Raw genomic sequence first — 230,173 nt, 5'->3', positions numbered from 1 at the left:
CGAACTCGCGGCCGTACTCGTCGAGCGCCGAGATGTCCATGCGCGAGTCGAATCCGGGCAGCCCCGGCGTGACGTCGACGCTGATGAACGAGTAGTTGCGGAACCGCACACGCGACCACTCGACGCTCTCGGTCTTCTTCGCGCCGTCGGAGGTCCACACGTAGCTGTTCGGGACGGTGTCGTCGGCGACGACCCTTCCGCGGTAGCTCTCGGACTCGCCTGGCTGGAACTCGTACCGAGGTCGACCACCGCCGCCGACTGTGTAGTAGACGGTCCCGTCCACCTTCGCCGAGACCGTCGCGCGATCGGGAGCAGCCTTACGGGGCTGCCCGTTCCGGATCGGGTCGGTGCGCTCGAAGATGTGGTTGTGCGCCTGGAAGACCGCGTCGACCTGGTACTGGTCGAACAACTTGCTCCACGCGGCGCGCACGCCGCCGTCGCTGGCGTGCTGCGCGGTGGTGGAGTACGCGCACTGGTGGAAGAAGCAGACGATGAAGTCGATGTTCGGGTCGGCGCGGAACCGGGCCAGGGTCGACGCGACCCACGAGGTCTGCGCTCCGCCGCTGTAGCCGGTGTTCGCGGTGATCTCGAAGGAGACGTCGTTGGCGTCCAACGACAGCACGGCGACGTTGCCGTAGGTGATCGAGTACACCGACGGGCACCCGGACGGCCCGTTGGTCGGCATGTCGAGACGGGCCGCGTGGCCGCCGTACCCGTGCGGCGAGTACAGCGCCTCCATGTCGTGGTTGCCGGTCGCGAACATCCACGGCGCCCGCGAGGCACTCTTCTCGATGGCGGCGAGGTACCCGTCCCAGACGTACGGGTTGAACTTGTCGAACCCCGACGCCGCGCTGCCGCCGTGGGGCACGTACTGCACGTGCCTCCCCTGACCCGACGGGTCGGCGTAGGCGATGTCGCCCGCGAGGATGTGGAAGGCCGGGTTGCGCGCTGCGATCGCATTCACGATGTTCGCGGCGTGCGGGACGTTCGGGTCGTTGTCGGCCTTGTAGTAGCGGTCGTCATAGTCCCCCGGCTGCAGTCCCGGCGGCTGCGTCGGCGTCGTCTCCGTCCCCTGGTCGCCCATCATGGTGAAACGGAAGGGCAGGCTGCGGCCCGGACGCAGGCCCGTCGAGACGCTGCGCACGTCGGTGCTGCGACCGTCGGCGGTGCGCCAGCGGTAGAAGTGCGGCAGCCGGGCCGGGAGCCCGTCGACGGCGGCGTGGACGTAGAACTGCTCGGCGCCCAGGATCCCGCCGGTGCTGACGGGGACCTGGCTGACCAGGTTGCGCACCTCGGCGACAGTGGTCGCACCCAGGGCGGGTGTCGGGCCGTGATCGAGGAACACCCTCGCGCCGCCCGGGTTCCGCGACAGCTGCGCGGAGAACCGGAGCTGACTGGCGGCGTCGTTTCCGAAGGAGACGTGACGTCCCCCCACGGCGAGCGGGGCGTCGGCGGCGTAGGCGATGCCCGACCACGCGAGATTGCCCATCCCGGCGGCAGCGGCGACGGCGGCCGATCCGGTCAGGAAGTTGCGGCGACTGACGCTGTGGCGCTTGAGGTTCCAGCGGTGCCATTCGTGCTGCTCCGCGGTCGACATGGACGCGGCGATCTCCCGGGGGACGCCGGTGTCGACGGTCTCACCGAGGGGGTTCATGCGGGTGCTGGACACAGTGTCGGCCATGCATGTGAGACCACCCGCCCGGCCCGGCACCGCGGTGTCGGCACGGCGACCAGAAGGTGAACGACCGGTGAAGGTGTCGAACTGCCGCTATTCGGACACGGCCGCGTGCGTCACGACTTCTTCGGCGGCAGCGGGATGAAATAGCTGGTGCGGTCCTGGTATTCGCGATACCCCGGACGCTGCTCCATGTGCTGCTCCAGCAGACGCGCACCGGTGGCGAACACGAGGAAGTACGTCATGACGATCGGCGACAGGATCGTCGCGACGGTGGGCCAGAACGTCATGCACACCAGGAACGTCCCCCACCACACACAGGAGTCCCCGAAGTAGTTGGGATGGCGGGTGTAGCGCCACAGACCCTTGTCCATGACGGTGCCCTTGTTCGACGGATCGGCCTTGAACCGATCCATCTGCAGGTCGCCGACGGTCTCGAACGTCACGCCGACGACCCACACGAGCACACCGATCACCGCGAGGTACCAGAGCGTGCCGTGGGCGACCGCCGACACCTGCAGGGGCAGCGACACGAACCACAGAGCAGGCCCCTGGGTCGCGTAGATCCTCGTGATCGCGGTGAGCGCCCGGTTGCCGCCGGCCTCGTCGAGGAGTTTCTCGTACCGAGGGTCCTCACCCTTGCCCCGGGAGCGTCGGAACATCGACGTCGCCAGGCGCAGACCCCACACGCCGATGAGGACGAGCACCAGCAGTCGGCGCCAGAGGTCGCCGTTGCCGAGCACCGCAGTGATCAGCGCGATGAGCACGAAGCCGAGGCCCCACGTGACGTCGACGACGTTGTGGCGGCCGATCGAGAACCCGATGACCGCGGTGACGGCCAGCAGGATCACCACACCGGCGACGCTGGCCCCGGTGACGATGCCGAACTGCGACCAGTCGAAGGTCACGGCCGCGCTCCTCAGAAGTCCCGGACAGGCGGCATCGACGAGCGGCCGCGGGAGTCGGGTCGGACCGACAGGATCTGGTCGACGCCCATGCGCCCGTCGCGGAAAGCCATCCCGCCGCCGACGAGGTACAGCCGCCACACGCGCGCGACCTCCTCGCCGACCATCGCGACGACGTCGTCCCAGCGGTTCTCGAACGTCTCGTACCAGACGTCGACGGTACGGACGTAGTGCTCACGCATCGCGTGGACGTCACGGACCTCGAGACCCGACTCCTCGATCATGGCGACGGTCTCGCCCACCGGGCGCATGAACATGTCGGGGGCGATGTAGGACTCGATGAAGGGCCCGCCGCCGGGGTTGTCGCCGTGCTTGCGCGACATCTGCTGGATCAGGACCCGGCCCCCGTCGACGACGTTGTCGTGCAACGCCTTCGTGTACGTCGGGTAGTTCTCCTGACCGACGTGTTCACCCATCTCGATGGACGCGACCGCGTCGAACGGTCCGTCGGGGATCTGCCGGTAGTCCTGGATGCGGATCTCCACGCGGTCGGCCAGGCCACGCTCGGCGATGCGCGCGTCGATGAACGCCTTCTGTTCGGTCGAGATGGTCACTCCGACGACCTGGGCGCCGTAGGTCTGCGCGGCGTACAGGCTGAGCGAACCCCAGCCGCATCCGACGTCGAGGAAACGCATCCCGGGCCGCGCGTCGAGACCGACCTTGCGACAGACCATGTCGAGCTTGTCGCGCTGGGCGTCGGCGAGCGTGTAGTCGGCGGCGTCGGAGGTCCAGTAGGCGCTCGAGTACGCCATGTGCGGGTCGAGGACGAGCGCGTAGAAGTCGTTGGAGAGGTCGTAGTGGTGGCTGATCGCGGCCCGGTCGCGGGCGAGGGTGTGCAGCTTGCCCTTCACGACGGCCTGGCTCGCCGGGGCCGGCAGCGGCCGCCCGATCGCGCCGAGCTTCGCCGCGGACCGCACCAGTCGCGCCACCCGGGCGGGTGTGATCGAGATGCGCCCGAGATCGCGGGCGGCGATCACCGACCACACATGGGTGAGCGCCTCGTCGAGATCACCCTCTACGTCGAGTTCGTTCGTCACGTAGGCCTGTGCGGCACCGAGTTCGCCCGGGCTCCACAGCAGTCGCCGCAGCGCGTCGGGGCTGCGCAGCACGACGACGGGCGCGTCGTGCGGGCCGGCCTCGCTGCCGTCCCAGGCCCGCAGGCGCACCGGGAGTTCGCCGCCGATGTACGGGGCGAGCAGGTCGGCGATCGTGGCCGCGGCCCCGGTCGCGGTGGCGCGGGTGGTGTCGGTGACGGTCATCGCAGGTTCTCCTGGGGCTCGTGGTTCTCGTCGGCGATGCGTGCGACTGCGGCTCCGACCGCGGCGACCACACGGCGGGTCCACACCCACGGCCGCATCAGCATGAAGTGTCCGGCCAGGCCCATCGAGATCCACCGCGCGTCGACACCGCGATCGGCGGCACGCAGCGTGGACTGCAGGGAGATGCGCGGGCTGGTCCACCGGTCGAGTCGACCGTGGAGCACCTGCAGGTGCTGGCCGGGCCGCAGCAGGTCGGTCTCGGTGCCGTCGAGCCACCACGGGGCGAGCGCGACGATCGAGTCGACCGACGGGTCGTCGGCGACCGCGGCCGCAGCACGACCACCCATCGAGTGCGCGAGCAGCACGACCCGCACGTCGCCGTGCCGGTCGCGGATCGTGTCCAGGGCCCACCGGACGTCGGCGACCGGACTGCGGTCGCTGCCGTTCCACCCGCGGAAGCGGTACTGCAGCATCAGCACCTCGGCGTCGGGCATCGTGCGGGCGACGGCCCGTGCGAACGGACGCATCCGGGCGGCGGACAGGTGGTTGGTCTGGGCGGGTTCGGTGCTGCGCACCTTGCCGCCGTGCAGGACCAGCACCACCGCGGTCGGAGCCGCGACGTGGTGGATCCGGTGCAGGACCGGCGGGTGCGGGCCGGGCGTCGCGGACGTCATACCCGTGATTCGGTGCGGCGGTGGTCGTGGATCTGCCCCGCGCACGTGTCCGCGGTCACCTGGTGCATGTCACCGACGGTACCCACAGGGTCGGCAGGTGTGCCGCTACTGCGTGGGGCGGACGAACGGGAACGTCAGCGTCGGGCGGATGGTGACACCGGTCAGCATCATCACCAGGCGATCGACGCCGAGCCCCAGTCCGCCGGTCGGCGGCATCGCGTACCCCAGCGCGTGCAGGAAGTCCTCGTCGAGGCTCATCGCCTCCGGGTCGCCGCCGGCCGCCTGCATCGACTGTGAGGTCAACCGGTCCCGCTGGTCGACGGGGTCGGTGAGCTCGGAGTACGCGGTGCCCAGCTCGGCGCCGAACCCGACGAGGTCCCACTGTTCGGTGAGGCGCGGGTCGGTGCGGTGTCGACGAGCCAGCGGTGAGACCTCCTTGGGGAAGTCACAGTAGAACGTCGGGAACCGGGTCTGCTTCTCCACCAACGCCTCGTAGAGCTCCATCACCATCTTCCCGGCGGGCATGTCGGAGGCGACCTCGACACCGTGCTCGGCGCACACCGCGGCCACCTGCGCCTGTGTGCTCGACGACGTCACCGCCGTCCCGCATGCCCGCGACACCGCCTCGTGCACGGTCATGATGGGCCACGCCCCGTCGAGGCGGACCTCCTGACGATCCCCGTTCTCGTCGGGCTGGTAGGCGACCGGCGCACCGTTGATCGCCACTGCCATCGCGAGGATCAACTCCCGGGTCAGCTCCCGCATCGAGTTGTAGTCCCCGAACGCCTGATACGCCTCGAGCGAGGTGAACTCGGGGTTGTGGGTGGCGTCGGCCCCCTCGTTGCGGAAGTTGCGGTTCAGCTCGAAGATCGCGCCCATCCCGCTGACGCACAGGCGTTTCAGGTAGAGCTCCGGCGCGATCCGCAGGAACAGCTGCTGGTCGTAGGCGTTGATGTGCGTCTTGAACGGACGCGCCGAGGCGCCGCCGTGCACGGTCTGCAGCATCGGCGTCTCGACCTCGTCGAAACCGCTGTCCTGCAGCGTCTGCCGCAGGGCGCGTACCCCGCGCGACCGCTTCTGCAGGAGGTCGACGGCCTCGGGGTTGGTCAGCAGGTCCAGCGGCCGGTCGCGGACGCGGACGTCGTCGCCGATCTCGGCGCCCAGCGCGGGCATCGGGTTGAGGCACTTGCCCGCCATCCGCCACGACGTCATCGCGATCGACAACTCCCCCGACCGCGACGCGACGACCTGCCCGGTGACGCTGACGAGGTCACCGGTGTCGACGCGACGTCGGAAGGTGTCGTGCATGCCCCGGTCGGCGACGTCGGCGTCGGAGAGGACCTGGATGCGTGCGCGGTCGTCCTCGAGGACGGCGAACTCGACGCCACCGAGGTCGCGGATCGCGCGGATGCGTCCCGCCACCGACACGGTCACCCCGGTGCGCTGTCCGGCGCCGAGACCGGTGTGCTCGGCGACGATGTCGGCCACACGATGCGTGCGCGGCACCGACACCGGGTAGGCCTCGTCGCCCTCGGCACGCATCCGGTCCAGCTTCGACATCCGCACGCGCTGCTGGTCGTTGAGGCGCGGCGCGGGGGCCTTGGCCACCAGGAACCGCTCGTCGAGATCACGGACACGCGCGAGGAACTCGGGATCGGTGCGCCGGGGCTGCTCCTCGGGCGTCTTGTCGCCGACGAGGAACTTCGGGCCGAGGTGCGGGAGGAACCCCTCGGCGACACCGACCGCGACGGCGGCCCGCATCACGGTCAGCGAGGGGTGGTAGCAGAGCAGTCGCGGGACCCAGACGGGGTGGTACTTCTGGTTCGACCGGTACAGCGACTCCAGCTGGTAGAACCGCGACGCGAACCCCAGCACCCCGTCGACCGCACGGGTGACCGGGCCGGCACCCTCCCGCTCGGCGCTGGAGAAGACCGATCGGAAGACCGCGAAGTTCAGCGAGATCCGCCGGACGCCGAGGTCGTGGGAGGCCTCGATGAGGCGGGCGACGAGGAACTCGTTGACGCCGTTCTCCGCGGCGCGGTCACGGCGCATCAGATCCAGCGACACCCCCCGCAGTCCCCAGGGCACGAACGACAGGAACGCACGGATCCGTCCGTCGGCGTCGTGCGCACAGATGAGGAGGCAGCGATCGTCGACCGGATCGCCGACGCGGTTGAGCGCCATGGAGAAGCCGCGTTCGGTCTCCTCGCCGCGCCACGCGTCGGCCAACCGTTCGATCTCGGCGAGCTGCTCGGTGGTCAGCTCACCGTGACGGCGGATGGTGGTGGTGTATCCCGCCGCGGTGACGCGGTTGACGGCCTGGCGGACCGGCTTCATCGACTGCCCGCGCAGGGTGAAGTCGTCGACGTCGATGATCGCCTCGTCGCCGATCGCGAGGGTCCGCAGACCCGCCTCGCGATACACCCGTCCGCCCGCCTCACTGGCCGCGAGGACCGCGGCGTGCAGTGAGTTCTTGCGGCAGTTCTCCAGCCACGCCTGCACGGCCGCGGGCCACGACTCGCGGTCGCCGATCGGGTCCGCGCTCGCGACGTTGGTGCTGCCCACCACCCGGAAGGTCACCGCGGCACGCCCGTCGGGTGCGAAGACGACGGACTTGTCGCGACGTGTCGCGAAGTAGCCCAGCGAGTCGTCCTCACCGAATCGCAGCAGCAGCTCGCGGACACCGAGTTCCTGGTCGGCGTCGACGAAGTCGTTGTCGCGGTTGGCGCGGTAGAGGGTGACCAGCGCGAGGATCAGCGCGATCGCCGACATCCATCCCGCGCAGGCATAGATCCAGTGATGTCCGTCGTGACCCTTCAGCACGGCGTCGCCGAGGCTCGCGCGGTCACCGAACGTCGACCGCAGCGACCAGATGAACCGTTCGTCGAGACCGCGCAGCCGGTGCGGGAACAGCGCGGTGAGGACGAAGGTGACGACGAACGACGTGAGGATGCCGCCGACGAGCACCGCGAACGCGGTCCGGACCGATCCCGGCGCCAGTTCCGCGGTGTAGGCGCGCCGGGAGAACGCGACCGCGACGAACACGACGACACCGATCGCCAGGACGACCGCCGCGGTGATCACCGAGGTGCGGAACTGTCCGTAGCCGTCGTCGACGGTGATGTCGTCGGCGTAGAACGTGATCAGCGCGAGGACGTCGTCGAGGACCGACAGCGCCATCACCAACATCAGGGCGGTGTGCGCGCCCTTGAATCGGCGTCGCACCGCGCCGGCGAGGGCCAGCACGAGGCAGACGACGAAGATGCTCGGATCGGCCGGGAGGTTGAACGCGCCGAGGAGATCGGTGACGACGTCGGTGACGCGGAAGTGGCGCAGCGGGATCGACAGCAGCGACACCACGGCGGCGAGCGTCAGCAGCCGCGACGACCACCGCGCGATCCGCTCGGCGTATGCGGCGCGGCGCCGACGCGCGCTGCCCGGCTTGCGGGCCGGGGACTGCTGCCCCGTCGGCGGGCGGGCGTCGCTGCCGTCGGGGCGGTCGAGAGTCGGTGCGGCGGACATGAAAACCGACACTAGCAGCGGGAAGTCGGCGCATTCCGACGTTCACGACACCCGCACCGCGCGTGTCCGCCGCGGCGTGCGCGCCCGATATGTCGGAGCCCACGAGGCATCGATGCCACTGGGCGTACGAACACCTCGCGGCCTGCGTATCGTTCGCCCCGATCGAGCACCACCGAGAGGTCGTCATGTCGCAGCAACCCGCGTCGCACCCCCGTCGCGCCGTCGACGTCCAGCTCTCCCGCGACGTCCCCGAATCGCTCGGCTACGGCTTCAAGCGACTCGTGCTCGGCAAGCCGATGATCACCGATCAACTACGCGACCAGCGGCTGACGAACCCCGTCGCGCTCGGCGTCCTCGCCCCCGACGCGATCTCCTCCACGGCCTACGGCAGCGAGCTCATCCTCGTCGAGCTGCTCCCCTACGCCGGCCTCGCCGCCTTCACCCTGCTGTTGCCGATCACCGGTGTCATCCTCGCGATCCTGGTGCTCGTCGCCGCGTCGTACCGACAGGTGGTGATGGCCTACACCCGCGCGGGCGGGTCGTACATCGTCGCCCGCGAGAACTTCGGTCCCCGCGTCGCGCAGATCGCGGCGGCCGCGCTCCTCATCGACTACGTCGTCACGGTGGCGGTGCAGGCGGCCGCCGGCACGGTCGCGGTGGTGTCGGCGGTGAAGGTACTCGGGCCGTACAGCCTGGAGATCACCGTCGCCGTCGTCCTGGTGATGTGTCTGGCGAACCTGCGAGGACTGCGCGAGGCGGGGCGTCCGTTCGCCGTCCCCACGTACTTCTTCACCGGGATGGTCCTGCTGCTCATCGTCGTCGGACTCGTCCGCGACGCCACGACGGGACTGCCGCGCTACATCCCGGCCGACCTGCCCGGGACGGTCGAGGTGCACCACGGCGGCGGTCTGATCGCGGGCGCGACGATCCTCGTGCTGTTGCGGGCGTTCGCCAACGGCGGGTCGTCGCTCACCGGCGTCGAGGCCATCAGCAACACGGTCGGCTCGTTCCGCAAACCCGAGGGCGTCAACGCCCGCCGGGTGCTGACCATCATGGCGACGATCCTGTTCGTCCTCCTCAGCGGCGTGGCGTGGCTCGCGCACGAGACCCACGCGACGCCCTACGTCGACGGCTACCCGTCGGTGCTCAGCGAGATCGCCCGGGCCGTCTTCGGATCCGGCGCCGTGGGTACGACGCTCTACGTGCTGCTGCAGATCGCGACGGCGGCGATCCTCTTCAGCGGCGCCAACACCAGCTTCAACGGCTTCCCGGCGCTGGCGAACTTCGTCGCCGCCGACCGGTTCCTGCCGCGTCAGCTCGGCAAGCGCGGGCACCGACTGGTCTTCTCGAACGGCATCATCGTCCTCACCGTCCTGGCGGTGGTGCTCCTGCTGGTGACCGGCGGATCGGTGAACGCCCTGATCCCCTTCTACGCGATCGGCGTGTTCACCGGCTTCGCGATGGCCGGGTTCGGCATGACCAAACACCATCTGACGCACAAGGAGTCCGGCTGGCGGCGGCGGCTGACGATCAACCTGACCGCCGGGGTGCTGTCGCTGATCGTCGTCGGCATCTTCGCCGTCGCGAAGTTCACCGAGGGCGCCTGGCTGGTGGTCGTCGTGTTCCCGCTGCTGGTCTTCGGGCTCATCCGCCTCAACCGTGAGTACCGGGCGGAGGCGGCGATCCTCGAGGAGTTCCGGTCGAACCGACCCGAGCAGGTCAACTACGCCCGTCACACCGCGTTCGTGCTGGTCAACTCGGTCGACCTCGCGGTGCTGGAGGCGCTGCGCTACGGCCACGGGCTGCGTGCCGACGACCTGACCGCCGTGCATCTCGTCGTCGACGCAGCGCAGGCCCGCAAGCTGCGCGAGCGGTGGGAGCACTACGGCCTGGACACGCCGCTGAAGATCATCGACTGCCCCGACCGGCGTATCACCCGAGGCGTGCAGCGACTCGTCGTCGAGGCCCTGTCCGCCGCGCCCCGCACGCACGTCACCGTCCTGCTCCCCCGACGGACCTACGCCCCGCTGCTGGGTCGCCTGCTGCACGACCGCAGTGCCGACAAGATCTCCCGCGCCGTCAGCGAGATCCAGCACGCCGCCGCCACGATCATCCCGTTCGACGTGCAGGCCGAGATCCGCAAGGCCTTCCCCGATCTCATGGAGGAACGCCTCGCCCGCCGGGTCGCGTCACTGCAGGCGCGTCTCGGTGAGGAGGGCGACGACGCCCGCGCCGAGCACGACGAACCCGAGAGCTCGTCGTCGGTGCTGGCGATCGGCGGGTTGATCGTCGGGCACCGCGGCGTCGTGGAGGGTCGGGTCCGCAACACCTTCGACCGCGTCATCGACGACGACGAGGTGCACATCGTGGAGGTGTCCGACGACAGCGGTCTGATGCGTCTGCGGTTCACCGGACGCGACGGCAAGACCGGTGGCGACCTGGTGCCCGGTCAACTGGTGCGTGCCGGCGGCAAGGCACGCCAGGGGCGGAAGGGGATCGTCATGATCGACCCGACCTACACGATCGTCGGCGGAGCCGAGGGCGAGGACGGTGACGCCGGATCCGAGGCGTCACCCACCTCCGCCGACGACTCCCCGACCGACCGATAGACCCCGAGCGGGCCAGAACCCCCCGCCGACCGGGCGGACACGACCCGCCGAGCGGGCAGAACCGTCAGGCGTAGGGCCGGCGGGCGGTCTCCGGGTCGCCGTAGGTGATCGCGCGTTCGCCGCGACTGCCACCGATGATCGCGCTTGCCCAGCTCGCCAGCGTCCACGCACGGTTGCGCGTCCCGGCGAGGAACGTGATGTGGATGCCGCCCCAGCCGAGCCAGCCGAGGAATCCCGACATCCGCACAGGTCCCGACTCGAGCAGAGCGTGATAGCGCGCGATGTATGCGGCGGTGCCCAGGTCGCGGTACTTGAAGGGCGTCCGCGCGTCGGACTTGCCCTCGGCGACGCGGGCGACGTTGCCCGCCGCATGGAACCCCGACTGCATCGCGACCTCGGCGACGCCGGGGAGCTTGTCCAGGCTCATGATGTCGCCGACGACCGAGATGGACGGGTGCCCGGCGATCGTGAGATCCGGTTGGACCGGGATGGTCCCGCCATGCCCCTGGGTGACACCCGTCGCCTGGGCGAGCGCCTGCGCGAAGGGGACCGCCTCGACTCCGGCCGTCCAGAGGATGGTGTGGGCGTCGATCTGCTCCGTGGACTTCGTCTTCTTGTCGGTGGTGACGGCGTAGTCACTGCAGACGTCGGTGACGTGGCGGCCCAGGAGGGTGCGGACACCGATCCGGTCGAGGATGTGCTGGGCCTTGCCCGACAGCTTCGGGTGGAACGACTCGAGCACCCGATCACCTCCGTGGACGAGGATCACGTCGGCCTCGGTCGGGTCGATGGTGTCGAACTCCTTCGACAGCGCCCGCGTCGCCATCTCGCGGATCTGACCGGCGAGCTCCACCCCAGTGGGTCCGCCTCCACTGATCACGAACGTCAGCCACGGCTTGCGCAGGTCGGCGGTCGGCAGGGTCTCGGCGATCTCGAACGACGAGATGATCTTGCGGCGGATGGCGAGCGCGTCGTCGACGGTCTTCATCCCGGGCGCGTACTCCGCGAACTGCTCGTTGCCGTGATACGACTGCCGCATCCCGGCCGCGACGATGAGGTGGTCGTAGTCGACGTCGAAGGTCGTCCCGTCGAAACGGGTGGCCGTGACGATCTTCTTCTCGACATCGATGCCCGACGCCTCACCCAGGAGCACCTGCAGGTTCTTGTTGCGTCGCAACAGGTGTCGCAGGGGACTCGCGATCTCTCCCTCGGAGAGCAGGCCGGTCGCGCACTGGTAGAGCAGCGGCTGGAAGACGTGCGACGTACCCCGGTCCAGCATGGTGACGCGGACGTCGGCCCGCTTGAGCCGACGGGCGGCGTACATCCCGCCGAATCCGCCGCCGATGATCAGGACATGGGGTCTCGCGTCGGCCATGGTGCGATTGTGCCCCACCGAGCCGGCTCGGAGGCGACCCACCGGTCTCAGGTGGTCGCGGCGAGCATGTCGGCGACGGAGACCGTGGCGTCGTCGGCGGAGCTCATCGCGAGCACCCGCTCCGCCGCCTCGGCGGGGGCCTCGGGCGGGATCACCATCAGCGTGACGGAGTCGGTGTCGCCGACGGTGCGGACCTTGAGCAGGTGCGTCGGCCAGAAGCGGTAGCTGTCGAGACGGACGACGTTGTCGTGGTGGATGATCCGGTTGTGCGGCAGGTCCCAGTCGGCGATGTTGACGACGACCCGACCCGCCGGGGTGGCGCGCGGCGCCAGTGCGTCGAGCAGTCCACCGATCTCGGCGGCGAGGTCACGCGACGCGGGCCACCATGCCCCGTCGACGTGGTCGCCGCGGGTCGGATGGGCCTTGAGGGCGAAGCGCGCGCCGTCGACCGTGGATTCGACAGAGGTGGACGGCGTCATCGGACGCTCCGATCTACCCGGCGTCACGCCGAGCGGTGACGTACCGAGGATCACAGGACACCAGCCGGTGTCTCACGCGTCGATACGACTTCAGGGTACGCCCACCCCACAAGCCCGCGGCGGCCGACGATCAGGAATGCCCCAGGGTGTCGACCGGGTCCTCACCGACCACTCGTAGTGCGGTCGCGCGCAGGTCGGTCGTGGTCCAGGACGGGTAGCCGTGCAGCATGTCGGTCCACCGTCGGGGGATGCCCGCCGTGCCCGAGCACGCGCCGGCCAGCGCACCGGCGATGGCCGCGGTGGTGTCGGTGTCACCGCCGGCACGCACGCAGCGCTCGACGGTCCCGACGACGTCGCCGTCGGCGCCGCACAGTGCCCACCAGGCCGTCTGCAGCGCATGCACCACCCACCCGTTGTTCGAGAAGTCCGACGGATCCCCGCTCCGGGCCTCGTCGAGCAGGGGCTCCCAGAACGCGCGCACGTCGGGGTCTCGCTCGGCGAGGTACTCCGGCAGTCCCGAGAGTTCGCCCGTCCGGATGCCCCGGGCGATCGCGACCGACCACAACTCGCACGCCTCGCGAGCCCGCGGGTCGGCGTGGGTCAGGTCGCTGATCGCACCCGCGGCCTCGGCGCAGTCGGCGTCGTCCGCACGCACGAACGCCACCCCGACCGGCGCGGTGCGCATGAGCGATCCGTTGCCCCCGGTCCGTCCGGTCAGTGACGCCGCGCGCGCCGTCATCGACGAGGCCGTGGTGTCGCGGTGGGTCAGGACCGATCGCGTCTGGTTGCCGATGTCGGCGGGTCGTGTGTCGTACCAGGCGACGAACGCCGCCGCGACGGCGTCGAGGTCGGCGTGACCGGGTGACAGACCCGCCGCGACGCACGTCGCCATCGACGTGTCGTCGGTCCACTCCCCCGGCGCCCAGTCGAACGGGCCGCCGCCGATCATGTCGACGACGACGTCCTGCGCCGGATGGGTGAACTCGTACCCGGCCCCGGCGGCGTCGCCGACAGCACTGCCCACCAGCGCGCCGATCGCCCGATCGCGCTGCTCCTCGCTCAGTTGCATGACCCGATGATGCTCCTCGAGTCGGACATCTCGAGCCGGACCGACCGGAATGCGTTCTCCCGTCCCGGGTGCCCAGTAGCGTCAGGTCGATGGGCATGTTGCGCACCAAGAGCGTCGAGGCCATCAACCGCGACGTCGCGGGCGGCGCCGGCGACGGCGAGGGTCGGGGTCTGAAGAAGACGCTGACGACGCGCGACCTCGTCGGGTTCGGCGTCGGCATCGTGATCGGCACCGGGATCTTCACCCTCACCGGCATCCAGGCGAAGGAGAACGCCGGGCCGGCTGTGGTCATCTCGTTCCTCGCCGCCGGTCTGGTCAGCATGTTGGCCGCGGTCTGTTACGCGGAGCTGGCGTCGTCGGTCCCGACGGCGGGCAGCGCCTACACCTACGCCTACGCGACGCTCGGCGAGGTGTTCGCCTGGATCATCGGGTGGGATCTGGTGTTGGAGTTCGCGCTCGGGGCGGCCGTGGTGGCGCGCAGTTGGTCGGGGTATCTCGCCGATCTCTTCGACCTGCCGAAGTCTCTGTTCACCGAGGACGCGACGGTCAACATCGGCGCCGTCGCCCTCGTCCTGGTCCTCGGCGTCATCGCCGCGGTCGGGGTGAAGGAGTCGGCACGGGTCACCAACACCCTGGTGCTGGTGAAGGTGGCCATCTCGGTGTTCATCATCGTGGTCGGCGCCTTCTTCGTCACCAAGGCCAATCTGGTGCCGTTCATCCCGAAGTCGACCAGTTCCGGCGAGTCCGTCTCCACGCTCGACCAACCGCTCCTGCAGTGGGTCGGCGGGTTCGAACCCGCGACGTTCGGGGTCGCCGGGATCTTCACCGCGGCCGCCGTGGTGTTCTTCGCCTACACCGGGTTCGAGGCCGTCGCGAACCTGTCCGAGGAGACCCGCAACCCGGCGCGCGACATCCCCCGCGCGCTGCTCATCGTGTTGGGTCTCTGCACGACGCTCTACGTCCTCGTCGCGTTCGTCGTGACCGGCATGCAGAAGTACACCGACCTCGACGTGAGCGCCCCGATCGCGAAGGCGTTCGACGCCAACGACGCGAGCTGGGCGGGGACACTCATCGCGATCGCTGCCGTCGCGGGTCTGACGTCGGTGACGTTGGTCGACATCATCGCCATGAGCCGCATCGGCTTCGCGCTCGGGCGCGACGGCCTGCTGCCCCAGTCGATCGCCCGGTCGCACCCCCGGTTCGGGACGCCCTTCCGCTTCACGATCGGGACGACCGTCTTCGTCGCGCTGCTCGCCGGACTGGTGCCGCTGACCGAACTGTCCGAGATGGTCAGCATCGGAACGCTGTTCGCGTTCCTCGTCGTCTCCATCGCCGTCCCGGTCCTCCGACGGACCAAACCGGACCTGACGCGTCCGTTCCGGGTCCCCTTCTCGCCCGTGGTGCCGATCCTCTCGGCCCTCGCGTGCATCTACCTGATGACCAATCTCGTCGTCGCGACGTGGCTGCGGTTCCTCGTGTGGCTGGTCCTCGGCATGGCCGTCTACCTGCTCTACGGCCGTCGGCACGCGCGACTCGCCACCGGCGAGGAGGTCCCGGCGACTGTGTCGGAGGCCACCACCGACTGAGCCCCGCAGGGCCGCCCGCGCCCGGGGAGCGCACGTACACTCAGATCGTTAGCGGTACTCACGACTGGGACATATCCGACATCCCCACCGGCACAGGCAGGCTCGCCGTATGACGACCCCACAGCCCCTCGACCATCCCGGGATGGTCGTCGTCACCGACCACACGCCGGCGTCACCGACGCTCGACATCGTCGTACCGGTTCACAACGAGGAGACCGACCTCGAGCGGTGTGTGCGACGTCTGGCTGCGCATCTGCGGACCTCGGTGCCGTTCTCGGCGCGGATCACGATCGCGGACAACGCGAGCACCGACTCGACGCTGGAGGTCGCGCGGGGTCTGGCCGATCGGATCGACGGCGTGCGCGTCGTCCATCTCGACGCCAAGGGCCGCGGGCGGGCACTCAACGCCGCCTGGCGGGACAGCGACGCCGAGGTCGTCTGCTACATGGACGTCGACCTCTCCACCGACCTCAACGCCCTGGTCCCGCTGGTCGCCCCGCTGCTGTCCGGCCATTCCGACATCGCCGTCGGATCGCGGTTGTCGCACTCGTCGCGGGTGGTGCGGGGCGCGAAACGTGAGGTGATCTCACGCGGATACAACCTCATCCTGCGGACCGCGCTGCGCACCCACTTCCGCGACGCGCAGTGCGGGTTCAAGGCGATGCGCACCGACGTCGCCCGACGCCTGCTCCCCCTCGTCGCCGACACCGGCTGGTTCTTCGACACCGAGGTGCTCGTCCTCGCCGAACGCGTCGGCCTGCGCATCGCGGAGATCCCCGTCGACTGGGTCGACGACCCCGACTCGTCGGTCGACATCGTGCGCACCGCCACCGAGGACCTCAAGGGATGCTGGCGGGTGGCGCGGGCGATCAGCCGCGGCGACCTGCCCATCACGGAGCTGCGTCGCACGATCGGCCGCGACCGGCTCGACGAACCCCAGGTGAACGGCGTACCGCGCGGGATGATCGGTCACCTCGTGCGGTTCGGGGTCATCGGGGTCGTGTCGACGGTGGCGTTCGCCGTCCTCTACCTGCTGCTGCACCCGATGGTGGGAGCGCAGGCGGCGAACTTCCTGGCACTGCTCGTCACCGCCGTGCTGAACACCTGGGCCAACCGCGCCTTCACGTTCGGTGTGCGTGGCCGCGAGGGGGCGGCGGGTCACCATCTGCAGGGGATCGCGATCTTCCTCGTCGGGTGGGCGATCTCCGCCGGCGCCCTCTACGTCCTGCACGTCGATTTCCCCCACGCCGACAAGCACGTCGACCTCACCGTGTTGATCATCGCGAACCTCGTCGCCACGGTCATCCGCTTCGTCGCGTTGCGCTGGGTGTTCCGGCGGCACCTGCAGACGGGATCGCCTGCGTGACCGCCGTCGCCGACGCGGGTGTCGCCCAACCGACGACACCCCCACCCGCCCGTGGCCCGTCGTGGCACCGGATCGCGTTCGTCGTCCTGCTCGTCGGCAGCGCGCTGATCTACCTGTGGGATCTGTCGATCAACCGGTACGCCAACGACTTCTACGCCGCAGCGATCCAGGCCGGGTCACAGAGTTGGAAGGCGTGGTTCTTCGGCTCGTCGGACGCCGCGAACTCGATCACCGTCGACAAACCCCCGCTGTCGCTGTGGATCCCGGGCATCGCCGTGCGACTCTTCGGTCTCAGTTCGTGGTCGGTGCTGGTCCCCCAGGCGTTGATGGGTGTCGCCTCCGTGGCCCTCGTCGCGGCCATCGGGCGACGGATCGCGGGTCCCGTCGCCGGCCTGCTCGCCGGGGCGGTCTTCGCCGTGACACCGGTCGCGGTGGTGATGTTCCGGTTCGACAACCCCGACGCGCTGCTGGTCCTGCTGCTCATCGCGACCGCGTGGGCCACCGTGCGGATCCTCGACGACGGACGGCTCCGGTGGGCGGTCCTCGCGGGCGGTCTCCTCGGTCTCGCGTTCCTCACCAAACAACTCCAGGCGCTGATCATCGTCCCGGCCATCGCGGTGGCCTACCTCGTGTTCGCGGCGGCCCCTCTGGGTCGCCGCGTGCTCCACCTGCTGGCGGCGCTCGGCGCGCTGATCGTCGCCGCGGGGTGGTGGGTGCTGATCGTGTCGGTGTGGCCGTCGGACTCCCGCCCGTACATCGGCGGTACCCAGCACAACTCGATCATCGAGCTGGCCCTCGGCTACAACGGGTTCGGCCGCCTCACCGGGGACGAGTCGAGCGGGATCGGCGGCGGCGCAGGCCGTTCGGGTGCGGGGATGCATCACATGCTCGCCCTGTTCGGGGGCGCCACCGGTCCGCTGCGCATGTTCTCTCCCGCCGTCGGCGGACAGGTCGCCTGGCTCATCCCGGCCGCCCTGGTGCTCGGCGCCGTCGCGATCGCCCTGCGCGGCCGCGCGGCTCGTACCGATCCGGAGCGATCCGCGCTGGTGTTCGCCTGGCTGTGGCTGGCGTCGAACGCGGTGCTGATGAGCTACATGGCGGGGATCTTCCACCCGTACTACACCCTCGCGCTCGCACCACCGATCGCGCTCCTCGTCGGTGTCGGAGGGGTGCGGTCGTGGCAGGCACGTCACATCGTCTGGGTCCGTACGCTCCTCGCCGCCGCCCTGATCCTCACCGCGGTCCTGGCCGTAGTGATCCTGGGGCGCACACCCCACTTCGCAGTGGGGCTGCGATGGGCCGTCGGGGCTGCAGCCGTCGTCGCGGTCACGGGTCTGCTCGTCGACGGCATGCGCCGCCACGTCGTCGTCACCCGTACCGCGATCGCCGCATCGCTCGTCGTGGCGCTCGCCGGTCCGATCGCATACACGGTCGACACGGTGAGCACACCTCGGATCGGTGGACTGGTGACCGCCGGGCCGCCCACCGCGACAGGTTTCCCGTTCGGCCGCGCGGGCGCGCCACGATTGCCCGGCGGTGCTGCCGCGGAACGCGCTGCGCGACGGCTGTTCACCGGCGAGGGACCGCCGTCCGCCGTGACCGCCCTGCTGACGCTCGACGCATCCCGGTACCGCTGGGTCGCCGCCACCGTCAGCTCGCTGTCGGCCGCCGGATACCAGCTCGCCACACAGGATCCCGTGATGCCGATCGGCGGGTTCGCCGGCAGCGACCCCTCACCGACGCTGACGCAGTTCCAGGACCTCGTGCGAACACGCCAGATCCATTGGTTCATCGGCGGCCTGTCGATGTTCGGCGGGCGCGACCCGGACCGTCCGTCCGCGCAGATCACGCGGTGGGTCTCGACGCACTACACCCCGCGGGTGATCGACGACGTCACGCTCTACGACCTCACCGCTCCTCGACAGGGAACCGTCTCCCCCCGCGGATAGGGATCGGTCAGTTGGTGTGGACGTGCATCAGGCTGACGTTGTACGAGGTGTAGGTCGTGGCCGTGAAGTAGAGGTCCTTGTCCGTCGACCAGGGGTGCATGAAGCCTCCGTAGACCTGCGGGTACTGCGCCGACGACATCAGCAGGGTCGGCTCGGACCACAGGCCCTGCGGAGACCTGGACTGCCGCAGGACGATCCCCCCGCGCAGCACGTCCAGGTACGTCGCCTGCCACAGCTGCGCGGCGGCGTCGTATCGCACCGACAGCTCGCCGGTGGGACCACCGAACAGCGGAGTCGCCTGATCACCGTTGGCGGTCGGCCGCCAGGTCCCGTTCACCCAGTACTGGTATGCCGTCTTGTTCAGCACATCCGACGCCGGGACCCGCGCGAGAGCGGTGGTGCCGAGACGACCGTTCGGGGTGCCGAACATGTAGACGTACCCGCCGGCCGGGACCATCGACGACACCTGGAACTTCGACCGGCCGAAGAAGTTGTCCCACCGGGCGTACTGGGAGTTCGTCCACGTCGAACCACCGTCGTCCGACCACGCGAGTCCGCCGTAGTTGGTGAACCACTGGCCGGGCACCGAGAAGTGGTTGACGGACATGTAACTCATGTACTGACGCTTGCCGAGCGCGAAACCCGATGTGGGGATGACGGTCTGCTCGACATAGTTGATCTTGCGGCTGGCGATGACCTCGGCGGCGTGACACCGACTGTCCTGCACCATCGAGTCGATCCTCAGGCCGCGCGCGAGATCGCGGTTGCCGGAGAATCCGAGGGTGTTGGACCGCCAGTCGCCGCCGTTCGCGCCGGGCGGGCGGAAACCCTTGCCGAAGGTGTCGCCGAACGCGATGGCCACCTTGTCCGGCGCGGCCTGCCACATGATCCCCAGGTCGGTGCCGTTGACCTGGAATCGCTTGTCGGTGCGGCTGGTCGAGCCGTGCCCGGTGACCTGACCGACGTAGCTCAGTCCCCCCGCGCGGGGGGTCGGCGGCTTCGCGGTGACGGCACCTGCGACGGCGGCCGGGTTCTGCGTCGGCGGACGGGCCTGCCCGCGCGGAGGTGTGCCACCGGGGACCGGCACCGGGATGGTCGCGATGGGTCGTGGGGTGAAGGTGATCTTCGGGACCGCGATCGAGCCCGATCCGGATCCCACGGCTGCCGCCGGGGGCGGCGCGTCGGTGAGATCGGGGCAGGGGTCCTTGCACGGGTCCGGCGGTGGAGGGGGCGACGGGACCCGCTGCCGCGAGTTCTGCGGGCCGAACTGCGGCACCGGGGTGACCTGGAGGTACGGGAGTCCGAAATCGATCCGGGGCGGCAGGGGACTCCCCGGCCGCGGAGGCTGCGGCAGGTCCTGCACGCACCCGGAACTGGGGAGGGCCACCGCCGGTGCCGGCGCCGCCACCGCGGGCGCGCTCATCATGACGGGCACGAGAGTACAGCCCGCGATGGTCACGCAGAGGGATCGACGCATCGGAGTCCCGACCTCTTCCTGCACCAGTTCCTGCACCAGCGATTCAGGAAAGTGAACCTAACACGGGATCTCCGGGTGCACGAGGGGTTGATGAGACGTGAGTGCACATAGCGGACAATGCGCATACTGGACGGGTGCAGACCTGGCTGATCGTCGTCATCGTCGTGATCGTGGTGCTCGTCATCGTCGGCGCGGTGAGCCCGGCGATCCGCGCAGCGCGGGCGACCCCACCCCCCACACCCGCAGGCTGGTACCCCGACCTGCACGACCCGTCGATCGAGCGCTATCACGACGGCGACGGGTGGACGCAACAGACGCGTCCCAACCCCGAGGAGTCCTGACCGAGGGGGCGGGTCAGGCAGCCGCGCTCACGCGCGCGAGCACGTCGAACTCCACCGCGTCGGCGACCGCGAGGTAGACGTCCTGACGGAGGTGCCTGCCGTCGAACAGGACCTCGCCGCGCGGGCTGGGAGGCCGAAAGCCCTCCGCTGCAGCGCGGTTCATCGCCTCGACATCCGACGAACCCGCACGCGCGGCCAGTTCCGCGAGCAGCCGCACACCCTCGTAACACGACTCCCCCGGTGACGTCAGCGGCGGAGCCGACGTCCCGAAGCGCCGCGCGTAGCGGTTGCCGAACTCGAGAGATGGACCGGTGACCAGGGTCTCGTAGAACCCGGCCGTCGAGTACAGGTGTCGGGTCGCCGAGGCGCCGGTGGCCAGCAGCATGTTCTCGTCCATCAGCGGACCCAGCCGGATGCACCGCTCGTCCAGCCCGCGCCGCCCGAACGCCCGGTTGAACGCCACGGCGTCGGAACCCAGCAGCAGCACCAGCACGCCGTCGACGCCCGCCCGGTCGATCGCGTCGATGACAGGGCCGAAACGGGTCGTGCCGAGGGGAACGAACGTCGAGGTCACCATCTCGACGCCGCGGACGCCGCGGACGTCGCGGACGGCGCCCACGACGTGACGTGCGGTCCGACGCGGCCACACGTAGTCACTCCCGACCACCGCCCAGCGGCGGACACCGAGTTCCTCGCTCATCCACCGCAGCGCCGGGACCAGGTCGCGGTCGGGGGTCTCCCCCGTGAGGAAGACGCCGTCGGAGGTCTCACCGCCCTCGTAGACGGCCGTGTACACGTAGGGCACCGCCGACGCGGTGACACCGACCAGTGCTCGTCGCACGCTCGAGTCGTGCCAACCGACCACGGCGTCGATCGCACCCTCCCGCCGGAGCCGGGACACGGTGGCGGCGACGGTCGTGGCGTCGGCGCCACCGTCGACGGTGGTCACCTCGACCGGTTCACCGAGGATCCCGTCGGCGTCGCTCAGTTCCTCGACGGCCAGGCGTGCGGCGGCCGCACACGACGGCCCGAAGATCCCCGACGGACCGCTCTGCGGGATCACCAGACCGAGTCGCATCGCGCTCACCGTCCCTCCAGCTCGTCCCGACCAGGGTGACAGCGCCCGATTACACCGACGTTTCGCCGACGACACCCATCAGGATCTCGTGGTCGATCAGGTGCAGCAGCCCGTCACCGAGCGCGAGATGGCGTCGTGACCCGATGGTGGCCGCGATGTCGCGCTCCATCTGCTCCATCGCGTGGATGCCGGGTTCGACGGTCACGACGCCGTGCGCACTGAGGAACACGACGATGCGACGACGGTCGGTCGGGTCCGCGCGCCGGTAGACCATCGCCCGCGAGACCAACGCGTCGACCGCGCGCGTGGCACCCGCCGCGGAGAGGACGGCGGCGTCGGCGAGGTCGCTCATGGTGATGCCGTCCGATCTCGACAACACCAGCAGGACACGCCACTGGTCGGTGGACACCCCGATGTCCGCGACGATCGCCGCCATCCGGTGGTCGACCGCACGCGACGCACGCGCGAGCAGCAACGGCAGCGGCGGCGGATCCTCAGTCATCCGCGGACCCCGTCACGGCAGTGGGCGGACCGGTGACGACGACCTCGTCGCCGCGTGCGTCGACGACGATCCGCCGCGGCCCGTCGACCCCGGACTCTGCGAGCGTCGCGGCGATCGGCGCCACGAGGTGCAGGCGCAGCGCGCGGCGCAGTGCCCGGGCGCCGTAGCGGACGTCGAACGCACGCTCGGTGAGGACACCCCGCGCGCTGTCGCTGACGACGCAGGCCACGCCCCGGTCGGTGAGTGTCGCGACGAGCCTGTCGATCTCGCGGTCCACGATCGCTCGTGCCGACGCCCCGTCGACGGGGTCGAACACGATCACCTCGTCGAAGCGGTTGAGCAGCTCGGGGTCGAAGAACTCGCGCACCCGGTCGAGCACGAGGTCACGGGGGCCGGCGCCGCGGGCCGCGCGTAGTCGACGACGCACGGCCGAGGCGACCGACCGATGCGCCATGTCGTGCACCTCGCGCGACCCCAGGTTCGACGTGAGCAGCACGATCGCATTGCGGAAGTCGAATGTCGATGTGCCCGAGGCGAGTCGGAGTCGCCCGGTGTCGAGGACCTGCAGCAGGGCCCGCAGGACCGTCGGGTGCGCCTTCTCCACCTCGTCGAACAGCACCACCCCGGGACGGGAGGGGGTGCCCTCCACCGTGTCGCGATCGAGCAGGGAGAACTGCTCTTTCGAGCCGGCGTACCCGGGCGGCGCACCCGAGAGCGAGGCGGCGTAGTGCTCCTGTGCGAGGGAGTTCATGTCGACGCGGCACAGGTTGTCAGCGTCGCCGCGCACGTGGTGGGCCACCTGGCGGGCGAGTTCGGTCTTGCCGACCCCGGTCGGACCGACCAGCAGCAGCGAGGCGATCGGCCGATGGGGGTCACGCAGGTCGACGGCGGCGATCGTCAGCGCGCGGACGACGGCCTCGACCGCCTCGTCCTGACCGATGATCGCCGTGCGGAGCCCGTCCCGGAGATCGGCCGGTGACCGGAGGTCACCGAGCCGGAACCCGGCACCGACGCCGAGATCGTGGAAGCGCTGCGACGCGAAGCCCGACATGCGTTCTCCTTTCATTCCGCATGAAACTACCTGCGGACGGCGGCCGTCATGAGGTGTGAACGAGAACGCAACACACTGGTCATCGACGCCTCCGTACCGTCGACGCAGGCCCTTCCCGATGAAAGCATCATCCCGATCCAGGAGAACCCATGCGTCACGGAGACATCTCGTCCAGTCCCGACACCGTCGGCGTCGCGGTGGTCAACTACAAGATGCCGCGGTTGCACACCCGCGACGAGGTGATCGCCAACGCCCGGGGCATCGCCGAGATGGTCGTCGGCATGAAGAGCGGTCTGCCCGGCATGGACCTCGTCGTGTTCCCCGAGTACTCGACGCAGGGGATCATGTACGACAACGAGGAGATGTACGCGACGGCGTCGGTGATCCCCGGGGACGAGACCGACATCTTCGCCGCCGCATGCCGCGAGGCACACACCTGGGGCGTCTTCTCGATCACCGGCGAACGGCACGAGGATCACCCGCACAAGCCGCCGTACAACACGCTCGTCCTCATCGACGACCAGGGCGAGATCCGGCAGAAGTACCGGAAGATCCTGCCGTGGACGCCGATCGAGGGCTGGTATCCCGGCGGGCAGACCTACGTCACCGACGGCCCGAAAGGCCTGAAGATCTCGCTGATCATCTGCGACGACGGCAACTACCCCGAGATCTGGCGGGACTGCGCGATGAAGGGCGCCGAGCTCATCGTGCGACCCCAGGGGTACATGTATCCGGCCAAGGAGCAGCAGGTGCTGATGGCGAAAGCCATGGCCTGGGCGAACAACTGCTACGTCGCCGTCGCGAACGCCACCGGGTGGGACGGCGTCTACTCGTACTTCGGGCACAGCGCGATCATCGGGTTCGACGGCCGGACCCTGGGTGAGTGCGGCGAGGAGGAGTACGGGGTCCAGTACGCGCAGCTGTCACTGTCGACGATCCGGGACGCCCGAGCCAATGACCAGTCCCAGAACCACCTGTTCAAGTTGCTGCACCGTGGCTACACCGGTGTTCTCGCCGGTGGCGACGGCGACAAGGGTGTCGCGGAGTGCCCCTTCGACTTCTACCGCAACTGGGTGACCGACGCCGAGGCCACGCAGCGGGCCGTCGAGTCCATCACCCGCGAGACGATCGGTGTCGCGGACTGCCCCGTCGGCGATCTCCCCACCGAGAAGGTGATGGAGGCCTGAGGTCCACAGCACCGTGCCCGGTCGACCGACTGGTCGACCGGGCACGGGTCGCGGTGACGGTGGGTCACCGCTTCGGGTGGCACTCCCTGTGGTGGTCGCGGATCGGCGTGCGGGCCTGACGGAGCTCCTTGAACTCCTCGCGGTGGGTCTTGCGGAACGCGCGGATCTCGGCGCGCCGCTGGTCCTTCGGCAACATGCGCACGTGTACCAGCTCGGCGGCCAGGTCCGGGTGCCGGGCCAGGACGCCGGCGATCGCGGGTGCCGCCTCCGCGACCGCAGCCGCGCGCGCCTGCGGTGTGCACTGCACCGGCGCGGCCGAGGCGGTGGCAGCGGGGATCCCGGCGGCCAGTCCCACCCCGAGCGCGACGGCTGCGGCGGCGCCCACGCGTCGGGTCCAGAGAGTTGAGTGTCCGGTGACTGTCATGGTTCTCCTCAGAAGTGTCATCGCTGTGATGCACGGCTGAATCTCGCCCGTGAAGCTGTGCCGAGCCTGAGAGAGTCGGAATTGTCCCGGACTCCTTCAGACGACCCTCAGGTGCCCATCGCCTGCGCGGCGGCGACCCGGACCAACGCCTGGAACGCGACACGGTTCAGTGGTGTCGCGGCGGTCAGCGGCCGCTGACTGAGGGTGACGGTGACCCCCTTGACGTCGAACACCGCGGTCAGTGCGCGTGTCGTCGACGGCGGGAACCCGGCCAACGGTGTGCTCGAGGTCTGTTCGATGACAACGGGATCGGTGACACCCCGGATCACGATCGGGACCCGCTTGGCCGTGATGGTGGTGGTCCCCGCCGACGACGTCACGGTCCGTGTCCCGCAGCCGTCGACGTCGTAGCGCGCGAACACCGCCGACCTCGGACCCTGGCGCGATGCCGTGCTGGTCACCAGCAGCTCGGATGCCTTGTCCGCGAACGCCGAGACGGCGTGCAGCGACAGTGTCGGCTCCGGCACCAGCGTCGGATCCGGTTGGCAGCGCGACGGTGTCACCGTGGTCCCCGGCGCCGCGCCGGTCACCGCGGACACGGCCGACGAACGCTGGTCGTCCGAGAGTGGCATCACGACGAAACCTGCGGGCATGTCCCGCTCCTGCAGGACGAACTGCGTCAGGGGAGGCACGAACGCGGCCGACGAGCTCGGCGCCGACGAGGACGTCGCCGAGCGCGCCGGGGTGGACGTCGACGACGAGCATCCCGCCGCCGCGACGACCGCGAGACCCAGCACCACCGCGAAGCACGTCCGTCTCCCCATCACGACCTCCGCTCACCGCGGCGCGTCAGGGCTTCCGACCGCCGTCGTTCGCGACTCTAGGCTTCCTGCGTGAACAGCCTCGTCGGTTCTGACGCAACGATTCTCGCCAAACGCCTCAATCGGACGATTCCGGCGGCGGGTTCTGGGCGAGCTGCGCCTGCAACGCCTTGAGCACCGACCCGCCCTGCGTCGCGAGTCCGGTCAGCAGGTCGCCGACGCCGTCGGACCCGTTCAGCACCGTCAGGTTCGCGCGGGCGAACCCACCGGCGAGTGCCTGCATCAACTCCGGCAGCTGGTCGATCAGTTGTTGGTCCAGCGCGATCCGTCCGTTCGCGGCCGCGGCCTCGGACTGGATCCGCAGTGCGTCGGCCTCTGCCTCGGCGGCGATCCGTGTCGCCTTCGCCTGCGCCTCGGCGGGTTTGACGATCTCGGAGAGCAACTCCTTCTCCCGCTGCGTCGCCAGCGCCTCCGCCAACGTCGCACGCTGCAGGGCGATCGCCTGCTCGGTGGTGGCGGCCGCGAGCGGACCGGCCTGTGCGGCCTCGGCGTTCGCCTTGTCGGTCTCGGCGCGGATCTGCGCGCGGGTGATGGAGGTGTCCCGCTCGAACTCGGCCTGCGCCCGCAGCGACTGCTGCTGCGCCTCCGACGACGCCTGGTCCGCGCGCGCCTGGGCGATCGCGGCCTCCCGCTGCACCCGCGCGACCTCCGGCTTCGCCAGAGCCTCGATGTAGCCCGACGCCATGTCGTCGATCGACTGGATCTGGAACGAGTCGACGACGAGACCGATGCGTCCCATCTCGGTCTTCGACGCCTCGAGAACCTGCCGGGCCAGGGTGTCGCGTTCGCGGATGATCTGCTCGACGGTCATCGAGCCGACGATCGACCGCAGATGGCCCGCGAAGATCTGGCCGGTCAACCGCGACATCTCCTGCTCCTGCTCGGAGACGAACCGCTGTCCGGCGGCGACGATCGACGCCACGTCGCCGCCGACCTTGTGGGCGATGACCGCCTTGACCTTCAACTGGATGCCCTGGGTGGTCACGCAGGTCTCCTCGACCTGCGCCTCGCACATCGCGAGCGAGAGGTAGGTGACCCGACGGATCAGTGGGACAACCCATTTCCCGTGTCCGACGACGACGGCGAACGGCTCCCCCTCGCCGTCGCCGCGCTTGCCCGAGATGAGCATCGCCTCGTCGGGATCGGGGACGTGATAACCGAGCATGAGTGTCCTCTCGCGAAGGTGCCGGACGTCCGTCCGGCGACATGACGCTACTTCGCGCGGCTACCGATGGCCACTCCCGGTCCGGGATGAGAGGGTCACGGACATGGCCGGACTGGTGGGACGCACGGGGGTGGTGGTGATGGCGCCCGGGCCCGGGGTGCTCGGCGAGGTGGAGCTGCGACTCGACGGGACGCGGGAGGCGTTCCTCGCGACGTCCGACACTGCGATCCCGGTCGGTGAGCCGGTGCTCGTCGTCGACGATCTCGGCGAGCGACGCGTCGTCGTCGTCCCCTGGACGGAACCGCCCGGCTGAGGTGCTCCGCTCGGTGCGGACAGACGACGAACGCCCCGCGAACCAGGGCTCGCGGGGCGTTCGTGTCGGCGTCGGTCAGCCGTCAGACCTCAGCGGTGCAGGTCGAAACGGTCGGCCTCCATCACCTTCGTCCACGCGGCGACGAAGTCGCGGACGAACTTGTCCTTGGCGTCGCTCGCGCCGTAGACCTCGCTGATCGCCCGCAGCTCCGAGTTCGACCCGAAGATCAGGTCGACGCGGCTGGCGGTGAACTTCTCGGCACCGGTCTCCCGGTCCTTGCCGACGAACGTGCCGTTCTCGTCGTCGCGAGGCTCCCACGCGGTGTCCATGTCGAGCAGTTCGACGAAGAAGTCGTTGCTCAGGGTCTCCGACGCGTCGGAGAAGACACCCAGCTTCGAGTCCTGGTAGTTCGCGCCCAGGGCCCGCAGACCGCCGACGAGGACGGTCATCTGCGGGGCGGAGATGCCCAGCAGGTTGGCCTTGTCGACGAGCAGGTACTCCGCGGACAGGCGGGTGCCCTTGCCGAGGTAGTTGCGGAACCCGTCGGCCTTCGGCTCCAGGTACGAGAACGACTCGACGTCGGTCTGCTCCTGGGTCGCGTCGGTACGACCCGGCGTGAAGGGCACGGTGATCTCGACACCGGCGTTCTTCGCCGCCTTCTCGACGGCGGCGACGCCACCGAGCACCACCAGGTCGGCGAACGACACGGTCCCGCTGAACGACTGCTGGATGCTCTCCAGCTTGCTGATCACCTGGGCGAGCTCGTCGGGCTCGTTGGCCTCCCATCCGGCCTGCGGCTGCAGACGGATACGTCCGCCGTTGGCGCCACCGCGCTTGTCCGAGTTGCGGAACGAGGACGCGGCCGCCCATGCGGTCTTCACCAGCTGCGAGACGGTGAGGCCCGAGGAGAGGATCTGCTCCTTGAGCTGAGCGATCTCCGCGTCGCCGATCAGCTCGCCCTCGACGGCCGGCACCGGGTCCTGCCACAGAAGCTCCTCGGCGGGCACCTCGGGTCCGAGGTAGCGCTCCTTGGGGCCCATGTCGCGGTGGGTGAGCTTGTACCAGGCCTTGGCGAACTCGTCGGCGAGTTCGGCCGGGTTCTCCAGCCAGCGGCGGGTGATCTCCTCGTAGATCGGGTCGGTGCGCAGAGCCATGTCCGAGGTGAGCATCATCGGCGGGTTCTTCTTGCCCGCGACGTGCGCGTCGTCGATGAGATCGGTTGCGGCACCGTCCTTCGGACGCCACTGGTTCGCGCCACCGGGGCCCTTGTGGACCTCCCACTCGTACCCGTACAGCGTCTCGAGGTAGGAGTTGTCCCACGTGGTGGGCGTCGGCGTCCACGCACCCTCGATGCCGGAGGTGATGGTGTACTCCGCGTTGCCGGTCCCGAGGCTGTTCTTCCAGCCGAGGCCCATCTGCTCGATTGGGGCGCCCTCGGGCTCGGGACCGATGTTCGCGTCGGGGTCGCCGGCGCCGTGCACCTTGCCGAAGGTGTGGCCGCCGACGATGAGCGCGGCAGTCTCGACGTCGTTCATGGCCATCCGGCCGAACGTCTCGCGGATGTCGTTGGCCGACAGCTGCGGATCCGGGTTGCCGTTCGGGCCTTCGGGGTTGACGTAGATGAGGCCCATCTGCACGGCACCGAGCGGCTGCTCGAGCTCACGGTTGCCGGTGTAGCGCTCGTCGCCGAGCCAGGTGTGCTCGGGGCCCCAGTACACGTCCTCCTCGGGCTCCCAGCCGTCGACGCGACCGCCGGCGAAACCGAAGGTGGTGAAGCCCATGGACTCCAGGGCGACGTTGCCGGTGAGCACGATGAGATCGGCCCAGGAGAGCTGACGACCGTACTTCTGCTTGACCGGCCACAGCAGTCGGCGGGCCTTGTCGAGCGAGGCGTTGTCGGGCCAGCTGTTCAGCGGGGCGAAACGCTGCATGCCGGCACCCGCGCCGCCGCGGCCGTCGTGCACGCGGTAGGTGCCCGCGGAGTGCCACGCCATCCGGATGAAGAAGGGGCCGTAGTGACCCCAGTCGGCCGGCCACCACGACTTCGAGTCGGTCATGACGCCGGCGAGGTCCTTCTTGACCTCCGCGAGATCGAGCTTCGCGAACTCGGCGGCGTAGTCGAAGTCACCACCCTCGGGATTGATGACGTCGGGGTTCTTCGCCAGGATGCGCAGGTTCAGCTTCTCCGGCCACCAGTCCCGCGAACTCGACCCCTCCACAGGGTATTTGCGGTGACCGCCGACGACCGGGCAGCCCGGGGCATGCCCACCGGCATGCTCGTCGGGCTGATCCTGGTTCATCTCTTTTTCGCGGGTGGTGTGGTCTTCAGACACAACATTCCTTCCAGGAGTGATGAACTGAGCAGTTCTCGATCACGGCTGTGATCGAAGAGTGGACGTACAGTCGGGGCAGGTGCCCCAGTAGATGACCTCGGCCTCGTCGATGACGAAACCGTTGTCGTCCGATGCGTGCAGGCAGGGTGCCTCCCCGACGGCGCAGTCGACGTCGGCGATGACCCCGCAGACCCGGCACACGACGTGGTGGTGGTTGTCCCCCACGCGCGACTCGTACCGGGCCACCGACCCCGTGGGCTGGATCTTGCGGACGAGACCGGACGCGGTGAGCGCGCCGAGCACGTCGTACACGGCCTGCCGGGAGACATCGGGAAGGGTGTCCCGAACGGCCGTGAAGATGGAGTCGGTGTCTGCGTGCGGGTGCGCGTCGACGACGTCGAGCACCGCCACCCGCGGGCGGGTGACGCGGAGCGACGCCGAGCGCAACTGGTGCTCCGCATCTCCTCGTGTGGTCACGGGACCCACTATGTCAGTTTTCTGGACTGAGTCAAGAGTTGCCAGGGCAGCCTGTCCTGGGCTCAGCCGGCGAGGTGCCCCCACGCCGGCTCCAGCTCACGCCACGGTCCGGTCGCCGCGATCGTGCCGTCCACGAGGACCACCACGCGGTCGGCCTGCCCGAGCGCGGCGCGTTTGCTGGTCGCGCCGAGCACCGCGGTCCCCCGCTCTCGGAGGGACCGCCACAGCTCGACCTCGGTGGTCGCGTCGAGAGCCGACGACACGTCGTCGGCGAGGAGCAGCTCGGGTTCACTCGCCAGGGCACGGGCGAGGGCGAGCCGCTGCACCTGACCACCCGACAGCCGGACGCCGCGATGGCCGATCACCGCGTCGACGCCGCCGGCAGCGGCGACGTCCGGAGCCAGGCGGGCGTCGTCGACGGCGCCGTCGATCCGGCGGTCGTGGTCGACGCGGATGTTCTCCGCGAACGTCCCGGACAGCACGCGGGGCACCTGCGCGACATGCGCGACCTGCCCCGGACGCAGGAACGCCTGGGTGTCGGTGACGGGTTCGTCGTTCCACCGGATCTCGCCGCGATGGTCGATGAGACCGGCCAGGGCGGACAACAGGCTCGACTTGCCCGAACCCACCTGCCCCAGGAGCAGGACGAGCTCTCCGGCGTCGACGTGCAGGTCGATGCCGGTCGCACCGATCGTCCCGTCGGCGTGCACCGCGTCGAGGTGATGCACCGACAGCCGGGCCAGGGTGACGCGTGTCGGCGACTCCGGGGGCGGTGACGACCCGTGCAGCAGGTCGACGGCACGCGGCACGGCCATCAGATCCCGACCGCCCGCGAACCGTGCGGTGGCCCGCTGCCACGCCCGGGTGCCGGGCGCCTCGGTGATCACGGCACCCGCGACCCGCCCGAACCAGTCGAAGCCGATCACGGTGCCCGACACCAGGAGTGCGGTCGCCAGACCCCACCCGCCGGCGAGGAACACCGCCCATGCCGCGACGACACCCGCATACACCAGAACGACGGGCACGCCGATGAGGATCGACTGGATGCGGTGTTCGCGGACCGCGGCGTCGACACGACCGGCGTCGGTGCGGGTGAGGTGCCGGTGTGCGTCCTGCGTGGCGGCGGCGAGCTTGATGGTGCGCGCGCTCTCCAACACCGACACCAACGACCGGCCGAACGCGGCGCGGGTCGCCGACGCCGCTGCCGCCGACCGACCCGCGAACGGTCGGCCGATCGTCGATGCCGCCGCGGCGGCGAGCATCACGACCACGAGGACGGCTCCGGCGAGCACACTGCCCGCGATGACCGTCGTGACCACCACGACGACGAGGCCGTTGACGACATCGACCCAGCGGTCGGCGTACCGGATGAAGCGGTCGGCGTCGAGCGCGCGTGCCACGATCTCGCCGGGAGGCGTCCGCGGCAGACGGTGCTGGTCGGTCTGGGCGAGCAGTACCGACGTGCGCACGCGCAGCAGGCCGTCGGCCCACCAGCGGGTGTACCGCAGGACGGCCCCGGCGAGCAGGACCGGCGAGATCAGCAGGCTGATCACCACACCCACGAGCAGCAGCGCCGGGACGTCACCGCGGCCGGCGGCCGCGACGACGTGACCCCACAGCGCCGCGGTGACCGCACCGAACGCACCCGTGAGCGCCGCACCGAGGAACAGTGCCGCCCCGACCAGACCCCACTCGGGGTGCACCCGCACCAGCGAGATCACCCCGCGTGCCAGTCCGGGGCCGCCCTCGATGTCGCGCCGCGGCGGCGGATCGCCCTGACGCCGAACGGCTCCGACGGTCCCGTCCGTGACCGGGCCGGGCTCCGGGGACGCGTTCGTCGCGGCCGCGTCGAGCAGGGTCCGGAACGGGCCCGGGCGCCGGGCGAGCACCGACTGCGGTCCGCGGTCGATCAGCCGCCCCCGCTCGAGCACTGCCACCGTGTCGGCGCGGGCGACGGTGGTCAGCCGGTGCGCGATCAGCAGTCCGGTGCGGTGAGCCAGCAGCCGGTCGGCCGCGCGCACCACCCGCGCCTCGGTCACCGGGTCCATCCGCGCGGTCGCCTCGTCGAGCACCACGATGCGCACATCGCGGACCAGCAGGCGGGCGAACGCGACGAGCTGCTCCTCCCCCGCCGACAGCGTCGTGCCGCCCGGACCGAGCGGGGTGTCGAGTCCGTCGGGCAGACCGGCGACCCAGTCGGTGAGTTGGAGGTCGGCGACGGCCTCGGCGATGCGTTCGCGCGGGACGTCACCGAACAGCGCGATGTTCTGTGCGAGCGTGCCCGCGACGATCTCGGTGCGCTGGGTGACGACACCGACGGCACCGCGCAGACCGTGCAGATCGAGTTCGGTGACATCGACACCGCCGAGCCGCACCGTCCCGGCCGGCGGGTCGACCGCACGCGAGATGAGCGCGGCCAGTGTCGACTTCCCCGATCCGGTGCGTCCGACGAGCGCGCAGGTTGTACCCGCCGCGATGTGCAGGTCCACACCCGACAACGCGAACGTGCCCTCGTCGTAGGCGAACTCGAGATCGGTGATGGTGACGTCGAGCGGACCGTCGGGCAGGACGCGACCGCCGACCGGCTCGGGCGGGGCGGCGAGGAGCTGACGGAGACGGACGATCGCGCCCATCCCGGCCTGCAGATCCGGCAGGTGCCGTGCGAGTTGGTTGATCTGGCCGACGAACGTCGTCGACACCAGGAACAGCGTCACCAGCGCGCCGACCTCGAGGTGCCGGCCGGCCACGAGCACCGCGCCCGCGACGGCGATGACGGCCATCAGCAGGTGCAGCAGTAGGCCGGCACGGACGGTCATCCGCGCCTGGATGCGCACCACGGTGAGGAACGCGCGGTGCACCGCGGCCGCGAGCTCTCCGTTGCGCCGGAGCACGAACGCCTGCCCGAGGCTGGTGCGCAGATCGTCGCGGGCGGCGATGCCTTCCTCCAGTGCGGCGGCGTGGTCGGTCCATGCCATCTCCTCGACGACCTTGCGGTCGGTGAGGACACCGAGCAGCGGGCGGATCGACAGCAGCACCGCCGACGCGACGATCGGGAACAGGATCCAGGCGGGCCACCATGTCAGGCCGGCGACGATCCACATCGGGACGACGAGCACGACGGTCCGCAGCGCATCCCACAGCTGCAGTCGGACCAGGGAACCGACCTCGTGGGTGTCGTCGTCGACGCGGTCGAGGATCTCGCCGACCGCGGTCTCCGACAGCACCGCAAGCGGTTGACCGAGCGCAGCGGTCAACAGGTCGTCGCGGAGGGCACCCTCGGCACGGTCGGACACCGACGTCCACACGGTGCGGCCGATCGCGTCGAGCACCGCGGACCCGATGAGCGCCACGCCGAGGACCACGACGAGCGTCGTCGTCGGACCGTCGGCGACACGACCGACGACGACCGTGCCGAGCGCCTCCGCGATGGAGGCGACCACGAGCAGGGTCACCGCGATCCCCATCGCACGACCGCGCATCCGTCGCCAGTCGACGGTCGCACGCGGGTCGTCGGCACGCGTCACCGACGCGCGGCTCAGCGCGCGTTCCGGGGCAGGTGCGACGGACATCGCCCAGACAGTACGCAGGGGCAACGACAGCGAGAAAGTCGTTTTCCCGGCATCTCGACGTCGCGAGCGCCGATGCCCCGTCGGCCCACGATCTGTCCGGTGGACTCGATCAGATCGAGCCGTCGAACAAACACTGCGCCAACGGAATCGAGATCACCGACCGTGGCAGTGCCCGCGATGCGGGCGTAGCGTGGACGGTGATGCAGATGACGACATGACGCCCGCCGCGGCGGGCCCGACGAAAGGTTCCGCTGTGAGCACATCCCGTGAGTCGATGTCCGCCCCGACCGTCTGGTTCGGTTACGTCTCGTTGGTCGTCGGGCTCGCCGCCTTCGGCCTCACCGTGTGGCGGTTCGCCGGTGGCCACGACGCGACCGCGCTCGTCTGTCTGGTGGTGATGGTGGCCGGGTTCGCGACGGCGGCGATCATCCTGCGACGGGCGATCCTCGCCAACGGTTCCATCGCACTCGCCGGCCGGCCGGGGCCCGAGCAGTTGGCGGAGTACGACGCACGGTGGCACCACCACGACGACACCGCCGCATCCCGCGTCGGCCGCTGATCGCGGCGTCCACCGCCTCACCGCACGACGCACCCCCGTGTGAGACGAGCGTTACCGAGGCCGTGGACAGGCGTAATCGGACTGTCTCGCACGCATGCGGGAATGGGTCGACGGATGCAGCAAGGCGTCCGGCCACCCCCTCGGCACCAGGAGTCCCCCATGCCCGACCTGTTCTCACCCCTGACCGTGAAGGGCGTCACGCTGCGCAACCGCATCGCGATGTCACCGATGACCATGTACCGCTCCACCGACGGGACGATGGACGACTTCCACGTCAGCTACCTCGGTGCGCGGGCCGCCGGCGGGTTCGGCCTCGTGTTCCCCGAACAGATCGCCATCACCCCCGACGGTCGTACGTCGACGTCGTGCGCCGGGATCTGGGACGACAGCCAGATCGAGGGCCACAAGCGCGTCACCGACATCATCAAGGGTTTCGGCGGCGTGCCCGGCATCCAGCTCGGCCACACCGGACGCAAGGGCAGCGAGGTGCCGCCCTACAAGACCATCGACGGCTTCCCGGGCCGCGCGCAGCTGCCGCCGGATCACCCGCAGGGCTGGACCTGCGTCGCGCCGTCGGCGATCCCCTACGGCGGAGACCACCCGTACGACGTCCACGCGCTGACCGTCGAGGAGATCGCCGACCTCATGCGCAGCTACGCCGACGCCGCACGTCGCGCCGCCGAGGCCGGCTACCAGTGGCTCGAGATGCACTACGCGCACGGCTACCTCGGCGCGAGCTTCTTCTCCCCGCTCGCCAACCAGCGCACCGACTCCTACGGCGGGAGCCTGCGGAACCGGGCGCGATTCCACCTCGAGGCCCTCGACGCGGTGCGCGAGGTGTGGCCCGAGGAGTTCCCGCTCACGATGCGCCTGGGATCCGACGACCTGCACCCCGACGGCACACAGTTCGACGACGCCGTCACCGCGATCGGCTGGATGGCCGAACACGGACTGGATCTCGCCGACGTCTCCCTCGGGTTCAACACCGACGACATGCGCGAGAACATCATGGACCAGCCCGGTTTCATGCTCTCGCGGGCGACACGGGTCAAGCGGGAGGTCGGGATCCCGGTCGCCACGAGCTGGAACCTCGGCGTTCCTGCGATGGCGGACAGCGTGATCCGCGACGAGCTCATCGACCTCGTGTTGCTCGGGCGTCCGGCGTTGGCGAATCCGCACTGGCCGGTCTGGGCCGCCCGCGAACTCGGCCACGAGACCCCGTTCGAACTCGTCTGCGACGACTGGCGCTGGTGGCTGGAGAACTTCCGCGGCCACGACGACAGCATCGGCCTTCCGCCCGCGAAACCGATGACGATGGCGGACGAGGACGCAGCCTGAGGCGGTCCGGTCCACCAGATCGTCACGGCGGCAGCGGCATCGGTGTCTCGACGCACGTCGAGACACCGACCACTGTCGACTGACTGCCTGTCCGTGATGCCGCGTATCGGCGTTACGTCCGATCGCTCACGAGCACTGCGTCACCGCTCGCGGCGTCGTTGCCGGTCACCGTTGTGCCGGGTAACGTTCTGGGTGTCTCGCCTCGTCGTGAAGCCCTCCGCGACCCGTCGGCACGGCAACTCGGCGCGTGCCCCAGCGCGCGAAAGGAGCGGACGACGTTGAGCGGTGAACGCACACACGATGCGCCTGCACCACTGGTGTGGTCCGGATACCTGGCAGCCATCGGATTCCTGGTCGGCCTCGGCCTGACACCCTGGTTGTTCGCCGAACACGACACGATGGCCGGTGTCATCGCACTCGTCATCACGATCCTGCTCATCGCGTACGCGGCGACCGTGATCTATTTCGCGATCGTCCGCACGGGATCGGTGTCGCCGGCAGACCCACCGGACGAGAAGGCACGTCGCCACTACGGCGAGGAGTGGCGGTCGACGACACCCGACGACGAGTCGTCGCACTCCTGATGGCGGACACGAGGGCACACCGACCGGGATCGACACGAGGGGGTAACGGATGATTCGCGCCGGGATCGTGGGGGCAGTCGTCCTCGCCACCGCAGGATGCGTCGTCGGCGCGGTGTTCGGACCGTGGGGGTGGGCCATCCCCGCCGCCATCCTCGGGATCATCGCGGTGATCGGTGTCTACGACCTTCTCCAACAGCGGCATTCGATCCTGCGGAACTATCCCGTCCTGGGTCACATGCGCTACCTCCTGGAGGCGTTGCGTCCGGAGCTGCAGCAGTACTTCATCGAGCGCAACTTCGACGGCCGCCCGTTCGACCGCGACGTCCGATCGCTGGTGTACGAACGCGCCAAAGGGACGGCGGCGGAGCTGTCGTTCGGCACCGAGCGCGACATCGATCAGGACGGCTACGAGTACCTGACCCACTCCACCGCGCCCACCGATCCACCGGACGACCCGCCGCGTGTCCGCATCGGCGGCCCCGACTGCACCAGGCCCTACGACATGTCGCTGCTGAACGTGTCGTCGATGAGCTTCGGCGCGCTCTCGTCGAATGCGCTGCGCGCGTTGAACGCCGGTGCGAAGCGCGGTGGGTTCGCACACGACACCGGCGAGGGCGGTCTGACCCCGTATCACCTCGGCGGCGCCGACGTCGTCTGGGAGATCGGCTCGGGATACTTCGGATGCCGCACCGACGACGGCCGGTTCGACCCCGACCAGTTCGCCGAGAAGGCGGCCCACGACGAGGTGAAGTGCCTGTCGCTGAAGCTGAGTCAGGGCGCCAAGCCCGGCATCGGCGGTGTGCTCCCCGCGTCGAAGGTCAGTGAGGAGATCGCCCGCTACCGCGGTGTCCCCCAGGGCGAGAAGTGTGTCAGCCCCGCGGGACACTCCGAGTTCTCCACACCGCGCGGTCTGGTCCAGTTCATCGGCCGGATGCGTGAACTCGCCGACGGCAAGCCCGTCGGGTTCAAGCTGTGCGTCGGGTCGCGCTCGGAGTTCCTGGGCATCTGCAAGGCGATGCTCGACGAGCAGATCACCCCCGACTTCATCATTGTCGACGGCGCCGAGGGCGGAACGGCCGCAGCACCTCTCGAGTACGAGGACCACGTGGGCCTGCCCCTCACCGACGGCTTGATGACCGTGCACAACGCGCTCGTCGGGACAGGTCTGCGTGACCGCATCCGGATCGGTGCGAGCGGCAAGGTCGCCACCGGCACCGACATCGTCAAGCGGATCATCCAAGGGGCCGACTACACCAACGCCGCACGCGCGATGATGATGGCAGTCGGGTGCATCCAGTCGCAGCGGTGTCACACCAACCACTGCCCCGTCGGTGTCGCGACACAGGACCCGGCGCGGTCCCGTGCCCTCGACGTCACCGACAAGAGCGCTCGGGTGTACCGCTATCAGCAGGCCACCGTGTCCGAGGCGCTGCGGATCATGGCGTCGATGGGTGTGACCGACCCGGGCGCCCTGTCGCCGCACATGCTGCGCAAGCGGCTGGGACCGGTGCTGCAGCAGTCCTACGCCGAGATCTACGAATGGCTGGAGCCGGGTGCGCTTCTGGACACGCCGCCCGACGGATGGGCCGACGACTGGGCTCACGCGAACGCCGACTCGTTCGTGTCCTCCGGTCGTCGCGTCAACGCCTGACCGCCCCGACAGCCCGACACGAACGGCCTGACCCCGAGAAGACAGGACCACCATGCCCGACATCGCAACCACCATCGTCTCCGCCCTCGGCGACCTGGGGGTCACCCAGGTCTGGGGTGTCGTCGGCGACGCACTGAACCCGATCACCGACGCGATCCGCGATGACGACCGACTCGAGTGGATCGGCGTCCGGCACGAGGAGGCAGCCGCCTTCGCCGCTGGTGCGCAGGCCCAGATCTCGGGCACCCTCGGTGTCTGCATGGGCACCGTCGGACCGGGATCGCTGCATCTGCTGAACGGTCTCTACGACGCGAAGAAGTCCCACGCGCCGGTGTTGGCGATCTGCGGCCAGGTGCCGAGCGAGAACATGGGCACCGACTTCTTCCAGGAGGTCGACAACGACGCCGTGTTCGCCGACGTCGCCGTCTACCACGCCACCGTGTCGTCGCCGGCGCAGATGCCGTATCTGCTGGAGCAGGCGGTCAACTCGGCGCTGTCGCTGTCCGGGGTCGCGATCCTCACCGTCCCCGGTGACATCGGCTCCATGGACGCGCCCGAAGGTGCGCCCCGGTTCGCTCCCCGTCACGCCGCGTCGATCCCGGACGCCGGGGACATCGCGCGGGCGGCGCAGATCCTCGACGACGCGTCGAAGGTGACGATGCTCGTCGGCCACGGCGCACGCGACGCGCGTGAGGACGTGATGCGCCTGGCGGACCGGCTGACCGCGCCCATGGTGCTCACGCTGAAGGCGAAGGACGGGTTCGAGGGCGACAACGACTTCCAGGTGGGACAGTCGGGTCTCATCGGCAACCCGGCCGCCCACCTCGCGCTGCATCAGGCCGACGCGCTGCTGTTGGTCGGCACCGACTTCCCGTACCGCGACTGGCTGCCGCACGACAAGAAGGTCGTCCAGATCGACACCCGCGGTGAGCACATCGGGCGGAGAGTCTCCGTGTCCGTCGGGGTCGTCGGGGATGCGGGCCACGCGGTGGCACGTCTGCTCGACAGCGTGGGCCAGAAGACGAGCCGGTCGTTCCTGGACCATCACCGCACCGAGTTCCGGCTGTGGCACGAGGCCCAGCAGCGGCTGACCGATCCCGCGCACGACTCGACGATCGTCGGGCGGGTGCGCAAACACCTCGACAACCCCGACGAGTTGATCCGTCCGGAGGTCGTAGCGGCCGCGGTCGACGCAGCCGCAGCCGACGACGCGGTGTTCACCTCGGACACCGGTATGTCGACGGTGTGGTTGTCGCGCTTCGTCAGTGTGCGCGACAACCGTCGACTCGTCGGCTCGTTCAATCTCGGGTCGATGGCCAACGCGATGCCGCAGGCGATCGGGATCCAGGCGCTCGATCGCACCCGGCAGGTCATCGCGTTCTGCGGTGACGGTGGTCTGATGATGCTCCTCGGTGACCTGCGGACCGCGGTGACCTACCAGCTCCCGGTCACGTTCGTCGTCTTCGACAACCAGCGTCTGGGCATGGTGAAACTCGAGCAGGAGCAGACGGGGATGGCCGAGTTCGGCACGGAGCTCGACAATCCCGACATCGCCGAGGTCGCACGCGCGCTGGGCCTGCACGCGCAGCGTGTCACCCGCCCCGGTGATGTCGCCGGGGCCGTCCGCGCCGCGCTCGACCATCCCGGCCCCGCCCTGCTGGACATGATGACCAACCCCGACGAGGTGTCGGTCCCGGCGCGACCCACCGCGGGCCAGGCATGGGGTTTCGCGATCGCCAAGCTCACCGAGACCCTCTCCAGCCGCACCTGACCGACGGTCTCCGTCAGCGCCGGCCAGGCCGGGTACGGATCACCGACCCCTTCCCGATCCGGCCGGTCACGTCGGTGAACAGCAGACGCAGGGGGCGGCCGTCGCGTTCGGCGTGGATGTGCAGGTGGGGCTCGCTCGAGTTCCCGGAGTTGCCGACCTCGCCGAGCCGGTCGCCGGTCCGCACCACATCGCCGTCGGACACCGCAACCGTCCCGACGCGCATGTGCGCCAGCACGATCCGCTCGGTGCCGGTGTCGATCACCACGTGGTTTCCTGCGGGACGTCTCGTGTCGGGGACCCCGTCGGGTACGCCGTCCACCACCGACACGATGCGTCCGTCGCACGGCGATGTGATGGTGACCCCGAACGCGTGGAAGTCGTCGTCGGTGGGGTGGACGAACCCTGCACGCGACCGACCCCAGACCGACAGTCGCACCAGGTCGAACGCACCCCGTTGGCGGGCCACGACCCAGTGGTGGTTGAGGATTCGACCGTTCCCCTCCACCGCCAGCCACCTGCCCTCGCGCAGCGGGAACGCCACGGGATGTGCGACGGTCTCCCGCACGGCGGTCATCGGCCCCGCGACCACGGCGGCGATCGCCGCGACCGCGAGGACCAGTGCGACCCAGGCCGACGGGTTGTCGGTCCACCCTGTCGCCGCGCCGTCGATCCACCAGCCGCGCACCGCGACCGCGACCACTCCCACCGCCGCCAGCGGCGCCGCGGGAGCAGGTGCCATCACCAGGCCAGGAACCATGAACCGCTTCGACATCACCGTGAAGAAGACGAGGATGAACAGTGCCGAAGCCCATCCCTCGGGACTGGTCGCCGTCACCCCGGTCACGATGTCCGCGAGGACGATCACGATCCAGATGACCGGCCACGCACGGGCGATCGCTCGAGCCGGGCTCATCCCACCGATCCGCGCCACGAACTGATTATGACCGCTAACGAATCACTGTGCCGACGATCTCGGGGAGCGCGACCGCGGCGGTCGAGCGGACGGTGATGTCGCAGGCGTCGGACAGGTCGGTCTCCTGCGGGTTGATCTCGATGATCGTCGCGCCCGCCCCGCGTGCGATGTGGGGAAGCCCGGCCGCGGGGTAGACGACCCCCGACGTGCCGACCAGGAGGAACACCTCGCACGCCTGAGCGCGGGCGGACGCCTCGGCGAACGCGTTCTGCGGCAACATCTCCCCGAACCACACGACGCCCGGCCGGACTCGGCCGCCGCAGTCGCAGGCGGGCGGGTCGACACGTTCCCCGTCGGGTTCGCGAGCCTCCACCTCATGGGCGCGGCCACAGGTGTCGCACCGGCAGGCGAACAGACTCCCGTGGACGTGCACCACGTCGGTGCTCCCTGCGCGCTCGTGGAGGTCGTCGACGTTCTGTGTGACGACGCGGATGTCCGCCGCCGACGCCCACTCCGCGAGCGCACGATGACCGGCGTTCGGCGCGACCGACCCCACCATCGCCCGGCGTCGCTGGTACCACGCCCACACGAGCGCGGGGTCGTCCTCCCATGCCTCCGGTGTCGCGAGGGTCATCGGGTCGTACTTGGCCCACAGACCGGTCTGCACGTCACGGAACGTCGGGACGCCGCTCTCGGCGGACATGCCGGCTCCGGTGAGGACGGTGACGATCGACGCGGACCTGATCGCGTCGACGGCGGCGGTGACCGAAGTGGTGCTCATGACCCCATCGTCCCGTGTCCGACTGATCGATGTCGCCCGCGCGTGGAACCCGCTCCGTCAGGTGGAGGCCTCGTCCCCGACCCTCAACGGCAGAGCAACGGTCTGCTTCGCACCGACCTCCGGTTGGTCCGGGATGGACAGCATGCGTGCGATGGTCTCGGGTGAGGCGAGGACGCCGGCGGCGTTCCACGCACGGAGCTGATCGATCGTCGAGAACATCGTGTTCGGGTGGACACCCTGCGAGCGGAGCGCGACGCCTCGACGGGCTCGGCCACCGCGCGGCTTCGGCGCCGACACCGTGAGGGTGTCGTCCGATCGGTAGTTCCACGTGATGGATGCCGTGACGCGGTCGATGGGAAAACTTGTGCCGTCGTCGAAGTCGATGGCCGTGGGCGACACTCGGAACTGCTGCGCAGACCAACCCCACATCGACAGGATGGTCCCCAGTACCGCGATGACCGCTCCCGCCGTCTGCCAACCCCAGGACCTCCCGGAATACCCGACGACCAGGATCAGGCCGCCGGCGATGACGCTCACCACCAGGTACACGGACGGACTTCTGAGTGGAGGCTGACGCCGCACGACCACCGAGTCCTCCTCGACGACCAGCCGCAGTACCGGAGGAACGAATTGCACAGGACTGATCGCGATCATCGACACGGCGAGTGCGGTGAATCCCCATGCGCCGCCCATCGCGGTGAAATAGCCGAGAACAGCCAACATCGGAACCAGGAGGAGGCTTGGGAGCCAACTCCTCCCGGCAACTCTGACGGTGTGCCGCGTCCACTGCATGGAGGCCGGCTGCTCAGCGACCACGTCGACGCCGGCCGAATCGACGGTCGAGCTGAACGCGAACCGTCACGCTCGGTTCAGGGCGACCGCGGCCTGGATCAGAGCGGTGAAGGCGTCGTCGTCGAATGTGTCGGTCTCCTTGATGTCGACGGCGCGGCGGGTACCTGCATCGAGACTGGCGTTGAACACGCTCGCCGGATCCGGGATCGACACACCCTTCGCGAACGTGACCTTCACCTTGTCCTTGTAGGTCTCCAGTGTGCAGATCAGACCATCGCACGAGAAGGTCGGTACGCCATCCGGATTCGACGGCTTGCGCCACTTCTGTTCTTCGGTGATCTCGTCGTCGGCCGCCAGGATCAGGGCACGGATGTGCTCGACGGTGCCCGCACGCCAGTCGCTCATGGCCATGACACTAATCGGACGGTCAGCGCGTCCGGTAGTCCTCCGCGAAGCACAGCGATCGAAGCACGTTGTTGTAGGTGGTGATGCCGTAGGTGTTGGGCGCGTTGATGAGACCCCACGGCGACGGGACCAGGTTCCACACGTTCAGACCGCCGGTCATCGGCGAGAGCGCCGCACCGATCCCCCGGCCGATGCTCCCCGTGACGAACGCGAGGATCTGCGTCGTGACCGCGTAGCCGTAGCCGATCCCGGTCAGCGCTTCGGCCACCGGGAGATCGGCCAGCGGCACGATGTCCCGTCGGTTCGCCGGACCGGCCGCCTTGTCCCCGAGCCCCACGATCGCGTTCGTGATCGGGCCCCCGACCGTCGGCACGAACGACAGGAGGGTCGAGAGGACCGTCTCGACGGTGGTGAACTCGGCCTTGTCGGTGGGGATGATCGCCCGGTTGATCCGCGTCGTACGCAGGGTGGTCATGATCCGACGTTCGGCGTCGGTCACGCGCGACGCCGACCGCGGATCCGATCGTCGCAGGTAGTCCGCTGAACGAGTGACGATGCGCGACAGCGGCTGCACACCGATCGACGGGCACTTCTTGCTGTCGGCGAGTCGGACCTGAGCGGCCAGACCGGTCAGCATCGTCGGCACCTGGTCGGTGAAGCGGAGGTCGGCGTCCTGGTCGGAGTGGACTTCGTCGATCTGCCGCTGCGTCTTCCGCGCAAGACAGGCGTTGGCGAGTCCGTCGCTGAGTTGGCCGAGGATCAGGCTCATCCCGGTGGTCCCCAACGTCAGCGGCAGGGTGATGAGCGTGCCCACCCCGACACCGTTCACGGGGAACAGCGGCGGCACCGTCGAGGAGATGATCGAGGCCGGGACGATGACACTGACGTAGATGTAGAAGTAGACGGTCTCCACAGCCTGCGAGAGGGTCATGTGGTCGAGCCGAATCCGCTCCGCCGCTTTCCCTTCGCGCGTGCGGACGAGCTGGGTGACGATGAAGGTGCTCACCGGGTCGCGATAACTGAGCACCGGAGAGTCGGCATCCGCGCCGATCCCATCGGGATGGTCGGAGATCGACGTCGACGCCACACCGATGCGCTTCAGTCGCTCGAGCACGTCTTTTCTGCTGTCCAGCAGAGCCTTTCGCGCCGAGGCAGGCAGCGACGGTGCCAGTGACTCCGCGATGGCGTCGTACGTCTCGGGCAGCGTGACGTCACTCGACCCGACGCACTTCACCCCGGCGTCGGCGCGTGCCGGCGCGGCTTCACCAGCGACCGGTCGGATGAACGCGACGACGGATGCCGCGAGCAGGAGAATGGTGATGACCCGCCTGGCGGATCCCGGCCGACGACGTACTGGCCGCGCAGGCCGGTTCGGGGTCACCTCGCAAGTTTGAGGTCGGCGGATGGGATCAGCAACCGCTAGCGCGACTTCCGACCGCAAGAGGTAGGCCACACGACGCGGGCGTTTCGTCGTATATGTCGACTTCTCCGCAGGTCAGAATGCTTTCTTCGCGATGCGTACCGTATTCTCGCATCCCGGATTCGCACACCTGCGCAGTCGTCGAGGAGGGATTGATGGCCGAGTTCTCCGTCACCCCGGAAGAGGTCACGAGCGCCTCGCAGGGCATCCACTCGGCGGCCGACACCCTGGACGAGAGAGTGCGAGCTTTGACCTCCCGCGTCGAGGCGCTGCTCGGCGGTGGATGGAAGGGGCAGGCGGCCGACGCCTTCCGACGCGATTGGGAACAGTGGCTGCACGGCGCGAAGGACGTGGTCGGGGGCCTGGACTCGATGGCTGCTCTCCTCGCCTCCACCGCGCAGACCTACTCCGGCCAGGAGTCTGCGAACGCGTCGACGGTGAGCCAGTCCGGCTCCGGCCTGAACCTGGCGGTCTGACGAGATGGCACAGCAGTTCACGATCAACACCGAGCAGTTGGCCGAGATCGTCGCCGACATGGCCCAGTTCGACTCCGACGCCGAGTCGGTCTGCCGAGATGCGGAGCAGACCGTCGACCGTCTCCACGGCACGTGGACGGGTGAGGCCGCCGACGCTCAGCGCGCCGCACACGAACGATGGGCGCACGGTGCAGCCGAGATGCGCACCGCTGTGACCGATCTGCGGAAGGCCGGCGACACCGCTCACGCGAACTACACCGCGGCGGTGAAGGCGAACCAGGACATGTGGGGCTGATGCCGACACTGGTGGTCGACCCGGCGCAGTACGCCCACGCCGCCGACAGCATGGTGACGGTGGCGCACTCCGCACAGGCAGCCGTCAGTGCGCTCACGGGAGAACTGGGTGCGTCGTCGGGGATGGGAGGGTCCGACAACGCCGGCACCGAATGGGCGAGCGGCTACGACCAGGGTGCCCGCGCCGCACTGACCGCGGCAGCGTCGGCGGTCGGCGCGACGGGGAACATCGCGACCCGGCTGCACGCCACCGGCGAGAATCATGCCCAGGCCGACGCGTCGTCGGTGATCGGAGGAGGCGGGGACGCCGAACTCGCCGCTGCTCCCACGCCCCCGACGATGTCGGCGCCCTCCGTGCCCTCCGCGGCAGGAGGCAGTGGCGGCGGCCCGCCCGGATGGTCGCTGGTGGAAGGGCTCGTCGGGTACGTCTGGCCGAACGGGCACCAGGACCGGCTGCACGCGGCCGACGCGGCATGGAAAGCCGCCGCCGCTCAGTTGCAGGACGCGGCCGGACCGACGAGCGCCGCGGCGTCGGCCGTTCAGGCACAACAAAGCCCCGAGGCCGCCGCTGCCGCACAGGCATGTACCGATGCCGGTGCGCATCTGCGGGAGTTGTCCTCGGTCTTCACCGAACTCGGGTCGTCATGCTCCGACTACGCGGCCCACCTCGACCAGGCCCACCACGAGATCATCCACGAACTCGAGGTCCTGCTCGCCCAGACCGTCGCCATCGAGAGCCTCGGTGCGATCGCCGGGTTCTTCACCGCCGGGATCGGCGAACTCGCCGGCCAAGCCATCGAGACCGCCCGACTCACCGCAGCAGCCAACCGCATCCGCGAGATCATCGAGGCGCTGATCGCTGCGGCAAGGACCGTTGCTGCCGCAGTCGGTCGTGTGGCAGGCGAAGCCGGTCGTATTGCCGCAGAGGCCAGCAAAGCCGCCAGCGCCCAGGTTTCGAAGGCAGCGGTACAGGCGGCCAAATCCACCGGAAACCTCGCCGGCAAAGCCGCGGAGTCGACGAAGGCACTGGGGTCAAAGGCGGGGCAAGCCGCGCCAGGCTTTGCGAAAGAGGCCGCGCTCGCCGCGCCGAAGAACTTCGCGACAGGTGCGGGGATGGAAGCCGCAAAAGAAGGTGTCGTCTCGATCGACACGGGCCACAACCACATGGATCTGACAAAAATCGGGACGCAAGGAGCGATCGGTACGGTCACGAGCCCAGCAGCCGGGAGAATCGCCGACCGCATTCCGCTAGACCGCGTCGCCTCCTCTGCCAAGGCACAGGACGGACTGAGGGCAGCCATTGTGAAGCCGGTAGTCGGCGGAGCGCTCAACACCACCCAGCAAGAAGTCCACTCAGCGATAAGCCCCTCGACCGCCGACGCCGTCAAAGGGACGTCCCTTCCCGAGACGGTCAAGGCAGTGCCTGGCGCCGTCGTGAATACCCCAGGTGCCGTAGCGCATCTCATGCACAACCTTGAGTCGCCCGGCGTCACCAACGCCGACATGAGTGACGACTACACTCAGAGCCCGCCACCTCGAGAGGACGAGACGCCCACCCGATGAGCTCAGATCCGATGAAGCAGATTGAACGAGTCAGGGCCGGAAAGCGTTCGTCGAGCGAAATCAGGGGGTCGGCCCGGCCTCCACACATGCAAGTCATGTGCTCGGCGTCGGAACGCGAGTCCCACGTCCCATCATTGATTTCTCTCGGGCCATCGACCAAAGCCGAGTCCATGTGGCTGCGGGTCCCTGGTGATCCGAAATCCGGTTCGGTGACCTGCTACGAGCGTGCCGAATCTCCGGAGCACCTCTATGAGATCGCTTCGCGACCTGGGGACTGTTCGGTACGGGTCGTCACGGATGCGTCCGGCGCAGTCGTGCTGACCGCGTTTCGCGAGGATGGGAGGTTCAGGAGTCGCTGGTCCGTCAACGTCGGGGACGAGGTGAACAAGTATTCGATCGCGGAGCGCAGGCGGGATGCATTCTGGCGGCGCACGATTGCCCCGTTGACGAAGCTTGAGGACCGCACAGTCGACTTCATGGGCCTCCTCCTCGCCCCGATCGTGTTGCTCGCACTTCTCGTGCCTCCGAACCGACTGATCATCAGCGACGCTCACGGCGTCGGCGTCGGATTCATCGGGATCGCGTCGTCCGTGATACGTCCGCGCGAGGACTTCTCGCTGTACCTCGACGATCAGCCTTACCCACTGGCCGACCACACGCTGGCCCTGGCCGCGATCGCGGTGGTTCAAGACCTGAAATGAACAAATGGCCGTCGCACTCACCGACCAACGCCCACCTACACCGAACATAGTTCTTGCCCTGCTGACAATCGCTCCGACCCGGGGCCTCAAGTGAGTGGATACAGGATGCGTCCGGAGCCAGGAGATCAGATGAGCGGCTCTGCCGACCTGCCTCCCCGTACCGCACTGGCCGATGCGGTGGACAGCCTCGACGCGATGGTCAGCCTGCTTGCCGAACACGGCCCGAGCACGAGTAATGCTCGGCTGCGATCTGTGGCCGACCTCGGCCGAGAATGCCTCGAGAAACCGCTCGACCCGGCAGCTGCCGCAATCGAGATGCAACGCCGACTTCTCTCGATGGGCCGATCGTTGACCGACATCGTCGTTCACGGGGACGACGCCGCGGAACGCAGGCGGCTCAACACCGAGTTCGAGTCGCTCAAATCTTCGCTCATCGGAAGCCTGCGTCAGGCCACCGAGAGGACGAGGCGGCTCGGGAGAATTCGTCCCGTCGCCGGCGGTGCCGTACAGGCTTCCCGGAGCGTACGCGAGCCAAATCTGTTCGAGATGACCATGATCAGCGATGATCGCGCCGCCCCGCGACCGGTAGTCGGATCCGCCGGTGACAGCCCGGTTGACGAGGCCGTCGAGTTTTGGGTGCGAGTCGGCTGCGATCCAGGCCGCACCGTCGAGATCTTGAGAACGCGCGAATCGGAATCCGCCGTCGTGAGCATTTCCGGTGATCGTCGGGTACGGCAAGTCGTAGGAGTCGTCGATGGGCTCGCTGTTCGATCACTCCTGCGTACCTCCGCAGCCTTGAGAACGTCGTGGTCAGCGCAAGCGGCGGACGGCCATGAGCTCCTTCGACTCGAGGAACGGACCGGTGACTCGCTGTGGCGACGTCTCGTTCGGCCCGTTCTTCGCAGTTTCCGTAACAGCATTCCCGACCTCTTCGGCGCGATCGTGCTCTCCCCGCTGCTTCTTCTCGGGCGGGTCAAGCCCCTGTGCCGGTTGGTGGTAAGCACACCGGATGGCGAGCGGATGGGGTCGATCGCCGTCGCGTCGGGCCTTCAAGACGCCGTCGACCACATCGTCGTCAGGGTCGACTCCCCCGAGATCGACCGTCTGGACGTCCTGATCGCGGCTTTCGCGGCGGCATCGGCGATGCGGTGACATGAACGATCATCGCGACGAGGCAGAGACGTTCGCCGGGGCCATCGACCGCGGCATCGTCTGGGCCTTCACGCACTCCGAGCACCGATGCGGTGTCCCGAGCTTCACGCCCGAGTGGGTTCGCCGACGATTCGGCGACAGCCTCGGGGCCGCAGTCCTGTCCGCGATCAGCCGTTTGCAACAACAGGCGACAGCGATCGGCGACACCATCGACTGGAGTACGACAAGCCTCGCGGAGGCACAAAAATTCGTGGAGCAGAGACTCATCGAGACGAACAAGGGCGTCAGCCGCCCGGCGGCCAATTGGATCGCTCGCTGGTACACCTTCACGGTCAAGTGACTCGCAACGGGCACCGCCGCGCCAACGTGACCTGCATCTCACCCGGGACTGTGGTCCGGTTCTGATGCGTTCACTCGTGCATGACCTACCGCTTGGGATCTGATTCACCCCTGCTCCAGCCGTTCACCTCCGGCGTCATCGACGCACCGCATCGCATCTTCATGGCGCCGCTGACGCGCCTGCGTGCGGAGTCCGACGGCACGCCCACCGATCTGCAGACCGAGTACTACCGCCAGCGCGCGGGTGCCGGCCTGGTGATCACCGAGGCGACACAGTCCAGCGCGACGTCCGGCGGCGCCTACATGAACACCCCGGGCATTCACAGCGACGCGCAGCAGGCCAAGTGGAGCGAGATCGCCGACGCCGTGCACGGTGAGAACGGTCAGATCTTCGTGCAGATCTGGCACGTCGGACGCGTGGCGCATCCCGATCTTCCCGGCGGCGACCCCGTCGCACCCTCCGCCATCTCCGCCGGCGGAAAGGCTCATGGCCCCAACGGCAGCGTCGACCACGTGGTGCCCCGCGCACTCGAGACCGATGAGATCGCCGGGATCGTCGACGCATTCCGGAGCTCGGCGCGCCGCGCCGTCGACGCCGGACTCGACGGCGTCGAGATCCACGCCGCGAACGGCTACCTGCTGCACCAGTTCCTCGGTGACGACAGCAATCAGCGCACCGACCAATACGGCGGTAGCCCCGAGAACCGCGCACGCATCGTCGTCGAGGTCGTCAAGGCCGTCGTCGACGAGATCGGCGCCGACCGCACCGCCATCCGACTCTCACCCGGCCACAAGGCCAACGGGATGAACGAAGCCGACACGGTTCCCGTGCACACGGCCCTGCTGCAGGCCATCGCGGACATCCCGCTCGCGTACGTGCACTTCCTCATGGAGCCGCAGGACCCGGCTCTCGCGGCGCTGCGACCCGAGATCACCGCGCCGTTCCTGCTGAACACCGGCTTCGCGATCGAGTCCGACTTCGCGCAGCTAGAGAAGCTCGTCGCCGACGGCACCGCAGACGCCGTCGTCGTGGGTCGGTGGTACATCTCCAACCCCGACCTCGTCGAGCGGTTGAAGCAGGGTGCAGAGCTCACCGAGCCGAACCAGGCGACGTTCTACGCACCCGGACCCGAGGGATACATCGACTACCCGACGCTGGCCACGCAGAACGCCTGACCCGCAGCAGATCCCCGAGACCGGTGTCGCGAAACACGTTCACGTGCTTCGCGACACCGGTTTCGTCGTTGCGACGTGTACCACCGAGTCGAATCGGCGCGAGACGAACTCAGATGGCACTCCAGGGCGCATAGGCCCACCCGACGAAGGTCCACGTGCCCAGGTTGGGCGACGGGAGGATCTGGATGTCGGTGTCGTCGCCGTATCCCGGCGCGAACCCCTGCACGCCGCCGCTCTCGTACTGGCCGTTGCCGATCGAGATGTCGACGTGACCGCCGTCCTCCCCCTGTGAGAAAACGAGCGCTCCCGGTGGTGCGGGAAGTGAACTGTGGCCCTGCCCATTCGCCGCCAGCGAGTTGTAGAAGGCCAGGGCCCCGTTGTGCGGGATCCCGGTCGCGGTGGTCTTCCCGTACGCAGCGTCGACGAAGTCCTCACACCCGTACTCACCGAAATCGTTGGTGTGTAGCATCGTCGCGCCACGGACCAGGGCCACTCCCCCGTTGGCGATGGCGGGGATGTTCGGGATCGCGATGTCTGCCTGCGCCGCCGGCGCGGTGGCACACCCGATGGCGACGGCGGATCCGACGGCGGTCAGCACGGCGGCAATTCTCTTCTTCGACAGGGCACGAGGCATACCTGCACAGTCCCACCGTTCGACCCACGAGAGCCGTCACGCACGGACATCAGCAGACGATTGGCACGAGACACCCAGACAGCGGGCACATCTGGGCGCTTTGTCGGATCTACGTGCAGCGACCGGGCATTGATGTCACCTGCTGCTGGTGACCTTCTTGCCCACTGCGGCGAGCACCGTTCGGAACTGCGCCTGATCCGGTGACGAGCCGCCGACGGTGCCGAAGGTGACCAGTACCGTCGCGTTCGGGACCGGGAGCACCCCCACCAACTGCGCTGTCGTCCGTGTCCGCCCTCCGGTCTGGGTGGTGACGGACTGCCGCAACGCCAGGGCACGCGGCACACCCCTCACGTGGACGTCGAGCTTCGAACTGGCGATGGTGGAGGAGAAGTCGCGCCCGCTGATGGTTCCACTGACGGAGATCGACGAGCACCGGCCCAGGTTGTATCGCCGATAGCTCTCGACGGTGGCCCGCTTCGACGATCCGTTGACCGCGCTGCTGATCACTCCGCCGCGCGCCAAGTCCACGAACGCGGCGGTCCGCACGTCCTGCAGCTCGGACGTCGCATCTGGTGGCACCGGCGGCGTGCACGACGACGGCGTGACCGTGCTGCCCGCGATTCCCTGCAGCAGCGAGTCCGCGCGCTGCGGGATGTTCGTCGGGAGGGTCTGTTGCTCGAACCCGACCGGCACGTCGGACTGGGTCAGCAGATAGGCGTTGAGGGGCTTGGCCACCGCCGCCGGGCCGATCGCTGCCGAGCCGTACTGAACGGTGGACGAGGCGCATCCGGTCACGGCGAGCGCGAATGCCACTGCGCCCACGGCGACCGACGACACGCGGCCCGCAGGCATGTTGTTCACGCGTACGAAGGGTACGGACCCGGCCGCGTGCGCCCGCGACCGGACCCGACACAGCGCCCCCGCTCCGGACGGAACGGGGGCGCTGATCGTCGGACGACTTACTGCGCGGTCGCCTCGTCACGCTTGGGCAGGACCCAGTTCGGACGAACGTAGTGACAGGTGTAGCCGCCGGGGTTGCGGATCAGGTAGTCCTGATGCTCCGGCTCGGCCTCCCAGAACGGGCCCGCGGGCTCGATCGTGGTGACCGCCGGACCCGGCCACAGCCCTGAGGCGTTCACGTCGGCGATGGTGTCGCGCGCGACCTTCTCCTGCTCCGGGGACTGCGGGAAGATCGCCGACCGGTAGCTCGATCCCACGTCGTTGCCCTGACGGTCCTTTGTCGACGGATCGTGCGCCTGGAAGAAGAACGCCAGGATGTCGCGGAAGGTGGTCTGCGTCGGGTCGAACACGATCTCCACTGCCTCCGCGTGACCGGGGTGGCGACGGTAGGTGGCGTGGTCGTTGCTGCCGCCGGTGTAGCCGACGCGCGTCGAGATGACGCCGGGCTGGCGGCGTATGAGGTCCTCCATGCCCCAGAAGCAGCCGCCGGCGAGGACGGCGGTCTCGGTGCCGGGGCGGGTGGTGACCTGGCCGGTGTCGGTGCTCATCGTGCGTTCTCCTCGGTGGTCGTGGTGGTGAACAGGGCGCGGTACTCGCCGTAGCCCTGCTCCTCGAGCTGGTCGACGGGGACGAACCGCAGCGCAGCACTGTTCATGCAGTATCGCTGCCCGCCCGCCGACCGGGGGCCGTCGCCGAACACGTGGCCCAGGTGGCTGTCGGCCGACGCCGACCGCACCTCGGTGCGCTTCATCAGCAGCTTGCGGTCGGACTTGGTGGTCACCGCGTCGTCCTCGATGGGGCGGGTGAAGCTGGGCCAGCCGGTCCCGCTGTCGTACTTGTCGGTCGAGGAGAACAGCGGTTCGCCGGAGACCACGTCGACGTAGATACCGGGCTCGTGGTTGTCCCAGTACTCGTTGTGGAACGCCGGCTCGGTGCCGTCCTTCTGCGTGACCCGGTACTGGTAGGGGGTCAACGCCTTCACGGCCTCGTCGGTCTTGCTGTAACGCGCGTTCAAGAGAACCTCCTCCGACGACGCTGGCTGCGCCGTCTTACCCCTCAACGAACGAGAGTCCGGTTTTGGTCCCGTCAGGTCCGCAGCGCTGACGGCGTCCATTCCGGCCACCGCGGCGCTCCCACCAGACGACCACGATCGAAGCGAGCGAGCACCCGGAACGGGTCCCTCGCCGCCGAGTTGTCGTACACGACTGCCTGCTCGACCAGGTCGATCGTCTGCCTGACCAGCGGCCAGAGACGCTCGTACCGTTCCCGGACCTTCATCTCGGGAACCGCATGTCCGCCCACCTCGACGCGGTTGATCACCCGCGCGACCGTGAGGTCGACAGGCACGACGACCACGTGCAGCGTCACCAGGTAGCCGGCGTCGACGGCATCGCGGACGAATTCCACCTTCGAGGGGTGGGAGAAGACGGTCTCAGCGATGAACGACCGGCGCTCTGTGATGAACTGCTGTCGCTCGTCAGCGGCGAGGGCGGCCGCGTCGTAGGCGTGCGCCAGTTCGTCACCCGACCACCGGTCTCGAGCGATGAGATCAGCGTTGACGAAAGGGAGATGCGTCGTCGGACCGAGGACGTAGTCGAAGAGAGTCGATCTCCCGGATCCGTTGGGGCCGACGAGCAGATGCAGTACCGGGTCGGAACCCATCACTCAGGCCGACGCTCGACCACCGTTCCGTCGTCATCCAGTTCCACGAACGGGCGACCGGACTCGGTGAACGAAGCGGCGAGGTCGAGCGCCCCGATACGTTCATTGATGCGTTCGGTCCATTCCGCTCGCACGACGGCCTGCTCGCGAGGGGTCAGCGAGTCATAGTCGCGGCGACCCGCGAGAACCTCCTCGACGTCACGCGGAGCGACATTGCGCGATGCCTCGAGTTCCCGGCCGATCAACGCCCAATGCGCCAACTGCTGCGACGCACTGCGGCTGGCGACCTCCCCCACGAGCTTCGCCGACGCGTACAGCTCGTCGTCGATCCGCAATGACGATGTGGTGCCCACGAGCGCCTCCTGACCTTCGACCTCGAGTGTAGCAATCTGCCACAAGGCCGACGATCAAACGTCCAGGTTGAGAGAACCACCTGCGTGTCGGACCGCCGCCCCGTTCTTGCCGTCAGTCGACGTGTAGCCGGTGGCTGCCGCGTGGAAATGCGTGGAGTGCTCCGACAGCTGCGCGGTGATCTCCGCTGCTGCGGCGCGTGCCTCCTCGAGATATGCCGACATCGCCTCGGCCGAGTTCCCCACCCATCCTGCGGCGACCGCGCCCGACGCCTCGGCGTGCGCGCGGGCGAACGTGTCCTGCGAATCCCGGTGCAGCTCGGCAGTTCGCTTTCCGCTGTGGTGGAGATCGAGAGGGTCGACACGGAGGGCGTCGTCGGCCATCGCAACTCCTTTCATCAGCAAACAACGACATGATGAATATATGACCGAGAGATCGTCAGGTCGAGAATGCGAATTCTTGGAGAATCATTTACTGATCGATTACACGCCGCCGCGGGATTAGGGTTTGACAGTCTCAGACTGTTGTACGACGACGGGAGTGGAAGGTGGTCGACAAACTCTGCATCGCCGACATCGACCGCTGGAGCATCGGCGAGATCAACACCGTCTTCGGTACGTCCATGGATGTGAAGAATCATTCCCTCGCCGCCGCTGATCAGCTCGGCTCGCTGAGTGCGTTCCAGAGCTGGCGCGGACCTGCGGCCGATGCCGCGCGAGAATCCGTCGGCAAGACCCGTGCAGACCTCGATCGGCATGGCGAGAAGGCGGGCAAAGTCGCCGACGCGGCGCGAAAGGCCGAGGCCGACATCATTGCCGTTCGTCACCGCCTCACCGCGCTTCGGGCGGAGGCCGACGCCAACGGCCTCGTGATCGACCCGCATACAGACACTGTCAGCGACCCGCACCCACCGGACATGCAGGGGTGGGCCGAGGCGGACAAGGTCGCCTACTACAACGAGATCACCGATCTCCAGCGTCGCGTCCTCGAGCTCCTTGTCGCCGCTGACACCGCAGACGGAGAACTCGCCAGCGCGATCAAACAAGCCATGGGAGGGGAACCGTTCACCTGGAAGCCCTCGAGCCGGGATCTGGTCCTGAGCGGTACCGCTGCCACACAATCCGCGGGAACCGACATCGTCCGCGACATCTGGCTCAAGGGCATCGGCGAGAACCCGACCGATCTCGACAAGAAGGTCATCCCGTGGATCGCGGACATCGGGAAAGTGAAGGGACTGTCCGGCGCCGGCGGCGCGGTCGGCGTGCTCACCGCAGTACCGGCCGTGTTCTCAGACCACTACAACGACGACGAATCGTGGGGCGAGTCGATCGCCCGGGAAGGCGCCGGCACCGCGGCTGGAGTGGCCACCGACGCCGGTTTCGCCTCAGCCGGTGAGAGTTTGGCAACCATCGCCGGCGTCGGCGCCGCGTCGGGAGAGGCTGCCGCGGACGGCGCCGTGATCGGTTCCATCGTCCCCGGCCCGGGCACCGTCGCGGGAGCGGCCGTCGGTGCCGTAGCAGGCGCGGTAGCCGCCTACTTCACCTCTAAAGGCGTGGAAAAGATTTGGTGATGGCGGCGAGCAAATGACAACGAAAATGCGCTGGGAACGATGGACCGACAAGGCGGGCCTCCCCCCGAAGTGGTCCGGTGTACTCATTACCGTTGTCGGGCTTTTCCTGCTCGTACTGCTCACCCTCGAGGGCCTTTACACGGGAGGCGTCGTGGGTGCCTGCCTTGCGGGATCAGCGCTACCTGTGTTTCTCGAACCCCAACGTCGCTGGTCGGTGCATGAGAACGCGATTCAGTGTAAACAGCAACTACCTTGGCGCAACGGTTTGTTGTGGTGGGCAGCGATGTTCGCGGGTATGTCGATAGCGATGTTCGTGGACGTCGCCACCGGGAACTCTGATCTGAGACCCCGAATACTTGCTGGAGTGACACTGGTGGCTGCAGCGGCCCTCGCTGGGTTGAGCTTCAAGAAGCGGGGACACCTTGTGGTTGCCCCGCTGTTCGTCGAGTTGGCGAAGCAACGAATCGAGCTGAGGGGCGCAACGATCGACGTGATCATGAACGGCCAGGCCCCGATGATCAGGGTCAGGCAACGGCCAAATGCCGACGGCTCGAAGGGTCCTCGCGTACTCATTCCCCCATACCCCTACGGCCTGGATCCCAACACCCTCGCATCCGCTGTCACGCAGCTAGTGCGGCGGATCGACGAGAGCTCTGGAACGACCTCCGAAACCATTGCTGCCATGCTCTCGGTCGAGGCACCATCCGGCGTCCCCCTCGGGGGATCGGTGGTCATCCCGCTTCCGGTCGAAGGTCGCATTGAGACGCCGCCCGCGGCGAGATGAGTTCGCCGATGGAGCTTTCCGGCCACGACGAATCGATGTGGTCAGTGCTCGACGAGCCGGAAGCGGCTGGATTCTCGGTTGACGGCGTACCCGACGGATGGGCACGTGCCGATCGCATCCGCATCGACGGCCTTCCGGCCGTCGCGTGGCTGCCGAACCCGACACTGGAGTCGGGATTCACGCCGAATGCTGTGTTCGCGGCGTGGACCACGCACTTGACTGGACGCCGACTCGACGACCTACTGTCAGCGCTGCGCACACCGGAATCCACCGACGGCCTCATCCTGATGGATCCGCCTACTGTCCTGACGGACACCGCGGACTCCTACACGCAGCTAGCTGACGCCCTGATCCAGTCCCCGTTCGGACCCTTGGCGTCACGCGTGTGGCACTCCGTCCGCCGCGAACAGGGGGACCGCTTCTCGATGGGGCGCCTCACCGTGACTGTCGCGCGTCCGGACTCACACCTACTCGACAAGTTCGACCTGCGGTCGTGACCACCACCCAAGCGCGACCTATGTCAGCGGCCAGACGCTGACCATCGACAGCCGCGATCCCGACGCGACCCCGGTGAAGCTGGCCTCGATGACGTCGTGCAACAAGACCGCCGCAACGAGACCGTCGCGCTCCCGATCCAGTCGTCGTGACACCGCCCGCGGGTCCTTGATGTAGTCGACGCCGAGTTTCCTTCTGGCCCCGATAAGCATCGACGGCGATCGCGTCGGCGATCTCGACCACGCTCCAATCAACCCGTGTTCGCGAACCGTGGTTCGACGGGTTCGACAAGCTTCTTCGTCGACGATTCAGCCGCCGGCGATCCGCTGGACGACACTCTCGTGGGACGTCCACATGTGTGTCGGACAACACCCGTCAAACCGCCCGTCCCGGTTTACCGTAAGACGGTACGGATGCAGCGGACGCGAGCCGGTGACGCGACGTGAGAGGGGCCTCGGACATGGCGAACGGAGAGCCGAGGCCCTGCGGCGTACAGAGACGTCGCGGTGCAGCGGCAGGGATCGTGGTGGCGATCATCGCGGTGGTCGTGGCGGCGGTTCTCGTCGTGAACGCAGACTCGGGTAGCACTGAACTCTCACCGTCTGACGGACTGCTCACCGCCGCCGATCTCCCGGGTTACTCACTCACACGACAGGACGAGAAGTCGAGACCTGTGAACGGGGAGACGACGCCCGCATCGTGCGCGGACGTGATCGCCGCTCAAGACCGCCGAGTGGAACGTCAGACGACGGTTGGCGTGATCGCCGTCCCGGCGAGCGACGAGTTGCCGACCATCACCCAGTCGGTGCTCACGGGCGGACCGTCGGTCGCTCAGAACCGAGCCGTGGTGAACCGGTGTCCGGAGTACACCAAACGTGCTGGATCCGAGTCGCTGACGACGACCACGACAGTTCTGCGGACCCCGGAGGAGTGCCCTGGAGACGCATTCGTCGTGCGCCTCCGGACGCGCCTGAACACGGCACAGCAGCAGTCCGACTCCGCCGCAATCGTCGGGTACGTGCAAGGACGTTCCTCTGTCGGCGTTCTCACGCAGAGCTCGCAGTTGTCGAGCGACGTAGTGCCGGAGACGTTCTGCAGACTTCTCGGCATCATCCGGAGTCGGATCGGCACATAGTGACCACAGCACACCGCGGCGACGGGGAAATCAGGCAAAGGAGGATCGACGATGGCGAACAGCACCACGCCGGCGACGTGTCGCCTGTTCAATCGCGCCGGCCTGTTCACCCTCGTCGACGACCCGTCGCGGGGTCTGAAGGAGATATACATCCCCGTGGGCAACAGGATGATCGACTACGACGAGTTCTACCGACTCACCGATCCACAGTTCGCCGCATTCCTCGACGACCCACACACGGCGAAGACGTTTGCCGACGAATGCCGCCGGCGAGAACACGATGACCTGCTGCGCCTGGCCCCGGGACGTGATCGTGGGACTCCCTGGGTCCCTGACGAATCCGCCGAATCGCTGTCGTCGATCATGTTCTATGACACGACAACGTCTGCGCCCGCAGGATATGCGCTCGGCTTCCACGCGCGGACCCATGCTCGCTACCTGTCGATCCCACGCGAGTCAGGACACATGCACGGCATCTGGATGCACTTCGAGATCGTCCCCGGCGAGTACGCCCGGATGACGTCGGACGCGTCCGCGGCGGTCCGATTCGCGGCCCAGTGCCGAGCGGGAGAACACGATGAGAGTCGGATCCCACCCGACGACGGACGACGGTGACGGCACCGACGAGCTCGGGTCGTCGGTGAACGTCGCCTCCTCGTCGACACGCCGTGGAGAAGCGACGCATGGTTCTTCCCGTGGAACGGCCGCCGATAAGTGGACCACGGCGAGTTCAGCGCTGCGAACACAAGCAATTCCGTGATCACGAGAAACGACCGCGACGCATCTTTCGCGATGCCGAACGAATGGCAACGACCCGGCGGAAGGGGCGATCCCACCGCGGACTGTCGGTGAGCCACGGCCGCGCCGGCGTTCGGGTTCGACGCGCGCGTGCGGTGACGGAGGACCACCGCCGTGGCGGGCAGACCATCTCCGCAGGTCGCGCGGGAAGCGGTCGACGGCACCGATGTTCTCGTACAGTCGGAACATGTCCGTTCCCGGCTCCGACCCGCTTGCGCTCGGGCAGAAGCTGGTCAGCGTCCTCGACGACGGACTCCGCACGGCAACCTACAAACTCGCGACACTGATCGCTCTGCTCGATTACGCCGTCGAGAACGTTCCGCGGAACGCCGACGCGGCCGTCGATGTCGATCTGGATGATCTCGCCGAACGAGTCATCGCCATCTACTGGCGCCCGGTCCGCGATCTCGACGGGCACTACCTCAAACAGTCGTCGAACCGCGTCGCGCGTATCCCCGACGCCGTGCGCGATCTGAAAACGCTGGCGGCACGACGAACTGGATCCGACCCCACGCTCGAGTTCGTCCGACGGTTCCATCCCAGCCCCTATCGCGCGGCGGTGGCAACGGTGCGTCAGACCCTGGTCACGCAGCCGCTCTATCGACTCCAGCGCGTACGGGGAGAGCGCAGCCATGAGTGCTTCCTGTACGACGACACCTGGCTGAGTGACAGCGTGTCGGCCCGACAGCTCAGCGCCCACGACAACAAGATCACGCTGTTCCCCGGCGTCTGCACCACACTTGCTCGACTGTCCTCGTTGCTGCGGCCCGCGTTGCAGATCTCCTGGCTCGACGACGTCCGGCGTCACAACCCGTTCCTCGAGCGCGACGTACCGGACCTTGCGTCGCACCACTTCGGCGCCGATCGGGTATCACTCGAGCGGGCTCGTGGCGCGCTCACCGAGAACTTCGGCCCGCAGTGCTTCTACTGCGACGCCTCGACAACCCACCACGTCGATCACGTTCTCCCCTGGTCGCGCGTCGGATTGGACGGGTTGACGAACCTCGTACTGGCCTGCGCCGCCTGCAATCTGAACAAGTCGCAGCGGCTCCCCGACCCGCACATCGTCGTGCGTGCACTCGACCGCGGGCAGGAGACCCTCACAGCGATCGCGGACTCGATCTCCTGGCCCAGCCAGTTCGAGCGCGTCGAATCCGCGGCGCGGGGCCTGTACTCCACGCAACCCGTGGGAACTCCCCTCTGGGTTGGTCGGCAATCCGTCGACGCCATCCGCCCGGACTTCGTCTGGCCGGACGCGTACCGCTGATCAGCGTGGATCCTGCCCGGCTAGTTCGACCGCATAGCGGAACGTCTCGATGATGTGCTCGCGATTCTTTCGTCCGTCTGTCTTGTTCGCGGCGTTGAACGACATGGGTCCCGGGTGAGGGCATCGGAGAATATGCGCGCCGACAGTCACATCAGCGATGGCGCGTGCGCCAAGCCGATCCCAGGCGTGCTGGGCCTTGATGCCCGACAGCACGATGACCCGCGGTGGCATGGCCAGCAGGCCGAGAAACTCAGCCAAATAGGGCGCAGCGCGCGGCGCCTCCTTGCCGGCGGTGCGGCCGGGGTGCTGAGGATTGTTCGTCGACCACCACGGGACCACGTTCCAGTTCAGCGAGATCTCGTACGGGACACCTGCCCGCTCGGTTGCGTCGTAGTAGTTGGCGGCCGTCGGGTCATTGTTGTGCTTGCTGATGAAGCCCGACTCGTTGTCGGCCGGTCCGGACGGATCCTGGAAAAGCATGAGGATCTGCACACCGTTCGTCGCGGCGACCGGATCGAGATAGGGGATCGATTCGCCGGTATTCCGTCGAACGCGGTCGACCCATCGATTCAGCTGACCAACCTCTCCGTCGTACCGACACGCAAGGCGCGCCTCTACGTTGCGAGGTGCGTGCACCGTGCTGAGCAGCTCGCCGCGTTTGTAGGCGAGCTTGTTACGAATGGTCACAGGACGAGTATCGGTCGGCCATCAGACAGTGCGTCGACAAACAGCAATCGGACATAGCGGAGCAACGGATGTCAGCCCTCTCGGCTAGATTCCTGATGCACCTCGTTCACTCGCACAGGAGACCGATGTCGGACCGCCAGCTCGAAGCCGTACCCATGTGGACCCTCGCCACGCAGGAGGTTGATCTGCCAGCCGTCATCGGCGACGAGGCGCTGCCACCCGCCCGGCTCGACGCCCTGCGCGGAGTGTTGGCGGTTCTCAGCGAAACACCCATCGCCACGCTCGAAGCACACTCCATCCCCTCCACCATCGATCGCAGCCGCGCGGTGAACTTGGCCAGCGCCAGCCCTCTCGCACAGCAGTTGACGCAACTCGTCAAGCAGACGCCGAAGGTCGCGACCGACGGTGGCGAGACGCTCTACCGGATGGTCGTTCCCGCCAAGTTCGCCGCGCAGATGGGAAGCGGCATCGTCGCGCCGATGAAGTCCAGCGCGGTCTCGGGCGGGATGCATTCGGCACTCATGAGCGGGAACAAGATCGTCGGGCAGACGACGATGGTTCCGGTGTCAGCGGGAGCGGCCGGCGGCGCGGCCGTGGCCACCGCAGGAGCACTGACGATCGCTGCACCGCTCATCTTGATGGCCGTCGCCGTCGGGGTGAGTGCCCACGCCGACCAGCAGCGACAGAAAGCGATCGAACACATCACTGAGCTGCTCGAAAAGCTGCATGTCGACAAACTCGCCGACGAGCAACACACACTGAACGGCTGCAAGAGCTCGATCACGAAAGCAGCGGCGATTCTCCTTGACAAAGGTCAACTGGGTGCGTCGCTCGGTCTTGACTCAGCTGTGCACACGATCGACACCGCTCTGGAGCGCGCTCGCTCTCGCATCGCCAAGTGGGAGAAAGCTCTCAACAGCCTCGGCGACGAACGTGTCGAGCTGCAGAAGTTGACCGCAGCGATCCCGACCGTCGATCAGGAGGACGGAGAGTTCAGCGTCCATCGTGAGCTCGCCACCGCAGCACTCGCTATGAAGCGACGGGTCCTCGTCCTCCAGGCCGTCGACCACGCGCAGAGGGACGGCGACAACCCCTTCGAGCGATTCATTGAGACGCTCCGTATGGAGCAGCACGATCTCGACGAACTCCAGCGGCGTCTCGACGGGGTGCTGAACCGGCTGTCCACGCTGCAACTCGACCGCAGCCATGGCGTCCGGGATTTCATGTTCACGTCCGGTGAAGTGGACAAGCTTCTTCATGCGTCAGAGCGCATGCGGGCGCTGGGTTCCATGACGCAGACGTCGCAGGCGAACGCGGACGTCGTGATCGACATGATCCAGAACGACGACGGTTCGGTCACCGTCCTTCCCGCGATCGCCGCCTGACCGTTCGCGACGATCTCAGGTCAACCCGAATCGGCGTGCCAACTCGGGTCCGCCCACCTCACGGATGAAGTCGGGATCACCGCAGACGACGAGTTGCTCACGGGCTCGGGACAATCCGACGTAGAGGCGTTCACGCGAGCGGTCGTATGCCGCGGTCTGGTTTAGGGCGAGCACAACAACGTTGCGCTCGAGCCCCTTGAAGCCGAGGACGTGGCCGTAGAAGATGTCCTCGTTCTCCCAGAACGTCTCCCAGTAGGCTGTGTTGCCTTCGGCCTGCCTCTCAAGCTGAACCTGATGCCGACTCCCCGTGGTGAGGATTGCGATGTCCTCGTACCGCCATCCTTCTTCGAGGAGTGCCTCCACCTGACCATCAGCTCGATCGACCGCCTCGTCGGAGCGACACGCGATGAATCGCACCTCCGGACCGTCGCCGCCCTTCATACGCATGCGCTGCCCGACGAGGGGGGTGAAAGCCTTGGCAATCTGTCGGGTGTTACGCACGTTCGCGTCGAGGACCAGCGGGACGAGCGGTACGGGCGGCGACCCCTGGCGATCGAAAACCCGCTGGCCTTCGTCGCTGAAGACGTACATCCCGCCGTTCTCGGGGTCGCGGAGGCACGCCAGCAGGGGTCGCCACCAGTCGTCTGCGAAGTCCTGCGCCTCATCGACGACGATCGCGTCGAACCGGTGTCCGTCGGGCAGCTGCTCGGCGAGATCCTCCATCGCCCGCGGCAATTCGTGCTCCCAGAACTGCACGGTGGACTCGTCACGCACACGCTCGTCCGGCGCGGGCGGGGCACCCCACAACTCGCCGAGCCCGTGGAACTCGCCGACGTATGCCGGCCGCTCCCGCTGCGACCACGTCGAGGTGACACGACGGAGGAACGACGCGAGTCCGTGGGAGTAGCAGAGCACCGCTACGCGCTGCCCGTCCCGCCCGAGACGGCGAGCCTTCTCGAGCGCAAGGAACGTCTTGCCGCTACCGGCACCACCGCGGATCTCGACCCGCGGGAGCAGAGCGGTCGCACGCAGGATCATCATCTGTTGCTCCGACAGCAGATCCGCGGATTCCTCGTTGTCGAGCGCACGCGCGACGACGTCATGCTGCGGTAGCCCACGCCCGGCAAGTGCGCGCGTCAGCTCTTCGATCCCTCTGGACCCTATGAACGCTTCGTTGGTCTTCCGGTTGACGAGCGCAGACGCCAGCATCGAGTGAAACTCACCGAGTTGATCGCGGTCGACGATTTTCCATCGCGGGCACTGCGGGAGCGCGAAGTCGGCGCTGATCGAGGAGTGGGGGAACACCACCATGTGTGTCCACCGGACTCGACCCTGTGTCCACCGCGGGTCGTTCTCGACGAACTTTCTCAGCGCATAACAACCACCGAGGACCTGACCCACCGGGTCGATCCGGTGTTTGCCGGCGCCTCTCCCCTGCCACCAGTCGATGCCGTCGTGCGTTATCTCGCCGGCCTTGACTTCGAGACACACGATCCCGGCACCCTCGATCGCGACCACGAAGTCGATCTCGTGGTCCTTCGAGTGGTCGGTGACCCGCTGACCGACCACGATCAGGTCGTCACCGATGAACTGATCGACGAGCCGTCGGTGCACCAGCCTCTCGGCGGAGTTCGCGAAACGCGGCTCGGCGGGAATCGTCTGCGCCATCCCACCAGCCTGGCACGTTCGTACGATTCGTCAGGCCACTTCGTCGAGGATCCGGCCGGCCGCGATTCGTTCGACGACACGGTCGTCGGCGAGCTCGTCACGTAGCTCCGGGTGCGACCAGTAGAAGTGGATCAACCAGTACGCTGCGCGATTGCCCATCGGCCAGTTGATCGCGATCGAAGTCGGTCGCTTCTGCGGGTCCTTCTTGAGCAGCCACAAGCGACTCGGTGAGTACATCCGGTCGCGCCGCTTCTTCTGTTGTGGCTCCAACGTCATGTCAGCGATGTCGTCCCATACGATGCGGCGTCGCCTGGTGCCGCTCTCCAGAAAGTCGATCCCCATGGGCGTGAGGACCAACCACCCGCTCGTACCGCGGAGCGCGGTCCCGATCGCGATCCACGCACAGAACAGACCCAGCATCGCCAGGAAGACTGGGTAGCTTCCTCGCGTCCGCCCGGGCAGATCGAATTCAAGAGTCCCCGTCCACACGCCGATCGAGAAGGTCGCGCACCCGACTGTCGCGATCACCGAGACGGCGACCAGCCCTACCGCTGTCTCCATGCTCCGCATCAGGCGGAACTCTCCTGCTCCGTGCTCGGCAATGAACTCCTGCATGACCGGAACATCCACGCGCGACTGCGCACGGCGGATCATCAGCGGCGGGAGAAGGAACACCACCGCGGCCGGGACGTAGAAGAGCAGGTACGGCCATCGCGCTTCGACAACGGCGCGAACACTGAGGAACGCGAAGAACAGGCCGACTGCACCGAAAAAGACGATGCCCGCGACGGACTTGGCCGTGTACGGGTTCCAGTCGGGTCGAAAGCCCCTAGGAGTCGGCAGTTCTGACCTCAACGACACAGCACGTCACCGACCTTCTCGCCGAGGTACGACCCGATCCAGCCGCCACTCAGACTTCCCCCCGCCGCGCCTGCACCAGCCATGAAGGGGTTCTCGGTCGCCAAGCCGACGACCCACGCGCCGACTTGGCCGCCCACGCCACCTCCGACGAAACCTCCAGTGCCAGAGGCGCCGGCGACACACTTGTCTTCCAATGTCTGCGCCTGGTACACGTCCAACAGCGAGGTTGCGATTCCCACGGCAGGCCCGGCATACCGTGCCCCCACCTCGACCTTGCTCGCGGTGGCGGCAGACACCCGTGGAATGTCGTCGGACTTCTCGAGACCCTTCTCGACACCGGTGAGCGCACTTCCCACCGTGTCCGAGACCGGGTGCTTCCACAGCGCGTCGTCCGCCGGGATCTCGCGGCTGAATCCGCCCACGTCGATTCGCGCGGTCTTGGTCCCACTCGGGGTCTGCGTGTAGACGATCGTGGTGCCGCTCGCGAAATGGGTCTCGGTGTTCTGAGTTCCGTCCACCCACCGGTACGACGACACCGTCGACACGTAGTTGCCCGAGGGATCGAACGTCGTCACCGAGACCTGGTCACGTCGAGCCGTGTTCGGATTCTCCTCCCAAGGGCGAGCCGGCGGATCGACGGTGTCGATCACCTGACGGCTGCCGTCCTGCATCTCGAGGGTCTTCCTGTGATAACCGTGATACCCGTCGTGCTCGGGAACGTGCTCCTCGCTGACCTTGCGCGGCGTGGACGCCTCCCACTGTCGTCGGATGGTGTCCTGTTGCAGAGGTCCAGTAACGGCATTCGCCGGATTCGGCGCCTCGTCAGCAGGAGGTAGAGAACCCGGCAGCGGGATCCCTGCGACTTCGCCAGGAGGGGAGATCCCCAACGCCTTCACCGCGCCCAGGAGTGTCTGAGGGTTATCGGCTTCAGCAAGCGCGATGACACGCTCGTTGATCACAGTCTGCGCTGCGCGCTGCGCCGCTCTTGCCTCGTCGATCTCGTCTGCCGTCCACGGGATGGGGGCCAGCTCCACCACCCATTGGTCATCGACGGTGAACTTTCCCGAGGCCTCAGCGGCGCGAGCGACGTCGAGCAAGTCTGTCTTTGCGCGAGAAACGGCGTGGAACGCGCTCGTCAGGGCGGATGCGACCGCCGAACAGACATCGGAGACGTGTGCGGCGGACTTGAATCCCCGATCGAAGGCATTCTGCGCGGCGTCGTGTGCGACACCGTTCCACCCCTGGTTCATGGGCAATCCTGCGCAGTAGGTGCGGGACTCCGACGACCCCTGCTCAATGCTGTCGCCGGCGTCAGTGATCCCTGGTGCAGCGTTCGCCAGTGCTTCCGGCCGCCAGGTCTCGAGTCGCGAGCGTGACGGGATCACTTCGCAGGCCATGCCTTGTTCAATACCGATGCCGCATCCTCGTCGGTCATCCGGTAGTCCCTCGCCGCCCCCTCGACGTGGTCGGCCGTGCCGCGGGCGGAATCGACGTACGCCGTCACCTGCTGCCCGATCTGCTCGCCGATCTGGCGGGCTGCCCACTGCAACGACGACCCGGGAAGCCCGTCGCAACTGGTCTCGACCGCACGGTCGACGTGTGCATTCGCGGCGGTGTCGGCGGCTGCGGTCGCCTTCTGAGCGAGTTCGCGCAACCGCTCGGGGTCCACCCACACTGATGACACGAGCCCTCCTCGACGTCGCCAACCGTTCGCCGTAAGAGAGTACAGTTCGATGTCGACTCGCGCGTCGCACTGTCCAGAGGCTCGGTTGCTGCATGACTCATCCCCGGCCCCTATTGCTGCCAGGTTCATCTTCACGAAGCAAGGCCGCCGGTTAAAGATCTGATAAAACAAGACGGACGAACACGACACGGGGGACTTCTCGGGGTGTCGACCGCACACCGGGACTTGGGGTCGCTGATCGCCTCGACGGTGTTCACCTGCGCTGCAAGTTCGACGGCAACCGCAGGAGCCTTCAGCCAGATGTCGTCGTCGTAATCGTGTCCAAGGCTTTTCTGCGCATACGCGACTGCGCATGCAAGCAGCAACTGGCCGGAGTTGAGGCGAGCGCCGTCTACGCGTCCGCCGACGGCGGCGGCGGTCGTGATCGCCGCGCCGGTTGCGGCGCAGCCCTTGTCTGCCCCATGTCCCACCCCGGTACGGAAAGACAGTGCGTCGGGCACCGTCGTCCGCGACCAGTTCGCCCACGCGGCCGTCCGTGAACTAGCCACACAGCCCTGAGAAAAGTCAACGGGTCTTGCCCTGAGGGCCGCGGCGAGGCGGGCCAATCTCCCTACTCACCCTCGAATGGCTACCCGAATTTGACGGCCGTAGCGCGATCAGCCTCGCGTTGTGGGATCGACTGTTTGCAGGATCGTAGAGACGCTGCCTGCGATCTGGTGAGCGCCTACGGTCGAGACACGACTTCCGATCACATGTCACGGAGCACCGAATGACCGGAGACCACGATTCGTCCGCGTGGGCAGCAGGCGTGGACGGCTTCTTGCGGTCTGCCATCCTCTCGGAAGCTGTCCGAGCGGAATCCTCGCTGCCCAATCGGGTGAAGCCGACTGCCTGGGAAAAGCATCTCGGCTACATGCCCGGCATTCGTCTGACCGGGACTCCCGGTCACGACGGCCGACTTCGCGTCACGCGGGACGACTTGTTCGAACATGCCGAGGCAGTCCGGTCCTCGGGGAGCACCCAAGATCTGCATTCACTGTTCTGGACGGTCATGGCGTGGGGAATCAACGGCAACATGCGTAACGTCGGCAGGGTCTCGTCGTTCGCAGCAGGATCGGAGAAACGCTTCAGCACCACGCTCCAGGGCGCAGCTGAGAGGAGCTTCGCGGGAGACGTCGCCGGCGCCTATCTCCAATTCTGCGACAGGGGCAAGACCCCGCACCTCGGCCATGCGTTCTTCAGCAAGTTCCTCTACTTCACCGGCGACCGCTCATCAAGATCTGATCGTTGTTTCATTTACGACGATCGTGTCCACGTCGCACTGAACATCGTCAAGGGCCATCAGCCGCAGCTCAATTCGCGGTTCTACTCCGAGTACTCCGCCACTGTCCACCGGTGGTCAGCGACAGCGTCAGACATCCCCAGGACCGACACATCGTCCGACGCGATCGAGTTCCGGCTTTATCTGCTGGGCAGGATGGTCGGCTCGCAACGGAACTGGCTGAGGGAAGAAGTGGCGATGCTGAGGAATGGCGAGCAACCCTCCTTCGACGACCTCTTGTCGCACATCGTCAGCAACAACAAGTAGGTCCGGAGCACCTGCTGATCAGGCCAGCACGCGAACCATCGTGTGCGCGCCGCTTGCGCGACAGAAGATCAACTCCACCCGTGCCACCCGCTCCGCCGTCGCGTTGGACAAGAGCGACGCGTAGATCCCGAGCTGCGTGAAGTACGCGTCGACGGTCGCGGCAGTGACGCCGAGGTCGGTCTTGTAGTCGGCGATGACGAAGTCGTCGCCATCGCGGTAGACGAGGTCTGCGATGCCCTCGATCGCGGTTTCACCGTCGGGAGCCACCCCGTACAGCGGCATCTCAGTCCAGTGCTCTGCTGCCGCCGCTCGGCGAACCACGCCGCACGCCAGCGTCGACCGCACCATCGACGTGAATGACTCGATGTCGGTGACGCCCGCTCTCCGGCCGATGGCCTCGGCGACCTCCGCCACCGACGGATCATCCGGCTCGACGAGCCCGATCGTGTCGAGGACGGCGTGCAGCGCGGTCCCGACCTCCTTGCCATGGTCGACAGCTCCGGTCGACGACGGCAGCACCTCGTCGTCGGGCCGAACCGGCACTGCGTAGCCGCCTCGCACCGCGGATTCGGCCGGCGACTCTCCGTGCACGATCGACGTCACCGACAACAACGACACCTTTGACGAGTTCTCCTGCACTCGTTCGGTCGTCGCGAGCCACTCGTCCCACGTCTCGCCGATCGTCGGCCGCTCAACAGTGGGTTCCTCGAGCCGCTCAACCTCTAGAAGCTCAGGCACCACCGGGGCGAGAACAGCGTCAAGTCCGGGCTGCAGGACGGCACTCCACGCATCGCGCGTCCCTCCGTAGCCCGAGACCGCCAGCTGCGACTCGGCCCGGGTGCACGCCACGTACAGCAGCCGGATACGCTCGGCCATCGCATGCTGCTTCTCGCGGGCGCTTGCGGCCTCGTAGTCGACGCTCTTCGCACCCTTCGAGATGTAGGAGTGCATGACCCCGTCGTCGTCGACGATCAGCGCCTCGGCCGCACGCCGCACTCCCCCACTCATCCCCGCGAGCACCACCATCGGGAACTGCAGACCCTTTGCCGCGTGAATCGTCATGATGCGGACCGCATTCACACCGATCTCCGGCAGCACCGCCTCAGCGACGCGGGCGGTCTCCTCCTGCTGTGTCAACGCCCAGTCGAGGTATTCGCGCAACGATCCGCGGTCCTCCTCGTACCAGGCGTGCGCCTGGTCGACGACGAAACGCAGCCGTCGCCAGACGTCCCGGTGCCGCGGAGAGTCCATCGACACCTCGAACACCCGCCGGTCGACGGCCAGCTTGCTCAGCAGCCGCCCCGGCGTCAGCTCGCCCAGCTCGAACCACACCGCACGCAGGTAGCGCAGCCCGGCGGCGACAGGCGACTCCTCCAGCGCGGCCGGCGGATCCCCGTACCAATTCCACCTGCCGCCAGCCGCCTTCCACCTCAGGAGATCGTCGTCACCACAGCCGAACAGCGGAGTGCGCAAGGCGCCGACCAGCGCGGCCTCGTCCGCGGTGTTGGCCAATGCTCGGGCAGTGAGCAGCAGGTCGTGGACCTCCTGCGTCGAGTACACAAGCGACGACGCCTCGGATCGGAACTCGATCCCAGCGTCGTCCAGCGACCGCTCGAGGTACGGCAGCACCGTGCGCGACGGGATGAGGATGCAGATGTCCCGCAGGGCGATCGGCTGGTGCGCGTAGCCATCTCCCGCCCGCACCTCCTTCCGCCACCCGTCAGTCACAGCGGTGTAGATGATCTGCGCGACGTCGCGCGCCTCCCGCGTCCGCGCGAGTTCGCTTGCGCTGAGGTCCGCCTCGCCTTCGGCAACATCAGACGTGTCTGCGAAAACGAACGCACCCGGCCCGTCAGCGGGATCCCACTCCGGCCGGCCCGGCGCAGCGTCGAGCGGCTGATACTCCGGCTGAATCCGTGGCTCGGCTGCGATGAGCCCTCCGAACACCTGGTTCACCCAGGAGATGACGGGCACCGTCGACCGAAAGTTAGTCGTCAGACTGACGATGTCGCGGGCGGGCGTCGCCTCCCGCGCGGTCATGTACGCGGCGATGTCGGCGCGACGGAAGCGGTAGATCGACTGCTTCGGGTCGCCGACGGTGAACAGCCGTCCCTCGGCGTCGGCACCGGCGACGATGTTGTTCACCAGCTCGAGCTGCAGCGGATCGGTGTCCTGGAACTCGTCGAGCATGATCCGCTCGTACCGAGCGTGCACCGCCTTCTGCACCTGCGAGTCACGAGTCACGTTCCGCGCCAGCACCAGCAGATCGTGGAATTCCAACGCGCCCGTCCGCCGACGGTGGTCAGCCTCGTCGAGCACTATGCGCGACAGGTGATGCGTCAGCACGTCGACGGCGCTGCCGATGTAGCCACCGGCCACCTGCGGAGCAAGCGCCTTGAGCTCGCGCAGCAGTACCTTGATCTCGTCGACTCGAGCCTTGCCGCCGCTCCAGCACGCCCCTCTGCCCTTGTTGGGCGCACCCGGCGCTGCGAGCGCGAGGGGCACCCAGCGGTCGGAGTCGATACCTGCGCGGAGCTCGTCGCGCCAGGCCAGCACTTCGGAGATTCGTACGGCGAGCCCGTCTTCGGGGTCCAGGCAGTCGCCGAGACAGTCGGCGAGATCGTCGACAAGTGCGGCGATGTCACTGATGTCGGCCTCAGCGAGAACCGGAGCTGTGTCGGCGACGACGAGCCGATCCCAACTCCGATCGAGCGCATCGGCGTAGTTGCGCACTTGGTCGATCGACGCGCCGGCGGCAAGGATGATGCTGGTAGCGGCGACGAGGTCGGGTGGGCACACGTCGCGATCGCCGAAGAGCTGCGCGCGGATGCGTTGCCAGCGATGTTCAAAGCCGAGTTGCGAACCCAGCGCGTCGACGACGGAGATCCATGGCGGCACATGCGCTTCCAACGGGTGCTCGCTGATGATCCGGGCTGCGAACGCGTGCAGCGTCCCTAGCGCGGCGGTATCCACGGCGAGCAGGGCTCGTTCCGCGCGGTCACCGCTATGACGCGCCAGTTCGACGCGAACGCGTTCGCGGAGTTCCGCGGCGGCCTTCTCGGTGAAGGTGATGGCGGCGATACGGTCGAGGTCGACGCCGTCCTCGATCACGAGTTGGCAGATGCGCGACACCATCGCGTGGGTCTTACCGCTGCCGGCGCCGGCTTCGACGAACAGGGTGCTGCGGGTGTCGGTGGTGATGCGTCGGCGGGCGGCGTCGTCGACGAGTGTCTGCTCGGTCATCGTCACTTCCCGTACTTCGCCGTGTACTCGGCGATCTCGTCGACGTCGTCGAGGTTGGTCCAGCTGCGGCGAAGGCCGGCGATTCCGATCAGCTCGAGCAGCTCGTCCCCCCAATGATTCTCGACAGGTTTGGGCGGGAAGTACCCGGCGCGGATCGCGTCGCACACCAGACGGAGGTCCTCGACGAGGATGTCCTGAACCGCGCCGTCGATGCGGTATCCGACCTCGGCATAGCCGCCCTTGCGGGTGACAAACCAGTAGCGCGTGTCAACGGGAGCCCCGAACTCGCGGGCGGCGTGGGCGTAGATCGGGAGCTGGAACTTCGTCCCCCCGTCCGTGGGTGTCCCGTCGGTGATCCCGCCGAACGGCTTGGGTGAGCCACTCTTGTAGTCCGTGACGCGGGCTGCTCCGTCACGGAGATCAATTCGGTCGACGGATCCCAGCAGTGTGATGGGCGCTCCGGGCAGGACGAGCTCGACGCCGTGGAACTTGTGCTCGACGGCGTGGGGTCGCCAGCCGGTGCCGTGGTCGGCGAAATCGTGCTCGTAGAAGTCCTCGATGTCAGCCCGGATGCGCGCGCGGTCCCGGTCCCACAGCTGCGACAGCCACCCGGGTGAGTTCGCACGCTCGCGGGCGAGTTCTGCGTCGGCCAACGCCAGCAGTCGATCCAGCGACGGCCCGTCGCCGTCGATCCGCTCCTGGATGTAGCTCTCCAGCGTCCGGTGGATGACGTTGCCGCTGGTGAGCGCGTCGATCTGCGGGTCCGCGTCGGGGTCGTCGAGGACACGCACCCTGAGAATGTCGGTGAGGAAGTAGCGGTAGGGGCTCGCGACCCAGCGTTCGAGAGTGGTTGCGGCGATGGACTCGTCGAAGACGCGGATGAGGTCGGCGACGCCGGAGACGTTGCCGTTGAAGCGGGTGAACCGGCCGTGGAGGCGGTCGCTGCGCATGGCCATGCCGAGGGCGACGATCGGGTCGTCGAGGACGCCGCGGCGCTCGCGTGCGGGGACGACGGCCAGCGCGCGCTGCCGCCACTCGGTGGCCGACGCCGCGCTGGTCCCGAGGCGCGGGTCGACGGATTGCACTGCGGAGTCGAACGATTCGACGCTGACGATGGCGTCGACACCGCGGGTGTCGTCGCCCCAACTGGTGATGCCAACCGGGTGGCCGGCGAGGTGCTCCAGCGTGGGAAGCAGCCACCGCGACGGGACCTTCTCGGCGCCTCCACGGAGGCTGCCGCGGGGGAAGGTGATCACGCGGTGGTGCTCGCCGGCGGCGAGGGTGCGTTCGAAGACGGCGCGCTGGTAGGCGATGTCGTCGGCGGGCGTGATGCCGGTGACCTCGGGCGGCAGCAGCGGGTTCGGGGTGCGGCGCGCCGGGATGAGCCCTTCGGCCGCTCCGACGATGATGCTGACGTCGAGGTCGCGGCCGACGCCGTCGCTGAGCGGTTCGATGCTGACACCGACGCTGCGGCTGCCGACGCGCCCGATGTGCGATCGGATGCGGGTGTCCATCGCGTCTGCGATTCGCGCTGCAGTCGGCGCTGGCGCGATGCCCTCGATCTGCGTGAGGTCGGCAGTGAAGGATTGAATTGCCTCGAGATCTCCTGCGCCACCCTCGTTGGTCGGCGGTCGAACCATCCCGTCGATCAGGCCCGCCAGCGCGGTGGACACCTCGGCCCAGTCCGCGGACCGGTGGATCGCGCGAAGGTGGCGACGCAACTCGGTGACCCACGAGTAGACGGCGATGGCCGTAGCAGCATGACTGCCTTCGACACGTCCGGGAGCCAGACGCTCCCAGTCCTCTCCCCGCACGACCGGCACCGTCTTGCGCGTCAACCGTTCGATGAGCGGCTGACCCACTGTGCCGTAGGCCAGCGGCGGACGGGACAGCGCACCTTGGGACAGTGCGTCAAGCAGTTCGCGTCGCGGGATGTCGTCGGGATCGAAGTTGGGCAGCGTCCGGAGCGTGCGCGCGATTGGCCGGTCAGCAAAGCCTTCGGCGGCCGGCCCGTTGAACACCACGCCCGCTGCCGTCAGGTGCTCGTGCAGCAGGCGCAGATACGGTTCGCTCGACCCGTAGTGGATCCCGATGCGATTGCCGGGCGTTCCGTCGGCGAGGTGTTGTCGAACCAGCCGCGCGACCGCACGCACCTAATCGTCGGCGTCGAAGGCGTGGATGACCTGCGTCCCGAACGCCGGCTCCGGCGGGTCGACAACAGTTCCCCGGGCCGCGAGCGCCTCGAGCAGCTCCTTCTCCTGCGGTGTTCGCGGCGTCGGGCAGTAGATGATCACCCCACCGAGCGAGTCGAGGTTCTCCATTGCCGCGCGGCGCGCCTCGAACGGCGTGTAGTAGCGGTCCCCGAGCGTCGCCAGCGCCGCGTCGTGAATCCGCAACAGCTCCGCCACCAGCGGCGTCGGCGCCGAGATCGACGAGCGGTCCAAGTGAGCGATCTCCCACGACGCCGACGCAAGGGTGTCAGCCGTGCTCGGCCGGTCGGCAGTCTCTTCGAGCGACCATAGATTGACAACAAGTTCGTCGTAGATCGCCGTGCGAACTAACTCGCGAGAGAGCGCTGATCTATGCGTAAGCCGCTTCGAAGCAGCCCTAGCCGTAAATGCGGCAACTGCAATGACCAAGTTGTTCGCACCGCTGGAAATAGACAGCGCAAGAACCAAGTCTCTCCGTGCTCCGTTGCTGGGGACGAGTGACGTCCTAGGAGCTAAACTCATCAGCACCAATCAAATCGAGAAGCGATCTTCATCGACCCTTCGAGATGTGTAACGCACCATCCTTCACGATTTTTCCCAATTCGCTGTCATCTAAAATGTCTAGCAATCGCGACCCTGTCGAGTAAGTCGCACGGACATAGAGTTTTCTTGCCCAAATCGACCTACCCTTGCCCTCATACGCCATAACCTCTGTGGCCAATACGCGAAGGAGATTCCGATTTCGGGCGAGCGACGTCCGCTCGAATAAGCCGACCAGCTCGTCTTCCCCGAGCGGGTTAGCGCTTGTTGTAATAAGGTCTCCCAACACCTCGTGTCGCATCCACGTTCGCCGAAGGGCATTTCTCGCACTACCCATAAAACGATCCGCATGCATGTCAGGAAAGCGCAGGCAACAGATGTCCGGAAACAAGCAAAGACTGAGGAAGCTCCATGTCTCGTCATAAGACGCATCAGCCGGAAGGATTTTCAGTTCATCGTAAAGAATCCCACCTAAAATGCGGTCAAACTCCGAGACCGACAATTCCGAGTCACCCAGACGCTTTGCGGCAGGAGAAATTTGTGATAGCACAGTTGCCCGCAGATTGTGGCACTGTTCCTCATCGACGGGCGTGCCCCCCGTCGGGACAGGGCTAGCTTTGGGATGAGACGGCCCCGCCAATGCAACAACCGCGTCCAGTCCCCCCCTCCTATAGGCGGCTCGAACGTCGTCCAACTGCTTGATCGCGGCCGCCATCGGAAGCCTCGGATAGACGAATTGCTTCAAGGCTCCACCACTAGAGAACGGACGGGATCGAGACCTTGCGCGAGCAGTTGCTCGAACCGATTCGGATCTTCGATGAACACCCTGCAAGTCGTGGCCAGACTCTGCCCTAAAACAAGTTGAGTCATCGAGTTCACGGTATTCGCAACCGATTCCATGTCTGACTCGAAGTCAAACCCATCACCCCCGTGTTCATTCGCGATCTTCGAAATGAGCGATCGCAAGATCTCGGCCCTTAGTAAGGGTAGAAACCGCCGGCCCTCCACGACGTCTAGGGCTGCGATCCCCCCTGGGTGATTAGGATTGATCAAGAGCCGCACCGAGCTTAAAAAGTTTTCGTTTAACTCCGAGAAATTCATTATCAAAATCCATGGGATGTTTCCAAAGCCTAATTCCTCTAGCTGCGCGGCCTCCGTTGGGAACCGTCCCATGAAGCCGTCGAGCTCAACCCTTGATGTGTCGCTCGAATGAAGTCGCGCTCCATGCACAGGGGACTGAAATTTGCCGGTAGATACCGTCCTGGCCCCAGCCACCAAGTGGCCACTTATGCGGATGGACTGTGCGACCTCACCCAGTGGCAGGTTGACCCCAAGGCGTCGGTTTCCATCCATCTGGTCGAGACCGACAAACGTGTGGCTCGACAGAAACCGACGTCCGCTGTGTGGGCAATCCACTAGCACGACGGCTTGCACCTCGCTCTCCCTAGTCAAACCCGTTTCCGCTATAAATAATTCGGCGTCTACGCGCAGAACGAAGCCAACTTTTAGCGGAGTGCGATAATCCCAGTTCGAGACGCGTCCATCCGAATCCTCAACCGAAACGCCACCGACCTCCAACCAACGGTCGGTCCACTGGACCGACGTGTTTGAAGCGACCCTATGTGGATAAATGCGAAGCCGAGCCATCAGATACTGACAATCTTTGGCACTACATCTATCGCGATACCGTCCTCGTGCAAGAAGGCAAATTCCGCAATGTCAGTAGGACCAAAGCTCCTCGACCCCGCCTCGTATTCGGAGGGACCGACTACCCACCCCAGCACGCGCACCGCACTCTCGTCGTGCCAGCTACCGCCTTCAATTCCAACCGAAACATCTATCGCGATCACGGCGCCCTTTGGGGGCGCATTCACTAGCTTGACTTCAACACGTGACTCCATCCACCCGTCTTCGATCTTTTCCGGAAACCCTACAGGTGACAAAGCTATTCCGGCCCGTGTAGAAGACCGACTGCTCCTGCGCTTTGTGCTTTCTCCGAAGGTTGTCGAAACCGGCGAGGAATCCAAGAAAGAAGAGGCAACTAAATCCGCCAACGAGTCGCCTAGTGCGGCCGTTGGAAGCATTACCCCACCACTCGGCCCAAGCGGTATCGGAGACGGCAATAGGAACTTGTCTACGGCAGACCTTATTTCGCGCATCGCGACGTTCACATCACGCCGTTGCCGTTTATCGCTGACAGCAGCGGAAATCCAGTCATCATGCGCCGGCGGCTCGGCCATCGCAAAGGAGTCATCGACCGCGCTCACCGGCTTGAAAACACCCGCCCAGCAAAACCCGTCTACGCTCAAGATGCCGCGTTCAAGATACCGAACTACGAGTTCTGCTTGATTTCGCATGAGAGCTACAGAATTTAGAGGCCCATCCTTCTGCTCGGTTACCGGGAAACGAACAAGAGCCAGATGCCCGAGCAACTTTCCGGGCCTGACTGACCGAATCTCTGAAACATGTACCACGTAGGGCGGGTTACCGTCGGTGCGCACGTCGCCTTGAGCCTTCCTCACGGCTGCAAGACAGTGCGCGTAAGCAGAGTATTGCTCATCGCGCGCGGTCCAATCTATCTGACGAGGAGAACCGTTGAGCAACAACGAGATTCGCATCTGACGGATCCCATCCTGCTCCTTCAATAGCTTGGGCCACAGATTGGAGCGAATTGCTTGGCTGAGCGCACTGACGAAGTCAAGATCATCTTCATAGTCTAGATCTGGGTCGAGAATCAGAATGGACGTTCCGGTGTCAGAACCGGTGAACGGTAGGGCGAAGATCGCCTCCCCAAGAATCCGCGCCGACTCTCCTACAAGCGGCAGGATCGGAACGTCTCCGGACGTGTCGCCCCACCAGTGACGACCCGTGTATCGGAGATCTCCATCAGAATACCCGTCCCCAACGGCTGATCCAATCAGTCTGTATTCCAAACCATGCGCGCCTTGACAGCGCGTCCATAGCAGGATGGTGCCAACTCGACTCGCGAGGAAAGCTATAGTCTTCCCAAAGCCGTATGTCCCGCCACCCAAATGCACATCGCGCGGTGCGCCTACGTTAAAAACCAAATCTATGAAGTTTGTGTCGGAGCCCGGGTCAACCGCTAAATCATTCCTGATCGGGCCATTCAGACCCACAGTGCCGCGATCCGCAATTTCGACCACACGGATCGAGTCTCTCGATAGCAATCGTTGAAGACCCGATATTTCGCTATTGTCCGTGAAAACCTTGCCTTTCAGGATCTGCACACTATCAGATGTTAGAGTCCTGAGGTCAATCGAGAAGTCGATGACAGCAGATGAGATTCCAGCATCCCAGCTGTTCTGTGCTGTCTCACGAACTAGGAGATTAGTTCGATCGAGGCTCGGCGTACCGAGCAATCGTTGTGCACCGGACCCATCGAGATCGCCTGGACCAAAAGGCTTCGCGTACCGCACAAGCCCTGTCTCGACTGCGTCGATGCTCCCATGTGCGGCGGAGCTGTCTCTCATAGCCGCAGTTGAGTGCATCCGACTACGCCTCTTAGTCTTGGGAGACGACGAGGTTTGACCTCCGCGTGCTACCTCCACAGCTTGCTTGAACGAACCTCCCGCCTTCAAGGCCTCCTTCGCTGCCGACCACGGTTCGCCGGAGACCGGCAGGCCTGCAGCACGCATATGTGCAGCCAGAACTGTATTTTTCGACACTGTCCGACCAGAAAAGAAGGCGCGAACCGGCGCCAAAGCGGTCTCCAAATCTTTGTCACCCATTGGCGAAAAGACTCTCTAAAAAGGCTTGGAATGACATGTCTTTCATCGACTCTGGAAGCGACCCAGTCGCGAGGTTGTATTTGACGCTACTTACACCTTTTAAGTCGCGGGTCGCAATTTTCGAGCGGCGCAACCCCGGAAACTCTTCACCTACGAGCCAGCTCGTTATTGACCGCAGAGAAAAACGAGTATCGAATGGCGGCTGCGACTCATAAACGTATCCCACGTTTGCAATCCGCTCCAATAACTCTTGCCGAGGAAAGCCGAGCCCCAGAACGCGATCGATTCGATCGTCTATTGACGGTCCGTTGACGTCGGGAGCAACGTGGACGAGACTTAGCACTAGCACTCCACTCACAGGTGGGTCCAACTGATCAAGGCTAGATATACGAATCGCAGACGCGTCGGGGCTTGCAGTAGTCTTAACCTCGATGGCGCCGCTCGGTGTCACGAAATCATGCATCCCACCGTTGGGTCCGATCCATGCATTCGCCGCAGACACTGCGTCGAGTTCAGCAGCTAGCGCCAAAATCTCGAGTTCACCAGTCAGACCCAGTACTGCGTCCTCGGTCACAGATGTGGCGCGCCGCAACATGGTCCGCCAATCATCGAGAGCTTGGACACATGTCGCTATCGGGGTCGACGAATTCTCGCGAATACGCGCCAGAACGTCATCAACCAACCGATCAAAGACCAGTTCGAGGGATGGCACTTTGCAATGCAGGTCCAGAAAGGCTATGTCGACGTGACCTACTCGAAGGATTCGTGGCGTCAAAGCCACACCGTTGCTTGTGTCGTCGGTCGGCACGGAAGCGCCTCCCGATGGAATCAGTAGGTGCTTCTGCCCGATCGAATCAATTCCGACCAAACCCTCCCCGTCGGCGATGCTCATCCCAGTCGACCGTGTGAGCAACTTCGTACCGTCTACTATCGAGTCTTGCGCACGAAGAAAGGCGAAGTGATCCCCGACAGATTCGCTCATATAGAATTCGCCACCTGATCACCATCCAAATTGAGGTCGCCCTCCGTATCGTCAGGAAGCTGGTCGTCATCGGGGTCGACTGACCACTGCCAGTCAGGTCGAACAGAATAGTAGGTACCGGGGGACGCGAAACCCTGCCGGTCCGTTTCCGGAAAAATAATCCCAATACCAATTAGGTGATCTGGCGCTTCCATGTTGCGCCTGTTACCAGCCGTTTGCTCCGTACCCATTGGGTGGGATCGCCGGTCTACCGGATAAATTGCGATCAAGCCGTTCCCAGAGCAGTACTTTCGTCGGATTTGTCGCGGCGTCGCCGAGCTGTCCTCCCCCTTTAACTCATCGCGACCAATGTCTGCAAACCAGTCATTGTGCGACATAAGAGCCTTTATGTTGGCGACCCCCTGCCCTGCCGGAGGGTGTTTGAGAGGTGCGCGGTTCAGAGTACGCACTCGACCAAGCACGCCTAGATCAGCGCTTGACTCGAGACTCGCCTCTCCGCCAAGGCGAGAATTTCCAATCACGACAGCGTTCCATTGCGAGTTTTGGGCGACCTTCTCAATCCAACCGATCATGTGGTCGGCCCGCATCCCCAGTTGGTTTTCGTGGAACGTGTACTGCCGGAGTAAATTGGTTACCTTCGATGCTGGAAGGTTACGCGCGACCCATCTCTGGCGATTCTTCTCGTCGCGAACCCACAGACCGCTCTCTGAGCCGACGAATTGGAGGGCGGCTTGCCTATTACGCTCGATAATATTTTGGTCCGCCTCAGAGAAAATAAAAGTCTGCAGACGCTGGCCAGAGTAGCTCATCTCGACGATGGATGCCCAACGCATCTTATTTCGTGCGACTATGGCTAATCTCCCAGGATGAGCGCGGACACGCACACCCAATTCGCGCGGCGTGAGCTGCTGTTTCTCCATATCTAGGATATCTTGACGCAACTCGTGTTCCACGAGCGCGAGGAACCTAAATTCCTCTGCAAGGCTTGGTTGCATCCAAACTCGCGGCAGGTCTTCGTAGCCGGGTCGGTAACCAAACCATCGCCCCATTTGAAGCAATGTGTCGTAAGTATTTGAAGTTCTGGTGAAGTAGGAGACCACCAACCCCTCAAGAGTAAGGCCTCGAGAAAGGGTGCCCCCGCCGACTGCTATAACTGTCTCAGCCAACTTCCCAGAATAATCTAGACGATCGTCAGAAGCACCGTTGTCAACTACGACTCGAACGTCTTGTATAACCCGTGTTAGAGCTTCCACGACTTCATCCCAGCGAGGCAGCGGTAAGGTGGCAATCTCTCGCGCTCGAAGCGCTTCGTGGTCGAAAGATTCCCTGAAACGGGTCGAATTTTCGTCGGCCGCCTCGACACGGAGCGTATTTAGCAGGCTTTCAATCCTGTCGCGAAGTGCGAAATGAGGATGAATATAATGAGTGGTGTGGACAAGCATCGAACTATGAGCGTCATATTGACCCCTGCATCGTCTGATTGCCGTAGCTAACAGGAACCAAACTGTAGCGTCCGCCAAGCTGTTGGGCAGCTTCGGCGAGAACGTAGATCGCGCATCGGCATTAGACGGTGGCCGAAGCGCAGCAGCGTCATCGTCTGAGATGTCTCGGACTACATCAAGGCCTGGGTCTGGCGAATCGGTCTCGTCTTGTGGTTCTCGCCCAAAAACACGTTCGGCACCGAAATAGGCAGCCGGTCGCGGCAGATCTAGTATGAAGTCTTCTGGATACAGATCCTCTTCATCGTTCGGGTTCATGAAGATATTTGCAAACGGAGTGGCAGTGTAACCGACATAGGTACCTGTGGGAATCTCCGCCCAAATTTCTTTTATGAGCTGGTTGATTTTGGTGACCTGGTCCGCACTGCTGGCAGAATTTGGGGTTGCCTGATCGGCTTCGTCATCCAGCAAGAGAATGGGCGTGCGCCGGCGGATATCAATCGGCACATTACGCAACCAATTTCGCAGCTTCTTGAGTCTGGCAGGATTCTTCTTCACCACCGCAATAGATTTAACGCCTCTACCCAAGAATGCGGTACCATTAACTATATTCCCAAAGTCGGCGGTGTCCGATGTCAACGGGACCCAGTCGTCATCGATTATATCTTTGCTCAACCGTACCTGAGTCTGGCGACGAAGATTGTTGTGTAAACCAGACAGGACGATAAACAGACAATAGCCTGCGTCCGCCGCCTTCGCCATAACTGCGGTATAGTTTGCGGTCTTCCCTGACTGGACGTAACCTAGTACGAGTCCGCGCTTCGACAGATTTCTGACGTTCGGATCGGCCAAGTGGGCCACGACCTTAGTGGAAGCGTTGTCGATCTCATCGACAACATCGCGCATGCTTCCAGAGTCGAGTTTTTTCTTTAGGCGTGGCCAAATTTCATCACCGGCCTCTGGGCCCGTGTACCAGCCGACTAGCCGAGCCTCGTCCTCGAGGGACGGTCCGTCCGCGAACACGCCTGGTGGCGTATCTAAGAGCATGTTTCGGCTTCCCTCACGCCTTATGCTTTCAACGGCCGGCTTCAGCTCAGATAGAGCGACGCCCATGCCTCGCGAGATCGACTCAGCGGCCTTGTCAATCGTTTCGCCGTGACGGCGCATGCGGTCGATGAGGGTCTGACGTGCGAATTCAGTGTCCATAACTCCAGTTTCAAAAACTTCGTCGAACCGAACCTACCTCAGAACCGCCCAGCCCTAAGGCCCTTTGCCGTAAAGTTACGTTCGAGCCGCGCGCGACCACCTGCAGGTTCGCCCGTAGGCCCATGCCTCGGTGGAGAACCCGACCTACCGCGTAGGGACAAGCGATGACTTACTGTCTCACGACCTAAACGCCGAACACGTCAGATGGCCAACTTTTACCGCCAACTGCCCGCGCAGGCTGCACGAGCTACGACTACCGGTGTAGTTGGACGACAGCCTAGGGATGCCCGTCGCACCACTCGCCTAAGCTCGGCGACATGGATGCAAGGAAGCGGACGCCGAGCGTGTCGTACAACGTCAAGCAGGTCCGAGGCCCAGTCGTCACACTGCCACCGCATCACATGGCCGCCCAAGACGACGCGCAACTTGCTGAGCTGTGCGAGTCGCTAACGTCGTCAGGGTACCCACTCGCCGCAGATCTGTTCGCTGGCGCTGGCGGCATCAGCCTCGGACTAGAACGAGTGGGCTACCGCGTTGTTCTCGGCGTAGACCACTATGAATTTTCGGTTCAGACCCACCACCACCACTTCGCGGGACAGTCACTCGGCTCGGACCTCTCCGACCCCGATGTGATCGAAAGAGTGGCCCAAAAAATTCGTAAGAATAGGATCGAAGTATTAGCCGGAGGTCCGCCCTGTCAGCCATTCTCCAAGGCCGGTCGTTCGATGATTCGTCACCGTGTTCAAGCTGGTGTGCGAGACCCACATGACGAACGCCGTGATCTATGGCGCTCTTTCCTTGAGGTTGTGCAGCTCGCGAAACCCAAAGCGGTCATCATGGAGAATGTCCCTGACATGGCTCTCGATCGGGAAATGTTCATTTTTCGGAGCATAATCGAGGAACTGGAACAAGAAGGCTACGCCGTCGAAGCGCGAGTGGTGGAAACGTGGCGCTATGGTGTACCGCAAATGCGGCAGCGACTGATCATTGTTGCGATGAGCGGTAAGAGGCGGTTCGAATGGCCGGCTGAGTCGCCCAATCGCGTGACCTTGTGGAACGCAATAGGTGACCTGCCGGACGTTGAAGGCGGCTGGAGGCCCGTGGGAGGCGCCTCGGGCTGGTCAGAGTACGCAGGACCCGTCACTGCTTATCAGTCCTTAATGCGCGCCGACATTGGAGCAGCTGATTCGGCCAAGGTATTTGATCACATTACTCGTCCAGTGCGAGAAGACGACCGGGCTGCGTTTGACTCGATGACGCACAAGACCAAGTACACAGATCTTGCCGCAGAGCATCAGAGATATCGCTCAGATATCTTTGATGATAAGTACAAGAGGCTCGATGAGAACGATCTATGCAGAACGATCACCGCGCACATAGCTAAGGACGGCTACTGGTATATTCATCCGCGACAGCCACGCACGCTGACTGTGCGCGAGGCTGCACGGGTTCAATCGTTTCCCGACGACTTCAGGTTCGCGGGACCACCTTCCGCTGCATTCAAGCAGATCGGCAATGCCGTTCCCCCACTGCTTGGAGAGGCGTTGGGCCGCGGTATTCGATCCGCACTTAGTAAGTCAGCGGCCGCCGGCCCCGACACGCGCGAGGTGTCCGCAGCAGTGGCGAGATGGGCGGGTCTGCCCGCTAAGGAACAGTCCGTACCTTGGATTCTCTCCGAAGACCGCTGGAGAATCACGGCGGCCGAAACCCTTCTGGACAGAGCCTCTAGAGGGGTCTCGCGTGCGATCTGGCCTGTCCTGAAGGACCAGCGCACTCTAAACCCCGGTGAATTACCAACAACGTCGGAGTTGAACCTGCTTTCGGAACTTGTATCTGGGGTTGGCAGAAGTGCGCGGATGAAAACACTGTTCGAAATCGTCGAGCAAATGCGCCGGAGCCCTTTCGAGCTCTGGGCGCCTACGGTTAACCGAGCAAAGCTACCTGCGATTAGCTCGGCACTCGCCGACCTGTTGGAGCTTGCAGCTCCACTGCAACACGAAGGCGTCCAAAGCGAGGAACCAGTACTCGTGACGAAAGGCGTTCTACGGGTTGCTAGTCGTTATCTCGGAAATGACGCAGATAAGCGAAACCGACAAACCGACGGGCGACTCGCGGTCGCAAGGATGATTGGGCTCGGCCCATCTTCAAGGCGGGCTCATTTGAAATTGATTATTCTAGCAGCGGACGTATGCCTTATCGACAACCCGCGTTGCGCACGCTGCCCTCTGCAAGCTAGCTGCAGCGAATACGCAGGTCGTAGTTAGAAACCGATTCTAGAAGCTAGCGTGCTGTCGTCATCCCTCAGCAGCGCGACGATCTGTTTCAAGGCTTCGTAGTTCCCTGTCCTGACAGCAGCTGATTTTAGCGCCAAGGCAATTTCTGCATTCGTAATGCCGCTCGAGCTCCCTCCTTTTGGGGACGGGTCGTCTCGGACTGGGCCTTCGTCGTCATTTTGTCGCCGATAGGTTCTATCCGCGAGGATGCACAGTTCACTGATCGGCCGCTCGAGCATCTGCTTCAACTGCCCCGGAATAGCAACCCGCATCTTTGCCACATTTATATTGAAGATTTCGTCTAGATCGTTGTCGAAGTCAAGACTTGCCCTCGCCAGTTTAGTGTGTTCATCGATCCCGCGAGTGCCACCCCATCCCCCCCACTGAACGAGTCTATTTTCCCTGTAGATGTACAAACCTTGCTGACGGTTCCAATTCAGCGGACCAGCGGCAGAATCGAATCCCTCGGGGGAACTGAAGGTACGCTTTCCTGGGAGGATGAATCTAGACAGTGAAACCTCCGACGAGCCGCCTTCATGAAGCAACTCGAAATTCAAACGATCCATGCGCTGGGTTGCAGGTTCGGTCCGAAAGAAAGGATCCCAACTCGCAACCTTCTCTCCATTGACTGTAATCGTTAAGTGCGGTGCGCCATTCTCTCCTGAGAGAAATCGGTGGAACACCATTCCGATGTGCTCCTGAGTTTTTTTCACCAGAGTGTCAAATCGACGCTTTGCCCATCCCCCCGTGGCGCCGGAGGGCGGCAGAACACGGTCGAGATCCTGCCAGATCACCACAGTTCCGGAACCGCCGGCAAGAAGCGATTCGGCGCGATCAGTAAAGGTGTCCGATGGACCCTCGACCACGACCCAGTCATCAAATCGCTCTATGGTGTCGAGGTCGAGCGTGCGTCTTACAATCCGCTTGCGGCTCGAAGCTCGGGAAACCAGTGTGAGCCGCCTACCCTGTGAGAGCGACGCGGTTTTTAGGCCTAAGCCGTATCGGCCGAGATCGCCTTTCGCGTAGTTGCGGCGCGTCCCAAATCGGAGCGCCTCGGTTGCTTCTATCGCAGTGAGGCCAGTCCCGTTGTCTGCAATGAAAACTGACGAGTCCGATCCGTCAAAGACGATCTCAATATTGACCTCGGAAGCGGACGCCGCGATCGAATTATCGATGAGGTCTGCGACAGCGCCAACGAAGTCGTAGCCGATGTCCCGCAGTGACATAGTCAGCCGCGCTGCCGAAGGCGTGGCACTGATGACGCGATGTGACACGGTTGCAAGTCCTAACGTGGTCGATCTGGTTGGCCCAGTCAATCACGCCAGTCCGACACGCTCCGCCAGGCGCGCTGACATCGCGCAAGGCCGACCGGCGAGGCCCGCGGCGCGATCGGACCGACGTCCGGAATGCACCTCCTACTGACGCATACCGTCAACAACATTCCGAGTCTCTACAATCAGATCCGCCACACGAGTTGCGGCCTCATGCTCCCAGAAGCGGAGTACGGTCCAGCCTCTCGCTTGCAGCGCAGCATCCGTTCGGCGGTCACGCGCGACGTTCGCGTCTAGCTTCGCGGCCCACCAAGCCCCATTCGCGCGTGGTCGCGTCCCGTGTTCGGGGCAACTATGCCAGAAGCACCCGTCGATAAAAACAACCAATCTGATACCCCGCCAAACGATATCGCCACGAGTACGCAGGTCCGGTTCAACCTTAGTGTCAACACGAAACCGCAGCCCGCGGGCATGCAGTTCCCGCCGCACCTCCACTTCGGCAGTTGTATCGCGGCGCTTCTGGCGGGCCATACGCGCTTGAACCGCATCCGACGACGGGACAGGGCGGTTCAAACGCTCGCTTCGTGGTTCCAAGTTCCTTATACTACCTGATGGTGTACTGCGTGTTCGACGAGAGGAGAGGATAAATTAGTCTGTGGCGGAGGAAGGTTCAGCAACCTAAGCGACGTCGGAGTACTTCTTGCCAATTCTTTCGATAGGTAAATTGGCGTAAATGAGTACCACTCGACTTCATAGGATTGCGAGAGCGATAGTCACTCGAGATACGCGGTCAGCCAAATAGAGCGCCAAGACGGTATTAGCGGAGACAAGGGTCGGGCGGGAACCGATCAGCCCGTCCGGCGCCCGGCACCACGTTCCGCTCCCTGCTGTCAGACCAAGCGCGTGTTCCCGTCGGCTTGTTGTCTGCGTCATCGGTCCCAATCCGTCTAGACTGGGTAAAATCCTCGCGATCTTCCGGTAGGAAGCCTACCGCAGTGCTTTTTCAGAGTTAGTCGTTTACCAAGAATGCTTATAGTCCGTCATCAGCGGCATGTATTAGTAGATTGCGCAGCACAATCGGTTCTCGTCCATCAGCATCCCCGCGACCTGGTCACAACGTGTCAAACCACTGGGCATCGACGGCAGGCGCTAGCCTGATAGCGCGGCTCGACGGACTTCCCGTGAGGACATGTCCCCCACCGCACGACTTGTTTCGTGCTGCCTTGGGGACGGTTCTTGACACTGCTACGCAAGACTGCGGAAGAGCTCGGCGTCGCTGACCCGGACTCGCTCGTCGAGCAGCTGCTGGAACAGATGCTCATCACTCGCGGGCACCGCGCCTCGCCCTCAGAGCAGCAGTCATGGCGGCGAAGTTTGCCGACGATCGCGTCCGACCTGCGTTCTGCAGGCCTCGGCGACGTCGAGATGCTCGTGGAATACCACCTGCCCCTCACATCGCAACGTGCCGACGTCGTGCTTGCAGGCGCCCATCCAACGACCGGGCAGCCGTCCTACGTCGTCATCGAACTCAAGCAATGGTCGGCAGCGACGATGTTTGAGGGCGACCCGGAGCTTGTGACGGTTCCCGGGATGGGGGGCGGTCCGCGGCTGCATCCGGTCCGGCAGGTTCAGGGCTATTGCAGCTACCTCGCCGACTTTGTTCGGGCCTTTGCGGATCAACCGGACGCACTCGCAGGCGCGGCCTACCTGCACAACGCAACCGACACCGCGGCTGTCGCGGACCTGTCGGCGTTGCCGGTGTCAACGACGGGACGGTTGTTCACGGCCGCGAATCGCGGCGAGTTCACCGACTTCCTTCGTACTCGGCTCGCGCCAGCGTCCGGAGCAGCGGCTGCCGACACCCTCCTCCGCTCTGCCATCGCACCATCGCGGCAGCTACTGAAGGTGGCAGCCGATGAAGTGCGCGATCGCGAGCGCTTCCACCTGCTCGGCGACCAGCAGGCCGCTGTCCAGACCGTCCACCACGCCGTCCGCCAGGCACACGCCGGCAACAGCAAGCGGATCGTCGTTGTGACCGGCGGCCCGGGAAGTGGCAAGAGCGTGATCGCATTGTCGTTGCTGGGCGAACTCTCCCGAGAAGGACGAACTGTTCTGCACGCGACCGGTTCGCGGTCGTTCACGCAGACACTCCGCAAGGTCGCCGGCCACCGGAACACGCGGGTCAAGGCGATGTTCAAGTACTTCAACCAGTTCATGACGGCGGAGGCCAACGACCTCGACGTGCTGATCCTCGATGAAGCCCACCGCATCCGCGAGACGTCCGTCGATCGCTACACACGCGCCGAGCTGCGAACTGGTCGACCTCAGATCGATGAACTGATCGCCGCGGCCCGAGTTCCAGTATTCCTTCTCGACGAGCACCAGGTGGTGCGGCCCGGCGAGATGGGCACCCGGCAGCAGATTGAGGAGTACGCGTCGGCGCAGGGAATCACCTCCCACCACGTCCACCTCGATGAGCAGTTCCGGTGCGGCGGGAGCGAGGAATACGTCTTCTGGGTCAACCGACTGCTCGGACTCCGCGACCAGGCTCCGTCGGCATGGACGGGCGACGACTACTTCGACGTGATGGTCGCGGACACGCCTACCGAGATGGAGGCGATTCTCCGGACCAAGATGGACACCGGGGACTCGGCGCGGATCACGGCCGGCTACTGCTGGCCGTGGAGCGACGCCCGCAAGGACGGCAGCCTCGTTGACGACGTCGTGATCGATGACTGGGCGCGGCCGTGGAACAGCAAGAGCGATCGCAGGATCGGCGATGCGCCCCCAGCCCCGCTCTGGGCAACCGAAGACGGCGGTTTCGACCAGGTCGGTTGCATCTACACGGCGCAGGGCTTCGAGTACGACTGGAGCGGCGTCATCATCGGCCCCGATCTGGTCTGGCGTGACGATCACTTCGTCTCGGTACGTCGCGCCAACCGCGACCCAGACTTCAAGAATCCTGCCCGAGTTTCCGACGCGCGGTTCGACCAACTCGTCCGCAACGTCTACAAGGTGCTGCTCACACGAGGGATGAAGGGGTGCGTCATCTACGCCACCGATCCTCGAACTCGAGAAGCACTGCATCAGCTCACAACTGAATAGGCCCGCTGTCAGTAGCTTCGGCCCGACAGGCTTCCCCACGGACATGCCTCCACCCGATGCGACCTCACCGAGAGGCGCTCGTCGTGTCCGCATGGATTCTCTCCGTTGGGAAGGACTATCCCCAGCACCTGCAGTTCGCAATCGAGGATGGACTTTGGGACACAACTCGCAACGCCAATATCCGCGCGGGCGATGATCTGTTTTTCTGGCTTGGTTTGGCCGGGTTCAGGCTCTGGGCGCGTGCGACGGGCGATCTTCGTGCGCTGACCGTTGATGACGCCCCTGCTAGGTGGGCAGACCGCGAGAGGACGGTGTACCTCGCGCGAGTTCACCTCGTTCTGGTCAGTGACGAGCTGGACAGTGACCCAGGATGGGGCGAGTTCAAAACGGCAACGGGAATACGCTTCGGTCCAAATATCGCGCCAGTGCAAATACCTGACAGAGCTGAAAGCTACCTACGCTCAATCTTCGTGCGACCCGAGGGATCGACTACAAATCCAGTCGCCCGTGCCGACATTTCCTTTAGCGCTCCTAGCTACATTCTTGGGGAGGACCTACGGGAACGTGCGCGCAAGGAAATAGTGATACGTCAGGGACAGCCATCCTTCCGCACAAAACTGCTCCGTGCGTACGAGTCAACCTGCGCCGTGACTGGCTGTGATGTCGAAGCAGTTCTTGAGGCCGCGCATGTCGACCGCTACTTCGGCGACCACAGTCACCACGTGACAAACGGGCTCCTGCTGCGGTCCGACGTCCATACGCTCTTCGACGCGCAACTCGTTACCGTTGACGCCGAATACCGAGTGCGCATCTCGCCGCAGCTTAGCGATTCCGGATACGGCGCCCTCGAGGGGCAAGCTATCCGCTTGCCTAAAGACAGGGCCTTGTGGCCCGACCTGGACGCGCTCAGACGACACCGCGATGAGTGCTTATGGGTCGGAAAGTGAACCCTTCGACAGGTTTCCGTCGTGTCGAGCGACTTCCGCAGCCAAAACCCTTCTTCCCGCCGATGACACCTGACGATGAAGAAATTCGTTCATCCGCGCAGGATCCGACGGAAGTAGGCCGGCGGACTGAGGCTCCTTCCACGTCGAAAAGTCTGATGGATTCTCAGCTGTGATCACACCGATTCCATGTTCTGCCGCAACGGCAATGGCGGCATCGAGCTCTCCGGATCGCGCAGTGGAAAGCACGCGCGGGATGTGAAAGATGACATAGGCATGCGTTGCAGCCCTACTGTGCGATAAGGATTCATACACAGCCATCACATTCACGTTCGAGGCGGTTTTCACCTCGAACGTGACCACCTCGAAGCGAGCAGGCACCAGCTCAAACCGTCTGAAACCTATGACCACGAGATCGGGCCGACTCCACCTGCCGCCCGTCTGACGACTTCCGCCGAAAGCAGTGGCCTCGCACACCAGGGGAGTCAGCATCCGCTTAGACGCCCAGGCGCCTTCCAGCGTCGACAGCAACGGATCGTAGAGAGCCGCTTCGGCAACCGGAGCTGGTATCGACGCCACCGCCGCATCGGCGCGGCGGAGCGTTCCGCCTCCTCCGACACCCTTCGCCACCAACTGCTTCTCAAGCAAACCGTCTCGTGCACGGCTGTACCTCGGTAGAGGCCAGCCCATCCGGCTGCGTAGCGCTCGATTTCCGAGGGGTGTGCCATCCGCAGGCAAAGCACAGAAGAGCCTGTACTCATCATCTTTGAGGTCAGCCACCATTCGTTCCTTTCCTACGAACGCTCGCCTCGGCAGCGTTTGACGTCAGAGAGTGCAAAGCCACCGCAATTTGCGGACCTGCGGATGGCGGTCTCCGCTGCAGGAACCTCGCCCCTGGCGCGGCATCGCGCACAGTCGACTCTTGCAGCAGATCTGAATCGCGTGGTTCACGCGCAGCGACGCTCCTCGGAGCGGCTTGGGCGGAAGGGGTCCTCGTTGCTCTATCGCGGTCAGACATTGACCCAGCACGATCATGTCCCGGTGCACCTTGTGACCCTTCGACCGTAGATGATCTGCGTATCGTTCGACCAAGCCGGCTTCCCTTCGCAATGCGGTCATCTCGCGGCCTGGTTGCTCTATCGCGAACGTCTCGACAAGGTTGCGTTCGATCTGCAGTGGTGTCACTGAAACACCTGGCTCTTCGGCCTGCGCCAGGCGTGCAGGTGTGGTCGCCTGCGTGGGCGGGGTCTCGGCAATAAGTTGTTCAAGAACCCCTATGGCACGCCGCCCGAACCCCCTGTCTTCCTGAATCAGCCGATACACAGGCAGACTCAAGCCGCCCAGGTCGCCGTTAGTGGTCACCCTGCGTTCCCACCACGAGCTGCCGTCAAGCGCCGACCAGGGATCGGAAGGCTTCGGCGCCGACGTCCCGATCCGGTAGGGCGACAGAATGTTTGCGATCTCGCGCCGGACCGGCGACAGGCGCACAAGGCGCGACTCGCCATCGAGAGCTCGGTTAGTAGCCCATCTCAAAACAAGCAGCTTGTAGGGAGCCGATACTCCGTTAAACCTGGCCCGTGTCAGGTTGCCGAGTTCAGCCAACAGGTCATCATGAGTTGACTTCGTCGAGACAGTCGCTCTGTCGAGACCTTCGGTACGCCCGTAGAGTTCGGCGTCGGACGGTACCGGCCCCAGATTGCCCCGCGTCCCGCCTCGGCGCGCTCGGTCGTACTTCGCTCGCTGGGACACGCTCATCTCGCGGCGAGAGCCGATTTGACCGAGGATGTTCCAGTCATCGCGGCCGCTGCCAGCGAGGACCGGACGCGATCGTTGACTCCCCGTTGCTCGGCGGAGCGCGTGTTGCACCACCTTTTGCTCGTCAGCGGACGTCGCGACGGGGTGAGAGCCGGGAGCCGAGAAGTGCTCGAGCGTCTGCCACCATCCAAACACCAGGATCCTCTCATCGTGGTCCGGAGGTCTATCGGACCGCATTCAGTAATCGAGGTAGCGGCTTCGTAAAGCTTCTATACGGCATCCTCCGGCAGGAGATCATCCGGGAACTCGTAGCTGCATCCGAGTTCCTCAGGCGTCGAGACGAGGCCACAGTCCCGGAACCACGACGTCACCGCGTCGGCGATGAGTTCGACGTCCTGCGTGAAGATGTAGCCGTCAGTGCAGTCCTCGAAATTCTCGCTGTCGAGCCACTCCTCGAGGGGCAGGTCGTCGACGGAGTGGTCGCCGAGGTTCAGACGGCGCAGCACCCTCCGCGAGCGGCGGAGCATCAGGACGTCGTCCTGGAGAACGACCACCTGCGCGCAGATCGCCTCGAGGCCCTCCTCTTCCTCCGCCGGACCATAGTCCCGCGGGCCGAGGTCGAAGACGAAGCCGACCGGCTTGTCCGACACGGATTCGACGACCCACTCCGTCATGTCCGACCACTCGCGTGTTCCCGCCGGCTCGGTGTCCCGTGTCATGTGTTCCTCCTCGTCTCGACGCCCTGACGGTAGCGCCGGCCACCGACATGTAATCGGGGCGACGAACAGGCGTGTGGGTGCTATCGTCCCCGAATAGTAGTCAGGCCGACTACAAAAGGGAGGGTCGTCGTGGGGATCATCGACTGGCTGGGGTCGACTGCGTTCACGTCGTTCGGTGCGCCCACGTCGTGGGTCGAGGTGATCGGTTTCGTCACCGGCGCCGTCTGCGTCTACCTGGTTGCGCGGCAGAACGTGTGGAACTGGCCGATCGGCATCGCGAACAACGTCACGTTCATCCTGCTGTTCATGACCGCGGGGCTCTACGCGGACTCGGCACTGCAGCTGGTGTACATCGCTCTCGCCCTGTGGGGCTGGTACCTGTGGGTCGCGGGACGCGAGGCGGCGCCGTCGGCGGTGACCGGCACCTCGCGCCGCGAGTGGTTCTGGCTCCTCGGCGCCGGGGTCTTCGGGACCATCCTCATCACAGCGCTACTCGCACTCGCCACCGAATCGGCGGTGCCATTCTGGGACGCGCTCACCACGACCCTGTCACTGATGGCCACATGGGGTCAGGCGAAAAAGCGGTGGGAGTCGTGGATCCTGTGGATCACCGCCGACCTGATCTACGTCCCCCTCTACCTCTACAAGGACCTCGTCCTCACCGCGATCCTCTACGTCGGCTTCCTCGCCCTCTGCGTCATGGGCCTGCGCGCCTGGCGTCGAGACAGTACGGACGTCGCCGACGACGCCGTGCTGGTCGCACAGAAGTAGGGCCGACATGTTTCGTCATGCCCTGGTGATCGGCAAGTTCTATCCGCCCCACGCCGGCCACCACATGCTGATCCGTCACGCGGCCGAGATCGCCGATCACGTTGTCGTGGTTGCGATGTCGACGGTGTCGGAGACGATCCCGCTCGCCGACCGCGTCGCCTGGCTGAGCGAGTCGCACCGCGACAACCCGAACGTCGCCATCACCGGAATCCGGTGTGACGCGCCGGTCGACCTGACCTCCACCGCGGTGTGGGCAGCGCAGGTCGCCTGCATGCGGGCAGCAGTCCACACCATCACCGACGAACCGATCGGCGTAGTGGTAAGCAGCGAGGCCTACGGTCCCGAGTTGGCCCGATGGTTCGACGCCGACCACGTCGCCGTCGACCCCGATCGCGACCGCATACCGATCTCGGCGACTGCCTGCCGTGCCGATCTGGCCGGCAACTGGCGTCAGCTGGATGCCCCAGCACGAGCCGGCCTCACCACGCGTGTTGTCGTTCTCGGTTCCGAGTCGACGGGGACCACAACGGTCAGTGAGGCTCTGGCGCAGCGGTTCCGGGAGCGTGGAGGGATCTGGGCGGAGACTCGCTGGGTCCCCGAGTACGGCCGAGACGCCACCGAAGCGAAACTCCACGCGCTGCGGGAGCAGGACCCGACCGCCGACATGTCAGAGCTGACATGGACGGGTGACGACTTCGCGCACATTGCTCGCACCCAGCAGACACTCGAAGACGACGCGGCCCGCGATGGGTCACCCCTGCTCGTCTGCGACACCGACGCTGTCGCAACCGCCGTCTGGGAACGCCGGTATCTCGGTCCGCAGAGCCGATTCGCGCGTAGCACTTCCGACGGCCGAGGGCGCATCTATCTGGTCACGGACCATCACGGAGTTTCGTTCGTGCAGGACGGTATTCGCGACGGCGAACACATCCGCGCCGAGATGACCGGCTGGTTCATAGATGCGCTCACCCGGCAGGGTCTGTCGTGGGTTCTGCTGACGGGCAGCCTCGACGACAGGCTCGACCTGGCGACGAGAGTCGTCGACCGGATGCTCGAGCACCGGTCGACGTTCACCCCTCCCGCGGTGATGCAGTGACCTACGACAGTGCGCAGTTCCCGTCCTTCGCCGTCACCGTGGACCTCACCATCCTCACGATCCGACACGGACACCTCTGTCTGCTGCTGATCACCCGCGGTGAGGAGCCGTTCCGTGGAGAGCTCGCCCTCCCCGGGGGCTTCGTGCGCGCGAGCGAGTCCATCGACGACGCCGCGTCGCGCGAGCTGCTCGAGGAGACCGGACTCGCACTGTTCCGCGGTCACATCGAGCAGTTGGCGACGTACGGCGCGCCCGATCGCGATCCTCGGATGCGAGTGGTCTCCGTCGCGTACGTGGCGTTCGCGCCGGATCTCCCCGACCCGGTCGCGGGCACCGACGCCGCCGAAGCGATGTGGACCGCGGTCGACGACCTCCCAGAAGAGATGGCGTTCGATCATAGACAGATGATCGACGATGCACTCGAACGCGTCCGATCAAAGCTCGAGTACTCGACGGTGGCAACCGAATTCGTCGGAGCCACCTTCACCATGCGCGATTTGCAGACCGTGTACGAGACGGTGTGGGGAACGACGTGGGACCGGGCTAACTTTCGGCGCAAGGTGCTGGCGACGCCGGACTTCGTCCGTCCTGTGGCGGGGCAGACCGCCTCCACCGGATCACGGGGTCGGCACGCACAGCTCTATCGAGCCGGCTCGGCAACGGCGTTGCATCCGCCGATGCTCCGCCCGTGACCGCTGGTCACTCCGCGATCGGGACGACCACCTCGTTGCGGCGGCGGAAGGGCAGGGTCCACGGCGGGTCGTAGAACCAGCTGACCGGCTCGCCTGTCATCTCGACGCCGTTCGCCGACAGCGCGTCGAGCAATTCCTTCGTCTTCGTCGCGACCGCCTCGGGGCTGCGCGAGCCGGTGAATCGGATTGCGGCGACGGACTCGTCGGGCACCTCGACGAGATGGACCCGATCGTCTTTCGGCGTCGGGAGCGTCTGCATCGTCCACTTCGACGGCATGAAGAACCGGATGACCCAACCGTCGTCGTCACTCGACGTCGAGACCGGAGCGGTCATCGCGATCTTCTGACCCTTCGACGCGCCCTGGCTGACGGGCGCCGTCATCGCGACCTTCTCGCCCGCCTGGTTGCCGCCGAAGATGTAGCCGGCCAGACGGCGGAACCCGTCGGACCGCGCCTGCTCCTCGTCGGCACCCTGCACCGTGGTCTCCGCGGCGATCCGCGGACCGTACCGACGGATCTCGACGCTGTCGGTCAACCTGCGCGTGGTGTGGTTCGGCTCCTCGGTCAACACGCGGACACCCACGATTCCGAGCGCGGCGTCGGCCACCTGCTCGGCAACGTTCACGACTCTCGACAACACGTCGCTCATCTCCTCCGTTGCGGTCTTGGCTGTCTTTCACTTTCTGAACGATTGCGGGTCCGGGTTCGTTCCACGCGATACCGACTCGCCCTGGACCGGACGTGTCGGACCCCTCCCCTAACCTGCAGGTGAACGGTGGTTCTTCCACCGAGTTCGGGTTCCGCATCGCGGACTCGACGGCCACGATCGACCTTGCTGATGACCGGGCCGCGTCAGCACATGAGGAGGTCACCGTGACCGACCAACTGACGCTCGACGACGCCGCCTGGGAGGCGTTCATCGATTCACTGGCCCACCGGCTCGAGCGGGACACCATCATGGACTGGATGTTCATCGCCCCGGCCGAGGGCGACGCGGGCGCCGGTTTGCGGATCGACCTCCGGCAGGGGCAGGGCAGGAGACTCGTCGGGCCGCGTCCTGACGGCGGGGCCACGCTCGACTGGGCAGAGATCCGGTCCGACCGGCTCACCCAGGTCGCCTATCACCCGCACGAGATCGCCGAGACCGTCGTCGAGATCGCCCGACAGCATTGGCTGCTCGACCATCCCGACGAGATCGCTCCTCTCGGCGACTACCAGCCGGACGGTTCGCCGCCGCCGGGGCGCCTCGGTCCCGACACCCTGCGGAGGCGCGTGCGCGACGACATCGCGTCGTTCATCGGCGGGGCGCCGGTCATCGGCCCGGACTTGATCATCCGGATCCCTGGCGCCGACTTTGCGACCTCGGTGGCGGTGTCGATGGAGAAGCCGCAGCTCGACATCTTCGCTCGGGTGATCACCGACATGCCGTTCGACGTCTCGGCGCCGACACTGACCCGTGTGCTCGGACCGAAGTTCGACCACATCACCCTCACGGTCCGCGACGACGATCTCTACGCCGCGACGTTCGCCCGGTGCGACGGCTACAACTTCCTCTACTTCTGCTGGTACCTGCGCCGGTGGTATGAGTTCCTCGACGAGGGCCTGCCCACCCTCCGCAACGCGCTCGGCATCGGCGACGAGCCTGACGGCACGCCCACCGCCAGTCGGGTTGCACGCCCGTCGGTGGACCTGATGGTGGCCGAGGCGTGGGAGGGCTACGTCGTGGAGCTGGCCGCGGAGATCGAGTTGCTCGTTCCCGGGCAGCGACTGACCGTCGCGCAGTCGTGGGAGTACCCCGAGGGTCCGCAAGGTGTGGTGAGGGTGAGCGCGTCACCGCTCGGCGGCTGGTCGGCGACCATCGCCCCGAAGACCCTGCACCCCGACCCGGAGTGCCGCGACGAGCAGACCGAGTTGCTGGTCGAGGCCGGGTGGACACGGACCACCAGCGGAATGATCCTCGAGGTCTCCGACGCAGAGATGCTGGCACGCCACATCGTCGACGACGCCCTGCTCGCGACGTGGGATTGCGTGCACCCGTCGTTCTTGGCGGAACGACGGGTTGTCGAGCCTGGCAAGTGAAGTGCCCGCCCCTGATTCCGAATCAGGCACCTAGAAGCTTCACGCGAGCATGCACGCTCCCCTACCAACTCATCGGATTTCCGTCGGTTCAGCCCTACCGGCTGAGCAGTCGCACCAGCCAACATGCGCACGGCGTTTCGAGCTCACCCATCGACTGGTTCGACTGGTGTCCGGCGCTTGCGAGACGGTGCAGTGAGAGCGCATCGCTCTCCGCAGCTCGGGTACCCGCGGCGCCAGCTAAATCGACGCCGACCTTGCCCACGTCGCGAGCTTCTGGACGCTTTGGGGGTGGGCGTTTGGCCTGTAGTAATCCGAAACCACCAGCTTTGTGGTCCCCTGCTTGAACGACCGCTCACTCGATCCTGCTCTGAAGCTGATGTTTTCGCCTTCGAAGACCAGCTCACTGAGGTCCCTCGTCACCAAAAATCCAACGAGGTCCAAAGCGAGCGTTCGTTGCCAGCCAAAATCCACCGCGAACCGACGCGGTGTCGCAAACTCCGCTCCCTGAAGCGTAAGGATCTCGTCCCACGGCTTGCCGAACCATCCATCGGGAAGGATCAGACCAATCGGAGCGACGCCCCTATATGCCTCAAAGAACGTTGAGACGGCGAGAGGAGCGTCCGCGTTAGGAGGCATCACCGCAACCACTCTAACGGCACGTCGAAACCAGGCTGGAAGACGATCTGGTTGCCACCTCCATGCAGGACTCCACCGGCGTAAACATCCTGCGGTGCAACCGAACCTTCGAAATAGCGAGTGCCGGCGGGCACCTCGATCCGGCTCACCGCGGTCGCCTCGTTGCCCCATGCTGGGTTGAGTGCGCTGTCCATTCGCGCCTGAATCGGCCCCGCAGGGAAGTCTCGAGACCAGAAGCGTCCCAACGGGAACTTGCCCTCGGTGAAAGCGCGGTACAGCACCATCGGCTCGGTAGTGACTCTCTCGTAGTAGCTCCCCCCGCGAAACGTCGATGCCAAGGTCGGATCGAGCGGGCCTGCTTCATGCGGGCCCCATCGCTTCACAGTCTCGCTGCCAGCAACCTCCGGGCACGGCATCAACCCGAGCGGGTCTGCGGCTGTCGTCGGGTTCTCGGGGTACGCGTAGGGGTTCGGAGCCGGAGCAAGACCGAGGGGGTCAGGCGTCAGATAGCGGCCCGAGCCGGGGTGGTAGTAGCGGAAGAGGTTGTAGAACAGGCCCGATTCGTCGTCGGCGTACTGGCCTGGGAAGCGCAGCGGCGTCGACTCGCCCGTCCATGTCGACTCACCCCAGAGAGTGGTGATAGCGCGGCCGGCCAATTCACCGGAAACCGGGTCAAGAAGACCGACGGGCATGCCGATCTGGTCGGTGACGATCGCGAAAAAGCGGCGGTCCACCTCGGACTGCGGCAGATTCGCAGCATCGTCGTCGCTCTCGGCGAGGTTGAGAAGCCCGCCGGCAGGGCGAGACCCGGCTCGGCCCGACACCTGCGCCACCGGCGTCATGCCACCTGGCTCGTACACCCACGTGATGACTTCGCCGGTGGACTCGTCGAACTGCTCGACGAGCTGGGTCCCCGACCACCGGAACACCACACGCGAACCGTTGTCGGCGATCTTGGCGGTCCGCCGACCCATCGGGTCGTACTCGTACCCCCACCGACGCCCCGTCGGGTCGACCGCCCACCTCAGCCGATCCCACGCATCCCAGCCGTACTGCCACACATCGGGTTTCCGACTCAACCGTCGGCGGACGATCTGCGTGACGCGTCCCGCACCGTCGTAGCCGTAGGTGCACCGCCCGTCGTCGACGAGGCGGCCGTCGCGGTACTCCCACCCGTGCCGTTCGCCGTCGACGACCGAGCCGACGATGTTGTGGTTCGCGTCGAACGAGAAGGCCTCACGCACGGTCCGGTCGTCACCCGCGACGGCACGCACTCGGCCGGCGTCGTCGAGATCGAAACGCGCTCGCGGCAAAAGATTCTCGGTGGCGGGGCCCTCCCCCGTCACGGACAGCAAAGCCCCGTCAGGTCGGTAGCCGAACGTGCTCGCCGACGTGGTGCGCTCGGCGCTCGGCCCACCGAGTGAGAGGTTCAGACGCCCCGCGTCAGCGATTCCCTCGACAACCGCGCGCCGGGTGAGTCGCCCGACGGCATCCCAGGCAGAGTCGATCGCGACCGCCCCCACCGTCCGTCGGGTCTCGCGGCCCATCGAGTCCCGAGTCAGCTCGATCGCCCTGCCATCGACGTCGACACCGGCGAGCGCACCGCTGGGGTCGTACGAGAAGCCGACGGTCGATCCGCTCGGCATGGACCGGCGGAGAAGATCACCCGCGGCACTCCAGGCCGACACCACCTCCTCGCCGTTCCACGCCTCGGAGACCACGCGGCCAAGGGCATCGTGGCCGAACTCCGCGCGGCCGAACAGATTCGACACCGACACCATCCGGCCGAGGGCGTCACGCTCGTAGACCACCTCGTCGTCGCCGGAGCGCTCGCCGACGAGGTTCCCCGCGGCGTCGTAGGTGTAGTCGATCCGCTGGCCGGCACCGTTCTGCTTCCAGGCGAGGCGGCCGACCGCGTCGTAGCCGAAGGTCGTCTCCGCGCCGGAGAAGTCGACCTCGCGGGCCACCCGGCCATCGGCCTGGTAGTCGTACGTCCAGCGCTGCCCCAGCGCGTTGACGACGGCGACGAGTCGTCGGGTCGTGTCGTACTCGAATTCGGTCCGCGAACCGTCCGCGTCGACCCGGGCGAGCGGAAGATCGTAGAGGCCGTACTCCCAGCGGGTCTCCGCTCCCGCAGCGTCGACATGCGACACCCGATTGCCCTCGCCGTCGTAGAGCCACCGCTCGACACCACCATCGGCAGCGACCTCGGTGGTCAGCCGACCCTCGAGGTCGTACTCACGCCGGGTCACCGCCCCGTCGGGAGCCGTGATGCGCACGGGCCGACCAAATGTGTCGTACTCGACGGCGGTCGCGTGACCCTGCGCGTCCTCGACACGCACCGGAAGACCCGCAGCGTTGGTCTCGACGAGCACCCTGCGCCCGTCGGGATCGACCTGCACCGCAGGCGCACCGTTCGACGCGCGGTCGATGCGACGGGTCGCGCCGGCAGGATCGGTGACCTCGACCGCGTTCCCGCGCTCGTCGTACCGGATGGTCTCCACGCCACCGTCGGCGCGAGTGATGCGTGCCGGGAGCCCGGGCCGGAGGTAGGCGACGGTCGTGGTGTCACCCGACGGCCCGGTGACGCGGACCAGATCGCCGTTGTCGTCGTGATCGAAGGCGGTGGTCGCGCCGGACGGGTCGGTGGTGCTGATGGGGTTGCGTCGCACATCCCAGCGCGTGACGGTCTCGCGGCCCACCGGGTCGACGACTCGTTGCGGTCGCCCGTCGACGTCGATGGCATAGAACGTCGTGGCCCCGAGCGCATGGGTGACAGCGGTGACGGTTCCGGTGCCGTCGGGCAGATCGCGGTAGTCGAAGCGGCCGGCCCACACCCCGTCGGTCCCGCTCTGGAACACCACGCGACCCTCGGGGTCGTAGACGTTCTCGTAGGTCTGGCCGATCGAGTCGGTCCACCCCACGATGCGGTGCTCGTCGTAGGCGAAGTGCGTCGTCGCGCCGACTGCCGTTGTCACCGAGGTGAGATCACCGTCGGTGTACCCGAACTCGCGGAGCGTCGTGGAGGCAACACCGTCGTCGTCGAGCGTGATGAGGCGGTAGCGGACGATCCGCGCGTCGGCGGTGTCGACGGCGATGCGGTACCCGCCGGAGTGCTCGACGCTGACCGGCACACCTTTGTCGCTGTAGCCGAACAGGATCCGGTTGTGGTTGCGGTCGGTGATGGCGCTCAACGCGAAGGCCCCGGCGGCCACGTCGACGCCACCGAGCTGAGGCTTCGGATCGAACCAGTGGCGCCGGGAGCCGGTCCTGTCGGTCAGGACGTAGCCACCGACAGGCGTTCGCCGCAGGGTCGACAGCGCTCCCCGCTCCGCGACCACCACATCGTCGCCCTCGACACGCGGGAAGCGGAGAACGACGCCGTCGGGGTCGACGGTGGTGATGCCGTCGTCGTCGACGAGCAGCCGACTGTCGAAGGTGCTGGTCCAGGACGAGCCGAACCACTGGCCACCGCGGAACCCCGACCGGTGAGTGCGGACCAGGGTCAGCGGCAGGATGCCCGGCAGATCCACATCGGTTGCAGGCAGGAAGTATTCGCCGGTGGCGACATCGACGGGTTCACCGGCGACGGTGCACTCCTCGCGCTGGAGCGAGGAGTGGGGATTGTCGTGATCGATGCGACTGTTGGGGGTGAGCGTCTCCTTCGGCGTGAAGACCGACTGGTCACCCCCACCGTCGGTGCGCCCACCGGAACCGGCCGACGACTCCCGGGTGGAGGCACCGCCGTCGGATCGCGGCCGCGATCCCGCAGGATCTACCGTCTTCGGAGCAACAGCGCCTGCCGTGGGCTGATCGGGACGTCCACCGTGATGGGCAGGAGTCGACTGCCCGCCCGACGGCCCGTCCGCGAGACGCCCCGGGGTCTGACCGACCGCGTCCCCGGGACGCGGTGACAGACCCGGCCCGTCGCCACGCGGTGTGACGGCCGACTGCGACGTACCGGCCGCCGGCGGGGTCGGATCCGTTCGGGGAGTGTCGCTCCGAGGGCTGTCCACAGGTCTCGTGTCGATCGATCGCCCGTCACCGGAACTGGGATGGACGGCCTGTGGGTGCGGGGGCGGAGGCGCCGTATCGATCGACGCAGGCCTCGTCGAGGCGACAGGCGTCCCTGTGTCCGCTGCTGGTGACTCATGCACCGGAGCAGGCCCGGGATCGCGGGCGGCAGCTGCGTCGGGCGCATCACCCGCGTGTGGCGTCGGCGCAGGTTCGCCGGATCCGTGGGGCGTCGTCGTCGGTGGGGCGGGATCACCGTCGTGCACGGGCCCCCGGTCGACGTCGCGCAGGGGCGGGCCGTCGCCGTCGTGGGGTGTCGGCGCATCGTCGGTGCGCGGTGGTGGTCCGTCGGGGTCGCGAGCGGGAGTCGGATCGCTGTCGTGCACTGGTTGTCTCGCGTCGTCACCGCGCGGTGTCCCTGTGTCGCGGTCAGAAGATGTGTCGCCGTCGTGGTGCGTCGGCTGAGCGGGCTCCGGTTTCGCCGACTGATCGGGCTCGGGCTTCGCCGCAGCGGGCTCGTCGGGTGTGTGTCCCGGGTGCTGCCCGTCTGCGTCGGGTGTGTGCGAGGTGTTCGTATCCGAGGTCGGTGAGTCACGTCCGGTCCCGGGGTCCGTGTGGTGCGACACCGGTTGCGTCGTCGGCTCCGCTTTCGCAGGCGCCGTCGTCTCCTGGTGTCCGGCAACAGGGGTGTCGGATCGGGGCGCTCCGGCGGAGGGTGCAGACGACGGGGTCGCGGCACGGCTGTCGCCGATGTCGCCGAGTTTGCCGATCGACGGTCGGGCATCGGTCAGACCGCGACCTGCCACCGCCGCGGCGTCGCGGGCGCCCGACGTCGTCGCCGACCGTGCGGCCGACGCGGCTGTCGTCGCCGCGTCGCGGCCGGCGGCACCGGCTGCGCGTCCAGCACCGGACAGTGCCCCTGCACCTTTGGGGCCTGGCGCGGCCAACGACATGATGTTCGCCGTCAGGGCGCCCGACGCCTGGGCGGGATCCTTGCTCCAGCCTGTCCCGATGAAACCCTTGACCAGTTCCTTGGGATGAGCGGCGGCATGCACCAGCCCGGCACCGAGCTGGGTGGAGTTCTTCAGGTACTCGGCCGGATGCGCCTGGTTGTAGGGGTCGGTCGGGTTGACCGTCCGCAGCATCTTGACGGTGTCGGTCGCGACACCGACCAGGCCGACCCCGAAGTGCTGCCGAGCGATGTCGGCAGCCTGGGCATAGTCGCCGATCGAGTCGAGGAGCCGGTCCCCCGCCGCGGGGAGCGGTGGCGCCTGCCCTGCCGCGCCGTGCAGCGCGCCGGCCGCGTCGTCGGCCGCGGCGTTCCGTTGTGACCGTGCCCGTCTCAGCACATCGTTCGCCTGCTGCTTCACCGCAGGACCGGGATCCGGACCGAACGTCGGCATCGTCGGCTTCACATCGGTGGCACCGGCGTTGTACGCATCGGCAGCGGCGTTGTAGGCGTCGGTGCGGCGATTGACATCGTCGACCCACGCATCGTGTTGTCGCTGAGCCTCTTTCCACAGGCGCACCGCCTCGGCGGCCTGGGTCTGTGCCGCATCGACCGCCCCGGCCAACGCCGTGAGCGCGCTGGACGCGGCCTCGCAGGCGTCGGCGGCGGTGAACCACTTGGGGAACTCGGCCGCGGTCTTCTCGTGATAGCCGTCGGCCGCCTCACCGGTCCAGTCGCCCACGGAGATCCCGCGCAGACCGGAGCCGCCGTCGTCGAGCGATCCGGCCATCGTCGTCAGCGACGACGCCCGATCACGCAACGCGCCGACGTCACCGTGGACGAGTTCCTTCGGATCGTCCGTCTCGTCGAGCGACTTCTCGTCCGGGGTGGCTCCGAGTTGATCGGCGACCGAGTCCCCGAAGTCCTCGACTGCGTCGGCTGCCCCGTCGAGTCCGACAGCACGCAGACCGTCGCCGACGAGATCGGTCCCGGCGTCGACCGCCTTGCCCAGCACCTTCTCCCCGGAGTCGAGGAGATCCTCGCCCGCGTCGACGATCTTGTCGAAGATGCCCACCGGTCAGTCGGGTGGTGTGGGTCCGGCGGTGCCGATCGCGGACACCACCCCGACGGCGTCGGGGATGTCGTTCTTCACCGACGCCAGGTTGTTCGCGATGTCGTCCTTCACCGCGGCGAACGACTCGGGCGAGACGTCGGGGTGTGTCAGGCGATCGCGGTTGTAGTCGACCAGGTCGCCTGCGGACATGTCGTCGGTGCCGCGGACGACGATGTTCCCGTCGGCGTCGCGCACGCTCTCCTTCTGCAGGCTCGGGTCGCCGACGAGGTCGTTCGCGAAGTCCTTCAGCGCGTCGGCGTTGTACTTCTCCTGGTTCTCGTACATGCCGGCGCCGAGGTGCAGGTGGTGTGCGATGTCGTTGGCGGTCTGGACGAGTGAGCGCATGCCCCACTCCCACCGTTCGCAGAAGTCGTCCATCGCGGCCTTGGCATTCTCCCGACTCATCTGCTCACCGGAGAGCGCCAGGTCACCGAAACCGCGCCCGGTCTGTCCCGCGTAGGCCCCGATCACCGGCGTTCCCGACAGGCCGTCGATCACACCGTTGATGCCCTTCGCAGCCTGGTCGAGGACCTCAGGCCGAACGTTCAGACCCATCGCCGCCCCCTAGCGCGTCGGGCCGGACGTCAGCACGTCCGGCGGAAACACCATCACATCGGCCTGGTGCGCGTCGACGACGAGCCCTGTCGGCACCGGCCCCTGGGTGGTGACTGTATCGATGAACGAACCACCGGTCACCTCGTACACGCTTACAGATGCCAGATCGCGGCCGGCGGCCCGGGCGAACTCCTGTAGCCGCTCCCACGTCGTGAACGCCACGTTCCACGGGACGTCGTCGACGACGAGCGTGAAGAACTGTTCATCGACGTCGAGGGGCACGAAGAACGCCTGGTCACGAAGGGCGGCCAGGAGCGCGTCGGGCCGGCCGTACCCGGCGAGGAACGCTGCGCGCTCCTGTGTGAAGTCCATCGTGTCCACCCCCGGTCGTGTCCGGATCAGGGTGTCAGATCCGGGATGGGGTGAGTAGTTCTGCGCTGTTCGGGGAGTCAGGCCTCGGGTCGAATGGTCGGCATGACCGACTCCCTTCGACCGCGGCAGCGTCTCGGCCTCGCGTGTTCGCTCGTGTCAGTCCTGTGTGCGGCCTTCGCACCGTTGCCGCTGCTTGGGTTGCTGTTCAGCACCGAGTTCGCCTCCGACTTCGAGAACGGCACCCACCTCGCCGACCGCAGCGGGGTGCCGGTGGCGGAAGGGCTCGCGATCGCGGCCATCGTGTTCGCGCTCATCGGCGTCGCGATCGGGACGACGGCCGCGCGCGTGGTCGGTGGGCTTGTGCTCGCCGCTCCGGCCCTGCTGCTCCTGCATTCGGTCCTGAGCTGACGGCTACCAGAGACGCCAGCTCAACTTCGTGTCGGCTGTCCGCTTCGGTGCCTTCTTGCCCGTCGCCGCCTCGAACTCCTCGATGGAGATGTACTTCTGACACAGCGAGACGATGACCGCCGCGAACACACCGACCACGAACACCTGTGAGAACAGGACAAGTGGACTCCGGGCGACGCCGGCGCCCAGTCCTGCCATACCCGCACGTCGCCGCTCCTCCGCTGTGGAACCCGATCGCATGATCATCGGCACGCCCATGGCCTTCTCGGCGTCGCTCCGGCGCATCAGGCTGTACCCCCAGATGCAGCTGCCGGCGACGCCGATTGACATGCCCACCAGGAGAACGGCGCGCACGACGCCAGACGTCTCGCCGATCACCCCGCCGTAGAGAATGCCGACGAACCATACGGACATCGCGCAGATGAGGCACCAAAGGAGTAGAAGTCCCGCGCGTCGCCACCAGTAGCGAACGCCACGAGTCGCCCAGGTCGTCGTCCCGAAGAACCGGATCTCCTGCGGCGCGGCGCGCTTCGGCTCAGCCATCAGTCACCCTGTGCAGCGGGTCATCTCGATGTCACCGCCGTGGGTCCGTGAACCGCGGCCTCAGCCCGCGATCCGCTTGGCCGCGGCGGTGACCACCTGCTGGAAGACGGCCTCGTCGGGCTGCCCCATGAGGTTGTTGACGCTGACGAGGACCGCGCCGTTCGGGATCGGCAGCAGGGCGACGAGTTGCTGCGTGGTGCGCGCGGGCGCGCCAGGGATGCTCGCCGTTGTCTCGATACGTGCCGCGACACTCCCGGAGACACCCGGGGTGTCGACGTCGAGCTGGGTGGCCTTCTGCGTCGCGGTCACCGAGTTCCCACCGACGGTGGTGGTGATCTGGTGGGTCGCGCAGTCACCGAGGTTGTAGCGCCGGAACTGCTCGACGGATCCGTTCGCCCCGGCGGACGTGGTGCTCGCCGCGGTGACGATGGCAGCGCCGCTGGAGGCGTCGGCGAAGATCGCCTTCGGTGCCGAGAGCGCCTCCTGCGCCGAGAACTTCGACAGGTCCGGCTGGCACGACGACGGCGTGACCGTGGCGCCCTTGGTGGCGTCGGCGATCGGACCGATCGCCTCGTTCGCACCGGGCGGGATCTGTTGCTGCTGGTAGCCGGACGGGACGTCGGACTGTTCCAGCAGGTAGGCCGAGAGAGGCTTCGCCGGGGTCTGCTGCGCCGCGCTCGATCCGCCGGCCTGGACACCGCCGGTCGTCGAGGTGGTCGATCCGGAACTGCAGGCCGCCGCAAGCAGCATCCCTGCCGCGATGATCCCCAGTGTTCCGGCGCGTGTCGCCCTCATCGTCGTCTCCCCTCGCACGAGCGTCCTTCGCTCGGCGTACGAGAGCGTAGACCGGCGGTCGGTCCCGCCGACCGGCCAGGCCGGTCATATGACCGGATCGAGATCTCTCGGGATCGGGTGGAACCAGATCGCCTCCGTCGGCATCTAACGGGTATGAGGGTTGACGAGAGGCAGGGCGTGGTCGCGGAGATCGGGGCCGACGGGATACGGGTGACACCGGCGCAGGCGGGGATCGAGGGGTGTCTCGTCGTCGGCGTCCGCCGGACGGTCGTCGCGGCCGAGCGGTTCGGACTGCTCCCTGACCTGGGCGCGCTGGAACTCCGTGAGGCCGACGACGTCGGGCAGGTCGGATGTGCCGAGTTCCTGGTCCCGGTGTGGCGGGGTGACGCGGTCTGGCTCGATTTCACCTCGACCGTGCGGGCTGCGGTGCCGGCGCGGGTGTCCCGCGACGGTTGCCCCGAGACGCTGTGTCTGCTCCCGCACGACCCGTGGATCGATCGGTGCCGACGCCTCGACGGGTCGACGGCCCAGCTGACGGCACCGTTCGAGGGCGCGTCACGGGTCGACATCAGGATCGGTGGCACCGACGTCGACGGCGGCGAGCTGATATCACTGCACCTCGCGGACGCGATGCTGTTGGCGCAGGCAGGGTTGGAGCTGCCGGCACATGATCCGCTCGAGCCGATCGACTACGCGGAGCACAACGTGCCGTGGCCGTTCGGTCAGAGATAGCGGCGCATGATCAGCCGGGGCATCTTCGACGCGACGGCGTCGGTCTGACCGACGATCTCGAAGCCGACCGATTCGAACATCTTCCGGGTGCCGACGAACGCCATCGTCAGATCCATCCGTCCCGGCGGGTCGACGGGGTACGCCTCGACGGCCGGTGCACCGTTCGCGGCGGCGTAGTCGACAGCACCCTGGATAGCCTGACCGGCGACACCCTGTTTGCGGTGTCCCGCGCGGACGACGACACAGATGATGCTCCAGACCGGCATGTCGTCGTGCGGCCGGATGAGCTTGCTCTGCACCAGCCGTGGCGTGTCAGAGCGCGGGTTGACACTGCACCACCCGACCGGAGTGCCGTCGCGATAGGCGACCACACCGGGCGGGTGGTCGCGCTCGCAGAGCGCACGTGCGGCCTGCTCGCGGGATCCCCCGCCGAGCTCGTCGATCTGCTTCGGCTGCAACCTGTGGGACAGACACCAGCAGTGTGTGGTCCGCCGGTTCTTGTTGACGACGTCGGCGAAGTCGTCGAAGCGGTCGGGTGTGACGGGATGCGTCTCCCAGGTCATGCGGCCAGCATGGCGCAGCGGCCCGCCCAGCGGCAACCGGTTGTGCAGACGCGGCGATCTGGGGATGAATCGGGAACGACGGGGGCTGTGGAACCCGATCTGTCGGCGACGGCCAGGACCGTCGACCGCATGCTCCCCGAGATCAGCGGCCCGGCCGCACTGCATGACTGGCGCACACGGCTGGCACCCGCGGTCGACGAGTCGACCACCTACCGCTCCATGACGCTCGAGGTCGAACCCGTCCACGACGCGACCGGTATCTGCGACCTGACTCTGCGCATCACGGTGCCGAGCGAGTTCGGAGTCCGTGGCCGACGAGAGATCGACTGGGACGAACTCTGGGCCGTCGGCGGCTTATACGACCTCCGGTCTCCCGCGGTCGACGAGATCGACCCCGCCCAGTTGTCGGCGGTCCGTGCGCTGGCGGCGGTGGCGTCGTCCACGCGGTCTCGACACCGGTCGCCGACCGTGAGCCTGAACGAGGCATCGGCACACCTGTGGGAGTTCCTGGTCCGCGCGGTCGACGCCGGGGTGAGTCTGCAGCCGCACCCGTCGCTCGGAGTGCACTGCGTGGAGGTGGTGGAACCGATCGTCCCCGGTCTGACGATCGTGCCCGAGGCCGACGGAGGACTCACGGTCCGACCGTCGGTCACCCTGCGGGCGCCGCACCGCGGGACGTCCTCTGCCGTCACGTTCGGCGAACCGCCGCACGGTGTCGCCGTCGTGGGCCTGACCACGCTGTACCTCGCCGGCTTCGTCGACGCCGATCCCCTGGTGCTCGACCTCGTCGCACGGCAGCGGGTTCGGATCCCCCGTCGCGATCTCGACGAGTTCACCGCGTCGTATCTACCGGCCCTGCGGGCGAGGATCGACGTGCGTCTCGACGACGACGTGCTCGAGGGCGAGTTCGTCTCGCCACCGATGCCGTCGCTGGTCGTCCACCTCGCGATCGACGGCACCGCCCGCGTCGAGTGGACCGTCCGCTACCGCGTCGACGAGCAATGGCATGAGTTCGACCCCCGGTTCGACATCGACGAGGACCCGATTCGCGACGTCGCCGCCGAACTCACGATGTGGGACGCGATCCGCGACGTGCTCGAACGCACCGCGACGCTCGCCACCCGGTGGTGGGACCAGGCGAACCGACACGAGCAGCAGGATGTTCGCGCGGCGGGTCTCTGGATGGAGCGACTCGACCCCCTCCCCCGTGACGTCGCGCAGGCCCCGACGTCAGTGCTCGCCCGCGTGTACACGCTCGCACCGGTCGAGGCGGCCGTGCTGATCGGCGAGGTCGTCCCCGACATCCGTGCCCGGGACGACATCATTGTCGAGATCCACGGGGACACCACGCGATACCGTCCTGCGCGCTCTGCCGCGACGGTGTCCTTCGGCCTCGGCGACGACGACTCGGCCACCGACTGGCTCGACCTGACGATCGCGGTCGAGATCGACGGTGAGTCGATCCCGCTCGCGGAGGTGCTGACCGAACTGACCCGCGGGGCGACGCACCTGCTGCTGCCGTCCGGGGTGTACTTCCGGCTCGACACACCGGAGCTGCGTCAGCTGTCGGACCTGCTGGCCGAGGCCCGCGCACTCGGTGAGGTCGACGACGGCCGCATTCGACGCGACTCCATGAACGCGTCGCTGTGGGACGAGGTGCTGGGCCTCGGGGTCGTCGAGACCCAACTGGCGGAATGGCGCGATCGGGTGGCGCGGCTCGCTGCGGCGGAACCACCGGTTCCCGTCGCCGTCCCGACGACAGTTCGGGCCGATCTCCGCCCCTACCAACGTCGCGGACTCGACTGGCTCTGCTTCCTGTGGGAGAACGGCATCGGCGGGATCCTCGCCGACGACATGGGCCTCGGCAAGACGCTGCAGACGCTGGCGTTCGTCGCCCACACCCGATGCACGGCACCGTTCCTCGTCGTCGCGCCCACGAGCGTCGTCGGCAACTGGCTGTCCGAGGCTGAACGGTTCGTGCCGGACGTTCCCGCGGTGGGGATCACCGAGACGGAGAAGCGATGCGGGCGTGGCGTCGTCGAGGCTGTGGGAGACGCGCGGATCGTCGTGACCTCGTACGCACTGTTCCGGTTGCAGTTCGAGCAGCTGTCGACGATCCCCTGGGCGGGAGCGGTGTTCGACGAGGCGCAGTTCGTGAAGAACCCGGCGAGCAAGACCCACCAGTTGGCTCGTCGACTCCACGCTCCGTTCACCCTCGCCATCACCGGCACACCGATGGAGAACAACCTGTCGGAGCTGTGGGCGTTGCTGTCGCTGACCGTTCCCGGACTGTTCCCGGCCTCGGACACGTTCACGCAATATTTTCGGCGGCCGATCGAGACTCACGGCGACGCGACACGATTGTCGTTGCTGCAGAGACGGATCAAGCCGGTCGTCCTGCGACGGACCAAGGCCGACGTCGCGACCGACCTCCCGGCCAAGCAGGAGCAGACGGTGGTACTTCCGCTGCACCCTGACCACGATCGCATCTACCGGATGCGCCTCAATCGCGAACGACAGCGTCTCCTCGGGCTTCTCGATGACTTCGACCGGAATCGCATCGCGATCCTCAGCTCGCTGACCATGCTCCGCCAGTTGAGTCTGCACGCCGGGCTCGTCGACGAGGAGCACGCGACCATCCCATCCGCGAAGGTCGACCATCTCGCCCGGGTGATCCCCGAACTCGTCGCGGAGGGCCACAGCGCTCTCGTGTTCAGTCAGTTCACCGGATTCCTGCGGATCATCCGCGACCGTCTGACCACCGTCGGCGTCCGTGTCCGCTACATCGACGGGTCGATGTCGGCGCATGCCCGGGCCTCCGAGGTCGACCAGTTCCGATCGGGTGGACCATCGGTGTTCCTCATCAGCCTGAAAGCGGGCGGGTTCGGGATGAACCTCACCGAGGCGGATCACTGCTTCGTCTGCGACCCGTGGTGGAACCCGGCTGCGGAAGCCCAGGCCGTCGACCGGGCGCACCGGATCGGCCAGACCAGGCCGGTAACCGTGGTCCGACTGGTCTCGGCGGACACCGTAGAGGAGAAGGTCGTCGCCCTGCAGGAGAAGAAGCGCGCACTGTTCGATGCGGTCATCGGGGACGGTGACGTGTTCGGATCCGCGATCAGCGGCGACGACATCGCGCAGATGCTGGGCGGATGACCGGTGGGGTGTCGTATCTCGGGCGTGCGGGGACACTGGTCTCATGGCGCAGGACACCGTTCACTACGGCTCGCATCCCGATCAGCACATCCACGTCACCCGACCCGACGGAGATCCCCGGTGGACGGCTGTCCTGGTCCACGGCGGCTACTGGCGATCGAAGTACACGGCCGACCTGATGGAACCCATGGCGGAGGCGCTCGCGGCGACAGGGGTGACCGCATGGAACGTCGAGTACCGGCGACCCGACGAGCACGGCTGGGCAGCAACCACATCCGATCTCGACACCGCATTGTCGGCGGTGGAGACCGACCGCCCCGTCGTGGTGATCGGGCATTCCGCCGGCGGGCAACTGGCGCTGCGTGCAGCCGCCGACGCGGCGCAGCCGCCGGCGCTGGCGGTGTCACTGGCGGGCGTCCTCGATCTGGAGCAGGCGCAGCACCTCGGGCTCGGCGACGGCGCCGTCGAGAACGCGCTGGGTCACGCGTGGTCGTCGAGTACCAGCGACGACGTCGCGTCGTCGCCCCGACACCGCCTACCCCTCGGCGTGCCGCAGGTCATCGCCTGCGGCCACGACGACAACCCGCATCTGCTCGCGATCAGCCGCGACTACGCGCGGGCGGCCGAGGAGGCCGGCGACGATGTCGTCGAGGTCAGCGAACCCGGCGACCACTTCGACATCATCGCGCCCCACCACCGCCTGTGGGCGCAGGTCCTCGCCACCGTCGAACACCGCACAGCGACCTAGCGTCGCCACGCTCGGGAGTCAGCCGAGTGCGCGGGCGAGTGCCTCGATGCCGCGTTCGACCTCGTCGAAGCTGGTGGTCAGCGGGCTGAAACCGAGACGGATCCCGCTGGGCCGGCGGAAATCGGGGATGACACCCTGCGCCCAGAGGCGTGCCGTCGCCTCCTGCGCTCGCGGGTGGTCGACGGTGATGTGACCGCCACGGTCGTGCGCATCGCGCGGTGACGCGAGGGTCGCGCCCAGAGGGTGCAGGACTCGATCGGTCAACTCGACGGCGAGTTCGGTGAGCGCCACCGACTTGGCCCGGATCGCCTCGATCCCTGCCGTCTCGATCACGTCGAGCATGTCGGCGATCGGCACCATGCCGAGTACTGGCGGGGTGCCGCTCAACAGTCGACGGATCCCGGGTGCCGGGGTGTATCCCTGACCCATCTCGAACGGCGCGGCGGCACCCATCCACCCCCAGATGGGCTGCACGACATCATCGATCAGCCGGTCGGCGACGTAGGCGAACGCCGGAGCGCCGGGACCGCCGTTGAGGTACTTGTAGCTGCACCCGACCGCGAGGTCGACGCCCCAGTCGTCGAGGTGCATCGGCACCGAGCCTGCCGAGTGGCAGACGTCGAGGAGCATCAGCGCCCCGCGGTCCCGGGTGATCGCGGCGAGTGCGGCGGCGTCGAGCAGGTACCCGGACCGGTACGCGACATGGCTGACGACGACGAGCGCCGTGGTGTCGGAGACCGCGGCGTCGAGCAGGTCTGCGGTGACGCCCCTGTCCGGCTCGGTGTCGATCCAGCGGATGCTCGCGCCGGTCTCGGCGGCGATGCCCTCCATCAAGTAGCGATCCGTCGGGAAGTTGTCCCGGTCGATCACGATCTCCGATCGCCCCGGGCGCATGGTCAGTGCCGCGCGGGCGAGCTTGTAGATGAGGACGCTGGTCGAGTCGCCGACCACCGTCTGGCCGGACGCGGCACCCAGAACCGCGGCGCCGATACGGTCGCCGAGCGTCGTCGGGAGATCGAGCCACTGCTCGTCCCACCCCCGGATCAACCGGCCTCCCCAGTCGCGATCGACGAAATCACGCAACCGGTCGCCGGTCGCCCGCAGCGGCCGGCCCAACGAATTGCCGTCGAGGTAAGCCTCCACCCCACCACCGTCGACGAATAACCCACGGAACTCGGCGAGAGTGTCGGCGGCGTCGAGGTCGACGACGGCGGATCGGGTCACCGGGCCAGTGTCGCACCGATGCGTCACGCGTGGCGACAACGTCGACGGGAGCTGGAAGCACGGTCAGCGGGCGGTGTTCTCGTCGTGCGCCACCGCCCACCTGAGGTCGCGCGACCACGCTGCCGCCCCCGCACGCAGGGTAATCCCTTGCCATGGCTCATGAAAAACGGCGGCTCAGGTTACGTCGACGTGTCATCAAATCGGACATGTGCTAACGGTGCGTTAAGCATTTGGGATCCCAGAACCGCGGAGACACAGGCACGCATATGCATTTATTTGATTGTGCAACAACCACTTTCACTGCATCAGAGTGGAATCTGAGAGTGCGCACGACCATGAGGCAAATACGCACTATCAGCCTCCTGACCTGGGGATTCGTCCGTTGCCACCTCGGGCCGGTGAACCGGACTCACCGCCGTTGACACCCTCGCACCCCGCTCCTAGCGTCACTTTTGGGATCCCAAAAAGAACACACAGGTCGAATGAGAGCAGCATCAGCGATGACAACACGGATCGGGATGATCACCCCGTCGTCCAACACCTGCGTGGAGCCGTGCACCTACTCGCTTCTCGCCGACACCCCGGACGTCACGGCACATTTTGCACGCACGCCGGTCACCCGCATTGCGCTCGACGCCTCCTCGGAGGATCAGTTCGACGCCGCACCCATGGTCGCCTCCGCTCACCTTCTGGCCGACGCTCTCGTCAGCGTGATCGCCTGGAACGGGACCTCGGGCTCATGGCTCGGCGTCGACCACGATCGCACGATCTGCGCCGCGGTCACCGACACGACCGGCATCCCGGCCACCACCTCGACCGTCGCCGTACTCGACGCGTGCCGCGTGTTGGGTGTCAGCAAGATCGGGCTCGTGACGCCGTACACCGCCGATGTGGTCGAGGCCATCCGCGTCGAGTTCGCCCGTCAGGGCATCGAGGTCGTCGCCGAGCAGCACGCTGGTCTCAGCGACAACCACGCCTTCGCGGCGACCACCCGGACCGAGGTCGAGTCGATGGTTCGCGCCGTCGCCGCGGGAGCCGAGGCTGTCGTCATCCTCTGCACCAACGTCGACGGAACGCTCGCTGCACAGGGACTCGAGACAGAGCTCGCCGTACCCGTCATCGACAGCATCCTGGCCACCGCCTGGTCGGCGATCCGCATGGTCGAACCAGGCTTCCGGATCGCCGGCCGTGGAGCGCTGCTCGATCACGGCTCGCTACGGGCGGATCTCCAGGCCACCATCGACAGCCTGCGCACCACAACAGGTGGTGACCGATCCACACTGCGCATCGACCTCCCCGAGCTGGGACTCACCGTCCAGACCGCAGCCGCGGAGTCGTGTGGCGTCGGCATCAGATCGATCCGCACCGACACCTCCCTCCCGCAGCGGGCGCTGCGGACCGTCGAATGGCTGGAGGCCAACCGCAAGCCACTGGTCCAGAACGACTTCCACCTACCGCCCGAACCGCCAGAAGCCCTCCGTGAGGTCTACGGCGTCTCGGCCCAAGTCCTCTGTCCGGTCGAGCTCACCGACGCCATGACCGGCTGGATCTCGGTGCACAGCATCTGCGAGCGCACCTGGACCCCCGAGGACATCGCAGCCATCGAGGTGGCCGCCCTGTCCGTCACCGAACTGATCCGCACCCACTAGGAGAACCGATGAAGAAGATCATGATCTGCCTCGGGGTCGACGTCGACGCGGTGTCGGGCTGGCTCGGGTCCTACGGCGGCCAGGACTCCGCCAACGACATCCAGCGCGGTGTCTTCGCAGGGGAGGTGGGCGTGCCCCGCATGCTGAATCTCTTCGCGCGCCGCGACGTCCCGTCCACGTTCTTCATCCCCGGCCATTCCATCGAGACGTTTCCCCGCGAGATGGCCATGGTCGCCGACGCGGGCTGTGAGATCGGCGCCCACGGGTACTCACACGAGAATCCGAATCAGATGAGCTACGAACAGGAACGCGACGTCCTGGGCAAGAGCATCGAGTTGATCGAGCAGCTGTGCGGATCCCGACCACAGGGGTACGTGGCGCCGTGGTGGGAGTTCAGTCAGAGCACAGCGTCGTTGCTGCTGGAGAACGGCTTCAGCTACGACCACTCGCAGAACTACAACGACTTCACCCCGTTCTACGCTCGCGTCGGCGACACCTGGACGAACGTCGACTACACCCAGCCGGCGTCACAGTGGATGCATCCGCTGAGGCACGGCGGGGAGATCGACCTCGTCGAGTTCTGCGGCAACTGGTACGTCGACGATCTGCCACCGATGATGTTCAACAAGCACGCCGCCAACAGCCACGGATACGTGTCCCCCCGCGACGTCGAAGAACTCTGGCGCGACCAGTTCGACTGGGTGTACCGCGAACTCGACTACGCAGTGTTCCCGGTGACCCTGCACCCCGACGTCTCCGGACGCCCCCAGGTCCTCCTGATGCTCGAGCGTCTCATCGACTACTGGACCGCCCACGACGGCGTCGAGTTCGTCACCTTCGGCGAGGCCGCCGCAGACTTCCGCAGTCGGTATCCACTCACATCGCACTCGCGGCCGCCGGTCGTCGGATCCCCCACGAATGCCTCGGCCGCGCCGCCTCTGGTGGTGACCCGATAAGGTGACCACCCCGGACCCCGACATCGCACCGACCACCAGAAGACTGCAGATGCTTCCCGACGAACCAGCAGGTCGACCGCTGCGCGAAGCGATCCGGAACGAGCTACGCGACCGCATCATCGACGGCACCTACAAGCCCGGCGACCGGATCGTCGAACGCGACGTCGCCGCGGTCTACGACGTGTCCCGCCTGCCCGTCCGCGAAGCCCTCCGCATGCTCGACACCGAGGGCTTCGTCGAGATGCTTCCCACCCGCGGTGTCATCGTCCGCCAGTTGTCCAAGAAGGATGTGTCCGAACTCTTCGACGTGCGGGAAGCCCTTGAGGGCCTAGCTTTTCGACGAGCCGCCGAGAAGCTCACCAAGAAGGACGCCAACCGCATGATCGCATTGCGCAACCGCGCGCGACGCGCACTCGCGGTCGGCGACCACGCGGCACTGCACGAGCACAACGAGCAGTTCCACGACATGGTGAACGACCTCGCCCGCAACGATCTGCTCGTCAGCATTCTGGAGCCATTAGAAGGTCGACTGCACTGGGTGTTCCGGCAGAACAACGACCCCCAGCGGCTGTGGGATGAGCACGAGGAACTACTCGCCGCCATTGCCACGAAGAACGCCGACCGCGCAGCACAACTCGCGGTCGAGCACGTGCGGTCCAACCGTGACCGCGTTCTCAAGTACCTCTTTGGGTCCGCACCCAAAGATGCTGCGGCCGGCTGAACACCGCGCCGTAGATCTCTCACAGTCCCACCACGCATCGCCGCGTGTTCTCGCACAGCCGCATGGTCAGATGCGGCCTCACAAAGAAAGCACATCATGAAGAACGCAGCAACTGCGACCCACGGCGGCTCGACCGCGCACCACGACCTGGGAGCCGAACTCGGCGAGGAGTACGAGCACGAACCGGTCCCCCAGCACGCCCGCCGCAGCCTCCCGTCGATCGCGGCGGTGTGGTTCGGCTTCCCGATGAATCTCGGCAACGCCGTGTTCGGTGGGGTGATCGTCTACAACCTCGGCCTGATCAACGGCCTGATCGCACTTCTGCTCGGCAATCTGGTGTTGTTCGGATACGTTGGGGCACTGAGCTACATCGCGGGGAAGACGGGTCGCAGCTTCTCGCTGCAGGCGCTGACCACGTTCGGCACCACCGGCCGACTCATCGCGACAGGCTTCCTCTCGACCGTGGTGATCGGATGGTTCTCGTTCCAGGTCGGGCTCACCGGTACCACCCTGCACGACGCACTCGGGTGGACTCCGATCATCGGTGCCGCGATTGCCGCGGTGGTGTTCACCGCGTTGACCACCGTGGGGATCAGGGCGCTGTCGTGGCTGGGGATGATCGCCACGCCGCTGTTCGTCGTCCTCGGCGGGGTTGCACTCTATTTCGGCGCCACCGGCAACAACCTGTCGTTCCATGAGGTCGTCGACTACCACGGCTCGGGTACGGCACTCACCTTCGGCGCGGCGGTCGGGATCGTCATCGCCGGCTTCGCAGACTCCGGCACCATGACCGCCGACTTCACGCGGTGGTCGACCAGCGGGAAGTCCGCTGTCGCCGCCACTTTCACCGCGTTCCCGGTCTCGAACTTCGTCGCCTACGCACTCGGTGGCATCGTGGTCGCGGTCGGAGGATCCACCGACCCCGGCACCAACGGCGGCGGATTCCTCGGCCTCCTCACCGGGCACAGTGCGATCCTCACGGTCGTCGCCGTGTTCTTCGTCTTCGCGAATCTCGGTAGCGTTGCGACGCACTGTCTGTACAACGGTGCCGTCGGCTGGTCCGGTATCACCAACCGCACCATGCGACCGGTCGCCATCGTCCTCGGTGTCGTCGGTGCAGCCATCGCGCTCACCGGCGTGTGGTCCTATTTCCTCGACTGGCTCAACATTCTCGGCATCTTCGTGCCGCCGATCGGCGCCGTCCTCATCGTCGATCAGTTGGTGCTGCGCCGTGACGTCTCCGCGGCCCCGCGCCTGCGGGCCAGCGCCTTCGCGGCATGGATCGCCGGAGCAGCGGTGGCCACGGCCTCCCACTACTACGTGCCCGGTTCGGTGGACGCTCTCGTCGGTATCGTCGTCGCGGTCGCGGTGTTCTGGAGCTACGAGAAGTTCGTCATCCGCACCCAGGCGCCGGTGACCCGGACGCCGTCGCAGGCAGTCGCCGTATGACCGATGCCGTGTGGCCGGCGGTGTCAGCACTGGCTGGCGCCGTCGGCCGAGGCGAGGTCACCGCAGCGTCGGTGATCGAACAGGCCGCTGCTCGGATGGAGATGTTCGACGCCGAGTTGAATGCCTTCTGCACCCCCACCCCGGACGTTGCTCGGGCGCAGGCCGCCACGATCGACGCCGACGTCGCCGCGGGCCGCGCGGTCGGCGCGTTGGCCGGGGTGCCCTACGCCGTCAAAGACCTGATCTGCACCCGAGGGACCCGCACCACCTCCGGGTCGGTGGCCTACCGCGACTTCGTCCCGGACGAGGACGACATCGTCGTCGAGCGGTGTACGAGTGCAGGAGCGATCAGCCTCGGCAAGACGAACGCCAGCGAGTTCGGTTACAGCGCAACGGGCCAGAATCCGCTGTTCCCCACCACGACCAACCCCTGGGACACAGCGCGGACGCCGGGCGGATCCAGTGCCGGGTCGGCTGCCGCGGTCGCCGCCGGCATCGTCCCGTTCGCGCTCGGCAGCGACGGTGGCGGATCCATTCGCATACCGGCTGCCTTCACCGGCCTGGTGGGGTTCAAGCCGTCGATGGGCCGCGTGCCCGTGTATCCGGGATGTCGTGACCAGCGCTACCCCGGTGTGTCCGGTTGGGAGAGCATCGAACACATCGGGCCGATCTGCCGCACCGTCGCCGACGCGTCATCGGTGATGGCCGTGCTCGCAGGCCCCGACTCCCGCGACCGGCACAGTATCCCGGCGGGTGACGTGGACTGGGCGTCGGCCGGGCGGCCGCGATCTGTGGAGGGTCTACGCGTCGCGTTCAGCGTCGACCTCGGTCATCTCCTGGTCGATCCCGAAGTCCGGACTCTCGTCACCGCCGCCGTCACATCGCTGCAGGACGATCTCCGGTGTCACGTCACCGTGGTCGATCCTGGATTCACCGAACCGGGCGATCACTTCACCGCCCTGATCATGGCGGAGACCGACCTCGTCGGGATGCGGGCGATGGTGGACGAGATCGGCGATCAGATGTCGCCACACCTCGTCTCGATGGTGACAACCGCCTGGATGGCCGAAGACTTCACGCAAGCGAACCTGTGGCGCAAGTCGGTCGTCAACCGGATGGCACGCTTCATGTCGTCATTCGACGTGCTCATCACCCCGACCACGAGTGTCCCGGCCTTCGCCACAGGGGTGCAGGGGCCCGACACCATCGACGGGCACCCGGTCTCCGACACCGCATGGCAGGGCTTCACTTTCCCGGCCAACCTGACAGGGCAGCCGGCCATCAGCGTTCCTGCGGGCGTCACCGCAGGGGGCCTCCCTGTCGGCATGCAGATCGTGGGTCGACATCTCGACGACACGACCGTGCTGCGGTTGGCCGCGTCGTGGGAGGCGCACAGTGACTTCCCATCACGGCGACCACCCGGGTACCCGTGACAAGCGTGCCGCGCCGGATCAGAAACTCGGCGGCGGGTTTCGGCCCGGTCGGCGACGGGTTTCGGCCCGGTCGGCGGGGAATTTTGGCACGCTCGGGGGGTCAGCGCGGGGTGCCGACGGCCTTGCGCCAGGCACTCAACGATCGGACCGGCGCCCGCGTCGGGTGCACCAACCACGGCCACGGGTGGATCTCCTCCGGCTGGAGGCGGTCGGCGATACGCCGCCACCCGGGCACCGGCGTCCAGGTCGCGGCGAGTGACATCCCGTCGAGTTCGTCGGCCACCACCCCGCGGCGAACCGTCACCGCTCGACGCGCGGCCAGGTCACCCAGGCACTCGGCCAGGAACACCAACCGTTTGCCGGACAACGACAACCGCGACAGCAGGGGCTCGTCGAAGACGAACACGGCAGGTCGGGACTCGTCGACGGCCAGCGCGGGATCGGCGTCGCCGAGGGACTCCGCGGTCAGCCACACCGCGTCCGCGGTCCCGCTGCTCGCGGGTTCGTCGGGGCCGGAGGGTATCTCGGCGGGCCCGAGGTACGGCCCGTCGACGGGGGCGCCACGACCGTCGGGCGGCCAGTCCTCGATGGGGCAGTTCGCGGCGAGCGAGCACTCGTCGCAGAGTGCCGGCGACCGCTTGCGCACCTGCCATCGGCTGAACCCGTAGGGCTTGCCCGACCCGGTCCCGACCGTCCACTGCCAGCCAAGGCGGTTGGCGGCCCGCGACCCGTCGAGGAGGTGCGCGAACATCTCGTCCTCACCGTCGCGCCACGTCGCGCCCACCCGGACCGCCCACTGCGACGCCGCCCACATCCGGGTCTGGTTGACCAGCCAGCCGTTGTCGTGGAGTTCGTCGACGACGAGCTGCATACACCGCATCTCGGTCGGCCACGGGTCACCGCCGAACGGCCGGTCGCCGACGGGCAGACCGCGTCGCGGCTGCTCGTAGCGCAGCGACCGCCCGAGATCCGTCCCGACGCGGGCGTAGAGGTGGCGTGCGTACTCCTGCCAGAGCAACTCGTCGCGGTACTTGCCGCGGTCGCGGCCGGGCGCGTCGGACACGGCATCCCACACCTCCCGCAGTGGGGTGAGGCCGTGGCGGATGTAGGGCGACATACGGCTGGCACCGCGACGACCTTCCGGCAGCACCTCGTTGCGCCGCGCCGCGTACCCGGTGATGTCGAGGCCGCCGAGCGCGATGTCGGCGGCGGTCTGCCCGCCGGTGAAGGCGCCGCCGGCGATGTCGGCGGGTTCTTCCCGGACCAGGTCACCCAGGTGCTCGGCGACCCACGCGACCGACGCCGCGTGGTCGCCGTCGGGGCCGGGCTCGGGCGGTGTCGGGAGGGCGGTCACCCTCCCGACAACACCGCCGTCAGGCCAGACGCTTCCCGGGGCTGCGCGTGAGGTCGGGGTCGGTGATGATCGCGTCGCCGAGTGCGGCGTCGATCCGCGACAGCACGTCGGCCTCCAACGTCACCTCGGACGCCTTCACGTTCTCGGTGATCTGCTCGGGACGCGACGCACCGACGAGCGCGGCCGAGACGTTGTCGTTGGCGAGGACCCACGCCACCGCCAGCTGGGCCATCGTGATGCCGAGGTCGTCGGCGATGGGCTGCAGGTCCTGCACCCGCGTGAGCACGTCGTCGGTGAGGTAGCGCTTGATCATCTCGTCGCCACCCTTGTCGTCGGTGGCGCGCGACCCGGCGGGCGGCGCCTGTCCCGGCTTGTACTTGCCGGTCAGCACGCCCTGCGCGATCGGCGACCACACGATCTGACCGATCCCCAGCTCGCGGGAGGTCGGCACCACGCGCTCCTCGATGACCCGCCACAGCGCGGAGTACTGCGGCTGGTTGGAGACGATCGAGAACCCGGCCTGACGTGCCAGGGTCTGCCCCGCACGCAACTGGTCGGCGGTCCACTCCGAGACGCCGATGTAGAGCGCCTTGCCCGAGCGGACGACGTCGGCGAACGCGGCGATCGTCTCCTCGAGCGGGGTCTCGTGGTCGTAGCGATGTGCCTGATACAGATCGACGTAGTCGACGCCGAGGCGTCGCAGCGAGTTGTCGATGCCCTCACGGATGTGCTTGCGCGACAACCCCGTGTCGTTGGGGCCGCGTTCGCCGACCGGGAAGTAGACCTTGGTGAAGATCTCGAGGCCCTCGCGACGCTGACCCTGCAGGGCCTTGCCCAGCACCTCCTCGGCGGCGCCGTTCGCGTAGACGTCGGCGGTGTCGAAGGTGGTGATCCCCGCGTCCAGCGCGGCGTGCACGCACTTCTCGGCGACGTCGTTCTCGACCTGCGACCCGTGCGTCAGCCAGTTGCCGTAGGTGATCTCCGAGACCTTCAGACCGCTGCTGCCGAGATACCGATACGCCATGTGTCACTCACCGCTCTCATCGCCTCGCCCGATCGCCTCGGGCGCCGTTCGTGGACCTCCCCGACTGTAGGCGCGCCGTCGGGAACACCCATGCGTGCGCATCACGGTTCGGACCCGATCGGACGAATCGGGCACATGTGTGCGGCACAGAATGTGAGCGTCGCTATCATGATCAGACCCCGGACGTCGACCGACTCGCCGTGCGGGTGACAGATCTTGTCGGACCCCGTTCGTACGGTCAGTGGTGAGAGGGAAGCGATGACCGACTCGACGTCGCAGGTGACGGCCGAGATCGTGCGCGCGCGAACGGTTCTCCCGACGCCGTCGCAACCCCTCACCGGAATCGCCCTTCCCTGACGAGATCGGATCGACACATGGACCCCTCCACCGACAACTGGGTGCCGCGGACACATGTGCTCATCCGGGGCCCGGCGGACGACGGGTACGAGATCCCCGGCTGGGTCGAGCTGGGTGAGCGCGTCATCGGCCTCGTCGCCACCGACACGTGGGCGATCGACGGCGTGTACGACGTGGCGGCTTCCGAACGTCGACGCCACGGATCACGCCTGGTCCCCGTCGCCCCGTTCGTGGACCACTGCGGGGTGTCGCTCCCGGCGGTCGAGCGTCGGATGCGCCGGGCGATGCCGCGGTCGGTCACGACGCTGGAGGTCGGCTGGGCCGACCTCACGGTCTCGGCGATCCGCGCCGAGACCATCTCCCCCACACCGTGGCATCGTGTCGACCACCGCTGCGCCACCAGGGAGCTCACCGAGTACGACGCCGTCATCGCACGGACCTGGGGCTGCAACACCTGTGGCCGCGATCCGCGGACCGAGTACACACCCCGGTTCGAGGCCCACTGTGTGGGCCTGCGGATCGACCCGAGGATCGACCTCGACATCACCGTCGCCGTGTGCCCGTCGTGTCACGAGATCCTGCATCAACCGCTCGCGCCGTCCGCCACCGAGCTCATGTACGGGCTTCGACCGGAGTGCCCCAACTGCGGTGCACGCCACGCCGACATCGTCACCGTGAACCACGCCGACGCACCCCTGCCGATCGGCGTCACCACGTCGACGTTGCCGCCGAACGAATCCCCCGACTTCGTCTGCGGCGCCTGCGGTCACGGGTGGTGACGGGTGAGCGCGGGTCCCAGATCGGTGAATGACGTAACCGTGTGATCGGGCGCGGTGAACGCCTGCGGGTAGTCGTCGCCGTCCCGGTTGATCCACGCCGTCTGCAGTCCGGATAAACGGGCACCCTCGAGGTCCCAGGGGTGTACGGCCACCATCAGCGCCTCAGACGGTTCGACGCCGGCGCACCACAAGCCGTGCTGGTAGGACGCCGGCCCCGGCTTCCACGTCCGCGTATCTGCGACGGAGAGGTAGTCGGTGATCGCCGAGCCCGCCTCGGTCGACCCGAGGAGACCTCGCGCGACGTCGGCCGAGCCGTTGCTGAGCGTGTACACCCGCACCCCCACAGCGGCGAGCGCGACGATGCCGGGCACGACGTCGGCGTGGGGCGCGGCATCGACGAAGCTCTGCAGCAGCGCACCTGCCGCGTCGTCCACCGAATCGGCGGCCCGAGACGGATCGGTCCGGCGCAGCATCGACCGCAGCTGATCGCGTCCGAGATCGGCGAACGACGGGTTCTCGCCGAACACGGTCAGCGCGAACCCGTCGCGGAGGACCGACAGGTACCAGATGCGCACGTCGCGCGCGTGCAGGCCGGCGTCGACGAACGCGGGTTCGACGGAGGTGAGGTCGGACAGGGTGTCGTTGACGTCGAGGAACGCGACGGTCGGGCGGGGCATGCGGTCTCCTTCGATGGGCTCGACTCCGGTCTACCCGTCGTCACGATCAGCGGGAGCGCAACCCCGGCGCCCACCCCGTGACGGACCTACCCTCGACGAGGTGCTGCCGCTGATCTCGCTCGCCGACCTCGACACCGCAGCGGGACGCTCCCGCCTCGCCGAGGTGTCACGCACCGTCGGCTTCTTCCACCTCACCGACCACGCCGTACCGGACACGGTCCAGCACCGGTTGGTCGAGTCGGCCCACCGCTTCTTCGCGCTGCCCCAGGCGGACAAGGACGCCGTCGCGATGGTGAACAGCCCACACTTCCGCGGCTACAACCGTCTCGGCGGGGAGCTCACCAACGGCCGGGTGGATAGGCGCGAACAGATCGACATCGCGACCGACCGCGACCCGATCCCCGACGCCACCGGGCCGATGCGTCTGCAGGGTCGCAACCAGTGGCCCGTCGCGCTGCCCGGACTACGCACGGCGGTCGAGGCCTATCAGCGGGAGCTGGAACGGGTGTCGCAGACGCTGCTGCGTGGGTGGTCGCAGGCTCTCGGCGCGCCGCCGGACTTCTTCGACGACGCGTTCTCACTCCCGGCGACGCTGATGAAACTGGTCCGGTATCCGGCCAGGCCGGTCGACGACCACGACGCCAGTCCACAGGGCATGGGATCGCAGGGCGTGGGGGCACACAAGGACTCGGGTGTCCTGACCGTCCTGCTGGCACAGGAGGGGTCGACGGGGTTACAGGTCGAGCAGACCGACGGCACCTGGGTCGAGGCGACTCCGCAGCCGGGGACGTTCATCGTCAACATCGGCGAGATGCTCGAGGTGGCCACGAACGGACGACTGGTCGCGACCCGACATCGCGTGGTCACCCCGCCCGGAGCACCCGAACGCCTGTCGATCCCGTACTTCTACGCGCCATCCCTCGACGCGGTGATGCCGCGGATCCCGACCACCGATGGGCCGCCGTCGTCGATCACCGCCGACCCCGACAACCCGCTCTACGACACCTACGGCGAGAACACCTGGAAGAGCCGGACCCGCGCGCACCCCGACGTCGTCGCGCGGTGGTATCCCGACGAGGTCGTCGCACGCGTCTGAGAGGCGCTGTCTAGCACCGGCCCAGGTCGGAACCGCGCGGCTCCACGGGCGCCGTCTCGGTCCCGGACCCCGCCCCGACCAGTGCCCGCCCCTCGTCCGCGCCCACCCCTCGCAGGCGCGGCAGGAGCCATTCGTACACCGAGTCGTCGTTCAGCAGGGTGAAGTGATTCGCCGAGCTGATCGCGAATCCGTCCTCGTCGCGGAATCCGAGGTGCCGCTTCTTGTTCCGACCGATCGCGCTGGGGACGAGAACCAGGCCGTCCCCGACGACACGCCCCACCGGGTGCCGCGCATCGCGCGTGACCGTCGCCGAGACGAACAGATGCGTCGCATGCGTCAGGAGGGGGACCTCCTGCACCGCCGCCACCCGCAGGGCGTCGAGATCACGACCGGACCAGTCCTCGTCGACGAGCGACCCGTGGAACAGGTCTCGGACGCCGGAGCTGCGCCGACGGAGGAGGTGGGCGAACGGACGCGACTCGGGCAGGACATGCAGGGCCGCGGCGAGGTAATGCACCGACCGGGCAAGGGGTGCACCGAGATGCGGCGAGCCCAGCGAGACGACGGTGTCCACCGACCGCACCCAGTCCGCACCCTCGGGCTCGGCGCGGTGGCACGCCGACCGGGCCACGAGACCGCCCATCGAGTGCCCGACCAGGGTGATGCGGCGCACCGGAACGGGCCATGCCGCGACGATGTCCGCGAGCAGACGGTCGAGTTCGCGTCCGTTCTGCGAGATGTGGCGGCCGGTGTTGTAGCGGACCTGGATCTCCGTCGCGTTCAGGTCGTCGGCCAGGCGCGCACCGTAGGTGGGACGTCCGCCGATCCGCCAGGCCGACTCGGTCTCCATCAGTCCGTGCAGGAACACCACGAGATGGCCGGTGGCGGTGGGGAACGCGTGGCGGAGCGCGTCGGGCATCGGCGGGACGGGTGCGCCGTCGACGCGGATCGCCATCGGCTCGGCCAGCGGACTGCGCGCGGCGTGCAGCTCGTCGCCGATGAGCCCGTTGACGGCCGCGATCATCGCGCTTCCCTTCACCGTCTGCGACGGTGGGCGCCCCCATCCGTCGGCCGTCTTGTCGGCGACGTCGGACGCGGTGTCACACATCGCGGTGATCGTCGTGTAGGTCCCGCCGGCGATGGCGTCGTGCAGCAGCTTGGCCGGGGTGACGAAGTCGGAGAGCCCCACGGGCCGCAACCCGACCCGCAGACCCCTGAAGACGTGCTCGCTGAACGCCGAGTGCACTTTCGCGATCCCGGTGGTCGCGTCGCCGAGCTCGGCGAAGGCGAGCCGACCGAGTTCACGCAGCTCCGCTCTCCGTCGGTGCTCGAGGGTGTCCATGGCGCCGAGTGTACAACTGTTCACTGAAAACGGGCCGCGGCTGCGTTCGCCCGCTCACGCGCGCAGCTCGCTCCAGGCACCGGTCGACCCCGCCGCACGCGACTCCTCCGGACCGCACCCTCGGCGGGGTGTTTCGGCACGCTCGGCGATGCTGATTCGTGACCTGAACGGCCCCCGGCAACACGATCTGATGGCGTTCGGCGCGCGGGGGTTATGTCCGCCTCACGACGAGACGAGACTTTCCCCTGCATGACCGTCATCGGGGACGACCAGACCCGCCGTCCCCACCCAGCCCGGTCACGCGACCGGGCGACGCAAAGGAGCGTGCATCATGATCGGCACCATCATCAGTGCGATCGTCGTCGGTTTGATCGTGGGCGCCCTCGCGCGCCTGGTCCTGCCCGGCAAGCAGAGCATCGGGGTGATCATGACGATCATCCTCGGCATCGTCGGATCGCTGCTCGGGTCCTGGATCACCTACAAGGTCGGCTACGACAACGCGAACGGCGGGTGGGAGATCATCCCGTTCATCGTCGGCATCGTCGTCGCCGCGATCCTGATCGCGGGCTACGTCGCCATCACCGGCCGCCGGTCGGTCCGGAGCTGACACCAGCATCACCCCGCCCACACCGCGACCAGGAAGCCAGGACATGACCGCGAGCACCCGCTTCGACACGGCGCTCGAGGATTCCTGGCTGACGTTCCGGACCGGGCTGGCCGATCTCCTCGTCGACGTCACCGTCGACGAGGAGATCGTCGTCCGTCGCTCGCACGACGCGGGCGATCCGTGGGCACCCCTGCTGTCCTTCGTCGTGACCGGTGCACGTCGGGTGCGGTGCACGATCCTCGCCTCCGGCGTCACCGTCGACCAGGTCGCGGTCCTGCGCGGCGACGGTTGGCGAGTTCTCCGTGACGGCCGGGTCATCCGCGAGCACGGCCGCCGGCGCGTCGACGAGGTCTGCGCCGCGGCCACCGATGTGCTCCGCGAGATGTGCGACGTGCTCCACCCCGCGTTCCTCGCGCCGATCGACACCGGCGCCGACACAGGCACGACCACCTCCACCCCGCGCGAGATCGTCCCCACGGCGTCGTCGCAGGCGGTCCCGGTCGCCGACACCGAACACCTGCAGGAACTCCTCCTCGACACCCTGGCCGGCCACGCCGACGACGCGTTCGTCGACGCGGGCGGGGACATCCGCGTCCAGATGGGCACGCAGACGATCCAGTTGCGCGTCCACCCCACGCGTCCCGTCGTCGAGTTCGTCGCGTGCGTCGCGGCCGTCCTCGTCGACGACCGGACCGTCAACGAGATCGTCATCGCCGAGGGATCGCGGTGGACCGGCGTCGCCGTCCACGTCCTGGACGGCCACGTCTGGGCCACACAACGACTCGTGGTCCCCACCTTCGTCGCCGCCAACGTGATCGCGGCCATCGAGTCCTGGCGCGACTTCCTGCGCGACGGGGCACCGGCCATCACCGCGCGCATCGTCCATGCCGCCGATCCCGTCGGACAGGGACGTGTGCACGAACCCAGCCCCGACCACGTCGAGAAGCTCCTCGACACCCTGACCGCGCTGACCACGCCGGGCGCACCGCTGCCGTCCGCCGGCGTGGCGCGGCTGTGCGAGGAGAACGCGGTCGTCGCCCGACGCTGCCTGATCACCGGAGCGCGGCGACTGCTGATCATCGGGTCGGCGAAACGACAGGCCGCCGACGGCGGGGATCTCGACGCCGCCACCCGCCTGGAACACGACCGTCAGCTGTGCCGGACGATGCTCATGTCGGTGAGCGGTGCGGTCGACCTGCTCCGCGAGCGCGACAGCCAGAGCTCCTCACGACACCCGGGCGGGTCCGCGCGCTGAGTCGCGCGCCGACGCGTCACCGCGCGGTCGTCGACGCATCCTCGCGGTGCGCGGCACGGATCTCCCGGACCCGACGCAGCGCGTCGACGGCGTCGGCGAGGGCGGCCCGTTCTGACTCCGAGAGCTCGTCGAGCGTCGACGACACGAGTCGGCTGCCCACACGGCGTCGGTTCGCCACGTACTCCCGACCGCGATCGGTCACGGTGACCAGTGCCGCCCGACGGTCCCGGGGATCGGGCCCGCGCTCGACCAGCCCCTCCCGCTCCAGCGCGGTGACCAGCGCCGTCATCGACGGCTGTGCGACACCTTCGGAGGCGGCCAGCTCGGTGATGCGACGGGGGCCGCGACGGACGAGCGTCGAGAGCGTCGCGACCGACGTCAGACTCATGTCGCGCGGCATCTGACGGACGAGTTCGGTCGCCAGGGCGTACACCGCCTCGCCGATCTCGTCGGTCGCCCCATCGCTCATGCCGGTCAGCATAGGAGCCCTCCCGCCCATTGCATAGACGATTTATATAGAGTACCTATGGATAGGTCAACCGCAGCCGCCAGCACAGGGGTGTCACCGTGTCGCACTCGTCCGGATCGTTCGCCGACGCCTTCCGCCAACCCAAGGCCGTGTGGGCCGTCGCATTCGCCTGCGTCATCTCGTTCATGGGCATCGGCCTCGTCGACCCGATCCTGCCGTCGCTGTCCTCGCAGCTCGACGCGTCGCCGTCACAGGTGACGCTGTTGTTCACCAGCTACCTCGTCGTGACCGCGGTCGCGATGCTCGTGACGGGCTGGGTGTCGAGCCGCATCGGCGCCAAGCGCACCCTCATCGCGGGCCTCGTCCTCATCGTCGCGTTCGCCGCCCTGGCCGGGTTCTCCGGCAGCATCGCCGAGATCGTCGGGTTCCGCGCCGGCTGGGGTCTGGGCAACGCGCTCTTCATCGCCACGTCACTGGCCGTCATCGTCGGTTCCGCGTCCGGCGGATTCGGCGGCGCGATCATCCTGTACGAGGCGGCCCTCGGCGTCGGCATCGCCTCTGGACCGCTGCTCGGCGGCCTCCTGGGCAACATCTCCTGGCGCGGACCGTTCTTCGGCGTCGCCGTGCTGATGCTCATCGCGCTGGTCGCGACCATCACCCTCGTGCCGGCCACGCCCGTGCCGGAGAAGAAGTCGTCCATCCGCGAACCGCTCACGGCCCTGCGCCATCGCAGTCTGGCCACCACCAGCGTCACCGGGCTGCTCTACAACTGGGCGTTCTTCACCATCCTCGGGTACGCCCCGTTCCTGATGAAGCTCTCCGCGTTGAAGCTCGGTGCGGTGTTCTTCGCCTGGGGCATCCTCGTCGCGATCTTCGCGGTGTTCGGCGCACCGCTGCTCAAGAACCGCTTCGGCACCACCCGGACCCTCTACGGCGCCCTGAGCGGGATGGCCGTCGCGTGCCTGCTCATCGGCATCTTCTCCGGCAACCAGGCGGTGGTGATCGGGGCCACCATTGCGTCGGGCATCGTCGTGGGACTCAACAACACCCTCGTGACGACCGCGGTCATGAGCATCGCGCCGGTCGAACGGTCGGTCGCGTCCGCGACCTACGGCTTCGTCCGCTTCATCGGTGGCGGGCTGGCGCCGTTCGCCGCGGGCAAGCTCGTCGAGCACTACAACGCCCACGTGCCGTTCGTCCTCGGTGCCGTGACCGCGGTGCTCGCCGCGGTCGTGTTGTTCACGGTTCGTCGCGACATCGATGCCGCCGACGTGGACGAGACGCAACCGGAGTCGCATGAGCGCCGCGACGCCGAGTCCGCCGTGTCGCAGGTCCCCGCCGACGAGTCCGAGGCCGTCCTCGCCCACGAGGCCCTCGTCGAGGACGAGCGGTACGCGTCGCGTCCCTGACGCCGTGTCCGATCTCCGCGTCCCCAGCTGCCGCCGTGGTCATGACGACCGCGGCGGCAGCTGTCGTCGCTGATCTCGACCTCCCCGTCGGCCGATCGCATGAATCTTCGCGGCACGAAGTAACAAGTGATCGTCACACACCGACGAGCAGGACATGTCCCGTACATCCGATCCGCCCGCCGCGACTCGTCGTCGCCTCACCACCGTGCTCTGGTGGTCGGTCATCGTGCTCTGGGTCGTCGTCGTGATAGCAGGCCTGGCCGCCTGATCGCCGGGGCACCGACGAGGCGAGCGTCCCGACGTCGGGGTACTCGTCGATGCCGCATCTCGTCACCATCTGAGCACGGCGCCGGTGTCGGACCCCGCGACTACCTTCTCCCCCATCACCACGACGGCGACGTCGGCGGACACGGGAGGAGGGGCGGTCATGGAGGACTTCGACGACGCGGTCGAGGCAGGCTGGCGACGGTTCACCGTCGATCTCGGCGACCGCCTGGCGACCATGGAACCCGGGGACTCGTACGTGCTGAACCTGGGTTTCCTGTGTGACGACGGATTGGCGCGAGACCATCCGCCCTTCGTCGTGTTCACCACCCACGGCACCACGCGCGTCCGGGGCAGTGTCTGCAACGCCACCACCGTCGAGGACGCGATCCTGGCGGAGTCCGGGTGGCGTCCGCGCGGGAGGTTCCCGCGCACGATGGAGGTCACCCGTCGTCGCGCCGACCGCCTCGCCCGATGCGCGGTGGAGGTGGTGCGCGACGTGTTCTCCGTGCCCGACGCGAGTTTCGTCGACGGCACACCGGCCGCGGTCCCGCCCACCCCGGTCTCGGGTCGGCCCGACGGCCCGGAGGCGTTGCAGCACATGGTCGACGCCGCCGTCGCGGACATCTCGGGTCAACCGGCGGAGAAGGACGAGGACGGTGACATCCCCCTGCCGACCGCGGTGCCGTCGTGGCTGCGGGTGAGTCAGGACGAGGCGGCGCTCGAGGTGTTCTGCACCCGGATCACCGACGGGGAGGCGGTCACCGCCGAGATGCTGTTCGTCGTCGCCGAGCGCTGGCCGGGCGTCGCGCTGACCGTCCGCGAGGGAGCGCTCGTCGCTCGGATGCGGGTCGAGGCAGCCGACTTCTCGCCGACGAACCTGAGGTCGGAACTGGCCCGGTGGTTCACCTTCCTCGACGACGGTGCGGACGAGATCCGTTCCGCGCTCACCGAGATCGCCGAACGCGACGGCACACCCCCGACCCCCGACGAACCCACCACCGACGCGCCGTCGTCACTGATCCGCACCGCCGACGTCACGACGACAACCGGTCGCATGGTCACCCTGCCGCCGGCTCTCGAGGCCCTGCTCCTGCTCACGTCGACCACGTCGAGAACACTGCGCCCGGAGGAGGTCGCGGCGGTGATGGACCGCGACCGCGACACCATCCTCCGATCGCACCGCGTGTGCATCGGGCAGCGTGACGAATGGGACACCGCCGCCGACGCAGCCGCCGACCGCGACGACGTCGAGGAGGCTCACGCCTGTCTCGTCGAGTCCTGGCGATGGGGCGACGTGGCGGCGTCGCTGCGGCACGCTCTGCGTGTGGTCCTCATCGACCGTCGACGGACGTCACCCCGCCCGCCGGAGACGCGTCGCGGTAAGCGACCCCCGCACCTCAGCGATCCGCGCGACCGGCGATGACCGCACCCATCGCGGCCAGCGTCGGTGAGCCGGGATCCCAATAGCCCGAGTGGTTCTCGGCCCCGTAGCGGCTGTGCGCATCCCACGGCGGCGATCCGGGGGCGGCCGGCAGCTGCTGCGCGCCGAACAGCGGTGATGTCGGGTCGCGTCCGAGAACGTACGGCGACGCCAGCCTGATCGGGTCGCGGCCCGCGGTGACCGCCCACACGTGGTCGGCGACGTCGTCGGCCGGAACCCCCGCGAGGTGCAGGCCACCGGCCTCGGACACGCTGCCCGCCCCCGGACTCGCGACCAGGACGACGTCACCCGCGTCCAGCGCGGCCGGACCTGACGCGGCCACGCCCACGACGGTGCTGCCGTAGCTGTGCCCGATCACCGTCTGGTGCGCGGGTTCACCGAGATGGGTGGCGCGCAGATCGGTGAGCAGCGTCGCCAGACCGGGTGCCGCGGCGCGAGCCGGGACCGCGCCGGCCGCCTCGACCAGATCGGCGGGAGCCGTGAAGTCCTGCCACACGACGACACTCACCGCGCCCGACCCACCTCCCGCCGCGTCGCGCATGGCGTCAGCTCGCTCGAGGTTCGCGCCGAGCGACGCCAGTGTCGTCCCGGTGCCGGGGACGAACACCGCGACGTGCTGCGCGACATCGGGATCCCCGACCGCCACCACCGCACGGCCGTCGTCGCGCAGTGTGAGCAGGTAGCGGCCCGGCGTCGCCAACCGACGTCGGAGGGCCCGTTCCGCGGCGGTCGTGACGCGCATCGCCGACAGTCGCGTCCGGTTGAGGCGGTCGCGATCGGCGACCGGGACACCGGGCCGGTTGCCGAGCAGAGGATCGGCGGCGGCCCATGCGGCGCGCTGGTCGACCGAGGCGGTCCGCCACACGTGTGCGACGAGGTCGGGCGGACCGATCGGTGGCGACACCGCGCTCGACCGGGGCACAGGGGTTCCGCGCCCCACCGCCTCCAGGTGCGCGGCGGCTGCATCGAGATCTGCTGCGAGCTCGCGGTCCACACCGCGGGTGGCTGCGACGAGTCGCTGGAGCGTGTCCGTGTGGAGACCCGCGTTCGTCGTCGCGATCGCCTCTGCCAGTGCAGGACTCGCGTCGGTGGGGACATCCCTGGGGCGCCGGCCCGGGATCAGGTCGACGTGATCGTCGACGACGCGGTACCCGTCGTCGGACACGGCGCGGTGGAACGCGGCTGCGGCCGCGGATGTGTGAGCGAGGTCCGGCCCGCGGCGACGCAGAGCCGCGACGACCTCCTGCGCGCCCATCGCGACTCGAGTCGCCTCGGCTCGTCGTGTCTGCACGGCATCCCGCTGGGCGTCGGCAGCGGTCCCGGTCCACGTGGCGAGTGTCGAGTCCATCGCGCGGACGACGGTGGCGATGCGCTCGTCACACCGGTCGACCAGGGTGTCGATCGCGCAGGCGATCTCGTCGAGGCGGTGGGTGTGCGCACTCCACCCCGCGACCACACCCACCCCGGCGTCCACGGTCACCGTGGACCGCGTCGGAGCGAGTCGGTGGTCGCGAGTTCGGTCTCGTCGATCGCCGTGGCGCCCAGTGCGGTTCGGCGGCCCAGATCCTCGACGCGGGCGGCGACGGCGCTCAGCGCGGCGTCGATCGCGGTCAGCGCCCGAGCGAGCGAAGCGGCGGTGCGGGACCCCTGCAGCTCGTCCTCGTCGAGCCCGAGACCTCGTAGGTCCGACCCCGCGAGTCCGGCACCGACAGCTCGCTGCACCGACGCGAGCTCGGCGACGGCCCGGACGTCGACGGTCATGTTCCCCGACATGGACGTCAGCGTAGGAACGACAGACCGCACCCTCGATCGGCCGTCGCCGGCGCACCCGGTTCCTGTGCACCCGCAGCGATCGGTGCACGGGCGAACTCCGGTGCGCCCTGCCGACGTCGACGACTACACGGGTGGATGGATGTTGGCGAGACAGGTGACCGTGCCCGTCCCCAACACGCCGTGCAGGTCCGCGAGCACGGACGTGCCGACCGCCACCCCGTCCGCGTCGACATGCGCGAGCGCCTGCACGCCGACCCATTCCGACGACGGGACCCGGGACAGGGCGGTGGTGAGGTCGCCGTTGATGTAGCCCACCCAGTTGGTGCCGATGTTGGTGACGAGGCTGGTCCATTCCGACACCATCGCCGCGCGCGCGAACGGACTCGGCTCGCGACCGGCGGTCACCTCCGGTGGCTTCCACCACGCCGCGAATCGGTCGGCGTTGCGGTGGTCGCCGAGTTCGGTGGTCCAGCCCCCGGAGGCGGAGTGGTACCAGGCCATGTGCTCCGACGACGGGTCGTCGAGTTCCGGCGGTCGTGGCGGCGCGAGGTCGGGCACCCACCGTTCACCCGGGGCGTTCTCGGTCCGCAGGTACTGCACGAATGTGGCGATCGCGACGACGTGGTCGTTCTGCACCGCCTCGGCCTGTGCGACGACGATCCGGCGGCCGGTACGGATGACCTCGGTGTGGACGACGGTGGGTGCGGTGCGGAAGGTGCGCAGCAGTTCGATCGTCAGCCGCGCCGGGGTGAACCCCTCGACCCCGTGCGCGTCCTCGAGGACCTGCGCCAGCAATCCCGCCACCGCAGGACCGGAGACGTGGTCGGGACCCCATCCCGCGAGGGATATCTCGGCGGCACGGTATGTCGGCGGAGCCGCGGGGGTCGTCGGCTCGTCGACGTCGAAGAAACTGATCACCGCTTCACGCTCTCACGTGGGGGTTCGACGACCGTCCCCCGCCATCCTCCGATCACACGCATGGCGTGATAGATGACGAGAGCGGCCACGGCCCCGAGTGCGATGCCCCCGAAGGCGAGGTCACCGATCTTCCACGCGAAGTCGGCGATGCCGATCACCAGCGGGATGGCCGCGGTGAACTGGTTGATCGGTCGCGTGAAGTCGACGCGGGCCGACACCCAGATGTTCACGCCGAGCACAGCGACGAGTCCGTAGAGGGCCGTGGTGACGCCACCGAGCACACCGGCGGGGATGGAGGCGATGACCGCGCCCACCTTCGGCGACAGACCGAGCAGCACCGCACCGACGCCGGCCACCCAGTACGCGGCGGTCGAGTAGACGCGGGTGGCCGCCATGACACCGATGTTCTCGGCGTAGGTCGTCGTCGCCGAACCGCCACCGGACCCGGCGAGGACGGTCGCGATGCCGTCCGCGGCGAGCGCGCGACCGATCTGGTGGTCGTGGTCGACGCCGGTCATCGTGGTGATCGACCGGACGTGCCCGATGTTCTCCACGACGAGCACCAGCACGACGGGGATGAACAGCGGCAGCACCGACAGGTGGAACGACGGCGCGGTGAAGTCCGGCAGCCCGACCCACGAGGCCGCACCGATCGCGTCGGTCTCGACCTTCCCGCGGGCCAGGGCGACGAGGTATCCGACGATCACGCAGACCACGATGGCCAACCGCCCGAACAGCCCGCGGAAGAAGATGAGCACCGCGACGAGCAGGACGAGGACGATCGTCGCCGTCACCGCATCCTTCGTGAAGTTCGTCTTGGCGGTCGGCGCGAGGTTCAGGCCGATGATCGCCACGATGGTGCCGGTGACGATCGGGGGCATCAGGGCCTCGATCCACCCGGTACCCGCCAGGTGCACCACCGCGCCGATCGCGACGAGCAGCGCGCCCACCACGACGAGACCTCCGAGCGCGGAACTCGCTCCGTGCGAGGCGGTCGCCGCGGTGACCGGGGCGATGATCGCGAAGCTCGAGCCCAGGTAGCTCGGCAGGCGATTGCGGGTGATGAGCAGGAACAGGATGGTGCCGATGCCGGAGAACAGCAGCGTCGTCGCCGGTGGGAAGCCGGTGAGGACGGGGACCAGGAACGTGGCGCCGAACATCGCGACGATGTGCTGCAGTCCGATCCCGATGGTCCGGGGCCAGCTGAGCCGGTCGCCCGGTGCGATGACACCGCCGTCGGCGAGGTGGTCGGCACCGACGGGCCGCCACCGGAACATGTGGGTGAGTGACGGTTCGGCCGGCGGCTGCGGCGTGGGCGCCGGCGCGGAAGGGCTGTGCGACATGCGGGTCAGTCTGACGGACGTCGCGTCGCGGCTCACGCCGAGACGGTCACCACCAGCCCGCGGACTCCTCCAGCATCTCGTCGTCGGTCAGCAGATCGGATCCCGTCGGCACCGTCGGGGCGGTGAACACCGCGGCGATCCGGGCGAGAAGACCTCGACGACGCCGACCGTCGTGTGTGGGCGGCGTCTGCGGCAGGCGGAGGTCGGCGGGCGGAGTGTCTCCGTATGGCATCTGTGACTCCCGTGTCGTCCCCCTGCGGCCCCGCGGACAACTGTACGAAGATTCGTGATCGCGAATCAGTCGTCTGAACGAATGAACTGACGAGCCGGTGAACGACGACCGACTCCGAGCCGAACAGTCGCCGGGAACGGACGCCCTGGAGCAGGATCACCGCATGAGTGATTTCAACGCCACCATCATCGAGGAGTTCCGCACCAACGGCGGGCACGTCGAGACCGCCGGCTTCGGCGACAACCTGCTGATCCTGCACACCATCGGCGCGAAGTCCGGCGAGGTCCGCGAGGCCCCGCTGTTCGCGCTGCCCGACGGCGACGCCTGGCTGGTCGTCGGGTCCGCTGCGGGCTCACCCAAGGATCCGGCGTGGGTACACAACCTGCGCGCCCACCCGCAGATCGACGTCGAGAAGCCGGGCGAGAACGGCGTCGAGACGGTGTCGGTGACCGTCACCGAGGTGGAGGGCGACGAGTGGGCACCCACATGGGACCGCTTCACCAGCGCCTCGTCGGGCTTCAGAGACTACGAGAAGACGGCGGAGGGGCGCCGCTTTCCGATCTTCCGTCTCACCCCGTGACCGATGATGTGTGGTTCTCGCGACCGAACGCCCAGGTCAGCATCGCGAGAACTACACATCATCGGGGGTACGGGTCAGGTGCGGGACTTCGCCAGCGCGTCGAGGGTCTCGCGTGAGGTGTGCTGCGGCGTCCAGCCCAGCTGATCCCGCGCACGGCTGGTGTCCATGACCACCGAGGTGCGTCCGATGTGGATCCACTCCGCGAACGACGGCAGGAACGGCATCCGCTTGACCACCTCGGCGGCGGCCTTCACACCGATCGCCGGGAACGGGACCGGCTGGCCGCCGAGCGCCTCGACGATCTCCCCGAGGCTCACCGTGCCGTCACCGGCGATGTTGTAGGCGCCGGGCGGCGCGTCGGCGACAGCGCATGTCGCGATGGCCGCCGCGACGTCGTCGTGGTGCACCAGCTGCACCGGGACACCGTGGTCGGGGAACGGCATCCGCAGACCCGGCACCGCGTTGAGCAGGGCCTTCGCCGGTCCCGGGAGCATGTTCCACGGCATCGACTCGGCCAGCGCCGGCGACTCGGGGCCGGCGACGATGCACGGCCGCAGTGTGTAGACGTCGAGGTCGGAGCCGTCGACGAGGCCGGCGATGGCGAGTTCGCAGTCGGCCTTCTGTGCGGAGTAGTAGTGCTCGGCCGACCCCCGGATGGGCGTGTCCTCGGTGAGCGGCAGCGGGTTGTCGTCGTGATAGCCGTACGCGGCGACCGACGAGGTGTACACGATGCGCGTCGGACGCTCGGCGGCGATCGTCGCCTCGAACACCGTGGTGGTCCCGGCGAGGTTGACCCGGGCGGCCTCGTCCCGCGATCCGATCACGATGAACGCGAGGTGCACGACGACGTCGGCGTCGCGCACCAGGCCGTCGACGGCCTCACGGTCGAGGATGTCGCCCTGCCGGTATTCGGTCTTCGTCCAGCCGTGATCGGACGGGTCGAACGGCCGACGGGCCATCCCGATGATCCTGTCCACCCGGTCATCTGCCTCGAGTGCCGTGACGGCGGAGATCCCGATCTCCCCGGTGGGCCCCGTGATGGCGACGGTCACTCCCACGCCGCACTCCCTGCGCGCCTGTTCATCGGACGATCGTCGCACGGCGTGGTCACGGCCTCGGAGGTTTTCGATGACGAAATCGCCACGATCGGTGTATCACGTTCGTACGGTGGGAGTTCCCGTCGTCGGTAGCCACGCGCCGTGCAGACCTGCCGGGACCCGTTGCGGCAGTGCGATGCTGGCGACCGGCCCCGCCGACGGGTCGGCAGCGGCCAGGAGATGGAAGGCCGACGTCAGATCGGTTGGGTCGGTGGCGATCACACCCCACAGGTCGCCGCCCTCGTCCGGTATGTACACCGGCTCCCCCATCGACAGGCCGGGATCCCATTCCGCTTCCCCGCCGGTCGTCACGTCGTGGAAGAACAGCGTGTCCGTCGGCGCCGAGCCACGACCCGACCCGACCGTCGCGACAACCCGATGCGGCGTGGTGAGCGACCGGTCGTCCACGCGGGGGAACTCCATGGGACGGTCGGCGAGGACGGTCCGCCCGACGCGGCCCCCCGGGTCGACACGAGCCCGCATGAGGCGACCCGCGTTCGGCGTGGACACCGCGGCGAGACCGCCGGGATAGCGCCACTCGACGTAGTCGACGACGACGTCGCCCGACGGGTCGTCGAAGGCGTTGGCGACATGCCACACCCAGAACGCCTCGTCGGAGCACCACCGCACCGGACCGCCGTCGCGCGGGATGACCGCGATGGCGGTCCCGTCGTCCGGTCGCCAGTCGAGCAGGGATCCCCCGGTCATCACGGCGGCGATGTCGAACACGAGCGGGCAGCAGAACAGGACGATGTGGCTGCTGGTCAGCGCCATGTCGTGGATCATCACGGGCCTGTCGAGTCCGTCGATCGGCGTGGGCGCACGGGTCGTCCGGCCGTCGGGTGCGACCGCCGACCAGGTGAGGAACGGGGCCTCGAGGGCGTAGGTGAACAGCACCATCTCCCCCGTGACGGGATCCACCTTGGGGTGAGCGGTGCTGCCGACGGCCATCGCACCGTCGCAGGAGTCGCGGCCCAGCGTCGCCAGGTCCGCCGGGTCGAGACGGTAGGGCTGATCCGACTCGGCCATCGCGAGGAGTCGTCCGCCGTGGCGGACGATGTTGATGTCGGGCAGATGTCGCATCGTGCCCGCGAGCTCGGACCCGACCTCCGACTCCGGGGGCGTGTACCCGTCGGTGATGCCGGACCAGATCGCGTGCCCGGCCGCCTCCTCGGCCAGCACCATCGGGGTGCGGACGAACCGGTTCGTGTACCGGGCGCCGCCGTCGGCGATCTCGACACGGTGCACCATCGCGTCGCCGTCCAGCGGATAGAGGTAGCTGCCGATCGGGTCGAACCGGGGGTTCGGACCGTTGCGGAGGTAGCCACCCCGCAGACTCGATGGGATCTCGCCGGTCACAGGGAGGCCGGTCACGTCGATCTCGGACCGCTGCGGCGCGTAGACACCGCGGAGGTGCGTATGCCGGGCGAGGTCGACGGGCGCCGGGCGGGACGGCACGCCGGCTCCCGCTGTCACGCGGCAGCGCGGTCGGGCAGGCCGGCCGTGACCCTGTCGGGGTAGCTGCCGGTGAACTTGATGGCCGCGACCAGCAGGACGATCGGGATGACCCAGGAGGTCCAGTCGCTCGTCGACGGGGCCCAGATGGCGATGAGACCGCAGATCGCGCTGATGACGAAGACCACGCCCCACATGAGGGTCAGGACGCGGTTGATCTTCTTGAAGACCGGGGTGTTCCAGACCTCCCGCGGGGTGTCCTGGCGGGCGTACTGCTCGGTGAACGGGACGAAGGCCAGCGATCCGAGCGCGATCACGGCGAGGACGCCCGTGGAGATGGGGTTGGAGTACCGGTCGAGCCAGTCACCGTCGTGCGCGTTCATCGTGATTCCCGCGATCACCAGCGCGACGAAGAAGACGATGGTGCCGATGTCGAGGATCTTCGGCGAGCGCCGGGTGACGTCGGGGATCAGCAGGATGAGCGCGATGACGAGCGCCGCGACCGCCCCGTGCAGCCAGGTGCTGGGGCCCGAGGCGATGATCCAGAATGCGATCCACGGGGCGAAGCCCACGACGGGGTTGTTGGTCACGCGCGCGAGGCGGGCGGCGGTCGGGTGTGCGGCGTCGGCCGTCATGTCAGATCCTCCTTCGGCCACCGACAGGCCTCGACGGGCGGTCGGATCGATTGCCGGACTGGTGAAGTGGGAGCGCGAGTCAGCCGTCACGGTGTCGGGGCGCGATGTTCTCCACGCCCACACCGCCGGTGGATGGCCAGATACGCGATGCTGACGAACCGGCTCGTGATCGCGAAGATACAAGGCGCCGTCGGTGCAGGGGGCCGAAATCATCGGACTGCCTCACGCGCGAGATGTCAGGTGGGCGGCGCGGTCACCGGCAGCTTGTGCTCGGCCTCGACGAGGACCGTGCGCGCGAGTTCGCGGAACTGCTCGAACTGCCCGCGGGCGCCGTATCGCGCACGCAGAGACGGATACCGGTCGAATCGGGCGGCGGCGGCGATCGCGTTGGACTCCCCCAGGTACCCGGGCAACACGTGCGCGATCGACGGGTCGCGTCGCAACCGCATCACGGTCTCCTTGTGGATCGCGGCGTTGCCGCGGTACTTGCTGATCACCACTCCGAGCTCGACGATCGGGCGGCCCAGTTCGTCGGCGAACCGGGCGATCTGCGTCTGTACCTGCCCGATCCCGTAGGTGGACAACACGTCGGGGATCGTCGGGACGAGGTACCCGTGCGCCATCGCGAGGCCGTTGAGGGTGAGCGGCCCCATCGACGGCGGGCAGTCGAGCAGGACGACGTCGTAGTCGTCGAGGACGGGTGCGAGGGCGGCACCGAGGACGCCGACGGCCGCGAGGGTGTCGTCGCGTCCGACTCGCAGGGCACTGAGCTCCTCGCCGAGCTCGATGAGGTCGAGCGACGACGGGACCAGATCCACGCCGTCGACTCCGTCGACGCACGACACGTCGCGCTGCAGGGTGTCGGCCAGCCGGAAGGTGTGGGTGTCGTCGAGGAGGTCCGCGAACAACCTGGCCAGGGTGGCGCCGCGCCCGTTGAGGTCCAACCACCGCTGCGGACCGATCATCATCGCCGTCAGGTTCATCTGGCTGTCGAGGTCGACGAGCAGCACACGGCGGCCGAACTCACCCGCGAGGAACTCACCGAGGCCGGCGGTCACGGTCGTCTTCCCGACCCCGCCTTTCAGGTTGATCGTCGCGATGACGGCGGGCATCCGAGAAGCCTAGAAGGCCTGTCCAGTAGTTCACCACGGCAAAGTTCGAGTTGGTTGCATGTCGAACCTATTACGCACGCGAATTGTTCACCGGCTCAAGGATTTAGGAGTGTTCACCGAGTCGACGACCGGGAGGCGAATACCGGGCGAACGTGTGGTGTCATGTCCTCTGACAGATGACCGACGCGGTCCGCTGAGCTGACGACACGACGAGCCGGAAGGCGATCCCCATGCACGACGAGGTGGTCACCCTCGGTGACCGTCACCCCGCCCGCATCGTGTCGACCCCGGCATATGCGCAGCTCAGCGCGTCGATCGTGGCGTCGGCGCCCACCGCCCCGACGACACCGCGAACCCGGTGGGGTGCACTCCGCCGCCAGCACGACGCCGTCCCGGTCGCCCGCCGGGCCGCCACGAACGGCGGCGTCCACGGCCGCATCACCACCGGTTCGCCGTCCCACGACACGCTCACCGTCACCTCGTCCCCACACCGCGGGACCGTGACGGTGTCCGCCGACGGGACCTTCACCTACCTCCCGCGCACCGCCGAACGCCTGCGGGCGAGCGCGGGCCGTCCCGTCGGCGACGTGTTCCGGGCCGCCGTCTCCGACCACCGCGGCCGCCGGTCGGCGGTCGCGATCTCGCCGGTCGTCACCGCCCAGGGAAGCTCCTGGCCGGTCACCTACACCGCCAACGCGATGGGCTCGACGACCGTCGAGGTCGACGACCACCCCTGCGGCCTCGCCCTCTCCGCCGACGGCGGACGGCTCTACACCGTCAGCGCGACCGCCTCGACCGTCGTGGCCGTCGACACCGACTCCATGACCGTGGCGGGCACCGTCACGCTCATCGGCCGTCCCTCCGGACTCGCGCTCGACCCCGCGACCGGGCGCCTCTACGTGGCTCTGCCCGACCTCAACCTGGTCGAGGTGGTCGACACCGCATCACTCGAGGTCGTCGACGCGATCGGCGTGCCGCGGCCGCGTGCGGTCGCCGTGGCCCCGGGACGCGCAGTCGTCGTCGCAACCGATTCCGGCGACATCGTCGCCGTCGACGTGGCCACGCACGACGTGCTGTCCCGCGTGGCCGGGTGTGGCCGACCGCGCTCGCTGGTGCTCACCGCCGACGCCCGCCATGCGGTCGTCGTCGACGAGTCCACGACCGACGCCCGGCTGCACCTCGTGCGGTCACCACTCGACCGCGGACATGTGGAGAACACATTCCGCGCCGACGGGTTCGTGTTCGACGTCGCCGTCTCGGCCGACGGTGCGCGCGTGCACTTCGTCGAGGACGGCACACGCTCGCTGATGACCGTGGACCTCGCGACGATGGCGGTGACAGCGACGACACCCTTCGAGAGCTTCCACACCGGGGTCGCCGCCACACCCGACGGCCGCTGGCTGCTGGTCGCCGGCGGCTTCGACGACTGCGTCCGCGTCGTCGACACGACCACCGGTGCGGTGACCTCGGCTGCGGTGACCGGGGAGTTCGCGCGTCACGTCGCGGTCGGTGCCGACGGTCGCGGGTACGTGACCACCGCAGCGGGTGTCACCGCGGTGGGTGGTCCGCTGCGCGGCGCCGTCGTCGCCGACGACACCACCCCCTGCCGGTTCACACTCGCCGCCGCTCCGAGTCACGGGACCGTCGAGGTCGCGGAGAACGGCATGTACGTCTACGTCCCCGCCGCGCCGCTCGTGGACGACGACACGTTCACCGTGACCGTCGACGACGGTCGACACGCACCGGTGCAGGCCGTGGTGTCGGTGATCGCCGGGCTCCCCGGGTCCACACGGATCTGACCGACGGCCTCGCGGTCAGCGGCCGGCGGTGACGGTGTCGACATCGTCGACCTCGTCGACGGGTCCGGTGAACTGGCTGGTGTAGAGCCGGTGGTAGGCGCCCTGCGCCGCGAGCAGTTCGTCGTGGGTCCCCTGTTCGACGATGCTCCCGGATTCCATCACCAGGATGAGGTCGGCGTCGCGGACCGTCGAGAGGCGATGCGCGATGACGAAGCTCGTGCGATCGGCGCGCAACGCGACCATCGCCTTCTGGATGAGCAGTTCCGTGCGGGTGTCGACGGAGCTGGTGGCCTCGTCGAGAATGAGCAGTCGCGGACGGGCGAGGAACGCGCGGGCGATGGTGATGAGCTGCTTCTCGCCCGCGCTGACGCCGCCGCCCTCCTCGTCGATGACCGTGTCGTAGCCGTCGGGCAGCGTCGCCACCAGCCGGTCGACGTGGCCGGCGCGGGCGGCCTCCTCCACTGCCTCCCGGTCGGCCGACGGATCGCCGTAGGCGATGTTGTCCCAGATGGTGCCGCCGAACAGCCACGAGTCCTGCAGCACCATCCCCGTCCGGGAGCGCAGGTCGGCCCGTGTCATCGACCGCGTCTCGACGCCGTCGAGCTCGATGGCGCCGGCATCGATGTCGTAGAAGCGCATCAGCAGGTTCACCACGGTGGTCTTGCCGGCACCGGTCGGCCCGACGATCGCGACCATGTTCCCGGGCTGCGCCGCCAACGACAGCTGCGTGATGAGCGGTTGGTCGTCGCGGTAGCGGAAGTCGACGTCGCGGAAGGCGACGGCACCGCGTCCGTCGGCGGGCGGTGTCGCGGCCGGGAGCGGGTCGGGGGTCTCGACCTCCTCGTCGAGGATGTCGAAGATGCGCTCGGCGGAGGCCACACCGCTCTGCATCAGGTTGAACATCGACCCGATCTGGGTGAGCGGCTGGGTGAACTGCCGCGAGTACTGCACGAACGCCTGCACCTCGCCCAGGCTCAGCGACCCCGACGCGACCCGCAGGCCACCGACCACGGCGATGGCCACGTAGTTCAGGTTCCCGAGGAACATGATCGTCGGCATGATGATCCCGGAGATGAACTGGGCTCGCCAGCTCGCCGAGTAGAGGACCTCGTTGCGCTCGTCGAAGCGGTCCTGCACCTCCTGCCGGCGGCCGAACAGGGCGATGACCTCGTGCCCGGTGAACGCCTCCTCCACCTGCGCGTTGAGCCGGCCGGTGTTCTTCCACTGGGCGAGGAAGTGCGGCTTCGACCGCTTCGCGACGAGGGCCGTGGCCAGCACCGCGAGCGGCACCGTCGCGACCGCGATGAGCGACAGCAGCGGCGAGATGACGATCATGACGATCAACACGGCGATGACGGTCAGCACCGAGTTGAGCAGCTGCGTGATGGTCTGCTGCATCGACTGCGCGAGGTTGTCGATGTCGTTGGTGACCCGCGACAGCAGCTCCCCGCGGGGTGTCGTGTCGAAGTAGCGCAGCGGCAGCCGGTGGATCTTGTCCTCGACCTCGGCGCGCAGCTCGCGCACCGTCTCCTGGACGGTGATGTTGAGCAGCAGGCCCATCGCCCAGGCGAGGATCGACGACACCACGTACAGCGCGAGCACCAGCGTCAGCGTCCGGCCGAGCGCGGTGAAGTCCACCCCGACGCCGGGCGTCAGATCGGTGGAGGACACCAGGTCGGCGAATGTGCCCTCACCCCGTTCCCGCAGCCCGGCCACCGCCTGCGCCTTGGTGATCCCCGACGGCAGCTGCGCACCGATGATCCCGGCGAAGATGATGTCGGTGGCATGGCCCAGGATGCGCGGCGAGATCGCGGTGAGGACCACCGAGCCGACCGTGCACGCGACCACGACGACCAGTGACATCCGGCGACGGGCGAGCCGACCGAGAACGCGCCGCACCGACGGTCGGAACGACCGCGCCTTCTCCCCCGGCATCCCGCCGGCCATCGCGCCCCCGGGGCGGGTCATCGGGCGCCCTGCGCGGTGAGCTGGGAGTAGACGATCTCGGCGTACGTCGGGCAGGACGCCAGCAGCTCGTCGTGTGTGCCGATGCCGACGGTGCGGCCGTACTCGAGCACGACGATCTGATCGGCGTCGACGATCGTCGAGACCCGTTGGGCGACGACGATGATGCACGCCTCACGGGTGACCGGCCGGAGTGCCGCACGGACCCGCGCGTCGGTCGCGAGGTCGAGCGCGGAGAACGAGTCGTCGAAGAGCAGGACCGACGGGTGCCGGATCACCGCCCGCGCGATGGCCAGCCGCTGACGTTGCCCACCGGACACCGTGGTGCCGCCCTGGGACACAGCCGTCTCGAGGCCCTCGGGCATCGCGCGGACGAAGTCCTCGGCCTGCGCGATCCGCAACGCCTCCCAGATCTCGTCGTCGGTGGCGTCGGCCTTGCCGTAGCGGATGTTGGAGGCGATGGTCCCCGAGAACAGGTACGGCTTCTGCGGCACCACTCCGATCGCCGCGCGGAGTTCCTCCAGGTCGAGATCACGGACGTCGGTGCCGCCGACGAGCACGGCACCCGCGGTGACGTCGATCAGTCGGGGGACGAGGGAGAGCAGCGTCGTCTTGCCCGCCCCGGTCGACCCGACGATGGCGGTGGTGGTGCCCGGACGCGCGGTCAACGTCAGGTCACACAGGACGGGTGCGTCGGCGCCGGGATGCCGGAACTGCGCATCACGGAACTCGACCAGTCCGGGCTCACCGGCGAAACCGGTCGGCGTCGTCGACGGCACCACGGAGCTGTCGGTGGCGAGCACCTCGGTGATGCGTTCGGCGCAGACCGATGCGCGCGGCGCCATCATGGCCAGGAACGACGCCATCATCACCGCCATCAGGATCTGCATGACGTAGCTGATCATCGCCGTGAGTGCACCGATCTCGACCGCGCCGGCCGAGATGCGGTAGCCACCAACCCAGACGATCGCGACCATCGTCAGGTTGGTGACCAGCAGGACCGTCGGGAACATCAGCGCGACCAACCGACCCACCCGCAGCGACGCGGCGGTGAGGTCGTCGTTGGCGTCGGCGAAACGGCTGCGCTCGTGGTCCTCGCGGACGAAGGCCCGCACCACACGGATGCCGGTGATCTGCTCGCGCAGAACGCGGTTCACCACGTCGATGCGGGTCTGCATCGCGCGGAACTGCGGGATCATCTTCGCGATGATCAGCGACATCGCCCCGCCGAGCAGCGGCACCGCGACGACGAGGACCCATGCCAGCGAGGACCCGACGCGGATGCCCATCACGATGCCGCCGATGCACATGATGGGCGCCGTCACCAGGATCGTCGCGGCCATCACGCCGAGCAACTGCACCTGCTGGACGTCGTTGGTGGTCCGGGTGATCAGCGACGGCGCCCCGAACGTGCCCACCTCGCGGGCGGAGAACGACCCGACCCGGCGCATCAGGTCGCGACGCATGTCGCGACCGGCGCCCAGCGAGGCGCGGGCGCCGAACCAACTGGAGGCGATGCTGCCGACGACCTGGACGACGGAGAACAGCAGCATCCACCCACCGGTGCGGAGGATGTAGCCGGTGTCACCGCGGGCGATGCCGTTGTCGATGATGTCGGCGTTGAGCGTCGGGAGATACAGCATCGCGATGGTCGCGATGACCTGGACCACGACGACCGCGGACAGCTCACGGCGATACGGCGAGAGATAGGTGCGCAGCAGACGGATCAGCACAGCCGGTCCCCTGGGGCGGTGAGGGAGGGCTGGTGCACCCGGCGAGGCTACCAACGCGCCCCGACGATCGCCTCATGATTCTTCGCCACGCACACGACCGGGCCGGGTGATCGTCGAGGTCGTGGCGCACGGATCGGGCGGGGATGTGACCATGGTCGACATGCACATGGCCCGATCCACTCTTCGCGCACGTCGCTCCGGTGTCGTCCTCGCCGGGGTCACGGCCGCGACCCTCTGCTCCGTCGCCCCGACGATCGCCTCCGCCGACACCGTCTACGGGGAGTTCACCGTCGGCGGGAAGATCGAGGAGGCGTTCGACGCCACCGGCGGCGTGGACAAGTGGGGCAACCCGATCACCGGCGAGCGGGTGGCGCTGAACAACGGGCGTTTCCAGGTGTTCGAGAAGAACGTCTCGTTCTACTGGAACGCCCGCGTCGACAACGGGAACGCGCACTTCGTGGGTGGGGCGATCCGGAACAAGTGGGGAGCCCTCGGCTTCGAACGCAAGGCCCTCGGTTACCCGACCACCGACGAGCAGGACGTCCCCGGCCGCGGCAAGCGACAGGACTTCCAGGGCGGCAACGTCTACTGGTCCTCGGCGGGCGGTGCGCACGCGGTCTGGGGGAAGATCCTCGGGCGGTGGGCGCAGATGGGCGGGTCCCGCGGGTATTACGGGATGCCGGTCAGCGACGAATACCGCGTCGGCAACCGCTTCGCGCAGGACTTCTCGGGCGGCACCGTCTTCTGGCCCTGAGCCATCCCCCCGACCCGTCGAGTGGGCGCTTCCAGACGTCGAGTGGGCGTTACCAGACGTCGAGTGGGCGGATCCGGACGATCCGTGCCGTCGCGCGCCCAACCGACGTCCGTAAGCGCCCAACCGACGTCCGGTAACGCCCACTCGACGGGTTGAGGGGAGGGTGGGGGTCAGCCGGCGAAGCGCGCTCCGCGGGTCGTGACCCGATCGGCCGTCGGGACCGTCAGGGCATCGGCGACGGCGACCACGATCGCGTCGCCGATGGCGCGGGCGAATCCCTCGGGGTCCCGCGCCGGATCGGCCTCGTCGACCACGGTGTCGACGAACCCGTCGGCGGCCAACGCCGGTGCGCCGATCCCCTGGCGTCGCGCCATCACGTCCGCATGATCGGTGTCCCGGAAGACGATCAGGCTCGCGCCCTCGGGTGGCAGGGGCGCGAGCCAGGCGCCGGACGCCGCGACCACACGGTCCGCGGGCAGCAACGCGAGCGCCCCTCCCCCTGCGCCCTCGCCGAGCAGCACGGACACCGTCGGCACCGGGAGTGCGACGAGATCGGCGAGGCAGCGCGCGATCTCACCGGCGAGGCCGCCCTCCTCCGCCTCCACCGACAGGTCCGCACCGGGGGTGTCGATGATCGTGACCAGGGGCAGTCGCAGGTCTGCCGCGACCTGCATGCCGCGTCGCGCGACACGCAACGCAGCCGGTCCGAGGCGCGAACCCGGGCGCTGCAGTCGACGGTCCTGGGCGACGACCACCACCCCTGTGCCGCCGATGCGGGCGAGGGCGAGGATCACCCCGTGGTCGAACTCACCCTCCCCGGTGCCGCTGAGGTCGACGACGTCGGAGGCGATGCGCGACAACACCTCTCGCGCACCGGGACGGTCACCGCGTCGTGACGCGACGACCGCGTCCCACGCATCGGCGGTGTCGTCGTACGTCGACGGCGTCCGCTGGGGTGCGTCGATTCCGTCGGGTGCGCCGACGATGCGGAGCGCCGCGTCGACGATCACCGCGAGATCGTCGACCGCGCACACGATGTCGACGATCCCGTGGGCGCGGAGGTTCTCGGCTCGCTGCACACCGTCGGGAAACGGCTCGCCGTACAGGCCCTCGTAGACGCGTGGCCCCAGGAAGCCCACGAGCGCACCGGGTTCGGCGAGGGTGATGTGTCCGAGGGAGGCCCACGACGCGAACACGCCGCCCGTCGTCGGGTGCCGGAGGTGGACGAGAAACGGTAGGTGGGCGGCCTTGTGGTCGACCACGGCCGCCGTGATCGACACCATCTGCAGGAACGCTGCGGTTCCTTCCTGCATCCGGGTGCCGCCGGACGCAGGAAGTGCCACGACGGCCAGGTCTTCGCGGGTCGCCCGTCGGATCGCGGCGGTGATCCGCGCTCCGGCATCCCGGCCGATCGATCCGGCGAGGAACCCGAACTCGCTGACCACCACGGCGACCCGCCGTCCGCGGACGTGGAGGCAGCCGGTCAGCACCGACTCGTCCACACCCGACTTCTCCCGCGCCCGACGGAGGTCGTCGGCGTAGGAGTCGTCGGCGGTGTCGACGATGACGGGGGTGTCCCAGCTCTCCCAGGTGCCGTCGTCGGCGAGGACGTCGATCACCTCGGAGGCGCTGCGTCGTGTCACACCCCCATCATCGCCGCTCCGTCACTTCTGGGCGGGCAGAACGTGCTCCCCTGTCTTGTCGCACGAGAGGGCCAGCGACGAGATGTACTGCGTCTTGCCGTCCGGACCGGGTTTCGCCGACGCGATCATGTCCGGGCGCTCGAACTCGACGCCGGTCACGCAGCACATCAGCTTGACGTCGGTCGGGTTGCCGTCGGCGTCGAGCATGGGGATGTCGATTCCGTCGTCGGTGCGCCGCAGGTAGTACTTGCCCTGGGTCGCCAGGGCGATGATCGGCGGCAGCACCAGCGCCAGGACGAGCGCCACGATCGGCGAGTACGGCTGGATCGCGTCACCGAAGACGTGGAAGTACACCAGGATCGACGCCCCGGCCGCCACGATCACCGACACGAACCCGACGGGGTTGACGTTGTAGAGCATCCCGCGACGGAACTCCGGCTGCTTGGGCGAGATCTTCAGCAGGAACTTGTTGATCGTGATGTCGGAGGCGACGGCCACGATCCACGCGATGCCGCAGTTGGCGTAGAAGTTCAGCAGGTTGTTGAGGAAGCTGAACATGTCCGCTTCCATCAGCACGATCGCGATGGCGACGTTGAACACCAGGAACACGATGCGCCCCGGGTAGGTCTTGGTGACGCGGGTGAAGCTGTTCGTCCACGCGAGCGACCCGGAGTAGGCGTTCGTCACGTTGATCTTGATCTGGCTGATCACGACGAGGATCACGGCCAGGGTCAGCGCGAGCCAGTGCGGCATGAAGTCCTCGTAGATGGCGAGGAACTGCTCGACCGGCTGGTTGGCGACGCCGGCCTGCGCGGTGAAGTTGAGGATCAGGTAGACGGCCAGGAAGAGGCCGACGACCTGCTTGATGGCACCGAAGAAGACCCAGCCCGGGCCGGCGGTGATGACGGCGGTCCACCACTTGCGGCTGTTCTCCGCGGTCCGCGGCGGCATGAAACGCAGGTAGTCGATCTGCTCGGCGATCTGGGCGATCAGCGACAGACACACACCGGCGGCGAGCATGGTCCCGGCGAACGAGACACCCTGTCCGCCCTTGGCGTCGGTACCACCGCTGTAGGCGAGGAAGTCGCCGATGGCGCTGGGGTGCGTGATCAGCAGGTACAGGAACGGCAGCACCATCATCACCAGCCACAGCGGGGTGGTCCACACCTGCAGTTTCGCCAGGGTGTTCATCCCGTAGATGACCAGCGGGATGATCAGCACCGACGACAACAGGTAGCCCAGCCAGAGTGGGATGTGCAGGCCGAGTTTGAGGCCCTGCGCCATGATCGAGCCCTCGAGCGCGAAGAAGATGAAGGTGAACGACGCGAAGATCACGTTGGTGACCACGGAGCCGTAGTAGCCGAATCCGCTTCCGCGCGTGATCAGATCGAGGTCGATGTTGTAGCGCGCCGCGTAGTACGCGAGCGGGTAGCCGGTGAGCACCACGACGATCGCGAAGAACAGGATGCCCCACAGGGCGTTCCCGGTGCCGTTGGCGATGCCGATGTTCGCGCCGATCGCGAAGTCCGCGAGGTAGGCGATGCCACCCAGCGCGGAGATCGCGACGACGCCCGGACCCCACTTGCGGTAGCTGCGGGGTGCGAACCGGAGGGTGTAGTCCTCCAGGGTCTCGCGGGTGGCCGCGGCCGCTGGGCCTGATGCCAGGGTGGTTGTGTTCGGCGGTTCCGCCACGGTGTCCGTCATCGACGCTCCTGTTCGCGCAGTGGGGATCTCGCCCGCTCTGGGCAATAGCGCGAAACTAGGGCCGGTGTGTATCACTCAGGCGGCTCACATGTTTCCGGCAGGAAAACTCCCAGCTCTTAGCCGTGCGTATCAGTTCAGGGTGGCGTATTGGGGCTTTTGTCGGGTGACCTACGCTCGAGACGACCACGACACGCCGCGCACGATGCCGGCTTCGAGCTACGGAGATGACGCCGGTGGGCACGGGATCCGGGACCACGAGGCCGACGGTGACCGTCTGCCGCGGTTGCTGCTGCGGCACCACGCGCAAGCACCCCGACGTCGACCACGACGCGCACCTCGACGCCCTGCGCGCATCGGTGCAGGACATCGCGCTCGTCCGGACGAGCGATTGCCTCGACGACTGCGCGCGGTCGAACGTGCTGGTGGTGTCACCCTCGCGCGCCGGTCGGTCCAAGGGCGGTCGACCTGTGTGGCTGCAGCAGGTTCTCACCAGCTCGGCGATCACCGCCGTCAGCGAATGGCTACACGAAGGCGGACCCGGGCTGGCCGCACCGCCGTCCGAGGTGAAGCAGCTGGTCTTCCGACCGGGATCGTCGGGGAAGCGACGCAGGTGAGTCGGCTCAGCGTCCGGTGAACCGGGGGGCGCGCTTCTCCGCGCGCGCCGCACGCCCCTCGGCGAGGTCCTCGCTCTGCCAGGCGCGCATCATCGCGGTCTGCCTTTCGGCCGGCGCCTCGTCACGGGCACCGTCACCGGTGAACACCGCCTTGTAGTGCGCCAGCGTGAGCGGGGCGAGCTCGGCGATCGTCGCAGCCCACTCCTGTGCCGACGCGAGGTCGCCGAGTCGGTTCGCGAAACCCGTTGCCAGCGCCTGATCTGCGGTGAGGGGGTCGCAACCGATGAGCATGCCGCGAGCGGTGCCCGCGCCGACCAGGGAGATGAGGCGGCGGATTGTCCACTCGTCCACCGCCACACCGATCTTCGCCGCGGGTATCCCACAGATCGCCCCGGGTGCCATCACGCGGAGGTCGGCGATCATCGCGAGCTGCAGTCCTGCGCCGAGCGCACTGCCGTTCAGCGCGGCGATCACCGGTACCTCCACCGACTCCAGACGGGTCAGCGTGCCGACGAGCGACGCGAGGAACTCGGGATCGTAGACGGGGCCCGAGAGATCGGCTCCCGCACAGAATACCTCGCCCGCACCGGTGAGCACGATCGCCCGTGCGCCGGCGGACACGGCGTCGTCGAACGCCGCTCCGAGGTCGGCGACCATCGCGTGGTCGAGCGCGTTGCGCTTGTCCGGTCGCTGCAACTCGATGGTCGTGACGGCACCGTCCGACGTGCTCCCGATCATGGTGGCAGCGTAACCGCGACCACGTCGACCGCTACGGCCCGGAGCGTCCGTCAGACGGATCGCAGGAAGCACCGGGCGGCGTGACGACGCTCGACGTCGTAGTCGTGCCACTTCGCCGCCGGTATGTCGTCGTGGCCGACCTCCCGGAACCCCCGCCGGGCGAAGAAGTCCGCGGCCTGGGCACTGACGGTCACGGCGAAGAGGTTCGAGACACCCCGCGTGCGGCAGATGTCGGACAGACCGTCGATGAGCAGGCCGCCGGCGCCGAGGCCGGAGAACGCGGCGACGGTGATCAGTCCCGACACCTCGGCGAAACCCGTCCCCGTGTACCGCTCCGACTCGAGTCCGACGATGCCCGCGAGATGCCCTGTCCGCAGGACTCGCGCGCCGATCCCTCCGACAGCCATCGCGGCGATCTCACTCCTGCTGCGCCGCTTCAGGACGCCCTCCCGGACACCCTGCTCGACCAACGCTTCGATCGCGGCGAAATCGTCGACCCGCAGCGGGTCCAGGTGGAGGTAGCGCCCCTGGGTGAGGACCGTTCCGCGACCGTCGAAGGTGAAGAGTTCGAACTCGAGGTCCTCGGCCCGACACAGGTTCACGCTGTACGCGCCGCCCGTCAGCGCCTGCTGCGCGGCGGAAGCGCCGTCGTGCAGGCCTCGTCCGGAGAGGTGCGACGCGAGGGCCCCGCCATGTGCGTCGATGTCTGCGTAGCTTCGCGGCGGGGTACCCCAGCCGCCACCCGGGTCCGTGAGCACCATCTTCGTCGCACGGACACCGGCGGATACGGCACCCGCCGTTCGCGCGACGGCCGACGGGGCGGCCCCGACCACCACGGTGTGCGAGTCGGCGATCGCGAGCCACAGATCGGCGACCCTCTCGTCGTCCCACGGCGTCAGATCCTCCAGCGCCAGGCCTCCACAGGTGGCGACCGTCATCGCGACGCAGTCGGCCGGAACGACGAGGACGAGCCGCGTGTCACCTCTCGAGAACTCCTCGATCGTCCGCTCCACCGCCATGAGTGCCGACTCGGTCACCACAGGAAGCGAGACCACGATCGTCGTGCCGCGGAACTCCTCGATGAAGAAGTCACGCTCCGGAACAGGGACCCCACCGCGGGTCAACTCCACCGCCACCGCCGCGTCGCCGGATGGCACGCTCCTCGGCCGCAGCCTCCGCGGATTGACGTGTAGGTCGTCGCTCGTCATGCGTGTCCCGGCCCGCTCTCGTGTTCTGCTCGATCGTCGCCTCGCCAGGGTATGGACATTCGACCGGGATGCGGGCGCCGGCCCTCGACGGTGGCGGAACCAGTTAGCATGGAGAACGAGACTCCCGGAGACGTCTGCGAGGTCCGCGATGACGACGAGTCGACGTGACGCTGCCGAGGCAGCGCTGCGATCGGTGCTGCCGCATCGCGTCGCCCGAGTGGTCATGATCGAGTCCCGGGCGTGGCGGGCGTTCGCCCGCAGGCTGCGCGGACGACGTCTTTCCGACGGCGAATTCGCCTACGGCAGAGAGCTTCGTCCGCTGCTGTTGATGGTGATCGGTGTGTTGGTCATCGAAGGTGCGGTCGTCGAGTTCGTCGTCGCCATGATGTTCGGGCACGGGTGGTGGCTGTGGCTCCTCGCCGCCCTTCACCTGTACGCACTGGCCTGGATCGTCGGCATCGCGGCCTCGCTGCGCACCATGCCGCATCACGTCGGGCGATCTGCGATCACACTGCGGGACAGCATCTTCGACGAGTACCCAGTGCCGGTGGCTGCGATCTCCGGCGTTCGAACAGCAGTCGCGACGAACACCGGTCGATCGGGACTACGCATCGACGCGAGCGGAAACGACATGCTGTGCCACGGCGACGGCACCGTCTCTCTGACCCTGAGAGACGAGACCACCATCCGCGGCAACCGCGTACGGCAACTGACCGTCTCGGCCGATCGCCCCGCCGACTTCGTGGCCGCGTGCCGGACTGCCATCTCGGCGACCAACTGACTCGAGACCCGACAGCGCGAAAATTCGAACACACTTGCGAATGTCGTACAGGTGTTCTATCTTGGGGTGGTCGCTACATCCCGGGGGAGGTGCATCGTGGACGACACCGTCTAGACAACGCTGGTCGCGAAATATGCCGCGCTGCATGTTCTTCTGGATGAGATCGCTGATGCGACCTCGGAGGCGTGTTCGGAGACCGAGGTCGCCGAGCTCGCGATCGCCCATGAACGCGCGGTTCGTCGGATGGGTTCGATAGGTCTGCAACGGATTCTCGATGTGTCGGATCGGGATGCGTTCGGTGCGGTGCAGTGCGCGACCCTGACGCAGTTCGTGGGTGACCGGCTTCGCGTGGCGAACCCGAAACGCCGGTTGAAGCAGGTCCTCGCCCTGTCGCAGATGCACGCCATGACCGGGGAGGCACTGCCACCGCGGTGTCCGGAGACCGCGGCGGCGATGGCCGACGGTGACCTGTCGCATGAGCATGTGGATGCGGTGTTGTCGGTGATGGACAAGGTCCCGGCCGCCACCTCCCCGGAGGTGCGGGAGAAGGCCGAGGAACAACTCGCCGACATCGCCCGGAACTTCAGCCCGAAAGAGATTCACCGCGCCGGGGCCCGGTTGTTGTCGCATCTGGATCCTGATGGTGCCGAACCATCCGACCGCGACCGCGCCCGACAACGATCCCTGTCGTTGGGTGTGCAGGGCAGTGACTTGATGTCGCGGCTGGGTGGGAAACTCGACCCCACCACGCGGGCTCTGTTCGAGGTGATGCTGTCGAAGTGGGCGAAGCCGGGGATGAACAATCCCGACGACGACCACTCACCCCGCGGCGGCTGCGACGACAACGCTGTTGACACCGAGGCGCTCGCGGCGGCGGCCGAACGCGATAGCCGTAGCCAAGCCCAGCGCAATCACGACGCCCTACAGGCGTTGCTGCGGGCGGCGGCTGATGGCGGGGTGTACGGGGTGTCGCATCGGGGGTTGCCGCCGCACATCATCATCTCCATCACCGAATCCCAGTTGCGGGAGCGGGCGGGGGTCGGGCACACCGCCACCGGCACCGACCTCCCCATGACAGACATCCTCACCCTCGCCGCGCGGGCGCAGATGCATCTGGCCGTCTTCGACGACGTGACCGGGGAACCACTGTTCTACGGACGCACCCGCCGGCTGGCTTCAGAAGTACAGCGGTTCCTGTTGTTCGCCCAATACGGGGGCTGCTCCATGCCGGGTTGTCCGGCACCGTTCACCCACACCGAGATGCACCACGCCCACCAGGACTGGGCTACAGGCGGGAACACCGATTCCACCGATCTCGCGCCGGCGTGCGGGCCGCACAATCGGGCCGTGCACGACCGGCCCGGTGGCTGGCAGACAGAGAAGATCACCACCGGCCCTGATCGTGGCAGGTTCGGGTGGGTCGCCAACGGCACCACCGACCCACCCCGCACCAATCACCTCCACCGGCCCGACCAGATCCTCGACGACCACGCACCACCACCGGACACCGAGTCCCCGGTGGAACGTGCCCTCACACTCGCACTGCACGAACGCATCCCGGGACCGGACCTCCGGTGGTTCGTTCCCCACCGTGCGTAGAGTTCGCGACATGGCCATCGACGACATCGACTGCGTCGTCATCGGCGGAGGGCAAGCCGGACTGTCCGCGGGGTACTTCCTGCAACGGTTCGACCTCGCCGACCGATTCGTCATCCTCGACCACGCCCCCGCCTCCGGCGGTGCCTGGCAGTTCCGATGGCCGACGCTGACACTCGCCGGCGCGAACCGAGTCCACGACCTCCCCGGCTGGGGTCTCACCGACGCACTCGGCGTCGACTGCGACGCCTGGCCCGCGTCGACCGCCGTCGCCGACTACTACGGCCGCTATGAGCGACGATTCGACCTGCCGATCCGACGGCCCGTCCACGTCCGTGCCGTCCGCCGCGACGGCCCCGACCACTTCACCATCGCCGCGGTCTCGGCCGACGGACCCTGCACCCTCCGCACCCGCACCATCGTCAACGCCACCGGCACCTGGGACCGGCCGTTCATCCCCCACATCCCCGGCATCGACACGTTCACCGGACGGCAACTCCACACCCACGACTACGCCGACCCCCACGACTTCGACGGTGAACGCGTCCTGATCGTGGGAGCCGGCATATCGGCGGTCCAACTCCTCATCGAGATCTCCCGCACCGCCGACGGTGTGACCACCTACTGGTGCAGCCGCCGACGACCCGAGTTCTCCGATGCGCCGTTCACCCCCGAGCAAGGCCGCGAAGCCGTCGCACGCGTCGAACGCCGGGTACGGGCAGGACTCCCGCCGACATCCGTCGTCTCCGTGACCGGACTCCGGCGAACCCCCGCGATCGCCGCCGCACAAGCCGACGGCATCCTCGACTGGATCCCCCTGTTCGACGAGATCACCCCCGACGGCGTTCGCTGGCGCGACGGGTCACATCCCGACCTGGCCCTCGACACCATCTTCTGGAACACCGGATTCCGCAGCAGTCTCGACCATCTGGCGCCACTCAAGCTGCGGGCACCCGGCGGCGGGATCACCATGACCGGTCGGCTGGCGACCGTCGTCGCCGACGAACCGCGCGTCCAACTGCTCGGCTACGGTCCGTCGGCATCGACGATCGGCGCCAACCGCGCCGGCCGAGAGGCGGCGCACGTCGTCGCCGACCTCCTCGGCACCCGATGACGCAGACGCGTCAGCCGATCCGCTCGTAGATCGTCGCGTTCGCCAATCCGCCCGCCTCACACATCGTCTGGAGGAGGTAGCGCCCGCCCCGCTGCTCGAGGGCGGCGAGACCCGTCGTCGCCAGACGCGCCCCGCTCGCACCCAACGGGTGACCCAGCGCGATGGCACCACCGTGCACGTTCACCTTGTCGAGGTCGACACCCAGTTCCCGCTGCCACGCCAGGACAACCGGGGCGAACGCCTCGTTCACCTCGAACACGTCGATGTCCGACAGCGACAGACCGCTGCGCGCGAGCACCTTGCGCGTCGCCGGCATGATCGCGGTGAGCATCATCAGCGGGTCGTCACCGGCCACCGACGCGGTGTGGATCCGAGCGCGCGGCCGCAGCCCGAGACGCGCGGCGGCCTCCTCGCTCGTCACGAGAAGCGCGGCCGAGCCGTCGCTGATCTGACTCGCCCCGGCTGCCGTGATCCGCCAGTCGATCTCCGGGAACCGGCGGGCGATCGCCTCGTCGACATAGGCGGGCCGCAATCCCGCCAGCTGCTCGAGCGTGCTGCCGGTGCGGATTCCCTCGTCGGCGGTGAGACCGGCCAGCGGTGCCAGCTCCGCGTCGAACAAGCCGTTCTTCGACGCGGTCGCGGCCAACTCGTGCGACCGCAACGAGAACTCGTCGATGGACGTGCGCGAGATGTCGTATCGGGCGGCGATGAGCTCGGCCGAGATTCCCTGGCCCACAAGCCCATCGGGGTAGCGCGCGTCGAAGGCGACGCCGTTCAGATCTGCAGCGCCGAACGTGGCCGACCCCATCGGGACCCGCGACATCGACTCGACCCCCGCCGCGACGACGACATCGGCAGCACCCGAGGCGACCGCCTGCGCGGCGAAAGCGATGGCCTGCTGGCCGCTGCCACACTGCCGGTCGACGCTCACCCCCGGCACCGACTCCGGATAGCCCGCGGCCAGCAGTCCGCGACGCGCGATGTTCAGACTCTGCTCACCGCCCTGGGTGACGACACCGGTGATGACGTCGTCGATCTCGGCGGGATCGATCCCGGTCCGCTCCACGACGGCGCGCAGGCTGTGCGCGAGGAGATCCACGGGATGGACATCGTGCAGGGCGCCGGTCGCCTTGCCCTTCCCGATCGGAGTACGGACTGCGTCGACGATGACGGCGGTGGCCATGGCGTCCTTCTTCCCGAATCACCCAGACCCGGTCTGGATGATGTTGACGTTACCCAGACAGGCCTACGCCTCCCTGCTGACCAACGCAAGCGTTACTCAGGCGATGTGACGGGACAGACAGCGCAGGTCAGCGACGCGCGCCCGGTCCGGGTTCGACGACGATCGCATCGGCCGCGAGCGCGGCGGCGGCGTCGGTGGTCACGACCGCCCGCACCGCGCGACCCGACGTGACGTCGACGAAGGCCAGCGGCCCCTCGCCGTCACGCAGGTGCGTGTCACCCCACTGGGCCAGTGCGATGACCAGCGGTAGGAGATCTTCACCGGCGGGCGTCAGGACGTACTCGGTCCTCGTGCGCGCTCCGGGTTCGCGATACGGCGTTCCGGTGAGGACACCGGCCTCCTCGAGTCGCTTCAGTGCACGCGAGACCGCCGGCGCCGACATGCCGACGCGGTCGACGAAGTCGTCGAAACGGGTGGTGCCGTAAAAACACTCGCGGATCACCAGGAACGCCGCCCGCGTGTTCAGCACGTCGAGAACCGCCGCGATCGAACACCGGTCGGTCGTCCAGCGACGGCGATCGGCCAGCATCGGCCCGAACGTCATCGTCGCGGGGCGGTCCGCCGCACTCGACTCCGAGGTGTCGCCCATCCGGCCAGCCTACATAACGCAGACTTTATGCAGGCCTGCCCCACCGACCCGAGGCGCCGGCGACAGCGGTCGGACGTTGACCTCGACCAGCGCGAATGGTCTACTCAATAACTGAACTGAATTCATATAGAACGGATGCAGATGATCTGGGCGACGGACAACACGGTCGACGTACTGCCCGCCGACGAGCACGGCGACCTTCGGGACGCGGTCCGCGATCTCGTCGGCTCCGCGGGCGATGTCAGCGCCACACGTCAGATGATCGACAGTGGTCAGCGGTACTCCGCAGATCTCTGGCGAGAGCTGAGCGACTCGATCGCGGTGACGAGCATGAGCGTCCCCGAGACCTCCGGCGGTCTGGGCCACGGACTGACATACCTGTGCACCGTCGTCGAGGAATGCGGCCGAGCACTGCGTCCGGAACCGGTCCTGGTGTCGGCGGCGATCGGGGTCCCCGCGCTGATCGCGCCCACCTCGACCGCCGCGGCAGATCTGCGGGACGACGCCCTGGCCGGGCGGAGGGTCATCACCACGACCTCGTTGACGATCTCGGGTGACCACCTCACCGCCGAGCAGACCACCGACGGATGGGTCGTCGACGGGCTCGCGAACGTCGTCGACGCGCCCGACGCCGACGTCGTCATCACGACCGCACAGGCCGGATCGAGCAGAGCACTGTTCGCCGTCCCGGTCGGTGCCTCTGCGGAACTGAGGCCCCTCACCTCCATCGACCCGACGCGACCCCAGTCCGAGCTGCGGTGCCGATCGGCCGAGGCGGTGGTGCTGGCAGGCCCCGACGACGCGGCCGAGACGATCCACCGGTTGCGCACGCGCGCGATCATCGCGCTCGCCGCCGAGAACGTCGGCCTGGCCGATCGTCTTCTCGCGATGACGCTGCAGTACACGCGATCCCGCCGCCAGTTCGGCAGGGAGATCGCATCGTTCCAGGCCGTCAAACACCGACTCGTCGACATGTTCCTCGACGTCGAGAGCGCGCGCTCGGCGGCGTGGTACGCAGCAGCACTCCTCGATCACCTCTCTCAGGACAGCGGCGCCACCACCGACACCCCCGGTGAGCGACTCGATCTCGCCGCTGCGGTGGCGGGATCGGTCGCCTGCGACGCAGCGATCCGCGTCGCGACCGAGGCCATCCAACTCCACGGAGGCATCGGGTTCACCTGGGAGCATCCCGCGCACAGCTACTACCGCCGCGCACTGACGAACGAGACCTTGTTCGGGAGCGGCACAGAGCATCGCCGGCGTATCGCCGGGTTGGCGCTCGCGTCCGCGGCTTCGGGCATCTGACCCGAATTCAACTCATTGCTCCTATACTGAGCCGACGATCAGAGAGGGGGCGTGGTGCCGGTCGCTACCGAGGTACGTGAAGACGGGCCACGGTCGAAACGTGCGCTGATCCTCACCGTCGCCATCGAGCAGTTCGCCAGGGTGGGTTACGAGCACACGAAGTGGGCGTCGGTCGCCAGTGAGGTCGGGATCGGACAGACCGCGCTCTACCACTACTTCGAGTCCAAAGCCCACTGCCTTCTCACCATCATGCGGCTCGAGTTGACCGACTCGGTGCAGCGTTTCCAGGACGGCATCGCCGGCATCTCCGACCCCCGCGACGCCTTGCGCGCGGCCGTCTCCGCGTCGTTGAGCGGCGAGGCGATCGACGTGTCCCAGCGCCGGATCCTGCAGAGCCACATGGACATCCTCAGTGAGCGCCGGCAGTCCGAACGAGAAGAGGACGAGCGGACCCGCTCGCGGGAACTGGTCTCCGAGATCGAGCGACACTGGGCGTCACTGATCGAGCGCGGTGTGAAGTCCGGCGACTTCGTCGCAGCAGACCCGGTCCTGCAGGCCCGACTGGTGTTGGGTGTCGTCGTCAGCGTGTGGCGGTGGTACCGGCCCGGCGGCCCCATCTCACTCGACGAGTTGATCGGCACGGTCTCGGAAGCCGTTGTCCGCCTGGTCGCGAAGCCCTGATCAGCGTCGCGCGTCGCCCGTCACCGGCGCGACGCGCGTGACGTGGTCCCAGCACGTCACGCGCAGGTCCACCCGCCGTCCACGTACAGCTCGGTACCGGTGACGTACTGGGCGTCGTCGCCTGCCAGGAACGCCACCGCCGCTGCGACATCCGATGCGGTGCCCAGTCGTCCCATGGGTGTGTTCGCGACCATCGCCGCGTGCCGCTCGGTCCCGTCGTAGCGCTGCAGGAGTTGTTCGGTGCCGATGAACCCGGGGTGAACGGAGTTGACCCGTACCCCACGCTGCGCCCAGTACAGCGCAGCGTTCTTCGTCATCGTCCGCACCGCCCCCTTCGCCGCAGCGTAGGCGACGCTGTTGCCCAACCCGCCGACCGTGCCGAGGATCGAGCACAGGTTGACGACGGCGCCGCCTCCGGTCTCCTCGATCACCGCTCCGGCATGCTTCATCCCCAACCAGGTACCGGTCTGGCTGACGTCGATCACCCGCTGGTAGGTGTCGAGATCCTCGTCGACCACCGTGCCGAGGCTGCCGATGGCCCCGTTGTTGACGAGGATGTCGAGACCGGAGAACCGTTCCACCACATCGGCGGTGACCCGTCGCCAGTCGCTCTCGTTGGTGATGTCGAGCTCTGCCACCATGTGGGCGCTCGGGTCGGCGAGTCCGTCGCGCACCGATTCCAGCGGCGCGCCGGGGACGTCCGTCACGACCACGACGGCTCCTTCGTCGGCCAGTCGGCGCACGATCTCCACACCGATGCCGCCGGTGGCGCCGGTCACCACCGCGATCTTGTCCGTCAAACGACCCATCACCGCGATCACACCGCCTTCGTCGAGAGTCTCAGAGATTGCTCAGTACGTTGCGTCCGCCGACGACCATCGCAGCGCCGACGCCGACGGTCGTGACCGCCGTCATCAACAGCGCCATCGCGGCCACCTGCGGATAGGAACCGTTCTGCCACATGTCGTAGAGCAAGGTCCCCATCACCTGCGTCGTCGAGGCACGGACGAGGAGGGACGCGGCGAACTCGTGCGTCAGCAGGATGAACATCAACGCGACGGCACTGAGGATCGCGGGCCGCATGAGCGGCAACATGATCCGGAGATTGGTCACCATCGGTGACGCACCGCTCGTCGCCGACGCCTCGACGTAGGCATCGCCGAGCGAGAGCATCGCCGTCATCTGCATCCGTATTGCGAACGGCAACATGAGGACCACGTAGACCAGCACGATCACCGTGCGCGTGCCGTAGAGGATCAGCGGCGGCTCGGTGTAGGTGAGCAGGAACCCGACGCCGAAGATGACCGCGGGGATGCCCAGCGGCAGTGCTGTGATCAGGTCGCCGACCAGTCCGATGATCCGGAACCGCCGGCCGCGCACCAGGAGGTTGGCCATGAGGTAGCCGATCGGCACGGAGATCGCCACCGCCCCCAGCGAGGTGACCACGCTGGTGACGACCGATTCGACCACTGCGGTGTTGCTGAACAGATTCCGGAAGTTCTCCAGCGTGAACAACGACCAGGACAACGACCCCGACCAGTAGGGGGTCAGCGACACGATGACCAGACCCACGAGCGGGATGACCAGTGCGACAACGGCATAGATGAGCAGGGTTGCAGTCGCCCAGCGCGCCTTTCCGCCGCTGGGGGCGAAGGCCTTGCCACCGTGGGTCACGAACCGCTTCTGATTGCCCAGCAAGAGCTTCTGCGCGAGCACCACCACGATACCCATGATGACGAGGGGCGAACCGGCCGCGGCCGCGGCGGCGAAGTCGGAGGGCGACTCGGAGACCCGGCGATACATGTCGGTCGTGAGGACGTTGACACCCGTGTTCTGCCCGAGCAGGAGTGGTCCGGTGAACTGGCCGAGACCGAGCAGGAGCGCGATGCCACCGCCGTAGATCAACGAGGGGCGCAACAGTGGCAGCACGACCCGGAAGAACACGCCCACCGTGGACGATCCGCTGATCTGTGCCGCCTCGAGGTGCTCGGAGCTGATGTTCTGCATACCGGCGCTCACGAACAGGTAGACGAAGGACGTGAGTCCGAAACCGGTGAGGACGATGATCCACGGAACGGTGTAGACGTCGATCGGACCACTCTGACTGTTGCTCCACCACATCGCCTTGCGGAGCAGGACGTTGAGGTATCCGGGGCCCGGCGACAGCAGGAAGGCCCAGCCGACGATGTTCGCGACCGCCGGCATCACGATCGGCAGGATGGGCACGATCTTGAGGAAACCCATCCTCGCCGGCAGGCGACTCGCGGCGAACGCCAGCAGGGTGCCGAGCACCATCGCGATGACCAGGGACCCGAGTGCGAGGGCGACGGTGGTCCGGATGGTCTCCCCGATGTCGAACCGGCCGTACTCGTTGCGATACCCCTGCGCCCCGTCCTGGAACGCGAGGGCCTGCAATCGGATCATCGGCAGGACGACGAGGTAGGCGAGAACCGCGAGGAGCACCGTGTACCCGATGCGGGTCCGCCAGTGCGCCGGGATCGCCCACGTGCGAGCGCCTGGCAGCGACGCCGTCGGTGCCGCGGCCGTCATGACGCGACGCTCGCGGTGGCCGAGACCCGATCGACCGCGGCGTCGGGCTGGTCGGCGAACACCCGCAACGCCGAGGGTGCGAAGCTCAGGATCATCGGGTCGCCCGGCGCACTCTTCTTGAGCATCCCACCGTGGTCGGCTGCCGAGGCGCGCAACGTCATGGCGTCCGCACCGCTGCGGACCGCGACGTCGTAGAAGCGTCCGCCGTACTCGTGGTCGACGAGCTCCGCGGGGAGCATCACGTTGCCGTCCGGGACCTCGTTCTCCGACCCGTGCAGGAGCAGGTCGTCCGGGCGCAGACGCGCGACCGCGGTACCGCCGCGCTCGGGGACGTCGCGGACGACGGCCCGCGAGAGGTCCACCATCGCACCGGACGTGGTCTGCCATCCGTCGTGATCACGGATCAGCTCGATCCGGTTCGACATGCCGATGAACGCGGCAACGTACTCCGACACCGGGAACTCGAACACGTGATCCGGCTCGTCGTACTGTTCGATCTTACCGGCCTTCATGATGGCGACACGGTCACCGAGCGCGAACGCCTCCGCCTGGTCGTGGGTGACGAACACCGCCGTGAAACCGAGCCGGCGGTGCAGCTGATGGATCTGCGAACGCACCTGATCCCGCAGGCGGGCATCGAGATTGGACAACGGTTCGTCGAACAGCACGAGGTCGGGGCGGGAGACCAGGCCGCGGGCGACGGCGACGCGCTGCTGCTGTCCGCCGGACAACTGCGACGGATACCTGTCGAGCAGACCCTCGCAGTCGACCATGCGGGCGGCCTCGTCGACCGAACCGTCCTTGATCGCGTCCCGCATCTTGCGCACCTTGAGCGGATACCCGATGTTCTTCCGCACCGTCATGTGCGGCCACAGCGCATACGACTGGAACACCATGCCGATGTTGCGTTTGTGCGCCGGGACGTCGATCCGCTTGTCGGCGTCGAAGACGACCTTGTCCTTGAACGCGATCGCCCCGCCCTGTGGCGTCTCCAGACCCGCGAGGCACCGCAGCGTGGTGGTCTTGCCGCACCCGCTGGGGCCCAACAGGACCAGGAACTCGCCGTCGGAGATGGGGAGGTCGAGATCGTCGACGACGACGTTGTCGCCGTAGGACTTGACCAACCCGGAAACGGTGAACTGCTCTGTCACGATGTGCCTTCCGCCTTCGTGTTCGGTGTATGGACACCGGCACCGATGGCGCCGTCCGCCCTCACGACTGGAACTCCTTCGCCCACTGCTGCGAGTACTGACGCACCTTGTCCGGGGTCAGGTCGGCGGTGTTCGGCTCGGCGATGTCCTGCGCACGGGCCACCGCGCCGGGGATGTCGGGCAGGACGGCCGCGTATCCGGAGTTGAGCGCAACCTGTCCGTCGCGGCTGGTCATGAAGTCCACCAGGACCTGCGCCGCGTTGGGGTGGGGTGCGACAGCGAGTGCCTCTGTGTACCAGGGGGTTCCCCAGGGCTTGGACGGCAGCGTCCACCCGACCGGGGCGCCTGCCTTCATCTCGGTCACCAACGGCTGCACGAACGGTGACACCGAGATCTCACCGGAGGTCAGCGCCTGGGCGACACCGAGCGAGCTCGGGTAGATCCGCGGCTTGAGGGCCGCGATCTGCTTCCAGTAGTCCTCGCCGTAGTTGGCGGCGTAGAAGCGGTACAGGTCCACGTACGACGCGATCCCGGTGGGGTTGACGATGCCGATCTTGCCTCGGTAGGCCGGGTTGATGACGTCCTGCGGGGTTCGCAGTCCGTTCGGCACCGCAGCGGTGTTCCATCCCAGCGCGTAGACCGCCGCGCTGGTGAGTGCGAACTTGTCGTCGATGACGCTGCGTGAGGGGTCGTATGCGGCCGCCTTCAGGGACGGGCCGACGAGATCGGTGGAGTAGCGGCCCGATGCGGTGGCGGTCGTGATCCACGCGGCGTCGGTGGTCATGTGGACGTCGGCGATGCCCTTCCCTGTCTGGCGTTCGGTCTCGATCTTCGGATTGATGTCCGAGTCCGTACCGCGGACGAACTGCATCGTGATCTTCGGGTACTTCGCGTGGAAGGCGGTCTTCAACGCCTCGAGGTTCGCCGGCTTCTGCGAGGAGTAGAGCATCACCGTGCCCTCCTTGTCCGCGGCCGCCACCACGTCGTCCCAACTTCCCTTCACCGGAGCGGACACACCGGAACTCCCACCGCATGCGGAGAGCAGCGCCAGCGCGGCGACCGCCCCGACGACCGCGGAGACACGGGAGAAGCGCTTCATGATCGGTACCCATCTGTCGTCGCTGCCGGCCGGTGTGCGCCGCCGGTGATCTGACGCAGCAGCGACGCCAGTCGGTCGGGGATCGAGACCATCGCCATGTGACCGGCGGCGAGGTGAGCGGTGTCGCCACCGACGAGTGCGGCCGACCGGAGCTGGAGGTCCGTCGTGTAGCAGTGGTCGTCGGCGAGGTGCACGTAGGTGCGGGGCACCGCGGTGGCGAGACCGGACAGGTCGACGGGTTCCTGCAGGAGCGCCGCGGAGTCGTCGACGAGCTGCGACATCGTCCATTCGGTCTGCTCGGGCGACATGTCGTTGCACAGCATGGCGGTCGCGGCCTCACGGTCCTGGTGGTAGACGCCGTCGACGATGCAGGCCTCCACGGCGGAGCGCACCGACGGGTCGATCTGGTCGATGACGCGGGTGCCGTCGGGTGGGACCACGGCGGAGAGGAACACGACGTGACTCAGTCGCGATGGGAGCGCGCTCATGACCCGCGGGGCCGAGACTCCCGCGAAAGAGTGGGCCACCAGGACGATCTCGTCGTCGAACCCCGCCGCGTCGATGTCGTCGACGATGGCGCGGGCGCAGTCGTCGAGCGTGACGGTGCGGAGGTCGACGTCCGATCGGCCACCGCGCCCCGGAAGGTCGACCGCGAGCACGGGCTCGTCGAGGCGTGTGACGAGTGGGTCCCAGCTGGACGCACCCATCCCGGCCCCGTGGACCAGAACAACACTCATTGCCATCCCTCAGATTGAACTGAACTCATCTCAGTTCAGAAAGGTAACCGCGGTGGGCAGTGATGTCAATCACGATCGACGAGCGGTCTCGGGTCGAGTCACACGACAGCGCGCAGACGACCGTCGCACCGTGCGCGGGCAGGCACACGGTGCGACGGATACAGCGGTTCGACGAGGTCAGCCGAACGCGACCTCGGGGGTACGCGCGATCAACAGGCGCCGCACACGGCCGTCGTCGTCGATCTGCGCGGTCGCGGTGAAGGACGCCTCGAAGTCGCCGGCGCGCGTGGTCCGCCCGAGGACCATCTCGTGGCCCTCGACCGTCGTGCCGACATCGACGTGATGGACGAGGATGCCCTTCTCCCGCTGTGCCAGGTAACCGACCAGACCCGCCCGGTCGCCGACGAACTCGGCGGATTCACCGGCCCCCTTGGAGAACTGGACCGACATCACGAACTCGTCGGCGATCATCGTGAGCACGCGATCGGGATCGTCGGAGTCCATGTACTCGAACCACCGTGCCAACACCGGCGTCGAACCCGCGGCGCTCACAGGGCCACCCCATCGGACGGCAGGACGGCGAAGTCGGCACTGAAGCTGACCTGGTACCGGTCGACGAGACCGGCGTCCCCGATGTGCATGACGCCGACGAAGTGGCCGGTCGTCACCGCGTCACCGTCAGGGCCCGCCTCGGTGACCATCCCCTGCGCGAACTCCACGTCGCGGTCGTCGGCGACACGTCGCAGGACGTGTCGTCGACCCACCGGCGGTCGACCGCTCAGGTACTCGAACATCCGATCCCGGCCGCGGCCACGGTTCTCGCCGCCGGGCAGGATCATCGCGAACTCGACGTCCGGCGCGAGCATCGTCACAGCGTCGTCGAGACGACCCTCGTCGATCGTCGCGTAGTACTTCTCGATCAGACTCATAGAAGTGAACTTAGTTCAGTCCGCGTGGGGCTGTCGAGAGCCGATCTCGCCGCCGACAGCCCCGCACCCAGACGGTTCATCCGGTGAACATCTGTTGCCACTCACGGGTCTGCCGGTCGACGTACTCCTTCGTCAGCGTCGAGGCGTCCGGCTTGGTGATCTGCTGCGCGTTCGCTGTCGCACCCGGGATGTCGGGCAGGGCGGTCGCGACACCGATCGCCTGAGCACGCTGCCCCTCGGGACTGATCAGGAAGTCCGCCAGCACCTGCGCGGCATTCGGATGCGGTGCCACCGCGGTGACATACCCGTAGTACGGACTCCCCCAGGTCGGCTCGGGTAGACGCCAGTCGACAGGTGCCCCCGCGGACTTCTCGTCGACGAGAGGCTGCACGGTGGGCGACACGGCGATCTCACCGGAGGTCAGCGCCTGCGCCACCCCGAGCGCGCTCGGGTAGATCCTCGGTTTGAGGGCGGCGAGTCTCTTCACGTAGTCGGCGCCGAAGTGCTTCCCGTAGTAGTCGTAGAGGTCGATGTACGTGGCGATCCCGTTCGGGTTGACCACGCCGATCCTGCCCTGGAAGCGAGGGTTCAGGATGTCGGTGGGTGACGAGATCCCCTGCGGCACCTCTCTGGTGTTCCACCCCAACCCCAGGGTCGTCGCCGCGTCGAGGAAGAACCTGCCGTCGATCACGCTCGACGACGCGTTGTACGCCGGGTTGGCGAAGTCGGGCCCCTCGGCCAGGTCCGTCGAGTAGGCGCCACTCTTCGCGGCGCGCTCGATGTACGACGTGTCCGTGACGATGTGGACGTCGGCGATGCCCTTCTTCGTCCGGTTCTCGGCGTCGATGCGCGGGAGCAGATCACTGTCGGTGCCGCGGACGAAGTCGAGGGTGATGCCCGGGTACTTCTTGCTCCACGCGGCCTTCACGCTCTGCAGGATCTTCGGGTTCTGACTGGAGTACAGCATCACCGAGCCCTCCTTCTGGGCCGCTGCGACGATGTCGTCCCAGCCGCCCTTCACCGGGGAGGTCGTCCCGCCGGAGCCACCACCACACGCCGTGGCCATGACGGCGACTGCGGCCACCGCGGTGGCGTATGCCCACCCTCTACGCATGTTCATCGCACTCACTCCCTACTGCTGATCGGATGTTCTCTCGTCACGTCGATGGGCCCGCCCGGCCCGTCATGCCCGCTCGACGCCGGGCGGATCCCACCCGCTCGTCGTGGGCCCGTAGAGGCGGAGCATCAACCGGAACCCGCCAGGCGGGCACGGCAACCAGTTCTGGACGCCGGACGCCGGTTCGGCGACCCGGATGCGGATCGTGATGGATCCGTCCGCGTCGGTACGCAGGCCCGGCGTGCGATCGGAGATCGCGTACCGGCCGATCGGGTTCTCGACGAGCAACCCCGCACGGTGGTACATGGTGAGCGACCAGAAGAAGCGTGCGGGCGGGTGCTGACCGGCGCGGAAGGTCACCGTGTACTCGTGCTGTCCGTCGAGAGGCCTTCCGGCCGAGTCCGATTCGCAGACGGGGTAGACGGCCTCCTCGACCGGGTTGACGTAGATCTGCGAGTAGGCGACCGACGCGCGGAGCAGGAGATCGTCGCCGAACTCCGGTCCGCGATCGTTCACCGACCAGCCGTTCACCACCCGCCCGACGGACCTCACGTGCGTCGCGATCTCGTCGAGCCCTCGGGCCAGTCCGAACTCGACCGCCTCCACTGTTCGCGGGTGCCCGGTTCGGACGACGTCCTGCAGCGTCGCGATGCCGGCCGACATCTCCGGCGGGACGTCGTCGACGCCCAGTCCCTCGACGGCGTGACCCAGGGAGTGCACGAAGCCATGCGCGGTGCGCAGTTCGCGGTCCCGATCTCGTCGGATGAGCTCCCGCGTGTCGTCGTCGACACCGTCCGGACGGTCGACCGCCGGCGCCCGCAGGCGGATGCGCTGCTGGAGGCCCCGGACGACCGAGACGTCGTCGTCCGCAGGATCGACCAGGATCCGGATGGCGACCATCACGAACCGCGATCGACAGGTGACGTCGATGCGATCCGTCGAGGCCGACGATGTGGTGCCGCGTCGACGGATGACGATCTCGGGCAGGCGACCGCCGTGGGTGCGGCGGCCGACCGCACATGCCGTCGTGGAGTCCGCCTCACCGATCTGGACCCCGTAGTACCGGTCCCCGAGATCCGGGAGATGCAGTCGGAACTCGCCCCCGTCGAGATCCAGGAAGGCCAGCGAGTAGAGGGTGTCGACGTTCGGGGCGACGCCGCTCGTCAGCTGGGGGTCGGACAGGCGACGCTGGTGGCCCATCCGGTCGAGTGGCGCACCTGCCGACGACGCCGGGCGCGGTGCATCCGGGGTGAGAGGGAGGGTGAACCGGAGCCGTAACCGCTGCGCGAAGACGCACGGGAACCCCCAGATCTGGAGATCCCGGGCGAGGTGCTCGAGTCGCTCGTCGGTCAGCACGGTCATCGGCGAAGTCGTCACATCCCTCATGAGGCGCCGACGGGGACCTCGTGGCCCGCCGGTTGCGGTTGGTGGCGTCGTGTCCGTCGACACGTTATCGTCTTGAATCGAGTTCGGTTCAGGAATGACGAGACTGGAGAGATGGGATCGCGGTGGCGAGGTTGCTCGGCTGGGTGTACTCGGAGGGCACCGAACCCGACGCCCGCTTCAGCCTGGCGAACGAGCGCACCTTCCTGGCGTGGATCCGGACCTCCCTCGCCCTGATGGCCTCCGGAGTCGCGCTGCGGGCCTTCGACGTCGGCGGCGGCGCGATCGCCACTCACGTGGCATCGATCCTGTTGGTGGTCCTCTCGATCTGGATGCCGTTGCAGGCGTGGTGGAACTGGGCCGGCACCGAACGCGATCTCCGCCTACGCCGTCCCCTCCGCTCTCCCCGCGGCTCCTTCGTCCTCGCGAGCGTCCTCACGGTGGTCGGGTTGCTGGTGACCTGGGAGTTGATGGTGTGAGCGACCGCGACCGGACCGGCGCCGTCGAACTCGACGACGGCGGCCTGCAACTGGAACGGACGTCGCTCGCCTGGCAACGGACGTCGTGCTCACTGCTCGTCGCCGCAGCGGTGGGCGTGCGGATCGCGGCACATCTGGGGCAGTCCTGGCTCGGTGTGCTCCTGGTGCCCGCGGCGTTCGTCGCGGCGTGTGCCGCGATCGCACGCGTCCGGACGTCGACACCCGGCCGTCGAGAACTGGCAATGGACGACGAGGGCCTGGTGATCCTGCGCAGACCGGCTTCACGGCCGTGCGCACTGCTGTCCCTCGCCGTGGTCGCGACGGGTGTCGCGGCCCTGATCCTCGTACTCACCGTCGCGCCGGATGACACACCTGCCGTGCACTTCTGACGCGAGAGCTGCACTGCTGAGACGTCGGCGACGCGTCGACGAACAACTCGATCGGAGGTCGACGTGGTGTCCGAACCCACCAGGTACGGGGGCGCTCGGGAGCGCGTGGTCCATCGGGTCTACGACCCGTCGCTCGCCGACCAACTGCAGTTCTCCGAGCGTGACGACATCACGCCGACCAACGCCGATGGTCGGATCGCCCTGGCCACCAGCGCCGCCATCCAGGCGGTGATCTACGGGATGCCGTCGGTACTCCAGTACGCGAGCATGTGCGCGATGTGCGCGCCCGCCGTCGAGGGAGACCCGTGGCGGATGAACGTCCTGCGCCACGACCGGGAGATCGCCTCGCACGGGTACCAGCCGTTCCGCGTGCCGAACGTGGACACCCTGTACTCGAACGCATGGATCGACCTGTCGGACGGCCCCGTCCGCGTCGACCTCCCCGACTTCGGCCGGCGCTACTTCACGCTCAACCTCCTCGACGCGTACAGCAATGCCTCCAACGTGAGCGCGCGAACGCACACCCCTCCGCCGCGCGAGCTGCTCATCGCCACGACGACGTGGACCGGCACCGCGCCGGACGGGACCCCGGTGCTCCGGGTGGCGACACCCCTGATGTGGTTGCTCATGCGCATCCAGGTGTTCGACACCCCCGGTGACGTCGACACCGTTCGCGCGCTGCAGGACCAGGTGCTCCTCCACGGCCGGGGCGACAGTGTGCGGCCCTGGCCGGTGGTCGGCCAGGACGAGGTCGAGACGTCGGTCTCGGCGTTCCTGCGTGCACTGGATGCCTCGCTCCGCATCAACGGGGTACCGCACGAGGACGTGGCGCATGTCGATCAGTTCCGGATCCTCGGGATCGGGTCGGGGGCATCGGCGGAACCACTCGGCCGGGACGAGGCCGTCGCCGAGGGTGCGCGACGAGGCTTCGAGTCGGCGATGCGGATTCTCGGCGGGTCGCGCGGGCTCCTGGGCCGCAAGGCCGAGAGCGGCTGGACCAGGGTTCTGGACAAGGGATCACACGGGAACAACTTCCTCGCGCGGGCGGTGATGAACTTCGTCGGGCTGGGTGCGAACGTCGTCGAGGAGAACTGCTCGTACAACACCTACGTCGACTCCGGCGGCGCGCCACTGGACGGCAGCGGTCGCGCGGTCTACCGGATCGATCTCTCCGATCCGCCTCCGGCCGAGGCTTTCTGGAGCATCACGCTGTACGAGGCCGAGACCGGCAGGCTGCACGACGCCCCCGCCGGCCGACACTCGGTCGGCGGTTCCACCAACCGCGCGGACGACGGGCGTGCCCCCAGCGCGGTCGTCGTCTCCGCGGGTCGCCCCGAATCCCCCGACGCCGCATGGCTTCCCTGCCCCGAGGGCGCGTTCTTCCTGGTACTGCGCATCTACCAACCCCTGCGCGCGGCGCTCGACGAGACCTGGACGCCGCCACCGGTCCGCCTCGTGACCTGACGGTCGCATCCGCTCGGGCCCTCAGCCGGTCGAGGCTGTTGACTTCTGCGGCCTCGACCGTTAGAACTGAATTGAATCCAGTTCAGGTCGCGATCGGGTCGCGATCGATGTCAAGGAGAGAACATGATCGAGACCGACCACATCATCTTGGAGAAGGACGGCCCCGTCGCCCGCGTGTGGCTCAACCGCCCGCACAAGAAGAACGCCGTCACCCCGGAGCTCCTGTACCGGCTCGACGAGATCATCGTCGAGGTCGACAACGATCCCGATCTCAAGGTTCTCGTGCTGCGCGGCAAGGGAAATCAGTTCTGCTCGGGATTCGACCTCGACATCCTGCTCAGTGACTTCGTGGGCACCACCAACGCGATGGACGTCGCAGTCCTCTCGGCGAAGGTCTGCGATCGCCTCTACTCGATGAACACCCCGTCGGTCGCGGTCCTCGAGGACTTCGTCACCGCCGGCGGCTTCGAGCTGATGATCTCGTGCGACTTCGCGGTCGCGGCCGACGACGCCAAGATCGGCGACTTCCACATCCGCCGTGCCCTGTTCGGCGGCGCGGGACCGATCTACCGCCTCCCGCGCATGATCGGCATCCGCAAGACCAAGGAGCTCATGCTCACCGGCAAGCTGCTCTCGGGCAAGGAAGCCACCGAATGGGATCTGATCAACGCGTCGGCGCCTGCCGACCAGCTCGACGAGCTCGTGGCCGACTTCATCGCCCCGATCGTCGACAAGAGCCCGTTCGCGATGAAGCTCACCAAGATGACCATCGACCGCGGTCTCGACGCCGACATCCAGTCGCTGATGGTCATGGAGCACCTTGCAGTCGGCAACGCGCTGCAGTCGGAGGACGCACGCGAGGGCGTCAACGCCTTCCTGCAGAAGCGTGAGCCCAAGTGGGTCGGTCGCTGACCGGCGTCTGACGCCCTCACCGACAGCCTGAATCGACACCGGATGGGACGGGACATGACGGAACCGAGCCTGCAGGGTTCTGAGTGCACGACGTGCGGAACGGTGGGATTCCCCGCCGGCGACCGCTGCGCTCGGTGTGCCACGCCGAGCGTGCGACCCCGGACGCTGAGCCGACGGGGCACGGTGTGGACCTACACCGTGCAGCGGTTCGCGCCGAAGTCGCCGCCGTATGTCCCGCCCACCGGTGGATTCCGACCCTTCGCCATGGGCTATGTCGAACTGCCCGACGGGATCCGGGTCGCCGGGATCCTCGAGGCGGAGTCGTTCGACGACCTGATCGGCTCGGAGGCGACGCTCGTCGCGACCGAACCCGTGCCGCACTTCGAGGTGGCCGGGCGATGAGCGACGACGTCAGCATCGTCGGTGCGGGCCTGTCGAGGTTCGGACGCCAGCCCGGGGTCACCGGGCGCCAGATGGCCGTCACCGCGATACACACTGCCCTCGCCGACGCCGGGATCGGTTGGGGCGACGTGCAGGTCGCCTTCGGTGGCAGCGACGGATCCGGACTGGCCGACACACTCGTCACCGAGCTCGGCCTGACCGGCATCCCCTTCACCAACGTCAAGAACGGTTGTGCGACCGGGGGCAGCGCGCTGGTGTCCGCCGTGAACGCCATCCGTTCCGGAGCGGCGACCATCGCGCTCGCCGTCGGATTCGACAAGCACCCTCGCGGAGCGTTCGACCCGCAGCCCGGCGAGTGGGGTCTGCCCGAGGGATACGGGGAGGCCGGCCTGATGGTCACCACCCAGTTCTTCGGCTCCAAGATCGCCCGCTACATGCGCAACCACGACATCTCCCGCGACACTCTCGCGGCGGTCGCGGCGAAGGCCTACCGCAACGGGTCCCTCAACCCGAACGCGTGGCGGCAGGAGCCGATCTCCGCCGAGGACATCGCGGCGGCGGACATGGTCAACGATCCACTCACCCGGTACATGTTCTGCTCGCCCGGTGAGGGCGGTGCCGCGATCGTGGTCGCCGACGCGGCCACGGCCCGACGGTTGTCCGGCACCGCTGTCCGGGTGCGCGCCATCGCACACCGCACCCGACGGTTCGGGTCGTTCGAGGTCTTCAGTCCCGCCGTGGCCGGCACGGGAGAACCCGTGAGTGTCAGCACCGACGCCGCGACGGCCGCGTTCCGGGAAGCCGGCATCGCCCCCGGCGACGTCGACGTGGCGCAGCTGCAGGACACCGAGTCCGGCGCCGAGATCATGCACATGGCCGAGTGCGGCTTCTGTGAGCACGGCGAGCAGGAGAAGTGGATCTCCGAGGGCCTCACCGAGATCGACGGGCGCCTCCCGGTGAACACCGACGGCGGCTGCATCGCCAACGGTGAACCGATCGGGGCATCGGGCCTCCGCCAGGTCCACGAGATCGTCACCCAGCTGCGCGGGGCCGCGGGTTCCCGGCAGGTGCCCGGCTCCCCGCGCGTGGGGTTCACCCACGTCTACGGCGCGCCGGGGATCAGTGCCTGCACCGTGCTGACGATCTGACGACGCCCGAAACCCCACTCACCACCCCAGCATCGAACGGAACACCGATGACCACCGCAGTGCCCGACCTCGCGACGTTCACCGGCGAGGCGCGGGATTGGATAGCGACCCGTGCCACTCGCCGGACCGAGACCGCGTGGGGTCACGGCGACGACTCCGTCGCCGTCTTCGAGAACTGGACGGCCGAGGAGGAGCGGGCCCGGACCGACGAGATCATCGCCTACGAGCAGGCGAAATTCGACGCCGGCTGGGGTGCCCTGACGTGGCCCGAGCACTACGGGGGCCGAGCACTCCCCCTCTCCTACGAGCTCGCCTTCCGCGACGTCGAGGAGGAGTTCGACATCCCTCGGCGGACCGAGATGTTCTCGGTGACGCAGCAGCTCGTGGCGCCCACCATCGCGCGCTGGGGTACGCCGGAGCAGTGCGATCGCTACGTCGCCGCGATGCTGCGCACGGACGTCATCGCCTGTCAGCTCTTCTCCGAGACCGAGGCCGGATCCGACCTCGCCGCGGTGCGGACCAAGGCGGTCCCCGACGGTGACGGATGGATCCTGAACGGCCACAAGGTGTGGACATCCGGCGCGCGCGTCGCCGACGTCGGGGTGGCTGTCTGTCGCACCGACACCGCCGCACCGAAACACCAGGGTCTGACCGTCTTCCTCGTCCCGATGGACGCCGACGGGGTGTCCGTCCGGCCCATCCGCCAGATGACCGGCGGGTCCTCGTTCAACGAGGTCTACCTCGACGGGGTCCACCTCGACGACGCCCACCGTCTCGGCCCGGTGGGCACGGGCTGGTCGGTGGCCCTGACCGTGCTCGCGGCCGAACGGCTCGACGGTGCGGGTCTCGGCCTGGCGAACGCCGACCAGGCCGTCGAACTGGCCGCCCATCTCGACCGCGACCTCGGCGAGACGGAACGCGATCGTGTGGCGGACCTCATCACACGCAGCGTCGTCCAGCGCATCGCCGGGATGCGCGTCGCGCAGGCCATGGCGTCGGGGACCGAACCCGGTCCCGAGGCGTCCACAGGCAAGCTGCTGGCCACCGACACGATGGCCCGCACGAGCGAGGTCGTCCGCATGTTGCTGGGGCCCGATCTCGTGGCCGACCGCGGCGGCTGGGGCCGGTTCGCCTGGACCGAGCATGTGTTCGGGGCGCCCGGGTACCGCATCGCCGGCGGCACCGACGAGATCCAGCACAACATCATCGCCGAGCGCGTGCTCGGCCTGCCGAAGGAACCACGCCTGTGACCTCCGCACTGCGCGACCGTGTCTCGCGCCATCTCTCCCACTCGGACGGTCTGGCCGTGACCTCCTTCGAGGCGCTGCCCGGAGGGCACTCCGGTCTGACCTACCGGGTCGGGACAGATCGCGGTGATCTCGTGGTCAAGGCCGTACCGGACGGGCAGCGGGCGATCGGTCGGCACGACATGCTGCGTCAGGCCTCGATCCTCACCGCACTGGCCGAGACCGACGTGCCCGTGCCGCGTGTCGTCGCGGTCGACGACGACGAACCCGCCTGGTTCGCGATGGAACTGGTCGCGGGCGAATCACTCGAACCCGTCCTCGACGACCCGCCTGTACCGGGGGACCTCGCCGCCGCCCGGATGCTGCGTGCGGCCGAGATCCTGCCGCGACTGCACCGGGTCGACATCGACGACATCCCCGGCGCGGGACCGGTCCTCGGTCCGGCCGACGAGCTGGCTCGCTGGGCGAAGACCATGGACGCGGTGCCCACCGAACTCGCCCAGGGCGGTCGCGCACTGGTCGAGCTGCTGGCCCGTCGAGTCCCCGATGCGGTGACGCCGGTGCTGGTCCACGGCGACTACCGCCTGGGCAACATCCTGTCCGTCGGCACCGAGCCGAGGGCGCTGATCGACTGGGAGATCTGGAGTCTCGGCGATCCTCGGGTCGAGCTCGGCTGGTTCCTCGTCTTCGCCGACGGCGCGAACTTCCCGGAGGTGGGCCGCGAGGTGGCCGGGTTGCCGGAACCGCACGCACTCGTCGACGCCTACCTCGACGGCGGACCGGCCCTGCCCGACCTCGACTGGTTCGACGCCCTGGGTCGTCTGAAGATGGCCGCGATCATGGGCCACAACCTGCGTCGTCACCGCGAGGGGCGCCACCACGACCCCGACCAGGAGCGCCTACCGGCGACCATCGACCGCCTCATCCGGACCGGGACCGCGATCGTGCGCTGAGTCCGCGACCTCCGACACGCCACCGATCCCCAGCAAGGAGCCTCACCGTGGACTTCTCCCCCTCCGAACGGACACGTGCGCTCACCGCGACGCTCGAGACCTTCATGACCGAGCACGTGCTGCCGGCCGAGCCGGTCTACGACGCGCAGATCGCCGCCAACGACAACCCCCACGAGCAACCCCAGATCATGCGCGATCTCCAGGCCACCGCCCGCGACCTCGGGCTGTGGAACCTGTTCATGACCCACGACGGGCTCGGCGCCGGGCTGACCAACCTGGAGTACGCGCCGCTCGCCGGGATCGTCGGACGGTCGATCATCGGCAACGAGGCGATCAACTGCTCGGCACCGGACACCGGGAACATGGAGATCCTGGCCATGTACGGCACGCCGGAACAGAAGGAGCGGTGGCTGACACCGCTCCTCGAGTGCCGGATCCGATCGGCCTTCGCCATGACCGAACCGGACGTCGCGTCCTCCGACGCCACCAACATCACCTGCACCATCACGCGCGACGGCGACGAGTACGTGATCAACGGACGCAAGTGGTACACGTCCGGCGTCCTGGACCCGGACTGCCGACTCGTCATCGTGATGGGCAAGTCCGATCCGGACGGCCCGACCTACCGGCAGCAGAGCATGATCCTCGTCCCCCTCGACACCCCCGGCGTCGAGGTGCTGCGGGACCTCCCGATGTTCGGGTTCCACGACCGGCTCGGCCACGGCGAGGTCCAGTTCACCGATGTCCGCGTCCCCGTCGAGAACATGCTCGGGGTCGAAGGCGACGGCTTCGCCATCGCGCAGGGCAGGTTGGGTCCGGGACGGATGCACTACGCCATGCGCGCGGTCGGGATGGCCGAGCGTGCCCTCGAGATGATGTGCCGCCGCGCCCAGAGCAGGACCGCATTCGGCGGACCGCTGTCCGATCGCGGGGTCGTCCGCGAGTGGATCGCACGCAGCCGCGTCGAGATCGACCAGATCCGCCTGCACGTCCTGTACGCGTCGTGGTTGATGGACACCCAGGGCAACGCCTCGGCACGCTCCGAGGTGGCCGCGATCAAGGTCTCCGCGATGGAGGTCGCCCACCGCGTCGTCGACCGGGCTGTGCAGACCTTCGGGGCGGCGGGCGTCAGCAACGACACCGTGCTGGCCCGCCTGCACGCGATCACCCGCGCCCTGCAGATCGCCGACGGCCCCGCCGAGGTGCACCTGCGCACGATCGCCCGACTGGAGGTGAAGAAGTACGCATGACCACTGATCTGACCGGGAAGGTGGCTCTCGTCACCGGCGCGAGCCGCGGACTGGGCCGGGCCATCGCGCACGGACTCGCCGACTCCGGCGCCACCGTCGTGGTGGCCAGCCGCAAGCTCGAATCATGTGTCCGCGTCGCGAAATCGCTGTCGCACCTGCGCGGCGAGGCACACCCGCTCGCCCTGCACGTCGGCCGGTGGGACGAGCTCGAACCCGCCATCGACGACGTCGTCTCGCGATTCGGTGGACTGGACATCCTGGTGAACAACGCAGGCATCGCACCACTGGCCGACAATCTGCTGGATGTTTCGGAAGCTCTCTGGGACAAGACCATCGAGGTCAACGTGAAGGGACCGTTCCGTCTCATGGCGGTGGCCGGTGACCGGATGCGGGCGGCAGGCGGTGGATCGATCATCAACATCTCCAGCATCGGAGCCGTCCGGCCCAGCCCGGCCGAGGCGATGTACGCCGCGGCCAAGAACGGCCTCAACGCGCTCACGCAGGCCTTCGCACAGGAATACGCGCCCACGGTGCGGGTCAACTGCGTGATGCCGGGTAGCTTCGCCACCGACATGGCGGAGAACTGGGACGACGACTTCATCGGGCTCGTCACCGATCGCCTGCCCGCGGGCCGGCTCGGACATCCCGACGAGATCGCCGGCATCGTCTGCCACCTCGCGAGTGACGCAGCGGGATACACCACCGGCGCGATCATCCCCGTCGACGGTGGTCGGACGGCGGTGTACTGACGATGGCATCGGACAGCAGCACCGCATCGACCCCGACCCACCCGAGCGCCCGTGAGTTGTTCCGGCTCGACGGTCGGACCGCGATCGTCACCGGCGCGTCCTCCGGCCTCGGCATGGGTTTCGCCGCCACGCTCGCGGACGCCGGCGCGACCGTGTTCGCAGCCGCACGTCGGCTCGACCGACTGGCCGACCTCGCCCGACGGCATCCGTCGATCACCCCCGTGCGCTGCGACGTGACCGATCCCGACGACCGACGCGCCCTGCTCGACGCGGCCTTCGACGGGCGGGACAAGGTCGACGTCCTGGTCAACAACGCCGGCATGTCCGGCCCACCGCAGGCCGAACAGGAGACGGCGGAGGGCTTCTCGGCCCTCCTCGAGCTCAACCTGCTCGCCGGGTTCCACCTGTCGACCGACCTCGTCGGCCGACTCCCCGACAACGCCCCGGCCTCCATCGTCAACATCTCGTCGGTGATCGGGCTGGTGTCGACGGCGCCGATCGGCGGTGCGTCGTACGCGGCGTCGAAAGCCGGCACGCTGGGCCTCACCCGCGAGCTGGCCGGTCAGTGGGGCCGCCGCGGGATCCGGGTCAACGCAGTGGTCCCGGGGTGGTTCGACACCGAGATGACCGACGGCCTGTTCACCAACGACAGATCGGCGAACTGGGTGCGACGGAACACGATGCTCGGACGTGGCGGACGGGACGGGGAGGTGGACGGCGCGGTCCTCTTCCTCGCCTCCTCCGCCAGTTCCTACGTCACGGGTCACACACTGGTGGTCGACGGCGGATGGACCGCACGGTGACCACCACGCGCACCACGGTCGGGATGGAGGTCCGATGAGAACACTTGCGACGCAGTTGCTCCAGCGAGCGGAGCGGACACCGCAGAACATCGCAGTGATCGACCAGCACGGTGAGCACTCGCTCGGGTCGGTGGTCGACGCGGCCCGCGGTCTGGCCGATGCGCTCGCCGATCTCAGCGCCTCGCCGCCGACGGTCGCCGTCCAGGCGGACAACACGTGGCAGACCCTGGCGTGCGCAATCGCCGTCGGCCTGCGGGGCGGCGTGGTGGCCGTACTCAGTCCCCACCTGTCCCCCACCGAGTTCGACCTCGTCGTGGAGGACATCGCACCCGACGTCGTCGTCGCCGATCCTGATGTCCTCTCCGCCTGGGGTGTCGACGACGGTCGATTCCCCACCCGCGTCGACACGCCGGGGCCACGAACGGCGGTCGCGACCGCCGAGACGCGCGACATCGACCGCCGGGGGGACGGCGCGGTCATCGCGATGACCGCGCCCTCCCCCCAGCGGTCGATGTCACGCATCTCGCCGGTCGCGACCGCCGAGACGCGCGACATCGACCGCTGGGGGGACGGCGCGGTCATCGCGATGACCTCGGGGTCGACCGGCCGGGCCAAGTGCGTCGTCCAGTCCGAGAGCGCCATCCGCTACGCGGCGCAGTGCACCATCGACACCGTAGGGCTGCGCGCCGGCGATGCGGTGGCGGCCTTCGTGCCGCTGTCGTCGGTGGCTGCGGCATGCTTCGGCATGTATCTGCCCGCACTCCTCGACGCGACGATGGTCTGTATCGAGAAGTGGTCGCCGACAGCGGCTCTCGCGTCCCTGCGGGAACACTCCGTCGCGTGGACCATGCTGGTGCCGACGATGGCGCTGCAGATGTCGATCGCCGAGGGCTCCGAGACACCGTTGACGGCGATGCGCGCGATCACCGTGGGCGGCGGTCCGATGAACGTCGCGGCCCTGCAGCGCGCGGAGGCGACGCTCGGCACGACGTTCCTGCGGGTGTTCGGCATGTCGGAGTGCCTGGGTCACACGACCCCGTCGCTGACCGACCCACCTCCTCTGCGACTCGGCCGCGACGGACGACCGTTCCCCGGCACCGTGGTGCGCGCGGTCGCGGCCGACGGCTCGCCGCTGCCCGCCGGGGAGATCGGCGACGCCCAGGTGCGGGGTCCCTCACTCTTCGTGGGCTACGCCCGCGAGGGTCGACCCCAGGCGCCCGACCTCACCGAGGACGGCTTCCTGCCCACCGGAGATCTCGTCGAGGTCGGCGACGGCGGATTCATCACCGTCATGGGACGCCAGAAGCAGATCATCATCCGCGGTGGCCGCAACATCGACATCAACGAGGTCGAGAGCGCGATCGCCGGACTGCCGGGTGTCGTGCAGGTGTGTGTCGTCCCGGTACCCGACAGCCTGCTGGGTGAGCGCGCGGCCGCGCTGGTCGTCGCCCAGGACACCAAGATGACGCTCGCCTCGGTGACCGACCAGCTCGACCGCACGGGGTTCCCCAAGTCGAAGTGGCCCGAGTACGTCTTCACCGTCGACGACCTGCCCCAGAACCGGGTGGGCAAGCTGTCCCGACGGGACGCCATCGCGCTCGCGAGCCGACTCGCCGGCACCCCCACCCACTGATCGAACCCCACCACCTGATCGAACCCCACCACCTGATCGAACGAGGAGGACCCGTGTTCAACCTGATGGTGCTCGCGGCACGACCGAGCGACTGGACCCACGAACAGTTCATCGACTGGTGGCGCGGCGAGCACGCCGAGGTGACCTACCCCCTGCCCGGGCTGATGCGCTGGCAGCACACCGAGATCGTCGATGCCGCCGACGAGCGGTCGTCCGGGTGGGATGGCCTGTCGGTGTTGAGTTTCGCGTCTCGTGATGCCCTCGAGGAGGCGCTGCGCAGCCCGGAGTGGAGCGCGGCGGTGGAGAACGTGGGCACGATGCGCGGACGACGGATGATCTGGTACGGCGACGAGAAGACGATGGTGCCGCTCGCCGATCCCACGTCGTGACCAGGTCCTCCCCGGCCTGGACCGAGCCCGGCTGTCACGTCGTCGTCGACGGCGTCCATCGGATCCCGCTCGAACTCCCGAACGATGCGCTGCGCGCGGTGAACGTGTATGTGCTGGAGACCGATCGGGGCATCGCCCTCGTCGACGGCGGATGGCACCTCCCCACCACGCACGAGGAGTTGCGCAGCGCCCTGAGCACGGTGGGGCGGGTACCGGAAGACATCCACGATGTGTTCGTCACCCACATCCACCGTGACCACTACACGTTCGCAGTCGAGTTGCGCCGCCGCGTCGGGTGCCGCGTCCATCTCGGGATCGCCGAGGCACCGGGTCTCGATGCGGTCGCACGGATCGCTAGCACCGTCCCCGAGACGTCGCTCAGACAGGCTCGGCGCGGTGGCGCACCAGAACTCGCCGACGCCGTGTACCGGATCACGGTCGACGAGCCGTTCGACGTCACCGACTGGGAGCATCCGGACGAGTGGATCCGCCCCGGACCGCTCGCCCTGCCCGGTCGACATGTCGAGGCGGTCCACACGCCCGGACACACGAAGGGCCACATGATCTTCCGAGATCTGGACAACTCCGTGTGTTTCACCGGCGATCACGTCCTCCCCACCATCACCCCGTCCATCGGCTTCGAACTCGGCGACTGGGATCTGCCTCTCGAGGCATTCCTCGCGTCGCTGGGTCTCGTGGCGTCCGATGCCGCCGACACGATCGCACCTGCGCACGGCCCCGTCGGAGGGCGGGTGGACGACCGCGCTCGTGCGCTGATCGAGCACCACCGACGACGCTTCGACGAGATCCTCGACATCGTCGAGGCGGCAGACGCGGAGCTGACCGGATCGACGGTGGCCAGGGCGTTGCGGTGGACTCGGCGGGATCGGCCGTTCTCCGATCTCGACACGATGAATCGGTTGATCGCACTGTGCGAGACGATGGCGCATCTCGACGTGCTCGCCGCCCGCGGCCGGGTCGGCGTCACCACCACGGACGGGGTCGATCGGTTCCGCACCCGGCAGCGGTCGGCGATCGGGTGACGACGACGATGCGCGCCGTCCAGATCACCGACTGGGGTGCGAAACCGGTGGTACGCGAGGTCCCCGAGCCCGCCCCGTCGGGTTCGGAGATCCTGCTTCGCGTCGATGCCGCGGGCCTCTGCCAGTCGGACCTGCACGTCATGGACGCGCCTCCCGGCACGTTCGACTATCCGCTCCCGGTGACCCTGGGCCACGAGGTCGCGGGCACCGTCGTCGCGGTCGGCCCGGACGCAGACGCGTCGTGGATCGACACCCCGGTCGTCGTCCACGGCATCTGGGCCTGCGGCCACTGCCGGAACTGCGGGCGCGGGCGGGAGAACTACTGCCTCTCGCTGCTTCCCGGCACGGACGGGCGATCGGCTCGTATCGGCAACGGACTGGGACATCCCGGTGGTCTCGCCGAGCGGATGCTGGTGCCGTCGGATGCCGTGCTGGTCCCCACCCGCGGACTCGATCCCGTTCGGGCCGCGCCACTCGCCGACGCCGGATTGACGGCGTACCACGTGATCTCGTCCAACTCGGATCTGCTGGACGCGTCCACGGTCGCGGTCGTCATCGGGGTCGGGGGCCTCGGTCACATGGCTGTGCAGATCTTGCGAGCACTCGGCGTCGGGACCGTCCTCGCCGTCGACATCCACCCTGGACGACGGGAACTCGCGCGCGAGCTCGGCGCAGACTCCGTGAGTCCCTCGGTCGCGGACGCGCTCACCGCACTACACCGTCACCGCGGCGCCGACCTCGTGCTCGACTTCGCCGGCGCCGCCTCCACGGTCGAACCCGGCCTCGAGATCCTCGCCCCGGGCGGGCGGCTGGTGGTCGTCGGCAGCGCCGGCGGGCGCGTACTGGTGGGCAAGGATCGGGGGCTCGCACCCGGGTGGCAGGTGAGCGCCCCGTTCTGGGGGACCCGGGACGACCTGGCCGCCGTGGTCGAGATGGCCCGCGCGGGTGACCTCACCGCGGAGACGACCACCGTCGTCCTCGACGAGGTCCCCGACGCGTATGAGCGGCTCCGCCGCGGCGAGCTCAGCGGTCGCGGCGTGGCACTCCCGCACCGGTAGCAAGCGCACCGCCGGCAAGCGACCTCGCCCGGTCTCGGCACCGGGCCGCTCGATGCTCGGTCGCCTGTACACCGTCGTTGGTTGACATTCTGTTGTGTTTTCCTAACACTGTGTTGTGTGAGTCCAGTCCGACGGGGTGCCCAGCTCCCCATCTACAACCGCATCGGCGTCCTGCGCGCCGAACGCCGCATGTCGCGGGCAGAACTCGCCGAGGCCGTCGGGATCAACGTCCAGTCGGTCGGCGCGCTCGAGCGCGGCGACAACTACCCGAGCCTGGACCTCGCGTTCCGCATCTGCGCCGTCTTCGGCCTGCCCGTCGAGGCCGTCTTCAGCCGGACCGAGTTCACGGCCATGTCGACCGAGCTGTACGCCAACCGCAACGGGAGCACCTCATGAGCGATCCGAACTCCGCGATCCCGGACCACGTGAAGCCGGCCTTCTGGGTGCGGTACGAGGCCTGGCGTGTCCGCCACTACGAGAAGGCCCAGGCGAAGAACGCCCACCGTCTGCCCGGCATGCGGAATCGCCGCGGCGCCCGGATCCTGGTCGGTGGTGTGCTGACCTCCCTGGCGCTGCTCGTCGTCGCCACCGTCCTGTCCTTCTTCACCGCGGCGTGGTTCTTCATCCCCTACATCCTCGGGCTGTTCGGCATCCTGGGCTTCCTCAAGCTGCTCGGCATCGTCACCGGGAACATCGCCGAGGCGCCCGTCGCATCACTGGACGAACTGCAACTGGCGAAGCGGAACTCGGCCCGGTCCATCGGCTACATGGCGGTGTTCAGCCTGATGTTCGTGCCCTACATCGTGTTGATCCTCGTGGGCTCGGCGCGGGACTCCGTCAGTGGGCAGACCGTGTACGGCTTCGGCGTCCTGCTCATCACGATGCTGCTCATCGGAACCTGCAGTCCCACCATGCTTCTCGCGTGGTGGACCGAGGACCCCGACCCCGAGGACTTCGCCGAGCCCGACACGCCCGCGCCGGCGGCATCGCCCACCCCACCGTCCCGCGTCAGCGCAGACGCCCGTCCGTCCACCCGACCCGACGACACCGACTCCCCCCTCGATCCCCCGGCACCGGCCCCCTGGTGACCGGATCCCTGACCCCACCACAGAGAGGACGATCGTGAGCGACCCCCTGATCATCGACCGTCTCACCAAGCGGTACGGCGACCTGACCGCGTTGCGGGACATGACCTTCACCGTCCACCCGGGCGAGATATTCGGGTTCGTCGGCAGCAACGGCGCCGGCAAGTCGACGACGATGCGCATCGTGCTCGGGGTGCTGTCGGCGGACTCCGGCACCGTCTCGCTCGGCGCCCGCCCGATCGACCTGGCCCTACGCCGGCGCATCGGCTACATGCCCGAGGAACGCGGCCTGTACCCGAAGATGAAGGTCGGCGAACAACTGCAGTACCTCGCCGAGCTCCACGGCATGTCCCGGTCGCAGGCAGCGTCGACGGTGCGTGACTGGCTCACCCGGCTCGGCATCGCCGACCGCATCGACGACGCGGTCGACGATCTCAGCCTCGGCAACCAGCAGCGCGCCCAGCTCGCCGCCGCGCTCGTCCACGATCCGGCGGTCCTCGTCCTCGACGAGCCGTTCTCCGGACTGGACCCGGTGGCCGTCGACGTGATGAGCGACGTGCTGAAAGAGAAGGCGGCCCAGGGTGTCCCGGTCGTCTTCTCCAGTCATCAGCTCGACCTCGTGCAGCGCCTCTGCGATCGCGTCGGCATCATCGCGAAGGGCGAGATGCGTGCCCTGGGCACCGTCGACGACCTGCGGACGCACGGCGGCAGCGAGATCGAGATCACCGGCCCGTCGACCGCGACCGGCTGGGCCGACGGCCTGACCGGCGTCGCGTCGGTCCACTACACGGGTCCGGACACGACCGTGGTCGGCGTCGCACCCGGGACCGACGATCAACAGATCCTGCGAACGGCACTCCAGCACGGGCCGGTCCGACGGTTCACCCCGCGCACCCCCGACCTGACCGAACTCTTCCGAGAGGTGGTGTCGGCATGACCCACACAGTGACCCCCGACCCGACACGACCCGCCCCCACACAGGGCACCGACACCGGTGGCGCGCGGGCCGTCGCGCTCGTCGCACGCCGCGAGATCACCACACGGGTCTCCACCAGATCGTTCCGGATCATCAACGGGCTGCTGCTGGTCCTCATCGTCGGCGGCCTGATCGTCGCGGCACAGTTCGTCGGCAAGGGCGGCGACGACACCCCGAAGATCGGTGTCGTCGCGGCCTCGGGCAGCACCGTCTCCGACGCACTCACCCAGGCGGGCCGTCTCATCGGCACCGGCGTCGACGTCCGTACCTACGCCTCCGCCGACGAGGCCCGCACGCAGGTCGAGTCCGGTGACGTGTCCGCGGCACTGATCGCCAACCAACCGGGCGCGCGGACCGCGTTCACCGCGATCACGAAGGACGGACTGTCCGGGTCGACGGAGACACTCGTCCGCACCGCCGTCTCCCAGTCCGGTCTGCGCGCGGCCATCGCCGCCGCGGGCGCCAGCCCCGTCGCCGTCACCTCCGAGGCGGCCGCGTCGTCGACGCTGTCGGTCACCGAGACGAAGGTGACGAAACCCGACGAGGGCCAACGCCTCGCCATCGCCTACATCGGCGTCTTCCTGCTGCTCATCGTCATCATGCAGGGCGGCGGGATGATCGCCTCCGGCGTCGTGGAGGAGAAGTCGTCGCGGATCGTGGAGATCCTGCTCGCCACCATCCGGCCGCTGCACCTGCTGTGGGGCAAGATCCTCGGCATCGGCGCCATCCTGCTGGGCCAGTTGGTGGTCCTCGCCGGGGCCGGGTTGATCACCGGGACCGCGACCGGACTGCTCACGGTCCCGACGACGGCCTTCTCCATGTTCGTGGCGGTGATCGTGTGGTTCCTGCTCGGCTTCCTGTTCTTCGCCACGCTGTACGCCGCAGCCGGGTCGATGGTCTCGCGGCAGGAGGAGGCGGCATCGACGACGCTGCCGTTGACCTTCCTCGCGCTCGGCGTCCTCTACGCGGGGATCTTCGGGATCAACGCGATCACCTCGACGCCGATGACGGTGCTCAGCTGGATCCCACCGTTCTCCGCCTCCCTCATGCCCATGCGGATCGCGACCGGGGACGCCGATCTCGTCCAGATCGTCGGCACCGTCCTGATCATGGTCGCCGCCTGCGCGGCGACCACCTGGGCCGCCTCGCGTATCTACCAGCGGTCGATCCTGCGCACCGGTTCCCGCGTGAAGTGGTCGGAGGCCCTGTTCTCACGCACGCCGGAGACGACACGGACCCCGGTCGAGACGGCGTAATCGCGAGGTAACACCGCAGCAACAGCCGGCTCCTACCGTCAGCCCTCATGACGCAGGAGCCGACCACCCCGGCACCGGTGTCGGCACGGGTCCGCCCGGCCGGCACCGGTGTCGACATCTCCGGCCTCACCAAGACTTTCGGTTCGCGAAAGACCTCGGTGACGGCGCTGGAGGACGTCACCCTCCAGACTGCCGAGGGGTCGTTCCTGTCGCTGCTGGGCCCGTCCGGATGCGGGAAGTCCACCGTCCTGCGGATCCTCGCGGGACTCGAGACGCCCAGCGCCGGCACGGCGCTCATGAACGGCAAGTCACCGCGTGATCTGCAGCGCGATCACGGCCTCGGCATCGCGTTCCAGGACTCCGCACTCCTGCCCTGGCGCAGCGTCGAGTCGAACATCAAGCTCCCGCTACAGGTGGCGCGCATGCCCGCCGACGACGATCTCGTCGCCGAACTCATCGAGCTGGTCGGCCTGTCCGGATTCGAGAAGGCCAAGCCCGCGACCCTGTCCGGCGGCATGCGCCAGCGTGTGTCCATCGCCCGCGCGCTGGTGGTCCGGCCGACGGCCCTGCTGCTCGACGAACCGTTCGGCGCGCTCGACGACATGACTCGACAACGCCTGAACGACGAACTCCTGCGGATCTGGACCGAGAAGCCGGCCACCACCCTCATGGTCACCCACGGGATCGCCGAGGCGGTGTTCCTGTCCGACGAGGTGGCCGTCATGAGTCCCCGCCCGGGACGCGTCGTCGAGGTCCTGCCCATCGACCTCCCGCGGCCCCGCGTGCCCGAGATGCTGCGGACACCCGAGTTCCACGCACTGCACGACCACCTCAGCGGCGTGCTGTTCGGTCGCCGTACCGACACGGCCGCCGTGTCGACCGGGGCGTCGGGATGACCGCGGTCGTCGAGCCCACCCCGTCCGACATCGCCGCCGAACCGGGGCCGCTGCCCGGCACCCGGTGGTCGGCTGCCCGGACCGCCGGCTCCCGCTGGGGGGCAGGTGCGCTCGGGATCGTGGCCGTCGTCGCGCTGTGGACCGTGGCCGGCGTGTTCGAGTGGTTCCGCGGGACCATCCCGACACCGGTCGCCGTGCTCCGTGCGATCGGCGACCAGGGTGGCGACTTCTACGCGACGAACGTGACGCCCACCGTCGAACTGGCGCTGCGGGGGTTCCTGTGGGGCAACGCACTCGCCATCGTCGTCGCGCTCGTCGTCGTGATCGTCCCGGCGGTCGAGGGCCTGGCGACACAGCTCGCGATCATCAGCTACTGCACCCCGCTGATCGCGGTGGCCCCGATCATCCAGGTCGCGTTCGCCGAGGTGCAGACGATGATCGTCTTCCTCGCGGCGATCTCGGTGTTCTTCACGACGATGATCGGTACGCTCTCGGGTCTACGGGCGCCGAAACCCGCCGAACTCGATCTCATCCGGGTCTACGGGGGTGGCCCGTTCGCACAGCTGATCCGGGTCCGTGCCGTCACGGCGCTGCCGAACACACTGGCGGCACTCAAGATCTCGGCACCGGCCGCTGTGCTGGGTGCCGTTCTCGGCGAGTTCCTCTCGGCACCGGAACAGGGGATCGGACCGGCCATGATCCTCGCGCAACAGCAGGCCGCCATCCCGCAGGTGTGGGCGATCGCGTTGATCGCCGGGGCGATCGCCGGCATCGGGTACGCCGTCATCGCCGTGCTGGCGCGCTTCGTCGAGCGGTGGGCCCGTGGGGAGCGCGCATGGTGAGCTCGACGTACCGCCCCACCCTCGTCGGACGTGTGGGGCCGACCGCGCGACTGCTGGTGTCGTTGCTGGGATCCCTGGTCCTCATCGTCGTGATCTGGATCCTGTTCCTGCTGGCCTTCCCGGACATCGGGCCGATCATCGGTCGCACGCCGATCGACGTGTTCCAGTACCTGTTCACCGCACCCGACGCCGCATCCGACCGTGCAGAGCTTCTCGACCGACTGTGGATCACGCTCGGCGACACCGGGATCGGGTTCGTCACCGGGATGGTCGCGGCGATCGTCGTCGCCGGGGTCTTCACGCTGTCGCGCCCGGCCGCGCAGACCTTCATGCCGATCGCGATGCTGATGCGGTCGGTGCCACTGGTCGCGATCACACCGCTCATCACGATGATCGTCGGCCGCGGACCCGCCTGCGTCGCCGTGATGGGCGGGATCATCGTCTTCTTCCCCGCGCTGGTGATGATCATGACCGGACTCGCCGGCGCCCCACGCCAGATCTCCGATGTCATCAGCGCGTACGGGGGCTCCCGAGCTACGACGCTGCGCATGGCGGCGCTGCCCGCGGCGGTCCCGTCGCTGTTCGCCGCGGCGAAGATCTCGGTGCCCGGCGCCATGATCGGCGCGACCGTCAGCGAATGGCTCGGCACCAACAAGGGTCTCGGCGCGAGCCTGCAACAGGCGCTGCCCGCAGCGGCCTACGACGAACTGTGGGCCTCGGTCGTCGTCATCACCGTCAGCTCGATCGTGCTCTACGCGATCGTCGGGGTTCTCGAGGCCGTCGTGCTGTCCCGTATGGGCACCGCACCGTCCTGACCACGCCGATCACCCGACCACCACCACACCCACGACCACGCCCTTCCGAACGGAGATCCCATGTCCCTCAGCGTCGACCGTCGTTCCTTCCTCCGGTACTCGATGCTCGCCGGCGGCGCAGCCGGCGCCCTCGGCGCGTCGGGTGTCCTCGCCGCCTGCAGCAGCGGGTCGTCGTCCTCGTCGTCGGGGGGTGCCAAGAAGGTCCAGCTGTCGTGGATCAAGAACATCGAGTTCGCCGGCGAGTACCACGCCCTGAACAAGGGGTACTACAAGGCGGCCGGGTTCACCCCGGACCCGGAACTGGTGACCGGAGGCGGCGCGGGTACGGGCGTCGAGACGGGCCTGACGTCGAACAAGGTGTGGATCGGGATGACCGCACCGCAGCTCACCGCTCCGGTGATCCTGCAGGGCGCCAAGCTCAAGACCGTCGCCGCGACCTACCAGAAGAACCCCTTCTGCATCATGTCGTCGGCGAAGACCCCCATCACCACCCCGGCCGAGATGAAGGGCAAGAAGATCGGCGTCCAGGCGTCGAACGAGAACGTCTTCAAGGCGCTCCTCACTGCGAACAACCTGACGGAGAACGACGTCGACAAGATCACGGTCCAGTACGACCCGACGCCGCTGACCAAGGGCGAGGTCGACGGTTGGGTGGCCTACAGCACCAACGAGCCGATCACCCTCGCCGCGCAGGGTTTCCCGACGGCGACACTGCTGTTCGCCGACCACAACCTCCCGCTCGTCGCCGAGACCCTGGTGGTGCGACAGGAGACCATCGACTCCGAACGTGACCTGTTGAAGAAGTTCCTGAAGGCCGAGATCCAGGGCTGGAACGACGCCGTCGCCGATCCGCGCGGCTCCGCGGAACTCGCCGTGAACGTGTACGGCAAGAACCTCGGACTCAAGGTCGACGACCAGACGAAGGAGGCGACCGCGCAGAACGACCTCGTCGTGTCGGCGGACACCAAGGCAAACGGTCTCCTCACGATGACCGACGCGTTGATCGACGAGAACATCGAGGCACTCGCGAAGGCCGGATACACCATCAAGCCCGCCGACATCTTCGACATGTCACTCATCACCGAGGTGTACCAGGAGAACCCGGACCTGAAGAAGGCGTAGGTGCGACGGGTTCAGCCGATCCCGGTGACGGTCAGCACGATCAGGGCGAGGTTGAGCAGCACCACGACCGACGCGATGACGATCGCCACGGCGCGGAGCACGCCGGAGTCGGCGAACGATCCCATGAGCGACCGGTCCCGGGTGAACCGGCCGAGCGGGATGATCGCGAAGGGGATGCCGAAACTGAGCACCACCTGGCTGATGACCAGGGCCCAGGTCGGGTCCACGCCGCTGCCCAGGACGGCCAACGCCGGTACCAGGGTCACCAGGCGCCGGACCCACACCGGGACCCGGACCGCCAACAGCCCCTGCATGATCGACGCCCCGGCGTAACAGCCGACGGAGGTGGACGCGAGACCCGACGCGAGGAGCCCGACCGCGAACAGGACCGCCATCACCGGCCCCATCGCGTCACCGACGGCCCGCTGCGCACCCTCGATGGTGTCGGTCCCCTCCCGGCCCTGCAGGTTCTGCGCGGCGAGCAGCAGCAGTGCGATGTTCACCGCGCCCGCGATCACCAACGCGCAGACGACGTCCCACCGCGTCGCCCGCACGAGGCGACGGCGTCGGGCGTCGTCGACGCTGGGCCCGTGACGGTCGATCACGAGGCTCGAGTGCAGGTAGATCGCGTGCGGCATCACCGTCGCACCGAGCATGCTCGCGGCGAGCAGGACGGTGTCCGTGCCCTGGAGCCGAGGCACGAGGCCACCGAGGACGTCACCCGGCGACGGCGGTCCGACGACCAGCCCGGCGAGGAAGCCGATGACGATGATCAGCAGCAGTGCCGCGATCGCCGACTCGAACATGCGCTGACGGCTACGCGACTGGAAACCCAACAGCGCCATGGACACCGCACCGACGATCACGCCGCCGACGACGAGCGGGAGGTCGAACAGCAGGTGCAGTGCGATCGCGCCGCCGACCACCTCGGCGATGTCGGTCGCGGCCGCGACGACCTCGGCCTGTGCCCAGAACGCGAGACGTCGCCGGCGCGGCAACCGCTCGCCGAGCAACCCGGGCAACGTCTTGCCGGTGACGATGCCCAGCTTCGCCGACTGGTACTGGATGACCACGGCCATCGCACATGCGACGACGAGCACCCACACGAGCAGGAATCCGTACCGGGCTCCGGCGGTCACGTTCGCGGCGACGTTGCCGGGGTCCACGTAGGCGATGGCGGCGACGAACGCGGGTCCCAGGAGCGCGACGCCGGCGAATCGTGAGCCGCGCGACCGCGGTGGGACCGGTTCGGTCACCTCCGGATCGGTCCCCAACGTCATCGGCACAGATTGGCACACGCCCCCGCCGGTTTCAAACCGGGGCGAACAATTTTCTTCGGTCGTCCGAAATCAGTGCCGTGCGGTCAGCGTTTGACCTTCTCGTACCGTGCGAGGGCCTCCTGCCGCTCGGCCTTGTGGTCGACCATCGGCTCCGGGTAGTCGTCGGGGCGGTCGTCGCCCGGCTGGTGGACGGCCTTGCCTGCGATGTCGGCGAGTTCGGGGACCCAGCGACGGACGAAGTCGCCGTCCGGGTCGAACTTCTCGCCCTGCGTCGTCGGGTTGAACACCCGGAAGTACGGCGACGCGTCGGTGCCGCACCCGGCGGTCCACTGCCACCCGTGCTGGTTGCTGGACATGTCCCCGTCGGTGAGCTGGTCGAGGAAGTACCGCGCACCCCACTGCCACGGGAGGTGCAGGTCCTTGACGAGGAACGAGGCGACGATCATCCGCAACCGGTTGTGCATCCAGCCGGACTCGTTGAGCTGCCGCATCGCCGCGTCGACGATGGGGAACCCCGTCCTCCCCTGCTTCCATTGCTCGAACGCCTTCTCGGCGTCGGTGCCGGTGTCGACCTCCATGTCGTCGAACGCGGAGTTCCAGTTCCACCACGAGCTGCGCGGCCAGTGGTCCATCACCGTCGCATAGAAGTCACGGAAACAGATCTCTCGGATGTAGCCGGTGGCACCGTCTTTCGACGCCTTCTTCTTCTCGAGGCGGACGAGGTCGGCGAGCATCGTGCGCGGATGGATGTTGCCGAACTTCAGGTGCGCCGACATGCGGCTCGTCGCGTCCAGGTCGGGCCGGTTGCGCACGTCGTCGTAGTCGGCGACGGAGTACTCCGCGAAATCCTCGGTGCCGTCGACGTACTGCTTCCACCGGGCGAGCGCGGCGGTCTCGCCCGCCGGCTGCGGCAGCTCGACGCCCGGGTCGGGGATGTCGGCGGCCTTCAGCTTCGAGGTGGTCACATCCGAGGGATCGACCCAGTCCGCAGTCGACGCACCGGTGTCCGCGGGCGAGTGCCACCCGTGCTCACGCCAGGCCCGGAAGTACGGGGTGTACACCTTGTACGGCTCGCCGTCGTCCTTGGTGAGGCGCCCGGGCGTGACCGCATACGGCGATCCCTGCGACGCCAGCTCGACGTCGCCGAGGGCCTCGGCGACCCGCTTGTCGCGGGCGGTGCCGTACGGGGTGTGATCGCTGGAGATGTGGACGCTGGTCGCATCGATCGCCTTCGCGATCTCGGGGATCAGGTTCTCCGGTTTGCCGCGGACCACCAGCAGGCGTCCGTCGAGCTGGTCGGACAGATCGCGCAGCGAGTCACCCAGGAACTGCACCCGACGCTCCCCGGAGGACGAGAGCAGCGTCTGGTCGAGGACGAAGCAGGCCAGCACACGATCGGCGGCCTCGGCGGCGTCGAGGAGGGACGGCAGGTCCGCCAGACGCAGGTCGCGGCGGAACCAGAGCAGCGCGGTGGTCGTCATCACCCCATCCTGCCGGACACGTTCGGCACAATGGCCGCCATGACGACCCCGCCGGACCACGACGACGCCACCGCCGCGGACCCGGTGGACGTGCTGGTGGTCGACGACGATCCCGACGTCCTGCACTCCCTCGAACGCGGGCTGCGGCTCGCGGGATTCGCCGTCCACACCGCCACGGGCGGCGCGCAGGCGTTGCGCAGCATCACCGACCACCGACCGTCGTTGCTGGTCCTCGACATCAACATGCCCGACCTCGACGGGGTCGCCGTGGTGACCGCGTTGCGCGCGCTCGGCGACGACATCCCCGTGTGCGTGCTGTCGGCGCGCACATCCGTCGACGACCGGATCACCGGCCTCGAGGCCGGTGCGGACGACTACCTGACCAAGCCGTTCGACCTCGGCGAGCTCGTCGCACGACTGCGCGCGCTGCTGCGTCGCCGCCCGAGCACGTCCTCCGACCCCGACGTCGCGCCCACCGACCACCGCCGACTCACCGCCGAACACCTCGTCGTCGACGTCGACGCCCGGCAGGTCACCAGCGACGGGCACCCCGTGGAGCTCACACGCCGGGAGTTCGAACTCCTCGTCGCGTTGGCCGAGCACCCCGGGATGGTGCTCAGTCGCACCCAGCTGCTCAGTCAGGTGTGGGGCTACGACTTCGCCGCCGACACCAACGTCGTCGACGTCTTCATCGGCTACCTGCGGCGCAAGCTCGAGGACGCGGGACAGCCGCGGGTGATCCAGACCGTCCGCGGTGTCGGGTTCGTGCTGCGGGCCCGCGCGTGATGGCGATCCGGCGGCGCTCCCCGTCGCTGCGGACCCGTGTCACCGCGGCGGCTGCGCTGGTCACGGTCCTCATCGTGCTCGCGGTCGGAACGGTGGCCTGGGTGCAGGTGTCCACCGGCGCCTACCGCGAACTCGACGCCCGGGTGAACACCCTGTCCGCCGCGTTCCAGCCGAGCCTGTCGACCTCGAACACCGAGACCATCACCTCCGGCGTCTCCGACGGCGCGCTGGCGACCGCACGTATCGGCGGCATCGTGCTGCAGTCGACCAGCACCCGCATCGCGGCCCGCGGCGTCGGCGAGGGGGACGTCACGATCGACGGCACGAAGTACCGGGTGAAGACCACCTCCGTCGCGAACTCCGGTCTGCTGAACGGCCTGGTGATGTCGTCGGTCGCGATCCCCTCGCAACCCACCCTCGACCGCATCTCCTCCCAGCACCGGGCGCTGCTCCTCATCGGGTTGGGTGCCGTCGCGGCATCCGCGCTGCTGGCGTGGTTGCTCGGTGGTCTCGCCATCCGCCCGCTGCGTCGGCTCGCCCACCAGACCGAGTCCATCCCCGTCGACGCCGGGCCCGACGCCCCCGAACGCGCCGCGCTCACCCGTATCCGGGGCGCCCGCGAGGCCGAGGACCTCGCGACGGCGATGGAGAACCTGTTGCGTCGCGTCGACATCGAGCGCGCACGGACCCACGAGGCGTTGGTCACCGCCCGCGACTTCGCCTCGGTGTCGGCCCATGAACTGCGGACGCCGCTGACCGCCATGCGCACCGACCTCGAGGTGCTCGAGTCGTTCGCCCCCGACGCCGCCGCACGCGCCGAGATCGTCGGGGATCTGCGCCGATCGCATGCCCGGGTGCAGGAGACCCTCGCGGCGCTCGAGAGCCTGGCCCAAGGTGACCTCGGAGGCCGCGACCGTGTCGACTGCGACCTCGCCGACATCCTCGACCGCGTCGTCACCGAGGCCCGTGCGCAGCACCCGCACGTCCGCATCGACCTCGACTCACCGCCGTCGGTGCCCGTCCGGGTCGTCGAGACCGGCGTGCGGATGGCCGTCGCGAACGCCATCACGAACGCAGTCCGGCACGGCGAGGCGCGGCACATCCGTGTCGGTGTCGAGGGCCGCGGTGACGCCGTCGGGATCGTCGTCGACGACGACGGACACGGCGTACCACCGGTCGACCGTGAGCGGGTGTTCCGTCGCTTCGAGCGCGGGACGAGCCGTCGATCGGGCTCCGGACTCGGGCTCGCCCTCATCGCCCAACAGGCCCGACTGCACGGCGGCCACGCCGAGCTGTCGGAGAGTCCGTGGGGTGGAGCGCGTCTCACCGTGACCCTGGCACCCCCTCCGCGGATCGGTACGGTCGGGGTGGGACGCGCCGCTGCAGACCCCCGGCTCCGATGAGCGCGTCCGCCCCGTCAGCGAAGGGTCTCCCTCCATGACTTCTCGACGTCCCTCCACCCCGCGCCTCTCGCGCGCCGTCGCCCTCGGTGCCGCAGTGCTCGGCACCGCCGCCGCCCTCGCGTTCCCGACGGCCACCGCCTCGGCCGCGCCCCAGGACCGTGTCCCCGGCACCGACTGCACCACCGCACAGGTGGAGCGCGCCGTCCGGGCGACCTCACCGGAGGTCGGCGGGTACCTGGACAACCCGCGCGTCCGCGCCGAGTTCGAGAGGGTGGTCGTGCTGCCCGAACCGCAGCGCACCACCGAGGTCACCCGTCTGCTGCAGCGCGATCCGCGCCTGGCCGCCCTGGTGCAGCAGTACCGGCCGATCGTGGACCAGCGTGTGGTGCTGATCCTGTCGACCTGCGACCGCTACTGACGCACCCGGAGCCGACGCATTCCGGTCCGACGCGCCGGGATCAGGCGGGCAGGTCGCGAGCCAGCGACGCCGCGCCGACGATCCCGGCGTCGTCGCCGAGTGCCGACACGACGAAGCGACGGTCGGGGTCCGGTTGCAGCACCCACGGTGCCGTCGACTCGGCGATGCGATCCGCGAGGTCCTGACCGAGCTTCTCGGCGAGCCCTCCGCCGATGACGACGAGCCCCACGTCGAGGATGTTGAGCGTCGACCCGAGCGCGACACCGAGCGCGTCGATGGCGGTCGCGAACAGCTCGGTGGCGAGCGGGTCCTCCTCCTCGAGCGCCTTCTTCCAGACCTTCGACGTCACCGTCGGCTTCCCGACCTCGTCGCGGATCTCGAACAGCCGCGTGTGTCGACCGGCCGCCTGCATCGCCGTCGCGGTCACCTCCATCTGCCGCCGGCCGGCGTAGGCCTCGACGCACCCGCGACGACCGCAGCCGCACAGCGCGCCGCGCTCCTGCACGACGACGTGCCCGATCTCGCCGGCAGCTCCGCGTGTGCCGCCGTGCAGGCGTCCACCCAGCACCAGCGCACCGCCGATGCCGGTCCCCATCCAGACGCCGAGGGCGTCCTCGACGCCGTGCGCGGCGCCGGCGAGGTGCTCGCCCAGCATGCCGACGTTCACGTCGTTGCCGAGTGCGACGGGCAGATCGAGCCGGCGACCGAGTTCCTCGTCGATCTGGACGGGCTCGGACCAGTTGCCGAGGTTGGGGACGGTCAGCACGTCACCATCGTGCACCACTCCGGGGATCCCGACGCCCACGGCGGCCGCTCGCTCGTCGAAGGATCGGACGAGGTCGGCGATGGTGTCGAGGACGGCTTCCGGGCCATCGGTCGGCGTGTGGGTCTTCGCGCGATCGATCACCGTATGGTCGGGGGCGACCAGGCCGACCTCGATGTTCGTTCCGCCGACGTCGACACCGGCGACCGGGCGGGACCCGTGCTCATTCATCTCTGCAGTCTGTCACGGGTGCGCGGATCACCTCGGCGTCCGACGTCTCGGTCGCGGGGGGACGGCAGTCAGCGGGCGCGCTCTGTTCTCGACGCCGGGGTCACTCCCGGCCGACGGCCTCGTGGCCGCACCGGAACCGGGAGCGACCGCCCGTCGATGCGTCACTGATCCCCGTGTACCCGTCACAGGGGATGTGAACCCTCGTCCTGTGTTGTGATCGCAGATGTGGACGACGACGACTGGAACGAGCGCGCCCGAGGCGAGACGCCCGTCGAGCGACTCGACCGCAACTGGTCGTCGCTGCTGCAGGAGATGCGTGTCATCCAGACCGGCATCCAGCTGCTCACCGGGTTCCTGCTGACGCTGCCGTTCCAGTCCCGGTTCAGCAGCCTGGACGACCGGGACACCACCGTCTACCTGGTCACCCTGACGGCATCGGCCCTGGCGACGGTGATGCTGGTGGCACCGGTCGCGATGCACCGGATGTTGTTCCGCCAGCACGCCATCGAGGAGATAGTGACATGGGCGAACAGACTCGCCGTCGCGGGTCTGACCCTGCTCGGAGTGGCCGTGATCGGTGTGCTGACGCTGATCTTCGACGTCGTGGTCGACGAGACGGCCGGCCTCGTCGTGGGTGCGGTGGTCGCCGTCCTCGCGATCGCGCTGTGGGTCGCGGTACCGATGATCGTCCGGCGACGCACCGGTGGTGGGGTCAGCTCACCCCGAGCAGGTCGATGACGAAGACCAGCGTCTTGCCCGACAGCCGGTGGCCGGCGCCCTCGGGGCCGTAGGCCTGCTCCGGCGGAACGGTCAGTCGACGACGCCCGCCGACCCGCATCCCGGGGATGCCCTCCTGCCACCCCACGATGAGGCGGTCGAGCGGGAAGTTCGCGGACTGGCCCCGATCCCAGGAGGAGTCGAACTCTTCGCCCGTCTCGTACTCGACACCCACGTAGTGCACGTCGACCACACCGTGCGGCACGGCCAGGTCGCCGTCGCCGACGACGATGTCCTCGGTGACCAACTCGGTGGGCGCGGGGCCCTCGGGGAACTCGACCTCGGGTTTGGTCGGCATCAGCGGTCACCCATCGTCAGGAAGTCGCGCTCGGTGGCGCCGGTGTAGATCTGGCGCGGACGCCCGATCTTGGTGGTCGGATCGGTGTTCATCTCTTGCCAGTGTGCGATCCAGCCGGGCAGGCGGCCCAGCGCGAACAGCACGGTGAACATGCGCGTCGGGAAGCCCATCGCGCGGTAGATGAGACCGGTGTAGAAGTCGACGTTCGGGTACAGCTTCCGCTCGATGAAGTAGTCGTCGGAGAGGGCGACCTCTTCGAGACCCTTCGCGATGTCGAGCAGGTCGTCGGTGACGCCGAGCGTCTCGAGGATCTGGTCGGCGGTCTTCTTCACGATCGCCGCGCGCGGGTCGTAGTTCTTGTAGACCCGGTGCCCGAAGCCCATGAGCTTCACACCGGGCTCCTTGTTCTTCACGCGCTTCATGAAGTCGGTGGTGTCGCCGCCGCCGGCCTTGATGTCGTCGAGCATCTCGAGCACGGCCTGGTTGGCGCCGCCGTGCAGCGGGCCCCAGAGGGCGTTGATGCCGCCGGAGATCGACGTGAACAGGTTCGCCTGCGACGACCCGACGAGCCGCACCGTCGAGGTGGAGCAGTTCTGCTCGTGATCGGCGTGGAGGATGAACAGCATGTCCAGAGCCTTGGCGACGCGGGGGTCGACCTCGTAGGGCTCGGCGGGGAACCCGAACGTCATGCGCAGGAAGTTCTCGACCAGCGACAGCGAGTTGTCGGGGTAGAGGAACGGCTGACCGACCGACTTCTTGTAGGCGTAGGCCGCGATGGTGGGCAGCTTCGCGAGCAGGCGGATCGTCGACAACTCGACCTGCTCGGGGTCCTTCGGGTCGAGCGAGTCCTGGTAGTACGCGCTGAGCGCGTTGACGGCGCTGGAGAGCACCGGCATCGGGTGCGCGTTGCGCGGGAACCCGTCGAAGAACCGCTTGAGGTCCTCGTGCAGCAGGGTGTGCCGCTGGATGCGGGTGGTGAAGTCCTCGAGCTGGGAGGCGCTGGGCAGCTCGCCGTAGATGAGGAGGTAGCTGACCTCGATGAAGGTCGACTTCTCCGCCAGCTGGTCGATCGGGTACCCGCGGTAGCGCAGGATGCCGGCCTCACCGTCGATGTAGGTGATGGCGGACTTCGTCGACGACGTGTTGACGAAACCACCGTCGAAGGTGGTCATCCCCGTCTCCGACAGGAACTTGCCGAGCGCGACGCCGGGGGCGCCCTCGGTGGCCTCGACGATCGGGAGATCGACCGCTCCCCCTGGGTACTCGAACTTCGCGGACCGGGCGTCAGACCCGGTAGACACTGCTTCGGCGGACACTCGGGCCCCTTTTCGACTGGCTGGAGCCGTCTCGTGAACGGCGATCCAGATGTGCGTATCCCTGACTCCACGCTAGTCGTTGGACAGCTCACCCGCCCACGGAGGGTCGGCGCCGGGCCGCGACACCGTGATGGCGGCCGCGCGAGCTGCGAACGCGGCACCTGCCCGCCAGTCGTCGTCGGTCAGGGACCGGACCGCCTCGGGGCTCAGCGCGTCGCGGGTGTCGAGCCAGTGCATCAGCGCCCCGACGGTCGTGTCGCCGGCACCGATGGTGTCGACGGCGGTGACCGGCGGCGCCGGGACGGCGACCGTCCCCGTCGCGGTCGACACGGAGATGCCGTCGACACCACGTGTCGAGACCACCGCGGCCACACCGGAATCCAGCCAGTCCTGCGGGGTGGATCCCTCCGGTCCGTGCCCGAGCCAGTCGGCGTCGTCGTCGGAGACCTTCACGACGTCCACCGAGCCCAGCCAGGAACGGAAGCGTCGACGATAGGCGTCGGCGTCGTCGATGACGGCGCTGCGGATGTTGGGGTCCAGCAGGACGAGCCGACCACGCTCGTGGTGTTCGACCATCATCTGCGCGTACACCGACGCACCCGGCTCCAGCACCAGCGACAGTGTGCCGAACGCCAACGCACGCACCGAGTCCGGGAGCGGACCGGGGTCGGTGACCCTACGGTCAGCGGTGCCCTCGACGTAGAAGCTGTAGGCGGCGGATCCGTCCACGCCGATCGTGGCGAGCGCGAGGGACGTCGGCGCCGGGTCCCGCTGGACCAGCGAGGTGTCGACACCCGCGGCGTGCAGCGACGACATCAGGGCGTCGCCGAAGTGGTCGGCGGAGATCCGCGAACAGAACGCGACCGTCGAACCGAGTCGACCGAGCGCGATCGCGGCGTTGAACGGGCCGCCACCGAGCGCGGGATGCAACGGTGCGAGGCCCTCGGCGTCGACGTCTCGCCCCCGCCCGTCGAGGACGAGGTCGACGAGGGACTCACCGCACACGACGATGCGACTCACGCGGGCACACCCGTCCGACTCACGCCGGCACACCCCGGTGCCGCAGTCCCCATTCACCCGACCACCGCTGCCCGGGTTCGAGTACGACGAGGTCCACCCCCGACGCGAGCGCGTCGGGCGGTGCCGTCATCGGCTCGACGGCCAGGGCTCGACCCCGGTCGGGGAAGCCCTGATCGTGGGCGGGATCGGCGGTGAAGACCTGCGCCCAGCCGAAACCGGGCGACGTCCACAACTGGGTCGCCTGCCCCTCGGGGTCGGCGAGGGTCGTGACGTGGCGGCCGTCGGTGACGGCGAGATCGGTGAACGGCGTGTCCAGCCACAGACCGTCCAGTCGACGACCGGACCGGAAGTCTCGCTCGGTGCCGTCGACGGACTCGGGATCCCCCTGCGGCAGTTGCCGTTCAGGATCCAGCGGAAGGTACCTCGCGGCGGGGAAGGTGAGTGTGCAGTCGTCGACGGGGGCGTCGCCGGCGCGGATGAACGTGTGGAAGCCGAGCGCGAACGGGGACCGAACGTCGCCGGTGTTGGTGACGGTCGTCGTGACCGTCAGCCCCGTCTCCTCGTCCAGGACGTACTCGACGACCAGGGTCAGGTCGAACGGCCAGCCCGGGTGGCGGCCGATCGGGACGCCGAGGGTGACCGACCGCTCGGTGGCGTCGTACAGCGCCCACTCGACCGTCCGCACGAAACCGTGCATGGCGTTGTTGCGCGCGGTCTCGGTGATGTCGAGCTGGTGCTCGACCCCGTCGAAGGTGAACCGCCCGTCGGCGGTGCGATTGGGCCAGGGCGCGAGGACGAGACCCGCCGACAGCGGCGGCTTCTCGTCCGGGGCGACGGGCGGCGACTCGGTGAGCAGACGGCCCGCGTGGCGGACCTCACGGAGCCCGGCGCCGTGGGAGACCACGACGGCCGAATAGTCACCGGCGGAGACTGCGAACTCACCCACGGTCCGAGTCTGGCACACCGGCCGACCCCCTCGGTCCGGAGTCACGACCCGCGTCGGGCACCGGCCGTCGGGCGCCGGATCGCCCACCGGCGTCGTACGGTGAGTCCGTGCGCGAGTCCCCGGCCGGTCAGGACGCACTCCTGCTCGATTTCGCCGACGACGAGATGGCGTGGCGTCGTGCGGTGCAGGCAGGGCGGGCGCTGCGGGCCGCCGTCGAGGACGGGCGTCTGCCCGACGTGCTCGACGTGGTCCCCACCGCGCAGGCGGTGCTGGTGCAGGCTCGGCCGGGACGAGGCATCGACCGTCTCGGCGTACGACGGGTGCTGCGGTCCGCTGCGAGCGCGGCCGACGACTCGGACCGTGCCGGTGTGGACCCGACCGGCGCGGACACGCTGACGATCCCGGTCGACTACGACGGGGAGGACCTCGGCGCGGTCGCCGACCGACTCGGGACCGACGTCGACACGGTCGCGGCCGCCCACGCCGCCATCGTGTGGCGGGTGCAGTTCGTCGGTTTCGCACCGGGTTTCGGATACCTCGTGCCCCACGAGACACCCACCGCGGAACTCGCCCGCTCGCTGTGCGCGATCCCGCGGCGGGCGGAGTCGCGACCATCTGTGCCGGCGGGCGCGGTGGCCGTCGCGGCGGGGTACTCGGCGGTCTACCCCCGATCGTCCCCGGGCGGGTGGAACCTGCTCGGTCACACCGACATCGCGCTGTGGGACGTCGACCGTGACCCGCCGGGACTGCTCGAGCCCGGCCGACCGGTGCGGTTCGAGGCCACGTGAGCGCCCTCGTCGTCACCACCGCGGGTCCGCTGACCACGGTGCAGGACCTCGGCCGTGGCGGGTTCGCCCACCTCGGCGTCCCGCTGTCCGGCGCGGCCGATCGCACCTCCGCGGCGACGGCGAATCGACTGGTGGGCAACGACTCCTGCGCGGCGCTGCTGGAGGTCACCCTCGGCGGGTTGGTGGCGGTCGCCGAGGGCACGGTGACGTTCGCCGTCACCGGGGCGCGATGCCCCATCACCGTCGACGGGACACCCGTCGGGCATGCCTCGACCGTGACGGTCGCCGACGGCGGGACCGTCGCGCTGGGATCCGCCACGTCGGGGTTGCGGTGCTACCTGGCGGTCCGCGGGGGCATCGACGTGCCGCGCGTGCTCGGCTCGAGATCGACCGACACGCTGTCCGGGTTGGGTCCGGCGCCCGTCGTCGACGGTGACCGACTACCGCTGGGCAGCGAGACCGACGGCTGGCCGGGCGAGACGATCGCCTTCGGCGAAGTCGGCGACGACGGCCCCGACGTCGTCGAACTGCGGATCGTCCCCGGCCCCCGCGACGACGCGCTGACCGATCCGAGCGCACTGACCGCGGGCGAGTGGGTCGTCGATCCCCACAGTGACCGCGTCGGCGTGCGACTCAACCGCGACCCCGGCCGCGACGATCCCGCGATCCGCCTGCTCCCGGGGCGTGACGAGGTGCCCTCGGAGGGCGTCGCACTGGGGTCGGTGCAGATCCCGCCGAGCGGACAGCCGGTCCTGTTCCTCGCGGACCACCCCGTCACCGGGGGCTACCCGGTCGTCGCCGTCCTCACCGCCGACGCGACCGATCGGGCGGCGCAACTCGTCCCGGGCCGGCGCGTCCGCCTCCGCACCTGACGACCTGACGACCCGGCGACCCCATGACCCCACGACCCCACCCGTCGAGTGGGCGGTAACCGACGTCCATTGGGCGGTTGCCGACGCCGACTGGGCGGTTGCCGACGTCCATTGGGCGGTTGCCGACGCCGACTGGGCGCTCACGGAGATCGTTGACGCGTATTTGAGACGAGAATACGATCTCGTCTCATGACGTCGACCCCGATACGGCCGACCATCGACGAGACGTTCGGACCGGACTCGGCGAGCTGGCGGTTCTTCGGCGGCTGGCACGGCATGCTGATGGGCCTGTGGTCGGGGTCGATGCAGAACATGCACCCGAAGCTGGGCGAGGCCGTCTGGGATCACTCCGACTTCTTCGGCGAGCGATGGCAGCGGCTGATGCGCTCGCTCTATCCGATCATCGGCGTCGTGTTCGACCCCGTGGGCGACTCGGGCGAGGTGGAGACCGGGCGGGAGATCCGCGACTACCACCGGGAGATCAAAGGCACGATGCCCGACGGGTCGCGGTATCACGCACTCGATCCCGACGTCTTCTACTGGGCACACGCCACGTTCTGGTTCGGTGCGGTCCGGTGCGCGGAGTACTTCGGTCCACCCATCACCGACGCCGACAAGCGCGCGATGTTCGCCGAGTCGCGCGCGTGGTACGCACGCTACGGCGTCAGCATGCGACCGTGCCCCGAGACCTACGAGGACTTCCTCGCCTACTGGGACCACATGTGCCGCGAGGTGCTCCGAGATCACCCGGCGGTCCGCACCGTCCTCGACATCTCCGAGTTGCCCGCGCCCCCGTTCCTGGCGTGGATGCCCGACGCCGTGTGGAGACGCCTGGCGGGACCGGTCGGACGCGGATTCCTCTGGGTGACGACGGGTCTCTACGACGAGCCCGTCCGCGAGATGCTCGGGCTGACCTGGTCCGAGCGCGACGAGCGGCTCCTGCGGTTCGGCGGCAAGTGGTTCGACCGCGCGTTCCGGCTGCTTCCGCACCGACTCCGGATGCACCCCCGGGCACGGGACGGATGGGACAGGGCCACAGGGCGTCTCGCGCCCGGCACCCCTCCGATCGAGACACCGGCCCGCAATCTGCCGCCGCGCGCCGAGTGGGGGTCGCCGATGCACTACTGCCCTGTCACCGCCGCCCGCCGGGCCGATCTGCCGTGGGAGTCCAGCGCCGAGAAGTGAGGTAAGGGTTGCCTTTTCGGGGTCGATGTCCGATTTGAAGGGTTGCCTGACCTTGCTGGCGGGCGTCGAAGATCCCTCCTAATGTCTGGTTCAGACACGTGGTCCGACGATCCGCACCGCGTGGACATCAGCCCGATCGACCGCGAGACCCGGAGGTTCAGATGGCCACCCTCGAGATGCCCCACGTCAGCGAGTGCAGCGTCAGCAGCTGCTCCTACAACCACGACGGCTGCCACGCCTTCGCCATCAACGTGGGCGGCGCGAACGGCACCGCCGACTGCGGCACGTTCATCCCGTTGTCGGTCAAGGGTGGTCTCGACGTCGTCTCCCCTCAGGTGGGCGCCTGCCAGCGCTCCGACTGCGAGCACAACGCCAACCTCGAGTGCACCGCCGCCGCGGTCCGCATCGGCGCCGGCGAGAGCTCCGACACCGCGAACTGTCTCACCTACAGCAAGCGCTGAGACCGCTTCGCACCGATCGACCCGAACGCCCCGCCCTCACCGGCGGGGCGTTCGTCGTGTCTGCGGGTGACGGGCCGTTCCGCGACGGGCTGAACGCCGCCACCAAGTACGTCGTCTCCCGTGACGCGACGACGCCACTCCCCTGGCCGAACTCGGTGCTCCTCGCCGGCGACGGCGTGGCGCGCGTCCGCGAACTCCGCGAACGCCCGGGCGGGAACCTGGTCGTGATGGGCAGCGGCGAACTGGTGCGGGCCCTGCTGCCGGCCGGGCTCGTCGACGAGATGTTGCTCATGACCCACCCGGTCGTGCTCGGGTCGGGGACGACGCTGTTCTGCCCCGGCGAGACCCCGGTGCGGATGACCGTGGTCGATTCGCGGACGACGTCCTCGGGCATCGTGCTGACGACCTGTCGGCCGCGATCCGACTGAGTGGTCAGCGACGGACCCGCGAGGGCGCGTATCGATCGTCGACCGGCCACCGCTCGAACTCGGCGTCGGGTCGCGTACGCGTGGGGCCGAGGGTGAGGATCGCGAAGACGACCGCGGCGACGACACCCACGGCGGCGAGGATCGCGTGCCCGGTGTAGGCGGACCACAGCACCGGGCCGACGAGCCCGACGACGGCGGTCCCGACCGCGGCGACGGGTCCCCATCCGGTCTCGCGGGTCGACGTCGGGACCAGGATGAGCAGCGCACCGACCATGAAGAGCGACCCGATGACGTCGCTCGGTCGGTGCGCACCGACCTCCATGAGTCCTTGCCCGACGACGGTCACCCACATGGCGCCGACGACGGCCATGAACGGTGCGAGCGGGCGCGGCGCGGCGCGGATCGCCGCCGCGACGCAGCCCGCAGCAGCCGCGGTGTGCCCGCTGGGGAACGTGTTGAAGGCCGAACGGGCGATGTCGATGAGTTCGGGGCGGGGCAGGATGACCGTCCGCAACGCTCGCGCGACAACCACGCCGACGACAGGCAGGACGAGCAACGGGATGATGGACGCCCGCCGTCGGGACAGCAGACCGAGTCCGATCACGACGACGCCGGCGACCACCCACAGTCGGGGATCGGTGACACGTTCGAAGCCGATGCGATGCAGGATTTCCCGCCACGAACTCGCCCCGAACATCTCCTCGTACAGCCGTTGGTCGACCGATTGGCCGCGGCGCGTCCACACCGTCACGAGATAGACCGCGGCCATCGCGGCGAGCAGCACCACGCTGCCCGCGACGCGCGCGGTCATCTCCTTCATCGGCGCCACGTTACCGGCGGATCAGTGGGTGACGCGGTAGCGCACGAACGCGGGCACCGCCAGTGCCGCGACGATCGTCAACACCACGACACCGACGCCACCGCCCGCGGTCGTGGCAGCCACACCCGCGACAGCGGCCACACCGCCGTGCGCCACGTCGGCGATGCGGGGGCCGCCGGCGACGACGACGGTGAAGACGCCCTGGAGCCTGCCGCGAACGTCGTCGTTGGCCGCCGACTGCAGCATCGACTGTCGGAACGCCGCCGACGCCATGTCCGCGGCACCGCCGATCATGAGCAGGGCGATGACGATCGGCAGGATCGGCAGTGCGCTGCCCCCGGCGAAGGCGACCGCGATCCCCGCACCGGTGATCGCCAGACCCCACACCACGATGCACACGATGACCGCGAGTCCCTGGCGCTCGACGCGGGAGACCCATCCGGAGAACACCCCGCCGACAACGGCTCCCGCTCCGATGGCCGCGAACAGCAGCGCGAACGCGAGACCACCGTCCTCGGGACCACCGAAGTTCTCGTGCGCCATCTGGGGGAACAACGCCCGCGGCATGCCGAAGACCATCGCGATGAGGTCGACGACGAACGACATCAGCAGCACCTTGTGCCCACGCAGGTAGACGAACCCGTCGATCACCGACCGCAGCCCGGCGACGCGCGGGGCCGAAGCGTCGCGCTCGGGCTTCAATGACGGCAGTGCGATGACCGCCCAGAGCGTCGCGAACAGGAAGATCGTGTCGATCAGATACAGAGTCGAGTAACCGAGCTGCGGGATCAGTGCGCCACCGACGACCGGCCCGACGATCGCGCCGGCCTGCATGACCGTCATGTTGAGCGAGTTCGCCGCCGGCAGGTCGGCGATGGGGACGATCTTCGGCAGGATGGCCGATTTGGTCGGCTGGTTCACCGCGAAGAAGCCCTGTTGCACCGCGAACAGCACGAGGATCACCCACACGTTGTTCACCCCGGTCGCAGCCTGCAACCAGAACAGGGCGCTGCAGCCGATGAGGCCGAGGGTCGTGATGATGAGCAGCACGCGCCGGTCGACGATGTCGGCGACGGCGCCACCCCACAGTCCGAACACGACGAGGGGGACGAGACCGAAGAGTCCGGCGAGTCCGACATATGCCGAACTGCCGGTGACGGAGTAGATCTGGGCCGGGACCGCGACGACGGTCAACTGGGCCCCGATGACCGTGACGATGTTGGCGGTCCACAGCCGTCGGAACTGCGGACTGCGCAGCGGCGCGGTGTCGGCGAGGAGCCCCGCCATCAGGGTTGGAGCCGGGCGACGGTCCAGCCGTCGTCGGTCCGTGTGGCGCGCACGCGGTTGTGCAGTCGGTTCGCGCGACCCTGCCAGAACTCGACGGTCGTCGGCTCGATCCGGAAGCCACCCCACCCGTCGGGCAGGGGCACCGGGCCGTCGTCGTCGGACGTCCCGAACCGCTTCTCGACCTCATCTGCCCTGCGACGCAACGCGTCCCGCGACTCGATGGGACGGGACTGGTCGGAGGCGACGGCACCGAGCCGTGACCCGCGGGGGCGGCTGTCCCAGTACGCCTGTGTCTCGTCGCGGTCGACGCGCACGACCGGCCCACGCAGGTGCACCTGGCGTTCCATCGCGATCCACGGGAACGTCGCCGACGCCGTGGGATGCGTGGCGAGGTGGCGGCCCTTGTCGGAGTCGAAGTTGGTGTAGAAGGCGATGCCGCGCGCGTCGACCGCCTTGCAGAGCACGGTGCGGGTCGACGGGGCGCCGTCGACGTCGACCGTCGCGACCACCATCGCGTTCGGCTCGGGCACCTGGGCGTCGACCGCCTCGGCGAGCCACCGCTCGAACAGTTCCAGCCAGACGGGATCACCGGTCAGCCATTCGGGTTCGAGGTCGTCGCCGCCGCCCGCCCGGTACCCGACGCGCATCCCCGAGACGTCCACCGCATCGCCATTCACGTGCGACGACGCTACTCCCGGTGCACGACAGAGGATCGTCGAGGACTGCATGGGTCAGACGGTCCGATCGGGGGTATCCAGGACACATGACGACGATCACACAGACCCCCACCTCCGACGCCGCCTCTGCCCTGCCCCGGGTGATGGGCGCCGCCACCATGCTCTACAGCGCTGCCGTGCTGGTGCGTCCGAGCCTCCTCGCGAAGCCGTGCGGTCTCGCCGCGACCGACGACGTCCCCCGATCGGTGGCCGTCCTCGTGCGCGGCATCGCCGCCCGGGACCTGGCGAGCGGTGCCGCCATGGTCGCCGCGCCCCACGGGGCGCCTCTCCGGGCAGCGACCGCGGTGCGTGTGGCCTCCGATCTCGGTGACGCCGTCGTCTTCGGGACCGGCCTGACCCGGCAGCGGGCACCCAAGGTGGCGGCGGTCGCGGCACTGTGGGGCGCTCTCTGTGCGGCCAGCGCGGTGGTCGCCCGGACCTGACCTGTCATCCGCGCCTCGGCGAGCGGTCCGGCACGCTCCGCGGTGGCACGACACCCCTTCCGCTCTTGCCACTCCCCTGGCGGAGGACGATCAGGGATACCGCGGGAGTTCACCGTCAGCGTCATCGGATGCTCGATTCTCGTCGTGCGATCGCTTGGCCGTCATGGATCCGAGGACACCGATCGTCACCAGGAACGCGAAAGGCACGGCAGTCAGGAACAGCCCGAACGACGGCATGCACAGCTCGGCATCACAGCGAGGACGCCCGCGGAACTCGTGCACCTCGTAGAGGGCCGCGGCGAGTGCCAGCGCCCAAAAGATCGTGAAGGGGATCGATGCCGCGACGGCACGTCCTCCCGCCCTCAGCATCGCCGAACTGCAGAGCAGAACGCCCGCCGCGACCGCGGCGACGCTGTGGAAGACATGGACGAATTGCCATTCGTCGACGAGTGTCTGCGTGTCTCCCCTCGGCACGAAGTACCAGACCGCGAGCGTCCACGGAGCCACCAGCGTCGCCACCACGTGGACGGTCTCCCACACCGGACGCAACGTCATCGCGGCTGAGCGGGCGTCGGCGGCGGGGGGAACTCGTCACCCGGTGGCGGAGGGAAAGTCAGCGTCGGACTGCTGCGAGCGGGAGATGGCGCCGCGGACAGGTTCCGGGGGGAAGCGCGCAGGGCGTCCGCCGCGGCGGCGAGCGGTGCAGACGAGCGGTCGCGCGCTTGGCTCTCGGTGACCTCGACGTGTCCGTGTACTGGGACCACGGTGTACCAGTTCTCCGAGGCCAGGTAGCGGGTGTAGAAGAGGTACCACTGTCCGATCCGAAGTGGCCGGTCCCCATCGACCGAGAAATAGACCCCGTCGCGGACACCGCCCTGCTGGTTGAGGGTCACCGACGGTGCCGCGGATCCTTTCACCGACGCCGCGGTGGTGACGGCGAATTGCGTCTCCGGCAGCGGCGGATTCAGCGCCCTGCTCGCGGTGGCGGAGTCGACGCGGCCGGAGAAGATGTTGGTCGAGATGGCCACCAGGTTCACGAGGTCGGACGTATCGACGACCTGGTTGATCTCCACGATTCGTGTGGTCGTCGGCGTCCCGGTGGGCGGGGCGCCTCTGTTGATCGGCGACTGCCCGCAGGATGTCGCGCCGGCGACCGCAACAGCTGTCGCCACGAGATGGACGGCAATCCTCGCCCGGCCCGGCGTCATGCGGAAGAGTCCTCACGAAGGCCACAGAGCAGCGACAACATGCGCCTCGGCATGGCTGCACGCTACAGGGGGCGAGACATATGACCGAGTCACCGACGCAGATCCTGACCTTCTCTCCGACCTACCGTCGGGATGTCCTGGCGGGCATCAAGACGACCACGGTGCGGTGGGATGAGGACCTGTCGATCGGGCCGGCGTCGATCGTCTTCGACGACGACCCGCACACGGCCCGCACGGCGACGATTCTCGCGATCACCCACCACCGGTCGGACGCGATCGACGCAGCCGATGTCGGAGCGTCCGCGCAGACGGACATGCCTGTTTTCGTCGAGCAACTCCGCGCAAACCACTACCCGAAGATGCCTGCGCTTGCGACGCTGATGGTGGTCACGTTCGCGCTTGCCTGAGCGCACAACCTGCCCACTCGCACGCCTGCGACAAAACAGCGACTATTGTCATCAGGGATGACATCTGCTTCACTGTTGTCACGACGACGAGTGAAGGCGGTCACAGGCATGCGCGTTCTCGACCAGGTCCGGAACAAGGCCCAGGCGACGATCCCGATGGAACGCCAGATCCAGGCCCTGCATCTGGCACAGCGGGCGAAGAAGATGGTCGTGGGCGACGGACAGCCACACTTCACCGAGGCCGAGATCCCGGACGTGGCCGACCTCGACCTCACCCAGATCGACGTCAGCAACCCGTTCCTGTGGCGCCAGCAACAGTGGCAGCCCTACTTCGCGCGTCTGCGTGACGAGGCGCCCGTGCATTACCAGTCGACCAGCGCGTTCGGCCCGTTCTGGTCACTCACCCGGTACGAGGACATCGTCCAGGTCGACAAGGACTTCGAGACGTACTCCGCCGAGCCGCAGATCATCCTCGGTGCACCGCCCGAGGGACTCGACATCGAGATGTTCATCGCGATGGATCCCCCGCGTCACGATCAGCAACGCGGGGCAGTGCAGGGCGTCGTCGCGCCGCAGAATCTCGAGGAGATGGAGGGGTTGATCCGCACGCGGGTGCAGGAGGTCCTCGACGAGCTGCCAGTGGGCGAACCCTTCGACTGGGTCGACCGGGTCAGCATCGAGTTGACCTCGCGCATGCTCGCGACGCTGTTGGACTTCCCGTACGAGGAGCGTCGCAAGCTCGTCGAGTGGACCGACCTCGTCGCCGCCAGCGCGTCGGCCACCGGCGGATCCACCGACACCGACGCTGCGTACCGGGCGGCCGCCGAGGCCGCGCGGAGCTTCAGCGCCCTGTGGCACGACAAGGCCGCCCGCCTCGAGGCCGGCGAGAAGCCGGGCTACGACCTCATCACGCTGATGCAGATGTCCGAGGACACCAAGGACCTGATCGATCGTCCGATGGAGTTCCTCGGCAACATCGTCCTGCTCGTCATCGGCGGCAACGACACCACCCGCAACTCGATGACCGGTGGACTGTTGGCACTCAACCAGTTCCCCGAGCAGTTCGACCGTCTCCGGGAGGACCCGGGGCTCGTGCCGAAGATGGTCCACGAGATCCTGCGCTGGCAGACGCCGCTCGCCTACATGCGTCGGATCGCCACACGCGACACCGTCCTCAACGGCCAGTTCATCCGCAAGGGCGACAAGGTCGTCATGTGGTACGCGTCGGCGAACCGGGACGAGCGGACGTTCGCCGATCCCGACGCCTTCATCATCGACCGACGAAATGCCCGCCACCACCTGGCATTCGGCATCGGCACGCACCGCTGCATGGGCAGCCGTCTGGCCGAGCTGCAACTGCGGATCCTGTGGGAGGAGCTGCTCGCCCGCTTCGACGACATCGAGGTCCTCGCCGAACCCGAACGCGTGCAGTCGAACTTCGTCCGCGGCTACCGATCGATGATGGTGACGCTCACCCCGAAGGGCGGTGAGCGGCGGGAGCACGGCACCTACCGTGCGGAGCACCGGGAACGCCGTCTGCGCGAGGCCGCCGAGCCCACCCCGGCACCCCGCACCCCGGCCGCAGCGACACCGTCCCGCGGACGACGCACGCCGAACACGGTGCTCGACCTCCAGGTGTCGGGAAGGCGTGACGCCGCGGAGGGCGTCGTGGAACTCACCCTGACCGACCCGGCGGGCGCTCCGTTGCCCGCGTGGGAACCCGGGGCGCACGCCGAACTCCTTCTGCGCCCGGGGCTGACGAGGCACTACTCACTGTGCGGCGACCCCACCGAACGGTCGTCATGGACGGTCGCGGTGCTGCGCGAACCGGATGGCCGTGGTGGTTCGGCGTTCGTCCACGACGAGCTGTCCGAGGGATCCACCGTTCAGGTGACGGGACCCCGCAACCACTTCGCGCTCGTCTCGTCGCCGCGATACCTGTTCATCGCCGGTGGCATCGGCATCACACCCATCCGCACGATGATCGCCGCGGCACAAGCGGCGGGTGCCGAGTGGAACCTGTTGTACTGCGGCCGATCCCGATCGACGATGGCGTACCTGGACCAGTTCGAGAGCGACGACCGCGTCACGATCTGGGCGCGCGACGAGCGCGACGGGAGGCTCGATCTGGACGCGGTCCTCGGCGCACCCCGACCCGACACCCTCGTCTACTGCTGTGGACCCGCAGCTCTCCTCGACGCCGTCGAGGAGAGGTGCGAGGCGTGGCCGGACGGCAGTCTGCACCTCGAGCGATTCGTGGCGCGGACGGTCGACGCCCCTGCGGGCGCACTGGACTCCTTCGAGGTCGAGTGCGCCGAATCGGGTGTGACCGTCACCGTCCCCGAGGGCACGTCGATGTTCGAGGCGGTCGAGGAGGCCGGTGTCGACGTCATGGGGTCGTGCATGGAGGGCATCTGCGGCACCTGTCAGGCCGAAGTCCTCGACGGGACGCCGGATCATCGCGATTCGGTGCTGACGCGGGCCGAACGGGACCGCGGCGACTCGGTGATGCTCTGCGTGTCGCGGTCGCTGTCGCAGAAGCTGGTCCTCGACCTGTAGCGGGCGCGCTCAGTCGAATCCGCGGATCACCCGCGCGATCCGACCGACCGCCTCGTCCACGTCGACCGTCGGTTGCAGGAGATGGCTCATCGTGAGCCGCACCACGGTGTCGACCAGAGCGGCGGACACCGTGTCGCCGAGGAGCGATTCGAGGGCTCCCGTCGCCTGACCCAACACGGCGTCGGGGTTGACGGTGAGCAGTGCGAGAAGGCCCGAGTCGTGGCCCGGACGGAGGACCGCCGCGAGTGCGGCATTCGACCGGCCGTGCTCGAGGACGTTGCGCACGGCGGCGGAGACGCCGCTCACGAAATCGTCGGGGTGCGCGGCCAGCCCGGTCTGCACATGCTCCAGGAAACGGTCGACCTCTCGGTGCACCACGGCGCTGCCCAGATCCGTCTTGGTGCCGAGCTCCTTGTACAAACTCTGCCGGGGAACACCGGACCGCTTGGCGACCAGGGTCATGCTCAGGCCGTCCCACCCCTGCTCGGTGATGATCTCGACCGCGGCGTCGAGCACCCGTTCCAGACGCAGCGCCCGCACCTCGGCGTGGAAGTCAGCTGCGGTCACGAGGAGAGCCTAGGTCAGTCGCAGCGGAAGATCGTGCAGCTGCCCGTCACCGATGGCTGAGGGTGAGCCGCACGCCCACCGCCACCAGGACCGTGCCCGTCGCCTGCCAGGCGTGTGGCATGTGGATGACCACCGAGCATCAGGATCCGTCGTCGGGGACCGTGAACACCAAGTCCTCGAGTCGACGGCTCGCGTCCGGATCGTGGGCGAAAACGGTGATTGTGTCGCCGCGGCGGCACAACTCCCGCATGCGCCGTGTCGACTCTCTGTGGGCGTGTGCGTCGCGCGCGACCCCGTCCAGTTCGCCGCGCAGCATCGAGCTCTCCGAGTAGGACGCATCGCCTGCGATGAGCACACGATGGTCGTCCATCGTCACGATCACCGACTGATGTCCGGGGGTGTGCCCGGGAGTCGGGACGATCTGTACCGCGCCGTCCCTCGTCAGCGCGGAGCTCTGGTCGAACGACTCGAACGGCGTGGCGTCGTGGTCGACGACGGCCGGCTCGAACCAGTCGGGGTAGTGCATGTTCAGGTAGCCGAAGAGAGGGCCCCCCTTCGCCAGGGCGTCGTGTGCCTCGGTGCCGCTGAGAAGGATCTCGCTGTGCGGGAAGTTCGGTATGCCGCCGGCGTGATCACCGTGCATGTGCGTCATGACCACCCACCGCACGTCATCGGGGCTGAAACCGAGGTGCCGGAGCTGCGCCCCCACCTCCTCGTGTTCCTGCACCCAGCGCTTCTCGCAGTTCTGGCAGAAGTAGCTGTAGCAGGGCTGATATCCCGGGTCGTTGGCGTGACTGCTCTCGCCGGTGTCGACCATGATCAGGCCCTCGGGGTGCTCGACGAGGTAGCAGTTGATCGGGAGACGGGGACTCCAGTCCTCGTCGGTCAACACATCCAGTTCCCTCGCCGCGGAATCGGTCTCCGCGGGGTCGGGGTGCTGGTGCCGCGACTTGATCTGCACGTCGCCGGTTCGTATGACATGGATTTTCATGCGAATTCGCTCCGCTCTTCCTGGTTCGACGTCGCGGTCACACGCCCACGCCGAGTCCGCCCCCGACGAGGATGTGCTGGCCGGTCGTGTACGAACTCTCCGGGCCCGCGAGGAATGCCACCGTCTGCGCGATCTCGCGCGCCTCGGCGAGGCGATCGAACGGGACCTGTTCGGCCGCCTGCCTCTTCGCCGCTGCCCCGGCCTCCTCGGACCCGGCGACCTTGGCCCAGATCGGCGTGTCCACGAACCCCGGGCTCACGCCGTTCACCCGTATGCGGCGCGGCGCGAGTTCCATCGCCAGGGTCGTCACCATCGCCAACAATGCGCCGCGGCTGGCGGCCAGCAGGACATGACCCGGCATCGCATGGGTGACCGCGACGCCGATGGTGAAGATGATCGCGCCACCGTCGGAGATCAGCGGCAACACCGCCTGCAGGGTGAAGAACTGCCCTTTGGTGTTCACCGCGAAAGCGTCGTCGTAGGACTTCTCGTCGAAACTCTCGATCGGTCCGGTCGTGCCCGTCCCCGCGTTGAGGAAGACGGCGTCGAGTGAGCCGGACACCTCCCGGACACGGTCGGCGACGCGCGTGGCCTCGGACAGTGATCGCAGATCCGCCTGGAGGAGAACGACATCCACCGGCAGTCGGTCTCGCGCCGAGGCCACCGAGGCGGCGGTGGAGCCCGTCGCGATCACCTGGTGACCCATCTCGCTGAACAGCGACGCGGCCGCCAGGCCTATCCCGCTCGTCCCCCCGGTGATCAGCACCGTGCGCTTCGTCATGAGCAGTTCCTCCCTCGTGCTGTGACAGGACCGCCGGGAGACCAGGTGACGTCGTCATCGCCTCGGGGCCCTCGTGGACACCTCGACGTTATCACAACTAATTGTTGCATTAGTGCGTCCTCGATCGGGTTGATCCGCGGTGCGTCGAGCCCATCCGACAACGCCGCGGTCGGTAGGGTCCGGGCTGTGGCATCGGATCCCGAGTCGGCGTCGGAGATCGACCACGAGACGCTTTCCACCACTGGCCGACGCGCGGCGCCGGGAACGGTCCGCCGCGGTGGACGGACCGCGGTGGTGCAGCAGAAGGTGTTCGACGCGACGCTGACGACCGTCGCCCGCGTCGGGTACGCGGCACTGTCGATCGATGGCGTGGCCGAGGCCGCGAAGGTGAACAAGACGACGATCTATCGGCGCTGGCGGACCAAGGACGCCTTGATCGCTGCCGCGATCTCCGAGCTGCTCGAGACCACCTATCCGGTTCCCGACTCCGGTTCACTGGACGACGACGTCCGCAGCTTCAGCCGGGGTGTCGTCGACCTGCTGCTCGCGCGCTCACCGCAGCTCCGCGGTGCGGTGCGCGCGTTGTTCTCCGATTCCGCGCGCGACACACCACTCGGCACCCTCAAACGAGAGTTCTTCCAGCGCCGGTACGAGAGGGCTGCAGCGATGGTGGAGGCGGCGAAGAGTCGAGGCGAATTGCCCCCCGACACCGACGCGCAACGGGTGATCGCGCTGGCCGCCGCGCCCATCTACAACCGCTTCCTCGTCACCGGCGAACCGATCGACGAGGCGTTCGCCGACGACACCGCGGCCGACGCGCTGATCGCCGCGCGAGCGGGGGGGTGCCGACTGCGGACGTGAGATCGGCGGTCGAGCCGATCGACCCGGGATCCGACCGTGTGGGTGGTCACCCGGGCGGATTACAGTCCTGGTGACAGCGTCAGATCTCCCGGAGGAGTCGCCACCATGGCAGGTACCGCAGAGACGCCGACCAGGTCAGCGGGTGTCCCCGAGGACTTCGTCCCGGGGTTGGAGGGCGTCACCGCCTTCACCACCGAGATCGCCGAACCGGACAAGGCCGGGGGCAACCTGCGCTACCGCGGAGTCGACATCGAGGACCTCGTCGAGAACCGTGTCACCTTCTCCGACGTCTGGGCGCTGCTGGTCGACGGTCGCTTCGGAGACGGCCTCCCACCGGCCGAGCCGTTCCCGCTGCCCGTGCACACCGGCGATGTCCGCGTCGACGTGCAGGCCGCGTTGGCCATGCTCGCCCCGATCTGGGGCTACCGGCCACTGCTCGACATCGACGACGCGACCGCCCGCGACAACCTCGCCCGCGCGTCGGTGATGGCACTGTCCTACGTCGCGCAGTCGGCGCGCGGCATCCACCAGCCCGCGGTGCCGCAGAAGGAGATCGACGGCTGCGACACCGTCACCGCCCGCTTCATGACGCGATGGAAGGGCGACCCCGACCCGAAACACATCCGCGCGATCGACGCCTACTGGGTGAGCGCTGCCGAACACGGCCTGAACGCCTCCACCTTCACCGCCCGCGTGATCGCCTCCACCGGTGCCGACGTCGCCGCGTCCCTCTCGGGTGCGATCGGTGCCATGTCGGGACCGCTGCACGGCGGCGCGCCCGCGCGTGTGCTGCCGATGATCGAGGAGGTCGAGCGGTCGGGTGACGCACGCGGCCTGGTCAAAGGTGTCCTCGACCGCAAGGAGAAGCTCATGGGCTTCGGTCACCGGGTGTACCGGGCCGAGGACCCCCGCGCGCGTGTCCTGCGGCGCACCGCCCAGGAGCTCGACGTCCCGCGCTTCGAGGTCGCCTCGGCCCTCGAGCAGGCCGCGCTGACCGAGCTGCGTGAACGCCGCCCCGATCGCGCGATCGAGACGAACGTCGAGTTCTGGGCCGCAGTCATCCTCGACTTCGCCGGGGTGCCGCCGCACATGATGCCCGCCATGTTCACCTGCGGTCGCACGGCAGGCTGGTGCGCCCACATCCTGGAGCAGAAGCGGTTGGCCAAGCTGGTACGGCCGGCGGCGCTGTACGTCGGCCCCGCCCCGCGACGGCCCGAGGACGTCGCCGGCTGGGAGACCGTCGCCCAGCACTGAGCCCGCCGGCGGCGGGTCAGGCGAGATCGCGGCGACGCACCGCGACGACGCCGATCGCGACGAACAGGATCCCGACGGCGAGACAGACCGCCACGGGCACACCGGGAGCCGGTGCGCCCACCGCCGGCGCCAGATGGGTGTGCGGGACGACATCGCGCAGCCACCCGGGCGCCCCGAGGAGCGGCCCGAGCGGTCCGAGCAGCAGGTCGGCGACCACCGCGACCCACGCGACCACGACGAGCCGCGGTCCGAATCCGTACGCGGCGAGCGCCACCGAGGCGACCACCCACGAGGCGGGCACGCCCACCAGGGCGGCCCCGATCATGGCCGGCGTGGACGGGCCGGCCGACGCGCCGGTGAGCGCCCGACCCAGACCCATCCCGCAGGCCGCGAGCACGGGGACCGCCACCGTCGCCGCGACGACGAGACCCGTTGCCGCCAGGAGTCTCCGGGTGGGCGAGACCGCCGTCGCGAGGAGGACCTCACCGCGTCCCGCCGCGTCGTCACCGCGTAGTGCCACCACCACCGCGACACCGGCGGCAGCGGCCACCACACCGACGATCGCGAGCACGGTGTTCGCGAACGCATCGGTGAGATCAGCTCTGCGGCCGAGCTTCTCGACGAGATCCCCCGTACCGCCGGACCCGACGACCGAGTCGACCGAGGAGAGCAGCAGACCGACCAGCACGCAGTAGGCGAACGATCCCCCGAGCCACGGCCGCAGCGACGGCCCGACGGTCACCACGGTCACCGTCGACAGACGCATCGGGACACGGGCACGAACCGGACCGGGTCGTGGACGGAGCAGTCCCGCACCGAGATCCCGGCGCCGCGCGATCGTCGTCGCGACGCCGACCCCGACGACCAGGAGAGCGACGCAGGCGCCGAACCCGACGGGTGAGAACCCGTCGAGCGGGTCGATCCGCTGCACCCATCCCAGGGGCGACACCCACGCCAACCACGACCACCCGTCGGCGGCGTCGGCGACGCCGCGGACCAGGTAGGCCACGACCAGGACCCCCGAGGAGGTCGCGAGCGCGGTCCGGGAGGTGGTGACCGCCTGGTCGGCGACGACGGCCACCCCGATCCCCGTCGCCACGGCGGCGATGACCTGGGCGCCGACACCGAGCGCGGCCACCGTGGGCACCCCGATCGCGACGGCGACGGCGACCACGAGCGCCGAGGTGAGCAGCCCCCACACCGCCGCGATCACCACCGCGGAGACGACGGGGGCGATGGGGTCGACGGCGGCCGATCGCAGCAGTTCCATCCGCCCGGTGGCCTCGGCGCCGCGCAGGTTCCGGGTGACCGTCGCCGCGGCCAGGACGGCGACGACCAGCAGCGCCGGCAGACCCACCCGCCACACCGACAGCACCCCGATGCCCGAGACGTCGGACAGGGGCCCGAGCAACACGCGGAACACCGGGTTCGCCGCCGCACCGGCGGCGAGGTCGAGTCGCGACGCCCGATCGGGATAGAGCGGGACGAGCGCGGCGGCCGTCGTCGCCAGCAGCACCGGAATCACCAGGACACCGACACCGCCGGTGACGCGCTCGGTCCGGCCGGCCAGGGCAACGAGCCCACCGACACCCGCGGGCGCGGTCACGGTGACTTCCCCGGCGCGGTGTCGCCGTAGTAGCGGAGGAACAGTTCTTCCAGCGAGGGTGGCGTGATCGTCAGATCGGTCACGCCGAGGGTCGCCAGGTCCGCGACGACCGACGTGATGTGCGACCGGTCGGCGAGGAAGGTGATCCGCCGGCGACCGTCGGCACCGTCGGTGACCGTCACGTCGTCGACGCCCGCCGCGGATGGTGTTCCGGTGCCGTCGATCTCGGCCGACACCCGAACACGCGTCATCCGCCGGAGCCTGCTCAGCGGACCGGACTCGACGGTGGCGCCGTCGCGCACGATCGTCACCGAGTCGCAGAGTTTCTCCACCTCGCTGAGGATGTGGCTGGACAGCAGAACCGACGACCCCTCGTCGACGGCCTCGCGCACGCAGTCTGCGAAGACCGTCTCCATCACCGGGTCGAGGCCGGCGGTCGGCTCGTCGAGGACGAGCAGGTCGACCAGCGCGGCGAACGCCGCCACCAGGACGACCTTCTGCCGGTTGCCTTTCGAGTACGTCGACACCCGCCGGGAGGGATCCAGCCGGAACCGGTCGATCAGCTCCGTGCGACGCGCGTCGTCGACCGTGACGCCGCGCATCCCGAGGAGCAGGTCGATGCACTCCCCACCGGTGAGCCGGGGCCACAGCGCGACGTCACCCGGTACGTATGCGAGTCGCCGGTGGACGGCGACCGCGTCGCGCACCGGGTCGGCACCGAGGACCCGCACGGTGCCCGCGTCGGGGTGGACCAGACCCAGCAGAACGCGGATGGTCGTCGACTTGCCTGCGCCGTTGGGTCCGAGGAACCCGGCCACCTCCCCGCGGCCGACGCGCAACGAGAGGCCGTCGAGCGCGCGGGTGCGGCCGAACGACTTCACCAGGCCGTCGACCTCGACGACGGCGTCGGCGCTCACGCCTGTCCCCCCGTCGTCCGAGAGATCACGGCGTCGAACGCGGCGGTGTCGGTGAACAGCCCGTGGGTCGCGTACTCGGTCGCGGGGACGAGCATCCGATCGGCATGTGCGGCGACCACCGCGGCGCCGTCGGTGGGATCGTCCGGCGGGTCCATCACCAGGTCCATCGACAGCACGCCCACCGACATCGCCACCACGAACCGGGCGCGCGCGGCCTCGTCGACCGACGGCCGCACCGTGCCGGCGGCCACGGCTGCCCGCATCGACTGCTCGGTGTCGGCGACGAGGCGCTGGAGGAACGACCGGGCGACCTCACCGCCCTCGGCGAGGACCCGTGTCAGGTAGCCGAGCACAGGCCCCTCCTCGGCCAGTCGACCCAGGGCCGCCCCGATCGCGTCGGCCACCCGCTCCTCGTCCCCGAGCAGCGCGTCGGCGCGCTCGCGCCCGTGTGCGAGGACGTGGTCGTCGCACGCCGCGCGCAAGCCCGCCTTGCTGCCGAAGTGATGGATGACCAGGCCGGGACTGACGCCGGCCGTCGTCGCCACCGCCCGCACCGTGGCGCCGAAGCCGTCGCGGACGAAGACGGCGATCGCCGCATCGCGGATGCGTGCGCGGGCGGTGAGATCCACGTCGTCGACTGAACGCATGATCAACATGCTAAACGCATGTTCAGCGGAGTGGAAGTCGGGACCGACCGGCGTCCCACTACGATCGGGCCCATGAGCGACACCACGACGGCGCAGATCACCATCCCCGCCGATCTCCTGCCCGCCGACGGACGATTCGGGTGCGGGCCGTCGAAGGTCCGTCCCGAACAGTTGCAGTCCCTCGTCGACACCGGCGCCTCGATCTTCGGCACCAGCCATCGGCAGAAGCCGGTGAAGAACGTGGTCGGCCGCATCCGCGCCGGCCTCGCCGAACTGTTCTCGCTGCCCGAGGGTTACGAGGTCGTCCTGTCCAACGGCGGCACCACCGCCTTCTGGGATGCCGCCGCGCTCGGCCTGGTGGAGAAGAAGTCGCTGCACCTGACCTACGGCGAGTTCTCGTCGAAGTTCGCGACGGTGACGAAGAAGGCGCCCTTCCTCGACGACCCGACGGTGATCTCCACCGATCCGGGGACCGCTCCGAACCCGTCGGACATCACCGCCGAGCAGGCCGCCGACGTCGACCTGATCGGCTGGGCACACAACGAGACCTCGACAGGTGTCGCCGTGCCCGTCTCGCGACCCGCGAACGCCGGGGACGCACTCATCGCCATCGACGCCACCTCCGGTGCCGGCGGGCTGCCGGTGAACGTCGCCGACACCGACGCCTACTACTTCGCCCCGCAGAAGTGCTTCGCATCCGACGGGGGGATCTGGGTCGCACTGATGAGCCCGGCCGCGCTCGAGCGCGTCGCGCGCATCGGCGCCACCGACCGCTGGGTGCCGGAGTTCCTGTCGCTGCCGACCGCCGTCGACAACAGCGGCAAGGACCAGACCTACAACACCCCCGCCGTCGGATCGCTGCTGCTCTTCGCCGACCAGGTCGAGTGGATGCTCGCGCAGGGCGGGCTGGACTGGTGCGTGCAGCGCACCGCCGACAGCAGCTCACGCCTGTACGACTGGGCCGAGAAGAGCGAGTTCGCACGCCCGTTCGTGACCGAGAAGGCACTGCGCAGCCAGGTGGTCGGCACCGTCGACTTCGACGACTCCGTCGACGCCGCCGCGGTCGCGAAGACGTTGCGCGCCAACGGTGTCGTCGACACCGAGCCGTACCGCAAGCTCGGCCGGAACCAGCTGCGCGTCGGCATGTTCCCGGCGATCGATCCCGACGACGTCACCGCGCTCACCCACTGCATCGACCACGTCGTCGCCGCCCTCTGAGCGGTTCCGGCCGGTACATCGGACGATCCGCGGCGGGCACCCGACCTGCGTGTCGGTCTCGTCCGGGGTGGTCGCTGCACTAGAGTCGACAGAACCCGAACTCTTCTGTGGTGAGGAGGGCAGATGCGCGAACTGCGTGTCATCGGCGTCGACGCCGAGAGTGGTTCGGTGATCTGCCGCGACCCCGACTCGGGCGAGGAGTTCACCGTCCCGGCCGACGACCGGCTGCGCGCCGCCCTCCGAGGTGACATCTCCCGCATCGGTCAGATCGAGATCGAGATGGAGAGTGCGCTGCGGCCCCGGGAGATCCAGGCCCGCATCCGCGCCGGCGCGTCCGTCGCGCAGGTCGCCGCGGCGGCCGGTGTCTCGATCGACAAGATCGACCGGTTCGCCCATCCCGTCCTGCTCGAACGCGCGCGCGCCACCGAGATGGCGGCGTCGTCGCACCCCGTCCGGATCGACGGCCCCGCACTGTCGACGCTCGGCGAGGTCGTCGCGGCCGCGCTCGGCGCCCGTGGCCACGACCCCGACGACACCGACTGGGATGCCTGGAAAGGTGACGACAACCGCTGGGTCGTCCAGGTCGCGTGGCGTATCGGCCGATCGCAGAACCGGGCCCACTGGCGATTCCTGCCCGGCTCCAGCGGGGGCATCACCGAGCCCCTCGACGAGATGGCCGACGAACTCACCGACGCCGATCTCACGCGGCCGCTCAGCGGAGCCGGATCCGTCGTCGCCCTGACCACGCCGCCCGCCCGCCCCGCCGGACGCCCCACCCCGGTCCCGGCCGAGGTGACCCTCGCCGCCGACGACCTCATCCACGCGCAGCGATCACGCTCACGACACACCGATGTCGAGCCGGAAATTCACGATCCGGAGCCCGAGACAGCCAGCGCCGCAACCGATCCCGCGCCGATTCGCCGCAGCGAGACCATCGAGGACCTCGAGGCCGGTGACGACTTCGACCCCGATGACATCCCGACGCGGCGTGCACCGCTCGCCGAGGAGCCCACTCCCCCAGCCGAAGAGGACCCGGCGCCCCAGCCCGCACGCAAGCCACGGAAGGGCTCGCGCAAGCCGTCGGTACCCGCGTGGGAAGATGTCCTCCTGGGAGTGCGCAGCAACGGTAGTCAGTAGATCCGACCGGAAGGGCTGGTGTGGCAGCGAACGCGGGGATGCTCTGGTTCGTCGACAGCGATGATCCGATCGCCGATCTACGCTTCGGCGTCCGCAACGATCCCGAATCCGCGGCGCAGCTCGCGCAGACCGTCGTCGGGGACTCCGTCCTGATCGCGCGGGGGGAGACCACCCTCGATCGCGCTGCCGCCGGTGCCGACGACGAGATCGCCGTCGGGGCGTTCGGACGTATCGCGGTGGTGACAGGTGGCCCCGTCGCGACCGACCACCCCTCGGAGCTTCCCGAGAGCATCCTGCGAGCGCGGCCCGCCCGGCTGATCCACCTCGTCGTCACGGACATCGAGCGCTCGTTCGGGGCGTTCGCGACCTGGGAAGAAGGCACGCTGCGACGGTCGTTCGCCTCGACCCCGGTGGACATCGCCGAGAACATCGGCCTGCCGTACATCTTCGAACGCGAGTTCTGGGCCGGTGAGCGGCCACTGCGCTACAGCGAGGGCGCCATGCCCGATCCGCAGGCGCTGCCGTTCCATCCGACGGAATTCGCCGACCACGCGTCGACCCTGTGGGTGGGGCTGCGTCTCACCCCGCCGTTCACCCCGGATGTGGTGTCACCGGAACAGATCCCGCTGTCACGCTTCGCCGTACGACCTCCCGGACATCAGCCGACCGCAGACGATCGCGACGCGTCGCAGCAGTTCCGGCCCGACACCGAGGCCCGCAGGCAGACGGCCGACGGCGAGGACGGATCGGGCCAGTCCGACGACGCATCCGCGCCCACCAAGGTGGCGCGCTGGTTCGGGTTCGGACGCAGCTGATCTGCCGCGTCGTCCTGGTGATCCGGGGCGGCGCCGGCGGAGGTCACCACCGGCACCGGCCCCGATCGCCGATGTCGTCACACCCCACGATCACCGCGACGACGTCGACAGCGCCATGAATTATACGTTGCTCCGGCTAATCATCGTCAACGGTGTACCTGCTCACTGTGCGGCCGCCAGTGCGGTCGCGATCACGAGCCCGGCCGCCAACCCGACGAGCGCGCCCGATCCGATCCATCGCAGGACGGGCCGTCGCCGCCACACCCAGGCCGACGGCGCGACACCTCCGCACACCACCACGACCGCGAGCACGCCGAGCAGCCGACCGGCTTCCGCGACCACGCTGTAGACGCCACCGACCACCCCGGCGACCACCACCGCGGTGACCGCGGACAGGGCCAGACCGGCCGCCCACGGGGTGGGTTCGACGCTGCTCACCGGCCCATTCTGGCTGCCGACCGAGACCACGGGGCGACGACGTGCCGGTCGACTACCGTCGAGTTCATGTCCAGTGCCGTCGTCGTCGGGTCCGGCCCGAACGGGTTGGCCGCCGCCGTCCACCTCGCACGGTCCGGTGTCTCGGTGACCGTCCTCGAGGCTGCCGACACGATCGGCGGTGGGACGCGCTCCGGTGAGATGACCCTGCCCGGGCTCGTCCACGACCACTGCTCGGGGTTCCATCCGCTGGCCGTGGGGTCGCCGTTTCTCGCCGGTCTCGACCTCGCCCGCCACGGCCTGCACTGGGATCACGCGCCGATCGACTGCGCGCACCCGCTCGACGACGGTTCGGCGGCGCTGATCCATCGCTCCGTCGACGCCACCGCGGCCGGTCTCGGCAGCGACGGCGGTCGGTGGCGCGGCCTCGTCGGCCCGCCCGCGGCCCGTTTCGACGACCTCGCCGCGGAGGTGATGCGGCCCATCGCGCACGTGCCGCGGCATCTCGTGGCGCTGGCGACCCTCGGACCGCGGGCACTCCCACCGGCGAGCGTGACCACCCGACTGTTCAGGACGCCGCAGGGACGGGCCGCGTTCGCCGGTACCGCCGCCCACGCCTACACCCGTCTCGACCGACCGCTGACCTCGGCGGTCGGGGTGATGCTCGCCGCCTCCGGACACCGTTTCGGCTGGCCTGTCGCCCGCGGCGGATCGTCGTCGATCTCCGACGCGCTCGAGTCGATGCTGACCGAACTCGGCGGGACGATCGAGACCGGGCGTCGGGTGCGATCGTCGGCCGAGCTCCCCCGCGCCGACGTCGTCCTGCTCGACACCTCGCCGCAGGTCGCCGTCGACATCTACGGCGACGCACTGCCCCGACGGATCCGACGAGCCTACGGACGCTTCCGGCGGGCGCCCGGCGCGTTCAAGGTCGACTACGCCGTCGAGGGTCCGGTGCCCTGGACGGCCGAGGGTGTGGCGTCGGCCGGGACCGTGCACGTCTGCGGCGACGCCGACGAGGTCGTCGAGGCCGAGCGTCTCGTCGCACAGGGGGTGATGCCGGCACGCCCGTTCGTCATCGTCGGGCAGCAGTACGTCGCCGACCCGTCGCGATCACGTGGGGATCTCAACCCGCTCTACGCGTACGCCCATGTGCCGCATGGATTCTCCGGTGACGCGACGGAGACGGTCACCGCGCAGATCGAGCGGTTCGCCCCGGGTTTCCGCGACCGCATCCGGGCGACGACCGTCACGACGACCGCCGAGTTCGCCTCGGGCAACCCCAATTACGCGGGCGGCGACGTCATCGGCGGGTCGAACGCCGGGTTGCAGGTGATCCTGCGGCCGCGGCCCGCGCTCGACCCGTACGCGACGGGTCTCGACGGCGTCTACCTGTGTTCGGCGTCGACGCCACCGGGGGCCGGTGCGCACGGCATGTGCGGCTACAACGCGGCCGAGTCGGCGCTGCGCCACCTCCGCCGCTGACCGATCTCGTGTACTTCTCGCGACGCCCACCCGGGCGGATCGTCGCGAGAACGACACATCATCGGGCGGCGCGGGCGTAGAACGCGATCGCCGCGGCGGTCGCGACGTTGAGGGAGTCGGTGCCACGGGCCATCGGGATCCGCGTGCGGACGTCGCCGGCCCGCATGGCCGTCTCCGACAGACCCGGCCCCTCCGCGCCGACCATGAACGCGACACGCTCGGCACCGACTGCCTCGGCGAGCGGCACGGCGTCGGGATCCGGCGTGAGAGAGACGACGGTGAACCCGCGGTCGCGGAGGCTGTGCAGGTCACCGGGCCAGTTCTCCGCCGCCGCGAACGGCACGAGCAGGGCGTGGCCCATCGAGACGCGGACGGCGCGTCGGTAGAGCGGGTCGGCGCACCCGCGACCGAAGAGGACTGCGTCGACCCCCAGACCTGCGGCATTGCGGAAGATGCTGCCGATGTTCTCGTGGTCGTTGACACCCTCGAGCACGGCGACGGTCCGGGCGTCGGCGACGACGTCGTCGAGCGACAGCGTCGGGGGCCGGCGGGCCACGCCCAGGACACCGCGGTTGAGGTGGAAGCCGACGACGTCGGCCATCACCTCGGCCGACGCTCGATAGAAGGGCAGGCCGTCGACGGAGGGGGCGTCGAGGTCGTCGGCGAGTTCCGCGCGTCGCTTCTCGACTCCGAGGAACGCGTGCGGCGTGAAGCGGGACGCGATCATGCGCTGAACCACCAGGACACCCTCGGCGACGACGAGTCCCCGCCCGGGTCGACCGCCGGGCAGGACAGGCAGATCGGGCCGCCGGTCGACGGAGTTCAGGTCGCGGAAATCGTCGACGCGCGGATCGTCGGGGTCGGCGATGTCGATGACGTCGACAGGCATCGGATCAGTCTGCCCGACGTGTCCCGACTGCCCACCAGATGGAGTGTCGATCAGTGGGTCGTTGCGGGCTCGGACCGCTCGTCGGCGTCGATCCGGGCCTGCTCACGCCACGCGAGGACACCCGCGGTGAGGGCGAGAACCGACACCACACAGGCGAAGACGATCCCGGCTGTGCGCACCCCGAGCGCCCGCGACAGCAATCCCTCGGCGACGACCGGGATGCTGATGGCGATGTAGGTGATGACGAAGTACGCCGACGTGGTGGCCGCCTTGGCGTCGGCGGGGGCACCCGTCGCGATCCCCGACAGGCCGCGGGCGAACGCGACCCCCTGGCCGAACCCGCCGACGATCCCCGCCCCGGCAAGCAGTTCCCAGTGCCCGGCGAGCAGGGTCGCCACCAGCAGCGCCATCCCGGCGATCATCATCGCGATGGACACGACCTCCGAGATGCGGTCGTCGAGGGCGCGTCCGGCGATCTGCCCGGCGAGCGACCCACCCATCACCGCCGCGACGCACAGTGCCTGACCGATCACCGAGTCGACGCCGGCGAACCGCGACGCGATCGTCGGCGCTAGCGCAGTGAACAGACCCATGACGGCGAAGCCCGCGAAGCCGAGGATCGCGGCGCGCACGAAGAACGCCCTGATCTCGGCGGGCACCGTCACCGGCATCAGTCCGAGACGTTCGTCACGGCGACGGCCCCGCGTCTCGGGGACCGCGACGATGATCAGCGCCGCCACCACCATGAGCCCCAGGTGCACCCAGTACGTCGTGCGCAGCGGATTCGGAGCCCAGGTCACCAGCATGGACGCCAGGATCGGACCCAGGCCGAGCCCGCCGATGGTGGCGAGGCTGGCGAGGAGCGGCGCACGCGAGGACAACCGGCCCCGCGCCATCTCGATGATCGCGACGGACGCCGTCCCGACGAACACACCGGCCGACAGGCCGGAGACCACACGGGCGACGAGCAGGACGGCGGTGTCGTCGGCGAGGAGGAACACGACGTCGCTCGCCGCCGCGAACAGCACACCCAGCGCCAGCACGGGCCGACGGCCCAGCACGTCCGACCAGGTCCCGAACGCGATGAGCGCCGCGAGCACGCCGACGGCGTACATCGCGTAGACGACGGTCACCGTGAGCAGCGAGAACCCGAAGTCGCGTTCGTAGTCGGAGTAGAGCGGGGTCGGCATCGTCGTCCCGACCATGACCGTGGCCAGCACGACCATGAGTCCGACGGTCTGCGGCGCGCGGCTACCGCGCTCCGTGTCCGGGGAGACGCTGGTGGCTGAAGACATGTCCACATACAAGCGTATCGACCGCGAAGTCCATCCCGCACGGCCCTCCGGGGCGGTGAGCGCACCCGTTAGGTTGGGACGGTGACCGACTCCGAACTCGTCCTCCGGCGGGCCACCGACGACGACTGGCCCGCGATCATCGCCGCCGACGCCCGGGCGTTCGCCTTCATCCACCCCCTCGACGCCGAGGCCGAGGCGGACATCCGGAGCAAGCTGCGCGACGGCGACGTCGTCGTGGTCTACGACGAGTCGGGACCTGTCGGGCCGGTGTTGGCCGGCGTCGCGATGTTCTATCGGATGACGTTGACGTTGCCCGGTGGCGCGCGCGTCGACCTGCCGGGCCTGTCGTGGGTGTCGGTTGCGGCGACGCATCGTCGTCGAGGGATCCTGCGCCGCATGATCACCGAGCTTTTCGACCAGTGGGAACGCGAGAAGTCCGTCTTCTCCATCCTCACCGCGAGCGAGGCGACCATCTACGAGCGGTTCGGTTACGGTCCTGCGTGTTTCGAACAGCAGGTGGAGATCGACCTGTCGAAGGCGCAGCTGCGGGAGCCCCTGCCGGCGTGGACACCGGTGCGGTTCGCGACGGCGGAGCAGGTCCGCGACCTCGTCCCCGATCTGCACGACCGCTGGGCGTCGATGAACCCGGGCGCCATCGTGCGGTCGCGGGTGTGGTGGAACATGATCTTCGCCGACCGGGAGATGTTGCGGGACGGGCAGAGTGCACTGCACTACCTGGTGCACCCCGACGGGTACGCGAGCTACCGGATCAGCCATGAGGGCGGCACTGCGTCGGCACGGGTCTCGGAGTTCTTCGCCGTCACCGACGCCGCCCACACCGACCTGTGGCGAGTCCTGCTCGGGCTCGACCTCATCCCCACGATCCACGCGCCGATGCCCGTCGACGACCCGCTGCCGATGAAGCTGACGAACCTGCGGGCACCGAAGTTGACGGCGCTCTCGGACTCGATGTGGCTGCGCATCATCGACATCCCGCGCGCACTCGAGGCGCGCACCTACTCCGAGGACGTCGACGCCGTCCTCGAGGTCACCGATCAGTTCCGCGGCAACGGTGGACGATTCGCGTTCACGGTGCGGGACGGGGTGGCCACCGTGTCGGCCACCGACGACCCCGCGACCGTACGGATGGACGTCTCGGTTCTCTCCAGCATCTACCTCGGTGGCTATCGTGCGACGGAGTTCGCGTCGGCGAATCGTCTGTGGGCGTCGGACCACGCGACGCTGTGCGAGCTGGACCAGGCGTTCCTCACCGACCGGAAGCCGTTCTCGGGCACGTTCTTCTGAGAGGCACCACGATGGACGACGATGAGGTGTTCGCGGCGATCGCGGACGAGCGACGCATGATCGCCGACGTCCTCGACACTCTCGACGAGACACAGTGGGCGACGCAGTCGCTGTGCGGTGAGTGGGATGTCCGGGGCGTCGCCGCCCACCTGCTCGCCCCGACGGTCACCACCATCCCCGAGGTCATCTGGCTGGTCCTGCGTGCACGCGGCGACTTCGAGAAGTCGAACGTCGCCCTCACCGATCGGGTGGTGCGGAGCCACGGGCGGCAGCTTCCACAGATGCTGCGCGCCAAGGCCGATCACCGGTTCAGCCCTCCCGGCGGCGGCCCGCTCGCCCCGCTGACCGACCTGTTGATCCACGGCCAGGACATCCGCCGGCCGCTCGGGATCGACCGCACCGTCCGCCCCGACCGCCTGCGCGCGTCGCTCGACTTCCTCATGTCGCCGGCGGCACGCCGCGGGTTCGCGCCGTTGCAGCTCGACGTGCGGTGGGTCGCCGACGATGCGGACTGGCAGTCCGGTCCTCCCGACGGTGCGCGTCCGACGGTGTCCGGTCCCGGTGAGGCGGTCATGATGGCGCTCACCCGGCGCCCGGTGGCGCTCGACGACCTGTCGGGTGACGGCGTCGACGTCGTGCGCTCCGCCCTGTCCTGACGACCGCCCGCTCGGCGGCGGCTTTCGGCACGCTCGGCGGCGGCTTTCGGCACGCTCGGCGTCAGCGGGGGATGCCGGCACCGGGGATCGTCTCGACGTCGGCCGGGGACATCGGGTCGCCGACAGCGCGTTCCCGTCGGCGAGCGGCGGTCCCGAAGACGACCGCGGCGGCGAAGGCGGCCACCGCACTGATCGCACCGCCCACGACGAGCGGCGCCCGCGGATCGGTCACCTGCGCGATCCACCCGAGCAGCGGACTGCCCAGCGGGGTCCCACCGAGGAACGCCAGCATGTACACGCCCATCACGCGGCCGCGCATCGCCGAATCCACCGAGAGCTGAACGATGTTCATCGCCGTCGTGCTGAACGTCAGCTGCGCCGCACCGACGGGGATCAGCACCACCGCGACGAGCGCGAAGGTCGGCATCAGCCCGGCCACCACCTCGAGGACACCGAAGATCAACGCCGCGATCATCAACTGTCGGACCCGCGCCGGGCGACGACGCCGCGCTGCCACCGTCGCGCCGGCGAGTGTCCCCACGGCCAGCACCGTCGAGAGCAGCCCGTATCCCCCGGCGGACCCGGCGAAGGTGTTCTTGGTCAGCAACGCCAACGACAGCGGGAAGTTCAGACCGAACGTCGACACGAAGAAGATGGTGGTGAAGAGGGCGACCAGATGCGGGCGGGCGCGGATGTAGCGCAGTCCCTCCACCACGGAGCTGCGCCCGCGAGGTCTGTCGCTGCGTTGCAGGTCTGCGGGGTTCATCATCAGCAGGCCCGTGAGCACCGCGACGAATGTGACGGTGTTGACCAGGAACACCGGCCCCGTGCCGATGACGGTGATGAGCAGACCGGCGACTGCCGGACCGATGATGCGGGCGAGGTTGAACGTCATCGAGTTGAGCGCGACCGCGTTCTGCAGGTGCTCGGGTCCGACCATCTCGACGGTGAAGGACTGCCGGATGGGGGCGTCGACGGCGGAGATGCACCCGAGAGCGAACGACAGGACGTAGACCTGGGCGAGCGTCGCGACGCCGAGGGTGTCGGTGATGCCGAGGACGAGTGCGCAGACGGCCATGCCGATCTGGGTGGCCATGAGCAGGCGCCGCTTGTCGAAGCGGTCGGCGAGTGCACCCGCGGGCATCGACAGCACCGCGGTCGGGCCGAACTGCAACGCCATGACGATGCCGATGGCGACCCCGCTGTTGCCGGAGAGGTGCAGCACCAGCCAGTCCTGCGCGATGCGCTGCATCCAGGTGCCGACGAGCGACACGACCTGGCCGCCGGCCCACAGCCGATAGTTCCGTACCCCGAGGGACGAGAACATGAGCGGCATCGGCACTCGGTCGATGTTAACCGTCACGAATGAGGATCGCCGCCGGCTTCCCGGCGCATCCTGCGGGTGCGGGTGGTGTCAGTCGTCGCCGGCGACGATGCCGGACATGATCTCCACGGCCTTGCGCAGGGTCGTGATCTCGTCGTCGCCCAGCTTGTCGAGCTGTCCGCGGAGCCAGGCCTCGCGGGCGTGGGTCTCGTCGGCGATCACCTTCTGCCCCAGATCGGACAGGGTGACGATGATCTGCCGGCCGTCGGTCGGATGCGGGTCGCGCTTGACCATCCCGAGGTCGGCGAGCGAGGCGATGACGCGGGTCATCGACGGCGGCTGCACGCGCTCCTGCGCGGCCATCGCGCCCGGGGTCATCGGGCCCTGCTGGGAAAGGGTGTTGAGAGCAGAGAGCTGGGTCAGCGACACCGTCGACGTCGCGCGGCGCCCACGCAGGTGCCTGGCGAGGCGTACCACTGCCAGCGACAGGTCACTGGCCAGATTGTCGTCTTTACCACTCACGCGCTCAACAATAGGACACGGCAACTGGAATGCACGACAAACTACCGGTTCGGGCACGCCGTCGTCGTCGCCAGACCATCGAATGTCCCCTGGTCAGGTGACATCTCACTGGTTGATGAGCGACTCGATCGGCCCCTTGGCGAAGTACAGGACGAACAGGACCGCGACCACCCAGAGCAGCGGGTGCACCGACCGGATCTTCCCGCGGGCCGTGGCCAGCACCACCCAGCTGATGAACCCGACACCGATGCCGTTCGCGATCGAGTACGTGAAGGGCATCACCACGATGGTGAGGAAGCAGGGCAGCGCGATCTCGAAGCGTGTCAGGTCGATGTGTCGGATCTGGGCGATCATCAACGCGCCGACGACGACGAGTGCGGGCGCGGCCGCCTCGAGCGGGACGATCGAGTAGAGCGGCGTGAAGAACATCGCGACGAGGAACAGCACGCCGGTGACGATGTTGGCCAGTCCGGTGCGCGCCCCCTCGGCGATACCGGAGGCGGATTCGACGAAGACCGTGTTCGACGACGACGACGCGGCGCCACCGACGATGGCACCCGCACCCTCGACCGCCAGGGCGCGACCGATGTTGGGGAGATTGCCGTCCTTGTCGGCCAGACCCGCCTCGCGGCCGAGACCGGTCATGGTGCCCATCGCGTCGAAGAAGTTCGACAGCACGAGGGTGAACACGAACACCGACGCCGACAGCACACCGATCCGCACGAACGCGCCGAACAGGTCGACGTCGCCGACGAGGCTCAGGTCGGGCAGGTCGCCGACGGCCTTCGGCCACTCGGGGATGTTGAGGCTCCAGCCCGACTTGCCGTTGCCCGACGCCGGGAGGTCGGCGAAGGCCTGCACGACGACGGCGATGATCGTGGTGACGACGATGCCGATCAGCAGGCCGCCGCGGACCTTGCGGACCACGAGCACGCCCATGATGAGGACGCCGAGGACGAAGATCAGTGTGGGCAGGGTGGTGATCGAGTTGCCGTTGCCGAGGCCCACCGGGACGGTGGTGCCGGCGGCGTCGGGGACGCGGGTGACGAATCCTGCGTCGACGAGGCCGATGAACGCGATGAAGCAGCCGATGCCGGCGGCGATGGAGGCCTTGAGCTCGGCGGGGATCGCGGTGAAGACGCGGGTCCGCAGACCGGTCACGGCCAGCAGCACGATGATGATGCCGTCGATCACCACGAGACCCATCGCCTCGGGCCAGGTGACCTGCGGGGCGATGCTCACGGCGAGGAGGCTGTTGATGCCGAGGCCCGTCGCGATGGCGAACGGATAGTTGGCGATCGCCCCGAACAGGATGGACATGACACCTGCCACCAGGGCTGTCACAGCGGCGACGGCGGCGATCGGCAGCACGTTGCCGAGCACGTCGGCGTTGCGCGGGCTACCGACGACGCCGCCGATGATGATCGGGTTGAGGACCACGATGTAGGCCATCGTGAAGAACGTGACCAGTCCCCCGCGGATCTCCTGCGGGAACGACGAACTGCGTTCGGTGATCTTGAAATATCGGTCCACGCGACCGCGGACGCCCCCGGGCGCGGCGGTGCGGGTGTCGTCGGTGCTCGTCGCCAGCTTGTCGAGTTCCTCCGACACGCCTACCTCCTCGCCTCCCGGCGGAGGCTGCCCGGGGGCGGACGTTGTCCACCCATCGCGGGGGACCTTACGCTGGGCCCTGTGAGCACGAGCGACGGTCCGCAGCCCTCCGGTGCGCCCGGTCCGGACGACCTACCCCGGCTGCCGCACTGGCTCGTCGAACCGGCCAACGTCGTCTACGTCGGGATGGCCTGCTGGCTCGTCGCGACGATCGTCGTCGCGGCCACCGGCCTCGGCACGACGTCGACCCTCGTGAGCTGTCTGGTCGGTCTCGCGGTCGGACTGTTCGGCACCGCGGTGTTCACGGTGCAGCGTCGGGCGAGTCGGCGCGGCGCCCGCGCCGCCCAGCGCGGCCTCGACTGACGACCGCAGTCCGCGCGGGATGTGCGCCTTGGCACCGAACTCGGGCGCCCTCGGACTGTCTCACCGGTCGGGTCGACCGGCACCGGACGAACCGAGGTGTCGGGTGAAGAATCTGACGACCTCCTCGCCCGCCCAGGGCGGGACGCCGGTGTGTCCTCCCGTGTTGGCGGCCAG

Annotated in this window: 216 protein-coding genes (2 of these 216 cut by a window edge); 101 read left to right on the top strand and 115 right to left on the bottom strand. The window is 68.0% G+C overall.

What is annotated here, in order from left to right:
- The 5 genes from ACXVUM_RS13530 to lysX all read right to left on the bottom strand — a co-directional run.
- Positions 1-1,669, bottom strand: partial view of a twin-arginine translocation signal domain-containing protein gene (locus ACXVUM_RS13530; protein WP_458522877.1) — the 5' portion only. The gene continues 53 nt to the left of window position 1, outside the view; 1,669 of the gene's 1,722 nt are visible here — the first part of the coding sequence; it begins with the start codon at positions 1,667-1,669; its stop codon lies off the left edge, out of view.
- 122 nt (positions 1,670-1,791) lie between these two features.
- Positions 1,792-2,583 carry a DUF1295 domain-containing protein gene (locus ACXVUM_RS13525; RefSeq protein WP_458522294.1) on the bottom strand — a complete coding sequence of 264 codons (792 nt, stop codon included), beginning with the start codon at positions 2,581-2,583 and terminating at the stop codon, positions 1,792-1,794.
- A gap of 11 nt (positions 2,584-2,594) precedes the next feature.
- Complete coding sequence (locus ACXVUM_RS13520; RefSeq protein ID WP_458522293.1) at positions 2,595-3,899, bottom strand: class I SAM-dependent methyltransferase; 1,305 nt, start codon at positions 3,897-3,899, stop codon at positions 2,595-2,597.
- The gene (locus tag ACXVUM_RS13515) at positions 3,896-4,573 is read right to left on the bottom strand and encodes an alpha/beta fold hydrolase (RefSeq protein ID WP_458522292.1); all 678 of its coding nucleotides are present in this window, start codon (positions 4,571-4,573) and stop codon (positions 3,896-3,898) included. The genes ACXVUM_RS13520 and ACXVUM_RS13515 overlap by 4 nt, the downstream gene beginning before the upstream one ends.
- A 105-nt stretch (positions 4,574-4,678) precedes the next feature.
- Positions 4,679-8,095 (bottom strand): bifunctional lysylphosphatidylglycerol synthetase/lysine--tRNA ligase LysX, encoded by a 3,417-nt coding sequence (lysX, locus tag ACXVUM_RS13510; protein ID WP_458522291.1) that lies wholly within the window; start codon positions 8,093-8,095, stop codon positions 4,679-4,681.
- Between the two features lie 185 nt (positions 8,096-8,280).
- Here lysX and ACXVUM_RS13505 point away from each other — a divergent pair, with 185 nt between their 5' ends.
- A complete protein-coding gene (locus ACXVUM_RS13505; RefSeq protein ID WP_458522290.1) occupies positions 8,281-10,704 on the top strand; it encodes an amino acid permease in 2,424 nt (807 codons plus the stop codon).
- 64 nt (positions 10,705-10,768) lie between these two features.
- Here ACXVUM_RS13505 and ACXVUM_RS13500 read toward each other — a convergent pair whose 3' ends face one another.
- From ACXVUM_RS13500 to ACXVUM_RS13490, 3 genes are all read right to left on the bottom strand, one after another.
- Positions 10,769-12,079 (bottom strand): NAD(P)/FAD-dependent oxidoreductase, encoded by a 1,311-nt coding sequence (locus ACXVUM_RS13500; RefSeq protein ID WP_458522289.1) that lies wholly within the window; start codon positions 12,077-12,079, stop codon positions 10,769-10,771.
- 47 nt (positions 12,080-12,126) lie between these two features.
- The gene (locus ACXVUM_RS13495; protein WP_458522288.1) at positions 12,127-12,558 is read right to left on the bottom strand and encodes a DUF5994 family protein; all 432 of its coding nucleotides are present in this window, start codon (positions 12,556-12,558) and stop codon (positions 12,127-12,129) included.
- Between the two features lie 130 nt (positions 12,559-12,688).
- Positions 12,689-13,627: an ADP-ribosylglycohydrolase family protein gene (locus ACXVUM_RS13490; protein ID WP_458522287.1), complete on the bottom strand. Its 939-nt coding sequence runs from the start codon at positions 13,625-13,627 to the stop codon at positions 12,689-12,691.
- An 89-nt stretch (positions 13,628-13,716) separates the two neighbouring features.
- On the opposite strand from ACXVUM_RS13490, the gene ACXVUM_RS13485 reads away from it, so the two are divergent.
- From ACXVUM_RS13485 to ACXVUM_RS13475, 3 genes are all read left to right on the top strand, one after another.
- Positions 13,717-15,213: an amino acid permease gene (locus ACXVUM_RS13485; RefSeq protein ID WP_458522286.1), complete on the top strand. Its 1,497-nt coding sequence runs from the start codon at positions 13,717-13,719 to the stop codon at positions 15,211-15,213.
- A 109-nt stretch (positions 15,214-15,322) separates the two neighbouring features.
- Entirely contained in the window at positions 15,323-16,579 is a 1,257-nt protein-coding gene (locus tag ACXVUM_RS13480) for a glycosyltransferase (protein ID WP_458522285.1), read from the top strand.
- On the top strand, positions 16,576-18,528 hold the full coding sequence (locus ACXVUM_RS13475) for an ArnT family glycosyltransferase (RefSeq protein WP_458522284.1): 1,953 nt from the start codon (positions 16,576-16,578) through the stop codon (positions 18,526-18,528). The genes ACXVUM_RS13480 and ACXVUM_RS13475 overlap by 4 nt, the downstream gene beginning before the upstream one ends.
- Positions 18,529-18,535: 7 nt before the next feature.
- Here the strand turns inward: ACXVUM_RS13475 and ACXVUM_RS13470 are convergent, their stop codons facing one another.
- Positions 18,536-19,954: a DUF4185 domain-containing protein gene (locus tag ACXVUM_RS13470; RefSeq protein ID WP_458522283.1), complete on the bottom strand. Its 1,419-nt coding sequence runs from the start codon at positions 19,952-19,954 to the stop codon at positions 18,536-18,538.
- 185 nt (positions 19,955-20,139) lie between these two features.
- On the opposite strand from ACXVUM_RS13470, the gene ACXVUM_RS13465 reads away from it, so the two are divergent.
- A complete protein-coding gene (locus ACXVUM_RS13465; protein WP_458522282.1) occupies positions 20,140-20,346 on the top strand; it encodes a DUF2510 domain-containing protein in 207 nt (68 codons plus the stop codon).
- A gap of 13 nt (positions 20,347-20,359) precedes the next feature.
- On the opposite strand, the gene ACXVUM_RS13460 is transcribed toward ACXVUM_RS13465, so the two are convergent.
- The 3 genes from ACXVUM_RS13460 to ACXVUM_RS13450 are packed head-to-tail and all read right to left on the bottom strand — an operon-like array spanning position 20,360 to position 22,977.
- Positions 20,360-21,424, bottom strand: a complete 1,065-nt coding sequence (locus ACXVUM_RS13460) for a substrate-binding domain-containing protein (RefSeq protein ID WP_458522876.1) — start codon at positions 21,422-21,424, stop codon at positions 20,360-20,362.
- Between the two features lie 49 nt (positions 21,425-21,473).
- Positions 21,474-21,926: a MarR family winged helix-turn-helix transcriptional regulator gene (locus ACXVUM_RS13455; RefSeq protein ID WP_458522281.1), complete on the bottom strand. Its 453-nt coding sequence runs from the start codon at positions 21,924-21,926 to the stop codon at positions 21,474-21,476.
- Complete coding sequence (locus ACXVUM_RS13450) at positions 21,919-22,977, bottom strand: AAA family ATPase (protein WP_458522280.1); 1,059 nt, start codon at positions 22,975-22,977, stop codon at positions 21,919-21,921. The genes ACXVUM_RS13455 and ACXVUM_RS13450 overlap by 8 nt, the downstream gene beginning before the upstream one ends.
- A 149-nt stretch (positions 22,978-23,126) precedes the next feature.
- Here ACXVUM_RS13450 and ACXVUM_RS13445 point away from each other — a divergent pair, with 149 nt between their 5' ends.
- Positions 23,127-24,164 (top strand): aliphatic amidase, encoded by a 1,038-nt coding sequence (locus ACXVUM_RS13445; protein ID WP_458522279.1) that lies wholly within the window; start codon positions 23,127-23,129, stop codon positions 24,162-24,164.
- 64 nt (positions 24,165-24,228) lie between these two features.
- On the opposite strand, the gene ACXVUM_RS13440 is transcribed toward ACXVUM_RS13445, so the two are convergent.
- The 3 genes from ACXVUM_RS13440 to ACXVUM_RS13430 form a co-directional block, all read right to left on the bottom strand.
- Positions 24,229-24,588 (bottom strand): hemophore-related protein, encoded by a 360-nt coding sequence (locus ACXVUM_RS13440; protein ID WP_458522278.1) that lies wholly within the window; start codon positions 24,586-24,588, stop codon positions 24,229-24,231.
- A gap of 107 nt (positions 24,589-24,695) precedes the next feature.
- Positions 24,696-25,412, bottom strand: coding sequence for a hypothetical protein (locus tag ACXVUM_RS13435; protein WP_458522277.1), 717 nt, complete (start codon positions 25,410-25,412; stop codon positions 24,696-24,698).
- A gap of 115 nt (positions 25,413-25,527) precedes the next feature.
- Positions 25,528-26,634 carry an SPFH domain-containing protein gene (locus ACXVUM_RS13430; RefSeq protein WP_458522276.1) on the bottom strand — a complete coding sequence of 369 codons (1,107 nt, stop codon included), beginning with the start codon at positions 26,632-26,634 and terminating at the stop codon, positions 25,528-25,530.
- 103 nt (positions 26,635-26,737) lie between these two features.
- Here ACXVUM_RS13430 and ACXVUM_RS13425 point away from each other — a divergent pair, with 103 nt between their 5' ends.
- Entirely contained in the window at positions 26,738-26,947 is a 210-nt protein-coding gene (locus ACXVUM_RS13425; protein ID WP_458522275.1) for a hypothetical protein, read from the top strand.
- 89 nt (positions 26,948-27,036) lie between these two features.
- Here ACXVUM_RS13425 and katG read toward each other — a convergent pair whose 3' ends face one another.
- The 3 genes from katG to ACXVUM_RS13410 all read right to left on the bottom strand — a co-directional run bounded on the left by katG (position 27,037) and on the right by ACXVUM_RS13410 (position 33,326).
- Entirely contained in the window at positions 27,037-29,247 is a 2,211-nt protein-coding gene (gene katG / locus ACXVUM_RS13420) for a catalase/peroxidase HPI (protein ID WP_458522274.1), read from the bottom strand.
- A gap of 72 nt (positions 29,248-29,319) precedes the next feature.
- The gene (locus ACXVUM_RS13415) at positions 29,320-29,757 is read right to left on the bottom strand and encodes a Fur family transcriptional regulator (RefSeq protein WP_458522273.1); all 438 of its coding nucleotides are present in this window, start codon (positions 29,755-29,757) and stop codon (positions 29,320-29,322) included.
- Between the two features lie 62 nt (positions 29,758-29,819).
- Positions 29,820-33,326, bottom strand: a complete 3,507-nt coding sequence (locus ACXVUM_RS13410; RefSeq protein WP_458522272.1) for an ATP-binding cassette domain-containing protein — start codon at positions 33,324-33,326, stop codon at positions 29,820-29,822.
- 253 nt (positions 33,327-33,579) lie between these two features.
- Between ACXVUM_RS13410 and ACXVUM_RS13405 the strand changes: the two genes are divergently transcribed.
- The 5 genes from ACXVUM_RS13405 to ACXVUM_RS13385 all read left to right on the top strand — a co-directional run bounded on the left by ACXVUM_RS13405 (position 33,580) and on the right by ACXVUM_RS13385 (position 39,229).
- Positions 33,580-33,885, top strand: coding sequence for a hypothetical protein (locus tag ACXVUM_RS13405; protein ID WP_458522271.1), 306 nt, complete (start codon positions 33,580-33,582; stop codon positions 33,883-33,885).
- Positions 33,886-34,044: 159 nt separating this feature from the next.
- Positions 34,045-35,223 (top strand): NADH:flavin oxidoreductase/NADH oxidase, encoded by a 1,179-nt coding sequence (locus ACXVUM_RS13400; RefSeq protein WP_458522270.1) that lies wholly within the window; start codon positions 34,045-34,047, stop codon positions 35,221-35,223.
- Between the two features lie 278 nt (positions 35,224-35,501).
- Positions 35,502-35,807 carry a hypothetical protein gene (locus ACXVUM_RS13395; protein WP_458522269.1) on the top strand — a complete coding sequence of 102 codons (306 nt, stop codon included), beginning with the start codon at positions 35,502-35,504 and terminating at the stop codon, positions 35,805-35,807.
- A gap of 49 nt (positions 35,808-35,856) precedes the next feature.
- Positions 35,857-37,458: an FMN-binding glutamate synthase family protein gene (locus ACXVUM_RS13390; protein WP_458522268.1), complete on the top strand. Its 1,602-nt coding sequence runs from the start codon at positions 35,857-35,859 to the stop codon at positions 37,456-37,458.
- Positions 37,459-37,510: 52 nt separating this feature from the next.
- Positions 37,511-39,229 (top strand): thiamine pyrophosphate-dependent enzyme, encoded by a 1,719-nt coding sequence (locus tag ACXVUM_RS13385; RefSeq protein ID WP_458522267.1) that lies wholly within the window; start codon positions 37,511-37,513, stop codon positions 39,227-39,229.
- Positions 39,230-39,242: 13 nt separating this feature from the next.
- On the opposite strand, the gene ACXVUM_RS13380 is transcribed toward ACXVUM_RS13385, so the two are convergent.
- The 5 genes from ACXVUM_RS13380 to ACXVUM_RS13360 form a co-directional block, all read right to left on the bottom strand.
- Positions 39,243-40,160: a M23 family metallopeptidase gene (locus ACXVUM_RS13380; RefSeq protein ID WP_458522266.1), complete on the bottom strand. Its 918-nt coding sequence runs from the start codon at positions 40,158-40,160 to the stop codon at positions 39,243-39,245.
- Between the two features lie 16 nt (positions 40,161-40,176).
- On the bottom strand, positions 40,177-40,923 hold the full coding sequence (locus tag ACXVUM_RS13375; protein ID WP_458522265.1) for an SIR2 family NAD-dependent protein deacylase: 747 nt from the start codon (positions 40,921-40,923) through the stop codon (positions 40,177-40,179).
- A gap of 57 nt (positions 40,924-40,980) precedes the next feature.
- Complete coding sequence (locus ACXVUM_RS13370; RefSeq protein WP_458522264.1) at positions 40,981-41,646, bottom strand: hypothetical protein; 666 nt, start codon at positions 41,644-41,646, stop codon at positions 40,981-40,983.
- A 135-nt stretch (positions 41,647-41,781) separates the two neighbouring features.
- On the bottom strand, positions 41,782-42,120 hold the full coding sequence (locus ACXVUM_RS13365; protein WP_458522263.1) for a DUF1801 domain-containing protein: 339 nt from the start codon (positions 42,118-42,120) through the stop codon (positions 41,782-41,784).
- 22 nt (positions 42,121-42,142) lie between these two features.
- A complete protein-coding gene (locus ACXVUM_RS13360; protein WP_458522262.1) occupies positions 42,143-43,501 on the bottom strand; it encodes a hypothetical protein in 1,359 nt (452 codons plus the stop codon).
- Positions 43,502-43,695: 194 nt separating this feature from the next.
- On the opposite strand from ACXVUM_RS13360, the gene ACXVUM_RS13355 reads away from it, so the two are divergent.
- From ACXVUM_RS13355 to ACXVUM_RS13325, 7 genes are all read left to right on the top strand, one after another.
- Positions 43,696-44,016: a WXG100 family type VII secretion target gene (locus ACXVUM_RS13355; protein ID WP_458522261.1), complete on the top strand. Its 321-nt coding sequence runs from the start codon at positions 43,696-43,698 to the stop codon at positions 44,014-44,016.
- Positions 44,017-44,020: 4 nt separating this feature from the next.
- Positions 44,021-44,311 carry a WXG100 family type VII secretion target gene (locus tag ACXVUM_RS13350; RefSeq protein ID WP_458522260.1) on the top strand — a complete coding sequence of 97 codons (291 nt, stop codon included), beginning with the start codon at positions 44,021-44,023 and terminating at the stop codon, positions 44,309-44,311.
- A complete protein-coding gene (locus ACXVUM_RS13345) occupies positions 44,311-45,873 on the top strand; it encodes a WXG100-like domain-containing protein (RefSeq protein WP_458522259.1) in 1,563 nt (520 codons plus the stop codon). Before ACXVUM_RS13350 ends, ACXVUM_RS13345 begins: the two co-directional genes overlap by 1 nt.
- A gap of 11 nt (positions 45,874-45,884) precedes the next feature.
- Positions 45,885-46,574 (top strand): hypothetical protein, encoded by a 690-nt coding sequence (locus ACXVUM_RS13340; protein ID WP_458522258.1) that lies wholly within the window; start codon positions 45,885-45,887, stop codon positions 46,572-46,574.
- 129 nt (positions 46,575-46,703) lie between these two features.
- Positions 46,704-47,726, top strand: a complete 1,023-nt coding sequence (locus ACXVUM_RS13335; protein ID WP_458522257.1) for a hypothetical protein — start codon at positions 46,704-46,706, stop codon at positions 47,724-47,726.
- 1 nt (position 47,727) lies between these two features.
- Entirely contained in the window at positions 47,728-48,066 is a 339-nt protein-coding gene (locus ACXVUM_RS13330; protein ID WP_458522256.1) for a hypothetical protein, read from the top strand.
- A gap of 80 nt (positions 48,067-48,146) precedes the next feature.
- On the top strand, positions 48,147-49,241 hold the full coding sequence (locus ACXVUM_RS13325; protein WP_458522255.1) for an alkene reductase: 1,095 nt from the start codon (positions 48,147-48,149) through the stop codon (positions 49,239-49,241).
- Positions 49,242-49,350: 109 nt separating this feature from the next.
- Here ACXVUM_RS13325 and ACXVUM_RS13320 read toward each other — a convergent pair whose 3' ends face one another.
- The 7 genes from ACXVUM_RS13320 to ACXVUM_RS13290 all read right to left on the bottom strand — a co-directional run bounded on the left by ACXVUM_RS13320 (position 49,351) and on the right by ACXVUM_RS13290 (position 53,231).
- Positions 49,351-49,875, bottom strand: a complete 525-nt coding sequence (locus tag ACXVUM_RS13320; RefSeq protein WP_458522254.1) for a hypothetical protein — start codon at positions 49,873-49,875, stop codon at positions 49,351-49,353.
- Positions 49,876-50,010: 135 nt separating this feature from the next.
- Entirely contained in the window at positions 50,011-50,736 is a 726-nt protein-coding gene (locus tag ACXVUM_RS13315; protein WP_458522253.1) for a hypothetical protein, read from the bottom strand.
- Between the two features lie 98 nt (positions 50,737-50,834).
- Positions 50,835-51,383, bottom strand: coding sequence for a peptide-methionine (S)-S-oxide reductase MsrA (msrA, locus tag ACXVUM_RS13310; RefSeq protein ID WP_458522252.1), 549 nt, complete (start codon positions 51,381-51,383; stop codon positions 50,835-50,837).
- Positions 51,380-51,850, bottom strand: a complete 471-nt coding sequence (gene msrB / locus ACXVUM_RS13305; protein WP_458522251.1) for a peptide-methionine (R)-S-oxide reductase MsrB — start codon at positions 51,848-51,850, stop codon at positions 51,380-51,382. Before msrB ends, msrA begins: the two co-directional genes overlap by 4 nt.
- Positions 51,851-51,921: 71 nt before the next feature.
- Positions 51,922-52,497 (bottom strand): zeta toxin family protein, encoded by a 576-nt coding sequence (locus ACXVUM_RS13300; protein WP_458522875.1) that lies wholly within the window; start codon positions 52,495-52,497, stop codon positions 51,922-51,924.
- Positions 52,497-52,832, bottom strand: a complete 336-nt coding sequence (locus tag ACXVUM_RS13295) for a TA system antitoxin ParD family protein (protein ID WP_458522250.1) — start codon at positions 52,830-52,832, stop codon at positions 52,497-52,499. Before ACXVUM_RS13295 ends, ACXVUM_RS13300 begins: the two co-directional genes overlap by 1 nt.
- A 72-nt stretch (positions 52,833-52,904) precedes the next feature.
- On the bottom strand, positions 52,905-53,231 hold the full coding sequence (locus ACXVUM_RS13290) for a WXG100 family type VII secretion target (RefSeq protein WP_458522249.1): 327 nt from the start codon (positions 53,229-53,231) through the stop codon (positions 52,905-52,907).
- A 164-nt stretch (positions 53,232-53,395) separates the two neighbouring features.
- Here ACXVUM_RS13290 and ACXVUM_RS13285 point away from each other — a divergent pair, with 164 nt between their 5' ends.
- The 3 genes from ACXVUM_RS13285 to ACXVUM_RS13275 are packed head-to-tail and all read left to right on the top strand — an operon-like array spanning position 53,396 to position 55,699.
- On the top strand, positions 53,396-54,418 hold the full coding sequence (locus ACXVUM_RS13285) for a hypothetical protein (RefSeq protein ID WP_458522248.1): 1,023 nt from the start codon (positions 53,396-53,398) through the stop codon (positions 54,416-54,418).
- Between the two features lie 25 nt (positions 54,419-54,443).
- Entirely contained in the window at positions 54,444-55,202 is a 759-nt protein-coding gene (locus tag ACXVUM_RS13280) for a hypothetical protein (RefSeq protein ID WP_458522247.1), read from the top strand.
- Between the two features lie 8 nt (positions 55,203-55,210).
- Positions 55,211-55,699, top strand: coding sequence for a hypothetical protein (locus ACXVUM_RS13275; RefSeq protein ID WP_458522246.1), 489 nt, complete (start codon positions 55,211-55,213; stop codon positions 55,697-55,699).
- 18 nt (positions 55,700-55,717) lie between these two features.
- Here the strand turns inward: ACXVUM_RS13275 and ACXVUM_RS13270 are convergent, their stop codons facing one another.
- On the bottom strand, positions 55,718-55,909 hold the full coding sequence (locus tag ACXVUM_RS13270; protein WP_458522245.1) for a hypothetical protein: 192 nt from the start codon (positions 55,907-55,909) through the stop codon (positions 55,718-55,720).
- 974 nt (positions 55,910-56,883) lie between these two features.
- Here ACXVUM_RS13270 and ACXVUM_RS13265 point away from each other — a divergent pair.
- Together ACXVUM_RS13265 and ACXVUM_RS13260 are read left to right on the top strand one after the other, a co-directional pair.
- Entirely contained in the window at positions 56,884-57,447 is a 564-nt protein-coding gene (locus tag ACXVUM_RS13265; RefSeq protein ID WP_458522244.1) for a hypothetical protein, read from the top strand.
- 370 nt (positions 57,448-57,817) lie between these two features.
- Entirely contained in the window at positions 57,818-58,897 is a 1,080-nt protein-coding gene (locus ACXVUM_RS13260) for an HNH endonuclease (protein ID WP_458522243.1), read from the top strand.
- Here the strand turns inward: ACXVUM_RS13260 and ACXVUM_RS13255 are convergent, their stop codons facing one another.
- Positions 58,898-59,584, bottom strand: a complete 687-nt coding sequence (locus ACXVUM_RS13255) for a hypothetical protein (RefSeq protein ID WP_458522242.1) — start codon at positions 59,582-59,584, stop codon at positions 58,898-58,900. It lies immediately after the preceding gene.
- Between the two features lie 125 nt (positions 59,585-59,709).
- Between ACXVUM_RS13255 and ACXVUM_RS13250 the strand changes: the two genes are divergently transcribed.
- Positions 59,710-60,969: a hypothetical protein gene (locus ACXVUM_RS13250; RefSeq protein ID WP_458522241.1), complete on the top strand. Its 1,260-nt coding sequence runs from the start codon at positions 59,710-59,712 to the stop codon at positions 60,967-60,969.
- A gap of 15 nt (positions 60,970-60,984) precedes the next feature.
- On the opposite strand, the gene ACXVUM_RS13245 is transcribed toward ACXVUM_RS13250, so the two are convergent.
- The 5 genes from ACXVUM_RS13245 to ACXVUM_RS13225 all read right to left on the bottom strand — a co-directional run bounded on the left by ACXVUM_RS13245 (position 60,985) and on the right by ACXVUM_RS13225 (position 65,682).
- On the bottom strand, positions 60,985-62,637 hold the full coding sequence (locus tag ACXVUM_RS13245) for an NERD domain-containing protein (protein WP_458522240.1): 1,653 nt from the start codon (positions 62,635-62,637) through the stop codon (positions 60,985-60,987).
- Between the two features lie 30 nt (positions 62,638-62,667).
- Positions 62,668-63,291 carry a hypothetical protein gene (locus tag ACXVUM_RS13240; RefSeq protein WP_458522239.1) on the bottom strand — a complete coding sequence of 208 codons (624 nt, stop codon included), beginning with the start codon at positions 63,289-63,291 and terminating at the stop codon, positions 62,668-62,670.
- A gap of 197 nt (positions 63,292-63,488) precedes the next feature.
- Positions 63,489-64,748 (bottom strand): hypothetical protein, encoded by a 1,260-nt coding sequence (locus ACXVUM_RS13235; protein ID WP_458522238.1) that lies wholly within the window; start codon positions 64,746-64,748, stop codon positions 63,489-63,491.
- A 131-nt stretch (positions 64,749-64,879) separates the two neighbouring features.
- Complete coding sequence (locus ACXVUM_RS13230; protein ID WP_458522237.1) at positions 64,880-65,182, bottom strand: type VII secretion target; 303 nt, start codon at positions 65,180-65,182, stop codon at positions 64,880-64,882.
- Between the two features lie 131 nt (positions 65,183-65,313).
- Positions 65,314-65,682 (bottom strand): hypothetical protein, encoded by a 369-nt coding sequence (locus tag ACXVUM_RS13225; protein ID WP_458522236.1) that lies wholly within the window; start codon positions 65,680-65,682, stop codon positions 65,314-65,316.
- A gap of 269 nt (positions 65,683-65,951) precedes the next feature.
- Here ACXVUM_RS13225 and ACXVUM_RS13220 point away from each other — a divergent pair, with 269 nt between their 5' ends.
- Positions 65,952-66,770, top strand: coding sequence for an 8-oxoguanine DNA glycosylase OGG fold protein (locus ACXVUM_RS13220; protein WP_458522235.1), 819 nt, complete (start codon positions 65,952-65,954; stop codon positions 66,768-66,770).
- Positions 66,771-66,788: 18 nt separating this feature from the next.
- Here ACXVUM_RS13220 and ACXVUM_RS13215 read toward each other — a convergent pair whose 3' ends face one another.
- From ACXVUM_RS13215 to ACXVUM_RS13180, 8 genes are all read right to left on the bottom strand, one after another.
- The gene (locus ACXVUM_RS13215) at positions 66,789-70,013 is read right to left on the bottom strand and encodes a UvrD-helicase domain-containing protein (protein ID WP_458522234.1); all 3,225 of its coding nucleotides are present in this window, start codon (positions 70,011-70,013) and stop codon (positions 66,789-66,791) included.
- A 2-nt stretch (positions 70,014-70,015) separates the two neighbouring features.
- Positions 70,016-72,166, bottom strand: a complete 2,151-nt coding sequence (locus ACXVUM_RS13210) for a PD-(D/E)XK nuclease family protein (RefSeq protein WP_458522233.1) — start codon at positions 72,164-72,166, stop codon at positions 70,016-70,018.
- Positions 72,167-72,691 carry a hypothetical protein gene (locus tag ACXVUM_RS13205; protein WP_458522232.1) on the bottom strand — a complete coding sequence of 175 codons (525 nt, stop codon included), beginning with the start codon at positions 72,689-72,691 and terminating at the stop codon, positions 72,167-72,169.
- A gap of 82 nt (positions 72,692-72,773) precedes the next feature.
- Positions 72,774-73,508, bottom strand: a complete 735-nt coding sequence (locus tag ACXVUM_RS13200; protein ID WP_458522231.1) for a hypothetical protein — start codon at positions 73,506-73,508, stop codon at positions 72,774-72,776.
- Complete coding sequence (locus tag ACXVUM_RS13195) at positions 73,505-74,197, bottom strand: hypothetical protein (RefSeq protein WP_458522230.1); 693 nt, start codon at positions 74,195-74,197, stop codon at positions 73,505-73,507. Before ACXVUM_RS13195 ends, ACXVUM_RS13200 begins: the two co-directional genes overlap by 4 nt.
- 212 nt (positions 74,198-74,409) lie before the next feature.
- Positions 74,410-76,011 carry a hypothetical protein gene (locus ACXVUM_RS13190; RefSeq protein ID WP_458522229.1) on the bottom strand — a complete coding sequence of 534 codons (1,602 nt, stop codon included), beginning with the start codon at positions 76,009-76,011 and terminating at the stop codon, positions 74,410-74,412.
- 493 nt (positions 76,012-76,504) lie between these two features.
- Positions 76,505-77,404: a PD-(D/E)XK motif protein gene (locus ACXVUM_RS13185; protein WP_458522228.1), complete on the bottom strand. Its 900-nt coding sequence runs from the start codon at positions 77,402-77,404 to the stop codon at positions 76,505-76,507.
- Positions 77,405-77,490: 86 nt separating this feature from the next.
- Complete coding sequence (locus ACXVUM_RS13180) at positions 77,491-80,139, bottom strand: Z1 domain-containing protein (protein ID WP_458522227.1); 2,649 nt, start codon at positions 80,137-80,139, stop codon at positions 77,491-77,493.
- A gap of 317 nt (positions 80,140-80,456) precedes the next feature.
- Here ACXVUM_RS13180 and ACXVUM_RS13175 point away from each other — a divergent pair, with 317 nt between their 5' ends.
- A complete protein-coding gene (locus ACXVUM_RS13175) occupies positions 80,457-82,403 on the top strand; it encodes a DNA cytosine methyltransferase (protein WP_458522226.1) in 1,947 nt (648 codons plus the stop codon).
- On the opposite strand, the gene ACXVUM_RS13170 is transcribed toward ACXVUM_RS13175, so the two are convergent.
- Together ACXVUM_RS13170 and ACXVUM_RS13165 are read right to left on the bottom strand one after the other, a co-directional pair.
- Positions 82,400-83,686 (bottom strand): ATP-binding protein, encoded by a 1,287-nt coding sequence (locus ACXVUM_RS13170; RefSeq protein WP_458522225.1) that lies wholly within the window; start codon positions 83,684-83,686, stop codon positions 82,400-82,402. The genes ACXVUM_RS13175 and ACXVUM_RS13170 overlap by 4 nt on opposite strands.
- Positions 83,687-83,827: 141 nt before the next feature.
- On the bottom strand, positions 83,828-84,214 hold the full coding sequence (locus ACXVUM_RS13165) for a very short patch repair endonuclease (protein WP_458522224.1): 387 nt from the start codon (positions 84,212-84,214) through the stop codon (positions 83,828-83,830).
- Positions 84,215-84,919: 705 nt separating this feature from the next.
- Between ACXVUM_RS13165 and ACXVUM_RS13160 the strand changes: the two genes are divergently transcribed.
- Both ACXVUM_RS13160 and ACXVUM_RS13155 read left to right on the top strand, forming a co-directional pair.
- The gene (locus tag ACXVUM_RS13160) at positions 84,920-86,788 is read left to right on the top strand and encodes a DNA/RNA helicase domain-containing protein (RefSeq protein WP_458522223.1); all 1,869 of its coding nucleotides are present in this window, start codon (positions 84,920-84,922) and stop codon (positions 86,786-86,788) included.
- Positions 86,789-86,871: 83 nt separating this feature from the next.
- Positions 86,872-87,735, top strand: coding sequence for an HNH endonuclease (locus ACXVUM_RS13155; RefSeq protein ID WP_458522222.1), 864 nt, complete (start codon positions 86,872-86,874; stop codon positions 87,733-87,735).
- Here the strand turns inward: ACXVUM_RS13155 and ACXVUM_RS13150 are convergent.
- From ACXVUM_RS13150 to ACXVUM_RS13140, 3 genes are all read right to left on the bottom strand, one after another.
- Positions 87,718-88,362 (bottom strand): hypothetical protein, encoded by a 645-nt coding sequence (locus ACXVUM_RS13150; RefSeq protein ID WP_458522221.1) that lies wholly within the window; start codon positions 88,360-88,362, stop codon positions 87,718-87,720. The two genes, ACXVUM_RS13155 and ACXVUM_RS13150, sit on opposite strands and share 18 nt — an antisense overlap.
- 195 nt (positions 88,363-88,557) lie before the next feature.
- On the bottom strand, positions 88,558-89,334 hold the full coding sequence (locus tag ACXVUM_RS13145) for a hypothetical protein (protein WP_458522220.1): 777 nt from the start codon (positions 89,332-89,334) through the stop codon (positions 88,558-88,560).
- A 422-nt stretch (positions 89,335-89,756) separates the two neighbouring features.
- Positions 89,757-90,206 carry a hypothetical protein gene (locus ACXVUM_RS13140; protein ID WP_458522219.1) on the bottom strand — a complete coding sequence of 150 codons (450 nt, stop codon included), beginning with the start codon at positions 90,204-90,206 and terminating at the stop codon, positions 89,757-89,759.
- A 135-nt stretch (positions 90,207-90,341) separates the two neighbouring features.
- Between ACXVUM_RS13140 and pnuC the strand changes: the two genes are divergently transcribed.
- The 3 genes from pnuC to ACXVUM_RS13125 are packed head-to-tail and all read left to right on the top strand — an operon-like array spanning position 90,342 to position 92,765.
- A complete protein-coding gene (pnuC, locus tag ACXVUM_RS13135; RefSeq protein WP_458522874.1) occupies positions 90,342-90,977 on the top strand; it encodes a nicotinamide riboside transporter PnuC in 636 nt (211 codons plus the stop codon).
- A gap of 7 nt (positions 90,978-90,984) precedes the next feature.
- Positions 90,985-92,073 carry an AAA family ATPase gene (locus ACXVUM_RS13130; protein ID WP_458522218.1) on the top strand — a complete coding sequence of 363 codons (1,089 nt, stop codon included), beginning with the start codon at positions 90,985-90,987 and terminating at the stop codon, positions 92,071-92,073.
- Positions 92,070-92,765, top strand: coding sequence for an NUDIX hydrolase (locus ACXVUM_RS13125; protein WP_458522217.1), 696 nt, complete (start codon positions 92,070-92,072; stop codon positions 92,763-92,765). The genes ACXVUM_RS13130 and ACXVUM_RS13125 overlap by 4 nt, the downstream gene beginning before the upstream one ends.
- A gap of 7 nt (positions 92,766-92,772) precedes the next feature.
- Here the strand turns inward: ACXVUM_RS13125 and ACXVUM_RS13120 are convergent, their stop codons facing one another.
- Positions 92,773-93,414 (bottom strand): SOUL family heme-binding protein, encoded by a 642-nt coding sequence (locus ACXVUM_RS13120; protein WP_458522216.1) that lies wholly within the window; start codon positions 93,412-93,414, stop codon positions 92,773-92,775.
- 224 nt (positions 93,415-93,638) lie between these two features.
- Between ACXVUM_RS13120 and ACXVUM_RS13115 the strand changes: the two genes are divergently transcribed.
- The gene (locus ACXVUM_RS13115) at positions 93,639-94,844 is read left to right on the top strand and encodes a TY-Chap domain-containing protein (protein ID WP_458522215.1); all 1,206 of its coding nucleotides are present in this window, start codon (positions 93,639-93,641) and stop codon (positions 94,842-94,844) included.
- 237 nt (positions 94,845-95,081) lie between these two features.
- Here ACXVUM_RS13115 and ACXVUM_RS13110 read toward each other — a convergent pair whose 3' ends face one another.
- The 4 genes from ACXVUM_RS13110 to ACXVUM_RS13095 are packed head-to-tail and all read right to left on the bottom strand — an operon-like array spanning position 95,082 to position 102,484.
- A complete protein-coding gene (locus ACXVUM_RS13110) occupies positions 95,082-95,483 on the bottom strand; it encodes a hypothetical protein (RefSeq protein WP_458522214.1) in 402 nt (133 codons plus the stop codon).
- On the bottom strand, positions 95,480-101,518 hold the full coding sequence (locus tag ACXVUM_RS13105) for a putative T7SS-secreted protein (RefSeq protein WP_458522213.1): 6,039 nt from the start codon (positions 101,516-101,518) through the stop codon (positions 95,480-95,482). Before ACXVUM_RS13105 ends, ACXVUM_RS13110 begins: the two co-directional genes overlap by 4 nt.
- Before the next feature lie 3 nt (positions 101,519-101,521).
- Positions 101,522-102,112: a hypothetical protein gene (locus ACXVUM_RS13100; RefSeq protein WP_458522212.1), complete on the bottom strand. Its 591-nt coding sequence runs from the start codon at positions 102,110-102,112 to the stop codon at positions 101,522-101,524.
- 9 nt (positions 102,113-102,121) lie between these two features.
- The gene (locus tag ACXVUM_RS13095; protein ID WP_458522211.1) at positions 102,122-102,484 is read right to left on the bottom strand and encodes an SseB family protein; all 363 of its coding nucleotides are present in this window, start codon (positions 102,482-102,484) and stop codon (positions 102,122-102,124) included.
- A gap of 102 nt (positions 102,485-102,586) precedes the next feature.
- On the opposite strand from ACXVUM_RS13095, the gene ACXVUM_RS13090 reads away from it, so the two are divergent.
- The gene (locus tag ACXVUM_RS13090; protein WP_458522210.1) at positions 102,587-102,892 is read left to right on the top strand and encodes a hypothetical protein; all 306 of its coding nucleotides are present in this window, start codon (positions 102,587-102,589) and stop codon (positions 102,890-102,892) included.
- A 3-nt stretch (positions 102,893-102,895) separates the two neighbouring features.
- On the opposite strand, the gene ACXVUM_RS13085 is transcribed toward ACXVUM_RS13090, so the two are convergent.
- Both ACXVUM_RS13085 and ACXVUM_RS13080 read right to left on the bottom strand, forming a co-directional pair.
- Positions 102,896-103,435: a hypothetical protein gene (locus ACXVUM_RS13085; RefSeq protein ID WP_458522209.1), complete on the bottom strand. Its 540-nt coding sequence runs from the start codon at positions 103,433-103,435 to the stop codon at positions 102,896-102,898.
- A 60-nt stretch (positions 103,436-103,495) separates the two neighbouring features.
- Positions 103,496-104,230 (bottom strand): hypothetical protein, encoded by a 735-nt coding sequence (locus ACXVUM_RS13080; RefSeq protein WP_458522208.1) that lies wholly within the window; start codon positions 104,228-104,230, stop codon positions 103,496-103,498.
- Between the two features lie 153 nt (positions 104,231-104,383).
- On the opposite strand from ACXVUM_RS13080, the gene ACXVUM_RS13075 reads away from it, so the two are divergent.
- A complete protein-coding gene (locus ACXVUM_RS13075) occupies positions 104,384-104,962 on the top strand; it encodes a hypothetical protein (RefSeq protein ID WP_458522207.1) in 579 nt (192 codons plus the stop codon).
- Here the strand turns inward: ACXVUM_RS13075 and ACXVUM_RS13070 are convergent.
- Positions 104,953-105,525 (bottom strand): N-acetyltransferase family protein, encoded by a 573-nt coding sequence (locus tag ACXVUM_RS13070; RefSeq protein WP_458522206.1) that lies wholly within the window; start codon positions 105,523-105,525, stop codon positions 104,953-104,955. The genes ACXVUM_RS13075 and ACXVUM_RS13070 overlap by 10 nt on opposite strands.
- Before the next feature lie 129 nt (positions 105,526-105,654).
- On the opposite strand from ACXVUM_RS13070, the gene ACXVUM_RS13065 reads away from it, so the two are divergent.
- Together ACXVUM_RS13065 and ACXVUM_RS13060 are read left to right on the top strand one after the other, a co-directional pair.
- Positions 105,655-108,681 (top strand): DEAD/DEAH box helicase, encoded by a 3,027-nt coding sequence (locus ACXVUM_RS13065; RefSeq protein ID WP_458522205.1) that lies wholly within the window; start codon positions 105,655-105,657, stop codon positions 108,679-108,681.
- A 43-nt stretch (positions 108,682-108,724) separates the two neighbouring features.
- A complete protein-coding gene (locus ACXVUM_RS13060; protein WP_458522204.1) occupies positions 108,725-109,429 on the top strand; it encodes an alpha/beta hydrolase in 705 nt (234 codons plus the stop codon).
- An 18-nt stretch (positions 109,430-109,447) separates the two neighbouring features.
- Here the strand turns inward: ACXVUM_RS13060 and ACXVUM_RS13055 are convergent, their stop codons facing one another.
- Complete coding sequence (locus ACXVUM_RS13055; RefSeq protein WP_458522203.1) at positions 109,448-110,653, bottom strand: kynureninase; 1,206 nt, start codon at positions 110,651-110,653, stop codon at positions 109,448-109,450.
- A gap of 500 nt (positions 110,654-111,153) precedes the next feature.
- On the opposite strand from ACXVUM_RS13055, the gene ACXVUM_RS13050 reads away from it, so the two are divergent.
- From ACXVUM_RS13050 to ACXVUM_RS13030, 5 genes are all read left to right on the top strand, one after another.
- Complete coding sequence (locus tag ACXVUM_RS13050; RefSeq protein WP_458522202.1) at positions 111,154-112,302, top strand: maleate cis-trans isomerase family protein; 1,149 nt, start codon at positions 111,154-111,156, stop codon at positions 112,300-112,302.
- Between the two features lie 8 nt (positions 112,303-112,310).
- Complete coding sequence (locus ACXVUM_RS13045) at positions 112,311-113,258, top strand: polysaccharide deacetylase family protein (protein ID WP_458522201.1); 948 nt, start codon at positions 112,311-112,313, stop codon at positions 113,256-113,258.
- A gap of 1 nt (position 113,259) precedes the next feature.
- Positions 113,260-113,979, top strand: coding sequence for a GntR family transcriptional regulator (locus ACXVUM_RS13040; protein WP_458522200.1), 720 nt, complete (start codon positions 113,260-113,262; stop codon positions 113,977-113,979).
- 96 nt (positions 113,980-114,075) lie between these two features.
- Positions 114,076-115,428: a purine-cytosine permease family protein gene (locus tag ACXVUM_RS13035; RefSeq protein WP_458522199.1), complete on the top strand. Its 1,353-nt coding sequence runs from the start codon at positions 114,076-114,078 to the stop codon at positions 115,426-115,428.
- Positions 115,429-115,448: 20 nt separating this feature from the next.
- Entirely contained in the window at positions 115,449-116,861 is a 1,413-nt protein-coding gene (locus ACXVUM_RS13030; protein WP_458522198.1) for an amidase, read from the top strand.
- Positions 116,862-116,961: 100 nt separating this feature from the next.
- On the opposite strand, the gene ACXVUM_RS13025 is transcribed toward ACXVUM_RS13030, so the two are convergent.
- Together ACXVUM_RS13025 and ACXVUM_RS13020 are read right to left on the bottom strand one after the other, a co-directional pair.
- Complete coding sequence (locus ACXVUM_RS13025) at positions 116,962-118,215, bottom strand: FAD-binding domain-containing protein (RefSeq protein ID WP_458522197.1); 1,254 nt, start codon at positions 118,213-118,215, stop codon at positions 116,962-116,964.
- 19 nt (positions 118,216-118,234) lie between these two features.
- Positions 118,235-119,239 carry an aldo/keto reductase family protein gene (locus ACXVUM_RS13020; protein WP_458522196.1) on the bottom strand — a complete coding sequence of 335 codons (1,005 nt, stop codon included), beginning with the start codon at positions 119,237-119,239 and terminating at the stop codon, positions 118,235-118,237.
- Between the two features lie 374 nt (positions 119,240-119,613).
- Here ACXVUM_RS13020 and ACXVUM_RS13015 point away from each other — a divergent pair, with 374 nt between their 5' ends.
- Positions 119,614-120,375 carry a hypothetical protein gene (locus tag ACXVUM_RS13015; RefSeq protein WP_458522195.1) on the top strand — a complete coding sequence of 254 codons (762 nt, stop codon included), beginning with the start codon at positions 119,614-119,616 and terminating at the stop codon, positions 120,373-120,375.
- Here ACXVUM_RS13015 and ACXVUM_RS13010 read toward each other — a convergent pair.
- Positions 120,363-121,052, bottom strand: coding sequence for an HAD-IA family hydrolase (locus ACXVUM_RS13010; protein WP_458522194.1), 690 nt, complete (start codon positions 121,050-121,052; stop codon positions 120,363-120,365). The genes ACXVUM_RS13015 and ACXVUM_RS13010 overlap by 13 nt on opposite strands.
- Before the next feature lie 100 nt (positions 121,053-121,152).
- Between ACXVUM_RS13010 and ACXVUM_RS13005 the strand changes: the two genes are divergently transcribed.
- Positions 121,153-122,148, top strand: coding sequence for an isopenicillin N synthase family dioxygenase (locus ACXVUM_RS13005; RefSeq protein WP_458522193.1), 996 nt, complete (start codon positions 121,153-121,155; stop codon positions 122,146-122,148).
- Between the two features lie 10 nt (positions 122,149-122,158).
- Here ACXVUM_RS13005 and ACXVUM_RS13000 read toward each other — a convergent pair whose 3' ends face one another.
- Positions 122,159-123,490 (bottom strand): lipase family alpha/beta hydrolase, encoded by a 1,332-nt coding sequence (locus tag ACXVUM_RS13000; protein ID WP_458522192.1) that lies wholly within the window; start codon positions 123,488-123,490, stop codon positions 122,159-122,161.
- Between the two features lie 331 nt (positions 123,491-123,821).
- Here ACXVUM_RS13000 and ACXVUM_RS12995 point away from each other — a divergent pair, with 331 nt between their 5' ends.
- Both ACXVUM_RS12995 and ACXVUM_RS12990 read left to right on the top strand, forming a co-directional pair.
- Entirely contained in the window at positions 123,822-124,097 is a 276-nt protein-coding gene (locus tag ACXVUM_RS12995; RefSeq protein WP_458522191.1) for a GlsB/YeaQ/YmgE family stress response membrane protein, read from the top strand.
- 43 nt (positions 124,098-124,140) lie between these two features.
- Positions 124,141-125,352, top strand: a complete 1,212-nt coding sequence (locus ACXVUM_RS12990; protein WP_458522190.1) for a TY-Chap domain-containing protein — start codon at positions 124,141-124,143, stop codon at positions 125,350-125,352.
- Between the two features lie 16 nt (positions 125,353-125,368).
- On the opposite strand, the gene ACXVUM_RS12985 is transcribed toward ACXVUM_RS12990, so the two are convergent.
- Complete coding sequence (locus ACXVUM_RS12985) at positions 125,369-125,821, bottom strand: MarR family winged helix-turn-helix transcriptional regulator (protein ID WP_458522189.1); 453 nt, start codon at positions 125,819-125,821, stop codon at positions 125,369-125,371.
- Positions 125,822-125,919: 98 nt separating this feature from the next.
- Between ACXVUM_RS12985 and ACXVUM_RS12980 the strand changes: the two genes are divergently transcribed.
- Both ACXVUM_RS12980 and ACXVUM_RS12975 read left to right on the top strand, forming a co-directional pair.
- Positions 125,920-127,230, top strand: coding sequence for an MFS transporter (locus ACXVUM_RS12980; RefSeq protein WP_458522188.1), 1,311 nt, complete (start codon positions 125,920-125,922; stop codon positions 127,228-127,230).
- A 427-nt stretch (positions 127,231-127,657) separates the two neighbouring features.
- Positions 127,658-128,920: a TY-Chap domain-containing protein gene (locus tag ACXVUM_RS12975; protein WP_458522187.1), complete on the top strand. Its 1,263-nt coding sequence runs from the start codon at positions 127,658-127,660 to the stop codon at positions 128,918-128,920.
- Here the strand turns inward: ACXVUM_RS12975 and ACXVUM_RS12970 are convergent.
- The 5 genes from ACXVUM_RS12970 to ACXVUM_RS12950 form a co-directional block, all read right to left on the bottom strand.
- Positions 128,895-130,418 carry an alpha/beta hydrolase gene (locus ACXVUM_RS12970; protein WP_458522186.1) on the bottom strand — a complete coding sequence of 508 codons (1,524 nt, stop codon included), beginning with the start codon at positions 130,416-130,418 and terminating at the stop codon, positions 128,895-128,897. The two genes, ACXVUM_RS12975 and ACXVUM_RS12970, sit on opposite strands and share 26 nt — an antisense overlap.
- Positions 130,415-130,711 carry a hypothetical protein gene (locus ACXVUM_RS12965; RefSeq protein ID WP_458522185.1) on the bottom strand — a complete coding sequence of 99 codons (297 nt, stop codon included), beginning with the start codon at positions 130,709-130,711 and terminating at the stop codon, positions 130,415-130,417. The genes ACXVUM_RS12970 and ACXVUM_RS12965 overlap by 4 nt, the downstream gene beginning before the upstream one ends.
- A gap of 123 nt (positions 130,712-130,834) precedes the next feature.
- Positions 130,835-131,629, bottom strand: coding sequence for an acyl-CoA thioesterase domain-containing protein (locus ACXVUM_RS12960; RefSeq protein WP_458522184.1), 795 nt, complete (start codon positions 131,627-131,629; stop codon positions 130,835-130,837).
- The gene (locus tag ACXVUM_RS12955; RefSeq protein WP_458522873.1) at positions 131,626-132,906 is read right to left on the bottom strand and encodes a uracil-xanthine permease family protein; all 1,281 of its coding nucleotides are present in this window, start codon (positions 132,904-132,906) and stop codon (positions 131,626-131,628) included. The genes ACXVUM_RS12960 and ACXVUM_RS12955 overlap by 4 nt, the downstream gene beginning before the upstream one ends.
- A gap of 112 nt (positions 132,907-133,018) precedes the next feature.
- Positions 133,019-133,204: a hypothetical protein gene (locus ACXVUM_RS12950; protein WP_458522183.1), complete on the bottom strand. Its 186-nt coding sequence runs from the start codon at positions 133,202-133,204 to the stop codon at positions 133,019-133,021.
- 163 nt (positions 133,205-133,367) lie between these two features.
- Between ACXVUM_RS12950 and ACXVUM_RS12945 the strand changes: the two genes are divergently transcribed.
- Positions 133,368-133,784 (top strand): nitroreductase/quinone reductase family protein, encoded by a 417-nt coding sequence (locus ACXVUM_RS12945; RefSeq protein ID WP_458522182.1) that lies wholly within the window; start codon positions 133,368-133,370, stop codon positions 133,782-133,784.
- Between the two features lie 74 nt (positions 133,785-133,858).
- Here the strand turns inward: ACXVUM_RS12945 and ACXVUM_RS12940 are convergent, their stop codons facing one another.
- The 4 genes from ACXVUM_RS12940 to ACXVUM_RS12925 form a co-directional block, all read right to left on the bottom strand.
- Positions 133,859-134,842, bottom strand: a complete 984-nt coding sequence (locus tag ACXVUM_RS12940) for an NAD-dependent epimerase/dehydratase family protein (RefSeq protein WP_458522181.1) — start codon at positions 134,840-134,842, stop codon at positions 133,859-133,861.
- A gap of 96 nt (positions 134,843-134,938) precedes the next feature.
- Positions 134,939-136,339 carry a carotenoid oxygenase family protein gene (locus tag ACXVUM_RS12935; RefSeq protein WP_458522180.1) on the bottom strand — a complete coding sequence of 467 codons (1,401 nt, stop codon included), beginning with the start codon at positions 136,337-136,339 and terminating at the stop codon, positions 134,939-134,941.
- 14 nt (positions 136,340-136,353) lie between these two features.
- The gene (locus tag ACXVUM_RS12930) at positions 136,354-136,971 is read right to left on the bottom strand and encodes a hypothetical protein (protein ID WP_458522179.1); all 618 of its coding nucleotides are present in this window, start codon (positions 136,969-136,971) and stop codon (positions 136,354-136,356) included.
- 236 nt (positions 136,972-137,207) lie between these two features.
- Positions 137,208-138,083 (bottom strand): ParA family protein, encoded by an 876-nt coding sequence (locus tag ACXVUM_RS12925; RefSeq protein ID WP_458522178.1) that lies wholly within the window; start codon positions 138,081-138,083, stop codon positions 137,208-137,210.
- 230 nt (positions 138,084-138,313) lie between these two features.
- Here ACXVUM_RS12925 and ACXVUM_RS12920 point away from each other — a divergent pair, with 230 nt between their 5' ends.
- Positions 138,314-139,882 carry an Ig-like domain-containing protein gene (locus ACXVUM_RS12920; protein WP_458522177.1) on the top strand — a complete coding sequence of 523 codons (1,569 nt, stop codon included), beginning with the start codon at positions 138,314-138,316 and terminating at the stop codon, positions 139,880-139,882.
- 15 nt (positions 139,883-139,897) lie between these two features.
- Here the strand turns inward: ACXVUM_RS12920 and ACXVUM_RS12915 are convergent, their stop codons facing one another.
- Together ACXVUM_RS12915 and ACXVUM_RS12910 are read right to left on the bottom strand one after the other, a co-directional pair.
- On the bottom strand, positions 139,898-141,850 hold the full coding sequence (locus ACXVUM_RS12915) for an ABC transporter ATP-binding protein (protein WP_458522176.1): 1,953 nt from the start codon (positions 141,848-141,850) through the stop codon (positions 139,898-139,900).
- Positions 141,847-143,580, bottom strand: coding sequence for an ABC transporter ATP-binding protein (locus ACXVUM_RS12910; protein WP_458522175.1), 1,734 nt, complete (start codon positions 143,578-143,580; stop codon positions 141,847-141,849). The genes ACXVUM_RS12915 and ACXVUM_RS12910 overlap by 4 nt, the downstream gene beginning before the upstream one ends.
- Before the next feature lie 151 nt (positions 143,581-143,731).
- Here ACXVUM_RS12910 and ACXVUM_RS12905 point away from each other — a divergent pair, with 151 nt between their 5' ends.
- Positions 143,732-144,334: an LGFP repeat-containing protein gene (locus ACXVUM_RS12905; protein WP_458522174.1), complete on the top strand. Its 603-nt coding sequence runs from the start codon at positions 143,732-143,734 to the stop codon at positions 144,332-144,334.
- Between the two features lie 170 nt (positions 144,335-144,504).
- Here the strand turns inward: ACXVUM_RS12905 and ACXVUM_RS12900 are convergent, their stop codons facing one another.
- Entirely contained in the window at positions 144,505-145,977 is a 1,473-nt protein-coding gene (locus ACXVUM_RS12900) for a carboxyl transferase domain-containing protein (protein ID WP_458522173.1), read from the bottom strand.
- A 21-nt stretch (positions 145,978-145,998) separates the two neighbouring features.
- Positions 145,999-147,681 carry a purine-cytosine permease family protein gene (locus tag ACXVUM_RS12895; protein WP_458522172.1) on the bottom strand — a complete coding sequence of 561 codons (1,683 nt, stop codon included), beginning with the start codon at positions 147,679-147,681 and terminating at the stop codon, positions 145,999-146,001.
- Positions 147,682-147,905: 224 nt separating this feature from the next.
- Here ACXVUM_RS12895 and ACXVUM_RS12890 point away from each other — a divergent pair, with 224 nt between their 5' ends.
- Positions 147,906-148,295 (top strand): (2Fe-2S) ferredoxin domain-containing protein, encoded by a 390-nt coding sequence (locus tag ACXVUM_RS12890; protein WP_458522171.1) that lies wholly within the window; start codon positions 147,906-147,908, stop codon positions 148,293-148,295.
- Positions 148,296-148,301: 6 nt separating this feature from the next.
- Here the strand turns inward: ACXVUM_RS12890 and ACXVUM_RS12885 are convergent, their stop codons facing one another.
- Both ACXVUM_RS12885 and ACXVUM_RS12880 read right to left on the bottom strand, forming a co-directional pair.
- Positions 148,302-149,033 carry an enoyl-CoA hydratase gene (locus ACXVUM_RS12885; RefSeq protein ID WP_458522170.1) on the bottom strand — a complete coding sequence of 244 codons (732 nt, stop codon included), beginning with the start codon at positions 149,031-149,033 and terminating at the stop codon, positions 148,302-148,304.
- Between the two features lie 50 nt (positions 149,034-149,083).
- Positions 149,084-150,190 (bottom strand): GNAT family N-acetyltransferase, encoded by a 1,107-nt coding sequence (locus ACXVUM_RS12880; protein ID WP_458522169.1) that lies wholly within the window; start codon positions 150,188-150,190, stop codon positions 149,084-149,086.
- Between the two features lie 199 nt (positions 150,191-150,389).
- On the opposite strand from ACXVUM_RS12880, the gene ACXVUM_RS12875 reads away from it, so the two are divergent.
- The 3 genes from ACXVUM_RS12875 to ACXVUM_RS12865 all read left to right on the top strand — a co-directional run bounded on the left by ACXVUM_RS12875 (position 150,390) and on the right by ACXVUM_RS12865 (position 153,732).
- Entirely contained in the window at positions 150,390-151,022 is a 633-nt protein-coding gene (locus tag ACXVUM_RS12875; RefSeq protein WP_458522168.1) for a hypothetical protein, read from the top strand.
- Between the two features lie 120 nt (positions 151,023-151,142).
- Positions 151,143-152,621 carry a DUF222 domain-containing protein gene (locus tag ACXVUM_RS12870; RefSeq protein WP_458522872.1) on the top strand — a complete coding sequence of 493 codons (1,479 nt, stop codon included), beginning with the start codon at positions 151,143-151,145 and terminating at the stop codon, positions 152,619-152,621.
- Positions 152,622-152,631: 10 nt separating this feature from the next.
- Entirely contained in the window at positions 152,632-153,732 is a 1,101-nt protein-coding gene (locus ACXVUM_RS12865) for an NAD(P)-binding domain-containing protein (RefSeq protein ID WP_458522167.1), read from the top strand.
- A gap of 10 nt (positions 153,733-153,742) precedes the next feature.
- Here the strand turns inward: ACXVUM_RS12865 and ACXVUM_RS12860 are convergent, their stop codons facing one another.
- Complete coding sequence (locus ACXVUM_RS12860; RefSeq protein WP_458522166.1) at positions 153,743-154,915, bottom strand: acetyl-CoA C-acyltransferase; 1,173 nt, start codon at positions 154,913-154,915, stop codon at positions 153,743-153,745.
- A 127-nt stretch (positions 154,916-155,042) separates the two neighbouring features.
- Entirely contained in the window at positions 155,043-155,519 is a 477-nt protein-coding gene (locus ACXVUM_RS12855) for a winged helix-turn-helix transcriptional regulator (RefSeq protein WP_458522871.1), read from the bottom strand.
- 186 nt (positions 155,520-155,705) lie between these two features.
- On the opposite strand from ACXVUM_RS12855, the gene ACXVUM_RS12850 reads away from it, so the two are divergent.
- A complete protein-coding gene (locus ACXVUM_RS12850; RefSeq protein ID WP_458522165.1) occupies positions 155,706-156,869 on the top strand; it encodes an acyl-CoA dehydrogenase family protein in 1,164 nt (387 codons plus the stop codon).
- 54 nt (positions 156,870-156,923) lie between these two features.
- Complete coding sequence (locus ACXVUM_RS12845) at positions 156,924-157,550, top strand: TetR/AcrR family transcriptional regulator (RefSeq protein WP_458522870.1); 627 nt, start codon at positions 156,924-156,926, stop codon at positions 157,548-157,550.
- A gap of 56 nt (positions 157,551-157,606) precedes the next feature.
- On the opposite strand, the gene ACXVUM_RS12840 is transcribed toward ACXVUM_RS12845, so the two are convergent.
- The 9 genes from ACXVUM_RS12840 to ACXVUM_RS12800 all read right to left on the bottom strand — a co-directional run bounded on the left by ACXVUM_RS12840 (position 157,607) and on the right by ACXVUM_RS12800 (position 166,495).
- On the bottom strand, positions 157,607-158,359 hold the full coding sequence (locus ACXVUM_RS12840) for an SDR family NAD(P)-dependent oxidoreductase (RefSeq protein WP_458522164.1): 753 nt from the start codon (positions 158,357-158,359) through the stop codon (positions 157,607-157,609).
- A 31-nt stretch (positions 158,360-158,390) separates the two neighbouring features.
- Complete coding sequence (locus ACXVUM_RS12835; RefSeq protein ID WP_458522163.1) at positions 158,391-160,100, bottom strand: ABC transporter permease; 1,710 nt, start codon at positions 160,098-160,100, stop codon at positions 158,391-158,393.
- Positions 160,097-161,251 (bottom strand): ABC transporter ATP-binding protein, encoded by a 1,155-nt coding sequence (locus ACXVUM_RS12830; RefSeq protein WP_458522162.1) that lies wholly within the window; start codon positions 161,249-161,251, stop codon positions 160,097-160,099. The genes ACXVUM_RS12835 and ACXVUM_RS12830 overlap by 4 nt, the downstream gene beginning before the upstream one ends.
- A 61-nt stretch (positions 161,252-161,312) precedes the next feature.
- Positions 161,313-162,350: an ABC transporter substrate-binding protein gene (locus ACXVUM_RS12825; RefSeq protein WP_458522161.1), complete on the bottom strand. Its 1,038-nt coding sequence runs from the start codon at positions 162,348-162,350 to the stop codon at positions 161,313-161,315.
- On the bottom strand, positions 162,347-163,087 hold the full coding sequence (locus ACXVUM_RS12820; RefSeq protein WP_458522160.1) for an alpha/beta fold hydrolase: 741 nt from the start codon (positions 163,085-163,087) through the stop codon (positions 162,347-162,349). The genes ACXVUM_RS12825 and ACXVUM_RS12820 overlap by 4 nt, the downstream gene beginning before the upstream one ends.
- 177 nt (positions 163,088-163,264) lie before the next feature.
- Entirely contained in the window at positions 163,265-163,591 is a 327-nt protein-coding gene (locus tag ACXVUM_RS12815; RefSeq protein WP_458522869.1) for a hypothetical protein, read from the bottom strand.
- Positions 163,592-163,635: 44 nt separating this feature from the next.
- On the bottom strand, positions 163,636-164,016 hold the full coding sequence (locus tag ACXVUM_RS12810) for a nuclear transport factor 2 family protein (protein WP_458522159.1): 381 nt from the start codon (positions 164,014-164,016) through the stop codon (positions 163,636-163,638).
- A 76-nt stretch (positions 164,017-164,092) separates the two neighbouring features.
- Positions 164,093-165,136: an ABC transporter substrate-binding protein gene (locus ACXVUM_RS12805; RefSeq protein WP_458522158.1), complete on the bottom strand. Its 1,044-nt coding sequence runs from the start codon at positions 165,134-165,136 to the stop codon at positions 164,093-164,095.
- Positions 165,137-165,199: 63 nt separating this feature from the next.
- Positions 165,200-166,495 (bottom strand): DUF1214 domain-containing protein, encoded by a 1,296-nt coding sequence (locus ACXVUM_RS12800; RefSeq protein WP_458522157.1) that lies wholly within the window; start codon positions 166,493-166,495, stop codon positions 165,200-165,202.
- Positions 166,496-166,641: 146 nt separating this feature from the next.
- Between ACXVUM_RS12800 and ACXVUM_RS12795 the strand changes: the two genes are divergently transcribed.
- From ACXVUM_RS12795 to ACXVUM_RS12685, 23 genes are all read left to right on the top strand, one after another.
- The gene (locus ACXVUM_RS12795; protein WP_458522156.1) at positions 166,642-166,995 is read left to right on the top strand and encodes a YidH family protein; all 354 of its coding nucleotides are present in this window, start codon (positions 166,642-166,644) and stop codon (positions 166,993-166,995) included.
- The gene (locus ACXVUM_RS12790; protein WP_458522155.1) at positions 166,992-167,384 is read left to right on the top strand and encodes a DUF202 domain-containing protein; all 393 of its coding nucleotides are present in this window, start codon (positions 166,992-166,994) and stop codon (positions 167,382-167,384) included. The genes ACXVUM_RS12795 and ACXVUM_RS12790 overlap by 4 nt, the downstream gene beginning before the upstream one ends.
- 66 nt (positions 167,385-167,450) lie before the next feature.
- Positions 167,451-168,848 (top strand): DUF1254 domain-containing protein, encoded by a 1,398-nt coding sequence (locus ACXVUM_RS12785; RefSeq protein ID WP_458522154.1) that lies wholly within the window; start codon positions 167,451-167,453, stop codon positions 168,846-168,848.
- 123 nt (positions 168,849-168,971) lie between these two features.
- Entirely contained in the window at positions 168,972-169,760 is a 789-nt protein-coding gene (locus tag ACXVUM_RS12780; protein ID WP_458522153.1) for an enoyl-CoA hydratase/isomerase family protein, read from the top strand.
- Between the two features lie 42 nt (positions 169,761-169,802).
- Entirely contained in the window at positions 169,803-170,162 is a 360-nt protein-coding gene (locus ACXVUM_RS12775; RefSeq protein ID WP_458522152.1) for a Zn-ribbon domain-containing OB-fold protein, read from the top strand.
- Complete coding sequence (locus ACXVUM_RS12770) at positions 170,159-171,310, top strand: thiolase family protein (protein ID WP_458522151.1); 1,152 nt, start codon at positions 170,159-170,161, stop codon at positions 171,308-171,310. Before ACXVUM_RS12775 ends, ACXVUM_RS12770 begins: the two co-directional genes overlap by 4 nt.
- Positions 171,311-171,357: 47 nt before the next feature.
- Positions 171,358-172,560 (top strand): acyl-CoA dehydrogenase family protein, encoded by a 1,203-nt coding sequence (locus ACXVUM_RS12765; protein ID WP_458522150.1) that lies wholly within the window; start codon positions 171,358-171,360, stop codon positions 172,558-172,560.
- Entirely contained in the window at positions 172,557-173,510 is a 954-nt protein-coding gene (locus tag ACXVUM_RS12760; RefSeq protein WP_458522149.1) for a phosphotransferase family protein, read from the top strand. The genes ACXVUM_RS12765 and ACXVUM_RS12760 overlap by 4 nt, the downstream gene beginning before the upstream one ends.
- A gap of 47 nt (positions 173,511-173,557) precedes the next feature.
- The gene (locus tag ACXVUM_RS12755) at positions 173,558-174,760 is read left to right on the top strand and encodes an acyl-CoA dehydrogenase family protein (RefSeq protein ID WP_458522148.1); all 1,203 of its coding nucleotides are present in this window, start codon (positions 173,558-173,560) and stop codon (positions 174,758-174,760) included.
- Entirely contained in the window at positions 174,757-175,509 is a 753-nt protein-coding gene (locus ACXVUM_RS12750; RefSeq protein WP_458522147.1) for an SDR family NAD(P)-dependent oxidoreductase, read from the top strand. Before ACXVUM_RS12755 ends, ACXVUM_RS12750 begins: the two co-directional genes overlap by 4 nt.
- A gap of 2 nt (positions 175,510-175,511) precedes the next feature.
- Positions 175,512-176,312, top strand: a complete 801-nt coding sequence (locus ACXVUM_RS12745) for an SDR family NAD(P)-dependent oxidoreductase (RefSeq protein ID WP_458522146.1) — start codon at positions 175,512-175,514, stop codon at positions 176,310-176,312.
- 34 nt (positions 176,313-176,346) lie between these two features.
- Positions 176,347-177,945, top strand: coding sequence for a class I adenylate-forming enzyme family protein (locus tag ACXVUM_RS12740; RefSeq protein WP_458522145.1), 1,599 nt, complete (start codon positions 176,347-176,349; stop codon positions 177,943-177,945).
- Between the two features lie 53 nt (positions 177,946-177,998).
- Positions 177,999-178,334 (top strand): EthD domain-containing protein, encoded by a 336-nt coding sequence (locus ACXVUM_RS12735; RefSeq protein WP_458522144.1) that lies wholly within the window; start codon positions 177,999-178,001, stop codon positions 178,332-178,334.
- Positions 178,331-179,377 (top strand): MBL fold metallo-hydrolase, encoded by a 1,047-nt coding sequence (locus tag ACXVUM_RS12730; protein ID WP_458522143.1) that lies wholly within the window; start codon positions 178,331-178,333, stop codon positions 179,375-179,377. The genes ACXVUM_RS12735 and ACXVUM_RS12730 overlap by 4 nt, the downstream gene beginning before the upstream one ends.
- A gap of 8 nt (positions 179,378-179,385) precedes the next feature.
- A complete protein-coding gene (locus tag ACXVUM_RS12725) occupies positions 179,386-180,435 on the top strand; it encodes an NAD(P)-dependent alcohol dehydrogenase (protein ID WP_458522142.1) in 1,050 nt (349 codons plus the stop codon).
- Between the two features lie 117 nt (positions 180,436-180,552).
- Positions 180,553-180,831: a helix-turn-helix transcriptional regulator gene (locus ACXVUM_RS12720; protein WP_458522141.1), complete on the top strand. Its 279-nt coding sequence runs from the start codon at positions 180,553-180,555 to the stop codon at positions 180,829-180,831.
- Positions 180,828-181,523: a hypothetical protein gene (locus ACXVUM_RS12715; RefSeq protein WP_458522140.1), complete on the top strand. Its 696-nt coding sequence runs from the start codon at positions 180,828-180,830 to the stop codon at positions 181,521-181,523. Before ACXVUM_RS12720 ends, ACXVUM_RS12715 begins: the two co-directional genes overlap by 4 nt.
- A gap of 34 nt (positions 181,524-181,557) precedes the next feature.
- Positions 181,558-182,457 carry an ABC transporter ATP-binding protein gene (locus tag ACXVUM_RS12710; protein WP_458522139.1) on the top strand — a complete coding sequence of 300 codons (900 nt, stop codon included), beginning with the start codon at positions 181,558-181,560 and terminating at the stop codon, positions 182,455-182,457.
- Positions 182,454-183,752 (top strand): ABC transporter permease, encoded by a 1,299-nt coding sequence (locus ACXVUM_RS12705; protein ID WP_458522138.1) that lies wholly within the window; start codon positions 182,454-182,456, stop codon positions 183,750-183,752. Before ACXVUM_RS12710 ends, ACXVUM_RS12705 begins: the two co-directional genes overlap by 4 nt.
- Positions 183,753-183,799: 47 nt before the next feature.
- Positions 183,800-184,648: an ABC transporter ATP-binding protein gene (locus ACXVUM_RS12700; RefSeq protein WP_458522137.1), complete on the top strand. Its 849-nt coding sequence runs from the start codon at positions 183,800-183,802 to the stop codon at positions 184,646-184,648.
- Positions 184,645-185,490 (top strand): ABC transporter permease, encoded by an 846-nt coding sequence (locus tag ACXVUM_RS12695; protein WP_458522136.1) that lies wholly within the window; start codon positions 184,645-184,647, stop codon positions 185,488-185,490. Before ACXVUM_RS12700 ends, ACXVUM_RS12695 begins: the two co-directional genes overlap by 4 nt.
- Positions 185,484-186,305: an ABC transporter permease gene (locus tag ACXVUM_RS12690; protein WP_458522135.1), complete on the top strand. Its 822-nt coding sequence runs from the start codon at positions 185,484-185,486 to the stop codon at positions 186,303-186,305. The genes ACXVUM_RS12695 and ACXVUM_RS12690 overlap by 7 nt, the downstream gene beginning before the upstream one ends.
- Before the next feature lie 60 nt (positions 186,306-186,365).
- A complete protein-coding gene (locus ACXVUM_RS12685; RefSeq protein ID WP_458522134.1) occupies positions 186,366-187,427 on the top strand; it encodes an ABC transporter substrate-binding protein in 1,062 nt (353 codons plus the stop codon).
- Positions 187,428-187,438: 11 nt separating this feature from the next.
- On the opposite strand, the gene ACXVUM_RS12680 is transcribed toward ACXVUM_RS12685, so the two are convergent.
- Together ACXVUM_RS12680 and ACXVUM_RS12675 are read right to left on the bottom strand one after the other, a co-directional pair.
- A complete protein-coding gene (locus ACXVUM_RS12680) occupies positions 187,439-188,707 on the bottom strand; it encodes an Nramp family divalent metal transporter (protein WP_458522133.1) in 1,269 nt (422 codons plus the stop codon).
- An 83-nt stretch (positions 188,708-188,790) separates the two neighbouring features.
- Positions 188,791-190,188, bottom strand: a complete 1,398-nt coding sequence (locus ACXVUM_RS12675) for a cryptochrome/photolyase family protein (RefSeq protein WP_458522132.1) — start codon at positions 190,186-190,188, stop codon at positions 188,791-188,793.
- 39 nt (positions 190,189-190,227) lie between these two features.
- Here ACXVUM_RS12675 and ACXVUM_RS12670 point away from each other — a divergent pair, with 39 nt between their 5' ends.
- Genes ACXVUM_RS12670 through ACXVUM_RS12660 form a run of 3 tightly spaced genes read left to right on the top strand, consistent with a single transcriptional unit; the run spans position 190,228 to position 192,795 of the window.
- Positions 190,228-190,974 carry a response regulator transcription factor gene (locus tag ACXVUM_RS12670; RefSeq protein ID WP_458522131.1) on the top strand — a complete coding sequence of 249 codons (747 nt, stop codon included), beginning with the start codon at positions 190,228-190,230 and terminating at the stop codon, positions 190,972-190,974.
- Entirely contained in the window at positions 190,974-192,377 is a 1,404-nt protein-coding gene (locus ACXVUM_RS12665; RefSeq protein WP_458522130.1) for a sensor histidine kinase, read from the top strand. The genes ACXVUM_RS12670 and ACXVUM_RS12665 overlap by 1 nt, the downstream gene beginning before the upstream one ends.
- A 34-nt stretch (positions 192,378-192,411) precedes the next feature.
- Entirely contained in the window at positions 192,412-192,795 is a 384-nt protein-coding gene (locus ACXVUM_RS12660; RefSeq protein WP_458522129.1) for a hemophore-related protein, read from the top strand.
- 40 nt (positions 192,796-192,835) lie between these two features.
- Here the strand turns inward: ACXVUM_RS12660 and ACXVUM_RS12655 are convergent, their stop codons facing one another.
- Entirely contained in the window at positions 192,836-193,789 is a 954-nt protein-coding gene (locus ACXVUM_RS12655) for an ROK family protein (protein WP_458522128.1), read from the bottom strand.
- A 225-nt stretch (positions 193,790-194,014) separates the two neighbouring features.
- On the opposite strand from ACXVUM_RS12655, the gene ACXVUM_RS12650 reads away from it, so the two are divergent.
- On the top strand, positions 194,015-194,527 hold the full coding sequence (locus ACXVUM_RS12650) for a DUF6328 family protein (RefSeq protein WP_458522127.1): 513 nt from the start codon (positions 194,015-194,017) through the stop codon (positions 194,525-194,527).
- Here the strand turns inward: ACXVUM_RS12650 and ACXVUM_RS12645 are convergent.
- From ACXVUM_RS12645 to ACXVUM_RS12630, 4 genes are all read right to left on the bottom strand, one after another.
- Positions 194,502-194,864, bottom strand: a complete 363-nt coding sequence (locus ACXVUM_RS12645) for an FKBP-type peptidyl-prolyl cis-trans isomerase (protein ID WP_458522126.1) — start codon at positions 194,862-194,864, stop codon at positions 194,502-194,504. The two genes, ACXVUM_RS12650 and ACXVUM_RS12645, sit on opposite strands and share 26 nt — an antisense overlap.
- Positions 194,864-196,180, bottom strand: a complete 1,317-nt coding sequence (locus ACXVUM_RS12640; protein ID WP_458522125.1) for a citrate synthase — start codon at positions 196,178-196,180, stop codon at positions 194,864-194,866. The genes ACXVUM_RS12645 and ACXVUM_RS12640 overlap by 1 nt, the downstream gene beginning before the upstream one ends.
- A 72-nt stretch (positions 196,181-196,252) precedes the next feature.
- Positions 196,253-197,200 (bottom strand): carbohydrate kinase family protein, encoded by a 948-nt coding sequence (locus ACXVUM_RS12635; RefSeq protein WP_458522124.1) that lies wholly within the window; start codon positions 197,198-197,200, stop codon positions 196,253-196,255.
- Positions 197,201-197,219: 19 nt separating this feature from the next.
- Entirely contained in the window at positions 197,220-198,146 is a 927-nt protein-coding gene (locus ACXVUM_RS12630) for an aldose 1-epimerase family protein (RefSeq protein WP_458522123.1), read from the bottom strand.
- 107 nt (positions 198,147-198,253) lie between these two features.
- Between ACXVUM_RS12630 and ACXVUM_RS12625 the strand changes: the two genes are divergently transcribed.
- The 5 genes from ACXVUM_RS12625 to ACXVUM_RS12605 all read left to right on the top strand — a co-directional run bounded on the left by ACXVUM_RS12625 (position 198,254) and on the right by ACXVUM_RS12605 (position 201,880).
- Entirely contained in the window at positions 198,254-198,934 is a 681-nt protein-coding gene (locus tag ACXVUM_RS12625; RefSeq protein ID WP_458522122.1) for a 5-oxoprolinase subunit B family protein, read from the top strand.
- On the top strand, positions 198,931-199,806 hold the full coding sequence (locus ACXVUM_RS12620) for a 5-oxoprolinase subunit C family protein (RefSeq protein WP_458522121.1): 876 nt from the start codon (positions 198,931-198,933) through the stop codon (positions 199,804-199,806). The genes ACXVUM_RS12625 and ACXVUM_RS12620 overlap by 4 nt, the downstream gene beginning before the upstream one ends.
- Positions 199,807-199,995: 189 nt before the next feature.
- Positions 199,996-200,991, top strand: a complete 996-nt coding sequence (locus ACXVUM_RS12615; RefSeq protein WP_458522120.1) for an oxygenase MpaB family protein — start codon at positions 199,996-199,998, stop codon at positions 200,989-200,991.
- 161 nt (positions 200,992-201,152) lie between these two features.
- Positions 201,153-201,452 (top strand): DUF1540 domain-containing protein, encoded by a 300-nt coding sequence (locus tag ACXVUM_RS12610; protein ID WP_458522119.1) that lies wholly within the window; start codon positions 201,153-201,155, stop codon positions 201,450-201,452.
- Between the two features lie 56 nt (positions 201,453-201,508).
- Complete coding sequence (locus ACXVUM_RS12605) at positions 201,509-201,880, top strand: dihydrofolate reductase family protein (protein ID WP_458522118.1); 372 nt, start codon at positions 201,509-201,511, stop codon at positions 201,878-201,880.
- A gap of 4 nt (positions 201,881-201,884) precedes the next feature.
- Here the strand turns inward: ACXVUM_RS12605 and ACXVUM_RS12600 are convergent, their stop codons facing one another.
- The 3 genes from ACXVUM_RS12600 to pdxH are packed head-to-tail and all read right to left on the bottom strand — an operon-like array spanning position 201,885 to position 204,634.
- A complete protein-coding gene (locus ACXVUM_RS12600; protein ID WP_458522117.1) occupies positions 201,885-202,700 on the bottom strand; it encodes a phosphatase PAP2 family protein in 816 nt (271 codons plus the stop codon).
- Positions 202,701-202,721: 21 nt separating this feature from the next.
- The gene (locus tag ACXVUM_RS12595; RefSeq protein WP_458522116.1) at positions 202,722-203,987 is read right to left on the bottom strand and encodes an MFS transporter; all 1,266 of its coding nucleotides are present in this window, start codon (positions 203,985-203,987) and stop codon (positions 202,722-202,724) included.
- Complete coding sequence (gene pdxH / locus ACXVUM_RS12590) at positions 203,987-204,634, bottom strand: pyridoxamine 5'-phosphate oxidase (protein ID WP_458522868.1); 648 nt, start codon at positions 204,632-204,634, stop codon at positions 203,987-203,989. The genes ACXVUM_RS12595 and pdxH overlap by 1 nt, the downstream gene beginning before the upstream one ends.
- A 116-nt stretch (positions 204,635-204,750) precedes the next feature.
- Between pdxH and ACXVUM_RS12585 the strand changes: the two genes are divergently transcribed.
- Positions 204,751-205,146: a hypothetical protein gene (locus ACXVUM_RS12585; RefSeq protein WP_458522115.1), complete on the top strand. Its 396-nt coding sequence runs from the start codon at positions 204,751-204,753 to the stop codon at positions 205,144-205,146.
- A 90-nt stretch (positions 205,147-205,236) separates the two neighbouring features.
- Here the strand turns inward: ACXVUM_RS12585 and ACXVUM_RS12580 are convergent, their stop codons facing one another.
- Complete coding sequence (locus tag ACXVUM_RS12580; protein ID WP_458522114.1) at positions 205,237-205,701, bottom strand: hypothetical protein; 465 nt, start codon at positions 205,699-205,701, stop codon at positions 205,237-205,239.
- Entirely contained in the window at positions 205,698-206,354 is a 657-nt protein-coding gene (locus tag ACXVUM_RS12575) for a hypothetical protein (protein WP_458522113.1), read from the bottom strand. Before ACXVUM_RS12575 ends, ACXVUM_RS12580 begins: the two co-directional genes overlap by 4 nt.
- An 80-nt stretch (positions 206,355-206,434) precedes the next feature.
- Between ACXVUM_RS12575 and ACXVUM_RS12570 the strand changes: the two genes are divergently transcribed.
- A complete protein-coding gene (locus ACXVUM_RS12570; RefSeq protein WP_458522112.1) occupies positions 206,435-206,761 on the top strand; it encodes an ASCH domain-containing protein in 327 nt (108 codons plus the stop codon).
- Between the two features lie 108 nt (positions 206,762-206,869).
- Positions 206,870-209,320, top strand: a complete 2,451-nt coding sequence (locus ACXVUM_RS12565) for a cytochrome P450 (RefSeq protein WP_458522111.1) — start codon at positions 206,870-206,872, stop codon at positions 209,318-209,320.
- Between the two features lie 9 nt (positions 209,321-209,329).
- On the opposite strand, the gene ACXVUM_RS12560 is transcribed toward ACXVUM_RS12565, so the two are convergent.
- The 3 genes from ACXVUM_RS12560 to ACXVUM_RS12550 all read right to left on the bottom strand — a co-directional run bounded on the left by ACXVUM_RS12560 (position 209,330) and on the right by ACXVUM_RS12550 (position 211,659).
- Complete coding sequence (locus ACXVUM_RS12560; protein ID WP_458522110.1) at positions 209,330-209,887, bottom strand: TetR family transcriptional regulator; 558 nt, start codon at positions 209,885-209,887, stop codon at positions 209,330-209,332.
- A 139-nt stretch (positions 209,888-210,026) separates the two neighbouring features.
- Positions 210,027-210,848, bottom strand: a complete 822-nt coding sequence (locus tag ACXVUM_RS12555; RefSeq protein ID WP_458522109.1) for an N-acyl homoserine lactonase family protein — start codon at positions 210,846-210,848, stop codon at positions 210,027-210,029.
- Positions 210,849-210,915: 67 nt separating this feature from the next.
- Positions 210,916-211,659: an SDR family oxidoreductase gene (locus ACXVUM_RS12550; protein ID WP_458522108.1), complete on the bottom strand. Its 744-nt coding sequence runs from the start codon at positions 211,657-211,659 to the stop codon at positions 210,916-210,918.
- Between the two features lie 186 nt (positions 211,660-211,845).
- Here ACXVUM_RS12550 and ACXVUM_RS12545 point away from each other — a divergent pair, with 186 nt between their 5' ends.
- Together ACXVUM_RS12545 and ACXVUM_RS12540 are read left to right on the top strand one after the other, a co-directional pair.
- A complete protein-coding gene (locus ACXVUM_RS12545) occupies positions 211,846-212,520 on the top strand; it encodes a TetR/AcrR family transcriptional regulator (RefSeq protein ID WP_458522107.1) in 675 nt (224 codons plus the stop codon).
- A gap of 105 nt (positions 212,521-212,625) precedes the next feature.
- A complete protein-coding gene (locus tag ACXVUM_RS12540; RefSeq protein ID WP_458522106.1) occupies positions 212,626-213,774 on the top strand; it encodes a citrate synthase 2 in 1,149 nt (382 codons plus the stop codon).
- Between the two features lie 16 nt (positions 213,775-213,790).
- Here ACXVUM_RS12540 and ACXVUM_RS12535 read toward each other — a convergent pair whose 3' ends face one another.
- From ACXVUM_RS12535 to ACXVUM_RS12525, 3 genes are read right to left on the bottom strand one after another with little or no spacing between them, the layout of a single operon-like run.
- Positions 213,791-215,380 carry a hypothetical protein gene (locus ACXVUM_RS12535; RefSeq protein ID WP_458522105.1) on the bottom strand — a complete coding sequence of 530 codons (1,590 nt, stop codon included), beginning with the start codon at positions 215,378-215,380 and terminating at the stop codon, positions 213,791-213,793.
- Positions 215,377-216,297 (bottom strand): ABC transporter ATP-binding protein, encoded by a 921-nt coding sequence (locus ACXVUM_RS12530; protein ID WP_458522104.1) that lies wholly within the window; start codon positions 216,295-216,297, stop codon positions 215,377-215,379. The genes ACXVUM_RS12535 and ACXVUM_RS12530 overlap by 4 nt, the downstream gene beginning before the upstream one ends.
- Positions 216,294-216,944, bottom strand: coding sequence for a TetR family transcriptional regulator (locus ACXVUM_RS12525; RefSeq protein ID WP_458522103.1), 651 nt, complete (start codon positions 216,942-216,944; stop codon positions 216,294-216,296). Before ACXVUM_RS12525 ends, ACXVUM_RS12530 begins: the two co-directional genes overlap by 4 nt.
- 72 nt (positions 216,945-217,016) lie before the next feature.
- Between ACXVUM_RS12525 and serC the strand changes: the two genes are divergently transcribed.
- From serC to ACXVUM_RS12510, 3 genes are all read left to right on the top strand, one after another.
- Entirely contained in the window at positions 217,017-218,162 is a 1,146-nt protein-coding gene (serC, locus tag ACXVUM_RS12520; protein ID WP_458522102.1) for a phosphoserine transaminase, read from the top strand.
- A 123-nt stretch (positions 218,163-218,285) separates the two neighbouring features.
- A complete protein-coding gene (sepH, locus tag ACXVUM_RS12515) occupies positions 218,286-219,299 on the top strand; it encodes a septation protein SepH (RefSeq protein ID WP_458522101.1) in 1,014 nt (337 codons plus the stop codon).
- 20 nt (positions 219,300-219,319) lie between these two features.
- A complete protein-coding gene (locus tag ACXVUM_RS12510) occupies positions 219,320-220,114 on the top strand; it encodes a DUF6928 family protein (RefSeq protein ID WP_458522100.1) in 795 nt (264 codons plus the stop codon).
- 162 nt (positions 220,115-220,276) lie between these two features.
- Here the strand turns inward: ACXVUM_RS12510 and ACXVUM_RS12505 are convergent, their stop codons facing one another.
- Entirely contained in the window at positions 220,277-220,552 is a 276-nt protein-coding gene (locus tag ACXVUM_RS12505) for a DUF2537 domain-containing protein (protein WP_458522099.1), read from the bottom strand.
- Between the two features lie 66 nt (positions 220,553-220,618).
- Between ACXVUM_RS12505 and ACXVUM_RS12500 the strand changes: the two genes are divergently transcribed.
- Positions 220,619-222,034: a phytoene desaturase family protein gene (locus tag ACXVUM_RS12500; protein WP_458522098.1), complete on the top strand. Its 1,416-nt coding sequence runs from the start codon at positions 220,619-220,621 to the stop codon at positions 222,032-222,034.
- Positions 222,035-222,092: 58 nt separating this feature from the next.
- Here the strand turns inward: ACXVUM_RS12500 and ACXVUM_RS12495 are convergent, their stop codons facing one another.
- Together ACXVUM_RS12495 and ACXVUM_RS12490 are read right to left on the bottom strand one after the other, a co-directional pair.
- Positions 222,093-222,923, bottom strand: coding sequence for a TrmH family RNA methyltransferase (locus ACXVUM_RS12495; RefSeq protein ID WP_458522097.1), 831 nt, complete (start codon positions 222,921-222,923; stop codon positions 222,093-222,095).
- Positions 222,924-222,973: 50 nt separating this feature from the next.
- Entirely contained in the window at positions 222,974-224,218 is a 1,245-nt protein-coding gene (locus ACXVUM_RS12490) for an MFS transporter (RefSeq protein WP_458522096.1), read from the bottom strand.
- Between the two features lie 81 nt (positions 224,219-224,299).
- On the opposite strand from ACXVUM_RS12490, the gene ACXVUM_RS12485 reads away from it, so the two are divergent.
- Positions 224,300-225,523: a GNAT family N-acetyltransferase gene (locus tag ACXVUM_RS12485; RefSeq protein ID WP_458522095.1), complete on the top strand. Its 1,224-nt coding sequence runs from the start codon at positions 224,300-224,302 to the stop codon at positions 225,521-225,523.
- Positions 225,524-225,534: 11 nt separating this feature from the next.
- Entirely contained in the window at positions 225,535-226,179 is a 645-nt protein-coding gene (locus ACXVUM_RS12480; RefSeq protein ID WP_458522094.1) for a maleylpyruvate isomerase family mycothiol-dependent enzyme, read from the top strand.
- A gap of 61 nt (positions 226,180-226,240) precedes the next feature.
- Here ACXVUM_RS12480 and ACXVUM_RS12475 read toward each other — a convergent pair whose 3' ends face one another.
- From ACXVUM_RS12475 to ACXVUM_RS12465, 3 genes are all read right to left on the bottom strand, one after another.
- Positions 226,241-227,515 carry an MFS transporter gene (locus ACXVUM_RS12475; RefSeq protein ID WP_458522867.1) on the bottom strand — a complete coding sequence of 425 codons (1,275 nt, stop codon included), beginning with the start codon at positions 227,513-227,515 and terminating at the stop codon, positions 226,241-226,243.
- Positions 227,516-227,593: 78 nt separating this feature from the next.
- Positions 227,594-228,025: an Rv0880 family HTH-type transcriptional regulator gene (locus ACXVUM_RS12470; RefSeq protein WP_458522093.1), complete on the bottom strand. Its 432-nt coding sequence runs from the start codon at positions 228,023-228,025 to the stop codon at positions 227,594-227,596.
- A 105-nt stretch (positions 228,026-228,130) separates the two neighbouring features.
- Positions 228,131-229,615 (bottom strand): NCS2 family permease, encoded by a 1,485-nt coding sequence (locus ACXVUM_RS12465; RefSeq protein WP_458522866.1) that lies wholly within the window; start codon positions 229,613-229,615, stop codon positions 228,131-228,133.
- Positions 229,616-229,717: 102 nt separating this feature from the next.
- Between ACXVUM_RS12465 and ACXVUM_RS12460 the strand changes: the two genes are divergently transcribed.
- A complete protein-coding gene (locus tag ACXVUM_RS12460; protein ID WP_458522092.1) occupies positions 229,718-229,999 on the top strand; it encodes a DUF2530 domain-containing protein in 282 nt (93 codons plus the stop codon).
- A gap of 60 nt (positions 230,000-230,059) precedes the next feature.
- On the opposite strand, the gene ACXVUM_RS12455 is transcribed toward ACXVUM_RS12460, so the two are convergent.
- Positions 230,060-230,173: the 3' end of an alpha/beta hydrolase gene (locus ACXVUM_RS12455; protein WP_458522091.1), read on the bottom strand. Its footprint extends 648 nt past the window's final position; 114 of the gene's 762 nt are visible here — the last part of the coding sequence; the start codon falls outside the window, past its right edge; the stop codon is at positions 230,060-230,062.

The sequence above is a fragment of the Williamsia sp. SKLECPSW1 genome, from assembly GCF_054332755.1.
The sequence above is the reverse complement of the archived record's forward strand: the minus strand, read 5'-3'. Positions and strand labels throughout refer to the sequence as shown.

Bases quoted from the DNA above. Each gene is read 5' to 3' on its own strand.
- ACXVUM_RS13520 (WP_458522293.1), bottom strand. From the start codon at position 3,899: ATGACCGTCACCGACACCACCCGCGCCACCGCGACCGGGGCCGCGGCC.
- ACXVUM_RS13515 (WP_458522292.1), bottom strand. From the start codon at position 4,573: ATGACGTCCGCGACGCCCGGCCCGCACCCGCCGGTCCTGCACCGGATC.
- lysX (WP_458522291.1), bottom strand. From the start codon at position 8,095: ATGTCCGCCGCACCGACTCTCGACCGCCCCGACGGCAGCGACGCCCGC.
- ACXVUM_RS13505 (WP_458522290.1), top strand. From the start codon at position 8,281: ATGTCGCAGCAACCCGCGTCGCACCCCCGTCGCGCCGTCGACGTCCAG.
- ACXVUM_RS13500 (WP_458522289.1), bottom strand. From the start codon at position 12,079: ATGGCCGACGCGAGACCCCATGTCCTGATCATCGGCGGCGGATTCGGC.
- ACXVUM_RS13495 (WP_458522288.1), bottom strand. From the start codon at position 12,558: ATGACGCCGTCCACCTCTGTCGAATCCACGGTCGACGGCGCGCGCTTC.
- ACXVUM_RS13490 (WP_458522287.1), bottom strand. From the start codon at position 13,627: ATGCAACTGAGCGAGGAGCAGCGCGATCGGGCGATCGGCGCGCTGGTG.
- ACXVUM_RS13485 (WP_458522286.1), top strand. From the start codon at position 13,717: ATGGGCATGTTGCGCACCAAGAGCGTCGAGGCCATCAACCGCGACGTC.
- ACXVUM_RS13480 (WP_458522285.1), top strand. From the start codon at position 15,323: ATGACGACCCCACAGCCCCTCGACCATCCCGGGATGGTCGTCGTCACC.
- ACXVUM_RS13470 (WP_458522283.1), bottom strand. From the start codon at position 19,954: ATGATGAGCGCGCCCGCGGTGGCGGCGCCGGCACCGGCGGTGGCCCTC.
- ACXVUM_RS13460 (WP_458522876.1), bottom strand. From the start codon at position 21,424: ATGCGACTCGGTCTGGTGATCCCGCAGAGCGGTCCGTCGGGGATCTTC.
- ACXVUM_RS13455 (WP_458522281.1), bottom strand. From the start codon at position 21,926: ATGACTGAGGATCCGCCGCCGCTGCCGTTGCTGCTCGCGCGTGCGTCG.
- ACXVUM_RS13450 (WP_458522280.1), bottom strand. From the start codon at position 22,977: ATGTCGGGCTTCGCGTCGCAGCGCTTCCACGATCTCGGCGTCGGTGCC.
- ACXVUM_RS13445 (WP_458522279.1), top strand. From the start codon at position 23,127: ATGCGTCACGGAGACATCTCGTCCAGTCCCGACACCGTCGGCGTCGCG.
- ACXVUM_RS13440 (WP_458522278.1), bottom strand. From the start codon at position 24,588: ATGACAGTCACCGGACACTCAACTCTCTGGACCCGACGCGTGGGCGCC.
- ACXVUM_RS13435 (WP_458522277.1), bottom strand. From the start codon at position 25,412: ATGGGGAGACGGACGTGCTTCGCGGTGGTGCTGGGTCTCGCGGTCGTC.
- ACXVUM_RS13430 (WP_458522276.1), bottom strand. From the start codon at position 26,634: ATGCTCGGTTATCACGTCCCCGATCCCGACGAGGCGATGCTCATCTCG.
- ACXVUM_RS13425 (WP_458522275.1), top strand. From the start codon at position 26,738: ATGGCCGGACTGGTGGGACGCACGGGGGTGGTGGTGATGGCGCCCGGG.
- katG (WP_458522274.1), bottom strand. From the start codon at position 29,247: ATGAACCAGGATCAGCCCGACGAGCATGCCGGTGGGCATGCCCCGGGC.
- ACXVUM_RS13410 (WP_458522272.1), bottom strand. From the start codon at position 33,326: ATGTCCGTCGCACCTGCCCCGGAACGCGCGCTGAGCCGCGCGTCGGTG.
- ACXVUM_RS13400 (WP_458522270.1), top strand. From the start codon at position 34,045: ATGCCCGACCTGTTCTCACCCCTGACCGTGAAGGGCGTCACGCTGCGC.
- ACXVUM_RS13390 (WP_458522268.1), top strand. From the start codon at position 35,857: ATGATTCGCGCCGGGATCGTGGGGGCAGTCGTCCTCGCCACCGCAGGA.
- ACXVUM_RS13385 (WP_458522267.1), top strand. From the start codon at position 37,511: ATGCCCGACATCGCAACCACCATCGTCTCCGCCCTCGGCGACCTGGGG.
- ACXVUM_RS13375 (WP_458522265.1), bottom strand. From the start codon at position 40,923: ATGAGCACCACTTCGGTCACCGCCGCCGTCGACGCGATCAGGTCCGCG.
- ACXVUM_RS13370 (WP_458522264.1), bottom strand. From the start codon at position 41,646: ATGTTGGCTGTTCTCGGCTATTTCACCGCGATGGGCGGCGCATGGGGA.
- ACXVUM_RS13365 (WP_458522263.1), bottom strand. From the start codon at position 42,120: ATGAGCGACTGGCGTGCGGGCACCGTCGAGCACATCCGTGCCCTGATC.
- ACXVUM_RS13355 (WP_458522261.1), top strand. From the start codon at position 43,696: ATGGCCGAGTTCTCCGTCACCCCGGAAGAGGTCACGAGCGCCTCGCAG.
- ACXVUM_RS13350 (WP_458522260.1), top strand. From the start codon at position 44,021: ATGGCACAGCAGTTCACGATCAACACCGAGCAGTTGGCCGAGATCGTC.
- ACXVUM_RS13345 (WP_458522259.1), top strand. From the start codon at position 44,311: ATGCCGACACTGGTGGTCGACCCGGCGCAGTACGCCCACGCCGCCGAC.
- ACXVUM_RS13340 (WP_458522258.1), top strand. From the start codon at position 45,885: ATGAAGCAGATTGAACGAGTCAGGGCCGGAAAGCGTTCGTCGAGCGAA.
- ACXVUM_RS13335 (WP_458522257.1), top strand. From the start codon at position 46,704: ATGAGCGGCTCTGCCGACCTGCCTCCCCGTACCGCACTGGCCGATGCG.
- ACXVUM_RS13330 (WP_458522256.1), top strand. From the start codon at position 47,728: ATGAACGATCATCGCGACGAGGCAGAGACGTTCGCCGGGGCCATCGAC.
- ACXVUM_RS13325 (WP_458522255.1), top strand. From the start codon at position 48,147: ATGACCTACCGCTTGGGATCTGATTCACCCCTGCTCCAGCCGTTCACC.
- ACXVUM_RS13320 (WP_458522254.1), bottom strand. From the start codon at position 49,875: ATGCCTCGTGCCCTGTCGAAGAAGAGAATTGCCGCCGTGCTGACCGCC.
- msrA (WP_458522252.1), bottom strand. From the start codon at position 51,383: ATGAGCACCGACACCGGCCAGGTCACCACCCGCCCCGGCACCGAGACC.
- ACXVUM_RS13300 (WP_458522875.1), bottom strand. From the start codon at position 52,497: ATGGGTTCCGACCCGGTACTGCATCTGCTCGTCGGCCCCAACGGATCC.
- ACXVUM_RS13290 (WP_458522249.1), bottom strand. From the start codon at position 53,231: ATGGCCGACGACGCCCTCCGTGTCGACCCTCTCGATCTCCACCACAGC.
- ACXVUM_RS13280 (WP_458522247.1), top strand. From the start codon at position 54,444: ATGCGCTGGGAACGATGGACCGACAAGGCGGGCCTCCCCCCGAAGTGG.
- ACXVUM_RS13275 (WP_458522246.1), top strand. From the start codon at position 55,211: ATGGAGCTTTCCGGCCACGACGAATCGATGTGGTCAGTGCTCGACGAG.
- ACXVUM_RS13270 (WP_458522245.1), bottom strand. From the start codon at position 55,909: ATGCTTATCGGGGCCAGAAGGAAACTCGGCGTCGACTACATCAAGGAC.
- ACXVUM_RS13265 (WP_458522244.1), top strand. From the start codon at position 56,884: ATGGCGAACAGCACCACGCCGGCGACGTGTCGCCTGTTCAATCGCGCC.
- ACXVUM_RS13260 (WP_458522243.1), top strand. From the start codon at position 57,818: ATGTCCGTTCCCGGCTCCGACCCGCTTGCGCTCGGGCAGAAGCTGGTC.
- ACXVUM_RS13250 (WP_458522241.1), top strand. From the start codon at position 59,710: ATGTCGGACCGCCAGCTCGAAGCCGTACCCATGTGGACCCTCGCCACG.
- ACXVUM_RS13245 (WP_458522240.1), bottom strand. From the start codon at position 62,637: ATGGCGCAGACGATTCCCGCCGAGCCGCGTTTCGCGAACTCCGCCGAG.
- ACXVUM_RS13240 (WP_458522239.1), bottom strand. From the start codon at position 63,291: ATGATCCGCCGTGCGCAGTCGCGCGTGGATGTTCCGGTCATGCAGGAG.
- ACXVUM_RS13235 (WP_458522238.1), bottom strand. From the start codon at position 64,748: ATGAACCAGGGGTGGAACGGTGTCGCACACGACGCCGCGCAGAATGCC.
- ACXVUM_RS13220 (WP_458522235.1), top strand. From the start codon at position 65,952: ATGACCGGAGACCACGATTCGTCCGCGTGGGCAGCAGGCGTGGACGGC.
- ACXVUM_RS13215 (WP_458522234.1), bottom strand. From the start codon at position 70,013: ATGACCGAGCAGACACTCGTCGACGACGCCGCCCGCCGACGCATCACC.
- ACXVUM_RS13185 (WP_458522228.1), bottom strand. From the start codon at position 77,404: ATGAGCATCGCCGACGGGGAGGGTTTGGTCGGAATTGATTCGATCGGG.
- ACXVUM_RS13180 (WP_458522227.1), bottom strand. From the start codon at position 80,139: ATGGACACTGAATTCGCACGTCAGACCCTCATCGACCGCATGCGCCGT.
- ACXVUM_RS13175 (WP_458522226.1), top strand. From the start codon at position 80,457: ATGGATGCAAGGAAGCGGACGCCGAGCGTGTCGTACAACGTCAAGCAG.
- ACXVUM_RS13165 (WP_458522224.1), bottom strand. From the start codon at position 84,214: ATGGCCCGCCAGAAGCGCCGCGATACAACTGCCGAAGTGGAGGTGCGG.
- ACXVUM_RS13140 (WP_458522219.1), bottom strand. From the start codon at position 90,206: ATGACACGGGACACCGAGCCGGCGGGAACACGCGAGTGGTCGGACATG.
- ACXVUM_RS13130 (WP_458522218.1), top strand. From the start codon at position 90,985: ATGTTTCGTCATGCCCTGGTGATCGGCAAGTTCTATCCGCCCCACGCC.
- ACXVUM_RS13120 (WP_458522216.1), bottom strand. From the start codon at position 93,414: ATGAGCGACGTGTTGTCGAGAGTCGTGAACGTTGCCGAGCAGGTGGCC.
- ACXVUM_RS13100 (WP_458522212.1), bottom strand. From the start codon at position 102,112: ATGGGTCTGAACGTTCGGCCTGAGGTCCTCGACCAGGCTGCGAAGGGC.
- ACXVUM_RS13095 (WP_458522211.1), bottom strand. From the start codon at position 102,484: ATGGACTTCACACAGGAGCGCGCAGCGTTCCTCGCCGGGTACGGCCGG.
- ACXVUM_RS13090 (WP_458522210.1), top strand. From the start codon at position 102,587: ATGACCGACTCCCTTCGACCGCGGCAGCGTCTCGGCCTCGCGTGTTCG.
- ACXVUM_RS13085 (WP_458522209.1), bottom strand. From the start codon at position 103,435: ATGGCTGAGCCGAAGCGCGCCGCGCCGCAGGAGATCCGGTTCTTCGGG.
- ACXVUM_RS13080 (WP_458522208.1), bottom strand. From the start codon at position 104,230: ATGAGGGCGACACGCGCCGGAACACTGGGGATCATCGCGGCAGGGATG.
- ACXVUM_RS13075 (WP_458522207.1), top strand. From the start codon at position 104,384: ATGAGGGTTGACGAGAGGCAGGGCGTGGTCGCGGAGATCGGGGCCGAC.
- ACXVUM_RS13070 (WP_458522206.1), bottom strand. From the start codon at position 105,525: ATGACCTGGGAGACGCATCCCGTCACACCCGACCGCTTCGACGACTTC.
- ACXVUM_RS13065 (WP_458522205.1), top strand. From the start codon at position 105,655: ATGCTCCCCGAGATCAGCGGCCCGGCCGCACTGCATGACTGGCGCACA.
- ACXVUM_RS13060 (WP_458522204.1), top strand. From the start codon at position 108,725: ATGGCGCAGGACACCGTTCACTACGGCTCGCATCCCGATCAGCACATC.
- ACXVUM_RS13050 (WP_458522202.1), top strand. From the start codon at position 111,154: ATGACAACACGGATCGGGATGATCACCCCGTCGTCCAACACCTGCGTG.
- ACXVUM_RS13045 (WP_458522201.1), top strand. From the start codon at position 112,311: ATGAAGAAGATCATGATCTGCCTCGGGGTCGACGTCGACGCGGTGTCG.
- ACXVUM_RS13035 (WP_458522199.1), top strand. From the start codon at position 114,076: ATGAAGAACGCAGCAACTGCGACCCACGGCGGCTCGACCGCGCACCAC.
- ACXVUM_RS13020 (WP_458522196.1), bottom strand. From the start codon at position 119,239: ATGGCGTATCGGTATCTCGGCAGCAGCGGTCTGAAGGTCTCGGAGATC.
- ACXVUM_RS13015 (WP_458522195.1), top strand. From the start codon at position 119,614: ATGGACCCCTCCACCGACAACTGGGTGCCGCGGACACATGTGCTCATC.
- ACXVUM_RS13010 (WP_458522194.1), bottom strand. From the start codon at position 121,052: ATGCCCCGCCCGACCGTCGCGTTCCTCGACGTCAACGACACCCTGTCC.
- ACXVUM_RS13000 (WP_458522192.1), bottom strand. From the start codon at position 123,490: ATGGACACCCTCGAGCACCGACGGAGAGCGGAGCTGCGTGAACTCGGT.
- ACXVUM_RS12995 (WP_458522191.1), top strand. From the start codon at position 123,822: ATGATCGGCACCATCATCAGTGCGATCGTCGTCGGTTTGATCGTGGGC.
- ACXVUM_RS12990 (WP_458522190.1), top strand. From the start codon at position 124,141: ATGACCGCGAGCACCCGCTTCGACACGGCGCTCGAGGATTCCTGGCTG.
- ACXVUM_RS12985 (WP_458522189.1), bottom strand. From the start codon at position 125,821: ATGAGCGATGGGGCGACCGACGAGATCGGCGAGGCGGTGTACGCCCTG.
- ACXVUM_RS12975 (WP_458522187.1), top strand. From the start codon at position 127,658: ATGGAGGACTTCGACGACGCGGTCGAGGCAGGCTGGCGACGGTTCACC.
- ACXVUM_RS12965 (WP_458522185.1), bottom strand. From the start codon at position 130,711: ATGTCGGGGAACATGACCGTCGACGTCCGGGCCGTCGCCGAGCTCGCG.
- ACXVUM_RS12955 (WP_458522873.1), bottom strand. From the start codon at position 132,906: ATGTTCCGGTGGCGGCCCGTCGGTGCCGACCACCTCGCCGACGGCGGT.
- ACXVUM_RS12950 (WP_458522183.1), bottom strand. From the start codon at position 133,204: ATGCCATACGGAGACACTCCGCCCGCCGACCTCCGCCTGCCGCAGACG.
- ACXVUM_RS12945 (WP_458522182.1), top strand. From the start codon at position 133,368: ATGAGTGATTTCAACGCCACCATCATCGAGGAGTTCCGCACCAACGGC.
- ACXVUM_RS12930 (WP_458522179.1), bottom strand. From the start codon at position 136,971: ATGACGGCCGACGCCGCACACCCGACCGCCGCCCGCCTCGCGCGCGTG.
- ACXVUM_RS12925 (WP_458522178.1), bottom strand. From the start codon at position 138,083: ATGCCCGCCGTCATCGCGACGATCAACCTGAAAGGCGGGGTCGGGAAG.
- ACXVUM_RS12920 (WP_458522177.1), top strand. From the start codon at position 138,314: ATGCACGACGAGGTGGTCACCCTCGGTGACCGTCACCCCGCCCGCATC.
- ACXVUM_RS12915 (WP_458522176.1), bottom strand. From the start codon at position 141,850: ATGACCCGCCCCGGGGGCGCGATGGCCGGCGGGATGCCGGGGGAGAAG.
- ACXVUM_RS12905 (WP_458522174.1), top strand. From the start codon at position 143,732: ATGGTCGACATGCACATGGCCCGATCCACTCTTCGCGCACGTCGCTCC.
- ACXVUM_RS12895 (WP_458522172.1), bottom strand. From the start codon at position 147,681: ATGACGGACACCGTGGCGGAACCGCCGAACACAACCACCCTGGCATCA.
- ACXVUM_RS12890 (WP_458522171.1), top strand. From the start codon at position 147,906: ATGACGCCGGTGGGCACGGGATCCGGGACCACGAGGCCGACGGTGACC.
- ACXVUM_RS12885 (WP_458522170.1), bottom strand. From the start codon at position 149,033: ATGATCGGGAGCACGTCGGACGGTGCCGTCACGACCATCGAGTTGCAG.
- ACXVUM_RS12875 (WP_458522168.1), top strand. From the start codon at position 150,390: ATGACGACGAGTCGACGTGACGCTGCCGAGGCAGCGCTGCGATCGGTG.
- ACXVUM_RS12865 (WP_458522167.1), top strand. From the start codon at position 152,632: ATGGCCATCGACGACATCGACTGCGTCGTCATCGGCGGAGGGCAAGCC.
- ACXVUM_RS12860 (WP_458522166.1), bottom strand. From the start codon at position 154,915: ATGGCCACCGCCGTCATCGTCGACGCAGTCCGTACTCCGATCGGGAAG.
- ACXVUM_RS12855 (WP_458522871.1), bottom strand. From the start codon at position 155,519: ATGACGTTCGGGCCGATGCTGGCCGATCGCCGTCGCTGGACGACCGAC.
- ACXVUM_RS12850 (WP_458522165.1), top strand. From the start codon at position 155,706: ATGATCTGGGCGACGGACAACACGGTCGACGTACTGCCCGCCGACGAG.
- ACXVUM_RS12840 (WP_458522164.1), bottom strand. From the start codon at position 158,359: ATGGGTCGTTTGACGGACAAGATCGCGGTGGTGACCGGCGCCACCGGC.
- ACXVUM_RS12835 (WP_458522163.1), bottom strand. From the start codon at position 160,100: ATGACGGCCGCGGCACCGACGGCGTCGCTGCCAGGCGCTCGCACGTGG.
- ACXVUM_RS12825 (WP_458522161.1), bottom strand. From the start codon at position 162,350: ATGAAGCGCTTCTCCCGTGTCTCCGCGGTCGTCGGGGCGGTCGCCGCG.
- ACXVUM_RS12820 (WP_458522160.1), bottom strand. From the start codon at position 163,087: ATGAGTGTTGTTCTGGTCCACGGGGCCGGGATGGGTGCGTCCAGCTGG.
- ACXVUM_RS12815 (WP_458522869.1), bottom strand. From the start codon at position 163,591: ATGGACTCCGACGATCCCGATCGCGTGCTCACGATGATCGCCGACGAG.
- ACXVUM_RS12810 (WP_458522159.1), bottom strand. From the start codon at position 164,016: ATGAGTCTGATCGAGAAGTACTACGCGACGATCGACGAGGGTCGTCTC.
- ACXVUM_RS12805 (WP_458522158.1), bottom strand. From the start codon at position 165,136: ATGAACATGCGTAGAGGGTGGGCATACGCCACCGCGGTGGCCGCAGTC.
- ACXVUM_RS12800 (WP_458522157.1), bottom strand. From the start codon at position 166,495: ATGACCGTGCTGACCGACGAGCGACTCGAGCACCTCGCCCGGGATCTC.
- ACXVUM_RS12780 (WP_458522153.1), top strand. From the start codon at position 168,972: ATGATCGAGACCGACCACATCATCTTGGAGAAGGACGGCCCCGTCGCC.
- ACXVUM_RS12775 (WP_458522152.1), top strand. From the start codon at position 169,803: ATGGGACGGGACATGACGGAACCGAGCCTGCAGGGTTCTGAGTGCACG.
- ACXVUM_RS12770 (WP_458522151.1), top strand. From the start codon at position 170,159: ATGAGCGACGACGTCAGCATCGTCGGTGCGGGCCTGTCGAGGTTCGGA.
- ACXVUM_RS12765 (WP_458522150.1), top strand. From the start codon at position 171,358: ATGACCACCGCAGTGCCCGACCTCGCGACGTTCACCGGCGAGGCGCGG.
- ACXVUM_RS12750 (WP_458522147.1), top strand. From the start codon at position 174,757: ATGACCACTGATCTGACCGGGAAGGTGGCTCTCGTCACCGGCGCGAGC.
- ACXVUM_RS12745 (WP_458522146.1), top strand. From the start codon at position 175,512: ATGGCATCGGACAGCAGCACCGCATCGACCCCGACCCACCCGAGCGCC.
- ACXVUM_RS12740 (WP_458522145.1), top strand. From the start codon at position 176,347: ATGAGAACACTTGCGACGCAGTTGCTCCAGCGAGCGGAGCGGACACCG.
- ACXVUM_RS12725 (WP_458522142.1), top strand. From the start codon at position 179,386: ATGCGCGCCGTCCAGATCACCGACTGGGGTGCGAAACCGGTGGTACGC.
- ACXVUM_RS12715 (WP_458522140.1), top strand. From the start codon at position 180,828: ATGAGCGATCCGAACTCCGCGATCCCGGACCACGTGAAGCCGGCCTTC.
- ACXVUM_RS12705 (WP_458522138.1), top strand. From the start codon at position 182,454: ATGACCCACACAGTGACCCCCGACCCGACACGACCCGCCCCCACACAG.
- ACXVUM_RS12700 (WP_458522137.1), top strand. From the start codon at position 183,800: ATGACGCAGGAGCCGACCACCCCGGCACCGGTGTCGGCACGGGTCCGC.
- ACXVUM_RS12695 (WP_458522136.1), top strand. From the start codon at position 184,645: ATGACCGCGGTCGTCGAGCCCACCCCGTCCGACATCGCCGCCGAACCG.
- ACXVUM_RS12690 (WP_458522135.1), top strand. From the start codon at position 185,484: ATGGTGAGCTCGACGTACCGCCCCACCCTCGTCGGACGTGTGGGGCCG.
- ACXVUM_RS12685 (WP_458522134.1), top strand. From the start codon at position 186,366: ATGTCCCTCAGCGTCGACCGTCGTTCCTTCCTCCGGTACTCGATGCTC.
- ACXVUM_RS12680 (WP_458522133.1), bottom strand. From the start codon at position 188,707: ATGACGTTGGGGACCGATCCGGAGGTGACCGAACCGGTCCCACCGCGG.
- ACXVUM_RS12675 (WP_458522132.1), bottom strand. From the start codon at position 190,188: ATGACGACCACCGCGCTGCTCTGGTTCCGCCGCGACCTGCGTCTGGCG.
- ACXVUM_RS12670 (WP_458522131.1), top strand. From the start codon at position 190,228: ATGACGACCCCGCCGGACCACGACGACGCCACCGCCGCGGACCCGGTG.
- ACXVUM_RS12665 (WP_458522130.1), top strand. From the start codon at position 190,974: ATGGCGATCCGGCGGCGCTCCCCGTCGCTGCGGACCCGTGTCACCGCG.
- ACXVUM_RS12660 (WP_458522129.1), top strand. From the start codon at position 192,412: ATGACTTCTCGACGTCCCTCCACCCCGCGCCTCTCGCGCGCCGTCGCC.
- ACXVUM_RS12655 (WP_458522128.1), bottom strand. From the start codon at position 193,789: ATGAATGAGCACGGGTCCCGCCCGGTCGCCGGTGTCGACGTCGGCGGA.
- ACXVUM_RS12645 (WP_458522126.1), bottom strand. From the start codon at position 194,864: ATGCCGACCAAACCCGAGGTCGAGTTCCCCGAGGGCCCCGCGCCCACC.
- ACXVUM_RS12615 (WP_458522120.1), top strand. From the start codon at position 199,996: ATGACGTCGACCCCGATACGGCCGACCATCGACGAGACGTTCGGACCG.
- ACXVUM_RS12610 (WP_458522119.1), top strand. From the start codon at position 201,153: ATGGCCACCCTCGAGATGCCCCACGTCAGCGAGTGCAGCGTCAGCAGC.
- ACXVUM_RS12600 (WP_458522117.1), bottom strand. From the start codon at position 202,700: ATGAAGGAGATGACCGCGCGCGTCGCGGGCAGCGTGGTGCTGCTCGCC.
- ACXVUM_RS12595 (WP_458522116.1), bottom strand. From the start codon at position 203,987: ATGGCGGGGCTCCTCGCCGACACCGCGCCGCTGCGCAGTCCGCAGTTC.
- pdxH (WP_458522868.1), bottom strand. From the start codon at position 204,634: ATGCGCGTCGGGTACCGGGCGGGCGGCGGCGACGACCTCGAACCCGAA.
- ACXVUM_RS12585 (WP_458522115.1), top strand. From the start codon at position 204,751: ATGACGACGATCACACAGACCCCCACCTCCGACGCCGCCTCTGCCCTG.
- ACXVUM_RS12580 (WP_458522114.1), bottom strand. From the start codon at position 205,701: ATGACGTTGCGTCCGGTGTGGGAGACCGTCCACGTGGTGGCGACGCTG.
- ACXVUM_RS12575 (WP_458522113.1), bottom strand. From the start codon at position 206,354: ATGACGCCGGGCCGGGCGAGGATTGCCGTCCATCTCGTGGCGACAGCT.
- ACXVUM_RS12570 (WP_458522112.1), top strand. From the start codon at position 206,435: ATGACCGAGTCACCGACGCAGATCCTGACCTTCTCTCCGACCTACCGT.
- ACXVUM_RS12565 (WP_458522111.1), top strand. From the start codon at position 206,870: ATGCGCGTTCTCGACCAGGTCCGGAACAAGGCCCAGGCGACGATCCCG.
- ACXVUM_RS12550 (WP_458522108.1), bottom strand. From the start codon at position 211,659: ATGACGAAGCGCACGGTGCTGATCACCGGGGGGACGAGCGGGATAGGC.
- ACXVUM_RS12540 (WP_458522106.1), top strand. From the start codon at position 212,626: ATGGCAGGTACCGCAGAGACGCCGACCAGGTCAGCGGGTGTCCCCGAG.
- ACXVUM_RS12525 (WP_458522103.1), bottom strand. From the start codon at position 216,944: ATGCGTTCAGTCGACGACGTGGATCTCACCGCCCGCGCACGCATCCGC.
- serC (WP_458522102.1), top strand. From the start codon at position 217,017: ATGAGCGACACCACGACGGCGCAGATCACCATCCCCGCCGATCTCCTG.
- sepH (WP_458522101.1), top strand. From the start codon at position 218,286: ATGCGCGAACTGCGTGTCATCGGCGTCGACGCCGAGAGTGGTTCGGTG.
- ACXVUM_RS12500 (WP_458522098.1), top strand. From the start codon at position 220,619: ATGTCCAGTGCCGTCGTCGTCGGGTCCGGCCCGAACGGGTTGGCCGCC.
- ACXVUM_RS12495 (WP_458522097.1), bottom strand. From the start codon at position 222,923: ATGCCTGTCGACGTCATCGACATCGCCGACCCCGACGATCCGCGCGTC.
- ACXVUM_RS12490 (WP_458522096.1), bottom strand. From the start codon at position 224,218: ATGTCTTCAGCCACCAGCGTCTCCCCGGACACGGAGCGCGGTAGCCGC.
- ACXVUM_RS12480 (WP_458522094.1), top strand. From the start codon at position 225,535: ATGGACGACGATGAGGTGTTCGCGGCGATCGCGGACGAGCGACGCATG.
- ACXVUM_RS12475 (WP_458522867.1), bottom strand. From the start codon at position 227,515: ATGCCGCTCATGTTCTCGTCCCTCGGGGTACGGAACTATCGGCTGTGG.